Raw genomic sequence first — 230,686 nt, 5'->3', positions numbered from 1 at the left:
CTTCGATATTTGCCATGACTTCTGGTGGATAAGCACGTTCTGAGGTGAACGGGCTACCAGGGGCGAGACGCATCAGAAAGAAGGAAAAAGTAATTAAAATAAACAGCGTTGGTAAGGCTTCCAACAGCCGTTTAAAAATAAATTTGAGCATAATAACTCCAACCAAAATGGGCGAAAAGTGCGGTCAAAAAATACGATAATTTTTAACCGCACTTAAATACGAGCAACGAATTAATGTTTAATAATATAAAGGTTGCGTAAGTAAATGTGATCTTGTGGATCTTTGCCTGAATAGCCTTTTACGTAAGGTTTCACTAAGCGTGGATTCACATAGTTAAAAATTGGCACGATACCGAAATCTTTTGCAAGAATTTCTTCGGCTTTTGCGTAGGCTTTTGCACGACCTTCCGCATCCGTTGCGACATAAGATTCAGCAATGGCTTTATCATATTCAGGGTTCGCATATTTTGCGGTATTGTTACTCGAATTAGATAAGAAATAGTTGCCGAATGTTGTGGCTTGGTTGTAATCCGCATTCCAGCCTGCACGCGCTGCATCGTAACGGCCTGCACGACGGCTATCAATGTAAGTTTTCCACTCTTGGTTTTCTAATTTCACATCAATTAAACCTTTGGTGTTTGCTTTCCACATAGATGCCGCAGCAATGGCCACTTTTTTGTGGTTTTCATTGGTGTTGTAAAGAATGCTGAATTTCAACGGATTTGCTTTGCTGTAGCCAGCTTCTTCTAAGAGTTTAATGGCTTCTTCATTACGTTGTGCCATCGGTTCTTTTGAATAAGCAGGTTGTTGAATGAGCTGGCCTTCTTCGATGTAAGTTGGGGTAAACACATAGGTTGGTGTTTGACCTTGGCCTAAAACTTTATCGGTGATCACATTACGATCAAGGGATAAGTTCAAGGCTTTACGAACATTCACGTTATCAAAAGGTGCTTTCTTATTGTTTAACTCGTAAGAATAGGTTGCAAGAGTTCGTGTCGTGAATACTTCACCAGGTAACTCTTTTTGTAATTTAGCAAATTGTTCTGGTGGTAAGGCGTAGTTCGTCATATCTAAATCGCCTGCACGATAACGCGCCACATCAGTACTTGGGTTTTCAATCGCAAGGAATGTTGCACTGTTAATGACAGTCTCTTTATCGTTCCAATAGAGTGGGTTACGTTCAAATTCGATTTTTTCATTAATAATGTGGTTAGCGAGTTTATAGGCACCATTACCCACGTAGTTTTCTTTTTTCACCCATGCATCACCCAATTTTTCGACCACTTTTTGTGGTAATGGCAATAAGGATTGGTGAGTCGTTAAACTGACTGCATAAGGCACAGGATTGGTTGCATGAACCACAAAGGTGTAATCATCTTTTGCTTCAACACCTAATTCAGCCGGTTTTTTCTTACCGTCAATGATGTCTTGCGCATTTTCCACTTGTAAATAACTTAAGTAACTTGCATAAGGGGCTGCTGTTGCAGGATCCACTAAACGACGCCAAGCAAACACGAAATCGTGCGCAGTAACGGGATCACCATTTGACCATTTGGCATCTTTACGTAAATGGAATGTCCACGTTTTAAAGTCTGGTGTGTTTTCCCAGCTTTCAGCTACACCCGGTTGAAGTTTACCTTCAGAGTCTGAGGTGACGAGGCCTTCAAGTAATTGATAAGCAACGCTAGATTCAGGTACACCTTCAGTTTTTTGTGGGTCAAAACTTTGTGGTTCAGCCCCGTTATTGATCACGATATGTTGTTTTTCATCTAATTGCGTTCCTTCAGGCACTATAACTGCTTGAGCAGAATAGGAAAGAGCAAGCGCAATGGCAGAGAAAAGTAGTTTGTGTTGCATTTGAGCCTCCTTGTCATTAGGCGATATTTTTATAAAGGGTCTTTCTCTTATTAGCTCAAAATTTCATTTTTGTAAAGATTTGTAAGGTAATTATTTAAAGAAAAATAACGTTTTGTGATTTGTATCTAATAAATCGCGAAAAAATTGTTAAAAGTGATGGTATGAGAGGATAAATTTAGAATGCATTGGTTTTCCCTATCGTAAATATTTTCCTGGACGAATTACCTTTTTAAAGCTAATTATGCTATCGTAAGACAGTCGAATTCAAACAAATCCATTCAAGGAGAATATAATGACAACTCAGTTAGATTCACTTCGTAGTATGACCGTCGTCGTGGCTGATACGGGCGATATTGATGCAATTAAAAAATACCAACCACAAGATGCAACAACAAACCCATCTTTAATTTTAAGTGCTTCAGCATTACCACAATATGCACCATTAATTGATGAAGCGATTACTTACGCCAAAGCACAAAGTGCAGATAAAGCGCAACAATTAATTGATGCAGAAGATAAATTAGCGGTAAACATCGGTTTAGAAATTTTAAAAATTGTCCCAGGACGTATTTCAACGGAAGTGGATGCGCGTCTTTCTTACGATACCCAAGCAACCGTTGAAAAAGCACGTAAACTTATCGCACTTTATAATGCGGCAGGTATTTCAAATGATCGTATCTTGATCAAAATTGCGTCAACATGGCAAGGTATTCGTGCAGCAGAGATTCTTGAAAAAGAAGGCATTAACTGTAACTTAACTTTATTATTCTCTGAAGCCCAAGCACGTGCGTGTGCTGAAGCAGGGGTTTACTTAATTTCGCCATTCGTCGGTCGTATCTTAGACTGGTACAAAGCAAATACTGATAAAAAAGAATATGCTCCAGCAGAAGACCCAGGTGTCATTTCTGTAACCAAAATTTATAACTACTACAAAGAATACGGTTATAAAACAGTGGTAATGGGTGCAAGTTTCCGTAATGTAGGTGAAATTATTGAATTAGCAGGTTGTGATCGTTTAACTATTGCACCCGCTTTACTTAAAGAATTACAGGAAAATTCAACCGCACTTGTACGTAAACTAGACTACAAAGGTGAAGTAAAAGCGAAACCTCAACCATTAACAGAAGCAGAATTCTACTGGCAACATAACAGCGATGCGATGGCTGTTGAGAAATTAGCAGAGGGAATTCGCAAATTTGCAGTTGACCAAGAGAAATTAGAAGCAATGCTTTCAGCAAAACTTTAATTTTAAGAACATGAAAGTGCGGTTAGAAATAACCGCATTTTTTTATTCTTATCATAAAATGTTCTAACTCTTAATAATTAGTTCTTGACTAACAAGTCAAAGTCATTGAGAATCAAAGACAAGTTTTGCTAAAGCAAAATGGGAACCGCGACTTTTGATACAAAGTGCGGTCATTTTTTCTTTTTTCGGAGCAAATATATGTCAGGTATTTTTGAACAAACTCCTGCTAATCGTCGTCGTTATGGCGTAGCGATTTTTGTTGGTATTATTGCGGGTTTAATTTCTGCATTCGTAAAATGGGGTGCTGAGCATCCATTCCCACCGCGTAGCCCAATCGATTTCTTCGCAGCAGCATGTAAAGTAGACATCACAGGTTTAAGCCAAGCTCAAATTCTTCAAGTCTGTTCACGTGCATTCTTAAACCCACCACACGTATTCTTACGTGATTATTTAGGTATTGACCCAACTCAAGCAGCATTCACTTTTGCAGATCATGGTTTTGACTGGATTGGCGTGACTCACATTACTTTCTCATTAGTATTTGCTATTGCTTACTGTTTAGTGGCAGAACGTTTCCCTAAAATCAAATTCTGGCAAGGTATTGGTGCCGGTTTAATCGCAGATATTTGTGTGCACTACATCACTTTCCCTGCATTGGGTTTAACACCACCTGTTGCAGAATGGCCATTATATGAACATATTTCTGAATTAGTGGGACATATTTTCTGGTTCTGGACAATTGAGATTATTCGTCGTGATTTACGTAACCGTATTACTCACGAGCCAGATGCAGAAATTCCATTAAAAAATGCAACTGAATAATTAATCTATATTGCAAAGAATGTCACCGAAAGGTGGCATTTTTGTTTATATCGGGAACAAAAGTCATTTTTGGAAAACTAAAAAGCACTATGATTAAACATAGCGAACAGAAAAGTTATCTCTAGGTTTTAATAAATTTTTTGTAGTTATCTTTCAAGTTGGTTAGAATAAAGACAATTTTTTGTGATAGGAAAGTGGAATGAAAAAAACACCTTTACTTGCGGTCGGCTTAATTGCAACAGCTGTATTAACGGGTTGTGCAACCAAAGCAGATGGTGAACGCAATGATAAATTAGAAAGTTTTAACCGCACGATGTTTGATTTTAACTATAAAGTCATGGACCGTTATGTGTTAGAACCTGCAGCGAAAGGCTGGCGTGATTACGTGCCGACACCGGTCACAAAAGGTTTAGCTAATGTGGCAAATAACTTAGATGAGCCAGTGAGCTTTGTGAACCGTTTATTAGAAGGTGAACCGAAAAAAGCCTTTGTTCACTTCAACCGTTTCTGGATTAACTCAACCTTTGGTATCGGTGGCTTATTTGATTTTGCCAGTGCAAGCAAAGACTTGCAGGTTTATGATCAACGCAGTTTTGGTGAAACATTGGGCACCTACGGTGTAGATGCGGGCACTTATATTGTATTGCCAATTTATAATGCGACAACACCTCGTCAATTAACGGGGGCAGTGGTCGATGCGGCTTATACTTATCCGTTCTGGAATTGGGTGGGGGGGCCGTGGTCACTGGTGAAATATGGTGTGCAAGCCATAGATAAACGCTCGAAAACATTGGACCAAACAGAATTGCTCAATCAAGCCCAAGATCCTTATGTTACTTTCCGCGAAGCTTATTATCAGAATTTAGAATTTAAAGTAAATGATGGCAAAGTAAAAGAAAGTTCACAGAAAGAATTGTCTGATGATGTATTAAAAGAGATTGATTAAGAATACTCGTATAAGCGATAAAGTCACTTATATGTTAGGATAGCAAGCGTATTTATACGTCAATATTAAAGGAGAATATCATGACTAAAATCATTCATACAGAAAAAGCCCCAGCAGCAATCGGTCCTTATGTTCAAGCGGTGGATTTAGGTAATTTAGTTTTAACATCAGGTCAAATCCCGGTTAACCCTGCAACGGGTGAAGTGCCAAAAGATATTGTAGCTCAGGCGCGTCAATCGTTAGAAAACGTGAAAGCCATTATTGAACAGGCTGGTTTGAAAGTAGGTGATATTGTGAAAACCACTGTGTTTGTGAAAGATCTTAATGATTTTGCAGCAGTAAATGCAGAGTATGAGAAATTCTTTAAAGAAAATAATCATCCTAATTTCCCTGCTCGTTCTTGCGTAGAAGTTGCTCGCTTACCAAAAGATGTTGGCCTAGAAATCGAAGCGATTGCAGTAAGAAAATAATAGGAAAGAGCGGTTAAAATCTGCAGATTTTTTCTACAATAGACTTTACAAGAGCGAGATTAATCACTATAATCTCGCTCCTAAATTACGCTTGGCGTAAAATTTCTGGTTGGTGCTTGACCTATTCAAGCCCCGTCCAAGACCGTAGGGAATGGTTAGCAATAATCGTCTTAATAATCCTACGTAGATGGTGAACAGAATAAGAATATTTCTTGCTTCTGGGCACCGAAGTCGTCCTAGTCTGAAAGATAACTCTTTCGATGAGGTAAATTAATTCCGAGAAATCGGAGTGTATTCAGGAGCTAAAAGCCAATGGCATTAAATCTTCAAGACAAACAAGCAATTGTTGCCGAAGTAAATGAAGCAGCCAAAGGTGCACTTTCAGCAGTAATCGCGGATTCTCGCGGTGTAACTGTTGATAAAATGACTGAATTACGTAAAGCAGCTCGTGAAGCTGGTGTGACAATGCGCGTTGTTCGTAATACTTTATTACGTCGTGCGGTTGAAGGCACTGATTTCGAATGCTTACAAGATACGTTTGTAGGTCCAACACTTATCGCATTCTCTAACGAACACCCAGGTGCAGCAGCACGTTTGTTCAAAGATTTTGCTAAAGCAAACGATAAGTTTGAAATTAAAGGTGCAGCCTTTGAAGGTAAGATCCAAGATGTTGAATTCTTAGCAACATTACCAACTTACGAAGAAGCAATTGCACGTTTAATGGGCACAATGAAAGAAGCTGCGGCAGGCAAACTTGTTCGCACTTTTGCGGCATTACGCGACAAATTACAAGAAGCAGCTTAATCATTAAGCGTTTCTTACTTCATTTAACTTTATTAATTTTAGGAATTGATTGTTATGTCATTAACTAACGAACAAATCATTGAAGCGATCGCTTCTAAATCTGTAACTGAAATCGTTGAATTAATCGCAGCGATGGAAGAAAAATTCGGCGTTTCTGCAGCAGCAGTAGCAGCAGCTCCAACAGTTGGCGGCGCAGCAGCAGCGGCAGAAGAAAAAACTGAATTCGACGTAGTTCTTGCTGAAGCTGGTGCTAACAAAGTAGCAGTTATCAAAGCAGTACGTGGTGCAACTGGTTTAGGCTTAAAAGAAGCTAAAGACTTAGTTGAATCTGCTCCAGCTAACTTAAAAGAAGGCGTTTCTAAAGAAGAAGCTGAAGCACTTAAGAAAGAATTAGAAGAAGCTGGTGCAAAAGTAGAAATCAAATAATTTTTGATTCACTTATGTCCTGTTTCTCAGGCTTAATGGCTGGTGGTTTACCATCAGCCATTTTGTGCTATCAAAAACAGCACAAAAAACAGATAGACATTTTCCGTTTAATGGTATCTGTTTCCACTTAAATTAATCAGACGTTTTAATTTAAGTAGCCCACTACAGAAGTAAGGTTCAGAGTGCGGTATCCGAAACGGCGTCAATCTCCGATATAAATAAAAACGTCAATTAATTTGACCGCACTTTTTTATATCAACTCGGTCTCACTAAAATTTACAGAGGAAAACCAATAATGGGTTACTCCTATACTGAGAAAAAACGAATTCGTAAAGACTTCGGCAAACGTCCGCAAGTTTTAAATGTACCTTATTTATTAACTATCCAATTAGATTCTTTTGATAAATTCATTCAAAAAGATCCTGAAGGTCAACAAGGCTTAGAAGCTGCATTCCGTTCTGTTTTCCCAATCGTAAGCAATAACGGTTATACAGAATTACAATATGTTGATTACCGTTTAGAAGAACCAGAATTTGATGTCCGTGAATGTCAAATCCGTGGTTCAACTTATGCAGCAGGTTTACGTGTAAAATTACGTTTAGTTAGCTACGATAAAGAATCTTCATCACGCGCAGTCAAAGACATTAAAGAAAGCGAAGTATATATGGGGGAAATCCCATTAATGACTGACAACGGTACCTTTGTCATCAATGGTACTGAGCGTGTTATCGTTTCACAATTACACCGTAGCCCAGGCGTATTTTTTGATTCTGACAAAGGTAAAACACACTCTTCAGGTAAAGTGCTTTATAACGCACGTATTATTCCTTACCGTGGTTCTTGGTTAGATTTCGAATTTGATCCAAAAGATAACTTATATGCGCGTATTGACCGCCGTCGTAAATTACCGGCAACCATTATTTTACGTGCGTTAGGTTACACCGTTGAAGAAATCTTAAACTTATTCTTCGACAAAGTAACTTTCGAGATCGCTGGCAATAAATTACTCATGACATTAGTGCCAGAACGTCTACGTGGTGAAACGGCAACATTTGATATTGAAGCAAATGGCAAAGTCTATGTAGAGCGCGGTCGTCGTATCACTGCTCGTCACATCAAAGCATTAGAAAAAGATAATGTGACACAAGTTGAAGTGCCAACTGAATATATCGCAGGCAAAGTAGCGGCAAAAGATTACGTTGATCTTGAATCAGGTGAAATTATTTGCCCAGCAAATGGCGAGATTTCTTTAGAAGTGTTAGCGAAATTATCGCAAGCAGGCTATAAAATCATCGAAACATTATTCACCAATGACTTAGATTACGGTCCATATATCTCTGAAACATTACGTGTTGATCCAACTTACGATCGTGTAAGTGCATTATATGAAATCTATCGTATGATGCGTCCAGGTGAACCACCTACACCAGAATCTTCAGAAGCATTATTCAATAACTTATTCTTCTCTGCAGAACGTTATGATTTATCTGCAGTAGGTCGTATGAAGTTTAATCGCTCGTTAGGTATTCCTGAAGGCGAGGGTACGGGTATTTTAAGTAACGACGATATCATTCGTGTGATGAAAAAACTCATCGATATCCGTAATGGTCGTGGTGAAGTGGATGATATCGACCACTTGGGTAACCGTCGTATTCGTTCTGTGGGTGAGATGGCAGAAAACCAATTCCGTATTGGTTTAGTTCGCGTAGAAAGAGCCGTTAAAGAGCGTTTATCTTTAGGTGATTTAGATGCGATCACGCCACAAGACTTAATTAATCCAAAACCAATTTCTGCGGCAGTGAAAGAATTCTTTGGTTCTTCACAACTTTCGCAATTCATGGACCAAAACAACCCATTATCAGAAGTGACACACAAACGTCGTATTTCTGCATTAGGTCCAGGCGGTTTAACTCGTGAACGTGCCGGCTTTGAAGTGCGTGACGTACATAACACCCACTATGGTCGTTTATGTCCAATCGAAACACCTGAAGGTCCAAACATCGGTTTGATCAACTCACTTTCTGCATTTGCTCGTACTAACGATTATGGTTTCTTAGAAACGCCATATCGTAAAGTGGTTTATGGTCAAGTAACCGAAGAAATCGAATATTTATCTGCAATTGATGAAGCAAACTACATCATTGCACAGGCGAACTCAAATCTTGATGAGAACAATCGCTTTACAGATGCATTCGTTACTGCACGTGGTGAACGTGGTGAATCAGGTCTTTATAAACCAGAAGAAATTCACTATATGGACGTTTCAACCCAACAAGTTGTATCTGTGGCAGCAGCGTTAATTCCATTCTTAGAGCATGATGATGCGAACCGTGCCTTAATGGGTGCGAACATGCAACGTCAAGCGGTTCCTACTTTACGTGCTGATAAGCCGTTAGTGGGTACAGGTATGGAAAAACCAATCGCACTTGACTCAGGCGTGGCGGTTGTAGCGAAACGTGGTGGTACAGTTCAATATGTTGATGCTTCTCGTATCGTTATCAAAGTAAATGAAGACGAAACCGTAGCAGGCGAAGCGGGTATCGATATTTATAACTTAATTAAATACACCCGTTCTAACCAAAATACGTGTATCAACCAAATTCCTTGTGTGAATTTAGGCGATCCAATTAACCGTGGTGAAGTGTTAGCAGATGGTCCTTCAACAGACTTAGGTGAATTAGCATTAGGTCAAAATATCCGTGTGGCGTTCATGCCTTGGAACGGTTATAACTTCGAAGACTCAATGTTAGTTTCTGAGCGTGTTGTACAACAAGACCGCTTCACGACAATCCATATTCAAGAATTATCTTGTGTGGCGCGTGATACTAAATTAGGTTCTGAAGAAATCACTGCGGATATTCCAAACGTAGGTGAATCTGCATTAAGCAAATTGGATGAATCAGGTATCGTTTATGTGGGGGCTGAAGTTAAAGGTGGTGACATCTTAGTCGGTAAAGTAACCCCTAAAGGCGAAACGCAATTAACACCAGAAGAAAAATTGTTACGTGCAATCTTCGGTGAAAAAGCATCTGACGTGAAGGACTCTTCATTACGTGTACCAAACAGCGTAAGCGGTACTGTAATTGACGTTCAAGTCTTCACTCGTGATGGCGTAGAAAAAGACAAACGTGCATTAGAAATTGAAGAAATGCAGTTAAAACAAGCTAAGAAAGACCTTTCTGATGAATTAGAAATCTTAGAAGCTGGCTTGTTTGCTCGTGTGCGTAATGTACTTATCGCTGGCGGTATTGATGCGGCTCAATTAGATAAAATGGATCGCACCAAATGGTTAGAACAAACCATTTCAGATGAAGAAAAACAAAACCAATTAGAACAGCTTGCTGAGCAATATGAAGAATTACGTAAAGAGTTTGAACACAAACTTGAAGTAAAACGTAAGAAAATCATTAAAGGCGATGACCTCGCACCAGGCGTGTTAAAAGTGGTTAAAGTTTACCTAGCGGTGAAACGTCATATCCAACCAGGTGATAAAATGGCGGGTCGTCATGGTAACAAAGGTGTTATCTCAAAAATCAACCCTGTGGAAGATATGCCATACGATGAAAACGGTCAACCGGTTGAAATCGTATTGAACCCACTGGGTGTACCATCTCGTATGAACATCGGTCAGATCTTAGAAACCCACTTAGGCTTAGCAGCTAAAGGTATCGGTGATCAAATCAATGCGATGATCAAACAAAAACAAGATGTTGAGAAACTTCGTGGCTATATGCAAAAAGCATACGATTTAGGTCATGGCGCACAAAAAGTGGATTTAAGCACCTTTAGTGATGACGAAATCATGCGTTTAGCAGAAAACCTACGTAAAGGTTTACCGGTAGCAACACCAGTATTTGATGGTGCGGATGAGCAAGAAATCAAAGAAATGTTGAAACTTGGTGGCTTACCAACTTCAGGTCAGATCACGTTATACGATGGTCGTACTGGTGAGAAATTCGAGCGTCCAGTAACCGTAGGTTATATGTACATGCTCAAATTGAACCACTTAGTTGATGACAAAATGCATGCTCGTTCAACTGGTTCTTATAGTCTTGTTACTCAACAACCACTTGGTGGTAAAGCACAATTCGGTGGTCAACGTTTCGGTGAGATGGAGGTATGGGCACTTGAAGCATACGGTGCAGCTTACACCTTACAAGAAATGTTAACCGTGAAATCCGATGATGTGAATGGTCGTACGAAGATGTATAAAAACATCGTCGGTGGCAACCAACAAATGGATCCGGGTACACCGGAATCTTTCAACGTGATTATGAAAGAAATCCGTTCACTTGGTTTGAATATCGAGTTAGACGAAGAGTAATCGACAAACCGGTCTTCCCCTGTACAGCGGGGGAAGCAAAAGGAAGAAATCGCCGAAGTGCGGTTAAAAAACAAAATATTTTTGACCGCACTTTGAAACCCTTAACTCCGACAGGAGACTATTTGTGAAAGACTTAGTTAAGTTTTTAAAAGCACAATCAAAAACCAGTGAAGATTTTGATGTGATTAAAATTGGGTTAGCTTCTCCAGACATGATCCGTTCTTGGTCATTTGGTGAAGTTAAAAAACCTGAAACAATCAACTATCGTACGTTCAAACCTGAGCGTGACGGTCTTTTCTGTGCACGTATTTTCGGGCCAGTAAAAGATTACGAATGTTTATGCGGTAAATATAAACGCTTAAAACACCGTGGTGTGATTTGTGAAAAATGTGGTGTAGAAGTAACACAAACTAAAGTGCGTCGTGAACGTATGGGCCACATTGAATTGGCTTGTCCAGTTGCACACATTTGGTTTTTAAAATCACTTCCGTCCCGTATCGGTTTATTACTAGATATGCCATTACGTGATATTGAACGTGTGCTTTATTTTGAAATGTACATCGTAACCGAACCGGGAATGACCGATTTGGAGCGTGGACAGTTATTAACTGAAGAACAATTCCTTGATGCAGAAGACCGTTGGCAAGATGAATTCGAAGCGAAAATGGGTGCTGAAGCAATTCAAGATTTACTTAAAGGTATTGATCTTGAAGTGGAATGTGAAAAATTACGTGAAGAGTTACAAGAAACTAACTCTGAAACAAAACGTAAGAAAATCACTAAACGCTTAAAATTATTAGAAGCGTTCCAACAGTCTGGTAATAAACCAGAGTGGATGGTAATGACTGTATTACCAGTACTTCCACCAGATTTACGTCCGTTAGTACCATTAGATGGTGGCCGTTTTGCAACTTCTGACTTAAACGATCTATATCGTCGCGTGATCAACCGTAACAACCGTTTAAAACGTTTATTAGATTTAATCGCACCAGATATTATCGTGCGCAACGAAAAACGTATGTTACAAGAATCTGTTGATGCGTTATTAGATAATGGTCGCCGTGGTCGTGCGATTACGGGTTCTAACCGTCGTCCATTGAAATCACTTGCGGATATGATCAAAGGTAAACAAGGTCGTTTCCGTCAAAACTTATTAGGTAAACGTGTTGACTATTCAGGCCGTTCTGTAATCACTGTAGGTCCATACTTGCACTTACACCAATGTGGTTTACCGAAGAAAATGGCATTGGAATTATTCCGTCCGTTTATCTATGCAAAATTAGAAAGCCGTGGTTATGCAACGACGATTAAAGCGGCTAAGAAAATGGTTGAGCGTGAAGACGCGATCGTTTGGGATATTTTGGCAGAAGTTATTCGTGAGCACCCAATTCTATTGAACCGTGCACCGACACTTCACCGTTTAGGTATCCAAGCGTTTGAACCACTTCTAATCGAAGGTAAAGCAATCCAGTTACACCCACTTGTTTGTGCGGCGTTCAACGCGGACTTCGATGGTGACCAAATGGCGGTTCACGTACCATTAACACTTGAAGCGCAGTTAGAAGCGCGTGCGTTAATGATGTCGACCAACAACGTACTTTCACCAGCAAACGGTGATCCTATTATCGTTCCATCACAAGACGTGGTGTTGGGTCTTTACTATATGACCCGTGAAAAAGTGAACGGTAAAGGTGAAGGCATGTTATTGCAAGATCCGCGCGAAGCTGAAAAAGCATATCGCACAGGTGAAGCAGAATTACATTCTCGCGTTAAAGTACGTATTACTGAATATGTGAAAAATGAAGCTGGCGAATTCGAAGAGAAAACCACATTAACCGATACCACTATCGGTCGTGCAATCTTATGGATGATCGCGCCAAAAGGTATGCCTTATTCATTGTTTAACCAAACATTAGGTAAAAAAGCAATTTCTAAACTTATCAACGAAGCTTATCGTCGTTTAGGTTTGAAAGAAGCAGTAATGTTTGCTGACCATATTATGTATACCGGTTTTGCTTATGCTGCACGTTCAGGTTCTTCTGTGGGTATCGACGATATGGTTATCCCAGAGAAAAAATACGAAATTATTTCTGCAGCGGAAGCTGAAGTGGCAGAAATTCAAGAACAGTTCCAATCTGGTCTTGTAACAGCGGGTGAGCGTTATAACAAAGTCATCGATATTTGGGCTGCAGCAAATGAGCGTGTAGCGAAAGCAATGATGGAAAACTTATCTCAGGAAGAAGTTATCAACCGTGAAGGTAATCCTGAGAAACAAGCTTCTTTCAACAGTATCTTTATGATGGCTGATTCTGGTGCGCGTGGTTCTGCAGCTCAGATTCGTCAGTTAGCAGGTATGCGTGGTTTGATGGCGCGTCCAGATGGTTCGATCATCGAAACTCCAATTACAGCGAACTTCCGTGAAGGTTTGAACGTACTTCAGTACTTTATTTCAACCCACGGTGCGCGTAAAGGTTTGGCGGATACCGCATTAAAAACAGCAAACTCTGGTTACTTAACTCGTCGTTTAGTTGACGTAGCACAAGACTTAGTGATCGTTGAAGATGACTGTGGTACGCACGAAGGTTTAGTCATGACTCCATTAATCGAAGGTGGCGATGAGAAAGTTCCACTTCGCGAATTAGTGTTAGGTCGTGTTGTGGCTGAAGATGTGTATAAACCAGGTACAGAAGAAGTCTTAATTGCACGTAACACCTTATTAGATGAAAAACTTTGTGATGTGTTAGATGCAAACTCAGTGGACAGCGTAAAAGTACGTTCTGTTGTAACTTGTGATACTGACTTCGGTGTTTGTGCGAAATGTTACGGTCGTGACTTAGCGCGTGGTCACCTCATCAACCAAGGTGAAGCAGTGGGTGTTATCGCTGCTCAATCTATCGGTGAGCCAGGTACACAGTTAACCATGCGTACGTTCCACATCGGTGGTGCAGCTTCTGCGGCAGCGAAAGAATCTAGCGTACAAATCAAAAACAACGGTACTTTACACCTTGCTAACGCGAAATTCGTTGTTAATGACGAAGGTAAATTAGTTTTAACTTCTCGTAATACCGAATTAACCGTTACAGATGAATTTGGTCGTACGAAAGAACACTATAAAGTGCCTTACGGTACTGTGTTGAATAAAGCAGATGGTCAAGAAGTATCAGCGGGTGAAACAGTGGCAAACTGGGATCCTCATACAATGCCAGTTGTCTCTGAAGTATCTGGTTTTGTGAAATTCGTTGATATCGTGGATGGTTTAACTGTAACCCGTCAAACGGATGAATTAACCGGTCTTTCTTCTATCGTGGTACAAGACGTGGGTGAACGTGCAACAGCAGGTAAAGATTTACGTCCAACTATTAAATTAGTTGATGCAAAAGGTAACGATATCTTCTTACCTGAAACTGACGTTATTGCGCAATACTTCTTACCAGGTAAAGCAATCGTTAGTTTAGATGACGGTGCGGAAGTGAAAGTGGGTGAACCACTTGCACGTATTCCACAAGAATCTGTGGGTACTAAAGATATTACCGGTGGTCTTCCACGCGTTGCTGATTTATTCGAAGCTCGTAAACCGAAAGAGCCTGCAATCTTGGCTGAAATTTCAGGTATCGTGTCCTTCGGTAAAGAAACCAAAGGTAAACGTCGCTTGTTAATCACCCCAACTGAAGGTGAAATCTACGAAGAAATGATTCCAAAATGGCGTCAGCTCAACGTATTTGAAGGTGAGATGGTAGAACGTGGTGACGTGATTTCTGATGGTGCAGAAACTCCGCACGATATCTTACGTTTACGTGGTGTTCGTGCTGTAACTGAATATATCGTGAACGAAGTGCAAGAAGTTTACCGCTTACAAGGGGTAAAAATTAACGATAAGCACATCGAAGTTATCGTACGTCAAATGTTACGTAAAGCAGTCATTACGAAAGCTTATGACAGCGAATTCCTCGAAGGGGAACAAGTTGAAGTAGCTCGCGTGAAAATTGTGAACCGTAAACGTGAAGCGGAAGGTAAACCACCAGTTGAATTCGAACGTGAGTTACTTGGTATTACCAAAGCGTCATTGGCGACAGAATCCTTCATTTCTGCGGCATCGTTCCAAGAAACCACTCGCGTGCTTACTGAAGCAGCGGTGGCGGGTAAACGTGATGAATTACGAGGCTTGAAAGAGAACGTAATCGTAGGTCGTTTAATCCCTGCTGGTACTGGTTTTGCGTATCACCAAAGTCGTCACAAAAAACGTATTGTAGACGATGTTGTAATTAAATTGTCTGAAGACGATGAGGCAGCAATTGCTGATGAATTCGTTATGACAGCAGATGATGCAACAACTAACTTAGCCGAAATGCTTAATATGGCAGATGATGCAGAATAATCGCTAATTAATAAAAAGAAAAAAGCCTCGTAAGAGGCTTTTTTGTTGTATATATATCAGTATAAAGAGAAAAGAGCTTAAAATATTAAGCTCTTTTCAGCTAGCGACTGTGTGTGTGGAATCATTCTGGTGATATATAATACTAATCTACCTAGAAGAGCACTACCATATGCATATTTGCATGCGAAACATATGATAGCGAAACTTGATAAAGTTGAAGTCATACTAGCCTTGCTATTATAAACTTTTTAATAAAATTTCCTCAATATTCTTTTTGCCAATTCTTTTTTAAATAAGATATTATATGCACTAAAGTTTCTCCAGTTCACAAAGGCATAATGATTTTTTTTAGCAAGTCTTATTATAAGAGGAATATTTTTCTCTGCTACCTCTAGCTCTTTGAGCATTTTTCTTTTTTCAGAATCTTCTATAAATGGGCAGAATGCCATATCTAAAATTAAATGAGTGATTTCTGATGAATTTGCATTTTTTTCTTCATTTTTTATTTTTTGAAAAATTATATTTATAATCTCCTTAGTTAGATTTTTATCATTGTTTTCTAGGTAAAAAACAGCAGAAATTATGCTGAAATAGTCAGACTTATCTCCTTTACTTAATAATGTTTCTTTTATAAATTCAGGTGGAAGTCTGAATTCTTTATTAAATATTTTTGTCATTAGAATAATATTCATATATTCTATTGGAATAGGGTCATCTTTATTTATAAGGTCTTTTAGATTGTAAATTATTTGATATAGATTTAGCGTTATTGTGTTTATATTTTCTATACGTTTATAGTTTTCATATATATGCAATATATCACCGCATAATACATTTCCTATATTGGCATTGCTATATATTGAAAATAGATAGAAATTTATTTCAAATATCATGTTTATAGCTTTGCTATTAATTTTATGAGTATTGTTTGATATATATTTTCTAAGCCTTTTTGATAGAGCAGAAATAATGAATGAGTTTATATCATGATATCTTAGGTTGTTTCGTTTTAGAATTGTCTTTACTCTTTCGATAAATCTTATTTTATATCGATCATGATTTAAAATTGATGCTATAAAATCTACTGATAGCTCATTGATTATATTATACAAATCTTGAATGGCCATGCTTTTACTTGTTATAAATGGCCTTTCTGATTCTTTAGTTTTATTCTTATTTATGTGAAGATTATATAAGGATAATTCATATATAACAGAGTTTTTAACATCATTAAGAATTTTTTTATTTTTTGAGAATATATATAGGTCATCTACATATCTTCTTATTACATAGTCTTTGTTATATGTGATATTATTTCTTTTTAATGAAGATATGATATTTTTATCTATTCTTTGAAGTATTATTTCTGCAAAAATTCTGCTTATTTCTGGTCCAATAGGGATTCCGTGAGTTTCATTATAATTTCCTTCTCTGATAGCAATGTCAAATTTATCAGAGAAATGTTTTACTCCTAAATTATTTTTTATATACTCTTTATTCTTCGTAGCCCATGATATGCTATGGGTGTATATACAATGAAAACATTTTGCTATGTCTATTGTAATTAGGTTGCCAAATCTCGATTCTAGATTTACAAATTCTTTAGAGTTTATAAACTTATATATCCTATCATATTTTTTATAAGAGAAAAAAGATGGAGAGTAGAGAGAGTAAATATCAATATTGTAGGATGATTTATTTTCCCCCTTTAATTTATATATATTCTCTAGGTTTTTATTTTTAATATAAAAACTAGATGTTTGTTTGTATGGGTATCTTATAGATATGTCACTTTGGTTGCAATAGTATGTTATTAAATCTTGGTTCTCATAAATGAACTTTGATAGTTTAATTTGCGATGATGGGTGTAGTAATGATATTATTCTAAAATCTGAATCATCTTTTTTTATATAATATTTAAATGGTTTTGTTGGTTTTTGATCTATGATATCTTCAATGCTTACTGTTTTAGTTTGATTGTTCTTACTTATTTTTAATAACTTATATAGCCCTTCATTTGAAAATATGATTGGAGTTTCTGATGGTGTTGTTTCTGTTAATATGGCTCTATATTTATCATTTCTTTTTACGTATATTTTATTCATTTTTCCAACACTCTTTTATTTTATTTATTTCATTAATGCTAAATTTGAAAAAGGTTTTATTTTTATAAAATTTTAAAAATGACATAGATAATAATGTATTCTTAAGTTTTTTATCATTTACAATCATTCCTATTCTTTTATTTTTTCCTAGTATCAATGACTTGAAAAACTGGTCAATGTTTTTTAATGAATTAGGGGTTGTATCAGTTATTTCCGGATAATTAAATCTAATTCCTGAATTTATATGTCTTCCATCTCTAATTATATATAGTTTATAAGAGCAAGAAAGAAATTTAATTCTTTGAATTAGGAGATCTTTATCTTTACTCTTATTGTAATCCAGTAAGGACTTGACTATTCTTGTTTTAATTTTCTTTATTTTGTTATCTGATATGTCTATGATTAACTTACTTCCTCCATTTTCTATTGGTTTTTTCTTGAATAGATATCCAAGGTAATTAAACTCAAGACTTTCATTATTTTTTTTTGAGTGATGTAATGTTAAAGATTTAGATTTATTTAATTTTAAATTTGGTAATTCTTTTAAGAGTATATCTATGAGATTTATAGTTTCGAAATTTTTAGATGATATGATTATTATGTCATCAACAAATCTAGAATAGAAAAAAATATTATCATTAAGCATTATATTTCTATCAAACTCATTCATTAATATATCTGATAATGTGCTGCTTATTGCTAATCCTCTTGGTAATCCAGATGGTGAAAAACTAATTATATTAGATAGTAAATTTTTTGATACTGGAGATAGCTCTTTTATTTTAACTATATTTTCAATTATAAGGTTCTTATCAAAGCTTTCATAAAATGACTCTATGTCTATTTTGTGAATATAAAAATCCCCCCCTGCTTGTAGAATTAGTTTTAACCTTCTTATTATTAAATTTCTATCAAATAAGTAAGTTGTGGGACTGCATCTAATTAAGTTTTTTATTGTTTGTTTTTGCAAAATATCAAATGAAAATTTGTATCTATTTGACTTTACAGTGATGATATCTTTATTGTTTTTATTATTTATTTTTAATAAATTATCAATTTTTTCCCCTAAAATTGATATTGCATCTTCTATTATGTATGAGTTATATATTTTTCTTGCAAGAATTGTTTTTGGTGAGTCGGTTATGTAATTCTCAAATTTTACAAGATTCTCATAACTATAATCTTGATATTTCATCATGCCTGAACATCCATTTTTTACTTTATTTATTAGAGTAATACTAATTGCTTGCTTTTTCAAATGTTATTTGAATGACTTTATAATTAATCATAATGAGTTTGTAGGACATAGAATGAGATTTTTTATTTTTTGTTATAAATATTTATAATCCTTACACTAAACACCTTTTCAAGGTATCTAATTAATTCTTTCTAAGGAAAAAGCCACCTTATCGGTGGCTTTGAAATATTTTGCTTAAGCTAAGATTACCAACCTTTTACAACACCATCTTTAAAGTGTTTTTTCGCTTCTTGGTAAACTTCTTCAGTTTGGTATGCTTTCACGAAATCTTGGATCGCTTTGCTGTCTTTGTTATCAGTACGCGCAACGATGATGTTTACGTATGGAGAATCTTTATCTTCCACGAATACACCGTTATCTTGTGCATTTAAGCCAACTTGACCCGCATAAGTGTTATTTACAACCGCAAGATCAACATCATCTAATGCACGAGCTGCAACAGAGGTATCTACTTCAGAAATTTTTAAGTTTTTCGGATTTTCAACGATATCTGCGACAGTTGAAAGAAGATCGTTAGAATTTTTAAGTTTGATTAAACCTTGTTTTTCAAGAAGGATTAATGCACGACCACGGTTTGATGGGTCATTTGGCACAACAACTTTCGCGCCATCTTTTAATTCATTTACATTTTTGATGGTTTTAGAATAGCCAGCAAGAGGGTAAACAAAGGTGTTACCAACGATCACTAAGTTGTTCAAGTTCTTCGCTTTTACATCTTCATCTAAGTAAGGTTTGTGTTGCATTGCGTTAGCATCTAAATCACCTTTAGATACAGCAGTGTTTGGTAAAGCGTAGTCATTGAATAAAACAAATTCAACATTTAAGTTGTATTTGTCTTTTGCAACTTTGGCAGCGGTTTCGGCTACTTGGTGCTCAGGACCCGCCATTACACCAACTTTGATTGATGTTGGAGCGGGTGCAGTTGATGCAGCATCTGCTTTTTTCTCTTCTTTACAACCTGTTAATACTAATGCTGACGCAATAGCGGTGATAGCAAATAAGTTTTTTAATTTCATGTTTTTTCCTTGTTGTGAATAAAATAGTGTAGAAAATAATTAACGGTGATCCACTCGTTTTGCGAGTGTGTCGCCTAATTTTTGACTGAGCATCACGATAATCACGATAACAATCGTTGCTGCCCAAGTTACTGATGGCATATTACGATAGACGCCATAGTTAATGGCGAGGCTTCCTAAACCGCCACCGCCTTGTGTTCCTGCCATTGCGGTATAGCCAATTAATGTCACGAAAGTGAGTGTAATCGCATTGATAAGCGTTGGTAAAGATTCAGGCAAATAGAATTTACGAATAATTTGCCAATTGGTTGCGCCCATGGCTTTTGCGGTTTCAGTCAAACCGGTTGGAATCTCAAAAAGTGCATTACTCGTAAGACGTGCAAAAAATGGCGTTGCAGCTGCACTTAATGACACAATTGCAGCATTAGAACCAATACTACCGCCAGGGAGTAGCCAGCTCGTTAGCGGAATTAAAGCGAGTAATAAAATAATATAAGGAATTGAACGCCCGATATTAATAATGACGTTTAAAAATGCATTGAGCTTTTTGTTTTCTAAAATCGCCCCTTTATTGGTTAAAAAGGTTAAAAAACCCAGTGGTAAGCCTAATAAAGCCGCAATTAATGTCGATAATACTGACATATAAACCGTTTCAACGGTCGATACGGTTAATAAACTCGCAAAATTATCGGGGAATTGTTGGCTAAATGTTGCCCATAAATCATTGAACATAGCCTAGTACCTCTACTCGAACGTTATTTTCCATTAAATAAACTTTGGCTTGTGTAATCGCATCTTCATCACCTTCAACCTCCGCAATGGTAAAGCCAAATTTTACCCCACCGGCATAATCAATTTGTGAGGTTAAGATACTGAGCTCTACGCCAAATTTTTTCGATGCTTGAGAAAGTAATGGCGCATCGACGGAGCGACCAGTAAATTCAAATTTGATGATCGGATACGATTTGGCATGTTTTGGTGTATCAGATAGATTTTCTAAATATTCTTCCGGCAAGGTAATGTGGAAAGTCGAACTGATAAATTCTTGGGCCAATTCTGTTTTCGGATTAGAGAAAATTTCGCTCACCGTACCTTGTTCAATCAGACGGCCTTTATCAATCACGGCAACTTGATCGCAGATGCGTTTAACTACTTCCATTTCATGGGTAATAAGAAGAATGGTGATACCTAAAGTGCGGTTAATTTCTTTTAATAATTTTAGAATAGATTGAGTTGTAGCAGGATCCAATGCACTAGTTGCTTCATCACAAAGTAAGACTTTGGGATCGCTAGCAAGTGCACGCGCAATCGCTACACGTTGTTTTTGACCACCAGAGAGATTAGCAGGATACACATTATGTTTATCACTTAATCCAACAAGCGCTAAAAGTGCGGTCGTTTTTTCTTGAATTTCTGCTTTCGATTTATTTTCTAATTCAAGTGGCAATGCCACGTTTTCAAAAACGGTTCGAGAGGTCAACAAATTAAAATGTTGGAAAATCATACCGATTTGGCGGCGTGTTTTCACTAATTCAGCGTCAGAAAGTTGAGTCAGATCCACATCATCGATGATCACTGCACCGTGAGTCGGTCTTTCTAATAAGTTTACACAACGGATAAGTGTACTTTTACCAGCACCAGAGGCGCCAATGACACCGCAAATCTGTCCCTTAGGCACATGTAATGAAACATTATCAAGTGCGGTCAGTTTTTTATCTGGAAGTGTAAAAATCTTCGTAATGTTATTTAGCTTAATCATATAAGCCCTTGTTCTCAGTTAATATTTGAATTTCATTTGTATTCTAGACGTCTAGAATGCTGTGTCAATATCTTAGGGGATCTTTTTTAGACGGATCGGTTATGACTTATTATTGCTTATATTAAGGATAAAAGGGATAATTTTGTCTTAAGAAAAAGATAAATGAGAAAATATATGAAGAAAGCTGTTTTTTTAGATCGTGATGGCACTTTAAACATTGATCATGGTTATGTCCATAAAATTGATGATTTCCAATTTATTGAAGGCAGTATTGATGCATTAAAAGCGATAAAAGAAATGGGGTACCTTTTAGTTTTAGTAACTAATCAATCAGGCATTGCTCGTGGATATTTTTCAGAAGATCAGTTTTTACAACTAACAGAATGGATGGATTGGTCATTAGCTGATCGTGGTGTGGATTTAGATGGTATTTATTATTGCCCTCATCACCCAGAAGGGAAGGGCGAATATAAAGAAGATTGTGAATGCAGAAAACCGAAATCTGGCATGTTATTAGAGGCAATTAAAGCACTGAAAATCGATCCGGCACAATCTATTATGGTTGGCGATAAGATTGAAGATCTTAAAGCAGGCATTGGCGCAAAAGTGAAAACAAATATTTTAGTGCGAACAGGTAAACCTATTACAGAAGAGGGAGAGAATCTCGCTGATTATGTTTTGGATTCCATTGCAGATTTACCAAGAATAGCAAAACGATTAATTAAGTAACAAAAATGATCTATTTTTTGTTCGAATAGGCGAAAAGATCTTCAACTAAGAAAAAATTTACATTTTTTTACAAAAAGATCTTGCAAAGGCATCTGAAATGCCTATAATACGCCCCACACAACGACGCGCTGTTGTGACTCTTAAGAAAAACCGGTGCGTCGTTCTTTTTTGCTCTTTAACAATATATCAGACAATCTGTGTGGGCACTTGTTGATTGACTTGTTTTAAAAATATTTTTTAATTTTGAAGTCTTAATAGGTGCTAACTAGAAATTCATAATACTTTTTTAAGTAGTGACATTTTATGTCAGCAGTATTGAGCGATTGAACTTGAATTGAAGAGTTTGATCATGGCTCAGATTGAACGCTGGCGGCAGGCTTAACACATGCAAGTCGAACGGTAACATAAAGAAGCTTGCTTCTTTGATGACGAGTGGCGGACGGGTGAGTAATGCTTGGGAATCTAGCTTATGGAGGGGGATAACTACGGGAAACTGTAGCTAATACCGCGTAGAATCGAGAGATGAAAGTGTGGGACCTTCGGGCCACATGCCATAGGATGAGCCCAAGTGGGATTAGGTAGTTGGTGAGGTAAAGGCTCACCAAGCCGACGATCTCTAGCTGGTCTGAGAGGATGACCAGCCACACTGGGACTGAGACACGGCCCAGACTCCTACGGGAGGCAGCAGTGGGGAATATTGCGCAATGGGGGCAACCCTGACGCAGCCATGCCGCGTGAATGAAGAAGGCCTTCGGGTTGTAAAGTTCTTTCGGTAGCGAGGAAGGCATTTAGTTTAATAGACTAGGTGATTGACGTTAACTACAGAAGAAGCACCGGCTAACTCCGTGCCAGCAGCCGCGGTAATACGGAGGGTGCGAGCGTTAATCGGAATAACTGGGCGTAAAGGGCACGCAGGCGGTGACTTAAGTGAGGTGTGAAAGCCCCGGGCTTAACCTGGGAATTGCATTTCATACTGGGTCGCTAGAGTACTTTAGGGAGGGGTAGAATTCCACGTGTAGCGGTGAAATGCGTAGAGATGTGGAGGAATACCGAAGGCGAAGGCAGCCCCTTGGGAATGTACTGACGCTCATGTGCGAAAGCGTGGGGAGCAAACAGGATTAGATACCCTGGTAGTCCACGCTGTAAACGATGTCGATTTGGGGGTTGAGCTTTAAGTTTGGCGCCCGTAGCTAACGTGATAAATCGACCGCCTGGGGAGTACGGCCGCAAGGTTAAAACTCAAATGAATTGACGGGGGCCCGCACAAGCGGTGGAGCATGTGGTTTAATTCGATGCAACGCGAAGAACCTTACCTACTCTTGACATCCAGAGAACATTCCAGAGATGGATTGGTGCCTTCGGGAACTCTGAGACAGGTGCTGCATGGCTGTCGTCAGCTCGTGTTGTGAAATGTTGGGTTAAGTCCCGCAACGAGCGCAACCCTTATCCTTTGTTGCCAGCGATTCGGTCGGGAACTCAAAGGAGACTGCCGGTGATAAACCGGAGGAAGGTGGGGATGACGTCAAGTCATCATGGCCCTTACGAGTAGGGCTACACACGTGCTACAATGGCGTATACAGAGGGAAGCGAGAGTGCGAGCTGGAGCGAATCTCACAAAGTACGTCTAAGTCCGGATTGGAGTCTGCAACTCGACTCCATGAAGTCGGAATCGCTAGTAATCGCAAATCAGAATGTTGCGGTGAATACGTTCCCGGGCCTTGTACACACCGCCCGTCACACCATGGGAGTGGGTTGTACCAGAAGTAGATAGCTTAACCTTCGGGGGGGCGTTTACCACGGTATGATTCATGACTGGGGTGAAGTCGTAACAAGGTAACCGTAGGGGAACCTGCGGTTGGATCACCTCCTTACCAAAAACGAGAGACAATAAGTGTCCACACAGATTGATTGATATATTGTAGAAAATGAATGAAGAGAGAAAAGTGCGTTAAGCAAGTGTAAGATAGAGTATCTTTATTTGTTGTCCCCATCGTCTAGAGGCCTAGGACATCGCCCTTTCACGGCGGTAACCGGGGTTCGAATCCCCGTGGGGACGCCAAATAAAGATAACTTTATTATCTTCTGTTCTTTAACAACCAGGAAACAAGCTGAAAAACTGAAGAGACTTTCAAGTCCTTTATAAGGATAAGAAAAAGTCTGAGTAAGAAGAAAATCTTGATTGAACAAAAGCAATCAAGTGTTTAGTTGAAAACGCAACATCAAGAATTTTTGAGGTTGTATAGTTAAGTGACTAAGCGTACAAGGTGGATGCCTTGGCAATCAGAGGCGACGAAGGACGTGCTAATCTGCGAAAAGCTTGGATGAGTCGATAAGAGGCGTTTAATCCAAGATGTCCGAATGGGGAAACCCAGTAGATGAAGAATCTACTATCACTTATTGAATCCATAGGTAAGTGAGGCAAACCGGGAGAACTGAAACATCTAAGTACCCCGAGGAAAAGAAATCAACCGAGATTTCGTTAGTAGCGGCGAGCGAACGCGAAGGAGCCTGTTAGTGATAATGACAGAGACAGAGGAACAAGCTGGGAAGCTTGGCGATACAGGGTGATAGCCCCGTACTCGAAGTCCAGGTCATGGTACTAAGCTAACGACAAGTAGGGCGGGACACGTGATATCCTGTTTGAAGATGGGGGGACCATCCTCCAAGGCTAAATACTCCTGATTGACCGATAGTGAACCAGTACTGTGAAGGAAAGGCGAAAAGAACCCCGGTGAGGGGAGTGAAATAGAACCTGAAACCTTGTACGTACAAGCAGTGGGAGCCCTTTAAGGGTGACTGCGTACCTTTTGTATAATGGGTCAGCGACTTATATTTTGTAGCGAGGTTAACCGAATAGGGGAGCCGAAGGGAAACCGAGTCTTAACTGGGCGTCTAGTTGCAAGGTATAGACCCGAAACCCGGTGATCTAGCCATGGGCAGGTTGAAGGTTGGGTAACACTAACTGGAGGACCGAACCGACTAATGTTGAAAAATTAGCGGATGACTTGTGGCTGGGGGTGAAAGGCCAATCAAACCGGGAGATAGCTGGTTCTCCCCGAAATCTATTTAGGTAGAGCCTTGAGCGGACACCTTCGGGGGTAGAGCACTGTTTCGGCTAGGGGTCCATCCCGGATTACCAACCCGATGCAAACTACGAATACCGAAGAGTGATACTCAGGAGACACACGGCGGGTGCTAACGTCCGTCGTGGAGAGGGAAACAACCCAGACCGCCAGCTAAGGTCCCAAAGTCTATATTAAGTGGGAAACGAAGTGGGAAGGCTTAGACAGCTAGGATGTTGGCTTAGAAGCAGCCATCATTTAAAGAAAGCGTAATAGCTCACTAGTCGAGTCGGCCTGCGCGGAAGATGTAACGGGGCTCAAATATAGCACCGAAGCTGCGGCATCAGTAGCAATACTGTTGGGTAGGGGAGCGTTCTGTAAGCGGATGAAGATGGCTCGAGAGGGCTGTTGGACGTATCAGAAGTGCGAATGCTGACATAAGTAACGATAAAACGGGTGAAAAACCCGTTCGCCGGAAGACCAAGGGTTCCTGTCCAACGTTAATCGGGGCAGGGTGAGTCGGCCCCTAAGGCGAGGCTGAAAAGCGTAGTCGATGGGAAACGGGTTAATATTCCCGTACTTGGATAAACTGCGATGTGGGGACGGAGCAGGTTAGGTTATCGCACTGTTGGATATGTGCGTTTAAGTTGGTAGGTGTGAAGTTTAGGCAAATCCGGACTTCTTTAACACCGAGAGATGATGACGAGGCTCTACGGAGCTGAAGTAACCGATACCACACTTCCAGGAAAAGCCACTAAGCTTCAGGTTTATCTAAACCGTACTGAAAACCGACACAGGTGGTCAGGTAGAGAATACTCAGGCGCTTGAGAGAACTCGGGTGAAGGAACTAGGCAAAATAGCACCGTAACTTCGGGAGAAGGTGCGCCGGCGTAGATTGTAGTCCCTTGCGGATGAAGGTTGAACCGGTCGAAGATACCAGCTGGCTGCAACTGTTTATTAAAAACACAGCACTCTGCAAACACGAAAGTGGACGTATAGGGTGTGATGCCTGCCCGGTGCTGGAAGGTTAATTGATGGTGTAATCGAAAGAGAAGCTCCTGATCGAAGCCCCAGTAAACGGCGGCCGTAACTATAACGGTCCTAAGGTAGCGAAATTCCTTGTCGGGTAAGTTCCGACCTGCACGAATGGCATAATGATGGCCAGGCTGTCTCCACCCGAGACTCAGTGAAATTGAAATCGCCGTGAAGATGCGGTGTACCCGCGGCTAGACGGAAAGACCCCGTGAACCTTTACTATAGCTTGACACTGAACATTGAATTTTGATGTGTAGGATAGGTGGGAGACTTAGAAGTAGTCACGCCAGTGATTATGGAGTCGTCCTTGAAATACCACCCTTTAACGTTTGATGTTCTAACGAAGATTACGAAACGTGGTCTCGGACAGTGTCTGGTGGGTAGTTTGACTGGGGCGGTCTCCTCCCAAAGAGTAACGGAGGAGCACGAAGGTTTGCTAATGACGGTCGGACATCGTCAGGTTAGTGCAATGGTATAAGCAAGCTTAACTGCGAGACAGACAAGTCGAGCAGGTACGAAAGTAGGTCATAGTGATCCGGTGGTTCTGAATGGAAGGGCCATCGCTCAACGGATAAAAGGTACTCCGGGGATAACAGGCTGATACCGCCCAAGAGTTCATATCGACGGCGGTGTTTGGCACCTCGATGTCGGCTCATCACATCCTGGGGCTGAAGTAGGTCCCAAGGGTATGGCTGTTCGCCATTTAAAGTGGTACGCGAGCTGGGTTTAGAACGTCGTGAGACAGTTCGGTCCCTATCTGCCGTGGGCGTTGGAGAATTGAAAGGGGCTGCTCCTAGTACGAGAGGACCGGAGTGGACGCACCACTGGTGTTCCGGTTGTGTCGCCAGACGCATTGCCGGGTAGCTAAGTGCGGAAGAGATAAGTGCTGAAAGCATCTAAGCACGAAACTTGCCTTGAGATGAGTTCTCCCTGTCTTTAAGACAGTAAGGGTTGTTTAAGACTAAGACGTAGATAGGTCTGGTGTGTAAGCGGTGCGAGCCGTTGAGCTAACAGATACTAATTGCCCGAGAGGCTTAACTATACAACGCTCAAGGGTTTTTGAGGTTGTAAGACTAAAATAAAAAGACTCAGAGATGAAGAAGAAAGTTTTGAAGTGAATCAGCTTGTTTGGTTGTGAGCACTAGAGATAGTGAGAGCAGAGAGAAAAGTTATTAAAGGAATAATCCTGGCGGCGATAGAGCGGTGGTCCCACCTGACCCCATACCGAACTCAGAAGTGAAACGCCGATGCGCCGATGGTAGTGTGGGGCTTCCCCATGTGAGAGTAGGACACCGCCAGGTAGTGAATGTGAACCCCGAGCTGAAGAGCTTGGGGTTTTTGTTTTTAGATTTGATTTTAATAAAGTAAAAGTGCGGTCAAAATCAAAATAGTTTTATTAAAGATGTTTAAATCTTTTAATGAGAAAATAGAGGTGGAATGGTACAATCACCAAAATTTTTTATAGGATAAATAACACAAATGGCTCGTAAAAAGAAAACTCGTAAAATTAGCGATATTATGCCAATTCGTAAATCGGATAAGAAACCTGAAGCACCGAAGCTATCAGGTAAGAAATTAACACGTTATGAATTAGACGCTAAGGCAAGAGAAGATAAGAAAAAACGTAAACATAAAGGTTTAGCATCTGGTTCTCGTCATAGTAACGCAGAGCAAAATAAAAATAACCAAGTTGTTGAACAAAAAGATCCGCGTATTGGTAGCCGTAAAAAGGTCCCACTGATTGTTGAATTTGTGAATAAGCCTGAGAAAGGAATGACAATTCCAGCGGTAAAAGAACCGAAAAAACTTTTACCTGAAATTGAGTTAGAGCGATTAGAAAATAATGAAATTCTAAATGAATTGTTGGATGCCTTAGATGAAGGCAAAACGATTAGTAAAGCTGATCAACAATTTGTGGATGAATGTTTAGATCGTATTGCTCAGTTAATGGAAGAATTAGGTATTCAAGATGAAGAAGAGACAGAGGATGACCTCTATCGAACCTTCGAGAAAATTGATATCAACCAATTCAGATAATTGTCATGTGGCCGATTATTTTAAGTATTATTGCTTTGGGAATTATTGCTGGCGTGTCATTTTATGCTTTCAAATTACTTAGGAAGTTACGCCATCAAAACACTCTCATTAAACAGGCTAAAATAGAACGTACAAAACGCCTAAAAGAGAGTATGGTAATTATCGCTAAAGCGATGCAGAATAGAGATTGCAACCATTCAGAAGGGGTGATTCGTTTATCAATGCTTTTACTCCCTTTTGGACAATCTTTAAAGCCATATCAAGCTATGTATGCACTTTATAATATTGTAAAAGAAATGCCTACGCATGAAGCTCGGAAAGCATTGTTAAAAAAAGAAAGAATGAAACTCGATCTTGAGCGAGAAAGTGCAGAAGCAAAATTTGAAGAAGAAATTATGTTGGAGTTACGTCAGTTTTTAAATGACGTAGAGAAATTTGGGGAAGCTTAATGTCTGAAATTATTTGGGATCTTGCGTTAATTCAAAAATATAACCAATCAGGACCTCGTTATACATCTTATCCAACTGCATTAGAATTTAATGAAAGTTATACAAACGAAGATTTTATTGCAGCGGCTAATCGTTATCCGGAAAGACCACTTTCCCTTTACGTACACATTCCGTTTTGTCACAAACTTTGCTATTTCTGTGGCTGTAATAAGGTGATTACTCGTCATCAACATAAGGCGGATATTTATCTTGATTATCTTGAAAAAGAAATCAAAGCGCGTTCAGAATTATTCAAAAATCGTGTTGCGACTCAAGTACATTGGGGGGGCGGTACACCGACTTATTTGACAGAAGAGCAATCTGATCGTTTGATGAAGATGCTTAAAGATCATTTTACGATTGCGGCTGATGCAGAAGTTAGTATTGAGATGGACCCACGCGAAATAGAGCTCGATATGCTTGATCATTTACGCAATATTGGTTTTAACCGAATTAGCATGGGTGTACAAGATTTCAATAAAGCGGTTCAAAAAGCGGTAAACCGTGAACAAGATGAAGAGTTTGTGAATGCATTACTTGTTCGTGCTCGTGAGTTAGGTTTCCAATCGACCAACCTTGATTTAATTTATGGATTGCCACTTCAAAATGTGGAAAGTTTTATGTTTACATTACATAAAGTGATTGAATTAAATCCAGATCGTTTGAGTATCTTTAACTATGCCCATTTGCCAAGTCGATTTGCAGGACAAGCAAAAATTAAAGAAGAGCAATTACCGCCACCGGAAACTAAATTAGAGATCTTACAAAAAACGATCGAAACCTTAGGTAATGCAGGCTATAAGTTTATCGGTATGGATCATTTTGCTAAACCTGATGACGAATTAGCGGTTGCTCAAGAGAAAGGTGTATTACACCGAAATTTCCAAGGCTATACCACACAAGAAGAATGTGATTTGCTTGGTTTAGGTGTATCAGCCATTAGTTTATTAGGTGATACATATGCTCAAAACCAAAAAGAATTAAAACATTATTATCATGATATAGAACATTCAGGTATTGCACTGCATAAAGGTTTAGCCATGACAGAAGAAGATTGCTTACGCCGTGATGTGATTAAGCAATTGATTTGTAACTTTAAGCTTGATTTTGCACCAATTGAAAAACAATATAATATTGATTTCAAAAAGTATTTTGCTGAAGATTTACAGTTATTACAGCCATTACTTGAAGATGGATTAATTTCTGAAACAGAAACTGGCTTACAAGTTTCGCCTAAAGGTCGCTTATTAATCCGTAATATTTGTTTATGCTTTGATACCTATTCAAGAGCTGCGGCAAAACGACAACAATTCTCTCGAATTATTTAGTCATACAAAAACGGTCAAGACTTATATCTTGACCGTTTTTCTTTCAATCTATTTATTTCGCGATGCTTTCTAGTGCCCATAACTCACTAAGATTTTCTCTGCGGCGAATTAAATGAGCCTTGTCCCCATCTACTAACACTTCTGCTGTACGTGGACGAGAATTATAGTTTGAAGACATACTTGCACCATAGGCGCCGGCAGAGCGTTGAGCAATATAATCCCCTTCAGCAATGGCGAGCTCGCGCTGTTTACCTAAGAAATCAGAGGTTTCACATACCGGGCCAACAACATCATAAATCGTTTTTTCACGCTCTAAAGTGCGGTCAATTTCAATGATGTTCATATAAGCCTCATAGAGTGCAGGGCGAATCATATCGTTCATGCCAGTATCGGTAATTGCGAAGTTACGGCTTTCATTGCTTTTTAGGTATTGCACTTTAGCCACTAAAATCCCCGCATTCGCCGTAATCGCTCGACCTGGTTCTAGAATAATTTCGAGATCTTCATAATCTTTTAATTTATTCAGTAACGCAGCAGCATAATCACTTGGATGCGGCGGCGTTTCATCAGTATAAGTTACGCCTAAACCGCCACCGAGATCTAAATGTTTTAACGTAATACCATCTTCTTTTAACTGTTCTATTAAACGAATGAGGCGATCCGTTGCATCTAAGAAGGGTTGTAATTCTGTAAGCTGAGAGCCAATATGGCAATCCATACCCGTAATTTTCACATGAGGTAAGGTTGTTGCTAATTTATATACCTCACGCGCTTCATCTACGCTCACACCAAATTTATTTTCTTTTAATCCAGTGGAGATGTAGGGATGTGTATGGGCATCGACATCGGGGTTTACGCGTAAAGAAATAGGGGCTACTTTACCCATTTCACCCGCAATTTGGTTGATGTGATGTAATTCCGCAACAGATTCCACATTAAAACAACGAATACCTACTTCTAACGCTCGCATAATTTCGGCACGAGATTTTGCTACACCAGAAAAGACTACTTTTGAAGCCTCTCCACCAGCCGCTAAGACACGTTCTAATTCGCCTTGCGAAACGATATCAAAACCAGAACCTAATTTTGCCATGACATTCAAGATACCAATATTAGAATTGGCTTTAACGGCATAACAAATCAAGTGCGGATGCTCTCCTAAGGCTGAATCAAAGGCATGCCAATGGCGCTCAAGCGTAGCGCGCGAATAAATATAAAGCGGTGTGCCGAATTCTTCAGCGAGTTGTTTGACGGGCAAATCTTCAACATAAAGTTGCTCGTTTTTATATTGGAAAAAATCCATGACGAATCCTTTAAGTGCGGTCAGTTTTTATTGTGTTTTTTGTGTGTTTTGCGGCTGTTCTTTTTCAGGGAAATATAATGGCCCTTTTACGCCGCAACCTGTAGCCAAAGTACAGAATGCACCTAATAACAAAATAGAAAGTAATTTTTTCATTTTTCAATCTCTCTAATAAGTAAAATCTGCCTTTGCCAACGAGGCGAAAGGCTTTATAATTCACGGCATTCTATCAGATTTAATCGGAAAATTTTATGAATGTTGCAGAATTTCACCAAAATATTGAACAGGTTTGGCAAAAAATTGAAGAAGCGTTAGAGAATCAAGATTGCGATGTAGATTGCGAAACGCAAGGTTCGGTATTTACCATTACGTTTGATGATCGTTCACAAATCGTCATTAATAAGCAAGAACCACTTCTTGAGCTTTGGCTTGCGAGCCGCTTGGGTGGATTTCATTTTGCCTATAAAAGCAATGATTGGGTGGCAAATGATGGCAAACGCTTTTGGGATTGTTTAACCGAGGCGGTTGCCGCTCACGGAGAAACGGTAACATTCTAATGGCCGAACTCGCGGAACATGCCCCGCAAAAAACAGACTTAAAAACGACCGCACTTAATACGTTGCGGTCTGTTTTTGGTTACCAATCTTTTCGCAAAGGGCAGGAAGAAGTGATTCACGCTGCGTTAAGCGGTCAGGATGCCTTAGTGGTGATGGCCACAGGAAATGGCAAATCCTTGTGTTATCAAATTCCAGCACTTTGTTTTCCAGGTCTCACATTAGTGATTTCGCCTTTGATTTCTTTAATGAAAGATCAGGTAGATCAACTCCAAGCAAACGGTATTGAAGCCGATTTTCTAAACTCTAGTCAGACGCCAGAACAACAACAACAAGTTGAAAATAAGCTGATTTCAGGACAATTAAAATTATTATATATTTCGCCTGAAAAAGTGATGACAAACAGCTTTTTTCAGCTGATTTCTTATGCTCAAATTTCCTTTATCGCCATTGATGAAGCACATTGTATTTCACAATGGGGGCATGATTTCCGTCCTGAATATACCCAACTTGGCGGCTTAAAAGCGGCTTTTCCAAATGCGCCGATTATGGCATTAACGGCCACAGCTGATTATGCGACAAGACAGGATATTCTGACTCATCTTAAATTAGACCATCCTCACAAATACATTGGCAGTTTTGACCGTCCGAATATTCGTTATACGTTGGAAGAAAAGTTTAAGCCAATGGAGCAGCTTACGCGTTTTGTTTTAGCTCAAAAAGGTAAAAGTGGCATTGTGTATTGCAATAGTCGTTCGAAGGTGGAACGTATAGCAGAAATTTTGCGAAATAAGGGCGTGTCGGCTGCTGCGTATCATGCGGGAATGGAAACAGCACTACGCGAATGCGTCCAACAAGATTTCCAGCGAGATAACATTCAAGTTGTAGTTGCGACGATTGCATTTGGCATGGGCATTAATAAATCCAATGTGCGTTTTGTTGCCCATTTTGATTTGCCGAGAAGCATTGAATCATATTATCAAGAAACCGGTCGTGCGGGGCGAGATGATTTACCTGCAGAAGCAGTACTTTTCTACGAGCCGGCTGATTATGCTTGGTTACAGAAAATTTTGCTGGAGAAACCAGAGACGCCACAACGTCAAATTGAGCAACATAAATTGGAAGCTATCGGTGAATTTGCCGAAAGTCAAACTTGTCGCCGTTTGGTATTACTCAATTATTTTGGCGAACATCGTCAAACACCTTGTCAAAACTGCGATATTTGTCTTGACCCGCCCAAGAAATATGACGGTTTAATTGATGCACAAAAAGTGATGTCGACGATTTATCGTGTGGGGCAGTGTTTCGGTGTGCAATATGTGATTGCGGTATTGCGAGGGATGCATAATCAAAAAATTGTAGAACGCCAGCATGATAAGTTAAGTGTTTATGGCATTGGCAAAGATAAAAGCAAAGAACATTGGCAATCCGTGATTCGCCAGCTTATCCACCTTGGTTTTATTCAACAAGTGATCGGTGAGTTTAATAGTGCAACGCTTCAGCTCACAGAAAGCGCTCGCCCTGTTTTAAAAGGCGAAGTGCCGCTTGAATTAGCGATGCCACGCATTTCATCCATTAATAAAATTGTGCATACATCCCACAAAAATACAGTGGCAAATTATGATAAAGATTTGTTTGCTCGTTTGCGTTTCCTACGGAAGCAGCTAGCGGATAAGGAAAATATTCCACCGTATATTGTCTTTAATGATGCGACGTTACAGGAAATGGCACAATATATGCCAACAAGTAATATTGAAATGTTACAAATTAATGGCGTAGGGGCAATCAAATTAGAACGCTTTGGGCAGCCGTTTATGGCATTGATTCGAGAGCACAAAGCAATTTTAGAAAGGCCAAAAAAAGAATAAGTGCGGTCAAAAAACAGAAGATTTTTCGACCGCACTTTTTTCTAGCTGGCACTTACATCTTGTTCATCGCGTAATTGACGATCAAAGACTTGCGCGCAATCATCGGTACCCGAACCATACCAAGTGGTATCACGCAATGCCACTTCACCTTTACGGTATTTTTCCACTTCGCTTTTCTTCACCAAATAGCCCGTTACACGAATCAAATCGGTGTTTTTAAGGTAAGTGGTGATATAGCGGTAACCTTGTGAAAATGAACCATCAATAATATCGACGACGGCATCTAAATGATCCACATAGGTTTGGTCAAAGGCAAACAAATCACCGGTACCTGATGGGAAGTACTTATGGAATGGTGCTGATTGTTTTAAATGAGCTAATAATGTTGGTTCTTCACCTACACGAATGCGATGTGCTGGTGCATTACGTTTATCTTCTTCATGATTGCTAGCGCCTACTTGAGCATGTAATAAATAACGGTTGCCCGTGCGTTCAGCATACACGCCGTCATGGTTATCCGTGACTTCTTTTAATTTATCCATAATCAAGGTCGCAATTTCATCACCGCGTTGGCTTTTACCAAAGGTTTCGTTTAATCCTTCTTGTTGTAGCAAGTGATTCGCTGCATCTGCAAGCCCTACAATGGCGAACATTCCTGTGAAATTGGTCCGTTTGATAAAACCTTCTTTTTCGAGGAATGAGGTATTGAAGAAGTTGCTTTCTTCTACTACAAATTTATGGCGTTTATCCATGGTGGAAAGTGCACATTTTGCGACACGAGGTAAAAGCTCATTGACCATTTCATCCACGGTTTTACAGGCACGTGCAATGGTACCCAAACGTAGTCTGGTGAGAGTATAAGCGCCACCACATTCAGGAAGCGCGTTGTAGCAGCTTGCAATACCATATTGTTCGCCTAAATCAGAAATATAGTAAGCATCATTGGCAAACGACGGTTTAGAAACCAATAAGCAAGCTTTTGCCGCTAATTCTGCAAATTCACGACTTGTTTTGCTCTTATCGTAACGAATGGTCATATTGGGTGTTGGTGCTTCCAACTCAATCACCGCTTTTAAAATCAAGCGCCCTGCTTTGGTGTCATAAGGGCCAATATTGGCATGACAGAATGAATCCGGCACAGTTTTATCCACATGATTTAAGAAGCGTTTAATTTTGATGTAGTCTTGTTTTTCATCGGTAATAAACGGATCAAGTAGCATGTCTAAACGCCCAATGTAAACCGGGAATGTGGTAATGGAGGGCACATGGGAATATAAAATCAATAAGCCATCTAATACGTCATCAAGATTCTTAGGGGCTGGCAATTCAAGGAATTTACAGCCTTTTTCAATATACACATTGTAATCTGGCAAAATATAGCGGGGGCGATAAATCGCATAGCCTTCGTTTAAATCACAGATCATTTGATTTTGAAGGAATTGCCATTCTTCATCCGTGTAGCCTAATAATTCACGAGGATCAAATAATCGCTCGGCGATATTGCCTAAACACATGAGTTTTTGTTGATAGGTGAGTGTATTGGATTTTACGGTATCCAAAATATCTTGAAGAGATGCAAGCATAATAATGTCCTAATTTAAAAGGGTAGCCTATTTTAAGTCAGTGACTGGATGATGACAATTTTGACAATGTGATCTACATCACATTTATGATATTTATCAGTCAATTCGGTTATATCATATGACGTTAAAATGTTTTGGTTTTATGGGGTTTCCCATTATGATGTAAGCGTTAAATATAAATGGGAATAATATGAAAAAAGCACGGGTGATTCCTCACACCAGTTGGGCCGCAAAATCGCTATGGTCAGTCGAAGGTAAAACGATGTCGATGCTATTATTTGCATTGGCAATACTGGGCATTGGAGATGGCTTAATTGTGCTCGCTAATTTGGGTTCCTCACCTTGGACCGTACTTTCTCAAGGTGTGGCATTACAAGCCGGAGTTAGTATTGGTTGGGCATCACTCGGTATTAGTTGTTTGGTGATGTTGGCTTGGATTCCCCTTAAGTTAAGATTTGGACTGGGCACTATTTTGAATATTATCGTGATTGCTTTTTTTCTTGGTTTAACCGTGAAAATTGTACCTGAACCAACCGCACTTTTGAGTCGAATCTTATTCGGAGGAATTGGGCTTTTGCTTTATGGGCTTGGAACAGCATTATATTTAACCTGTCATCAAGGCGCTGGCCCGCGGGATGGATTAATGGTGGGGTTTTGTCAACGCTTTCATTTAAAAGTAGGGATTGTGAGAACAAGCCTTGAAGTGTCGGTTTGTGTGCTAGGTTATCTCCTCGGCGGCACAGTCGGCATAGGTACCGTTGTTTTTGCCGCCGCAATAGGTTGGATTGTACAGTTATGTCTAAACTCAATTGCCCGTTTGCCACATCTTCCGTACGAAGGGAATAATCTCAATTAAGGCATCATCAATCGAAATTAAGCCTAAATTAATTTCCTCTTTGCCTTTTGGCGGGCAGAAAGCAAGATGTTTATCTGCATCATTAATCGGCTTCCAACGACGAGGCTGAGATGAGCGACTATTTGGATAGAATCCGATTGTTGGCACATTGAATGCACTGCTTAAATGCAATGGTCCAGTAGAGCCCGCAATAAATAAATCCGCACAAGCTAGAGAGTGTGCAAAATCAACCAATCCTTTATTCTTATCGTAAACAACCACATTTTGATTATCGATTTTTGCCGCTAACTCATGGGCTTTTTCACTTTCACCAGGTCCTGCCGTTAAGATAATCTGACAGTCAAATTCGTTTAATAAACCTTGTATCAATTGAGCATATTGCGACAATGAAAGACTTGTTGCTGAGCCACCTGTTCCACTATGCACAAAGACCCATTTTTTATCTGCAGATAAACCGAATTGTTTTTGAAGAAAAACACGTTGATTTTTAACCGCACTTTCAGGAAATGAAAGGTAAGGTGGTTTGGGTTCCACAATCGGCATGTTGTGTTTCTTTAAGAACGCCCGAGCCAGATCTTGATTGTACTCGGCTTCCGATTTTTCTGAACGTGAACGGCGTTGTGTTAAACGATGGTTATAAAGGATTTGTACCCATTTTGTTGCGGGCGCAAGGCGATAAGGAATCCCACTTTTCCAGGCTAATTTACCGTTATGGGTATTGGAAAAGAAGCTAATCATGCCATCAAATTGCTGCTCTTTGATTTCTTTAACAAGACGATTGAAATCCGCTTTGTCGTTCTTGGCACTATCAATGATAACATCATCTAAATAAGGGCAAATTTGTGCAAGTGGTGCGGTATAAGCCGGCACAAGTGCGGTCAGTTTTAGCTCGGGATTTGAGGCTTTCAACATCGCAAAAGCCGGAAATGCTTGAACAAAGTCGCCCAGTTTATCGTTACGAATGACTAAAATTTTCATTATTCTGCCTTCTGATGTGTTCGTATTGCAGCATAAAACACAATCGTTAAGAAAAAGTAAAAAATAGTACCTGAATTATGTACCAAGAAACCTTGGCTTAAGCCATAAATCATCACAGATAAAATATGGGCAACACCTAACGTTGCAATCAGCTTGATCTCATCATTTGTGTTATTCAGCTTTTTCATAAAGGCACGTAGAGGAATAAATAAAACAGCAAGCAAGGCAAGCAGCCCGACAATTCCTCGTTTGGATAGGTCGTCTAAATATTGGTTATGGGCATGCGTAAATTGTCCAATGTTACCCGTGGCAATTTTTTCTTTTGTTTCTTGCTTACGTTTTTCTGTTGCACCTTGAATGCCCCAACCAAATAAAGGCTTTTCTTTTGCCATTTCAAGTGCACTCTTCCACATTTCAAATCGAGCCCCAAGAGAAGTATTTCCATCATGGTTATCTAAGTAAAGTTGGATATCTTTTTGGGCAACGTCGATTCGTTCCATAATGCGGTTATTGGGCATTTGACTAATGCCAATGCTTGCAATCACAATAATCCCAAAGAAAGTCAGGAAAAAACGTTTTGAAAGAGATTGGCGATAAATATAAAGGATAACAACAAGCAAGACAGGTAATGCCACCCATCCACCTCGAGCAGTAGAAAGCAAACTTCCTACGATGCCACATAAACCACCAATAACACTAAGAGTGGTTAACTTTACGTCTTTTTTATGATGGGCATAGAGGGCAATAATTAGGCTAAAAATACCTAATGACATAGAAATATCACCACCTTGAATATGCATAATTCGAGGGTTCTGATCCGGATTAAGATTTAAGATAAATTTATCATAAAGTGCTATACAGACGGCAATAACACCACTAAGTGGGATAGAATAACTCAAAACACAGGTTTTGATTGGGCGTTTTAATAATAGGAGAAAAACGGGAATTAAGAAAATAACACGACTTGCCGTGTCGAGGTCACGCATTTTTCCCCCATTAATACTGAGAGAAAGTACAAAGGTAAAAAAATAAAAAAGGTAGCTGTAAATTAACCATTTATCAACTTTCGATAAGTTTAAAAGCGGTTTCTTGATTAAAGCATAAACGCTATAACCTAAACCGACTAACATCAGTAGAGCAGGCGCGGCATTATATCCTCCTTTGACAATAAATATTGAAAGAAAGAAAAGTGTTACCGCAAAGTTTATTATGGTGGCTAACCAATTTTGTTTCGTTATTTGCATCGATAAGAACCAACATTCTGGTTATGTAAAACTAAAAAACCGCACTAACAAAGTGCGGTTTCATTTTAGTCTATTTTTATGGATTATAAAACATCAACGCAGTTTAAGTCTTCGAAAGATTGCTCTAAGCGTTTAGACATTGATTCTTCCATTTTACGTAACCAAACACGTGGGTCGTAGTATTTTTTGTTTGGTGCATCAGGACCTTCAGGGTTACCTAATTGACCTTGAAGATAAGCTTCATTTGCTTTATAGAAGTTTAAGATACCATTCCATGCAGCCCATTGAGTATCAGTATCGATATTCATTTTGATTGCACCATAGCTAATTGCTTCGCGGATTTCTTCGCGACTAGAACCAGAACCACCGTGGAAAACGAAGTTGATTGGTTTTGCTGGTAGATTGCGTTCTTTTGCAACGAACTCTTGTGATGCACCTAAAATAGATGGTTTTAATTTTACGTTACCTGGTTTGTAAACACCGTGTACGTTACCGAATGCTGCCGCAACGGTAAAGTTAGGGCTTACAGGGTTTAATTGATCGTAAACATAAAGCACATCAGATGGTTGGGTATATAAACGAGATTCATCTACATCAGAGTTATCCACGCCATCTTCTTCACCACCGGTAATACCGATTTCGATTTCAAGGGTCATACCTAATTTGTCCATGCGAGCAAGATATTCACGGCAGATTGCCATGTTTTCTTCCATTGGCTCTTCAGATAAGTCAAGCATGTGAGAAGAGAATAATGGACGGCCCGTTTCTGCAAAGTGTTTTTCACCCGCTTCAAGTAAGCCATCGATCCATGGAAGCAATTTTTTCGCTGCGTGGTCGGTATGAAGAATAACGGGCACACCGTATTCTTTGGCTAAAGTATGAACGTGTTTCGCACCCGCGATCGCACCTAAAACATCTGGACGTGCACCGCTTGCTGGTTTGATACCTTTACCTGCGTAGAAAGCTGCACCACCGTTTGAGAATTGGATAATTACTGGTGCTTTCACACGCGCAGCGGTTTCCAATACAGCATTTACGGAGTCAGAACCCACGCAGTTTACTGCTGGGATCGCGAAGTTGTTTGCTTTGGCATAAGCAAAGATTTTTTGTACATCTTCACCTGTTACTACGCCAGGTTTTACGATATCTAATAATTTAGCCATAGTTGTGTTTCCTTTTGTTTTGGAGGATTTATTCCTCCGTTTGAAGAATCAATATTTATCCCCTCTATGAGAGTAGAGGGGATAGAAGCCATTCAATTAACCGTTCGCACGTTTTTCAAGAATTTCTACTGCTGGTAATACTTTACCTTCAACGAATTCTAAAAATGCACCACCACCAGTTGAGATGTAAGAGATTTTATCTGCAATACCGAATAAATCGATAGCTGCTAAAGTATCACCACCCCCTGCGATAGAGAATGCATCGCTGTTTGCAATCGCGTGAGAAATGATTTCAGTACCTTTACGGAAGTTAGGGAACTCAAATACGCCAACTGGACCATTCCATAAAACGGTTTTTGCATTTTTGATGATTTCAGCTAATTGTTCTGCAGATTTATCACCGATATCGAAGATAGATTCATCATCTTTCACTTCGGTTACTGATTTTTCTGTTGCTGGTGCAGTTTCAGAGAATTCAGTACCAACACGTACATCAACTGGAACTGGAATATCAGTGCTTGCGGCTAATTCTTTTGCTACAGGGATTAAATCTGCTTCATATAAAGATTTACCCACATTGTGGCCAGCTGCCGCGATGAAAGTATTTGCAATACCACCACCCACAATAATTTGGTCAGCAATTTTTGAAAGAGAGTTTAATACTTCTAATTTAGTGGAAACTTTAGAACCACCTACGATCGCAACCATCGGACGAGCTGGTTCTTTTAATGCTTTACCTAATGCATCTAATTCTGCTGCAAGTAATGGACCTGCACAAGCAACTGGTGCAAACTCCGCTACGCCATAAGTTGATGCTTGTGCACGGTGAGCTGTACCGAATGCATCCATCACGAAGACATCGCAAAGTGCGGCATATTTTTTACCTAATTCAGGATCGTTTTTCTTCTCACCTTTGTTTACACGTACGTTTTCTAAAACAACGATTTCGCCTTCTTTAACATCCACACCGTTTAAGTAGTCTTGTACTAAACGCACATTGAAACCTGCGTCTTTTAAGTAATCAACAACCGGTTGTAAAGAGTCTTCAGGTTTGAATTCCCCTTCAGTTGGACGACCCAAGTGAGAGGTAACCATCACTTTTGCGCCTTTCTCTAAAGCTAGTTTTAACGTCGGGATAGTCGCACGAATACGCGCATCAGATGTTACTTTGCCATCTTTTACTGGTACGTTTAAGTCCGCGCGAATAAATACACGTTTACCTTTTAAATCTAAGTCGGTCATTTTGATTACTGACATAATCTTTCCTCTTGGGTTAGTTAAAATTAAACTTGAATATTATACCTAGTTCTGACTAGGTTGTAACGATGTAGATCAAATAAAAAAGCGAATTATGCTTATTTTTGGCAATCGATTACTTCCCACTGGCGATTGTAACAAATGAATAGTTCATTATGGCTCGCCCCTAAATAAGCGCCTTTTAATTGCGGATTATGTTGCTTCATCCATTGAAATAATTCTTTACGGCTTAATTGTTCGTTTGGCAAGGAAAGCGATTCAAATAATGCTTTCTCTTGTTTGAAATAAGCTTCCGCTGAATCAAAAGCGCAGCTGCCGTGTTTTTCCCATTCGCCTTGTAATAATTTTGCACCTGGCGAGATTGAAAGATAAGGCTCGAGGGTTTCAACTGGAAGCGGTGCTAAATCACCCTTACAAAAACGTGGATGATCCGTAACAGAACGTGCATTTGCATTTTGTGGCCATAAGCCATGCACCACCCAGCCAAATTGATTTTTTGTACTACATTGATATTGCGCTGAATCAGGTAAATTATTGCCATATTGCGCACGTTGTTTTTCACAGAATGCAGGCGACCAAGATAAGGCCAGCATATAGTAATCAACAGGGGCATTTTTATTTTGTCCAATGGCATCATCGCGCATGATGACATCATAATTTCCAAAATCGTTGGTATTTTTGACCGCACTTTGGCTTTGTTGTTGTGTAGTTGTTGGAGCGGGTTTGGTGTCTTTTTTGTGTTCAGTGAAATATTGCCAAATGCTCAATGCAGCAAGGGCAATAAGGGAAAGAGTAGAAACCTGTTTTTTCATAAAAATCCTGTTTAAATTTTGTCAATTTTAATTTTGTCGGCTATAATTCGCCGCTTTCTTATATAAAGGAATGGTATGGCGTTACTGATCACAAACAAATGCACAAACTGCGATATGTGTCTCCCCGAATGCCCGAATGAAGCAATTTCAATCGGCGAGGAGATCTATGTGATCGATCCTGTACTTTGTACGGAATGTGTTGGTCATTATGACACGCCAACCTGCCAAAAAGTTTGCCCGATTACAAACTGCATCAAGCCAGATCCTGAGCATCAAGAAAGCGAAGAGCAGCTTTGGGAACGTTTTGTGATGATTCACCATTCGGATAAGTTGTAGAATTTACCTGATCTTTTTCTTTTCGTCCAATGACTATGAATAAAACGAAGTTAATTAAAATCGCCATCATTCTGATTTATTTGTTCAGCCCCATTGATATTTTGCCTGAAGCGGTGCTTGGTCCGTTAGGTTTAGTAGACGATGCGGCAGCCATTGCCTTATTAATTCGAATTTTATTGAAAAAATAAAAACTTGAATAAAATCAACCGCACTTTGTTTTTCTCATTCTTGCAAAATTCCGTCAATTTCTCTAAACTACGCGTCGGAAAATTTCTTTCCTCATCATTTCACTTTAAACGCTACCCGTGAGTAGCAAAAGGGACCTCAATCATGACAAACGTCAATCAATATGGCTGGAAAGCCTTGATTGGATCTGCTGTCGGCTACGCGATGGATGGATTCGATCTTCTTATTCTAGGATTTATGCTTAGTGCCATTTCGGCCGATCTTAATTTAACCCCCGCACAATCTGGCTCATTAGTCACTTGGACGCTTGTTGGCGCTGTGGTGGGCGGTATCGTATTTGGCGCATTAAGTGATCGTTACGGGCGTGTCCGTGTGTTGACTTGGACCATCGTACTCTTCGCCGTATTCACCGGTTTATGTGCAATTGCACAAGGCTACTGGGATTTATTAATTTATCGTACCATTGCGGGCATCGGTTTAGGCGGTGAATTTGGTATCGGTATGGCATTAGCCATTGAAGCTTGGCCAGCCAAACACCGCGCAAAAGCGGCTTCTTATGTGGCATTAGGTTGGCAATTCGGTGTGTTAGCCGCTGCATTACTCACACCGGTACTGCTTCCACATATCGGCTGGCGTGGTATGTTTGTTGTTGGTATCTTCCCGACATTTGTTGCTTGGTATTTACGAGTTCGTTTACATGAACCTGAAATTTTCTCGCAAAAACAGACCGCACTTTCAACACAAAAAATCTCCAAACTGGAATCTTTCAAACTTTTAGTAAAAGATAAAGCGACCACAAAAGTGAGTCTTGGTGTAGTAGTTTTAACTTCTGTACAAAACTTTGGTTACTACGGCATTATGATTTGGATGCCAAACTTCTTATCTAAACAACTTGGCTTTAGTTTAACGAAATCGGGTTTATGGACGGCAGTCACCGTATGCGGCATGATGGCAGGGATTTGGATTTTTGGTCGTCTCGCCGATAGAATCGGACGTAAACCAAGCTTCTTATTATTCCAACTTGGCGCGGTAATCAGCATTATCACTTATTCTCAATTAACCGACCAAACCGCGATGTTGGTAGCGGGCGCATTCTTAGGGATGTTTGTCAACGGCATGATGGGCGGTTATGGCGCATTAATGGCCGAAGCCTATCCGACAGAAGCACGTGCAACAGCACAAAATGTGTTATTTAACTTAGGTCGTGCCGTAGGTGGTTTTGGGCCAGTTGTTGTAGGCGCAGTTGTTTCAGCATATTCATTTAGTATTGCGATTGCTTTCTTGGCAGTGATTTATGTGATTGACATGGTGGCGACGGTCTTCTTAGTGCCAGAGTTAAAAGGCAAAGAATTAAGCTAAGTGCGGTCAAAAATATTCAAGTTTTTGAAAACATCGGTGTTAAAGCCGATGTTTTTTATTTGTGAAAAATCAGCCAATTTCAACCGCACTTTATGCTAAACTATGGACACTTTTCCCTATGTTGAAGAATTATCGTGTACGCTAAACGTTCAGTTTCTACCCGTATTGCTAAATATTTATTTGTGGTCATCATCTTTATGGGCATTATTAGCTCATTGAGTTTGCTTGTGATGGCTAGTAATAAATCGGATGCGGAAGCGATTAATATTTCCGGTTCTTTGCGTATGCAAAGTTATCGGTTATTAACAGAAATGGAACGTTCACCTAATACAGTTGAACAGAATTTAGTGCGTTACCAAGATAGTCTCAACGCTAATGTCTTGCTTACTGTGCAGAATCAGCTTTTTGCCCCTTCAGGGATAAAAGCGTCTTATCAAAAAATTCTTCAACGTTGGATGATGATGTCTGATTTCGCCCGCGCGCATCAAATCGAAAAATATCATGCTGAACTAAAAAGTTATGTACAAGATGTCGACGATTTTGTGTTGGAATTACAACGCTTTGCAGAGAAGAAATGGATTATTGCAGTTTCGGTGCTGTGTATTTCGATGTTGCTTATTTTAGCCATGGTGTCTTATGTCATTTGGTATATGAAGCGTGAAGTGGTGAAGCCGCTAGAGCTGATGACCAAAGCCAGTATGCAAGTACAAATGGGGCAGTTTAATCATATTCCGCTAGATACCGCGAGCAATAATGAACTGGGGGTTTTAGCGAAAGTGTTTACGCAAATGTCCTCGGAGTTAGGGCGACTTTACTCACGTTTAGAAGATGCCGTTAATGAGAAAACCCAAAAGTTGCGTCAAACGAACCGCTCTTTAACCACATTGTATCAAAGTTCACAGTTACTTACGCCCACGAAGATTAATGATAAAATTCTCAGCCAAGTGCTCAATCATATTCGTGTTAGCGAACATTTACGCTACATCGAGTTAGAAATTTTCGGCTCAGAACATTGGGAAATTTCTTTTGGTCAAAAAGATCCTAAACAATCACTTCAAGTTGAAGAACTTTCTATTGAAAATGAAAACTTGGCGGTGCTCTCGTGGCAAGCCGGTTTGCCTTGTCCTGATCCACGCATGATGAAAAATTTAGGGCAAATGGTGGCAAAAGCGTTGTATTCACATAAAACGCAACGCCAACAAGAGCAACTTTTGCTGATGGAAGAGCGGTCAATTATTGCGAGAGAATTACATGACTCATTGGCGCAAGTGCTGTCTTTCTTACAAATTCAATTAACGCTATTAAAGCATAATTTGAAGAAAGAAGACGAGGAATCAAAAGAGAAAAGCATTGCGATCATTAGAGAATTTGAGCAAGCCTTATCAGATGGTTATTCTCAATTACGAGAATTATTAGCGACCTTCCGTTTAACGGTACAAGAAGCCAATCTACAGGTTGCTTTGGAGCAAGTTATCGAAAGCTTGCGTTCGCAAACGAAGATGCAAATGACTGTGGACTGCAGTTTGCCATCGCAAAGTTTAAATCCACAAGAATTAGTGCACGTTCTGCAAATTGTGCGTGATGCAACATTGAATGCGATCAAACACTCAAAAGGTACGTTGATTGAGGTGAAAGCACATATTAATGCAGAAGGGGAATACGAAATTCTTGTGCAAGATAATGGCGTGGGGATTCCAACGTTAGACGAGCCAGAAGGGCATTATGGTTTAAATATCATGACTGAACGCAGTCGCCAATTAAATGCTCAGCTTACAATTTCAAAAAGGGAGCAAGGTGGTACGATGGTTAAAATCACGCTTCCTCACACGTTTTTTTAAGGAAAGTTAATGCAAAGTTTACAACCGTTTCACACCTTCAATATTCCGGCAAATGCGCGTGAAATCATTGAAGCTACATCGATTGAACAAATCCAACAAGCTTGGCAAAAAGCGCAAGCTGAAAATCTCCCTGTCTTATTTTTAGGTCAAGGTAGCAATATGCTATTTTTAGAAGATTTTCAAGGAATAGTGATTGTTAATCGTTTATTGGGTATTCAGCATACAGAAGATAGCGATTACCATTATTTACATGTTAATGGTGGTGAAAATTGGCATGAGTTGGTGGAATGGTCGCTTTCACAAGGAATTAATGGGTTAGAAAACCTTGCACTCATTCCAGGCTGTGCCGGCTCTGCACCGATTCAAAATATTGGTGCGTACGGCGTAGAATTTAAAGATGTGTGTAATTATGTCGATGTGCTAAATCTCAACACAGGCGAAGAATTCCGCTTACAGGCGAACGAATGTGAATTCGGTTATCGTGAAAGTATTTTTAAACATCGCTATGCGCAAGGTTATGTGATTACGGCAGTGGGATTGAAATTAGCAAAAAATTGGCAACCAATTTTAAAATATGGCTCATTAGTGAATTTTGATCCTCAAACAGTAACAGCAAAGCAAGTGTTTGATGAAGTGTGTCATATTCGCCGCAGCAAATTGCCTGATCCGAAAGAATTTGGCAATGCGGGCAGTTTCTTCAAAAATCCTGTGGTGAGTGCAGCGCAATTTGCGAAAATCCAAAAACAAGTTGAAAATCTACCGCACTTTCCACAACCGGATGGTTCGGTGAAACTTGCTGCGGGTTGGTTAATCGATCAGTGCCATTTAAAAGGTTTTCAAATCGGTGGTGCAGCTGTTCATCAACAACAAGCGTTAGTACTGATTAATAAAGGTCATGCTACGGGACAGGATGTTGTGAAGCTTGCACATCATATCCGTCAAACTGTAGCAGATAAATTTGGTGTGTATTTACAGCCTGAAGTGCGCTTTATGGGCGCAAATGGCGAAGTGAATTCAGAGCAAGCCATCAGTTAATTTATAGAGGAAAGCAATCATGAACTTTAAAGACATTTTAGAGACTTTACCAAGCATTGATCATCTAACAGGTTTAGACGTATTAAACGGTGAAACAGTGATTCATCATATTCCCGCTGCGCCAGGTAAGTTAGGTTCGCTTCGTCTTTATCATGCGTTAGCAGAAAAATTTAATGGGAAATTAGACCGCACTTCTGCACAACAAGGCATTGAGTGGTTTGCTGAACACGTTGAAGATGCGAAGCAAAATCCTGGAAAACACCCGAATATTGATTTATTGTTTAAGGTAGCGGCGGAGGATGTAATTTATTCGCTTGTACCATTAAAATAATTCAAAAATTTTTAGTGATTAATCTGAACTTTCAATCGTTAAAAACTGTCAAATAAAACAAATTGAGGTATAATGACAATAGTTGTTATACAATAACAAATAAGTAATGAGTCGGGGCCTAGCTCCGCATGCTGTGAGGAGAAGAATGAATAAAGAAACTCAAATGATGTTAGTACCTCAAGGTAGCATCGAAGCTTATATTCGAGCAGCAAACGAATATCCGATGCTGACTGCAGAGGAAGAAAAAAGCTTAGCAGAACGTTTGTATTATGACGGTGATATTGAAGCAGCGAAAAAATTAGTTTTATCACACTTACGTTTTGTTATTCATGTTGCGCGTGGTTATTCAGGTTATGGATTACCGCAAGCAGATTTAATTCAAGAAGGTAACATCGGATTAATGAAAGCGGTAAAACGTTTTAATCCGGAAGTGGGTGTTCGCCTTGTATCTTTTGCGGTGCATTGGATCAAAGCTGAAATCCACGAATATGTCCTTCGCAACTGGCGTATTGTGAAAGTCGCAACCACAAAAGCACAACGTAAATTGTTCTTTAACCTACGTAAAACTAAACAACGTTTAGGTTGGTTCAATGAAAACGAAGTGGATATGGTGGCGAATGAGCTTGGCGTGTCAAAAGAAGATGTCATCGAAATGGAATCCCGTATGACTGGGGCTGATGTCGGCTTTGATTTGCCAACAGATGATGATGACGAAGCTTATGTACCTTCTTTATATTTAGAAGATAAAAGCTCAAACTTTGCGGCAGAGCTTGAAAGTGAAAACTTTGAAGAACAAGCCACAGAAAAATTAGGTACAGCATTAGCTAACCTTGATGAACGTAGCCAAGATATTATCAAAGCACGTTGGTTAGATGATGAGAAAGCAACCCTTCACGATCTTGCAGCAAAATATAATGTGTCTGCAGAACGTATTCGTCAGCTTGAAGCCAACGCATTGAAAAAACTTAAAAGTGCGGTTGATTTCTAAGCCGTTTTGATAAAAAGAAAACCTGTCGATTATCGACAGGTTTTTTTATTTATTTCTTTTTAGATTTTCCCCACATTTTATCTTCTTGGCCTCGCCACAAGCGCTGAATATTGTCGTGGTGGCGATAAATCAGCAAGCAGCAAACTAAGGCAACGGGGAAGGTAAATTCAGGTTTAAGCCACCAAACGTAAAATGGCACAAGAAGAGCCGTGATCACAGCACTTAATGAGGAATATCGACTAATTAAAAAGACTAATAACCACGTACCTATCGTTGATCCAGCTACACCCCAAGAGATGGGCGCAATGGCACCGAATGCGGTCGCCACACCTTTTCCTCCTTTAAACTGAAAGAAAATAGGGAAAATGTGTCCTAAACAGGCTCCTAATGCCACCATGCCTAATTCAAATTGCGTGAGCCCTAAATAATACCCCGCCCAAACCGGTAGCATCCCTTTTAAAATATCGCAAATTAATACTGCGAGGGCCGCCCAACGTCCGCCAATACGTAATACATTTGTTGCACCAGGATTATGAGATCCATTTTTTCGTGGGTCAGGCAAACCTGCAACCTTACAAATCAAAATTGCACTGGAAATCGAACCCAGTAAATAAGCAAAAATCATATAAAAAAGGGCAAATAGGCTCATTTTGTGCTCCACAATCTTGATTGTATTTGAAAAACTTGTTCGTTATTTTAACCAAACTTGATAGCATAAGCCCACTATATTTTTACAGGAATGAGAGATGGATCGAATTTTTATTGAAGAATTAGTGGTCTTCGCACAAATTGGCGTGTATGACTGGGAACAGCAAATTAAACAAAAGCTTATTTTTGATTTGGAAATGGCATGGGATTGTCAAAAAGCCGCGGAAATGGATGATGTGCAATACTGTCTCAATTATGCCGAAGTAAGCCAATTTATTTTAGATTATGTTCAAGCTAAGCCATTTTTATTGATTGAGCGAGTGGCTTATGAGGTAGCAGAGCAATTACAGCAACGTTTTGGAATTTCATGGTTACGCCTCAAATTAAGCAAACCCAAAGCGGTTGCTCAAGCAAATAATGTCGGAATTATTGTAGAACGAGGCGAGTTGAAATAATCGCTGAAAATTGACCGCACTTTGGAAATATCAAAACAAAGTACGGTTCATTTTTTTAGATGTTTTTAAGCGCCAAACGGAACGCACTCATCCCACTTTTTAATACCAGTACGCTTAATATCATGCTTGCTAGCGGATCAACCCATAACCATCCCAGAAAATAGGCACTGAGCCCCGAAAGTATCGCAATAATGGAACCGAATAAATCGGTCAGTACATGTAGATAAGCTGCTTTGATATTGAGATTATCATGATCGCTGTTCAACATGATCTTTGCCACGAGAAGGTTTATCAATAATCCGAGAGATGCCACGCCAAGCATCGGTAATGCCATCATTTCGATGGGATTTTGCCAGCGTTGAATCGCCTCAAATAAAATCATCAATGCCACGATAATCAATGAGCCGCTATTAAGTAAGGCAATGTATCGTTGTTTTTGAGCGGATAAAAACAATGCTAGCAAGGCTAAAAATAACGATAAACTATCATTTGCCATGTGTCCCGCATCAGCCATGAGTGCCAAACTGTTAAACCAGTAGCCACCAACAAATTCGACAACCATAAAGCCAGTAATGATGGCAAAACTGAGGGCTAAGATTTTTTTATCTTGTGGAATATGCTCATGAGATGAATAGTCATGATGTTCATGAGAATGATGGTTGGACATAATGCTCCTCATTGTGTCTTTAATTAACTTGAGATAAAGTATAAAGTCCGTAGTAACTACAAGGTCAAGGCTTGATTTTAACAAGATGAAGATTCATGAACTCAGCAAACAAAGCGGTATTCATTTAGAAACCATTCGCTATTATGAAAAAATGGGGTTAATGCCGGAGCCTAAACGTCTGGCAAATGGTTATCGAGATTATGATGAAGCCAGTTTGAAGCAATTAAAGTTTATTAAAACCTGCCGAGTGTTAGATTTTAGCTTAGCCGAAATTAAATATTTTAATGCGTTGAAAACACAGCAATCTGAACATTGCAAAGTGGATAGCATATTGGCGAAGCATTTGGTTTCAGTCGAAGAAAAAATTACCGAACTGACTGAAATTAAACATTTCCTACAAAGTTTAATTACCGAAGATGATCATCAAACCGCAGATTGTAAAGCCATGGCCCAATTAAAAGCCTATTAAGTGCGGTCAAAAAATATCAAAAATCCGCACGTGGATGTGCGGATTGGTCATTATTCAGGATCATCCGTAAAGGCATTGTTTCGGAATATCGGCACAAAGGTTGCGAGATATAGTACAAACACAATGGCAATTAAAATAGCGGGAATCATGATAAAAAACAGCTCGTCCACATACATTAAACAAGCTCGAGAAAGTGCCGCCGTGAAAAGGCAAAGCACGGCAAGGCGACAGAGTTTTGGGTAATCCAGTTTCGTAAAGCCACTATGCCATAATCCTGCAGTGAGCCAAATCATCATCATACTGCCGAGAATGCCGCCGAGTGTCACCATGTGTAATGGATCGGCAGTCGGTTCATCAATTAATTTATTGATGCCGATCCACAAATAACCAATCGCGGCAAACAGTTGAAGGAAATAATAAGTACGTATGTAATGTTTGCGTAGCAATTCGTGATGATGTAATTCGCGTAACTTGGCAAGTAAGATAAAGCCAACTGCAAAGGCAGTAAAAGCGGTGGTTTGCGCAGGCAACCATAATTCTGCAGCAGCATGAAGCAACAAGAATGTGATCGCGATATTTTTATACACGACATTTGGGATAAATACGGGATCTTTCAATGTACTTTCTTTCAGTGCCTCTGCGCCTAATAGAATGCTGACTCGAATCGATACAAACATCACTGCTGCCATATTTAAATGCACCTGTGCTCGCAATAATTTCAGACTATCAGTCATGGCGTAAGCCGTCTGACAAACTGTAAATGCGGCAAGCAACATCAGTAAAGTAAAATTGTCGGTATTGCGATCCAACCAAAACAGCCAAGCACAAAAGAGTAACAGTGCGAGCCAATAAGCCGCCACTAAAAACGAGGCAGTTTGCGGGGAGAATGGCAATAACACCAATCCAGAAAGCAAGAGCACGGCTAAAATCGTCGCAATAGGTTTTAAATTACCTTTGTAATTTGTCCACTCAAGCATGGAAGCCGTCAGAAAGCCACCGTATGCCGCGGGCAACATAAATTCTAGGAAAATTTTGCGGTGTAGAATGAGATCATCGGGACTGATGAAAAAGCTCAACGCTCCCACAATCGCAAGAATGGCAGCCCCAACAAAAAAGGGTCGCATCGGATGGGTAAAGAAATTATTCATAATAATGGATTCCTTGAAATTCGCGTGCGACTACGGTTTCTTCAAAGGCTGAATTGCGTTTAGATAATGGCGTTGGCAAAGTAATCACATTTTGTATATCCATCCCTTTTGGAGAAAGCTGCATGATTTCTCGGCTTAATCGAGCCGCTTCAAAACGATCATGCGTCACTAAAATACAGGCCATGCCTTGTTGCTCAATTTTTTCCACTAACATAGTGGCTAAAATATTACGTAAATCGCGATCCAAACCGACAAAAGGTTCGTCCAATAAGGCTAAATCACAGCCGCATAGTAATAGACGCAAAAATGCCACGCGTTTTGCCATTCCACCCGATAATTCGGTCGGGTATTTATTTAAATCACCCGAAGAAAGCCCAATCTTTTCTGCCAGCGCAATGATTTCATGTTCATTTGGTTCATCCATAAAAATGGCAATATTCTGCATAGCCGTGAGATTTTCCAATAGACGATTTTCTTGAAACAGAAAGCCCGTTTTACGAAATGTATTCTTGATTTCACCCGATTTTGGCGTTTCCAAACCTGAAATTAAACGCAGCACAGTCGTTTTGCCACAACCGCTTGGGCCGAATAAGGTTTTTACTTCGCCTGGTTGTAAATCCATACTGAAATCGCGCACGATGGGATCGCGGAGAATTTCAAAACGCACATTTTTTAAACTCAGCATTATCTTCTCCACGGCATAAACAGGATTTCCAATGGCTTGGTAATCAAATATTCAAAGAGTGAAACAAACACAATCACCAACAGCACATAAGCCATCACTGTTGACGTGTCTAACATGGCTCTGGCATCGGCAATCTGTGCTCCCACCCCCTCATTGGCACCCAAAAGCTCTGCCATAATCACCACTTTCACGCCCATCGCAACCGCGACGCCAATGCTGGAAATCACATAGCCTGTGAGATGGGGAACATACAAATAGCGGATTTTCTTCCACAATCCGAGTTTGTACGCATCAAACAATTCTTCATGTTGTTTGTTGACACTTGCCATACCCATGGCGGCACTGGCAAAGGTCAGCGGGGCGACTAATACGATAATGGTAAATAGCACACTTGGATTGCCAAAGCCAAACCAAAATAATGCCATCACGACCCAAATAATTGGCGGCATGGCTAACAAAATCGTAATGACGGGTTTGAGTAATGCCATAGCGGTTTTAAAGCTGCCCGCAATCAGCCCAGCGGCTAAGCCTGCGACTAATGCAATGGTAATGCCTACCACGGAACGCCATAACGAAATGCCGATTTCGTTTTGTTGGAAATGGTCAAGCAGCTCAAGGGCTTTTTGAAAAACATCCGCGGGAGCAGGCAGCATAAATTCACCAAATATCGCACTGCCCCAAGCCCACAAGGCAACTACCATCATTGCCACACTCAAGCCGGTAAAACCGCTCCAGAGATAGTCGATGATGTACAACAGGACAGGTTGTGGTTTACGAATTTTGTCAGTTTTAATCATGTGTTGTGATTCAGTTTCAAATTAAGCCAAGAAGAATTTATCATCCGGCAATTTACCACCTAATAGTTTTGGATTGAATTCCATCAAAGTTTCATAGAATTGCATGATTTCATTTTTCAGTTCACTGGCTTTGGTCACCGTTAAGCGCGCACCGTCTAAGCCCATTTCAATAGCGGCTTCTGGTGCTGGCAGATAATTAGCGCCAATTTCAGCCGCACTTTTGCGGTTCGCCATAATCCAGTTTAACGCATCACTTAAATCTTGGTGAAGTAGATCAAACTCCACCTTGTGTGCGTGGAAGTATTCTTCATTGGCAATAATGCCTGCCATTGGAATAAGCGGTTTTGTATTAAATGCTTGTCCCCATTCTTTCACTAAATCAAACCCACGCACAATCTCCGTACCGACAATTTTAGCTTTCTGCACAACGGCGCTCGCCATCGGTTCTGGCAGAATAGCTGCATGGAAATCTTTCAGTAAGAACAAACCAATCGCTTCCGTTGGTGTGGCGGCATAGGTGATATCCACTTTATTAATATCAATATTTAGTTTTTTCAGTAAAGCTTGCAATACGATGTCAGGCATATCGTTTTTAAATGGCACAAGGATTTTTTTACCCACCAATTCTTGCGGTGAAGTGATAGGCGTACTTTTACACATCAACTGTGTAATACCATTGGTGAGAATATTTACCATGCCAACTTGTTGCCCTTGATTACGTAAATTCACGCCCACATTACTTGGGCTCATCATCACTTTAAATTGCCCACTTGCTACACCCGCACGCAATTGATCTGGCGAACGCCAAATCTCTAATGCGACATCTGCTTGTTTGGCTAATTTACCTTGCGCTGCCGCCACTGCAATGGTCACACTTGGCATCGCTGGTGCACCATAAATGGTAAATTGTTCTTTCGTTGCCGCAAAGAGAGAAGGCAACATGCCCGCTGCTGTAAATGCCGCACTCATTCTTAAAAAATCACGTCTATTCATTGCCATGGTTATCTCCTTATTGAATCAAACTCAATGCTTGTATTTTGATAATAGTTTTCATTCATTATCTTACTAGCCGTGACTAAAGTAAAGAAAAGCAAAAGTGCGGTCAGATTTTTAGGTGTTTTTAAATTCTTCTACTTTGTTAAGTCGTAACTCCAATCCAACAACTTAAAGATTTCTTCGGTTTCTACGCCATGATCTAACACAATTGTTAGCCAATGGGTTTTGTTCATATGGTAAGCGGGTAAGAAATTAGGTGATTGCTGTAAGATGCTTACCATATCGGGTGGACATTTGAGATTGATGAAATCTGTTGTGCCTTCTTCTTGTAAACCCAATCTAATCTTCGTAATTTTGCCGATAAGTGCATACCATTTTCCTTTACCATTGCCATGACGCAAGATTGCATATTCTGGAAATTTCGACCAAAGATATTCTGGCTGCGTAGCATATTGTTTGGCAGCATAATCAAATATTTGTTGTACTTGATTCAAGTTTTGCTCCTTGAATAATGAGTTGGTTTGTCATCGTTCTTAGAATAAACAAAGACCGCCTGAAAATTGAATTTCAGGCGGCTTTTTAGACTTAAGTTACCAAATATTACCATTTAAAATGCAGTCATTTTTGGATATTTTTAATTACTCAGTTACATAGAAAACTTGTTTTTCAAATTCATGTTTTCCAATTTTTACAGTAAGTACATATTTACCGGTAGGGTCCCATCGACCGAATTCCCAGCAATTTGTTACATATTTCCCATTTTCTAACGGTTTGGCAGTATAAGTAATGCTGTGAGTTTTTTTATTAGGGGATGATGTTATTTGCCCATTAGGCGCTTCGTTGAACTCCATTTGACTTTTAGCCTGCGCTTTGAATGTTTCCGTCACATTGACTTTTTTTCTGAAATGTCCTGTTGCAATCCAACATACTTTCTCATTTTTATTAGAACGAGAAATTTCTTTTTTATGTAAATCGACTGAGGGCATTTGGGTTCTATCAAAGATAGAAAGATAAATATGAGGCTCGTCAGCTTGTTGTTTAGTGTCTTTTGATTGTTCGGTTACAGCGAGGGCCGCGATTGGAAATATTGTTGCTAAGAAGAAGGTTAGTTTTTTCATTTTTGATTCCTTTTTATGTAATAAGTTGGTTTTATTGAATAACCATCATTCCGATACACCCCATATCAGCTAACATCAAATTTGATGCACCAAATAAAAAAGGATGGCTATTTGATGAAGGTTGCTCAAATTTTACTAAAATTTGTACTTTCTTTTTCACCCAAACGGTGTCTTTCCAAACAAGTTCAGTTGGACTGATATTGACGTCATCTTGATTTTCAATAACAAATTTTGCACCCTGAATGGTAAAACCGACAGGCAACGAGCTGTTGATAATCCAACGTTCGACAGTACCGACTTTCGCTGAAACATCAACTCGACGCGGATCAAAACGTTGTTTGTTAATTAAGCCGTTAGTCACATCTAGTTCAAAGGTGCGTTCTTGGGCGATTTTACTTTCGAGCATAGCCGTGGCATCAGTATTGAATGACTCATTCATTTTTTTGTTGAATGCAGAGATTTCACCTAGTGGACGAAGTTCTAAAACGGTGTTATCGGCAAAATCATTATTAGAACTGAATACATTTTTGATTTTGTCGAAGAAACCACGTTTTACGCCAGAAATAAGTGATACGCCTTGGCCTTCGTTTAAATTAACTAACACTTCTGCGCGTTCACCCGGTGCTAGAATGAGAGAATTAATCGCTTTACCTTGTGGTAAAAAACCTAAATCTCTTGCAATGAGTAACATCTCTTGTTCGTTATCTAAACGGAGATCATAGGCTCTTGCCAATGAGGCATTGAGTAAGCGTAAACGTATCCAACCGCGCGGGGCCTCAAGATAAGGCGCTTCTTGCCCATTAACAAGAAGACGATTACCGACAAAGTGCGGTTGATTTTGCTTAAATAATTGTAATCCGTCACCGTTAAATTCCATGTCTTGTAAGATTAATGGAATATCGTCCACACCGTATTTATGAGGTAGCTGAGATTTTAAGCTTTGATCATCTTCAATCAACCACATCCCCACAATACCGCGATAGGTTTGATAAGCCGAGTTAGCTAGGGTTGCAGAGCGATACCAGCAAGTCGCGGCAGGCTGCTCTATTGGGATAATCGGTGCCCAAGATTCCCCTTTTTTGAGGACTTTTGCGGCGCCACCAAATAATTCGCCACTGGCTTGTAATCCCTGAATAGAGAGAGCAATACTTTGTGGCAAATTGTTGTGATAATTGAGTTTTGCAAAAGAACCCGATTTGATGCGAATAGTGGGCCCAAGATAATTGCCGTTAAAGCCCCACACACTGACGCTATGGGAACCATCTAATTTGTAGCCGGTTTCTTCCATATTAAGAATAATTGGGCGACCACGTTTCGCTTCCATCAACGGAGGAATAGTTAATTTTTCACGAGACGCCGCCAATACCGATTGAGGTGTGGCAGCAAGTGCGGTTGAAATTGCGGTAGTTTTTAATAATTGGCGACGAGAAAGACGCAACATATTATTTTCCTTGTGCAATTTCAGCATCGAGTTCGGCGATGCGTTTTTCCATTAAATCGTGGCAGTAAGAGGCAAGTTCGCGTACATTGTCTTTTGTGTAGGATGAAGTATCAATCGGCTCCATCATTTCACAAATCACTTTACCATTATCCCAACGATTTAAATCAATTTTGTTATGGGTTGTCGAGCACACCACAGGCACGATTGGTACGCCAGCCGCAATCGCTGCATGGAATGCGCCTGTTTTGAATGGCAATAAACCACGACCACGGCTACGTGTACCTTCAGGGAACATCCAAATTGATAGATTATCTTTATTGATACGGCGAGCAAGCTCAGTCATGGTACTATGTGCTTTAGAACGATTTTCACGATCTAAGAAAATATTGCCCGTCACCCAATATAAAATACCGAAGAATGGAATCCAAATTAGGCTTTTTTTACCCACACTTACCGTGCGTGGAAGTACCATGTAAGAGATAGTCACCATATCGAAATTATTTTGGTGGTTACCGATGTAAATACAGCGCGGCATATTCTCTTTATTTTGTGGAAAGCGGTGTTCTACATTTAAGCCCAATAAAGGGAATAAACGTCCAAACCAGCGAGCCATAATGCCCACATTGCTTGGGTTTCTGAAACGAATAAAGGAATAGATCGTACCAAGCACACAAATTAAAATACAACAAAGTGCAACGATGAGAATTCTGGCGATTTTTAACATAGAAAAATACCTAATTAAAATTTTTGGAAAGTATAGCAAATTACACAAAAATGTGTGCTAATCTAATGAAAAAAATGACGGAATAGTTATGAAACCCATTTATTTTATTGCAGATCTTCATTTAAGCGAAACGCATCCGGAATTAACCGCACTTTTTCGTGATTTTATGCAAAACCAAGCACAAGAATCGCAAGCGGTTTATATTTTGGGGGATCTTTTTGATTTTTGGATTGGTGACGATGAAACTTCACCTTTAATCTCACAAGTAAAACAGTTGATTAAAAACCTGACAGAAAAGGGCATAGCTTGTTATTTCATTCATGGTAATCGAGATTTTCTCGTCGGGAAAAAATTTGCACAAGATTGTGGTTTAACGTTATTGCCTGACTATCATTGTGTTGATCTTTATGGTGTGAAAACCTTAATTTGTCATGGTGATACCTTATGTATTGATGATGTGAAATATCAACAATTTCGCCGAAAGGTGCATCAAAAATGGCGACAAAGATTGTTTTTATGCTTGCCATTAAAAGTGCGGTTAAAAATTGCAGAGAAAATTCGCGTGAAGAGTAAACAAGATAAGCAATATAAGTCACTGGATATCATGGATGTGAATTTAGCGTTTACGTCGCAAACAGTGAAAGAATTTGGCGTAAATCGATTAATTCACGGTCATACGCATCGAGAAGCCATCCATCAGGAAAAAGGGTACACGCGAATTGTGTTAGGCGATTGGCGAAAGGATTATGCCTCAATTCTGGAAGTAACAGAAAACGGTTATCGGTTTATTTAAACAAAAAGCACAGGATTAAACCTGTGCTTTTTTTCATTAAAACGTGCTGATTTTCAACCGCACTTTATTCTACGGTTACCGATTTCGCTAAGTTACGAGGTTGGTCCACGTCGGTTCCTTTAATTAATGCCACATGGTATGACAATAATTGCATTGGAACAGTGTAGAAAATTGGCGCAATAATTTCATTCACTTTTGGCATGGTGATGATTTTCATGCCTTCGCTTGGCGTGAAGCCCGCTTCTTTATCAGCGAACACATAAAGTTGACCACCACGAGCGCGTACCTCTTCAATGTTTGATTTCACTTTTTCAAGCAATTCATTGTTTGGTGCAACCACGATAACCGGCATATCTGCATCGATTAAGGCTAATGGACCGTGTTTTAATTCACCCGCCGCATAAGCTTCAGCATGAATATAAGAAATTTCTTTTAATTTTAATGAAGCTTCCATTGCGATAGGGTAGAACTCACCACGACCTAAGAAAAGTGCATGGTTTTTCTCTGCAAAGTCTTCTGCTAATGCTTCGATATCTTTATCAAATGCAAGGGCTTTTTCAACTTCAGCCGGAAGTGATTGTAACGCTTTTACAATTTCCACTTCTTGTTCATTTGAGATGTTGCCTTTTACTTTACCAATTGCAGTGACTAACATTAATAATGCGGCCAACTGAGTGGTAAACGCTTTAGTTGATGCCACACCGACTTCAACGCCTGCACGAGTCATGAAGGCGAGATCCGATTCACGTACTAAAGATGAACTTGATACGTTACAGATCGTTAAGGCTGCCATGTAACCTTTTTCTTTTGCAAGACGAAGTGCTGCAAGGGTATCTGCCGTTTCACCTGATTGAGAGATAGTCACTAACAAGCTATTTGGGCGAGTCACAAATTTGCGATAGCGGAATTCAGATGCGATTTCAACATCACAGCTCACGCCAGCAAGTGCTTCAAACCAGTAACGAGCGGTCATTCCTGCATTATATGAGGTACCACAAGCCACGATTTGAATGTGTTCAACTTTTTCTAAAATTTCAGCTGCGCCATTACCAATAGCATCCACGATCACGTTATTATGAAGAATACGACCTTCCATGGTGTTGATTAATGCATTTGGTTGCTCATAAATTTCTTTTTGCATGAAATGGCGGAATTTGCCTTTTTCTGCTGCATCATTTTCAAGGTTAGACTCGTGCACTTCACGTTCTACTTTTTGACCATTCGCATCGTAAATATCCACGGTACGACGTGTGATTTCTGCGATATCGCCTTCCTCTAAATAGATGAAACGACGAGTCACGCTTAAGAGCGCAAGTTGGTCAGATGCAAGGAAGTTTTCACCAATTCCTAAACCAATTACTAATGGGCTGCCTGAACGCGCTGCCACTAAATGTTCTGGATGTTCGCGATCTAATACCACCATGCCGTACGCACCAGTAAGTTGTTTTACAGTTTTTTGTACCGCTTCAAGCAGAGTAGCGGCTGTACGCATTTCCCATTCAACAAGGTGAGCGATTACTTCTGTATCAGTTTGAGAATTGAACACATAACCACGAGATTTCAGTAATTCACGTAATTCTTCGTGATTTTCGATAATACCGTTATGTACTACAGCAAAGTTACCTGAAGTGTGCGGGTGAGCATTGGCTTCAGAAGGTTCACCATGAGTAGCCCAACGCGTGTGCGCAATCCCTGTACCACCGATTAATGGTTTTACTGCAACTGCTTCATCAAGGGCTTTTACTTTACCTAAGCAGCGCACGCGGTGTAATTCATGGTTTGGATCCACGACAGCAACACCTGCAGAGTCATAACCACGATACTCTAAGCGGTGTAAACCATTAATTAAAATTTCTGCTACATCGCGTTGTGCTACCGCACCAACAATACCACACATAGTTTTTCCTTATTTACTAAAATTAAAAGTCTTATTTTTCTGACCGCACTTTATGCTACATCTACACAAATTACTTCTACGCCTTGCGCCATTATGGCGTCTTTGTCAGCCTGAGATAATTTGTTATCGGTAATCAGCACATCAATTTGCTGCCAGGTTAATTCCACATTTGGCATTTTTCTGCCAATTTTTTGTGATTCCACCATCACAATCACTTCACGAGACACTTCAGCCATCACTTGGCTTAAGCGAACCAATTCATTAAATGTCGTTGTACCACGTTCTAAATCAATGCCATCGGCACCAATAAATAATTGGTCAAAATCATAAGAACGTAGGACTTGCTCGGCAATATTGCCTTGGAAGGATTCGGAACGTGTGTCCCAAGTGCCTCCCGTCATTAAGAGCGTCGGTTCATTTTCGAGTGAACGTAATGCGGTGGCCACCGAAAGCGAATTCGTCATCACAACCAAGCCTTGTTTACGATTAAGCTGTTTAATCAAGGCGGCGGTTGTGCTGCCACTATCCACAATAATGCGATTGTGATCACGAATACGTTCTGCAGCTGCTTTTGCTAAGACTAACTTTCGTTGCGAAAGTTCATCATCTTGTTCTTCTTCTATGATTTCTTGTGGCATTAAAATGGCACCACCGTATTTACGAAGAAGGAAACCATTACTTTCCAATGCAGTGAGATCTTTTCGAATCGTCACTTCAGAGGTGTCAAATAACTGTACGAGTTGCTCTACACTGACTTCACCTTGTTCTTGCAGAAGTTGCATGATGGCATGTCTGCGTTGTTGAGTATTTCGGTGTTGAATGTTTCGTTTCATTATTTATACTCCACAATAAGTTTCGGTTCGTAATTATATCGGCAAAATAATGATTGTAAAGCTAAAATTTAGGTAACAAAAAACCCTGACAAAGCAGGGTTTAATTAAAATCCGTTTTAAGACAAATTATTTGATTGCGTCTTTTAATGCTTTACCAGATACGAATGCAGGAACTTTAGATGCTGCGATTTTGATTTCTGCACCAGTTTGTGGGTTACGGCCAGTACGTGCTGCACGTTTGTTCACTTTGAATGTACCGAAACCGATTAATTGAACAGGTTCACCTTTTTTAAGGCTACCAGTGATAGCGGCTAAAGTAGCTTCTAATGCAGCTTTAGCTTGTTTTTTGTTTAATTCAGCTGCACTTGCAATTGCATCGATTAAATCTGTTTTGTTCATAAATTTGTACCTTTTGTTAAATTAAAATTTGACTCTGTTAAGTTAGAGGCCTGTAACCAACTACGGCTTGGCAAAGTCTAATCTAACTGAGCGGGAAATAAAAGCTCGATTTGTAAAAATTGTGACAAATCTCACGTTATTGCTCAATTTTTATACCAATGTTGGAGATTCCCTCCTGTTTGATCTCGTTTCGGAGGGATAAAATCAAGTCTACATCGCGTTTTTCGCAGTCTTTGAGTAGTCGATAGATTTGCCATTGAAGGTCAAGTTCTTCTTCAATTTCTTCACGGCTTTTCAGTTCAGTTTCAGAAAGATCTCGATCTTCTTGTGTTTCTAACAAAGAACAAACCGTGCCTAATGAAATTTGGCTGATTTGAATTGCTTTTTCAAGTGTCTCGCCCGCGATAATCGCATGCAACAATTCACCTAGCGCTTCACAAGCATCGAGAGCAGGTACCACACCAAAGAAGTCGTAATCATTCACATCAGGAATAATTTCTTCAAGTTTCTCTAATTGGTTCTCGAAATTAATCTTTGCCTCTTTAACCGTTAGAAACTCCCACACTAAGTTTAAAATGTTGTGATAGGTTTTGTCTGCAGGCTTTTGTTCCGTCATTTGGCAGAATAGGGCAAAGTTAGGTGCCATACGCTCGCATAAGCAAGCCATAAAGGTCAGATGTTGCCAGCTTTCGAGATTTTCGAGACGCTTGTGAATCGGATTTCGCATTTTTTTCTCGCTTATTTATGATAGGCTTTAGAGAACTCATGAATTGCATCCACGAAGATTTTTGGTGCACTTTCCGGCACATCTTGGTGAATACCATGACCTAAATTAAATACATGGCCGCTGCCTTGACCAAAATCAGCTAAAATTGACCGCACTTCTTGCTCAATACGCTCAGCTGGTGCATATAACACGCTTGGATCCATATTGCCTTGTAGCGCCACTTTATTACCTACACGCGCTTTTGCATCCGCCAAATTAACTGTCCAGTCTAATCCTAGCGCATCACAGCCTGTATTAGCCATGGCTTCTAACCATAAACCGCCGCCTTTAGTAAATAAAGTCACGGGCACTTTACGGCCATCGTGTTCACGAATTAAACCATCGACGATTTTGTGCATATATTGCAGAGAGAAGTCTAAATATTCACGATGACCTAACACACCGCCCCAAGTATCAAATACCATGACTGCTTGTGCACCAGCTTTGATTTGTGCATTTAAGTATAAAATCACGGAATCCGCTACCTTATCTAATAAAAGATGTAAAGTTTGTGGTTCGGCATACATCATTTTTTTGATTTTATTGAAGGTTTTGCTACTACCACCTTCAACCATATACGTTGCCAGTGTCCACGGGCTACCAGAGAAACCAATCAGTGGCACTTCGCCTTTTAGTTCGCGACGAATTGTGCGCACCGCATTCATCACATATTGAAGTTCGCCTTCAGGGTCAGGAATTGGTAAATTTTCGACCGTACTTTTGTTTTCAATTGGACGGGCAAATTTCGGGCCTTCACCTGCACCAAAACTTAATCCTAAGCCCATTGCATCAGGAATAGTAAGAATATCTGAAAATAAAATAGCTGCATCTAAAGCATAGCGACGAAGTGGTTGTAAGGTGACTTCACAAGCTAAATCCACATTACGGCAAAGAGACATAAAATCGCCTGCTTCTGCACGCGTTGCTTTATATTCAGGCAAATAGCGCCCCGCTTGGCGCATCATCCATACGGGGGTCATATCCACTGGTTCGCGTAATAAGGCTTTTAAATAACGATCATTTTTTAATTCAGACATGGGCTTTCCTTCATTTATTTTATTCCGCTTTGCAAAGCTCAAGCGTAGCATTAATTAATTTGAGTGCGATAGTACCTGTTGGCGGTAATTCTGGCAAGGGGGCTACGCTAGAAAACCATTGTGCATCATGCAGTTCCGTTTCTTGCAGTTGAATTTCCCCGCTGTCGTAATCAGCTAAAAAACCCACCATTTGTGAATTTGGGAATGCCCAAGGTTGGCTACCGAAATAGCGAATATTTTTAATGCGAATGCCGGTTTCTTCAAACACTTCGCGATGAACGGCATCCTCGAAGGTTTCACCTACTTCCACAAAACCTGCTAGCGTGGTGTAAATACCTGCTTTGCCAGGCGTGTAATGACGTTTATGGTTGGCTAATAAAATCTCAGTGCCACGGCGAACGGCGACAATAATCGAAGGGCAAATAACCGGATAAGTGCGATAGCCGCAACTTGTACATTGAACCGCAAGCTCATCGTGAGTTTGTTCCACTTTTTGACCGCACTTTCCGCAGAATTGGTGAGTTTTCAAAAAATGATTGATTTCCACGCCTCGGCTTAATAAATGAAAATCTTCAGTCGGTAATGACAACAAACTCCGTAAGGAAAGGTATTCTCGTTCATCTTGCTCATTTTCTGCCACAAGCCATAAAGGTTGTGATTTCCATTTCCCGAGCAACATTGCTTTTTGCGTTGTGAGGTCAAGTTCCTTTGCTGATCCAAAAGGCAGATCATTTTCCTGCCAATAAAGTGTTGATCCTTTGGTGAACAGCCAATATCCCTGATCTTCGGGCTGAATTGCTTTCATATTTTTCTCTTTTTTATTCTAAAAGTGCGGTCATTATAAAAGGGATTTCTAATAAAACGAATAAAAAAAGACCGCACCTTAAAAGTGCGGTCTTTTTTTTACTCATTTTAACCTACGACAAAAGGTAAATAACCGGCTCGGATAGCAAAAGGAATCGAAGTAATAATTACCCCAAGCACTAGGACGAGCACTAACAATGCTTTACCGCCCCATACTCGGTATGGCAAGTTTGGATGAATTGAGCGTGCTTTCCAAACTAATGCTACCGGTAAAACCACTGCGTAGAACGCGAACATTTGACCGGCATAACCCAGTGCGAGAATAAAACCTTCAGGATAGAAAAGGGAGAAAAGCACTGGGGGAATAAAGGTCATTAAACCTAATGAAATACGCCCTGCATGAATATCAAAAGATTGCTTGAGTAAGTCTTCAATACATTCTAATAAACCTAATGCCACGCCTAAGAATGAGGTTACTAATGCCAAAGTGGAGAAAATTTTGACTGCATTAGCAATAATTGGGCTTTGGGTGATTTCTAAGGTTGCTTTCACTAAGCCATTTAAGGTTGCGTCTTCACGTAAAATTTGTAAGAACTCATTTTGGCTGAGTAAACCGTGCGTAGAGAGCTGCCATAAAAAGTAAGCAAATAATGTGATGCCGGAACCCACTAAAATTGCAATGCGTAAGGATTTCACATTACCGTCTAAGTATTTATTTAAGCTAGGAATCGAACCGTGGAAGCCAAATGCCGTGAAAAATACAGGGCTTGCAGAAATAATTAAGGCATTATCAATCGGCATAGCCATTAAGTTATCAAATTTAATGTTTGGTAACATTAATGCGAGTACTAAGATAAAAGTGGCAATCATCACAAAAAATAGGACACGGTTAATTTTATCCACACTGTGGGTGCCGATAACAATAAAACTACCGAAGAAAATGGTGAATACAAGCACCGCGATTTTGTTCATGGTGTCTTTATCCCCCATGGCGGGGAGTAAATCCATTAATAAGGAACCTCCACCACTTACATAAGCGGCAATTAAGGCATATAAAAAGACAATTAAAACAGCAGTGGAAATAATTCGCCCTGCTTTACCAAAATATTGTGCAGCAAGCGTGCCGATCCCCGCATCACTGTCAGCAGTTTGATATAGTTCAACGAATAAAAGTGCAGTGAATGTGAGCACCGCCCATAAGCCAATTAATAAGAAAACCGTCGCCGTTAAGCCAATCCCTGCTGAGGTGAGCGGCATCGCCAACATCCCCGCACCAATCATGGTTCCTGCTACAAGCAAGGTACTTCCCACAGTCTTGTTCATTTTACTTTCCTTTGGTTGTAATGATAAATTTACGATGATTGTATTTTAATCTTTACATTGTGTAAAGTAGGAGAAACAAAATTCTTCTACAAAATGTACGGTAGAAATGACCGCACTTTCCCGATAAAATAGCCGGCAAATCAATTAAGACGAGAGACAATAGTAGGAGAGCGCTTATGATTTATAGTATGACAGCCTTTGCACGCCTTGAAATCAAGAAAGCTTGGGGCGATGCAGTTTGGGAAATTCGTTCGGTTAACCAACGTTATTTGGAAAACTTTTTCCGCTTGCCAGAGCAATTTAGAGGCTTGGAAAATGCTTTGCGTGAGAAACTTCGTCAAAATCTCACTCGCGGTAAAATTGAATGTTCATTGCGTATTGATAGCAAAAAACAAGCAGCGGCTGAACTCAATTTAAATAAAGAGTTGGCGAATCAAGTTATTCAATCTTTACAATGGATTAAGGCGCAAGCTGGTGAAGGGGAAATCAATTTAGCAGATGTATTGCGTTATCCTGGCGTGGTGGAAGCGGCTGAGCAGGATTTAGATACCATCAGTCAAGATTTGTTGACAGCTTTTGATGAGTTGTTGGTGGAATTTATTGCAATGCGTGGCCGTGAAGGCGAAAAATTGCAAGCCATTATTCAACAACGTCTTGATGGCATCACCGTGGAGGCTGAAAAAGTGCGGTCACAAATGCCAGCGGTTTTACAATGGCAACGTGAGCGTTTATTACAGCGTTTTGAAGAAGCGCAGATTCAACTTGATCCACAACGTGTCGAACAAGAAATGATTTTATTGGCGCAACGTGTGGATGTGGCGGAAGAATTAGATCGTTTGCAAATGCACGTGAAAGAAACCAATAATATCTTGAAAAAAGGCGGGGCAGTGGGCCGTAAATTGGACTTTATGATGCAAGAGTTGAATCGTGAATCTAACACGTTGGCATCAAAGTCCATTAATGCAGACATCACTGCTTCCGCCGTGGAATTAAAAGTATTAATCGAACAAATGCGTGAGCAAATTCAAAACCTTGAATAGGAAAAATCATGGCAACATTTATTTCATTAAACCACTATGATTTGGTAGAGGTGGCGGGTGTGGATGCGGAGAAATATCTGCAAGGTCAATTAACTTGTGATGTGGTGCATTTAGCAGCTGGTACTTCAACGCTTACAGCACATTGTGATCCGAAAGGCAAAATGAACTCGTTGTTCCGCTTAATTAAGCTTTCAGCAGAGCAGTTTTTGATTTTAATGCCGAAAGCTTTATTGGCTCCACTCGATCATTTAAAAAAATATGCGGTGTTTTCAAAAGTCACTTTCCAAGTGTTGGATTGGCAAATTGTCGGCTTGATTGGTGAAAAGTGCGGTCGAATTCATGCGCAGATTGAATTAGATATTGATGAAAATCGCGCAATTTTGATCAATCCTACATCGTTAGATGTCACCTTTAATGGCGATGATAAACAATGGCTTTGTGCGGATATTCAAGCAGGCCTACCAAGCTTGAGTGCGGAAACGCAAAATGAATTTATCCCACAGGCATTAAATCTACAAGCTATCGAACAAGCGATTTCTTTTACTAAAGGCTGTTATATCGGGCAAGAAACTGTCGCGCGTGCCAAATATCGTGGCGCCAATAAACGAGCGATGTATGTGCTTTCGGGGGAAACCACAGTTACCCCGAAAATCGGTAGCGAAATTGAAATGCAGTTAGATACGGCTTGGCGTAAAACGGGCTCGATCGTAAGTGCGGTCAATTTTGACGGTGTTTTATGGTTACAAGTGGTGATGAACAACGATTTAGAAGAAGGGACGCATTTCCGTTTACCTGAAGATGGAACAGTTCTGAAAATTGAATCTCTTCCTTATTCCATAAACAACTAAATATATTGTCTTTTAATCTATTTTAAACTTAAAAATCCTTGGCGAAGTCAATCTTTGCAAAGGATTTTTTTATTATGCCTTTTGTAATGAAAATTTGTTTTCTAGCACAATTTCTGTATTTTTGTCAGATTTTTTGAATAGTTAAAAAAATGTTACAAGGATAAAAGGGAAATGTTAAAAAATTATGAGATCTTTGTCACATTTTCAATAAATTTCACTTAATAGGGTATAGGTTTTTTCTTTAAAACCCATAGAATACGCGCAATTTTTAGTTATGTAAGAGGAGTAAGTATGACCCTATCTTTTATTCTTAGTGTTTTTCCGATCATCCTGTTGATCTATTTAATGGTAAAGCGTAATGCATTACCTTCTTATGTTGCATTACCTTGGATTGCAACTCTAGTAATGGGGGTTCATCTTCTTCATTTTAATACCGATATAGTGACAATTAGTGCAAATGTGACTGCAGCAATCGTGGCTGTTCAAACACCAATTACTGTTATTTTTGGTGCAATTCTCTTTAACAAATTTTCAGAAGTATCTGGCGCAACTGATACGATGCGTAAATGGTTAGGCAATATTAATCCAAACCCAGTTGCACAATTAATGATTATCGGTTGGGCATTTGCTTTTATGATTGAGGGGGCAAGCGGCTTTGGTACACCAGCAGCGATTGCAGCTCCAATTTTAATGGGGTTAGGTTTTAATCCATTAAAAGTCGCCATGTTAGCTTTAGTGATGAATTCGGTTCCGGTTTCTTTTGGAGCTGTAGGTACACCAACTTGGTTCGGTTTTGGTCCGTTAAAATTAGATTCAAAATCGATTCTTGAAATTGGTTCGATGACAGCGTTTATCCACTCCATTGCGGCATTAGTGATTCCATTGATGGCATTACGCATCATGGTGACCTGGAAAGAAATCCGTCAAAATATTGTTTTCATTTATATCAGCGTATTCTCTTGCGTGATTCCTTACTTCTTAATTGCACAATTTAACTATGAGTTCCCATCATTAGTTGGTGGCGCAATTGGTCTCTTTATTTCTGTATTTGTAGCGAATAAAGGTATTGGTTTAGCGAAAGTTGAAAACAAGTTAGATAATAATGCTGTTAGCGCAGGCCAAGTTGCTAAAGCATTACTACCAACCGGTTTATTAATTTTATTCTTAATCGTTACACGTATTCCAGAATTAGGCTTAAAAGGCTTAATGAATAACAAAGATGTGTGGTTCTCCACAGCGTTAGGTTCATTAGGCACATTTGAAGTCAGCAAAGGTTTAATTTTTAGTTTGAAAAATATCTTCGGTTCAGAAGTGAGTGAAAGCTATAAACTTCTTTATGTACCTGCGTTAATTCCATTTGTAATTACCGTATTAATTTCATTACCACTTTTCGGAGTGAACTTCAGCAGAACAAAAGGCATTTTTAGTACAAGCTTAAGCCAAGTAAAAAATCCATTTATTGCCTTAATGGGAGCCTTAGTGATGGTAAACTTGATGTTAGTGGGTGGCGAGCATTCTATGGTAAAAATCATAGGTCGTACCTTTGCAGAAGTTACCGGTAGTGACTGGACAATCTTCTCATCCTTCTTAGGTGCTGTAGGCGCATTTTTCTCAGGTTCAAATACCGTATCTAACTTAACATTCGGTAGCGTACAATTATCGACAGCAGAAACTACAGGTTTATCTGTGACTTTAATTCTGGCGTTACAATCAGTCGGTGGTGCGATGGGTAATATGGTATGTATTAATAATATCGTAGCAGTTTCTTCCGTGTTGAATATTCAAAACAAAGAAGGAACAATCATTAAGACTACGATTGTACCAATGGTCGTTTACGGTATCATTGCAGCCCTTTGCGCAAGTTTCTTAATTCCGCTATTCTATGCGCTCTAAAATAGAGGCAAAAAGCAACCGCACTTTGTGGGCGGTTGCTTAACTTTTATCGAATATTTTACTTTTTATTTTCTATTATTGTTGGAGTAATTATTTATGAACGTAAATTTCTACGTTACTTGTATTGCCGACGTAGTAAAGAGCGGTGTGGCAAAAAACACTGTATTACTACTGGAAAAACTCGGTTGTAATGTTATCTTCCTTGAAAAACAAGGCTGTTGTGGGCAACCAGCATTAAACAGCGGTTACACCAAACAAGCCATCCCTGGCATGAAAAACTTAGTCGAAACCTTTGAAGTGAACGATTATCCCATTGTTGCCCCTGCAGGTTCCTGTGTTTATGCTATCAAAAACTATCCTGACTATTTCACTAAAGCTGGTGAGTTAGGTTGGGCTGAGCGAGCGAAAAAGGTCGTCGCACGTTTCTGTGATTTAACGGATTTCATCGTCAATAAATTAGGTGTAACAGATGTTGGCGCCTATTTGCCTGGTAAAGCGGTTTATCATCCTTCTTGTAGTCTTACTCGTAAATTAGGCATTGTTGATGAACCAATCGCTCTCTTGAAAGGTGTAAAAGGGTTAGATCTTCTTCCTATTCATAATCAACAAACTTGCTGTGGCTTTGGTGGAACTTTCTCTGTGAAAATGGCAGAGATTTCTGGCGAAATGGTGAAAGAAAAAGTTGAGCATATTGAAGAGGTTGAACCGCAATATTTAATCGGTGCAGATGTAAGTTGTTTATTAAATATTGGTGGTCGTTTACAACGCGAAGGCAGCAAGATCAAAGTGATGCACATTGCGGAAGTATTAATGCAAGGGGAGAAATAAGATGTCATTGAAAACCAGTAATCTTCCTTTTAAAGCGCGTGTCGATCATGAAGTGCATAACACCATCATGCGTAAAGCGGTGGTGAAAGCTCAAGAAACTATTGGGGCTAACCGTCAAAAAATGGTGGACGAATTAGGTCATTGGGAAGAATGGCGTGATTTATCTAAACAGATTCGTAACCATGTTTTAGCTAATTTAGATGCTTATTTGTATCAATTAAGCGAAAAAGTGATGGAAAATGGCGGTAAAGTGTATTTTGCTGAAACGGCCGAAGAAGCGAGTGCTTATATTCGCAAAGTAGCATTAGAGAAAAATGCGAAGAAAATCGTAAAATCCAAATCCATGGTGACAGAAGAAATCGGTTTAAACGAAGTGCTTGAAAAAGAGGGCATGCAAGTGATCGAAACCGATTTGGGTGAATATCTATTACAAATTTCAGGTGATAAACCATCCCATATCGTTGTGCCTGCAATTCACAAAGATCGTCACCAAATCCGCAAAGATTTATCTGAAAAACTCGGCTATGAAGGTGAGGAAACGCCTGAAGATATGACGCGTTTCGTACGTGAAAAAATTCGTCAAGATTTTTTAGAGGCTGATATCGGTATCAGTGGTTGTAACTTTGCTGTAGCGGAAACCGGCTCAGTTTGTTTAGTGACAAACGAAGGTAACTTACGTTTAGCGACGACCTTACCAAAAACACATATTGCCGTGATGGGAATGGAGCGTTTAGCGCCAACTTTCCAAGAGGTGGATGTGTTAATTACGATGCTTGCTCGTAGTGCGGTAGGGGCGAAATTAACTGGTTATAACACTTGGTTAACCGGTCCTCGTCTTGCTGGTGAAACCGACGGTCCTGAAGAATTCCATTTGGTTATTGTGGATAATGGCCGTTCAGATATTTTAGCGTCTGAATTCCAAGAAGTTTTACGTTGTATCCGTTGCGGTGCTTGTTTGAATACTTGTCCGGCATATCGTCAAATCGGTGGTCATGGATATGGTTCTATTTACCCGGGGCCAATTGGTGCAGTGATTTCTCCATTATTGGGTGGCTACGATGAGTTTAAAGAATTGCCGTATGCTTGTTCTTTATGTAATGCGTGTAACTCTGTCTGCCCAGTGCGTATTCCATTAGCGCAGTTAATCTTAAAACACCGTGAGAAAATGGTAGAGTTAGGTAAAACTCCCGCGATGGAACGTTTATCTATTTTTGGTTTCACCACAGCCAATGCCAACCCAACACTATGGAAAACAGGTGTGAATATCGGTGCAAAATTAGCGGGTAAGCTGATCAAAAATGGGAAAGCACCAATTACATTTGGTGCATTGGGTGAATGGACAAAAGCACGAGATTTACCACAAGCAGATGGCGAAAGTTTCCGTCAATGGTTTAATAATAGAGAGAGAGGGTAATAAGCATGGATTTACAAAATCGCGAAAATTTTCTTAATAAATTAGCGGCGAAAATGGGTAAAGCCCGTGCTATCATACCTGAACCGATGGATGTACCAGTCAATACATACCCAACTGAGCGTTTAACTCATTTAAGTGCGGTTGATTTAGCGAATGAATTTACCAATTCTGCTAAAACCATGATGGTGGATGTAAATGTGTGTAGAGAGTCTGATGCAGTACAAACCTTACTTGCTCTCTGTGAAAAATATGGCGGCAGTGATGTTGTGCTTAATTCCGATGAAAGATTGACCGCACTTGGTATTCCAGCGGCGCTTGAAGCGAAATATACTTGCCATACATGGTCACCAGAAACGGCACAAGATAATATTAGTTTTTCTGAAAAAGCTAATCTTGGTGTGGTTTATGCAGAATATGGTTTGGCGGAAACTGGCGGAATCGTCTTATTCTCTAGTGCAGATCGTGGACGTTCAGTGAGTTTATTACCTGAAAAATCGATTGTTGTTGTACGTAAAAGCCAAGTACTTCCACGTGTTGCACAAGTGGCGAAAGTATTACACGATAAAGCACAACAAGGCGAGCGTATGCCATCTTGTATCAATATTATCTCAGGTCCAAGTTCAACGGCAGATATTGAATTGATTAAAGTGATTGGCGTACATGGCCCAGTAGCAAAAATCTATTTAGTCATTGACGACTTATAAGAATCATCCATGATGAAAAGAGAGAACTACAATGTTCTCTCTTTTTTTATTTTTTTAAAATCCGCTATAATTCTGAAAAACTCACGAATTGAATATTATGACTTATTATCTTGGCATTATGTCGGGCACCAGTCTTGATGGTGTCGATATTGCTCTTACTGACATCCATTCGAATCAAACCAAATTAATTGCGGCCGATTTCACGCCGATGCCAGCAAATTTACGTGAAAAAGTGACCGCACTTATTCAATCTGGCGAAACCACTTTACAGGCTCTAGGGGAGCTTGATCATCAATTTGGTTTTCTTTATGCCGATTGCGTAAATGCCTTTTTACGTAAACATGAGTTAAAACCTGAGCAGGTCGAAGCCATTGGCTGCCATGGTCAAACAGTGTGGCATTCCCCAAAAAGTCAATTCCCGTTTACCATGCAAATCGGTGATATGAATTTATTAGCCGCTAAAACAGGTATTACGGTTGTTGGTGATTTGCGCCGTAAAGATATGGCGTTTGGTGGACAAGGGGCGCCTTTAGTACCCGCTTTTCATCAAGCGGTATTTTTTGATCCTAACTGGGCAACGGTGGTGCTTAATATTGGCGGTATTAGCAATATATCGTTATTGATACCCGAACAGCCTGTCATTGGCTTTGATACGGGAACCGGTAATGCCTTGCTCGACCAATGGATCGAAAAACATCAAGGCAAAGCTTACGACAAAAATGGTGAATGGGCGGCTTCAGGTCAAGTGAATCCAGATTTGTTAGCGGTATTATTAGATGAAGATTTCTTTCAGCTTCCACCACCGAAAAGCACGGGGCGTGAATTATTTAATTTGGCTTGGCTAGAGAATAAAATTCAAAAAATAACAGGCAAAACGACCGCACTTTTACCACAAGATGTGCAAGCCACCTTGGCTGAATTTACCGTGCAAAGTATTGTATTAGCCCTTAATAATATTCAGACGACATTACCATGCAGATTACTTGTTTGTGGCGGAGGTGCTAAAAATCAGGTGATCATGAATGGTTTAAAACAGGCATTACTAAATTGGCGTATTCAACTGACGACGGAATTAGAACTTGATATCGATTATGTGGAAGCGGCAGCTTTTGCTTGGTTGGCCTATCGTCGTATGCATAATTTGCCCGCTAATTTACCGAGTGTGACGGGTGCCACAAGTGCGGTCAGTTTAGGGGCGATTTTTCCAAAGGAATAAACCATGGCAGAAAATTTATTACAAACCCTTTCAACTTTAATTACTGAACAACGGAATCCCAATTCCATGCATGTGGATAGCTTGTCTGCATTGGAAATTGTGCAGTTAATGAATAAGGAAGATAAACAAGTGCCTTTGGCAATTGAAAAATGCTTACCTCAAATTGCCCAAGCGGTCGAATGTATTGTTGCTGCATTTCAACAAGGTGGTCGATTAGTCTATATTGGCGCTGGAACTAGTGGTCGATTAGGCGTACTTGATGCTTCTGAATGCCCGCCAACATTTGGTGTGTCACCTGAAATGGTGAAAGGTATTATTGCAGGCGGCGAGCGCGCATTACGTCATCCAATTGAAGGTGCCGAAGACAGCAAAACGCACGCCGTGGTTGACTTACAAACCATTCAATTTTCCTCAAAAGATGTCTTGGTTGGTATTGCTGCGAGTGGCCGAACACCTTATGTGATCGGTGCATTGGAATATGCGAAAAGTTTAGGTTCAGTGACCGTTTCGATTGCAAGTAATCCGAATTCAGCGATGGCGAATATTGTGGATATTGCTATTGATACGGTAGTGGGGCCAGAAGTGCTGACTGGTTCGAGTCGCTTAAAATCAGGCACCGCCCAAAAATTAGTACTGAATATGCTTACTACGGCTTCCATGATTTTAATGGGCAAATGCTATCAAAACTTAATGGTGGATGTGCAGGCAAGTAATGAGAAGCTGAAAGCTCGTGCCATTCGTATCGTCATGCAAGCCACGGATTGCGATAAGACACTCGCAGAAGAGACATTAAAGCTTGCCGATCAAAATGCGAAATTAGCAATTATGATGATTTTGAGTGGACTAGATCGTGCTCAAGCGGAAGCTTTATTAGAAAAACATCACGGCAAGTTACAACTTGCGTTGAAATAAGCAAAAAATAAAACGCTAGGCATCAAACCTAGCGTTTTTTATCATTTAATAGTTTGCTTAATTAGCAATCTTGTTTACCGTAAGCATCTTGACGTAGAATTTGACGAACGCCTTCCTCAAATTGTGCTAAAACTTGATCTGCGTCTTTTGGATCTTTACCGCGAGCATCAAGGTAGAACTTGATTTTCGGCTCAGTACCAGATGGACGAGCGATTAAGCGGCTACCGTTTTCTAATACGAATACAAGGATGTCGCTTTGGCGATCAGTTTTAGTGTGGTCGATGAATTGTGCCACTTTAACATCACCTACTTCTTCTGGAGGCGTGTTGCGAAGTGCGGCCATTAATTTACCAATTTCAGATAAATCGCTTACACGAATAGAAATTTGACCACTTACATAAGCACCGAATTCTTGCGTGAAGTCATTGGCGTAATCCGCTAAGGTTTTGCCTTGTGCTTTTAAGTGACGCACTAAATCTAAGAACACGATAGCTGCAGAAATACCATCTTTATCGCGTACTTTATCAGGATCAACTAAGTAACCAAGCGCTTCTTCGAAACCGAATAATAAGCCTTGAACTTTACCGATGTATTTGAAACCGGTTAAGGTTTCTTCTGATTGGAAGCCGTATTTTTTTGCAATTTCAGCAAGTGCTGGGGAAGATACTAGAGAGCAAGCTAATGTGCCTTTTTCACCTTTTGCATGATATTGTTTTGCTAAATACCAACCTAAGAAACAACCTACCACGTTACCATGTAAAGGTTTCCAGTTACCTTGTGCATCTGGAACCGCAACCGCTAAACGGTCTGCATCTGGGTCATTGGCAATAATGAATTCTGCATTGTGTTCTTTTGCCACTTTAATGGCTAAGTCTAATGCGCCTTTTTCTTCTGGGTTAGGGAAGTTTACCGTTGGGAATGTGCCATCTGGCCATACTTGTTCAGCCACAATATGAGGTTGTGGAAGACCTGCTTTGGTTAAGGTTTTGCTTAATACTTCATAGCCTACACCGTGCATCGCGGTATAAACGTAGTTAATGTCTGCTTGAGGTTCTTTAGCAAGAGAAGCGGTTTTTTCAATATAAGCGTTAACCACTTCATCATCTAGCACAACATAATCTTGACTACGTGGTAAATCTTTTACATTGCCTGCTGCTACTTTGTCGATTAATGCCGCGATATCTTTATCTGCAGGAGAAACGATTTGGCCACCGCCGTTCGCTTTACCTAAATAAACTTTATAACCATTATCTTCTGGTGGGTTGTGACTTGCAGTCACCATGACACCTGCGGTGGTATCAAAATATTGGATTGCGTAAGCTAATACTGGCGTTGGTAATTTACGTGGAAGTAAATAAGCTTTCACGCCTGCACCCGCCATGATTTCAGCGGTATCACGTGCGAAAACATCAGAGTTTTTACGACCATCGTAACCAATCACGATGGAAGGTTGTTTGTCGTAATCTTTTAAATAATCTGCTAAACCGCCCGCAGCTTGTGCCACTAAAACACGGTTCATACCCATAGGGCCTGCTTGTAATGGTCCACGAAGCCCCGCAGTACCAAATTGTAAACGGCCACTAAAGCGAGCTTGTAATTCAGATTGTGCTTTTTCATCACCATTTTTCGCCGCCGTTAAAAGTGCGGTTAATTCTGCGTGAGTTTCTGCATCAGGATCTTGATTTAACCAGTTTTGTGCAATATCAAAAAGCGTTGTCATGATGTTTTCTCCTTGTAAAAAGTAATTTTGGATAGACTAACGGAAAATGGATCGGATTAAAACGACTATTTTTCTTTTTTCCTGAAAAGATAAGCTTTTTTTGATCGCAATCGTTTTCTAATAAAATAAAAACAGCGTAAAATATTCACGCTGTTAAATGATTTTAGATTATGAAATTTAAAATTTATTTGCTGAAGTCCACTAAAGCATCACGAGTAATATCTGTGATATTCTTATTGCTTGTTAGTGTCATTGCTACACGCATTTCTTTATGAAATATATCGAGCATATTCTCTACGCCACGTTGACCATCTGCTCCAAGAGCATAGACAAAAGAACGACCAATCATAGTAGCATCAGCACCTAATGCAATCATACGTACTACATCTAATCCATTACGAATACCACTATCTGCAAGAATTTTTATATTACCTTTGACGGCATCGGCGACATAAGGTAAAGCTTGAGCTGTTGATGGTGTACCGTCTAGTTGTCTACCTCCGTGGTTGGATACCACGATCCCATCAGCACCAAAGCGAACAGCATCTTTAGCATCTTCAGCATCTAAAATACCTTTGATAACCATCGAGCCATCCCAAAAATCACGTATCCATTCTAAATCTTTCCACGAAATAGAAGGGTCGAAGTTGTCAGTTAACCAACCAATGTAATCATCTAACCCTACCGGTTTACCCATATATTGAGAAACATTACCTAATGTAAATGGACGCCCCTTCATGAGCATATCGTAAGACCATAATGGATGAGTGAAACCTTGTAATGTTCGACGAAGCCATTTATATTCGCCACTCATGCCTGAATGCATATCACGATAACGTGCACCAGGGGTTGGCATATCTACAGTAAAGACCAATGTCTTACAACCTGCTGCTTTTGCTCGTTCGAGAGCATTTTTCATAAAGCCTCGATCTTTTAGAACATAAAGTTGGAACCACATGGAACGTTTGAGTGTTGGAGCTACTTCTTCAATTGGACAAATTGATACAGTTGAAAGCGTAAATGGAATACCTTTGTTATCAGCAGCTTTTGCAGCTTGAACTTCACCACGACTTGCGTACATGCCACATGCACCTACAGGAGCTAATACTAACGGCATAGAAAGCTTTTCACCGAATAATTCAATTTCAGTGTTTAATTGAGACATATCATTGAGCACACGTTGCCGTAATGCTATGTTAGATAGATCGCTTACATTACGTGTAAGTGTATGTTCAGAATAAGAGCCACCATCAGCATAATGAAACATAAATGGGGGAACCTTACGTTTAGCAACTTGACGATAGTCGTTTGCGGATGAAATAATCATATTTACCTCGTTATTAATGATAATCATTATCTTCTATTGTAGGTTAAATTCATTAATAAAGGTATTAGTTTTTGAAGATTTGTAATTAGGAAATAAAAATGCACGATTTTCCATCTGAATCGTGCATTTAACTGATTTTGCTCGTGAAGAGTAAAATTACTAAAGAAGGAGAGCTGAGCCCCATTTAATAATATCAAAGAAGAATTTGTTTTGATTGGTGGCAATGCCATCACCACTTTTCTTCAGTGTGCCATCGTCATTTTTCGTTTCATCTACCATGCCATTTACATACTGGCCTTTCACCACATTTAAGTCTTCTTTTGCCTGAGTACGTAAGATTTGGCAAGCTTTGGGTTCTAATGCATCGACATCACCAATTTCTGCGCGGAATTTTTTAAATTGGTAGGTCGCATAATTCATCGATTTTTCATCTTTTTGAATCATTTTTACATAGTCTTCACCGATGATTTTTTCTAACGGATAGAAAAAGACATATTGGGAATGAATATAGCTATCTTCTTTGGCAAAATGTTGTTGCTGAATGCGAGTTAAATTTGGATAGATACATTGTTCAGCTTGTTTACTTGCTACAGCCCATGTTTTCGCATTGGCATCAGACAGGAGATAGTCTGCTTGTGCGAATTCAGCAGGAATAGTTGATTGTGATGAACCAAATAAACTACAAGCATTTAATAACATGATGCTACTTAAAAAAATAATTTTTTTCACTTAAATTTCCTTACTAAAGTTGGAATGGCGGAATTTTAACAATAACGACATAATTGTAAAGTCTTCAATAATTGATTTTCTTTCCCGAACTAAAAAACTTCCGCTATAATGACCGCACTTTTTACACTTATAAAGGAAAGAACAATGCAAAATCCAAAAGATGATGTTTTATATGCACCAGTTGAGTGGGTTGATCATAGCGAAGGCTATACCGATATTCGTTTCCACAAATCGACTGATGGTATTGCAAAAATCACCATTAATCGTCCAGAAGTGCGCAATGCATTTCGTCCGCAAACAGTCAAAGAAATGATCCATGCATTTTCTAACGCGCGTTTCGATGAAAAAATTGGCGTGATTGTGTTAACCGGTGAAGGCGAAAAAGCATTCTGTTCTGGTGGCGACCAAAAAATTCGTGGTGACTACGGCGGTTACAAAGATGAAAGCGGTGTACATCACTTAAATGTATTGGATTTCCAACGTGATATTCGTACTTGTCCAAAACCAGTGGTGGCAATGGTCGCAGGTTATGCGATCGGTGGTGGTCACGTACTTCATATGTTATGTGATTTAACCATTGCGGCAGACAATGCGATTTTCGGTCAAACTGGCCCTAAAGTAGGTTCATTTGATGGTGGTTGGGGCGCAAGCTATATGGCCCGTTTAGTCGGTCAGAAAAAAGCCCGAGAAATTTGGTTCTTATGCCGCCAATATAATGCGCAAGAAGCATTAGATATGGGCTTAGTGAATACTGTCGTGCCTTATGCAGATTTAGAAAAAGAAACTGTGCGTTGGTGCCGTGAAATGTTACGTAATAGCCCAATTGCATTGCGTTGCTTAAAAGCTGCATTGAATGCAGACTGCGATGGTCAATCAGGTTTACAAGAGCTTGCGGGTAACGCAACCATGTTGTTCTATATGACTGAAGAAGGTCAAGAAGGCCGTAACGCGTTTAACGAAAAACGCGCACCAGACTTCAGTAAATTCAGACGTAATCCTTAATTTGAACATAAAAGTGCGGTTAAAAATCTGTGTGTTTTTAACCGCACTTTTACCATCAAGGAGAATAAGATGGAAACCAAATCATTTAATCTTTATCGTTATTCTATTCCCGTTGATAGTCAGTTAATCTTGCGTGGGCGTTTTTTAAAACGTCGAGAAGGCTTGATTGTACGTGTTGCCTGTAGCCGTGATGGATGGGGAGAAATCGCACCTTTACCAGGGTTTAGCGAAGAAACCTTTGATCAAGCGCAAGAGCAAGCACTTGAATGGCTAACGAATTGGTGTCATGCGAGCTGTGAAGCGCCAAGAGTGCCCCTTGACGGTTGCTATCCTTCTGTTGCTTTCGGTATTAGCACGGCGATGGATGAGATGAAGCGTTATTTAAATGAGGAAGGCAACTATCATACTGCACCGTTGTGCTATGGCGATCCTGATGAGTTATATGCGGAACTGAATCAAATGCCCGGTGACAAAGTGGCTAAAGTTAAAGTCGGTATGTATGAAGCGAATCGTGATGGTTTGATTACGGATATGTTTCTTGAAGCCATTCCTGATTTGCAATTACGTCTAGATGCGAATCGTCAATGGACCTTGGAAAAGGCATTAAAATTTGCGGAGAAAGTAAAACCGCAACATAGATCTCGTATTCAATTTTTGGAAGAACCTTGTAAAACCCGTGAAGAAAGCCGTCAGTTTGCAGATCAAACAGGCATAAATATTGCTTGGGATGAAAGTGTGCGTGAGCCAGATTTTCTTGTAGAAAAAGAACCGCACTTAAGCGCCATTGTGATTAAACCAACATTGATTGGCTCGTTGCAAGATTGTCAAAAGCTGATTGCTCAAGCGCATAGTTTAGGCATAAAAGCAGTGATCAGCTCGAGCCTTGAAAGTAGTCTTGGATTAACACAACTCGCTCGTATCGCTGCGCAATATACGCCTAACGTGATGCCAGGATTAGATACATTGAATTTGATGCAACATCAGGTATTACGAGCATGGCCAGGCTCAGATTTACCGTTAATTGATTTGAATTCAGAATTTATTACCAAAATTGCATAGAGATACGACCACCATTACATAAAAAATCGCTATAATTCGCACAAGTTAAAGGATGTGAAAATGTCAAAAAAATTCAATATTTTGCTGTTAAATGGCCCGAACTTGAATATGTTGGGCGCAAGGGAACCAAAACATTATGGTTCACTTTCATTATCTGCCATTGAAGAAAATGTGGGTAAACTTGCTGCGCAGCATGATGTGAATTTGGAGTGTTTCCAAGCAAATAGCGAAGAAAAGTTAATTAATAAAATTCATCAAAGTTTTCAGAAAGTGGATTTTATTTTAATTAACCCAGCAGCTTATACGCATACCAGTGTTGCATTGCGCGATGCGTTGCTAGCGGTGTCAATTCCTTTTGTTGAAATTCATTTGTCTAATGTACATAAACGTGAGCTATTCCGTCATCATTCTTACTTTAGTGATGTGGCTGAAGGCGTGATTTGTGGCTTAGGTGCAAAAGGCTATGAGTTTGCGCTTCAATTTGCATTGGATTTTTTAAATAAAAAAGCATAAATTTTCATAAAATTTACAGATTTTCGCAGAAATTTATCGCAAAGTTCGTGATTTTGCGGTAATCTTGCCGACACAAAAACAGGTTTTAAAATGACCGCACTTTGGGAATCCATTCTGAAAGTGCGGTCAACAATTCATTATTATTTTTAGGAAGAACGTATGGACATTCGTAAAATCAAAAAACTAATTGAATTAGTAGAAGAATCGGGTATCACTGAATTAGAAGTGCAAGAAGAAGAAGGTACAGTACGTATTAGTCGTGCAGCACCAGCCGTTGCACCTGCGGCAATTCAATATGCAGCAGCACCTGTTGCACCGGTTGCGGCTCCTGCTGCTGCACCAGCGGCTGCACCAGCGGAAGCGCCGGCAGCTGAAGTGTCAGGACACCAAGTGCGTTCACCAATGGTAGGTACATTCTATCGTAGCCCAAGCCCAGAAGCGAAAGCTTTTGTGGAAGTGGGACAAACAGTCAAAGTAGGCGATGCGCTTTGTATCGTTGAAGCAATGAAAATGATGAACCGTATCGAAGCTGATAAAGCTGGTGTGGTTAAAGCAATCTTAGTAAATGATGGCGAAGCGGTTGAATTTGATCAACCATTGATCGTTATCGAATAATCCCTATCAATCTGAAATGGCGAGCTTTCTCGCCATTTTTTCACCCAAGTGGAAATTGTTATGTTAGAAAAAGTTGTGATTGCTAACCGTGGTGAAATTGCACTGCGTATTTTGCGTGCCTGTAAAGAATTAGGCATTAAAACCGTGGCGGTTCACTCTACCGCTGACCGTGATTTAAAACACGTATTACTTGCAGATGAAACAGTTTGTATCGGACCAGCGCCATCTGTAAAAAGTTATTTAAATATTCCTGCGATTATTGCTGCAGCAGAAGTAACCGGTGCGGATGCGATTCACCCTGGTTATGGTTTCCTTTCTGAAAACGCGGATTTTGCAGAGCAAGTTGAGCGTTCTGGTTTTATCTTTATTGGCCCAACAGCGGACGTTATTCGTTTGATGGGGGATAAAGTTTCTGCGATTAAAGCAATGAAAAAAGCAGGCGTGCCTTGCGTACCTGGTTCAGATGGCCCAGTAGGTAGCGATATCGCGAAAAATAAAGAAATTGCAAAACGTATTGGCTATCCAATTATTATCAAGGCGTCTGGTGGTGGCGGTGGTCGTGGTATGCGCGTGGTACGTAGCGAAGATGCACTTGAAGAATCCATTGCGATGACAAAAGCAGAAGCAAAAGCAGCGTTTAACAATGATATGGTTTACATGGAAAAATATTTAGAAAATCCACGCCATATTGAAATTCAAGTTTTAGCTGATACACACGGTAATGCAATCTATCTTGCAGAGCGTGATTGTTCTATGCAACGTCGTCACCAAAAAGTGGTGGAAGAAGCACCAGCACCGGGTATTACCGAAGAAGTTCGTCGTGATATAGGTTCTCGTTGTGCGAAGGCTTGTGTTGAAATTGGCTATCGCGGTGCAGGTACATTTGAATTCTTATATGAAAATGGTGAGTTCTATTTCATCGAAATGAATACTCGTATTCAAGTAGAACATCCAGTAACAGAAATGATTACTGGTGTGGATTTGGTGAAAGAACAATTACGTATTGCGGCTGGTTTACCACTTTCTTATAAACAAGAAGATATTAAAGTGAAAGGTCATGCAATTGAATGTCGTATCAATGCAGAAGATCCAAAAACATTCTTACCATCTCCAGGTAAAGTGGCACACTTGCACTCACCAGGTGGTTTAGGCGTTCGTTGGGATTCTCATGTGTATGGCGGTTATACCGTTCCTCCGCATTATGATTCTATGATCGCAAAATTAATTACATACGGTGATACTCGTGATGTAGCAATCCGTCGTATGCAAAATGCATTATCAGAAACGATCATTGACGGTATCAAAACCAATATCCCTCTTCATGAAATTATTCTTGAAGATGAAAACTTCCAAAAAGGTGGCGCCAATATCCACTACTTAGAGAAGAAATTAGGGATGTATGATTAAAATAAAACGGCTAATTCAAGATGGATTAGCCGTTTTTTATTAAGTCTAGTTAATTTTATCCCAATGATTTATAAAATGTATTTGAAATGATATAAAATCCCTATATAATTTGTGACTATTTTTTTGCTTAAGGAAAAACAATGAAATTTAATCTTTCGAAATTCAGCTTAACTATTCTTACAACGGTAATGCTAGCTTCCTGTGGAAGTGGTGGCGGTGGTAATAATCAATTAGCGAGTCAATCCAAACCTGCTGAACAATCCAAACCAGCTGAACAATCCAAACCTGCTGAGCAATCCAAACCTGCTGAGCAATCCAAACCTGCTGAGCAATCCAAACCTGCTGAACAATCCAAACCTGCTGAGCAATCCAAACCCGCTGAGCAATCCAAACCCGCTGAGCAGTCCAAAACCAGTGAGCAGTTCAAACCAACTGAGGAATCCAAACCAGCTGAGCCATCAAAACCAATTGAACAGCCAACACCTGGAATGCCTGAACGTTTGCCAACTAATACTGGTTTAGCATTTTCTATAAAAACAGAAAATGAGGGAGATATTGTAGGAAATGTTAATACAATTAAAAATGAACAGGAGCTCATTGCTACTAATAATTTTACTAGTATCGATGTTGATGGCAAAAATATTCCTATTGATTTTAAACTTGAACCAAGTCAAGATTGGACAAAAGAAGGGGCGTTTATCGAGAAGCTGAATTTAGCACCACATATTTGTTGTGGAAAATACACAGATGTTCGCTTTGGTGCAATTGCAAGTCATTCATTTGGGCAAGATGATATTCTTTTTTATAATGGAAATCCTTCAAACAGTATGCCAGAATCAGGAGAAGTTACTTACAAAGGTGAAAGTATAATGGCGGATAAAGGGAATCATGTATTTGGTGGTTATAGAAAAGGCACCTCTGAATTTAAGGTTAATTTTGGTGACAAAAAATTATCAGGAAGTTTAAACGTTGATAGTCCTAAATATGATGTTGAATCTGGGGAAAGTAAATTTAATAACGTCAAAGTTGACATTAATGCCGATATTTCAGGCAATAAATTTTACGGTACTGCAAAATCCTCCTCTTTTGTTTCAGAAGCTGTATCAGAGGGCAAGTTTTATGGGGATGGAGCTAAAGAACTAGGTGGAATGGTAAAAGCTAAAGATAATTCTTGGGTTGGAGCCTACGGTGCAAAAGCACAATAAGAAATTCTATTTCATTATTATTTAAAGCAAGCTTCGTGCTTGCTTTATTTTCTTTATGGGAATAAAAAATGATTCCACAATCTAAACTTGTTTTATTCTTAAGCTCGTCTTTATTGCTGAGTTCTTTCTCTTTTGCAGCAGAGAAGTCTCCTAAACCTCGTGATGAACGATTTGATGATCAACTTGAATTTGCTAAACCTAGTTTATCCTCTGCAAATCCACAAGTATCAGATAAACGTAAAGATAAACATACGCTTTCTATTACGAAAGAAGAATTGTCGAAACATCCAGATTTGATTGTGCATGGATTGATCACTGCGGTGTCGCAAAATAACGGCGAAGCCGTTCAATTATTATTACCGTTGTATCAAAATTTGTCTAAACAAGATCCATTTTTACTTGAATGGGCGAATGCGATTAATGCTCGTGAAGAAAGGCGTTTTTCGGAGGCAGTAACTCGTTATCGTACGCTATTTTCTCAAGATCCGAACATTCTACCGTTACGTTATCAGTTAGCACAAGCTCTCTTTTTAAACAATGATAATGAGGCTGCTAAAGATCAATTCCAAAAACTGAGAGCTGAACAAGTTTCACCCGAGTCTATCGTCATGATCGATCAATATCTTTCAGCACTTAACAGCCGAGAGCAGTGGAAGTTTCGAGGTGGTTTGAGTTTCTTGAATGAAAGTAATATTAACAATGCGCCAAAAGCTGGCACTCGCATTGGAAATTGGAATGCCTGGGAACGTGAAAGTGCAACAGGTTTTTCTTATTTTGCAGAAGCAGAGAAAAAATGGTCATTATCCCATAATTATTTCGCTCAATTTTCTATTGAGGGAAGAGGAAAATATTACTGGGATAATAAAAAATATAATGAATTTAATGGTAGAGTCGGTGCTGGAGTAGGTTATCAAACAGCACATTTTGAGATTTCATTGATGCCATTTACAGAAAGACGATGGTATGCTGGTGGCGCATCAGGTAACGAGTCAATGAAACAGTATTCGAAAAATTCAGGTGCTCGTTTAGATTTAACTTATTGGTTGAGTGAAAAGTGGCAAATTTCAACCGCACTTGAGTATGGTGAACAGCGTTATAACACTCGTAAACATTTGAATGGGAATAACTATCTTTGGTCGAATACGTTATCTTATTTTCCTAAGAGTGGTCAATTTTGGTTTGTAGGCGCTGATTATAATCGTGAAAATACACGAGACGAAGACAATGCTTATCAACGTAAAAATCTGCGTTTAGGTTGGGGGCAAGAGTGGGGCTGGGGTATTTCAACTCGAGTTTCCCTTGCCTATGCGCATAGAACTTACAAAGGTGCTGATTTATTTAATATTCGTCAAAAAAATAATGAATATCAATCAGCAGTAACATTATGGCATCGTGATCTTTACTTTTGGGGAATCACGCCTAAAATTACATGGTCTTATCAACGAGTTTCAAGTAATCATCCATTTTATAGTTATGATAAAAATCGTATTTTTCTAGAAATGGGCACAACTTTCTAACCAAAAGGAGTTAATAATGAATTTATCACAACGATATAAACAAGCTACCAAGGAGGCGCGCTGGGCATTAGGGTTAGCCATTCTTTACGTGATTGGGTGGTGTGTTTGTGCTTATCTACCAAAAAACTCGTCTGGGCCGATAGGGTTTCCGTTGTGGTTTGAATTATCCTGCATTTATTTACCCATTTTGTTTGTAGTCATTGGGTATTGGATTGTCAAAATTGTCTTTTTAGATATTCCACTAGACGTTGAGTCAAAGGAGAATAAATAATGAATTTAGGTATTATTCTCCCCTTAGTTATCTACTTAGTTTTCATCTTTGGCGCGGCATTATTTGCTTATGTTAAACGCAGTAAAGGTGATTTCCTTACGGAGTATTATGTGGGAAATCGCTCCATGACGGGCTTTGTGCTTGCGATGACAACGGCTTCCACTTATGCCAGTGCCAGTTCTTTTGTTGGTGGACCAGGGGCTGCTTATAAATATGGGCTAGGCTGGGTATTGCTCGCCATGATCCAAGTACCGGCTGTTTGGTTAGCCTTAGGTGCATTAGGTAAAAAATTTGCATTACTTTCTCGTGAAACTAATGCGCTCACCATTAATGATTTATTTCTCTATCGTTATAAAAATAAATATCTCGTATGGATTTCCAGTCTAGCATTGTTGCTTGCCTTCTTTGCTGCCATGGTTGTGCAATTTATTGGTGGGGCGAGATTGCTCGAAACCACGATAGGGATTCCTTATACTCACGCGTTACTTATTTTTGCCTTAACAGTTGGTATTTATACATTTATTGGTGGCTTCCGAGCGGTCGTATTAACGGATACGATTCAAGGTACGGTAATGATTTTGGGGACAATCGTGCTATTAGTCGGGGTGGTTTACCATCTCGGTGGTGTAGAAAGTGCGGTCAATAAATTAACTGAAATTGATCCGAGTTTAGTGAGCCCTTACGGTCCGAATGAGATGCTTGATTTTCAATTTATGGCATCTTTTTGGATTCTAGTTTGTTTTGGTGTAGTTGGTTTGCCACATACAGCCGTGCGTTGCATGGCTTTCAAAGATAGTAAAGCCTTACATCGAGGGATGCTTATTGGTACGATTGTCCTTTCAGTCATTATGTTTGGTATGCATTTGGCGGGTGCTTTAGGACGTGCGGTTGTGCCTGATTTAACGGTATCAGATAAAGTCATTCCAACCTTAATGTTGGAAGTGCTTCCGCCAATTGTTGCAGGGATTTTCTTAGCAGCACCGATGTCTGCGATTATGTCCACAGTCGATGCACAACTGATTCAATCCTCTTCAATTTTTGTGAAAGACTTATATCTTGCAAGCAAACCAGAAGCGGCGAAGAATGAAAAACGAATTAGCCGTATTTCATCAGTCATCACGCTGATTTTATCGGCATTACTAATTCTCGCAGCACTCAATCCACCTGATATGATTATTTGGTTGAATTTATTTGCTTTTGGGGGATTAGAAGCAGCATTCCTTTGGGTGATTGTATTAGGCATTTATTGGGATAAAGCAAATGCTGCCGGTGCAATAAGTTCAATGGTAGTGGGATTAAGCAGTTATGTGCTGCTGACTCAATTTGGTATCAAACTATTTGGTTTTAATGCCATTGTCCCCGCGCTTGTATTTGGTTTGGTTGCGTTTATCTTAGGCAATCAATTAGGCGCTAAAAAACAGTAAAAATGGACTGCACTTTATGATTTACCAGATCCTCGCATTGTTTATTTGGAGTAGTGCCTTTGTTGCCGCTAAATACACCTTCACAATGATGGATACTATTTTGATGATTCAAGCCCGTTTATTCATGGCGGCGATTATTGTGATGCCGCTCTTTTTTCGTCGTTGGAAAGGCGTGTCTAAACCTATGCGAAAACAGCTTTGGTGGTTAGGTTTTTTTAATTATACCGCGACCTTTTTGCTGCAATTTATTGGCTTAAAATATACGAGCGCGGCGAGCGCAACGACCATGATTGGATTAGAGCCGTTATGTGTGATTTTTATAGGGCATTTTTTCTTTCAAGATCGTGCGAAATGGTATCATTGGGTGTGTGGGGCTTTTGCTTTTTTAGGCGTGGCTATTTTAATTTTAGGTGGTCAAGGCAATGAAGGCTCAAGTGAAATTAGTTTATTGGGTTGCTCCTTAGTAGTGGCGGCAAGTATTGTGTTTGCTTGTTGTTTACGTTGGACGAAAAAAGTGGTGGCAACGGTTTCAGCACAAGCTTATACATCCATTTCAATTGTGTTGGCAACTATCACCATGCTGCCATTTACTTTATTGATGACTGAAAACTGGGATATCCATTTTAACTGGCTTGGTTTCTTCGGTTTGATTTATCTTGGCGTAGCATGCAGTTGGTTTGCCTTTTGGTTATGGAATAAAGGCTTAAATTCAGTAGATGCAAAAATCTCGGGAATTTTGACCGCACTTGAGCCGATTTTTGGTGTCTTTTTAGCGGTATTATTACTTAACGAAGAGGTTTCACTTGTTTCAGCGCTTGGGATTATCATTATTGTGGTTTCAGCCTTAGGCGTAAGTTTATTACCGAAATGGTTACATAAAGAAATTAATTAAAAGGAAAAGAAGATGGCGTGGATTCAAATTCGCTTAAATAGTACAAATGAAAAAGCCGAGAAAATTAGCGACTTTTTAGAAGAAATTGGCTCAGTTTCGGTGACATTTATGGATAGCCAAGATACGCCGATTTTTGAACCACTTCCGGGCGAAACGCGTTTGTGGGGAAATACTGATGTGATTGCCTTGTTTGATGCAGAAACCGATATGAACGAAATTGTGAGTTTGCTTAAACAAGCACATCATTTAGATGAAAATACGGCTTACAAAATTGAGCAAATTGAGGATAAAGACTGGGAACGTGAATGGATGGATAACTTCCACCCAATGCAATTTGGTAAACGTTTATGGATTTGCCCAAGCTGGCGTGAAGTGCCGGATCAAAATGCGGTGAATGTGATGCTTGATCCTGGTTTAGCTTTTGGGACAGGTACCCATCCGACAACCGCACTTTGTTTAGAGTGGTTAGATGGTTTGGATTTAACAGGCAAAACCGTCATTGATTTTGGCTGTGGCTCAGGGATTCTTGCCATTGCTGCCCTTAAATTAGGCGCGAAAAATGCGATTGGTATTGATATCGATCCACAAGCGATTCTCGCCAGTCGTAATAATGCGGAACAGAATGGGGTGGCAGATCGTCTTCAGCTTTTCTTATCCGATGACAAACCTGCCGATTTAAAAGCGGATGTCGTTGTGGCGAATATTCTTGCGGGTCCATTAAAAGAACTTTACCCAATTATTTCTCAATTAGTGAAAGAGGGTGGGGATCTAGGACTATCCGGCATTTTAGAAACACAAGCACAATCGGTATGCGATGCTTATGCACAATCCTTTGATTTAGATCCTGTTGCAGTAAAAGAGGAATGGTGCCGTATTACAGGTAAATTAAAATCGGCTTAATTTCTTTTTGTCAATTAAAAAAAGTGCATTTTTTGAACAAAATTCACTTTGCAAAAAAAAGAAAAATGCGTAATATAACACCCCTTGTCGGTTGCTATTGTTGCCTGACTTGCTGGAGATAGGACTTGTAATTGGGGATAACATAAAATGCGAATTGGTTCTTATGAATTAAAAAATCGTATTTTATTGGCACCCATGGCAGGTATCACGGATCAACCCTTTCGACGTTTATGTGCCCATTATGGCGCGGGATTAACGTTTTCAGAGATGATGTCCACTAATCCACAAGTTTGGCATACAGAGAAATCGAAACTTCGTTTAGCACATAGTGAAGAGCTAGGATTAAATGCGGTGCAAATCGCAGGTTCTGATCCTTTAGAAATGGCCCAAGCTGCAGCAATTAATGTAGCCTATGGTGCTGAAATTATCGACATCAATATGGGCTGTCCCGCAAAGAAAGTAAATCGAAAATTAGCGGGCTCTGCACTGCTTCAATTTCCTGATTTAGTAGAAAAAATTTTAAAAGAAGTGGTGAATGCCGTTGATGTGCCTGTGACGTTAAAAATTCGCACAGGTTGGGATAAAGTAAACCGAAACTGTGTGCAAATCGGCAAAATTGCAGAACAATCTGGTATTCAAGCTTTAACCATTCATGGGCGGACGAAAGAATGCTTATTTGAAGGGGAAGCGGAATACGACAATATTCGAGCAGTCAAACAATCCATTTCAATTCCTGTTATTGCGAATGGTGATATTGATTCTGCCTCGAAAGCGAAAAAGGTACTTGAGTACACAGGTGCCGATGCAATAATGATCGGTCGTGCTTCATTAGGCAATCCGTGGCTTTTCCAAGCAGTGGAAGCGCTAGTAGAACATGATACGATAATTCAAACACCAAGTTTACGTGAAAAGTGCGGTCATATTTTGCGTCATATTCAAGAACTTCATCAGTTCTATGGCGAGCAAAAAGGCTATCGAATAGCCCGTAAGCACGTCGCTTGGTATTTACAGGGAATTCAACCCGATTCCGTTTTTAGACAGACTTTTAACGCAATTAATGAACCGAAAGAGCAGTTAATTGTGCTGGAAGATTTTTTAAATTCAATTTTGGATAAAGAAAAATGTTAGAACAACAACGTAGTCCGTCTGAAGCGTTAACCGTTTCAGTTTTAAACTCTCAATCACAAGTAACAAACAAACCATTACGTGATTCAGTAAAACAAGCTTTACGCAATTACTTATCGCAATTAGATGGTCAAGATGTGAATGATCTTTACGAATTAGTATTAGCGGAAGTTGAACACCCGATGTTAGATATGATTATGCAATACACCCGCGGTAACCAAACCCGTGCAGCGAATATGCTCGGTATTAACCGTGGTACATTGCGTAAGAAATTGAAAAAATACGGTATGGGCTAATTTAAGCTTAGCAAAAAGAAAGGCGAACATTATTGTTCGCCTTTTTATTTATCTATTGAATAGTGAAGCTAATTGGTACACTGACTGAAGAAGCAAATCCCGCGGGTTTGGGACCAACAGGTCTCGCACTTCTCACAGCCTCAAGCGCTGCATTATCTAAGCTTTCATCACCAGAGGACGTTGTTACACGTTCTCCTGACAAGGAACCATCTGCTCCCACGCTAAAACTCACACTCACCACGCCTTGTTTACGCATCATCTTCGCACGAGCGGGATAGCGTTTGTGGCGTTCAATTTCACGTCGAATCGCTGCACGATAAGCATTCAGTTCATCCGTATTAGTACCAGAACCACCTTGAACACCATTTGTACCAGGTTGGCCTGTAGTCGTTGCTTTAGAATTCGCCGTAGCTGTTGAATTGATATTCTTATCACCAATCGGTAAATTCTTTGGCATCTCTACCGGTTTCTCTGTTTTTACCTCATTTTTAGGTTTTTCTTTGGGCTTCTCTTTCGGTTTTGGTTTCGGTTTTTCAATTGGTTTTTCTGGCTTTTTCTCAGGCTCTTTTTTCTTCTCGGGTTCCGGTTGCTTTGTCGGATCCGCGACAGTTTCCTGTTTTTCCTGTTCAGGCTCTGCCTGTTGAGGTTCAGGTTCCGGCTCTGGAGTCGGTTCTTCCACTCGCATTCCTTGAATCATTTCCATTGAAATCGTTGTGGATATTTCACCTGGCGCATCGCTCGCAGCTTCATGTGGCGTATGCCAGTTCCAAAATAACGCACCAAGGATGCTACCATGAATCAATAAAGAAATAAGCAAACCTAATAATGATCGTTTGGTTTGTTGGCTGTTCATTGACTACGTCCTACTCCAACGCCTCCGCTTGCAACTCCACCTACTTCAGGCGTATTTTTTGATTCATTTCCTTGAGTTGTTTTGCTTGGAGCGCCTTTATCTTTCATGGAAACAATAACAACATTTTTGATTTCATTTTTCGATAACATATCGGTAATGGTTACGAAATCTTGGAAGGAAGCTTCAGCATCAATTTTTAACGTTACTTTTTGATCTTTATTCCAACCCATAATTTCTTTTTCAAGCGCTTCTTGTGAAATAGGCTTATCGTTAAAATAAAGTTGCTTGTCAGCTGTAACCGTTAATAATTTTGTTAATTCATCTGACTTGAATGCGACCGTTGAACTCGCTTTGGGCACATTTACCTTAATTTTTCCTTGGGAAATAAAGGATGCGGTGACCAACACTATCGCTAATAACACCAACATAATGTCGATGAAAGGAATAATGTTGATTTCATCAAATTTTTTCACGATTATTCCTTATCTTTCTGAGCGTTTAATACTTTCCATTTCAATCGGTTAACTTCTACTTTACGACCTAAGCCGTTATAGAACATCATAGACGGAATAGCGACTAAAATACCAAGTGCGGTTGCTTTTAATGCAAGAGAAAGGTGCATCATAATAGCACCTGCGTCGACTTCGCCATCACCATGGCCAATTTGGAAGAAAGTTAATAAAATTCCAATTACCGTACCTAATAGACCAACATAAGGTGCGTTAGCACCGACAGTGGAGATCACCGTCATATTGCGATTTAAATCAATTTCAAGTGCGTGAATATTGGAATATTTTGCTACGTCCACACGCTTTAAAAAGATAAAACGCTCAATCACGGCCGCAAGCATGATTACACTCATAACAAGTAGAAGTCCAATAATAATGTAATCACTGTATTGTTGTAAAAACTCAAAAAGTTGTAGCATTTGATAGTCCTTGAATGTTTAATAAAAACTCAAAATTAATTGAGAATGAATTTCAATTAGATTGGGAATTTTACCAAATGGAAAATAGAGCGTAAATATAAATTAGAAAAATGAACGATTTTTTGACCGCACTTTGAGATAAATCACAGAAGTGCGGTTGTTTGAGCAGTATTTTAAAGAGAGTGTAAGTAATCTAGGACAACTTGATGATGTTCACCTGTTTTGAATTTATCAAAAACGTGCAGAATTTTACCTTGTTCATCAATGAGGAAACTAATACGATGAATACCATCATAAGTGCGCCCCATAAATTTCTTCTCGCCCCATACACCAAATTGCTCGGCAACCTGGTGATCTTCATCAGAAAGTAAAGTGAAATTGAGTGACTTTTTCTCAACAAATTGAGCGAGTTTTTTAGGGGAATCTGTACTGATGCCTAAAATAACTACACCTAATTTTTCTAGTTCACTTTTGGCATCACGCAAACCACAGGCTTGGGTTGTACAGCCTGGTGTTAAGGCTTTTGGATAAAAATACACGAGGATTTTTTTACCTTTGAAATCGCTGAGTGAAATAGGTTGATTGTCTTGATTTAAGAGTGTGAATTGCGGCGCTAAATCACCCACTTGTAATTTTTTCATAAAAAATCCTTAAAAATGTGAAAAATGATTTGTAAATTCAGACTATTTTAGCGATTATAACTGAGTATTTTCAAATATTATTATTAAATGCAGAATAGATGTGAATGGAGTACTTATGACTACGCAAAAACCTTTATTTTCAGGCAGTATTGTTGCTTTAGTAACCCCGATGGATAACCACGGGAATATTGATTTTGAAACATTAAAAAAACTCATTGAATTTCATATCGATGCTGGTACTAATTCTATTGTATCGGTAGGCACAACAGGAGAATCTGCAACATTAAGCATTGAAGAAAATGTGAAAGTGATAGAAAAGACAGTTGAGTTAGCAAAAGGTCGTATCCCAATTATCGCAGGCACCGGCGCCAATGCAACAAGCGAAGCTATCGTGATGACAAAATTATTACGTGATAGTGGCGTGGCCGGTTGTTTATCTGTAGTGCCTTACTACAATAAACCGACTCAGGAAGGCATGTTCCAACATTTTAAAGCCATTGCCGAATGTACAGATTTACCACAACTTCTTTATAATGTGCCGGGTCGTACCGGTAGTGATATGAAACCGGAAACCGTGGCTCGTTTATCACAAATTGAGAATATTGTTGGGATTAAAGAAGCAACTGGCGATTTAACTCGTATCACGGCGATTAAAGAATTAGCCGGTAAAGATTTCATTGTGTTAAGTGGAGATGATGCCACAGGGTTAGAAGCGATGAAATTAGGCGCAGAGGGTGTTATTTCTGTGACAAATAACCTTGCAGCAAAAGATATGGCCGCGATGTGTCGCTATGCTTTAGCGGGCGATTTTGCGAAAGCGGAAGAAATTAATGCACGTTTAATGCCTTTACATAAAGATTTATTTATTGAATCAAATCCAATCCCGGTTAAATGGGCGGCATATCGTTTAGGTTTAATTAAGACTCCACATTTACGTTTACCTCTTACTGTGTTAAGCGAAAGCGCTCAAGTAAAAGTAGAAGAAGCATTAAAAGTTGCTGGCTTAATTTAATGAATTAAAGGGTTGTTTTTACAGCCCTTTAAACTTTCGACTTTTTTATTTGTCAAAGAGCGGTCATTATTTTTATTGGAAGGATTAAGGAATGAAAAAGATTGTACTCACTTTGGTCTCGGTAGCATTGTTATCAGCGTGTTCAAACAGCGTAGAAAAAATGCAGACGGCTAACGACACTTATCAGAACGCTGATCGTGAAATACCGAGCTTTTCCCCCTTAGCAAGTGGTGGTGTAACATTGCCGCAAGCCGATCCTACTTATGAGCTTCCTCAGCTTAATGTGAAAAAAGAACGCGTGGATATTCGTCCGCCTTCAACCCCATTAGCGATTATCAAAAATTCGTTGACACAATTTGATGGCGAACGCGCATTGATTGTTTATACGGATGCGCAAGCAGAGCTTTATAATCTCAAACAAATTGAGCGTTTATTGAAAGAAGAAGGCACGAATTCAACTTTAAATGGTGCGGTATTAATTAGCGATTGGGCGCCAACAGGTCGTGCAGATGATAAAGCCAATACAGAGATCCGTTATAAAGTTGAACAAGTTACTGCTCAGGATGCGAGTGCGTTAGCGGTTTCTGTGGAGCAAATGCGTCGTGATGGTGTGATTTACACCCCAGATCAAGCAGATAAACAACGTTATGCGTCTGATCGTTTAAATCGTTTTGTTGCTGCGCTCACTAACGCTTATAACAAGCAACAACAAGATTTAAATAATGCCTCAGCAGGACCTTTCCAATCAGGTTTAATTACTGATACGAACGGTAGAATGGCATTAGGTATGGATGCAAGTTTTGGCCAAGCATGGCAACGTTTAGGTTCAACTTTACCGAAATTAGGCTTTAACACAACATCTGAATCAGCCGGTCGTGGTTATCGCGAATTGAAATATAAACCATTGGATAAACAAGAGTGGTTACGTTTAGGTGTGAATCCGCCTAATCTAGAAAAAGGTGTTTACCGAATGCAAATTTCCGCAGTGGGTAAACAAAGTGCGGTTGTGATCACTGATGAAGACGGCAAGACACTACCAAATGAAGCGGCTCAATCCTTGTATTCAGCATTAAGTGTATTGCTTGCACAATAATATGAGTTGAGAAATAAAAAGTGCGGTTCAATTTGACCGCATTTTTTTATTGGAAAAGATTTATTCGGCTTTCACGCCTAAGTGACCAATTTTTACGCCTAGGTTACCAAGAGAAACAGGATCCAAATAATCACCTAAGAATTTGAATAACTCACCTAATTCCGTAAATGAGCGTTTGATTTTTATTTGATCTTCTACTTTACGCACAAATTCATAACGTACATTTTCGCCTTCAAAATAAGCCGTGAGCGTGAGATAAATGGTTTCAAAAAAATGGCTTTGAGCCCCCTCTTCACCCGGATCACTGATACGGACATTCCAAGTATTGTTAAATAAAACTTCTGTTTTGATTGACATATAGACTTCCTCTGTTTGTTATTTTTTATACTGAAATTGAAACGAAAAACCCGATGATAAAATTTCTGAAATTAAAAACTTTATCATCGGGCTTTTCAAAGCAATTGCTCGCATATTTTGCTTTGCGTTGGTAACTGCCTTTACCTTTACGTTTTTTCTCAACGCGTTGGCGGAATAATTTGTCGTGCAATAGTGCCATCACGGCATTATCTTTCACAACACCTTTGGTGTGTCGATAAATGGGCTGATTTTCAACCGCACTTTTTGTTTTTTTCGTCATATTTACCTCTAAAAAATTGCCGTGAAGTGGTTCACGGCAAGTCATTATAGCGAAAATGAACAGAATTACAAAATGGCGAGTACGCTTTCAGGTGGTCGTCCAATTTTAGCTTTTTCACCTTTTACCACAATCGGGCGTTCTAATAGGGCTGAATTTTCACTGATGGCTTTTAATAAATCATCCTTAGTTAATGCTGGATTATCTAACCCTAATGATTGATAAAGCTCATCTTTGGTACGCATCATTTTTCTGACATCATCTAATCCTAATTTATTCGCCAGTTGCTGTAATGCTTCAACAGAGTAGTGTTGTTGTAAATAAAGTTCGATAGTTGGTTGAATACCTTTTTCTTCTAATAAAGCTAAGGTTTCACGGCTTTTTGAACAGTGCGGATTATGGTAAATCTTAACAGACATAACGTTTCCTTCTATTTTATGTTGAATGAGTGGATATAGGATTGATTTAAATTTTAACTTATAATGACAAAAAATACTTGTTTAGGAAGACTTTATGTTTGAAATGCTAAAAAATTGGTATAGCCGCCGCTTAAGCGATCCGCAGGCGATGGGGCTACTTGCCATTTTGTTATTTGGCTTTATTGCGATTTATTTCTTTAGTGATTTAATCGCCCCGTTGCTGATTGCCATTGTATTAGCATATTTATTGGAAATGCCGATTAATTTCCTGACGAAAAAATTAAAATTTCCCCGAATGCTCGCCACGTTAATTATTTTTGGTGGCTTTCTAACCTTGGCGTTATTAATTTTCTTCGGACTAGTGCCAACATTATGGAATCAAACGATTTCCTTATTAAGCGATTTGCCGGCCATGTTCAATAAGTTACATGAATGGTTATTAGCCCTTCCTGAGCATTATCCTGAACTCATCGATTACACCATGATTGACACCTTTTTTAGTGCGGCGCGTGCGAAGATTTTGGGCTTCGGTGAATCAGCGGTGAAATTGTCGATTACCTCATTAATGAACCTTGTATCACTGGGTATTTATGCGTTTTTAGTGCCATTAATGATGTTCTTTATGCTGAAAGATAAAACTGAGCTTCTTGCTGGCGTGAGCCGATTTTTACCTAAAAATCGTCTTTTAGCCTCTAAAGTATGGAATGAAATGCAGCAACAAATTGCGAATTATATTCATGGTAAGCTGTTGGAAATTTTGATTGTCGGCGTGGTGACTTACATCATCTTTTTAAGCTTTGGTTTGAATTATCCGCTCTTACTTTCTGTTGCCGTTGGGTTGTCTGTATTAGTGCCTTATATCGGCGCGGTATTGGTGACGATTCCTGTTGCGTTAGTGGCCATGTTCCAGTTTGGCATTTCCCCAACGTTTTGGTATTTAATTGTGGCCTTTGCGGTGAGTCAACTTCTAGATGGAAACTTGTTGGTACCGTATTTATTCTCTGAAGTCGTTAATTTACACCCTTTAGTAATCATTATTTCAGTGCTGATTTTTGGCGGATTATGGGGATTCTGGGGCGTATTCTTCGCGATTCCATTGGCAACGCTCGTCAAAGCTGTGATAAATGCATTGCCGGATTAGACAGGATTAAAACGATAAAAAGAAAGCTGACGAAACTCAGCTTTTTTGTTCTTTTAATTTTTGGATATCCAGAATTTCGACACAGTCTGTTGTCCCCGCTTTAATACGCCATTTAATGTTAAATTCGTACAGACTAATGCCGTAAATGCGATCGGTTTCTTTACCTTGTTGATAAGCTGGGCGGGGATCTTGTGCGATCACTTCTGTAATAAATCTCGCTAAGTGCGGTCGGTTTTTGTGATATTTTTCTACCGCACTTTGGGCGATTTCTGTAAATTCTACGTTTAATTTTGCAGGTGGTTTTTCTTGCGCAAAACTTGATTTTGCCTCAGGTTCACTATCAGCATAGGCAATATAAGGCTTAATATCAAAAATAGGTGTACCATCGACAAGATCCACGGATCCTAAATGTAGAAAAACACGTCCATGAATACATTCTACTTGGCGTAATTCTACTTTGGATAAGCCTAGCGGATTTGGACGATGTGTAGCGCGAGAAGCAAATACGCCGACACGTTGATTGCCGCCTAAACGAGGGGGGCGAACGGTGGATTGCCATTTCCCATGGGGTACTTTGTCAAATTGGAAAATAAGCCAAAGATGGCTAAATTGCTCTAATCCTCGTACAGCTTCTGGCGAATTATACGGAGGGAGCAGTTCCACAATACCAATGCCATCCTGTACTAAATCTGGCTGTCGTGGCACCGAGAATTTTTCTTTGTAAGGCGTGTGAATCACCGCAATTGGGTGAAGCGTCAGTGTTAAATCATTCATAAAAAGGCAATTTCCGTGTAGAATACGCCCTTTATTGTAATCAAAAGTGCGGTCAAAAAAAATGACAAATCATAAATTGAAAATGTGGTGGGAAACCGCTCGCCCAAAAACTTTGCCTTTGGCATTAGCTTCTATTTTTACCGGCTCAGCATTGGCATATTGGGCAGATAAAGAAAGTTTTAATCTCACCGTGATGTTACTTTGCTTGCTCACTACCATTTTATTGCAAGTACTTTCCAACTTTGCTAACGATTACGGCGATCATCAAAAAGGGTCAGATACTGAAGAACGTATTGGGCCTTTACGTGGTATTCAGCAAGGTGCAATTTCTGCGAATGAGCTTAAATGGGGCTTAATTTTAATGGCGGTGGGAGCGTTTTTCTCAGGTGCATCCTTAATTGGTATCGCATATCAAAGTCTTACTGATTTATTGGCTTTTGCTGGTTTGGGTATTCTTGCCATTATTGCTGCCATTACTTATACCGTAGGCGCGAAGCCTTATGGTTATTTAGGTTTAGGCGATCTGTCAGTGTTGCTCTTTTTTGGACTATTAGGTGTAGGGGGAACTTACTATCTACAAACTCACAGCATTGATAGCTTAATTACTTTACCTGCATTAGGCTCAGGTTTATTAGCAACAGCCGTTTTAAATATCAATAATTTACGTGATATTGAGCAAGATGCGAAAGTAGGGAAAAATACTCTGGTTGTGCGTATTGGCCCGAAGAAAGGACGTATTTATCATTGTATTTTATTAAGCGTTGCCGCTTTATGTTATGTGTTATTTGCGGTATCAACAGCATTTAGCCCTTGGCATTTCTTATTTTTATTGGCATTTCCATTGTTATTAAAACACGCATTATTTGTTTATCGCAGCAAAGAGCCCGCAGTGTTGCGTCCGATGTTGGCTCAGATGTCTATGATTTCTTTATTTATCAATATCTTGTTTAGTTTAGGCTTGCTTATCGGCTAAATCGGCTTATACTAGAGAAAAAATTTTAACGACAAGGGGTACATTATGTATATCGATACTTCAGAACTTTGTGATATTTATGCTGATCAAGTAGATGTGGTTGAGCCAATTTTTTCTAGCTTTGGTGGCGTCAGCAATTTCTACGGCAAAGTGACGACAGTAAAATGTTTTGAAAATAATGGATTAATTGCCGAGATCCTTGAAGAAAATGGTGAAGGCAGGGTGCTTGTCGTAGATGGCGGTGGTGCAGTACGCCGTGCTTTAATTGATGCCGAGCTTGCGCAGCTTGCTGCAGATAATGACTGGGCGGGCATTATTGTTTATGGTGCAGTGCGTCAAATTCAACAACTTGAAAATATCGATATCGGTATTCATGCGTTAGCTCCAATTCCAGTTGGTGCAGATGAAAATAATCAGGGTGAAAGCGATCTTCCAGTCAATTTTGGTGGTGTGACGTTCTTCCCTGAAGACTATATTTATGCCGATTTAACAGGAATTATTCTTTCGCAAGAAGCATTAGATTTAGAAGACGTTGAAGAAGAATAATTTTGAAATTATAGGCCTTTTTAAAGTGCGGTTAGAAATAACCTCACTTTTTTTGTCAAAATTTTTTTGAACAAGATCACATTTTAAACATTTGTTAGTTGAAAGTTTTTAACATTCATTTAACATCGAAAATAGTTCATCTGTAATCAGTTTGGAGGGACTCATGAACGAAACAAACACAACAAAAAATTATAAAAGTGGGATTATCTTTCTGCTAGCGATAGCCTGTTTTTTTATTTTACTTAAAGCCTTACCTTTTGCACCTAAGGAAAATGCAGGTTTAGCATTATTAGCTTTGGTAGCAATCCTTTGGTTAACTGAAGCATTACATGTAACAGTTACCGCGCTATTGGTGCCATTGCTTGCGATTGCACTTGATTTGGTGACAACCAAACAAGCTTTAGTGGCGTTTGCTGATCCAACCATTTTCTTATTCTTTGGTGGTTTTGCTTTAGCGACAGCTTTGCACATACAAAAACTCGATAAAATGATTGCCAATAAAATCATGGCAATGGCACGTGGTAATTTGTTTGTCGCTGTGATGTATCTTTTTGCTATTACTGCTTTCCTTTCCATGTGGATGAGTAACACAGCAACAGCTGCCATGATGTTACCTTTAGCGATGGGGATCTTAAGCAAACTTGATAAAGAAAAAGAACATAATACTTATGTCTTCGTCTTATTAGGGATTGCGTATAGTGCAAGTATTGGTGGTATGGGAACATTAGTAGGTAGCCCACCAAATGCTATCGTTGCAAGTAACTTACATTTAACTTTCTCTGATTGGTTATGGTATGGTTTACCAATTATGCTCATTTTGATGCCGTTGATGATTGGTACACTTTTCATTGTCTTTAAACCAAGACTTCATTTACATTTTGAACAAAACTTTGAACGTATTGAAATGAATGGCCAACGTGTTTTAACGCTTGTGATTTTTGGTCTCATTGCGCTTTGTTGGGTATTTAGTAGTTATATTAATCCAATCATTTCAGGTGTATTTGGTCTTGCTAAAAATATCGGTAGTTTTGATAGCGTTGTCGCATTGCTTGCTGCTGTCATTATTTGTTCAACTGGTGTGGCAAATTGGAAACAAATCCAAGAAAGCACGGACTGGGGTGTATTAATGCTTTTCGGTGGTGGCTTAACTTTAAGCGCCGTGTTAAAAGATTCTGGTGCAAGTAAAGTATTAGCTGACGGTATTGTATTCTTAGTTCAAGGACAACATTACTATCTCATTGGTTTATTGGTCGCAACCTTCATTATTTTCTTAACTGAATTTACGTCCAATACTGCGAGTGCAGCATTATTAGTGCCAATCTTTATTTCTATCGCGCAATCTCTTGGTATGCCAGAAATTGGTCTTGCCTTAATCATCGGTTTAGGTGCTTCTGGTGCCTTTATGTTACCAGTGGCGACACCGCCAAATGCAATCGTATTTGGTACGGGACATGTTCGTCAGAGTGATATGGTGAAAGCTGGGTTTATCTTAAATATTGTGTGTATACTCGTTATCGCGACAATAGGATATTATTTCTGGTTGAATTAATCATATAAAGAAAAGGGCGTGTTGGATATTCAACACGCCCTTTTATTATTTCAGTAAAGATTATTCATCTTTATTTGATTTATCCTCTTCTTCTACTTCAATCTCAACTTCATCTGCTTTATCTGCCGCGCCGTTGATTGTTAAGCAAATCTCGCTAGAAATTAAATACTCTAAGATTGTAGCAAGTTCGTGTAATTTTTCTTTCTCATCATCGAAATAACCTTCTTCTTTTAAGTTAGCAATGAAGGCCGAGAAGACGGCTTTATCGAAGAATTCCGGTGCGTTAATACCGTGTAATACAGAAAGACGCTGTGCCACTAATTGGCTTTCTTTTTCTAATAAGCCACGAGCAATTCCAGGATCTTTACGTAAAATACTCACAGTGATGTAGTAACGTTGTAAGATTTCACGCATACCGGCAGACCAAAGTTGTAAAATACGCACTTTAGAGCGGTGGATAGATAAGAAATTATCATTGGCTTGGATAACGTCTTGACGCGCAAATTCATCAATAATGGCTTTAATTTTTGTATTTAATTCTTCTTCATTGAAATGAAGGAAGAGTTCACCTTTTAAGAATGGATAAATTTTACGTACCGCATCCAATAATAAATCTTTTTGGATTGCTTCATAATGTAAAACGATACTCGCAACAAGTGAAGGCAACACAAATAAGTGTTGAATATTATTTCGGTAATACGTCATGAGAACAGCAGAATTACGTTCTAAACGAATAATTTCCCCAAAGTTATCTTTTTCAACTAACACGCCAACACGATCTAAGCTTAATACGTGGTCAAGCATCGCTTTTGGTGTATCAGTTGGAAGCACCACATCAGTAGAATACGGGACATTCTTTAACATCTCTTGATAACTAGAGAGTTGTTCTAATAACTGTTCATGAGAAAGTGCACGCTGACGAGAAGATAGGAGTGCTGTCCCCACTAAATTCATCCCATTGACTGCTGCCGATTTGTTGATGTTTATCATCACTTGATTAGAAATAGAACCCACTGCTTGGTTAAACCACAGCGGTTTATCTTCATGATGTTGTTCTTTCCATTCAGGATAATGGTGGCTAAGGTAATTTGACAGTGTGATTGGCTCACCAAAATTCACAAAACCTTGGCCTAAATTGCGCAATTTTTTAATCACACGTAAAACTAAGCCTGCATTTTCTTTTTCTTTTGCGGCACCACGTAATTCCTTAGCATAAGTGTCCACTTCTAATACGTGCTCATAACCAATATACACTGGCACCACAGAAATTGGACGAGTTTGGTTATGTTGAAGCGCTTGTAGCGTCATCGACATCATACCGGTTTTCGGTGCAAGCAAACGACCTGTACGAGAACGACCACCTTCAATGAAGTATTCAACGGAATAACCTCGGTGGAATAATTCCCCTAAATATTCACGGAAAATTGCAGAGTAAAGGCGATTACCTTTAAAGGTGCGGCGAATAAAGAATGCTCCCCAGCTACGGAATAAAGGTCCCGCAGGCCAAAAGTTTAAGTTAATACCTGCTGCAATATGTGGCGGTACAAGACCCTGGTGATAGAGCACATAAGAAAGTAATAAATAGTCAATGTGACTACGGTGACAAGGCACATAAACAATTTCATGTCCTTCTAGTGCCAGTTTACGCACACGGTCCGCATTTTGTACATTAATACCTGAATAGAGTTTGTTCCATAACCAACGTAAGAAACGATCAGCTACCCGAAGGCTTGAATGGCTAACATCTGCAGCGATTTCATGAAGAATTTTTTCAGCTTCAGCATAGGCTTTTTCACGGCTGATATTTTTTGATTTTGCCTCATCTTCAATCGCATTTTGAATCGCTTGGGAATTTAAGAGTTTATTAAACATTGCTTCGCGGTTTGGTAGGCGAGGGCCTGTTGCCGAAATGCGTTGTTTAGCGAAGTGTATTTTAGCCACACGAGCAAGTTTTTGTGCGATTTTTTCATCTGAACCATGCTCATTTACCATGTAACGCAAAGAGAGCGCTTGAGAAAAACGTACAAAGGTATCACGCCCAAACCAAATTGCTGCAAAGGTTTTTTGAATGCCATTCAATAGACGCAGATTTGGTAAGCTTGCTTTATCTTCTTTACCAGGCGAACGCCCCCAAAGCACAGAAACCGGGATCAGTTGCACATCTAAATCAGCAATATCACGATGCAATTCTAAGTACTTATTGAACACCTTGACCGTTTCATCTTTTGCGCCTTTTGATTTAAAAAAACGACGACCTTCGTCTAAATAGACATAACGTGGTAATGCTACGCCATCAATCACATTCTTTTCAGCCGGATCAGGTAAACCTACGCTTAAACAGTTACGACGGAAAATCACGAAGTCAGTTTGAGAGGTATAAGGTAAAACATAAAGAATAGGTTGATTGATATTGAGTTGAAGCTCTTCGATGGGTTGAGCTGGAATAGGATTATTTTTTACTAAAACCGAAAGCGGTAATTCTAATAATTTACGATAAGTACTTACGATGCCAGACATAATTAATATTCTCTTTTTGTTAGACATTTCTAGGTATTGTCGGGCATTTTAACACATTCGACCAGTCAAATTCTAAAAATTTACATTTGAGATTTATGATGAACACTCAAAAATATGAAAAAAATTGACCGCACTTTTACCTCCAGAAAATAGTTGTTGCAATCGTTATCTTTCTGTATATACTAACAGTTATTCTGTATAAAGTAACAGGAGTGTATATGAGACCATTAACTGCCAGACAACAAGAAGTGCTGGAACTCTTAAAACGACATTTAGAAACCACGGGTATGCCGCCAACTCGTGCAGAAATTTCTCGTGAATTAGGCTTTAAATCCCCTAATGCGGCGGAAGAACACTTAAAAGCGCTTGCTCGTAAAGGCGCTATTGAAATTGTGGCGGGGGCTTCTCGCGGTATTCGCATTGTTGATGACAGTGCAAATGATGAGGAAGAAGAAGGCTTACCGCTCATTGGTCGCGTGGCTGCAGGGGAACCAATTTTGGCTGAGCAACATATTGAAGGTACTTATCGTGTTGATGCTAATATGTTCAAACCACAAGCTGACTTTTTATTAAAAGTATATGGCCAATCCATGAAAGATATTGGTATTTTAGACGGCGATCTTCTTGCTGTTCATAGCACAAAAGATGTGCGAAATGGACAGATTGTTGTCGCACGAATTGAAGATGAAGTGACAGTAAAACGCTTAGAGCGTAAAGGTTCTGTTATTTATCTGCATGCAGAAAATGAAGAGTTTCAACCGATTGTGGTGAATCTTGAAGAACAGCCTCATTTTGAAATTGAAGGGATTGCAGTAGGGATCATTCGTAATAACGCTTGGATGTAATGATGAAAGTGCGGTGAGAAAATAAAATGTTTTGTGACCGCACTTTGTCTATTCTGGCTATTTGCCATTCGGCTTATTGCTCTCTATAATGCCAAAAAATTTTCAAATCAAGGAAGGAAACATGCAGTTTTCCAAAATGCATGGCCTTGGCAATGACTTTGTTGTTGTTGATGCTGTGACGCAAAATGCCTATTTTACCCCTGAAACCATTAAACGCTTAGCTGATCGTCATCGTGGTATTGGTTTTGATCAGCTTTTAATCGTTGAGCCACCTTATGATCCAGATTTAGATTTCCATTATCGTATTTTCAATGCCGATGGTAGTGAAGTGTCGCAATGTGGAAATGGAGCAAGATGTTTTGCGCGTTTTGTGACTTTAAAAGGACTGACTAATAAAAAGGATATTGCAGTAAGCACGCAAAAAGGAAAGATGGTTTTAACGGTAAAAGAAGATGGTCAAATTCGCGTCAATATGGGCGAGCCGATTTGGGAACCTAATAAAATTCCTTTTACTGCCAATAAATTTGAAAAAAATTATATTCTGCGAACCGATGTTCAAACGGTGCTTTGTGGTGCGGTATCAATGGGCAATCCACATTGCGTTGTTCAAGTGGATAATATTGAAACGGCTAATGTAGCAGAATTAGGTCCATTATTAGAAAATCATGAACGTTTTCCGGAAAGGGTAAACGCTGGATTTATGCAAGTCGTCAATCGTAATCACATTAAGTTGCGTGTATATGAACGTGGTGCAGGTGAAACACAAGCTTGTGGCAGTGGCGCTTGTGCTGCAGCTGCAGTAGGGATTATGCAAGGTTTACTTGATAACAAAGTGCAAGTTGATCTACCAGGTGGTAGCTTACTTATTGAATGGGAAGGGGTAGGTTCACCGCTTTATATGACTGGCGATGCGACTCATATCTATGATGGCAACATTCACCTTTAATCTTTTCTAATCTGAATAAAAAATGCGTGGAGATTATCCACGCATTTTTTATTTATTGTTCAACTTCCACATCACGTTGATTTAATGGTTGCGTTGGGCGGTTGTTTTTCCCTTCCATTTCTTCTATCGCAGCAATCTGTGCTTTGCTTGCTTGAATTGGTGCTTTAAAAATGGTCCAAGCCACGTTTTCACTACAAGGTGGAGTGGTGAGCGATCCATTTAAGCGGAAGCGTGCCATCTCTTTTGGCATTAGCGCTTTAATATCAATCTGTTGAGCCAATTTTTCTTTTTGTCCAACGGTGAGTTTTTTTTCAACGACTGGTGCTAATGCTGGATTCGCTTCACCTTCATTTACCATTACGGCAACAACCGCTAATGCTTTATCTTCACTTTGATGAACAAAATGAATCTCTAAAGGATAATGTTGGCGTTTAAAAGTATGTTCACTTGGTGTGTGAAAGTGAAATTGTTTTAAATAAAATGGTTTGTTGTTGAGCGTAATAAATGGTGCATTTTCTTGTGCAACGCTAACTTGCACGGTATGTCCATTGTTTTCTACTTGATACTCCGCAGGGAAGTAATTCATCTTAAGTGGTTTATTTGCCACTTTCATGCCGTTATCTGCTTCCAGATTAACAGGCGACTGAACTTTCCCTAGCTTACAGGTTTGATATTCGGTGAGCAAATCACCCCAATGTTCAGGGCTTTCTTTTCCATTATAAGACCAATGCGCTTTATGCGTTTGGGCAAATGATGATGCGCTTAATGCGATAAGTAAGCTAGAAAGCAATAGACGAGTCTTCATAAGGCACCTCTCCTTTTTTGTGGTATATGCCTCATCGATTCTACTGATTCTGTATGATAGCTTTTTGATTTTGGTCAAGTTTTGTTTGAGTGTAAGCACTCATCGTACGAGTGGGGGTAATGCTAAAAAAGCCGTCTATTTTGACCGCACTTTTTTAGCTCTGCTAGAGTCTTTCTCTAAGATCTTCTGCAGTTTTGCTGGTTTTAATTCGTTCAAAAACGATATCTGCTTCAGGATATTCTTTATTAAGATAGCGTAGCCATTGTTTGATCCGGGCAACATGATAAAAACCGGAATCATGGAAATTTTCCATTTCCGCATATTTTTGCAAGATTTTTTGAATATCCACCCAAGGCATTTTTTCGCAATTTTGTTTGAGTACAAGGCTTAAGTTTGGGATATTTAATGCACCACGCCCGACCATTAGATCTTCGCAACCTGTCGCTTTCAAACATGCTTGACCATCTTCCCAACGCCAAATTTCACCATTAGCAATCACTGGGATCGTCAAGCGAGATCTCACTTCACCGATTTTTTCCCAATTGATGCGATCGGCACGATAGCCATCGGCTTTAGTTCGACCGTGAATAGTGATTTCAGTGGCGCCACCTTGTTGTACGGCATCAGCAATTTCAAACGCTTGAGAAGTACAATCCCAACCTAATCTTACTTTCACACTGACAGGTAAATGACTAGGTACGGTTTGTCGCAAGGCTAGAGTCGCTTGATAAATTAATTCAGGTTGTTTGAGAAGTGCTGCTCCTCCGTTGCTCCCATTAACGGTTTTGGATGGACAGCCACAATTTAAATCAATACCATGTGAGCCAAGCTCAATGGCGCGATTAGCATTTTCAGCAAGACAGTTTGGATGTTGACCTAAAAGTTGGACACGAACAGGTGTTTTAGAAGGGGTAAAGCCCTGATTTTTGAGTTCAGGGCAAAGACGATAAAAGACTTTTTCGGGTAAGAGTTGATCCACCACGCGAACAAACTCGGTGATGCAGAGATCATATTCATTCACTTCGGTTAAAAGCTGGCGAACGAAAGGATCAAGCACTCCTTGCATGGGGGCGAGGATAACACGCACTATTTCCAGCCTTTCTCTTTACAAATTAAATCGTAAGCGGCTTGGATTTGTTGAGCTTTTTCTTTAGCCATTTCCATCATTTCTGGCGGTAAGCCTTTCGCAACTAATTTATCTGGGTGATGTTCATTCATTAAACGACGATATGCACGTTTTACGGCATTGCGATCATCGCTTTCACTTACGCCCAATACTTTATAAGCATCACTTAATGTTGGGCCTGAAGATTGTTGGTATCCGCCCTGTTGTTGGTATTGGTAGCCACCTTGCTGTTGATAACCACCTTGTTGGTATTGGCGATAGAAGCCACCTTGGGTAAATTGGCGAGCCGCAATTTCCATTGCCAGCATTTGCTCAAACTGCATACGGGAAAGACCGAGTTCTTCGGCTACCACATAAAGCACTTCTTTTTCTGACTCATGTAATTGAGAATCAGCAAAGGCAGCCTGCACTTGCACGTGTAAAAACATTCTCAGCAAGTCAGCACGTTGTCCACATCCAATACGGAATTCGCGAATCACCTGGCGTAAAGGGAAATCGGCTTCTTTACCGCGACGAAAGGCCTCTTGAGCGAGTTTGCGATGGCTCTCATCTAATTGCATCTGATTCATCAACTGATTTGCCAATTGAATATCTTCTTCTGTCACACGACCTTTGGATTTACTTAAATGTCCAAGTACCGCAAAAGTAGTTTGCATAAAGAGCGCTTGTCGAGTCGTTTTTTTCTTAAAAAAGCTAGAGTTAACTGAACCAAGCTCATAAAGTTTTTTATCTGCGATAGAGCCTAAAATCAGTCCAGCGATGGCGCCGAAAAAGCCCCCCCATTTAAAACCGAGAAAAACGCCGATAATCTTTCCAAAAAAATACATTCTCTTCCCCTAAAGTGCGGTCAAAAGGTCTTTTGACAATAATGGGCAGACGCAAATGTCTGCCCTTACATTAATATGGCTTTATTCTTATTTTTCAAGTGATGAATTACACACCATAACTTTCACGATAAGCCCGCATCGCAGGTAAATATTGCTGATAATCGGGTTCTTTTTCAATGAATTGCATTAAATCATCCAAATCAATAATGGAAAGCACTTGGCACTGATAGTCGCGTTCTACTTCTTGGATGGCAGAAAGTTCCTCTTTGCCTTTTTCCTGACGATTTAATGCAATAAAGACAGCGGCTAATTTCGCGTGATTGGCTTCAAGAAGTGCCATGGATTCACGAATAGCCGTGCCAGCAGTGATGACATCATCAACTAATAACACATTGCCGGTTAATGGGCTGCCGATCAAATTACCGCCTTCACCGTGATCTTTGGCTTCTTTGCGGTTAAAGCAAACAGGCGTATCACGGTTAAATTGATTGAATAGTGCAATGGAAACGCTCGTCGCAATTGGAATGCCTTTGTAGGCAGGTCCAAAAATAACATCAAAATCGACCGCACTTGACTGAATTGCCTTCGCATAGAATTCACCTAAGCGAGCAAGATCTGCGCCAGTGCTGAATAATCCTGCATTAAAAAAGTAAGGACTTTTTCGACCTGATTTTAGTGCAAACTCACCAAATTTAAGCACGTTTCGGCTCAAGGCGAATTTAATAAATTCGATTTTGTAGCTTTCCATTTTTTGTTCCTATAAACCTAATGCTTCACGTTGTGCAGCGAAGATTTGTTCGCAGCCTTGTTTGGCTAAGCCTAATAAGGTAAGTAATTCTTCGTGGCTGAACGGTTCACCTTCTGCAGTGCCTTGCACTTCGATCATGCGGCCATCTTCCATCATCACAACGTTCATGTCTGTTTCAGCGGCTGAATCTTCCACATATTCCAAATCACACACGGCTTCACCTTCAACAATTCCAACCGAAATCGCCGCAACCAGACCTTTGATTGGATTGGTTTTTAATGTGCCGTTCGCGATTAAACCGTTGATAGCATCACATAGTGCCACTGCAGCACCAGTGATAGACGCAGTTCTCGTGCCACCATCCGCTTGAATCACGTCGCAGTCTAAGGTAATAGAGCGTTCGCCAAGGGCTTCTAAGTCAACCATAGCACGTAGTGAACGCGCGATTAAACGTTGAATTTCCATGGTGCGTCCACCTTGTTTGCCTTTTGCTGCTTCACGTTGCATACGGCTATGTGTAGAGCGAGGTAACATGCCATATTCTGCTGTCACCCAACCTTGATTTTGTCCTTTTAAGAAACGCGGTACGCTTTCATCAACACTCGCCGTACATAAAACTTTAGTATCACCAAATTCCACTAATACTGAGCCTTCAGCATGTTTCGTGTAATTACGGGTGATTTTAATTGGACGAGGCTGATGATTTTCACGATTATTTGGACGCATTCTGAATTCCTTTATTTTATTGATAAAAAAGCGTGCTTATTTTAGCACGCTTTTTAGTGTTTTATGGATTTGCTTGTTCAAACTCACGAATTTTGTTAAACACATCTTGTAAATCTGTACCATAGTTAATTTTTTGCAATTCAGGCACAGAGTTAGATTTTACTAACATTCTGAGTGGTTGGAATTGCATATTGCACAAGTAGATTTGTTGATGTGGCAACATATGCTGTACAAAATGGGTGAGTGCATGAATACCGCCGGTATCCAGCACAGTCACGGCATCGCATTGCAACACGATATGTTTGATCTCGTGATCCGTATGGACGGTTTTATCATGCAAATCCGCAAAGAGTTTATCCGCCGCAGCAAAGAATAGTGGACCGCTGATACGATAAGCTAATACATCATTTAAATCTTCTGGTGCAGGTTGTTCAATCGCTTTTGTCATTTCTGCAATGGTGCGGATAAATAAGAGACTCGCTAATAATACGCCGACAGAGATGGCAATTACCATATCAAATAACACAGTGAGAATTAAGCAAGTGAACAACACAGCAATTTCGTTTTTTGTGGAGCGACGCGCCAAACGAATAATTTCAGGTACATTTGCCATATGCCAAGCTACCATTAATAGCAATGCAGCCATAGAAGAGAGTGGCAAATAAGACAGGGCATTCGCAAAGAATAATAGCGAGAATAAAACCAAGAGTGCATGAATGACGCTGGCTATTGGCGATACTGCTCCAGATTTAACGTTGGCTGCAGAACGTGCAATTGCTGCAGTTGCCGTAATGCCGCCTAAGAATGGTGAAATAATATTACCTAAACCTTGGGCGAGTAATTCATTATTGGAATGATGTTTGGTATCCGTCATATTATCTAAGATGACCGCACAAAGTAGCGATTCAATCGCGCCTAATACAGCCATTGAAAAGGCGGCAGGCAAGATATCTTGTATGCGATCAAAATTCCAATTGATAACTTCACCTTGTGCATTAGGAATATTCCAAGGTAAGGCAAATTCAGGCAAGACATTAGGGATACCATGTCCTGTTGTACCGTCAGATAAGGTATATTGGAATGCTGTACCAATGGTTTCAACCGAGAAGCCAAATTGTCCTAAGGCTAATGCCATGAGTGTCCCAATAATGACCGCAGGTAAATGGCCCGGCACGGGTAAACGAAGTTTATGCCATTGGGTTAGTACAAATAAGGTGATCACGCCAACCGCAGTGTCTGCCCAGTTAATCGTCGGAAGTGCGGTCAAAATAGCTTGCACTTTTTCAATATAGTGAGGTGGCATCTGGGCAATGTCTAAACCTAAAAAATCTTTGATTTGCAAGGTGCCGATGGTGATCCCAATCCCGCAGGTAAAGCCAAGTGTAACGGGGAGAGGAATGTACTCAATTAGTCGTCCCAATCGAGACAACGCCATGATGACTAAAATAATTCCCGAAAGTAGCGTTGCCATAAGTAACCCGCTGAGCCCAAATTGTTGGGTGACGGGATATAAAATCACGACAAATGCGGCGGTTGGACCTGAAATATTAAAACGCGATCCACCGGTTAACGCAATTACGATCCCCGCTACGATAGCGGTATAAAGACCGTGTTGTGGTGGCACACCGCTAGCAATGGCTAAAGCCATCGAAAGTGGAATCGCAATGACGCCCACGGTGAGACCCGCGATAACATCTTTAATCAATTTTTGTTTTCCGTAACCTTCACGGAAAGATTCTTTCAATGCGCTAAATGGTTTTACGGCCAAAAACACATTTTTAGAAAAGAGTGATTTGATTTGCATAAAAATACGACGATAGAAAAGAGATAAGTTTATATTTTAGCTAAAAGGAAAAGGATTTTTTATGTTCTAGCTCAAAAAACTTGACTAATCTTGGATAAATCTTTATATTTCACGCACTTCAAAACGGTGAGATGTCCGAGTGGTTGAAGGAGCACGCCTGGAAAGCGTGTATGTGCGAAAGTGCATCGGGGGTTCGAATCCCCCTCTCACCGCCATTCAAATGTTTTCTTTTCTGAATTTAAAACTGTCTTTTAAACTAATCATTTTGAGATCTAGAATTTACGCTAATTTTTTTGTACAAAATATGTGTTGAATTGATTATTTTCGCTATAAAAGCAATTAGAAAAATAATGACAGACTAAAATGAGTAATGGCACGCCCTAAAGGATTCGAACCTTTGACCCACGCCTTAGAAGGGCGTTGCTCTATCCAGCTGAGCTAAGGGCGCATTTTAAGGGTTACATCTTTTGTATGGAATTTCGAGGGAAATATAAAAGAAGTGGTCGGCGAGATAGGATTTGAACCTACGACCCACTGGTCCCAAACCAGTTGCGCTACCAAGCTGCGCTACTCGCCGACGATTGAGCACAATTATAGTGAGCTTTTCTTTTCAGTCAATTAATTTTTTAGATTCCTCTTTCAATTGCTCAAAATTATTCCAGTTTTTCAACCGCACTTTTGTTGTCTTTGTAATATAAGACATTGTCAGTTAAAATAGCAAACGTTTACTTAATGCCATCTTGAGGAAAAAACGCATGACTGCTCAAATTATTTCAGGTACTGAACTATCAAAAAAAATTAAATCAGATGTTGCCAGTAAAATCGTATATTATCGTGCTCAAGGCAAACGAGCACCCGGGCTCGCAGTAATTTTGGTGGGGGCAGATCCAGCTTCTCAAGTTTATGTGGGCAGTAAACGTAAAAGTTGTGAAGAGATTGGGATGATATCAAGATCCTATGATTTGCCTGAAACAACCACGGAGGCTGAATTACTTCAACTGATTGATATTTTAAATGCTGATGAAACCATTGATGGTATTTTGGTTCAGCTTCCATTACCAGAGCAGATTAATAGTTCATTAGTTATTGAGCGAATTAGTCCTGAAAAAGACGTGGATGGTTTTCATCCTTATAATGTTGGGCGTTTATGTCAGCGTATTCCAACCTTACGCGCTTGCACCCCTTATGGCGTAATGAAATTATTGGAAACCACAGGTATTGATTTACATGGTAAACATGCAGTGATCGTTGGTGCATCTAATATTGTAGGGCGCCCGATGTCACTCGAATTATTGTTGGCTGGTGCAACGGTTACGGTGACTCACCGTTTCACCAAAGATTTAGAACATCATATTCGTCAGGCGGATGTTTTAGTGGTAGCTGTGGGTAAACCTCGTTTTATTCCGGGCGATTGGATTAAAGAAGGGGCAACAGTCATTGATGTGGGGATTAACCGTATCAATGGCAAATTAGTGGGCGATGTGGAATATGATGTAGCGATACAAAAAGCAGCTTATATTACACCAGTACCGGGTGGAGTAGGGCCAATGACGGTTGCCATGCTGATGTTTAATACACTTTATGCCTATGAGCATAACAATCAATTAGTTTAAGAAATGAAAAAAGTGCGGTTAAATTTGATTTGACCGCACTTTTTGCATTAATGTAATTTCAATCTTGGTTTTAAATAGTGGTTAAGTTTATCCACTAAAATAATTAAGCCAATCTTAATACATCCATGCAAAGCATGTTGATGCATACGATATAAAGACACATACGCAAACTGCGCAAATTTACCTTGAACAGTTAGTGGGTTTTTCCCAAATTTATTTGAAATGCTACCCAATGCGGTAAAGCTTGAAAGAGATACCAAGGTTCCTTTATCGTTGTATTTGAATGCTTTTAATGGTTTTTGCTCAAAAAGTGCAAAGATATTTTTCGCACAAGCTTTTGCCATTTGATGTGCAGCTTGCGCTCTTGGCGGAACTAATTTACCGTTTGGTTGCATTAATGCTGCACAGTCACCAATCGCGAAAATACTGTCATCCACCGTAGTTTGAAGGGTATCTTTTACCACTAATTGATTGATGCGATTAAGCTCTAATCCATCGAATTGCTGTGTCACCGTTGAGGTGCGAACACCCGCCGCCCAAACAATCAGATCAGCTTTGATTTCTTCGCCATCTTTGGTGATAAGCGTGTTTGGCTGGGCTTCTGTGATCATCGTATTTAATTTCACGTTAGCCCCCATTTCTTGCAATTCATCTAATACCGCTGCAGATAAATTTTCGGGTAGAGCAGGCAGTAATCGAGGACCCGCTTCAACTAAAGTGACTTGTAAGCAGGAATTATCAATTTTACCGTAACCGTAAGAAGACAAGTCTTCAGTCGCATGATAAAGCTCAGCAGTTAATTCCACGCCAGTAGCACCTCCGCCAACAATCGCAATATTGACTTTGTTTTCATCCACTAACTTCTGTTTAAATTCTTCTTCTCCGATATCATCTAACGCGCGGTTTTCAGAGAATTTAAGGAATAATTCCAACATTCTTTGTTGGAAGCGAAGTGCTTGATCAGAACTGTCTAAGAAAATGCAGTTATCAGCGACACCTTTTGTATTGAAATCGTTCGATTTACTGCCAATCGCAATTACTAAGTAATCATAAGGAATACGACGCGCAACCACGAGCATATCACCTTCTTGCCCATAGACAGGGGCAAGTTCAACATATTTTTGCTCACGATTGATGCGCGTGATCGAACCTTGTTCAAAGCTAAAATGGTGGTTTTTCCCGTGTGCACGATAGCTCAGAGAATCTGTGCCATCATCCATTACACCTGTGGCAATTTCATGTAATAATGGTTTCCATAAATGGGTTGCATTGCGATCCACAAGCGTCACTTTAGCTTGTTTTTTGCGACCTAATTTGTCGCCTAAAAATGTCGCTAACTCTATGCCGCCGGCGCCCCCGCCAACGATCACGACGTTTTTCATAAAGTACTCCTAAAAGCAAAATTGTTAAAAATGTTAAACTAATGTAATGATAGCATAACAAATAAACAAGACGAAAAAATTTAATGGAAATGACCGCACTTTATTGATGGCAGCGATCGTAAAGCGGTTGTAATTGTTGAATGGTTTGTGTGATAAATGAAACGGGATCGATTTGATGAAGTTCAGCTTTTTCAATGCTTTTTCCAATGCACCAAAAATCTTCATCTGAACGTAAGAGCAGATCCTTTTCAGAAATACTTTTCACTTGGCGAAAATCATCATATTCGCTTTCATCTTCTCGCCAAATATCAAAATCAGCAAATTGTTTGAAATCAAATTGATCAAGCCACTGATTATATTGCTGAACATTAATTTGCGAGCGATCTGCACGATAGCAATGCCAATCTAAACACACTCTTAGTCGGCGACGATTTAATAGCACAGAAAAGATTGCTGCAGAATTTTGGTTGAACTCATATTTAAAATAAGCGAAGAAATGCGCGCGTACTTGCCAGCCATTGGTCCAGCTTTCAATATGTGGTTTCGCAAAAGGTGTGCCAAGCTGCTTTGAGACTTCTTGAATAATCGCTTTCCAGTTATCCCAATGTAATTTGTAATCTGCTTTAATTGCCGGAATATCTTCTGGGCAGAATTTCTTCATCTGGGCGAATTGATAGAAAGGAATATTGAACAATTCGCAAGATTCAGCTGTAAGCGAGAGCATAGTGTTTCCTTAAAAATCACTGTAATTTTTGACCGCGCTTTGCGTGAAGAGCTGTTTGTCTTCCCAACGCAATAGGGTCATTCGATTATTCCACACACATCCTGTATCCAAGGCATAGATACCTGGCGGAGTGGGCTCATCCACTAAACTTGCCCAATGCCCAAAGACAATTGGAATTTGTTTATAAAGTGGATTATCTAAATTAAACCAAGGCGTGAGCTCCGCTGGTGCATCTTTTAAAGGGGATTTACAGGCAAAATCAAAGCGATGGTCCAAATAACAAAAACGCATTCGGGTAAAAGCGTTAATAATATAACGATAGCGATCTAAGCCCTGCAAATCTGGCGACCAGCGATCAGGCTGTTCAGAATACATATTTTCAATGAGATAATGAAAATCGCCGTGCTGTAAAATCTGTTCAACTTCAGCCGCACAAGATTTCGCAGTTTCCAAATCCCAATCAGGCGAAATGCCTGCATGCGCCATCAGGAAGTTTAATTCATCATTATGGACAAGTAACGGCTGATGACGTAACCAATGAATCAGTTCATCAAAATCGGGTGCATTAAAAATGGCATCGACAAGATCACGAGGTTTTACTTTTTTAATCCCCAGTGCGGTCGCAATTAAATGTAATTCATGATTGCCGAGTACGGTTTGTGCTGCATTGCCAAGTGATTTTACAAAACGAAGACATTCAAGTGATTTATCTCCACGCGCCACAAGATCTCCCACAAGATAGAGTTTATCTTGCGTAGGATTGAAATCTACCCGTTCTAATAAAAGCTGTAATTCATCATAACAGCCTTGTAAATCACCGACGAAATAGGTTGCCATTTTTCTATAATGCTCCGGTTATGGTTATCAGGTTTTGGCAGTCTTTATGCTAAAGATTTGTCATAAATTCTAGCACAGATTTTTTGTGAGGATACTATTCATTTCACGATCTTAAAATAGTAAGATAGCCTGCAATTTAAGGCAAATATGATATTTTTCTATGTATTCTGTTAAACATAAAAATGTAGTGATTAGTATTTCAACGGCAGATAAACGTCGAAATCACATTATCGATCAATTCGGTCAGAAAAAAATTCCATTTGAATTTTTTGATGCATTCACACCTTCTGATCGACTTGATGTTCATTTACAGCGTTATCTTCCAAATGTTGAAGCTACATCAAAGCTCACGGCAGGAGAGAAGGGATGTTTGATGAGCCACTTTATGCTATGGAAAAAGTGTGTTGACGATAATTTAGCTTATATTTCTATTTTTGAGGATGATATTCTGCTTGGTGAGAATGCAGAAAAATTTCTTGCGAATGATGAATGGCTAAAAGTGCGGTTCAATTTTCAAGAGATTTTTGTTTTGCGTTTAGAAACATTTTTAATGCCTGTTCAGCTGGAAAAACAGCAACAAATTTTACCTTTCCAAGAACGAAACATAGATATTTTAAAATCAAAACACTTTGGTACAGCAGGTTATATTATTTCGAATGGGGCAGCGAAGTACCTCATAAATCTATTTGAAAAACTCGCCATAGAGGAAGTCAAAGCAATTGATGAGATCATGTTTAATGAACAGATTAATGTTGGTGCCTATCAAGTATATCAACTTAATCCTGCTATTTGTGTTCAAGAATTGCAATTAAATCAGGAGAATAGCTTATTGGTAAGTGATTTGCAGCAAGAGCGTAAAAAAAATACGGCAGTGCACACCAAGAAAACATTGAAACAGCGTTTAACTCGGATAAAAGAAAATATTATACGAGCGCTAAATAAAGAAAAATGGAAAGAACAACAACACCTGAAAGAAATGCAAGGTAAAGAAATTGTTCGTTTTATGTAGATAAGCTGATGAAATACGTTGTATAGGCTTAATCTCTTAAGCCTATTCGTAAAAACAATTGACACGTAAAGTCAAAGTGATGAGACGCTAAATATCAATGAAGTGGGTTGTTATTTTAGAAAATTAAAAGATGTGATAGACAAATTTATACTTAATTTCTCTAATGAGCCTTCTTACTTTTGTTCTAAAGTCAACAACATCAAAATCAGCCTTAAAACCAGGATAATTATTGCTAACTTCCTTAAATAGTGAATACCCTAAATTAGCTTTTAAGTGAGAACTTCGACTAGACCAAAACTTATCAGGTCCTGGATAATGGTAAATAACTGCAGGAAATTGAATTTCTCGTTCTTTTCGATATTTTATATAGCCAGATTCAGATGGCGTGAAGTTAAATCTTGTATTTATAAATTTAACATCGTCTTTGAAAATACCATTTAAGATATCCTGATCTTGATACTTTATAACATCCTTATATTTATTTAGCCAGGTCAGACTCACCTCTAGAACATTCAGTTCTTGCCATCTTCGCATATTGATAAGAAGCACACCAGCATTAAAATAATGATGATTTTCTAAGCCAATTTTAGTCTTGTAATCTGCTTGCTCAATTTCAATAAAGAAATCCTTACATGCGGCAAGTGAATACTGTTCGATATCAGTATTCCATAAATCATCTAATGAGCCATTTGTTAGCGTATCAACATCAATATAAAGTAACTTATCTACATCAGGGATATATTGAGTTATATTTAATCTGGCATAGGTTGCTAAAGAAATATAATTTATCGTAATAGGAAAGTTAGCAAACTCATCTTTATCCACGCCTATGAATTTGATACTTTTTCCATGATTGCAAACGATATTTTCTATAATTTCTTTATTGTTATTATCAATACCAAAATCCAAAATATAGAAACAAATTTCAGATTTCGAATTATTTTTTAATATACTTAATATGCTAACGGCTAAATATGGTGCATAGTTATTATCAGATGAAAACGCGACATTCATATTAGTCTTCCTTAACTGTATCGATTATTACCTTTCTAAGGTTTGTTTTGAAGTCAGCTATATTATGAATATTTTTGACATAAGCCATTCCAGCTTTAGCCTTTTCCTCTCTTATAGAATCATTTTTCATGAGTTTTTGAATTGCTTCTACATAAAGCTCAACTTTGTCAAAACCATCTCCTAATACATCACCAATATGGATGCCAAATTTAGAGGTTAAATCCTCAGGATTTCTGTTACTAACAAGAACGGTTCCATAAGAAAGTGCTTCTAAAAAAGAAATTGGGAGTGCTTCATGAATTGATGTGTTCACTAAGATTTTTGCATCTCGAATAAAATTATTTTTTTCTATACCATCAACATGCCCAACAAAATGTAAATTATTAATATTTAAATATTTATTTATAATTTTAGTGTTTTTATCAGACTCCCGAAAGGTTTGACCTAACACATAAAATTGATATTCAGGTAACTTTGATGCAATTTCACAGAAAAGCCAACCTCTTTTTACTGATTCAATACGGCCAAGAAAAATGATATTATTTTTCTTATTATGTTTATCAAAATCAAATTTATTATCTATTTCTATCGGATTAGGTAAATATTGGATACTAACATCATTATCTAGAGAATAAAGATCTTTTGCCTTTCTATTTAAAAAATACCCTTGTGAAATAAATTTCACTCGATTTTGTTTATACATAGAATGAACAAGATCATAAATATCTTGATTATAATAAGATGTTTCAGGAAAAAGTTTAACTGTATTAATTTCATCCCACTCGTAAGCTGGTCTTGGATCTTGAATCCACAGAATAAGTTTCTTATTTATATCTAACTCATGTTTTAGAACCCAATCGTAAGTTAATTCAATCGAGAGGTAAATATCGTAATTTTGCTTTTTAAGCCACAGTTTAGAAAATAGTTTTCTTTTAGGGAGCTTATAAACGTAAACATCATCAACTTTTATTTTTTCTGCAAAATAACGATTTTTATTGCTACGGCCCAATAATACATCAATCTGAATCAGATCATTGGGAATATACTTAGCAATAAGCCGGCGAGCCAGAAACCCATATCCACCATAAGCAGTTCCAGCACCGCCAAAAAACTCATCTATAATCAAACCAACTTTTATTTTTTTCATTATGAATCCTTAAGTTAATTAATATGTACTGGGAAATTTATAGCTCAGTTGATTCAAAAAGATTATTTTCATCATTTTCGGGTGGATTATCCGCCAACCAGTTTGCTAAGCGCGCATAATCTGCGATAGCCAAATTTTCTGCGCGTGCATTTAAATCAATACCAAGTGCGGTCAGATCTTCGGCTGAAAATAATGTTGAAAGCGCATTACGCAGTGTTTTACGACGTTGATTAAACGCTTGGGAGCAAACACGATTCAACCAATATAAATCTTTCACTGGGTGTGGCAATTCTTTATGCGGAATTAAACGAACAACAGCTGAATCTACTTTCGGTGCAGGTTTGAAGGCTGAAGGTGGCACTTCAAGTACAGGCATCACTTGGCAGAAATATTGCGCCATAATGGTTAAACGCCCGTAAGCTTTGCTATTTGGGCCTGCGCATAAGCGTTTTACCACTTCTTTTTGTAGCATGAAGTGCATGTCTTGAATCACATCGTGATACTTAAACAAGTGGAACATTAATGGCGTGGAGATGTTGTAAGGTAAGTTACCAAAAACACGTAATTTCTGGCCTTTTTCTGCTAAATTTTCTTTTGTATAAAGCTCACCAAAATCAAATTGCATCGCATCTGTTTCAATAACGGTCAGTCTTTGATGTAAAAATGGATGATGACGTAAACGTTCGGCAAGATCTCGGTCAAGCTCGACCACCGTAAGATGATCGACAAGCTCTCCAACAGGCTCCGTTAATGCACCAAGCCCTGGGCCAATTTCTACTAAGAATTGATTGGGTTGTGGGTGAATTGCCGACACGATCCCTTGAATGACGGAGGTATCATGTAAAAAGTTTTGTCCGAAGCGTTTACGGGCGGTATGACCTAAGTGTTTTTTTGAATTCATAAAAATAATCTAATAAATGATAAAGTTTGTGGCAGGTATCTTTTTAAATATCTAGCCATTCTGGTTTTATTTCTTTCGGGGAGATCTCATTAACATTATTGTGGTAATGAAGAATATGGCATGCATTCTTAGAATTAGGATGCCAATGCGTAAAATTTTCTTTGTCTTGTGAGTAAAAACAAATCATAGGTTTATTTAACCCCGAAGCAATATGAATCGTTGATGTATCAACCGAAATAAGCAGAGCACAATTTCTAATCAACTCAATTGTATGATAGATCGTTGTGTGAGGATTTGGATAAACAAATACATCATTAAATTGATTAGCGATTCTACTTAAATGCTCATAAGTATCAGGTGTTGCAAGTAAGATTAGCTGATGTTTATTCGAGTCTCTAATATATGTTAAATAATCTACAATGTGAGAGTCATCAAACTTTCTATTTTTGCCATTTCCATAGAAGTTAATTGTAATAAAGTTATTTAACTTGTTGTCCGTAATAAACTTAAGAATTTCTTCTTTAATTAAGTCATCTTGTGGAATGTCATAGCGATCATCACTTAGACTGATATTTGACTGAGCTAAAGCTTCTTTGTAAATTTCTGAAAAATGGCCGTCTTTAGTAATATTTATATTAAAAATATTATAATCTGCTTTTCTATAGCCGATATAACTACGGGCATTGAGTATTCTCAATAGCAACAAGTCTCGGTTTCTAAGTACAAGGGTTGGATCAATGACAACATCGTATCTTTCTTTTCTAATAAACAGTGCCGTCTTGATGTAGTCGAGAATGTTTCTTTTCTTTACAAGATAAATCTCATCAATGTTATGGTTTCTTTGAAACAGATAAGCGTTTTGTTTCGTGCAGATGACACCAATCTTTATCAAGGGGTTAAATTTCTTTATTTCCCGAAAAACAAAAGAACTCACGATATAGTCGCCAATTTTCCCATCTTGTCGCAAAAATAAGAAACTCTTAGGATGTTCTAAACTTTGGGGATTGTTGGATCTTGAGGATTTATCAAGTATCCATTTCCCCACTTTTAACCTTAGGGCTTTTAGCTTATTCATATCGATGCTCAATTTTGTCTATTTCTGAGTCACTGTTTAATCCTCTAAATATACATGGAGGTTCAATACCATAGGTATCAACGCGTGTTTTTTGGATTAATCCCGTTAGATAATCTGCAGGCAGTCTTATTGGATAAGCGTAATTAAGTAATTTTTTAGCACCTGATAGTGTAATTAAATAAGCGGTTGCATAGATAATGCATCTTCTTGAATTTTTTGAAGGTGCCTTGTAATGTGCAAGTCTATATCCTTCCACAATCCGTTTCTTAAAGAAATGGGATTTAACTTTTCCGTGATCAAAAAAGATCAACTCATGATTTTTATTAATTTTATTGAGCGTATCTTCAACAATTTCCTTAAAGTGCTGTGAAACGATCGCATCGTCTTCAAGAATAATGGCACTTTTAATATTGTTTTCTACCATGTACTCATAAACTTTAATATGACTTATTGCACAGCCAATTTCACCGAGCGTTAAGGGCTTAGGTGATAAATAGTGTTTCGGATAGAAATCATAATCGACAGATTCTAATACGGAAGCGGGCAGTTTTTTCCCATCTGTCGCATCAAAAAAACTAAAGTCTAACCCCAAACCAGAAAGGCGCTTAGCAATATTTTCTCTTCTTGTTGAATGTTTTAAACTAATTACAATTATTTTAGGTATAGCCATAAATAACCCTTGGGTTGAAGTTATTGTTTTACATACAGATTAACGAACATTATAGTAAAGTTTGCTTTAGCTTTTTAGTAGATAGGGTGCCACCTTGAGAAAGGTAATACCGCATAAGGCTACATCTTGGCCTCGTATGCTAAATTAAATTCTTTATCTAATCGACTTTAGTGGAACATTATAATCGAATTATTAAAAAAATAATGTGCATTTAAACAAAATACCATTTTAATCTTTCGTCTAACATTAAAAACGGCTATAATTCGCCCGTTTTTCATTTATAGCCGCAAAAAAGTGCGGTCAAAAATATCATAATTTTAGAGGATAAAATGGCAAAAGAAGATTGCATTGAAATGCAAGGCACAATTTTGGAAACCTTACCAAATACCATGTTCCGCGTTGAGTTAGAAAATGGTCACGTAGTGACTGCACATATTTCTGGCAAAATGCGTAAAAACTATATTCGTATCTTAACGGGTGATAAAGTAACTGTAGAAATGACACCTTATGACTTGAGCAAAGGTCGTATCATTTTCCGTAGCCGTTAATTTAGAAATAAAAGAAAAGCCGATATGTTGATATCGGCTTTTTTTGTTTGAAAAGCGTACAAATTATTTGAATTATTTGAAGTCTGGAAAAAAATCTGTATAATCAGCGCCCTTAGCCACGTTCATTTTTTCGTTCCTTGCCTTTGCAGATTGGTGGCTAATCTACGTCAAAGGCTGATTAACCCGTAAGGAGCAGTAATGCGTCACTACGAAATCGTGTTTATGGTTCATCCGGACCAAAGCGAGCAAGTACCAGGTATGATCGAACGTTACACAGGTTCTGTTAAAGAAGCTGGTGGTCAAGTTCATCGCCTAGAAGATTGGGGTCGTCGTCAATTAGCGTACCCAATTAATAAATTACACAAAGCACACTATGTGCTTATGAATGTAGAAGCGCCTCAACAAGTCATCGACGAGCTAGAAACGACTTTCCGTTATAACGATGCTGTATTACGCAGTCTTGTTATCCATACTAAGCACGCCGTAACCGAAGCGTCCCCAATGAAAGCGGCTAAAGAAGAACGTAAACCTTTAGCTGAAGTTGAAAACAACGATTTTGAGGATGCTGAAGAGTAATTCAAAACTTGATAATCGCTTCTCGTTAATCGGCACAGTGTGTCAATTACCCAAGCGAAGCAAAAGCCCTAACGGGATTGCGCATTGCCAATTTTGGCTGGAACATCGTTCCGAACAAGTTGAAAGTGGCTTATCACGCCAAGCGTGGTTAAAGATGCCAGTTCAAGTCAGTGGCAATCAGTTAATAGAAAAAACTCAAAGCATTACGGTCGGCAGTAAACTTCTTGTGGTGGGGTTTATTACTTCACATAAAACCTCAAATGGTTTAACGCAGTTAGTATTGCATGCCGAGCAAATCGAATTTATAGATTAGGAGACAGCCAAATGGCACGTTATTTCCGTCGTCGTAAGTTCTGCCGTTTCACAGCGGAAAATGTTGTTGAAATCGATTACAAAGATATCGCTACATTAAAGAACTACATTTCTGAAAGCGGCAAAATTGTACCAAGCCGCATTACCGGTACTCGTGCGAAGTACCAACGCCAATTAGCACGCGCAATCAAACGCGCTCGTTATTTAGCGTTATTACCTTACTCTGATTCTCATCACAATTAAGAAGGAGTTAGGAAATGCAAGTAATTCTTTTAGATAAAATCGTTCACCTAGGTAACGTAGGTGATCAAGTTAATGTTAAATCTGGTTTCGCTCGTAACTTCTTAATCCCACAAGGTAAAGCAGTTATGGCAACTAAAGCTAACATTGAACACTTTGAAACACGTCGTGCAGAGTTAGAAGCAGCGGCAGCAGCAAGTCTTGCAGCAGCTCAAGCTCGCGCAGCACAAGTGACTGCATTAGGTTCTGTAACTATCGCATCTAAAGCTGGTGATGAAGGTCGTTTATTCGGCGCAATCACTACTCGTGATGTAGCAGAAGCAGTAACTGCAGCTGGTGTTGAAATTGCGAAAAGCGAAGTTCGTTTACCAAACGGTCCAATCCGTACTCTTGGTGACCACGATGTTCGTTTCCAACTTCACGGCGAAGTATTTGCAACATTAGATGTTATCGTTGTTGCAGAATAATTATCAAAGTTTTTGATAAAAGAAAACCCGACGTAATGTCGGGTTTTTTGTTTTTCTGGATTAAGAAAATATTTGGGTTATTCTTCGAGAATAAAAAAGTGCGGTCATTTTTGACCGCACTTTTATTTCTTCACTTTAGTGTTTTTAAATTACAAACCTAATACAGCAAATAATACCCAGATTGTGTAAATCATGGCTAAGCCGTAAAAGATAAATCCGCCTGCTGGCACGTGGATTTTAAGATCGTGCATCGCATGATGGATACGGTGTAAACCACACCACATTGGGAAAATGGTTAAAACTAAGATAACTAATTTTCCGATCCAAGAATAAGCGAATGTAATTAGGTTATGTGGATCAATTAATCCGAATGGTAATAATAAACCAAGGATTAAGATCACAACAGGGAAGAAAATCGCGCTGACAGTTCCGCCAGCACCAAACATCAACCATACTGGTGGTTCACCAGAGCGTTTTGGATTTTGATCGACCATTTTTTCTCTCCCTACATATAAACTAAAATTAATGCGATAACACTAATCACAGCTGTCACTGCCCAAAGTGCATTTCTTAACACGTGATGTGGTAAACGTTCATTTTTAACAATGATGTTCATCACTTTTGGTGTCATCACGAAATAAGTTGCAGTGTGATATAAGGTCGCAATTAATGTGATGATATTTAAGAACACCACAATTGGATTTCTTAAGAAGCCAATGAAATCAACAATACCTAAGCCTGGTACAGGATTGCTTGCAAGGCAAAGTACACCATAAAGCAATACGATACAGAACCATACAGCAAAGATAGAAGTTGCTTCACGTACCATATAAGCTTTGTAGAAATCCAATTTTTGCCACCAAGTAGCCGTCATTGGGCGAACATATTTTTTGCGTTTACTTACTGTTACTGACATATTCTTCCCCTTAGCCTTTTGGTTTTAGCATTGAGATAACATAATCTTTGGCACTTTCCACTTTGCCTTGGTTGATTGCAGAAGCAGGATCCACGTGTTTTGGACACACTTCAGAACAATAACCTACGAAAGTACAGCTCCAAACACCGTTTTTACCATTTAATAATGGCATACGTTGTGCTTTACCATGGTCACGGTTATCAAGGTTGTAACGGTGTGCCATTGTAATTGCTGCAGGACCTAAGAATTCAGGGTTTAAACCAAATTGTGGACACGCCGCATAGCATAAACCACAGTTGATACACATTGAGAATTGACGATATTTTTCAAGTTGTGCCGGGGTTTGTTTAGTACGGCTTACTTGCAATTCTTTTGATGGATGTGGTTTACCATCTAATGCTGGTGCTTCGTTACCAATAATATAAGGTTTAATAGCCTCTAAACTTTCGATAAAGTGGCTTAAATCAACCACTAAGTCGCGTTCAATAGGGAAGTTTGCTAATGGTTCAATACGCATATGGCCGCTGTAATCACGTAAGAATGTTTTACAAGCCAATTTAGGTTTGTTATTCACCATCATCCCACAAGAACCGCAGATCGCCATACGGCAAGACCAGCGATAAGAAAGAGACGGTTCAAGTTTATCTTTAATGTAACCTAACGCATCTAAAAGAGAAGTTTGGTTATCATAAGGTACTTGATAAGAGCTTAAATGTGGCTCTTGATCATTTTCTGGGTTGTAGCGTAATACTTCTACAGTCATTACTGGTGAATTAGCCATTTGCTTGCTCCTTAGCTTTCGCAGCCGCTTCTGCCGCTTCTGCTTCAGCACCATAAACACGTTTTGCTGGTTGAGATTTAGTGATTTTCACCGGGCTGTATTCAATACGCGGTGCATCATCGCCATTGTAGTAAGCAAGGGTGTGTTTTAAATAATTCACATCATCACGTTCAGTATAGTCTAAGCGTTGGTGTGCACCACGAGACTCTTTACGTTCAATTGCAGAGTTGGCAATAGATTGTGCCACATCAAGGATGTAACCTAATTCTACAGTGTAAAGCACATCGGTATTGAATACGCTTGAACGGTCTGCAACACGAATACGTTTATAACGTTCTTTAAGCTCAGCAATTTTATCTACTGCTTTTTGCATGCTTTCTTGGTCACGGTAGATACCACAACCTTCTTCCATTACGGTACCCATTTCGTCACGAATTTCAGACCAAGATTCATTACCTTCTTGGTCATAAAGCGCTTTAAGGCGAGCGACAACATCTTGCGCTTGTGCATCAACTGCAGCACGATTTGTAGATTGAGCTTCTGCTGCACGTTGTGCGGCATATTCACCTGCAACACGGCCTAAAACCACTAATTCTGCAAGCGAGTTAGAACCTAAACGGTTTGCACCATGTAAACCAGAAGATGCACATTCACCCACAGCAAATAAACCTTTAATGCGAGTTTCGCTGTTGTAATCCACTTCAATACCACCCATGGTGTAGTGAACAACCGGGCGAACTGGGATTGGTTCATTAACTGGGTTTACACCTTCATAAGCACTGGCTAATTCACAAATGAATGGAAGACGCTCATGTAAATATTTTTCACCTAAGTGACGTAAGTCAAGGTGAACCACATCGACACCTTTTGCTGTTTTTAAGGTGTTGCCTTTTTTCCATTCTTGCCAGAATGCTTGTGAAACTTTATCACGTGGACCAAGTTCCATATATTTGTTTTCAGGTTTGCCGATTGGGGTTTCAGGGCCTAGACCATAATCTTGTAAATAACGGTAGCCGTTTTTATTCACTAAGATACCGCCTTCACCACGACAACCTTCAGTCATTAAGATACCGGTATTTGGTAAACCAGTTGGGTGGTATTGGACGAATTCCATATCACGAAGTGGAACACCATGACGATATGCCATTGATAAACCATCACCGGTTACGATACCGCCGTTGGTGTTAAATTTAAATGCACGACAGCCACCGCCAGTTGCAATCACAACAGCATTTGCGTTGATTTGAACAAGTGTACCTTCCATCATATTCATCGCAACCATACCACGAGCATGACCATCATCAACTAAGATGTCTAAAACGAAGTGCTCGTCAAAGCGTTGAATTTGTGGATATTGAATGGATGTTTGGAAAAGAGTATGTAATAAGTGGAAACCGGTTTTATCTGCTGCGAACCAAGTACGTTCGATTTTCATCCCACCGAAACGACGCACGTTTACATCGCCATCTGCTTTACGGCTCCAAGGGCAGCCCCAACGTTCAAGCTGAGTCATTTCCACTGGAGAATGTTCAACGAAGTATTCCACCACATCTTGTTCACATAACCAGTCACCACCGGCAACGGTATCGTGGAAGTGTTTATCGTAGGAATCTTCCTCTTTAATTACTGCGGCCGCACCACCTTCTGCTGCAACCGTATGGCTACGCATAGGATAAACCTTAGAAACTAATGCGATCTTTAAGTTAGGGTTTGCTTCTGCTGCTGCAATTGCGGCACGTAAACCGCCACCACCAGCGCCAACAATAGCAATATCGACATTAACCGTTTGCACGATATCCTCCAATCAATAGAAAGTAAAAAAATAAAACGCCCTAAATAAATAGGGGATATGTTGTCATTCTGCCACTTTTGTTCACAAATTAGTAACCTTTTTTCCCGAATAAACGGATAAAATATCAAAAGTGTGATCTAACTCAAAAAAGTTACTTTTTTATATATTTTTAGATGATAACCGTTTTCGTTTAAGAATGATTTAGTCGGATTATTGAGTTAAAAATTACTCTTGTTTACAATAGCCTAATTCATTTTAAAGGTGAAAACGGAGAAAAAAATGACCGCACTTAGCGATAAAAAAATAGAATGGCAACCTTCCGCATCAATTAAAAACTTATTGGCGCGTGCCAAAATCATTGCGGATATCCGCCAGTTTTTTACTGAACGTGGATTATTAGAAGTGGAAACCCCTGTTTTAAGTGAATTTGGCGTAACGGATCTGCACCTTTCCACCTTTAATACAGAATTTGTAGCCCCTTTTGATGAACTGTCGAAAACGCTCTGGCTTTCCACAAGTCCGGAATATCACATGAAGCGTTTACTGGCGGCAGGCAGTGGACCGATCTTTCAAATTGGTAAAGTATTCCGTAATGAAGAAGCGGGCAATCGCCATAATCCGGAATTTACTATGCTCGAATGGTATCGACCGCACTTTGATATGTACCGTCTGATGAATGAAGTGGATGATTTATTACAACAGATCCTCGATTGCAAACCTGCAGAAACCTTAAGTTATCAATTTGTCTTCCAAGAGTATGTAGGATTAGATCCATTATCAGCCACTCGTCAAGAATTGGTGGAAGTGGCACGTAAACATAACTTTATGGCAGATGAAGATGAAGATCGTGATACTTTATTACAATTTCTATTCAGTGAAGTGGTAGAACCTAAAATTGGTCAAGAGACGCCGGTTGCCGTTTATCATTTCCCTTCTTCCCAAGCGGCACTTGCGCAACTTAGTCCTGAAGATAGCCGAGTAGCAGAACGCTTTGAGTTCTATTATAAAGGATTAGAGCTAGCCAACGGTTTTCATGAGCTTACAGATGCTCGTGAACAACAACATCGTTTTGAGCAAGATAATCGCCTACGTGCAAGAGCTGGTTTGCCACAACGTGAAATTGATCATCGTTTTCTTGCTGCATTACAAGCGGGTATTCCGAATACGTCAGGCGTTGCTTTAGGTGTTGATCGTTTAATTATGATTGCATTAGGCGCTAAAAGCATTAAAGAGGTGATTTCATTTTCGGTGGAATGCGCTTAGTTTGCTCAAAAAATATCCTTTTTTGTTCAAAAAATGTGATCTCGATCGGATTTTAGAACATTGGTCTGGATCCTCCATTGACACTATAGGTTTATTTTGTAATATTTGCGACGTCTATTTCGGAGATTGAACTTTTTATGAAAAATTGCTTCAATCAAAAATCATCGGTAACAACCAAAAGGAATAACAATTATGAAAAAGACACTAGCAGCATTAATCGTTTCTGCAGTTGCCGCTTCAGCAGCAAACGCAGCAGTAGTTTATGATAACGAAGGTACTAAAGTTGATTTTAATGGTTCTCTTCGTTTAGTTTTAGAAAAAGCTAATAACGAAGGCTATAACAATAGCCACACTCACTCTGGCTTAAGAAATGCCGGTTCTCGTGTTGCGGTAAAAGTAACACATGATTTAGGTGATGATTTCTATGCACTAGGTCGTTTTGAGCTTCGTTTCGACGGTAAAAAATCTTCTCAAGATGGTTTTGGTGATGTTTACGTGAAACGTGCTTATGCAGGTTTAGGTAATAAACAATATGGTGAATTGACTTTTGGTCGTCAATTATTGATTGCTGATGACTTAAGTACAGCGGAAGATTATGAATACGGCATCCTAAATAAAGGTGATTATATTCCAACTGCTGCTAATTCAGCTATCCGCTACGACTACCGTGGTGTAAAAGATCTTCAATTAGGCGCAAGTTATCAATTTGCAGATAGTCGTAACTTAGGAAAAGCTGGCGATAATGAAGTTAAAGTTGGCGCAATTTCTAATGGTTACCAAGTTGGTGCTATCTATAACGGTAAATGGGATGATGTAAATGGTATTATCGCTAAGTTCGGTTATGGACGTACTACTTATAAAACAGATCTTTCATCAACTGCAGCGACCAAAAAACATCAAGATGGTTTGCTAGCTAGTTTAGGTTATGTATTTAATGATTTCATTGTTTCTGTAGATGGTGGTTATGCTAGAGAAAGACATAATCAAGGTGTTAATGATGTAAAACGTTACTTTGTATCTCCAGGCTTTATAGTTCCAGTAATTGCAGATAAAAGTAAAGTTTATGGTAACTATAAATACGAACAAGAGAAACAAGGTTCTGAGAAATCTAAAACCCATGGTTTCTTGTTAGGTGTTGATTATAAGCTTCATAAACAAGTTGTTCTTTTCCTTGAAGGTAAATACGTAGTAACTAAAGATTACAATAATGGTACTTATGTAGCAGATAGCAAACAAAAAGACAAAGCTATTGGTGTAGGTATGCGTGTATACTTCTAATCTTTGATTAGAAAGAAATCTTAAAAGGCGAATCGAAAGGTTCGCCTTTTTATTTATCTTTTTAAATCTCCCCAAACCCTCTTTACAAAAGAGGGGCTTTTTTATGAGTTACTTTTAATATTTTAGGGAGTATTTGAGAGAGCTAAGAACGGAAAGCATTTATTTGCCAATAAAATACCCCCCCCTCTTTCGCAAAGAGGGGGCTAGGGGGAGATTAACTACTTCAACTTATCCAAAATCAGTTCTCCCATCATTTCAATATGTGCTTTTTCTGCATTTAATGCAGGGATGTAGTGATAAGACACACCACCATGATTTAAGAATGTTTCTTTATTTTCAACCTCTATTTCTTCTAAGGTTTCTAAGCAATCCACCGAAAAGCCCGGGCAGATCACAGCTATTTTCTGAATGCCTTGAGAAGCCGCTTCCTCTAAAAAGTGATCGGTATAAGGTTGTAACCATTCTTCACGCCCAAAGCGAGATTGGAATGTCATATTCCATTGGTTTTCTGTTAAGCCAAGTTTATCCACAATCGCAATCGTGGTTTGTTTACAGTGCTGACGATAATAATCACCCATATTCTCATAACGCAGCGGAATGCCGTGATAAGAGAAAAGCAAAAACTCATCTGGTTTTAACCGCACTTTGATTGAATCCACTAAGGCATTGATGTAGTTTTCATTAAGATGATAGGAATGAATAAACTCAAAAGGCACAATATTACGTTCTTGCGCAATGGCACGATTGAACGCATCGATTAATGCGCCTGTTGTTGTGCTGGAATATTGCGGATAAAGTGGCAACACAATCATGCGTTCTACGTCATTTTTAAGTAAATTTTTGACCGCACTTTGCATCGAAGGATTGCCGTAAGTCATAGCTATTTCGACCTGAGCATTGATGCCTTTTTCATTTAAATAAGCTTGTAAACCGGCTTGTTGTTGCTTTGTAATCGCAAGTAGGGGAGAGCCTTGTTCTGTCCAAATAGATTGATAATTTTGTGCAATGCGTTTAGAGCGCATCGGTAAAATAATGGCTTTTAAAAGGGGATACCATTTCCAACGAGGTAAATCCACCACGCGAGGATCCATTAAAAATGCCGCTAAATAACGGGAGATCGCAGAGGGTTGCGGGGCATCAGGCGTACCAAGGTTTGCTAAAATGATGCCAATTTTTTGAGTTATAGTCATAAATGTTTGATAGAAAGCGTTAATCGAGAAACGCAGCAGAGTTTATCTTGTTCATCACGAATGTCAATTTGCCAGACGTGGATATTTTTACTTAAACTGATAGGCATTGCCTTAGCGATCACAACGCCTTGTTTTACTGGGCGAAGGTGATTGGCGTTGATATCTAATCCTAAGGCAGATTGACCTTCTTCTATACAGAGAAATCCCGCTAATGAACCAATAGTTTCAGCCAAAGCAACAGACACACCACCATGTAATAAGCCAAAAGGTTGAGTAGTGCGATGATCAACGGGCATTTTTGCTTCAATCCAGTTTTCTCCATAAGCCGAAATCTCAATCCCCAAATGCCCAACGGCACAATGTTTTCCCATTTCATTGAGCTGCTTAAGTGTGAATGCTTTTTTCCAGATTGCCATATCGGTTTTTCCTTTGGTAAGCTGATTAGTTTTTAAGATGATTTATGCTTGTTTTTTGCTGGAGGTAAGCTGGCATTATAACGAAAATCTACTTTGTATGTTGATATTTATGCTGAAAATGAGGATCTTTCTTTTCATATAGACAATCCCAATTAAATCAATTTATAGCTTTCTTCTTTAGTTTTAGGCAAAATAGGAGAAAATTCTAGTAAGTAAAAAAGGATCATTACAATGACTAAACATTATGATTATATTGCTATCGGTGGTGGTTCCGGCGGGATAGCCTCAATTAACCGTGCGGCAAGCTACGGCAAAAAATGTGCGATTATTGAAGCAAAACATCTCGGTGGTACTTGTGTAAATGTGGGTTGTGTACCGAAAAAAGTGATGTTTTATGGTGCTCAAATTGCAGAAGCGATTAATAGTTATGCGCCGGCTTATGGTTTTGATGTAGAAGTGAAAAAGTTTGATTACGCGAAATTAGTCGAAAGTCGTCAAGCTTACATCGGTCGTATTCATACCTCTTACAATAATGTATTAGCGAAAAATAATGTGGATGTGCTTAATGGTTTTGCACGTTTTAAAGATACGAAAACGATTGAAGTGAGCTATGCAGATGGTTCAACAGAATTAGTGACTGCAGATCATATCTTAATTGCTACGGGTGGTCGTCCAAGTATTCCAGCGGTAAAAGGCGCAGAATACGGGATTGATTCAAATGGTGTGTTTGCTTTAAATGAGTTACCAAAACGTGTCGCAGTAGTAGGCGCAGGGTATATTGCTGTTGAATTAGCGGGTGTTTTAAATAGCTTAGGCAGCGAAACACATTTGTTTGTACGCCAACATGCCCCATTGCGTAATCAAGATCCATTGATTGTCGAGACTTTAGTTGAAGTGTTAGCACAAGATGGTATCCAACTGCACACCAAAGCGTTGCCTGAAGAAGTAGTGAAAAATACGGATGGTTCACTTACCTTGAAATTACAAGATGGCCGTAAAACCACAGTGGATACGTTAATTTGGGCAATCGGTCGTGAACCAGCAACGGATGTGATTAATCTTGAAGTAACCGGTGTGAAAACCAATTCACGCGGACAAATTATTGTCGATAAATATCAAAATACAAACGTACCTGGCATTTATGCTGTGGGTGATATTATCGAAGGTGGTATTGAATTAACACCAGTTGCCGTGGCGGCAGGTCGTCGTTTATCCGAGCGTTTATTCAATAACAAACCGAATGAGCATTTAGATTACAATCTTGTGCCAACTGTCGTGTTTAGCCATCCGCCAATTGGTACAGTCGGTTTAACTGAACCACAAGCGATTGAGCAATATGGTGAAGAAAATGTGAAAGTGTATAAGTCCTCTTTCACGGCAATGTATACCGCTGTCACTGAACATCGCCAGCCTTGCCGGATGAAATTAGTGTGCGTTGGCAAAGAAGAGAAAATCGTGGGCTTACACGGCATTGGTTTTGGTGTGGATGAAATGATTCAAGGTTTTGCTGTGGCAATCAAAATGGGTGCAACCAAAGCAGACTTTGATAATACAGTGGCGATTCACCCAACAGGTTCAGAAGAATTTGTCACAATGCGTTAATTGTAGATAAAAAAGTGCGGTCAAAATCTCTGATGTTTTTGACCGCACTTTTTATTTTGATTTGTTATCAGGCTGCTGCACGATTGCCTAATGTACCGTCATCTTCCATTTCTTTTGCCACGCCTACTACCTCAGCAATTTTATCCCCTTCTTTGAAGAAGACGAAACCACCATGTTCCATTTTGACCCAAGGCTCATCTTTGGTGAGAGGGAACGTCGTAATGATGGTGACTTTGTCGCCATCTTTTGCATAATCATTAAAATCAATGACACCATCATCATCAATGCGGTGAGCTTTACCAAAAGGAGCTTTACGTGTTAAGTAATGCAAATTGGTTGAGCAGTGGGCAATCATCCATTCTCCGTTTGAAAGAATGAAGTTAAAGGTCCCTTTTTGTGAGAGCTCTTTGGTAATGTCTTGAATGGCTTCAAAAATTTCTATTTCAGACGGTTTACGACGGAAACGATTTTTCAAATATTCCGCCATATAACAAAATGCCGCTTCTGAATCCGTTGAACCAATGGGTTGGCAGAAACTCTCAGACATATCCGGTAATTCTTTTAAATTACCGTTGTGAGCAAACACCCAATTTTGTCCCCAAATTTCACGAATAAAGGGATGGGTATTTTCAATGGTGACACCGCCTTGTGTTGCCTTGCGAATGTGGGCAATCACATTGAGCGATTTAATGTTGTATTGTTTTACACAATCTGCAATCGGGGATTGAGATGCAGCGTGGTTATCGCGAAAAATACGCACACCACGACCTTCAAAAAAAGCGATACCGAAGCCATCTGAATGGCAGTCGGTAAGACCAGCACGACGACGGAAACCTTCAAAAGAAAAGACAATATCCGTCGGCGTATTGCAGTTCATTCCGAGTAATTGGCACATAAATTCCTACAGCTTATTTTTATATTTTTTATAACCTTATAATGTGTGCAGATTTAACACCATAATGCGTTGAAATTCAAGATGGATAACAAAGGATTTTTAGAAGAAAATGTTACATAAAATAACCTGAGAATCTTTCTGATTTGAAGGCTAGGGATGAGTACTTTATCAATTCAATAAAAAAGGCGTGTTTATTACGCCTTTTGTTATATTTTTTAAAATTATGCTTTAATTTCTGAGCGGCTTTTTAACAAAAAGAGTGCGACTGTTGAGATTAACATCACAAAGCCCACGCCCACATATAAACTCTGTTTGTCCCAGCCCATATCTAATAATTGGCCGGCAATCGTTGGAGCAAGAATTGCACCAATACGACCGATACCAATCGACCAGCCTACACCGGTGCTACGAATATCGGCATCATAAGCAAGTGGGTTTAAGGTATAAAGACCGCTGATACAGCCATTCATAAGTGCTCCAACTAAAATACCGAATACCATTGCAATCCATAAAACAGATGAGGATAAGATAAAGGTGATGATCGCTGCGGAAGATAAGACGGTGAATAAAATTAACACGCCACGAGCTGTCCAACGGCTAGCCAGTAAGCCATAGATTAAGGCGCCGCAGGTGCCACCTAATGAAATCATCATCCCTACACTCACACTTTGCTCTGTCGTCATGCCCGCTTCTTTTAATAAGGCTGGTGTCCATGAGCTAATAAAATAGAAGCTGAACATGATCGCAAAGAAAGCCGTCCAAATTAACAGGGTAGAATGTAAGTATTTCTCGCTGAATAATTGGCTAATAGGCAATTTAGTTTTAACTTTTTCCGCTTTTTCTGGAAGTTTCCAATCACCGGCTAAACTAATTTTTTTTGCAATTAAATTTAACCGCACTTCTGCATTTTTAGGTTGTTTGGAGGTGAGGAAATCAATGGATTCCGGTAACCAAATAAATAAAACCACTAAAAGTAAACCGGTCAAGATAGCACCCGCTAAAAACACGGAACGCCAGCCATATTCACCTTGCAGCATCACAGCGAACATCCCACCTAATACCGCACCGATACCAAAACCAGCAGCATAGACACTGATTGCAAAGCTACGCCATTTGCGAGAAGAGTATTCGCTGGTGATCACGTTTGTACCCACTAAAATACCGCCAACACCAAGACCGGTGATAACGCGCCAGAAACCGAGCCACTGATATTGTGAAATAAACGCAGAGCCTAACATACCGATAGCAGAGAGTGATACTGCCATTAATAACAATGGGCGACGACCAATTTTATCTGCAAGTGGTGCAAGGAAAAGTGAGCCTGCGGTCATACCAAATAAGCCGGCACTTAATAAATAACCTAACTCAATCCCAGTGAGACCAAATTCGCCACGAATGGCTGTTGCCGTGAAGGCAAGGGCTAATACATCGAAGCCGTCAAGTAAATTCATAATGGCAGCCATCACCACAATCATCCATTGATAAGCCCCCATTGGGCTTTGTTCTATTTTGGCTCTAAGAGAAAGTGTTTCGGTCATTTTATTTCCTTAAGTTAAGCAAACTGACGAGAGTCTGCGAGTGATTGAAGTTTACGTAAGATCATGCTCAGTACCACACCATAAGCAGGTACAAACAAGACAATACCGACAAATAATTTAAATAAGTAATCGACGAATCCAAGGCTAAACCAATGTTCGGCCATAAATGGATCGCTACTTTTATAAAATGCTACGCCAAAGAACATAAAGGTATCGGCAAGAGAACCAAATGTCATGGAACTGCTTGGTGCTATCCACCAAGTTTTTAATTGACGTAAGCGGTTGAATACTAACACATCTAATAATTGTCCGAAAACATAAGCACAGAAACTGGCGAACGCAATACGAAAAACAAACATATTGAATTCACTTAATGCACTTAAACCTTGATATTGTCCATCAGAAAAAACAACAGAAACAATGTAACTCACGATAAGTGCGGGGAGCATCACAATAAAAATGATCCAACGGGCTTCTTTTGCCCCAAATACACGTACTGTTAAATCAGTGGCTAAGAAAATGAATGGGAAGGTGAGCGTGCCCCATGTGCTGTGGAAGGAAAAATCATCAGCAAAACCAAGTGCGGTCAATTTTAAATTGATTTCAAATGGGATTTGAACGAAATAGTTACTGGCTGTGATGATGAAGATGTGAAATAAGCTTAATAAAATTAAAGCAAAACGTTTTTGTTGATCATTGAAGATCGGAGTATTAATTTTCATTTTAAGACCTTTTTAGTTGGTTAATCGGGGGTAGGGAACCCGACATGAGAAATAAATCCGCCAAATTGGCGAACCGTGAATAATACTCGAATTTATTGGGATTGCAAGAAAGTGCGGTCAAAATTTAGGTATTTTGTTCATTTAATTTGAATAATAATGATAAGAATTGTTGTTTACACTCAAATTATATTGTACTAGAATTCTCGGGTATTATTTATTTCACATATGCCAGGAGAGCATTCAATGTATAAAGGCAATCATTTAAAAACAACATCATTCTTCGCATTAAGCACATTAACCATCGCGCTTTTTTCAAGCTATTCTTATGGCGAAGAGAAACTAGATGAAATTAAAGTTACAGCAGAAAATCAGGTAAAACAATCACTTGGTTCTTCTCTTGTGACAGCAAAAGATTTAGAAAAACGCCCAGCGACAAATGATGTTTCTGAAGTATTACGTACCATGCCAGGTGTGAATTTGACGGGTAACTCATCTACAGGACAACGCGGAAATAAACGTCAAATTGATATTCGTGGTATGGGACCAGAAAATACATTGATTTTAGTGGATGGTAAACCAGTCACCTCTCGTAATGCAGAACGTTATGGTGTGCGTGGTGAACGTAACTCTCGTGGCGACAGTAACTGGGTGCCAGTTGAAGCGATTGAAAAAATTGAAGTATTGCGTGGTCCTTCAGCGGCACGCTATGGCTCAGGTGCAATGGGTGGGGTGGTTAATATTATCACTAAACCTGTTACCAATGATTTGCACGGTAGCTTAAGCTATTACACCAATCAACCAGAAGACAGCGATGAAGGTGCAACGAACCGTGTCGGTTTTAATCTAAGTGGTGCGTTAATTAAAGATGTATTGCAATTCCGTTTATATGGTAACTGGAACAAAACACAAGCGGATGAAGTCGGTATTAATGGCGATCCTGCGATTGCTGGTCGTGAAGGCGTACGTAATAAAGATATTAATGGCCGTTTAGTGTGGAATATCAATGAGAAAAATAAATTAACCTTGGATTCTGGTTTCAGCCGTCAAGGTAATATTTATAACGGTGATACACAAAATAGCTCAGCAGGGCTTTATAATAATAAAAACTATCCTGAAACCAAAACCTTGGCAGGAAGCAAAGCTGAAACCGCTCGTTTATATCGTCAGAACTATGCTTTAACCTATGAAGGTAAATTCGATCATTTCGACAATAAAACCTATATTACTTTTGATAAAACTAAAAACAGCCGTTTACCAGAATATTTAGCAGGTGGCCCAGAAGGCAGTTATTCGAGTACATCAGCCTTTAGCGATTCTATTCTTAAAAATACGCGCTTTAGTTCTGAATTCTATATCCCATTTACCTTGGGTGTAGAGCATATGCTGACAGTTGGTTTTGAAGGCGTACACAGCAGTTTAGATGATGCTTCTTCTATGACACAGTTACTCGGCGGAAGACGTGTTGGCAATAAAGTAGTTTATGATTTGAAAGAACGTTTACCAAGTGGTATTTCAAATGTACGAGGTGGTCATAGCAGTCAAACTGAATGGGCAGTATTTGTTGAAGATAATATTTCAGCAACCCAATCTACCATCCTAACGCCATCTTTACGTTATGATTACAACACCTATTCAGGTTCTAATGTAAGTGGTGGATTAAACTTCTTACAAAGTCTCAACGATGATTGGAAAATTAAAGGTGGGATTGCAAGAGCTTATAAAGCACCGAATCTTTATCAAACTAACCCGAATTACTTGTTGTTTACTTTAGGTCAAGGCTGTCCAACGAATGTACCGAATAATAAAACCTGTTATTTCCAAGGTAATAGCGACATTAAACCAGAAACCAGTTGGAATAAAGAAATCGGAATTGAATATGATAAAGACGGACTTCTAGCTTCTGTAGCTTACTTCCGTAATGACTATCGTAACAAAATCGTGTCTGATGGTGAATTTATTGGTTTAACTAACCTAGGTAACTATTTGTATAAATGGGGTAATGCAAACCGCGCAGTGATTGAAGGTTTTGAAGGTAATCTGACATTACCATTAATCCAAGATAAATTAAACTGGGTGAATAACTTCACTTATATGCATAAAACCAAAAATAAAGATACAGGTAACCCGCTTTCTATCGTGCCAAAATATACCTTGAATTCAAGCTTAAGTTATCAAATTACAGATAGCTTGGATGCAATGTTAACTTATACGCAATACGGTAAACAAAAATCCCGTAAAAATCCGGAAAATCGTATGGAAAATGGTAACAATAAATACGTTAATCAGCTTGCTGGCTCAGAAGATATTGGTAGCTATGCAGTTTGGGGATTAAGCGCAGGTTACAATTGGAAAGACACAATCAGTATTCGTGTCGGTGTAAGTAACTTATTTGATAAACGCATTTATCGTTCATCAAGCAGTACAAATTACAATGCTCATACTTATAACGAACCTGGTCGTGCTTATTACGTAACAGTAAAATATACTTTCTAAGTAAGATATAGATGATTCAAGCCCTGTTTATACAGGGCTTTTTTATGAGTAACTAATTTAGACAACAGAAACGCAAAGAAATCTTGACTTAATACTCAAAAATAAATAATAATTATTATCGTTTTAAATCTATGGAAGGTATATATAATGAAGAGAGCAAATTTTGCCTTATTGCCACTTGCCGTATTTGTTGCAGGTCATGTCCAGGCTGAAGAAAAATTAGATGTGATTAATGTTGTTTCCGAGAACAGCGGGGCAAAAAGTAAGACTAATGTGATTACAACAAAAACAATGGAGCGTAGCACTGAGACTGAATTAAAAGGTTTATTAAAAGATGAACCAGCAATTAATTTTGGTGGCGGTCGTGGTACATCACAATGGTTTACAATTCGTGGTATGGGACAAGATCAAGTTGATGTGAAAATTGATGGTGCTTATACCGATGCACAATTATTCCATCACCAAGGTCGTTTTATGTTTGATCCGTCCTTATTAAAACGTGTTGACGTGCAAAAAGGGACAGGTTCAGCAAGTGCTGGAATTGGAGCTACAAGCGGTGCAATTGTTGCAGAAACAGTTAGCGCAAAAGATTTGCTCAAAGAAGGACAAGATATCGGTTTCAAAGTTAATGCAGGTGTAAGTTCAAATAGTGGTTGGTCTAAAGGTGCGACTGTTTATTCTAAGGCTGGTCCGCTAGATGCGTTAATTTCTGGAAATTGGGTTAACGAAAATGACTACAAGGGTGGTCATAATTTTAGCAATTTAGAGGGTAGTAAAAAAGTTCAGAACAGTGCATTGCATCAACGTGGTTTACTCGCCAAAGTTGGTGTTGATATTACAGAAGAACAGCGTCTTGAATTAAGTCATCGTCAAGAGCGCCATTATGGTGTTCGCGCACTTCGAGAAGAATTTGACTTTTCGCAAGATTGGTTAACCGCTAGCGCCAGAAATGGTAATCCACCAACCCTTACAAAGGAACAGCGAGCAAATGGCTATACTTTAAGCCAAGAAGGGAATACTTGGTATGTTTTAGATCGTAATGGTAACAAAATTATAAATAGTAGTAATAACGCCCCTCGTTATCGTATTACACAAAATGATACGACAAACTTAGAATGGAATGGTAAGAATATGGGCTTTGTGACGAATGCTAAAGCCAATGTGTATCATTCTGTGATTAATCGTAAAGAGCCAAGTGAGAATTCAAAAACACGTTTAATTGCTAATGGGGCAAATTTAAATTTAGAAAGCGCAGTGGGACAGTCTCATCTTATTAAATACGGTGTTAATTATCGTGATCAAGAGGGTAAACCTAATTCGTTAACCGTACAAAACGGTGTTCAAATGAAAAACCAAAAGAAACGTGATGTCGGTGTTTATGCAGAAGGTATTTGGGGCTTAGGTGCTTTTACCTTAACAACTGGATTACGTTATGATCACTTTGATTTCCGAGCAATGAATGGCAAAAAATCGCATAAGGGAAGCGTAAATCCGAGCGTCGGTTTAATTTATGAAGTGAATAATGATCTAAGCTTTAATGCGAGCTTAAACTATGCAACACGTAGTCCTCGTTTCCATGAAGTGATGTTATCTTCAGGTGAAACGAGAGGTCAAACAGCCGTTTATTCAATTGCATCGAATATCAAACCGGAGAAATCACGCAATGCAGAAGTGGGTTTCAATTACAAACTTGCTGATAATTTCTCTTTAAACGGTAGTTATTTCTGGCAAACTGTAAAAGATACACATGCATTTACACAAATACGCCCGGGTTTTTATGAAATTCAAAATGCAGGTAAACTAAGAAATCATGGGTATGAAGTCGGTGCAGCTTATAAATATGAAGGTTTAACATTACGTGCAGGCGTGGCTTATAGTAAACCTGAGTTAGATGGTAGAACAGTAGATAGCACCGTGACTGCTATTCCAATTGGACGTACTTGGACTACAGGTATGTCTTATCGTTTTACTCAACCTGATATTGAAATTGGCTGGAAAGGTCGTTTTGTACAACATACCAGTTACGATGCTACAACGAATAACCGTGGCGGTGGTGCAACAACCACTAAACGTCCAGGCTATGGGGTAAGTGATTTCTATATTACATGGAAACCAGCTGAAAATATTAATGTGAACCTTGCGCTAGATAATGCCTTTAACAAATATTATCGAAGCCACAGCCAACGTGCAGGTGTGTCAACATTACCTGAACCAGGTCGAGACATTCGTTTAAATGTTAATTATACCTTTTAAATAAATCTCTAATTGCTTAACAGGGAATTAAAAGTGCGGTCGATTTTGACCGCACTTTTTTATTGATTGAATTTGAAAAATGGTGAATTTCAGATAATAAAAAACCCTGCATAGGCAGGGTTCTTCACACAGATTCAAATTATTTTGTACCTGGGATTTTGAAACGGCTGTTAAAACGTTCAACACGACCACCAGTATCAACAACACGTTGTTTACCAGTGTAGAATGGGTGGCAGCTACCGCACACATCAAGGTTGATGTCTTTGCCTAAAGTTGAACGCGTTTTGATCACGTTACCGCAAGAACAAGTTGCAGTAATCTCTTTATATTCTGGATGAATACCTTGTTTCATAGAAAACCTCAAATTGAAGCCACGCCGCTATAAATGCTTTCCACTTACACCGCGTGAGTTAATAATCGCCGACAATCCGGCACCAAATAGACTGCGAATTATACTGAAAAAATCAAATTGATCAAGTGGTGTGCTTTAGTGATAGAATCATCGCAAAATTTTTGCTTATTTTTGACCGCACTTTAGGAAAGTTATGTTAGCCCAATCCTCTGTTGATGCCCCTTTTGCCCATTCAGTTCTACAATGGTATGAAAAGTTTGGGCGCAAAAATTTACCTTGGCAACAAAATAAAACCCTTTATGGAGTTTGGCTTTCCGAAGTGATGTTACAACAAACTCAAGTTACTACGGTTATCCCTTATTTTGAGCGCTTTATCAAAACTTTTCCTAATGTGACCGCACTTGCCAATGCTTCGCAAGATGAAGTGTTACATTTGTGGACGGGGCTAGGTTATTACGCACGTGCGAGAAATTTACATAAAGCCGCTCAAACCATCAGAGATAAATATCAAGGCGAATTTCCTACCCAATTTGAGCAAGTTTGGGCATTAACAGGCGTGGGACGATCGACGGCTGGCGCAATACTATCTTCTGTGCAAAATCAACCTTATCCGATTTTAGACGGCAATGTGAAACGCGTCCTTTCTCGTTATTTTGCTGTTGACGGTTGGTCTGGTGAGAAGAAAGTCGAAAATCAATTATGGCAATTGAGTGAACAGGTTACACCAACCACGAAAGTGGCGGAATTTAATCAAGCGATGATGGATATTGGTTCGGCTATTTGTACTCGAACGAAACCTAAATGTGATCTTTGTCCTCTAAGTAATGATTGTTTAGCCAATAAACTCGAAAAGTGGATGGCATTTCCAGGAAAGAAACCCAAAAAATCGTTGCCGGAAAAACAAAGCTATTTTTTGATTTTATCTCATCAAGGAAAAGTTTGGCTGGAACAGCGCGAAAGCAAAGGCTTATGGGGCGGACTGTATTGTTTTCCTCAGTTTGATGATAAACAAACATTATTGAATTATCTGAAAGAGCAAGGGATTACCGAGTATCAAGAATGGGTAACTTTCCGTCATACGTTTAGCCATTTTCACTTAGACATTCATCCCATTTATGTTGAAGTTGATCGAAAATCTGAAGAGAGCGATCGTTCAGATTGGAAAAAATTGTCAGAAAAAGGAAAAGAATCTCAATCTGGTCTATTAAGTGCGGTCAAATATTGGTATGATCCAACGTCACCTGAACAGATCGGGTTAGCTCAGCCTGTGAAAAATTTATTAACGCAATTTGTAAGGAATTATTATGGCTAGAACCGTTTTTTGCGAATATTTGAAAAAAGATGCAGAAGGGTTGGATTTTCAACTGTATCCCGGTGAATTAGGTAAACGTATTTTTAATTCAATTAGTAAACAAGCATGGGGTGAATGGATCAAAAAGCAAACCATGTTAGTGAACGAGAAAAAACTCAATATGATGAATGCCGAACATCGTAAATTATTAGAAGAAGAAATGGTGAATTTCTTATTTGAGGGCAAAGATGTGCATATTGAAGGTTACGTTCCCCCATCTAAATAACAAAAGATTATGAAAAAGTATTTATTATTGGCGCTACTTCCGCTTTTATATGCTTGTAGTGACTCGCCAACCCATCGACGTGGCATTAATTATGACGAAGTGTTTTCGAAAGACACGCAAGGTTTAGATATTTTAACAGGTCAATTCTCCCATAATATCGATCGTATTTGGGGGGTAAATGAGCTTTTAGTGGCAAGCCGTAAAGATTACGTGAAATACACGGACTCTTTCTATACGCGTAGCCACGTAAGTTTTGATGAAGGTACAATTATTGTTGAAACCCAACAAGATCTTAATCGCTTACACAATGCGATTGTCCATACTTTATTGATGGGCTCCGATGCAAAAGGGATCGACTTATTTGCGTCTGGCGATGTACCGATCAGTACGCGTCCTTTCTTATTAGGACAGGTCGTTGATAATAATGGTCAGCAAATTGCTAACCAAGTGATTGCAAGTAACTTTGCGACTTATTTAATCCAAAATAAATTACAAACTCGCCGCTTACAAAATGGTAACACCGTGCAATTTGTGGTGATCTCCATGATTGCAAACCACGTTGAAGTGCGTGCACAAAAATATATTCCATTAGTCCGTAAAGCTGCAGAACGCTATGGCATTGATGAAAGCTTGATTTTAGGTATTATGCAAACAGAATCTAGTTTCAACCCGTATGCGATCAGTTATGCGAATGCAATCGGCTTAATGCAAGTGGTACCAAGCACAGCAGGTCGCGATGTGTTTGCGATGAAAGGTAAAGGTGGACAACCATCTGCACGTTACCTTTATGATCCTGCAAATAACATTGATGCGGGTGTCTCTTACTTATGGATTCTGCAAAATCAATATTTAGATGGTATTACAAACCCTACCTCTAAACGTTTTGCAATGATTTCTGCCTACAACAGTGGTGCAGGTGCCGTATTACGCGTGTTCGATGAGGATAAAGATGAGGCGATCTATAAGATCAATCAGATGTATCCTGAACAAGTATATCGTATTTTAACGACCGCACATCCATCATCACAAGCAAGAAACTACTTGTTGAAAGTGGATGCAGCACAGAAGAAATTCCGTGTAAGACGATAATTTCAGTGATGAAATATAATGCCCGAAAGAATTTTCGGGCATTATTTTTTGAGAAAGTGCGGTTATTTTTGATTGAGTTTTATAAAATACGTTCTTTTTATAGTCGTTTTGGTTATTAACCACTCAAACACACCAACTTTTTTACTTTTTTTGAATTTAATTGTTGACCGATACCCGAAAAAATAGTTTAATACGCTCCGTTGTCAGGCAGTAGCCAATAACGATAACGCCTCGATAGCTCAGTCGGTAGAGCAGGGGATTGAAAATCCCCGTGTCGGTGGTTCGATTCCGCCTCGAGGCACCATTTCCTCCTTAGTTCAGTCGGTAGAACGGTGGACTGTTAATCCATATGTCGCAGGTTCGAGTCCCGCAGGAGGAGCCAAATTCTAAGAAGCCGCTAAAGCAATTTAGTGGCTTTTTGCTTTTTAGAATTCAGCATTATTCTGTTTTTTTCCTCTCTTTAAAATTTGCTCAAATTTCTCACCGCACTTTTTTGATCTAGATAAATATTTATGTAAAAAAGTTACATAAAATTGTTAGTAAGATCACACTTTATTATTTTGCACTTTGCGATCACCCCCTAACGTTATCATAATGCCACCATTAATTTAATGAATGAATAGTCATTAAATAAACGATTTTATAATTTTAACTTTAGAGGGTGATTTATGAGCACTACAACTAATAAAAAATGGAATAAATTTGATACAGCTTGGGTATTAAACTTATTTGGAACTGCGGTGGGCGCAGGGGTATTATTTTTACCAATCAATGCAGGGATGGGCGGCTTTTGGCCTTTGATTGTGATGGCGGTTTTAGTTGGACCGATGACATATTTTGCGCATCGTGGCTTGGCTTATTTCGTGTTGTCTTCTTCTAAACCCGGCAGTGATATTACCGAAGTAGTAGAAGAACATTTCGGCCCGACCGCTGGGAAATTAATTACCTTATTATATTTCTTTGCGATCTTCCCAATTTTGTTGATTTATGGAAACGGGATCACCAATACGGTTGATTCTTTTATCGTCAACCAATTAGGCATGACTTCACCAAACCGTGTGATTCTTTCTTTTGTATTAATTGCGATATTAATTTCAGTCATGTTGTTCAGTGAAAAAGTGATGTTGAAAATCACTGAATTACTAGTGTATCCATTGGTGTTGATTCTCTTTGCGTTATCAATTTATCTCATTCCGCAATGGAATGCTTCAATGCTTTATGAGCTCCCGACTGCTGGCGGCTTTATCACGACATTATGGTTAACCATCCCAGTATTGGTTTTCTCTTTTAACCATTCTCCGGCAATTTCCTCTTTCACGCTTTCTCAACAACGTGAATATAAAGATTTTAATACAACGGAATATCACATCGGTCGTACAGAAAAAGGCACTTCAACCGTATTACTTTTCTTCGTGATGTTCTTTGTGTTTAGCTGTGTATTAACCTTAACACCAGCAGAGTTATTAGAAGCAAAAGCGCAAAATATTAGTATTTTGTCTTATCTTGCGAACAAATTTGATAACCCATACATTTCTTATTTCGCACCATTAGTGGCTTTCTTCGCGATTACAAGCTCATTCTTTGGTCATTATTTAGGGGCGCGTGAAGGTTTAGAAGGTTTATACCTCAAAATGAAAGGTGAAAGTGTGAATCGTAAAAAATTAAATTACGGTACTGCAGTTTTCTTCTTACTGACTTTATGGGGCGTAGCGATTATTAACCCAAGTATTTTAGGTTTGATTGAATCCCTTGGCGGCCCAATCATTGCGATGATCCTTTTCATTATGCCTATGTATGCGATCCGCAATGTTCCAGCAATGAAACGCTATCAAGGTCGCTTTAGCAATGTATTTGTTACAGTTATGGGATTAATTGCTATCTCCGCGGTCGTATATGGATTATTATAAGCGGCTTTTTAGTTTAGCTTAGGATTTAAAATAATATGATTAGTGTATTTGATATGTTTAAAGTGGGGGTTGGGCCATCCAGCTCCCATACTGTCGGTCCGATGAAAGCAGGCAAACAGTTTATTGACGATTTAATCGAGCAAGGTAAATTTAATGATGCAGCAACTTTGCACGTTGATGTGTATGGCTCTCTCTCAATGACGGGGCTTGGTCATAATACAGATATTGCGATCATTATGGGATTGGCCGGTTATCTACCGCATGATGTGGATATTGATTTAATCCCAACCTTTATCGAACAGGTTAAACAAACCAAAAAACTGTCGATTGTACAGGGCAAAAAAACGGTTAATTTCGATTGGGATGCCAATATGGTATTCCATAATTCCTTTTTATCATTACATGAAAACGGTATGACCATTACTGCATTAGATGCTGAACGTAATGTGCTTTACCGTCAAACCTATTACTCTATTGGTGGTGGTTTTATCGTGGATGAGGCACATTTTGGTCAAGAGGAAAAAAATCCGGCGACTGTGCCTTATCCTTATCAACATGCTGAAGATATTTTGAAACATTGTCAGGAGAGTGGCTTAATGCTCTCAACAGTGATGATGAAAAATGAATTAGCATTGCGTGATAAAAAAGAGGTTGAAGCACATTTACAGAATGTTTGGAAAACCATGAAAGATTGTATTGAACATGGTATTAAAACAGAAGGTGTGTTACCAGGGCCTTTAAAAGTGGCTCGTCGTGCGCCATCACTTTATCGTCTCTTGGAGGCGAATAGCGGCCGTTTAGCCCATGACCCAATGTATGTGATCGACTGGGTGAATATGTTTGCCCTTGCAGTGAATGAAGAGAATGCGGCAGGTGGTCGCGTCGTAACCGCGCCAACTAATGGTGCGTGTGGTATCGTGCCGGCGGTACTTTCTTATTATGAAAAATTTGTTGCACCTTTAACGCCAGAAGTCATAGAACGTTACTTATTGGCTGCCGGTATGATTGGTTCCCTTTATAAGATGAATGCATCTATTTCGGGGGCTGAAGTCGGCTGCCAAGGTGAAGTGGGTGTGGCATGTTCAATGGCTGCCGCAGGTTTAACTGAGATCTTAGGTGGTACACCAGTACAGGTGTGTATCGCAGCTGAAATTGCGATGGAACATAATCTTGGCTTAACTTGCGATCCGGTTGGTGGTCAAGTACAAGTACCTTGTATTGAACGTAATGCCATTGCTTCAGTAAAAGCGATTAACGCTAGCCGTATGGCATTACGCCGAACCACTAATCCTCGCGTAACCTTGGATAAAGTGATCGAAACCATGTATGAAACAGGTAAAGACATGAATGCCAAATATCGAGAAACATCGAAAGGTGGCTTAGCGGTGAAAGTAGTGTGTTCTTAATAGCTAATTGATAATAAAAGAGCGGTCATTTTTGACCGCTCTTTTTTATTTCCCTTTCACGTCAATAATAATTACTTCAGACTGTGAACCTAAGCGCATTGGGATGCCCCAAAAGCCGTAACCAGAAGTGACAAAAACATGTGGATTGCCAATTTTTTCATGACCATAATCCAAACGATACATCATTTTCGTGATTAAACTCGCCGGGAATACTTGCCCTTTATGTGCATGCCCTGAAACTTGAATATCAAGCGGGAGTGACGCATGTTTTTCGATATCTGTTGGTCGGTGATCCAAGAGAATAATCGGCAAATCAGTATTCACTTGTTTTAATAACGTCTCGGTATTTGGTCTATCGTGAGCAAGATTGTCATTTCGTCCAATCAGTACCAATTCATTATTTAATGTTAATGTATCATCTCTTAATACCGTAATACCAGCTTTGCGAATTTCTCGATCAATTCGATCTTGATCACCGAATAAGTCATGATTGCCTAGTGTGGCATAAACGCCCATTGGGGCTTTGAGTTTAGTTAAATGGGGTTGCATTTTTTCGGCTAAATAAGCATTGACGTTATCATCCATGATATCACCTGGCAGTAAAATGATATCGACCTTTTCCTGCTGCATAATATCAGCCAGTTTATCCAATTCTTTCCCACCAAATAATTTGCCTAAATGGAGATCGCTTGCCATGCCAATTCGCAATGGTTTAATCGGTTTATCTAGCGTAATTTCATAATGAATAACACGTGTGACATAGGCGTTATACACACTTAAGGCGGTGATACCAATAAATAAAACGGGATAAGCGATACGCAAAGTGCGGTCGATTTGGGTGATGGATTTTGATTTTCGGAAAAGAAAATGAACACATCCTACGGCAATACTCGCAAAGGCTGAAAAAAGGAGTAGTGCGAGCATTAAAGCAATAAGCCGAAATACCGTAAAAAGCTTTAAAAAATGGCAAATAACCAAGGCGTTAGGAAGCAAAAAGCTGGTAAAAGTGATCGATCGTCTAGCCTTTTTTGATAACGGTTTGTTAAGCCACCAAATCAGCGTTTTATTAAAAATATAAATCAGCAGTTGTAACAAAATAATAGCTGCCGTAAATATGAAGTAATAACGAGTTTCCATCTGCAATTCCTAAATAAAAGTGCGGTTGTTTTTGACCCAGTTTTGAAGTGTGGAATAATAAATTTCTCTGTTCCCAAAGGCAAATTTTTTCGCTAAAATGCGGCTCGTTTTAGTTAATTCAAGAAGGAAAATCCAATGTTCGGAAAAGGCGGTTTAGGCGGCTTGATGAAACAAGCCCAACAAATGCAAGAAAAAATGCAAAAAATGCAGGAAGAAATTGCCCAATTAGAAGTAACTGGCGAAAGCGGTGCGGGTTTAGTAAAAATCACGATTAATGGTGCGCACAACTGCCGTCGTATTGAGATCGATCCTTCTTTAATGGAAGACGATAAAGAAATGTTGGAAGATTTAATCGCTGCCGCATTCAACGATGCAGTCCGTCGTGCAGAAGAATTGCAAAAAGAAAAAATGGCTTCTGTAACCGCAGGCATGCCATTACCGCCAGGAATGAAACTTCCATTTTAATTCATCGGGTGTGTGAGTTTATCGATTCACACACCATCCATTTTCTCCCATCATAAATACTATGCAAAGCAGTCCACTTTTAGAACATCTTATTGAAAATCTTCGTTGCTTGCCGGGTGTTGGCCCGAAATCAGCGCAGCGTATGGCTTATCATCTTTTACAGCGCAACCGTAGCGGTGGGATGAACTTAGCACGCGCGTTAACGGAAGCAATGTCTAAAATTGGGCATTGTTCACAGTGCCGTGATTTTACTGAAGAGGAAACGTGCAATATTTGTAACAATCCTCGTCGCCAAAATTCAGGTTTGCTTTGCGTGGTGGAAATGCCGGCGGATATTCAAGCCATTGAGCAAACCGGCCAATTTTCTGGGCGTTATTTTGTCTTAATGGGGCATTTATCGCCTTTAGATGGTATTGGTCCGAAAGAAATTGGTTTAGATTTATTGCAAAAACGTCTGGTTGAAGAATCTTTCCACGAAGTGATTTTAGCGACCAATCCAACGGTGGAAGGCGATGCGACAGCCAATTATATTGCTGAAATTTGCCATCAACATAATATTAAGGTAAGTCGTATTGCTCACGGGATCCCTGTTGGTGGGGAGTTAGAAACCGTGGACGGCACCACCTTAACTCACTCTTTCTTAGGTCGTCGTCAGATCGACTAATCTTATGCGCCTGTTTATTGCCGAGAAACCCAGTCTTGGGCGAGCGATTGCCGATGTATTACCAAAACCTCATCAACGAGGTGATGGTTTTATTAAATGTGGCAATGATGATGTTGTGACTTGGTGTGTGGGGCATTTGCTCGAACAGGCTGAACCCGATGCCTACGATCCGAAATTCAAACAATGGCGTTTAGAACATTTACCCATCATTCCTGAAAAGTGGATTCTGTTACCGCGAAAGGAAGTAAAAAAACAACTTTCCGTGGTGGAAAAACTCATTCATCAAGCTGATGTTTTAGTTAACGCAGGTGACCCTGATAGAGAAGGGCAGTTATTGGTGGATGAAGTGTTTAGTTATGCCAATTTATCCGCCGAAAAACGTGATGGCATTTTGCGTTGTTTGATTAGCGATCTTAACCCCAGTGCGGTCGAAAAAGCGGTACAAAAACTCCAACCGAATCGTAACTTTATTCCATTGGCTACCTCCGCACTGGCGCGTGCTCGTGCAGATTGGCTGTATGGTATTAATATGACTCGTGCTTACACTATTCGCGGTCGCCAAGCCGGTTATGATGGTGTGCTTTCCGTTGGGCGAGTGCAAACACCTGTGTTAGGCTTGATTGTGCGTAGAGATTTGGAAATTGAAAATTTCCAACCAAAAGATTTCTATGAAGTGTTGGCGTGGGTTAAAGAAGAAAAAACATCTGAAAATCCGACCGCACTTTTTTCTGCACTTTGGCAACCAAGTAAAGCTTGCGAAGACTACCAAGATGAAGATGGGCGCGTGCTATCTTTAGGCTTAGCCGAAAATGTAGTGAAGCGTATTACCGATCAACCTGCCGAAGTGACCGAATATGTGGATAAGCGAGAAAAAGAAACCGCCCCTTTGCCTTATTCCTTGTCAGCATTGCAGATTGATGCGGCAAAACGGTTTGGCATGTCAGCGCAAAGCGTGTTGGATACCTGTCAACGTTTATATGAAACCCATCGTTTGATTACTTATCCACGTTCTGATTGTCGTTATTTGCCAGAAGAGCATTTTGCTGAACGACATAAAGTGATGAATGCGATTTCACAGCATTGTCAGACTTATCAAACCTTGCCATCGGTGGTGGATAGTGAGCAACGTAATCGTTGTTGGAATGATAAAAAAGTGGAAGCACACCATGCAATTATTCCAACGGCTAACACTCGTTCGATCAATTTAAGTATTGATGAACAGCATATTTACGAACTGATTGCGCGTCAGTATTTATTGCAATTCTGTCCAGATGCGGAATATCGTAAAAGCAAAATTACCTTAAGTATTGCGAGCGGTACTTTTGTGGCTCAAGCGCGCAACTTGCAAACCGCTGGTTGGAAAGAGTTGCTTGGCAAAGAAGACGAAGATGAAAATCAAGAGCCGTTATTGCCGATCGTGAAGAAAGGGCAGATCCTGTACTGTGGACGAGGCGAAGTGGTAAGTAAAAAAACGCAACCGCCGAAACCTTTTACCGATGCGACATTGCTTTCGGCCATGACAGGGATTGCGCGCTTTGTGCAAGATAAAGAATTGAAAAAAATTCTGCGCGAAACGGATGGTCTCGGGACGGAAGCTACCCGAGCGGGCATTATTGAATTGCTGTTTAAACGCGGTTTTTTGACCAAAAAAGGGCGTAATATTCACAGCACAGAAACGGGGCGGATCCTCATTTCAGCGCTACCGGATATTGCTACGCAACCTGATATGACGGCACATTGGGAAGCGCAGTTAACGGATATCAGCCAAAAACAGGCGAGTTATCAGCAATTTATGTTTACGCTTAATCAAATGTTGCCGGATTTGGTGCGTTTTGTGGATTTTACTGCATTACGTCGTTTAAGTCAGATTTCAAAAGGTTTAAATACGACACCTGCTAAACGAAAAAGAGCGGTCAAAAAATCGGAAAATTTAAACGCTGAAAATTGATTAAACTTAATACAATTAAGTAAAAAAAATGGGAAAGCGCTTGCGAAAAGCATGAATTTTATATAACATTTGCACCCAGTTTTCTTGCGAAATCGCAATTTAGAGAAGAAAGAATAATGTACAATATTTTATTATTTATTTATGTATTAGTTTGTATCGCCTTAATCGGCTTTATCCTTGTTCAACAAGGTAAAGGTGCGAACGCAGGTGCGTCATTTGGCGGCGGTGCATCAGGTACTATGTTTGGTTCTGCAGGTGCAGGTAACTTTTTAACTCGTACCAGCGCAATCTTAGCAACTGGCTTTTTTGTGATTGCTTTAGTGTTGGGTAATATCAACTCTCATCGTGGCAACGTACAAAAAGGTTCATTTGACGATTTATCTCAAACTGCTGAACAAGTTCAACAACAGCAACAACAAGCTGCTCCAGCAGTTGAAAACAAAAATAATGATATTCCGCAATAAGGAATAAAAACAGAATAAACGCTCTGGTGGTGGAATTGGTAGACACGCTATCTTGAGGGGGTAGTGGCCGCAGGCCGTGCGAGTTCAAGTCTCGCCCAGAGCACCAACTATAAACCGACTTAATCAAGTCGGTTTTTTTTCGCCTAAAATTTGCTTGAATAACTAGTTATTATTCCCTGTTTTGGTTACAATCGGTCAATTTCTTTTTCTTTAGAGATCCATTAGGAGAGCACAATGAACTTCCCTCAAATCGCCCAACAAGTGATTGATAAACTTGGCGGCAAAGAAAACATCGCAACAGCAGCACATTGCGCAACGCGTTTACGTATTGTGTTAAACGATGAAAGCAAAGTAGACAAAGAAGGTATTGATAATATTGAAGGCGTGAAAGGGCAGTTTGCTGTCGCCGGTCAATATCAAATTATCTTCGGTTCAGGTACGGTGAATAAAGTCCATGCTGAACTTACCAAATTACTTGGTATTGGCGATGTGAGCAAAGCCGAAGTGGCAGAAGCAGCATCAGGCAACCAAAACTTATTACAACGTTTGGTGAAAGGTTTGGCAGATATTTTCGTGCCAATCATTCCAGCAATCGTCGCAGGCGGTTTGTTAATGGGTATTCACTCCATGCTTACAGCGAAAGGTTTCTTCGTTGATGAATTAAGCGTGATTGATATGCACCCAGGTCTTGCGGATTTAGTGGATTTTATTAATACCATTGCGAATGCACCGTTTGTGTTCTTACCGGTATTACTTGGTTTCTCTGCGACCCGTAAATTCGGCGGTAACCCATTCTTAGGGGCAGCGCTTGGGATGTTATTAGTTCACCCTGCATTAGCAGATGGTTGGAACTACGCATTAACCCTTGCGCAAGGCAAAATCCAATACTGGAATGTATTCGGTCTTGAAATTGAAAAAGTCGGCTATCAAGGCACTGTCATCCCAACATTAGTTTCTGCTTGGGTATTAGCAACCTTAGAAAAAACCTTCCGTAAGTTTGTCCCTTCTTATTTAGATAACCTTATTACTCCATTATTCTCGCTCTTTATTGCGGGCTTCTTAGCATTCACCGTAATCGGTCCGATCGGTCGTGAAGCGGGTTCATTAATTGCTTCAGGCTTAACTTGGTTATATGACACTTTAGGTTTTGTTGGTGGCGCGATCTTCGGGGCATTCTATGCACCAATCGTTATTACGGGTATGCACCAAACCTTTATTGCGGTTGAAACACAATTATTAGCTGAAATGGCAAATACAGGTGGTACCTTTATTTTCCCAATCGCCGCCATGTCAAACATCGCACAAGGTGCGGCCTGTTTAGGTGTGGCAGTGGCATTAAAAGATCCAAAAGTACGTGGCTTAGCGGTACCATCTGGTATCTCTGCATTATTAGGGATTACTGAACCGGCAATGTTCGGAGTGAACTTACGTTATCGTCAAGCTTTCTTTGCGGCGATGATTGGTTCAGGTCTTGCAAGTGCCTTTATCGCATTTTTCAATGTAAAAGCCATTGCATTAGGGGCAGCAGGTTTCTTAGGTATTCCATCTATCAAACCGGATAGCCTTGCGATGTACAGCATTGGTATGGTGATTTCATTTGTGGTGGCATTCACGCTTTCAGTCGTTTTCGTGAAACGTGCAAAAGCAAAAGCCTAATCAAAATAAAAAAGAAAAAGCACGAGTTAAAGCTCGTGCTTTTTTGTTTGGAAAAATGCATCTAAAAATGACCGCACTTTCAGTGAGAATTAGCCTTCTCGACAGTTTAACCAAGTGCTTTTCAGGCCTTGATTATTCTTGTAATACACGGAATCATTTTCACGAGCGATTAAATCAACATAACTGCCATCTATCGGCTCATAAGAGCGATAAATTACTTCAAAGCGATTTCCTTGTGCATTTAAGGTACGATTTTCCACATGATCAAATGGCACCGCTTTTCCACCGTCTAATTGGAAATAAATACCAAAGTTATCTTTCATGCGGCTTTCTCTTGAAAGCGGGAAGTAAGTGGTTAAATACGAACTTGAACCCGTTTCTGAATTACGGCAAGAATAGTAATAACGTTTGTAGTCTTTCGGATTGTTTAATTCCGTTTGGCTAATATTATTTTTAAGGAATCGCGTTTTAACGGTTTTCTTTGGTTGTTGTGTTGTGGTACAAGCAAACAAACCTACGAATGCCACCGTGAGTAATGCTATTTTAAATTTATTCATCGATAAAGTTCCGAGAGTAGAGTGAATGAGAAAGAAACTATAATAGCGGAAATTGAGTAATCGAGAAAGGATAAAGTGCGGTGAGTTTTTAAGGCATTTTGATTGAAATTAGGCGCACAGATCTTGGTGTGCGCCATTAAAAGAAACTAAAATATGGTATTAACTACTTGCCCCTACCAGGCTCCCACCCGATCGCCATAGGTAACCAGATTGGTGCAGTAATAATGATTAGTGCTGTTTCTGCTCCCTCTTTGGTTGATTCTCTAATTTCACGTTTAATTTCATGCCATTTCGCTGATCGAATCTCTTCGTCTGTTTTTAGACGATAATTACTAAGAGATGTAGGTATTGGCATAGGAAGTGAGGATTTTTTCAAAATTTCATCACGATTATTTAATTTCACTATACGCCCATCAATGATTGACTCATTATCTTTCCCTTTCATACGAAGAGTAATTTGAGTTTTAGGCTTATTATCTTTGCATTCAGAAGGTTCTTTGTGGAAGAAATCATTTGCCACACAATAACTAGAACCAGGCTCATAGAGTACCTCCCAGCGTTGCTCTAACCCCTTCAGGCTCTGACGAAGCGTATTAAGGTATTTAATCGGTACGATCATTATATAATCTACTTTAACTTTGTTATTAGTACGGTCAGCATCAACACCAAGCGCTAAATAAAATTCACCATCCCTTCTATTGGATTTTAAAAGCTTTGTCATGTATTCAGGCTGGAATAAAGGTTGTAAATAAAGCGCATCAATGCCTGAAAACTCATAATCTTCGTTATCACTCAGTAAATAAGTTTTATTATCCGGTGTTTTAATAATACTTCGAATAAATATTTTTTCATCTCCCAAGTGAGTCATATATAGGTGAAAGGGCTTTGTATTGTCGTGAGCAGGTGGCGTATTGTTACTAGAACAAGCTGCTAATACTAAGCAAAGCAAAGAGATAAATTTTTTCATAATATTCCTTATAAGTGGTTGGATTTTGGAATGAGTTTACTGAATAGGAAATTATTTTGCTATTTATTTTTTATAGGGATTGTTAAATGTCGAGAAAGTATGAAATGAAAGAAAAAATAGCACCAACAGATTGGTTGGTGCTATTGAAAATAAAGTTATTTTAATTAACCGATTCTGCGACTGAAACCATAGCTATAGAGAGGAAGCCAGATTGGTGCAGTAATAATCATTAGCGTATCTTTAACCCCGTCTTTGACAGCCTCTTTTGTATTCTCCCATTTTTCCGAACGTTTTTCTTTATCTGTTTTTAAACGGTAATTATATACATACGATCTTATTGCAATAGGAAGAGATGGATTTTTCATAATATCATCTCGGTTACTCAGTTTTACGATTTTCCCATTGAGTCTATCTTTTTTGGCATCTATTTCAAATACGAGTTTTGTTGGGCGTTCTTTTCCTTTGCAATCAGCAGGTGCGGGATAGAAGAAATCGTCCGTACGACAATGTGTACCGCCGCTGTAATAGTTAGTCCAACGTGGTTTTAGCCCCTGAAGACTTTGGCGTAACGTTTTCACATGCTTAACTGGCATACCTAAAAGATATGTTAACTGGACATTATTATGGCTGCGATCAGCATAAATACTGATGCTAAGCTCGTAATTTTTGTCTTCCTTTTTTAACATCGGTATGATGTATTCAGGTTGTAACAAAGGTCGAAGATATTCTATTTCAGCCCCTGAAAACTCGTAATCTTCGGTATCACCAAGTAAATAAATTTTGTTATCTGGGGTTTTGATAATATCTCGAATATACACGATATCATTACTAATATGTTGCAGTTCTGAAGATTCTGGAATGTATGTTATTTCTTCAGAAGAAGATGGCGTCTTGTTACTAGAACAAGCCACTAATGCTAAGCAAAGCAAAGAGATAAATTTTTTCATAGGATTCCTTACAAGCGGTAGGATTTTGGGATTAGTTTACTTAATCTAAAATTGTTTTGCTAGTTTTAGGGCATGGATATTAGAAAAGGTATTGATTTAAGGAAGTTTAAAAGTAAATTTTAGCTATATTCTTTCTTTGGATGCTTTTTTACACAATAAAATAAACCTAAGAGCGCCGTCGTCGGTAATGCTATTTTAAATTTATTCATCGATAAAATTCCGAGAGTAGAGTGAATGAGAAAGGGGGGTATGATAACGGAAATTGGGGATTGTGCAAGGGATGATATGCTATAGAAGGTTTTGAAATTAGGCGCACATAGAAGGTGCGCCACATAGGATTTAAAATTTATTTTTAATTTTGCTTAATGATTCTTGCATTGCATTTTCAAGTTTCTTAATATTTTCAACATGCCATTTTATTGCAATATTCCAATTATCATAATCATCACGAATAAAAGATGTTGAGACTGAAATTCTTGAAGCTTTTCTATCATCTAAACGTTCCCAGTTTAGTTCCCTACCAAATTTGCTTTCAATAAGCTCTCTTTCTTCATTGAGTAAATCAAATATTTTTTTATTTTCTTCTACCGATTTTCTATCTATATATAACTCAGCTCTGATTTTATCTTTTAATAAAACAAGAGAGTATATAACTCCAGGTATAATTCCTGATGCTGCGGCAATCCAGTTATCACTAGATCCTGTTCTATTACTATATAGCTCTAAGGAGTTGGATTTACCGTATTCTAATAATCTAGACCAGTATTGAGAGTAAACACTATCGCTAATATTCTTAGCTATAGCAATATCTTTTTCTTCCGTTTCCTTAATAGTTGCCCTTATCGTAAATTCCTCAATTTCAGGTACTGGTATAATTTTATCTATATCAATAATAACATCATTACCAAATAAATACGGAACAACTTTAATACACTGTATATCTATTCTATTACCTCTTAGCCATAATACGGTACTTGTTACTTCAGGTCTGAATTCTCGAGCCACTAATATTATTCTTTGAGAATATCCAATATTTATATTTGCATCTTCATTGTTAAGATGCTCAGATAATTTTTGTTCCGCATTATATTTTTCACCTGGATATTTTTTATCTAAATATTCTTGATAAATTGAAATTATTTCATTTTTAGTTAATGTAGAGCAATAGGAAACATATTTTAATGCTTGCCATGTTACATCTTTGCCACTATCGTCCAGCTTATTTTCGATAATAACTAGATTTCCGTTCTTATCTATAGCTAATAGGTCTAAACGCTCTTTTGTTTTGTCAAATCGATTAAACTCTTTCTGTATGATTAGTAAATCTTCATCTTCTCCAAGCTCTTTTGACAATATGGTGGGATCACTATCAATCCATTCTTGTAAATCATATCTCTCGGTTAAACCATGTTCAGAAAATTTTGTTTCATTAATTTTTACTAATTTTTTTACTTCTTCGTTTAACACATACATATTGATGTTCCTTATTTATGGTTAATATTATTTATATTTTTATAAAATTTACTTCATCGCCACACCTAACCATTTCATCATCTCTCTCTCATCCCAACCTTTACGTTTGGCATAATCTTGAGCTTGGTCTTCATCTATGCGACCTAAAGTGAAATAGTTACTTGCCGGGTGGGTGAAGTACCAACCGCAGACAGAAGCTGCAGGCCACATGGCGTAGCTTTCGGTGAGTTTCATACCGATGCGTTGTTCTACTTCTAATAAATCCCAGATCAAGGCTTTTTCAGTATGTTCAGGGCAGCTTGGATAACCCGGTGCAGGACGGATGCCAACATAGTTTTCATTGATTAACCCTTGGTTGTCGAATTCCTCTTGCGTGTAGCCCCAAATGCGGGTGCGTAGCTCAAAGTGCAGGTATTCAGCCATGGCTTCCGCTAAGCGGTCGCCCACAGCTTGTAGTAAGATGGCATTGTAGTCATCGCCTGCGGCTTTGTAGCCTTCCACTAAATCCATTTCTTCGGTACCGGCACACACGGCGAACATGCCCATCCAGTCTTTTTTGCCACTTTCTCGATCGGCGATAAAGTCGCTCAAGGCAAAGTTAAATTGGCTTTTGCTGTTTTTGCCACGTTCCGTTTGTTGGCGTAAGCCGTAAGCCGTGCCGATGGGTTGAGTGCGGTCTTCATCGGAGAATAGCACCACATCATCGCCCACACGTTCTGCAGGGAAAATGCCCAATACGCCGCTTGGGTTAAGTTTGTGGTTTTGTTCAAACGCATCTAACATTGCTTGCGCATCATTCCACACGCGGCGGGCTTCTTCGCCACTTTCCGGATGATCAAAGGCATCCGGATAGCCGCCCATCAAGCCCCATACACGGAAGAATGGCGACCAGTCGATAAATTTGCGCAGCTCGGCAATTGGCACGTTTTTAAATTCCACAATGCCCGTTTGTTTTGGTGTTGGTGGCACATAATCCGCCCATTCGCCGTTAAAACCATCAAAACGGTTTGCACGTGCTTCTTTAATGCTGAGTTGCTTACGCAGTGGTTTGCGGTTAGAGAATGATTGCTGGATTTTCTCGTAATCTTTCTTGAATTGTTCCCACAATGCTGTACGCCCTTCCGGGTTCATCAATGTGGCACAGACTGTTACCGCACGGGAGGCGTTCGAGGTATAGAACACACCGTGTTGTTTATATTTTGGATACAGTTTAATGGCGGTATGTTCTTTGGAGGTCGTTGCACCGCCGATTAAAACAGGCAAGTTCAAGCCCAAACGGGTCATTTCGCCGAGGAAGTATTCCATTTCGTCTAGGGATGGCGTAATTAAACCGCTCAAGCCGATAAGATCAGCTTTTTCATCAATGGCGGTTTGAATGATTTTGTCCGCCGGCACCATGACGCCTAAGTCAATGACTTCAAAGTTATTACATTGCAACACCACGCTCACGATGTTTTTGCCGATGTCATGCACGTCACCTTTCACGGTGGCGATCACCACTTTACCGTTGCTAGAGCCTTTTTGTTTGGTGGCGTTGATAAACGGCTCTAAATATGCCACGGATTGTTTCATTACACGCGCCGATTTCACCACTTGCGGCAGGAACATTTTACCGTCGCCGAATAAATCACCCACTACGTCCATGCCTGCCATGAGAGGGCCTTCAATTACCTCTAACGGCGTTGGTAATTTTTGACGTGCCTCTTCGGTGTCTTCGATGATGTGCGTAGTAATGCCTTTCACAAGGGCGTGTTTTAAGCGTTCTTCCACCGGCCAAGTGCGCCATTCTGCGACAGAATCAACCGCACTTTCATCGTTGCCTTGATTACGATATTTTTCTGCAATATCGAGCAGTTTTTCGGTGGCATCAGGGCTGCGATTTAATACCGCATCTTCCACGATTTCACGTAATTCAGGATCGAGATCGTCATAAATCGCGAGCTGTCCTGCATTCACGATCCCCATATCCATGCCTTGTTTGATAGCATGATAGAGGAACACTGCGTGAATGGCTTCACGCATCACGTTGTTACCACGGAATGAGAAAGACACATTCGACACCCCGCCTGAGATTTTCGCATGCGGTAGTGCGCGTTTAATGCGACCGGTAGCATTGATGAAATCCACACCGTAGTTGTTGTGTTCTTCAATCCCTGTACCGATAGCAAAAATATTCGGGTCGAAAATAATGTCTTCAGGTGGGAAGCCTACTTGGTTCACCAAAATGTCATAAGCACGGCTACAAATTTCCACTTTACGATCTTCGGTATCGGCTTGACCTACTTCGTCAAACGCCATGACCACCACAGCTGCACCGTATTTACGCACCAGTTTAGCGTGGTCGATAAAGATTTCTTCGCCTTCTTTCAATGAGATCGAGTTCACAATCGGTTTACCTTGCACCGACTGCAAACCAGCCTCAATCACTTCCCATTTAGACGAGTCGATCATCACCGGCACTTTGGCAGCATCAGGCTCGGTCGCCATAATATTGAGGAAACGGGTCATGCATTTTTTGCCGTCGAGCAAGGCCTCGTCCATATTGACATCGATCACTTGTGCACCGTTTTCCACTTGGTCGATGGCAATTTCAATCGCTTCGGCAAATTTGTCTTCTTTAATTAAACGTTTGAATTTCGCCGAACCGGTCACGTTATTACGTTCGCCCACGTTAACGAATAGGCTTTCATCATCAATATTAAGAGGTTCTAACCCTGATAAACGCATCGCGGTTTTAATTTCAGGTAATTTACGCGGTGCAATACCCTGCATGGCATCTGCAAAGGCTTTGATATGTTCTGGCGTCGTACCACAACAACCGCCAACAATGTTCACAAAGCCACTTTCAGCCCATTCTTTCAGATGTGCTGCCATCTCTTCTGCACCCAAATCATAGCCACCAAAGGCATTTGGCAAGCCTGCATTTGGGTGGACGGAAACATAGGTTTCGCTGATTTTAGACAGTTGTTCAACATATTGGCGGAGTTCTTTTGGACCAAGGGCACAGTTCAAACCAAACGTCAGTGGTTTAGCGTGACGAAGCGAGTTGTAGAACGCTTCAGTGGTTTGCCCAGAAAGGGTACGGCCGGAAGCATCGGTAATGGTGCCGGAAATCATAATCGGTAATTCCACACCTAATTCCTCAAACACGGTTTCAATGGCGAAAATGGCGGCTTTTGCGTTTAACGTGTCGAAAATGGTTTCGATCATGATTAAATCTGCACTACCTTCAATTAAGCCTTTAGTCGCTTCCGCATAGGCATCCACCAGTTCCATAAATGTCACATTACGGAAACCTGGGTCGTTTACATCGGGAGAAATAGAGGCCGTACGGTTGGTTGGCCCTAACACGCCCGCAACAAAGCGAGGTTTTTCTGGTGTACTGTATTTATCTGCGGCTAAACGCGCTAGTTTTGCCCCTGCGAAATTCAGTTCGTAGGCAATAGACTGTAAATCATAATCCGCTTGTGCAATAGTGGTAGAACTGAAGGTATTGGTTTCAATAATATCGGCGCCCGCTTGTAAATATTTCTCATGAATCGCAGAAATTAACAGCGGTTGGGTTAAGGTAAGCAAGTCATTATTGCCACGTAAATCAACCGCACTTTCTTTAAAACGCTCGCCTCTAAAATCAGCCTCAGTGAGTTTATATTTTTGGATCATCGTCCCCATCGCACCATCTAAAATAAGGATGCGTTCAGCGAGGGATTTTTTCAGTAATTCGGTTTGATTATGTGACATAGACAGCTCTTTTTAAAATCAATCAATATTGGTCGGAATAATAGGGATAAGCATGGATACTGTCAAATAAAAGGGGAGAAAGTGCGGTAAAAAAATGGAATGTTTTCAAAAAGAAAGGCGGACAAATTGTCCGCCGAATGGTTAGCTATATTTGCTGTCCGAGTAAAAAAACAGATTAACGTAAAAATGCCGGAATATTTTTTTCGTATTCACTGATTGCATCTTCATGTTGTAACGTCAAACCGATGTTATCCAAGCCGTTTAATAAACAATGACGGCGGAATTCATCCAGTTCAAAGTGATAGACTTTGTCACCTACAGTGACGGTCATCGCTTCTAAATCCACATGGATTTGTTTGCCTTCATTTGCCCACACCCATTGGAAGATTTCTTCCACTTCTTCTTCGCTTAAACGAATCGGTAACATGTGGTTGTTTAAACTGTTGTTATAGAAAATATCCGCAAAACTTGGTGCGATCATCACTTTGAAACCGTAATCGGCTAATGCCCAAGGCGCATGTTCACGAGAAGAACCACAACCAAGGTTTTTACGCGCTAATAAAATGGTCGCGCCTTGATATTGTGGATAATTCAATACGAAATCTGGATTTGGCTTGGTGCCTTCTACATCCAAATAACGCCATTCATGGAATAAGTGTTTGCCGAAACCTACGCGGGTAATGGCTTGTAAAAATTGTTTTGGAATAATCGCATCCGTGTCCACGTTTGCCGCATCCAATGGCACTACTAGGCCTGAAAGTTGTTTAAATCCTGCCATTTTCTGCTCCTTAGTTTAATGTGACGTCACGAATATCAACGAATTTACCGAACATTCCCGCTGCCGCTGCCATCGCAGGACTTACTAAATGGGTACGCCCATTACGACCTTGGCGACCTTCAAAGTTACGGTTTGATGTAGAAGCACAGCGTTCCCATTCACCTAAACGGTCATCGTTCATGCCTAAACACATAGAACAGCCAGGATTACGCCATTCAGCGCCTGCTTCGATAAAGATTTTATCCAAGCCTTCTTTTTCTGCTTGTTCTTTCACTAAACCAGAACCAGGCACCACTAAAATACGTTTTACGTTATCGGCTTTTTTGCGGCCTTTCATGACAGCCGCTGCGGCACGTAAATCTTCGATACGAGCATTAGTACAAGAACCGATAAACACTTGATCTACAGGGATATCTTTTAAATCAGCGTTAGCGTCTAAGCCAATATAATTTAAGGCTTTTTCAGCTGAGGCACGAGTCACCGGATCGGTCATTTCTGCTGGATTTGGCACTGGCTGATCGATACCGATTACTTGGCCTGGGTTGGTTCCCCAAGTTACCTGTGGTGCAATATCTTTGGCTTCTAACGTGATGACTGTATCAAATTTCGCATCATCATCGGATTTTAAGGTTTTCCAATAAGCAACGGCATCATCCCAATCTTTACCTTTCGGTGCATGTGGACGACCTTTTAAGTATTCGAAAGTGGTTTCATCCGGTGCGATTAAGCCGGCTTTCGCGCCCATTTCAATCGCCATATTACAAACGGTCATACGGCCTTCCATGGAAAGGTCACGAATGGCTTCACCACAGAATTCCACTACATGGCCTGTACCGCCCGCCATAGTGGTTTTGCCGATAATGGCAAGAATAATATCTTTTGCGGTAATGCCTGGTGCTACTTTGCCACGCACTTCAATTTTCATATTTTTTGCGCGAGCTTGTTTTAAGGTTTGCGTGGCTAATACGTGTTCGACTTCGGATGTGCCGATACCAAATGCCAAAGCGCCGAACGCACCATGAGTGGCAGTATGGGAGTCACCACACACGATAGTCATACCTGGTAAGGTTAAGCCTTGTTCAGGCCCCATGACATGCACAATACCTTGTTCTTTTGTGGTCATGTCGAATAATTGAATACCGGTCGCTTTTGTGTTTTTTTCAAGTTCCAATACTTGAATTTTCGCTTGGCCTTCAAGTTTGTTCACATCACGTACTTGAGTAGAAATACTGTGATCCATGGTACCGAAAGTTTTGCTGACTTGACGTACTTGGCGGCCTGCCACACGTAAACCATCAAAGGCTTGTGGACTGGTCACTTCATGGATTAAATGACGGTTGATATACAAAATCGGCGTTTCGCCTTCAGCTTCGTATACCACATGGGCATCGAATAATTTTTCGTAAAGAGTTTTTGCCATAATTTTTCTCAATTCGTTAGAGGCTTTTGTTAGAGTAGTAAGTGCGGTCAAAATTGAGGGTGTTTTTAAGCCGCACTTTAATTGTTTTTATTAGATTGCGTTAGCGATTAATGTACCCATTTCTGCCGTTGAAACAGGGGCAGAGTCATCGGCTAAATCTCCCGTACGGTGACCATTTGCTAAGACTTTTTGTACGGCATTTTCAATGGCATCCGCTGCTTCGTTTAAGTTGAAGCTATAACGCAACATCATCGCCGCAGAAAGAATTTGTGCGATTGGGTTGGCAATGCCTTTGCCTGCGATATCTGGTGCAGAACCGCCAGCCGGTTCATATAAGCCGAAACCGTCTTCATTTAAGCTAGCAGATGGCAGCATTCCCATAGACCCTGTGATCATCGCCGCTTCATCAGAGATAATATCGCCGAAAATGTTAGAGCAGAGGAGCACATCGAAAGACTCAGGCGCTTTGATTAATTGCATGGTCGCGTTGTCGATATAAATATGATCTAAAGTGACTTCAGGGTAGTCTTTCGCCACTTCAGTTACGGTTTCACGCCATAAGATTGAGGCTTGTAGTACGTTGGCTTTATCCACAGAAGTGACGTGTTTACGACGTTTCATTGCTGCATCAAAAGCCGCACGCGCAATGCGTTCGATTTCATATTTGTAATAAACTTCCGTATCGAATGCTTTAGTTTGTGCACCTTCGCCTTCACGGCCTTTAGGCTGACCGAAATAAATCCCTCCCGTTAATTCACGTACAACCACCATATCAAATCCTTTTGCCGCAATATCTGCACGTAATGGACAGAATTTTTCGAGTCCTTTATAAAGGGTAGCAGGACGAAGATTACAGAATAATTTGAAATGTTTACGCAATGGTAATAATGCACCGCGTTCAGGTTGTTGATCCGGTGGTAAATTTGTCCATTTTGGGCCACCTACAGAGCCAAACAAAATCGCATCAGCATCATCACAGCCTTTTAAGGTTTCAGCTGGTAATGGGCAACCACAATGATCAATTGCGGCACCACCTACATAAAATTCATTGAAGTTAAGTTTGAAACCGAATTTTTCTTGGACTTTGTTTAATACTTTAATGGCTTCAGCCATCACTTCTGGACCAATACCGTCTCCCGGTAGAACAGCGATGTTGTATGATTGCATATTGTTTTTCCTATTTCAGTCACACCAAAGTGCGGTTAATTTTTTTCACATTTTCTCCCCTTTAAGTAAAGGGGAGATTAGATAGATTAATGATGTTTGTGGCTTTTAATATCGGCGACTTTATGTGCACGGTAAATGGCATTAATTGCATGAACTAAAGCAAGTGCGGAAGATTCAACGATGTCAGTTGCTAAACCAACACCGTGGAATTTACGCCCTTCGTGTTCAACCACGATATCCACCTGACCTAACGCTTCAGCACCTTCGCCTTTTGCAGTTAAGTTATAGTGGGACATTTTGATATCTAAGCCAGTTAAATTCAAGATCGCATTGTAAACTGCATCAACCGGACCATTACCACCGATAGAAGAGGTGCTTAATTTTTTACCATCCAATTCCACTTGAACAAACGCAGTCGCTGGATATTCTTTAGTAGAGTGAGCAGAAAGTTTATCTAACACTAAACGATCTTCATCCCCTTGTTGCATATCAATAAAAGCTAAAGCTTCTAAGTCATAATCAAACACTTGGCCTTTTTTGTCTGCCAATTTTAAGAACGCTTCATACAATTTGTCTAAATCGTAATCTTGTTCGGTGTAGCCCATATCTGCCATATGGCCTTTTACTGCTGCGCGACCAGAACGTGCGGTTAAGTTCAATTTCTCTTTCTTCAAGCCGATAGTTTCTGGTGACATGATTTCGTAGGTATTTTGGTTTTTTAACATACCATCTTGGTGAATACCGGATGAATGTGCGAAAGCATTTGAACCTACAATCGCTTTATTCGGTTGGATTGGCATATTACAAAGTTGGCTCACCATTTGGCTGACACGATGAATTTCTTGTGTGTTGATACGTGTATCCACGCCCATAAATTCTTGACGAACTTTCATTGCCATCACCACTTCTTCAAGAGAGGTATTGCCTGCGCGTTCACCAATGCCGTTGATAGTACATTCAATTTGACGTGCACCATTTTGTACAGCGGTTAAGGAGTTAGCCGTTGCCATACCTAAGTCATTATGGCAATGTACGGAAATCACTGCCTTGTCGATATTTGGCACGCGGTTACGTACTTCAGCAATAATATTACCGAATTGATTAGGTAAGCAGAAACCAACAGTGTCAGGAATATTTACAGTTGTTGCACCTGCATTAATTGCCGCTTCAACAATACGACAAATATTGTCGATACCTGTACGGCCTGCATCTTCGCAAGAAAATTCTACATCGTCAGTATAATTACGTGCATGTTTTACTGCGGCTACCGCCATTTCAACTACATCGTCAAAGGTACGTTTTAATTTGGCTTCAACGTGTAATGCTGAAACTGCAATAAATGTGTGGATACGAAACGCTTCTGCCACTTTTAAGGCTTCAGCTGCAGCATCAATATCTTTAATTACCGCACGGGAAAGTGCAGCAACACGACTATTTTTGATATGGCGTGCAATGGTTTGAACGGATTCAAAATCACCTTGAGAAGAAACCGGGAAACCGACTTCCATCACATCTACGCCGAGACGTTCAAGTGCTAAAGCAATCTGTAATTTCTCTTTAACGGTTAAGCTTGCTTTTAACGCTTGTTCGCCATCACGCAAGGTGGTATCAAAAATAATAACGCGATCTGTCATAGTATTTTCCTTCTTTTATCACTCAAAGTGCGGTCATTTTTACCGTGATTTTAAAACGAAAAAACCCGCAATCTTAAAAGTGCGGGTTGATAATAGATTTTTTACATAAAGGTGTTTTTTATCCACAACTTAGCCGCACAAAGAATGTGAGAGCAGGAGGTTGAGAGATAAAGAAACAGCTTGATACATAAAAAGATAATCCTGTAAAAAATTCTGTAAAACGCTGTCCATATTACGGATAAAAATGTTGCTGTCAAATCATTTATTAGTGATTTATATCTAAAATAAATATCTCAACATAATCTTAAAAGTTTATTTCTCTAAATATGAATCATTGCTCGGAATTAATCTCTAAAAATGGCTTTTAATAAGCCATTTTTGTCCTGTTTTATTCCTTGTTTCTGGTATGCCGATTTTTTTTAAAATTTTTTCTCTTTTTGCGATCTGAATCGCAGAATTAAGACAAACTTTTCATTTTTTGAGACAAATCTCGCCATAATTTTCTTTTTAAAGGAGTGAATTATGAGCGATTTTACGTCGATTTTGTTGCGATTAGCTCAAGTGCCCAAATTGGGCAGTGTGCGGATTCAACAAATTTTGGCCCATGTGAATATAGAAGACTTGTTAAATTATGATGAAGTGGCATTTCAACAAATGGGTTGGGATGCTTTGCAGATTCGTCGTTGGTTTCAGCCGGAAATGAAATTTATTGAGCCCGCTTTGAGTTGGGCAGAAAAAGAAGGCCATCATTTAATCCACTGTTTTTCAAATGAGTATCCTTTTTTACTCAAACAAATTAGTGGTTTTCCGCCCTTGTTATTTGTGAAAGGCAATTTGACCGCACTTTCTGCTCAGCAAATCGCCATGGTTGGAAGCCGTTATTGTTCCGCTTATGGGGAATATTGGGCAAAATATTTTGCGACAGAGCTTTCTCTCGCAGGATTGACGGTGACGAGTGGGTTGGCTTTAGGTATTGATGGATTTAGCCATCAGGCGGTGGTGGATATTCAAGGGCAGACCATTGCCGTATTGGGCAGCGGATTAGATCACATTTACCCCGCTAAACATCGTCGATTAGCCGAGCAAATTATCGAAAATAACGGGGCATTAGTTTCTGAATTTATCCCTACGCAAGCGCCGATTGCTGAAAATTTTCCTCGTCGTAATCGCATTATCAGCGGGCTTTCATTAGGATCGTTAGTGATTGAAGCCACAGAGAAAAGTGGTTCACTCATTACAGCACGCTATGCCTTAGAACAAAACCGCGACATTTTTGCGTTGCCGGGGAATATTCAAAGTGAATACAGTCAAGGCTGCCATAAACTGATTAAGCAAGGGGCGATGTTGGTGGAAAATGTTAAAGATATTTTAGATAGCCTCAATCACAGCGTTGCTTTTCATCCGCCATTACATACGCCAATCAATCAACCACTTACTGCCAAAATACTTACGGTGGAGCCGAGTCATCCTGAACTTTATCAACATATCAGTTATACACCGATAAGTCTTGATGATTTATCGGTTGCATTGAATTTGCCGGTGGATTTGCTTTTAGTACAGTTATTAGATTTAGAGTTACAAGACTTAATCGTCAATGAGAATGGACTCTATAAGCGGATAGCGTAAACGGGGTAGAGTAAGGAGGCTATCCTGTGCTAAGATACGGTTCAGTTTTAGAAAGGAGAACCTATGTTAGCCATTATTTCCCCGGCAAAAACCTTAGATTTTGAAAGTGCGGTCAGAAATCTTCCTGTTTCTCAACCGCACTTGACGGATTATAGTGAGCAACTGATTGAAATCTGTCGTCAATTATCTCCCCAAGATCTTTCTTCCTTAATGTCGATCAGCGACAAGCTTGCGGGCTTAAATGCCGCTCGTTTTGCTGAATGGACAAAATTTCACAACGAAAAAAATTCACGTGCAGCCATTTGGGCATTCAAAGGTGATGTTTACACCGGTTTGGATGCGGATAGCTTATCTGATGAAGATGTGCAATTCGCACAACGCCATTTACGTATGCTTTCCGGTTTATATGGTTTACTTAAGCCCCTTGATTTAATGCAACCTTACCGTTTGGAAATGGGCACGAAGTTAGCGAATCCCAAAGGGAAAGATCTTTATGCTTTTTGGGGAAATATCATCACGCAATCCGTGCAACAAGCGCTTGATGAGCAAGGCGATCGTATTTTGATCAATTTAGCTTCTGATGAATACTATAAATCAGTGAAAGAAAGCCAATTAGATGCACAAATTGTTAAGCCTATTTTCTTAGATAATAAGAATGGTAAATACAAAGTGGTCAGCTTTTATGCGAAAAAAGCCCGTGGTTTAATGTGTCGTTTTATCATTCAAAATCGTTTGGAACGTGTTGAACAACTGAAAGAGTTTGATCTAGGTGGTTATTGGTTTGATGCGACATCCTCAGCTGAAAAAGAATTTGTATTTAAGCGAGATATCAATGAATAAAATCCTGGTTATATTGACCGCACTTTTACTCTCAGGTTGTGCGGCAAAAGTGAGTCAGCTTCAAACTCCTGAAAAAATTGAGTACAACGGCAAAACTTATAAACTTACAGCAAGCCAAGATTTGGATACGATTGCGCGTTATGTTTATCTTGCAGAGCCTGATACATTAGAAAATTGGCAATCTCAAATTGAAGTATTGCTTGATCGTGATTTATCTCGTTCTATTGAGCAACGAGTGGCATTGCGTGAAAAAGTATATCGTAATTTACGTGTCCAAGATTTCAAAATTCGAGCAAATTCGAATAAAAGGAAAAAACCTGCAACAGAGTTAAACGGTTATGTTATTTATGCACCAACAGAACAGAATCCATCTTGGCAGGTAGATATTGCAAAAGGGAAAAATATTCCTTCTTGTGGTTTTGTACAATATCAATATTCCCAAAAAGTAGAACAAGGTAAAAAATTTCAACGCTTAAGTAAGGTAAAAATAGTAAAAAATTTACAAAAATATTTAGTGGCAAAAGAAAGCAAAACATTACAAAAAGCGGACCTTTCTTGGAAGTGTGAAAGTTATTTCCATCATTAAAACTTATACTAGATCAAATTCCACGTAAATTTTAAAAATTTTTCTAGAGAGGAAATAATGGATGGTGTAATCTTGATGCCAATTATTCTTAGAGTTCAAAGTAGGTAAATATGATTAAAAAAATTGCTGTATTAACCAGTGGTGGTGATGCACCAGGTATGAATGCTGCCATTCGTGGTGTTGTTCGCGCAGCCCTTGCAGAAGGGCTTGAAGTATTCGGCATTTATGATGGTTATCAAGGTTTATATAACAATAAAATCAAACAGTTAAACCGTTATAGTGTCTCAGATGTGATTAATCGTGGTGGTACATTTTTAGGCTCCGCCCGTTTCCCTGAATTTAAAGATCCAGCAGTACGTGAAAAATGTGCAGAAATTTTACGTTCACATGGTATTGATGCTTTAGTTGTTATCGGGGGGGATGGTTCTTACATGGGGGCAAAATTGCTTACTGAAGAACACGGTTTCCCTTGTGTGGGTATTCCAGGCACAATTGATAACGATGTGGCTGGTACAGATTACACAATTGGTTATGAAACTGCACTACAAACAGCAGTGGATGCGATTGACCGTTTACGTGATACCTCAAGTTCTCACCAACGTATTTCTATTGTGGAAATCATGGGGCGTCACTGTAGTGACTTAACCATTTCGGCAGGTATTGCCGGTGGTTGTGAATATATCGTGGCATCTGAAGTGGAATTTAATCGTGAAGAGTTAATTCGTCAAATTGAACGCAGTATTATTCGCGGAAAACGTCATGCTATTATTGCGATTACTGAATTAATCACAGATGTACATTCTCTTGCGCGTGAGATTGAAGCGCGTGTAGGCCATGAAACCCGTGCTACCGTATTAGGTCATATTCAACGTGGTGGTTCACCTTGTGCCTTCGACCGTATTTTAGCTTCACGTATGGGCGTATATGCGGTAGATATATTGCTACAAGGTAAAGGTGGCTACTGTGTGGGTATTCAAAATGAAAAATTAGTTCACCACGATATTATTGATGCAATCAACAATATGCGTCGTGAATTTAAAGCAGATTGGTTAGAAATGGCTAAACGCTTAGAATAATTTTGTAAAGGCTACTTAAAACAAAAGAGATCGAGCTAAAACAGTGGTTGTTTTAGCTCGATTTTTATATGCCTAGATTAGGCTTTTAGTTTATTTTTCTTACGTTGCAAGAAGTACACGAAAATAAGTAATAATGCACAGGCAAGAGATACAATAAATAAGCTACCAAAGAATCCGTTCCAGTGGAGCGATTGAATAATCCATGCTAATGGCGCACCTGCAGCAGCCGCACCAATATAGGCGAAGAGACTAACGAAACCGGTAGAAGAACCTGAAGCATGTTTGTGAGAGTTTTCAGCCGCAGCCATTGCGATAAGAAATTGCGGACCAAAGATAAAGAATCCCATTAGGAAGAATAATCCACACATCACAAAATAGTTATCACTTGGGATGAACCATAATGCTAAGGAGGTTGAAATAATACCTAACACATAAATGATGTTCATTTGGGTACGGTTTCCGTTGAAGAACTTATCAGAGCCCCAGCCCGCAAAAAGTGCCCCTAAGAATCCACCAATTTCAAAGAAAGAAACTGCTGAGTTTGCTTTAAGCAAGTCATAACCGTGGGTTTCTGTTAAATATAAGTTACCCCAGTCGTTGATACCGGTACGGATAATATAAATAAAACACCAAGAGAATGCTAATGCCCAGATAATGCTGTTTTTGAACACATAAATTTTAAGAATTTCCCAGTTAGATAAACCTAAACCTTCACTTTCATGTTCTTTTTCAGCAATATCATTACGCCATTCACCAACCGTTGGAAGTCCCATAGATGTTGGGCGATCGCGTAATAAGAAGCAAAGAGCGAAACCAATGGCACAGGCTATAATCCCTGGCACGATCATACCGTAACGCCATCCCCAATAAAGGGCGACAGCACCAGATAAAATTGGAATGAGTGCACCACCTAAGTTATGTGAGGTATTCCAAATCGCCCACCATAATCCTCGCTCGTTACGTGAGTACCAAGTATTTAGGATTTTTGAACATGGAGGCCATCCCCAACCTTGGAAAAAGGCGTTGATCATCCAAAGGGTGATAAACATAAAGACGGATGAACTCATACCGAATAGAATGTTGACAACGCCTGTCATCATTAAACCGAACCCCATAAAGTAACGAGGGTTAGAACGGTCACCAAGTACACCCGATAAGAATTTTGACACACCGTAGGTAAGATAAAACGCAGTACCCATGATACCGATATCGGCTTTTTGTAGCCCTAAGTCCGTCAGCATGGCAGGCATAACGAAGTTAAAGCTTTTACGAGTAAAATAGAAAACGGCATATCCGATATAGCTAGTGATCATCAAATGTAATCGCCAGTAACGATAAGTTTTGTCGATCTCCTCTTTGCTTTTCGTAACCGGTAGATCCGGTGGTACACTGAAGATACCCATAATATTTCTCCTCTAATGATAATAAATCATTTCAGTATATTACAAAGTTAGTTTTCAAAAAGGGACGCAGATCAAAGATTTCAGAATTTATGTGAAAAATGGCGTGAATAGTTGATTTGATGATATGAGAACAAAGTGCGGTCAACCTTTTTAAGGTTTTGACCGCACTTTGTTTTAGGATGGTTTGGATGTGTTTTATGCTTTACGCTGCAAAATTAAAAAACGACAATCATAGGGATTATCCGCATCTGCTTGGTGATATTCCTCAAACTCGATGTGCCATTCAGCCCAATTAATTTCAGGGAAGAAAGTATCGCCGTCAATGTCTGCTTGAATTTGAGTAAGATACAATTTATCGGCTTTAGGTAAATATTGTTTAAATAACTCACCGCCGCCAATCAACATGATTTCATCAAATTCTTTGACAAAATCGACCGCACTTTCAAAACTATTTTTCCAGATGACTCCTTCATGTTCGTAAGGGGTACGTGAAAGGACGATATTGGTGCGTTTAGGCAATGGGCGACCAATACTTTCAAAGGTTTTACGACCCATAATTACCGGTTTGCCCGTGGTGTTTTTACGAAACCAGGCTAAATCAGCAGGTAAGTGCCAAGGCATTTGATTATCTTTTCCGATGACGTTATTTTTTGTTGTCGCAACGATCAAACTTAATGTCATATTTTCTATCCTATTTTTCTTTTTTTGCACTATATCATAGCTATTCACAAAATCTGTATATGAGGTTGGATTTTTCGTGATTTTTATTAATTTTAGTGCTAATTTAACCGCACTTTTCTATTTTTTCACTGAGGATAAACTATGTCGGCAAATCGTAAAACAATCGTCGTAAAATTTGGTACTAGCACATTAACACATGGTTCCCCAAAATTGAATGCACCTCATATGGTCGATATTGTTCGCCAGATTGCCCAACTTCATCAAGCGGGTTTTCGTGTCGTGATTGTGACATCAGGTGCGATTGCCGCTGGACGACATTATTTAAATCATCCTCAACTTCCCCCAACCATTGCTTCCAAGCAGCTTCTAGCCGCAGTAGGGCAGAGTCAGCTTATTCAAGCCTGGGAAAAATTATTTGCGATTTATGATATTCATATTGGACAAATTTTATTAACTCGTGCTGATATTGAAGACCGTGAACGTTTTTTAAATGCGCGCGATACATTACATGCCCTGTTAGACAATCAGATTATTCCTGTGATTAACGAGAATGATGCGGTGGCAACGGCTGAGATTAAAGTAGGGGATAACGATAACTTATCGGCTCTAGTTGCGATTTTAGTGCAAGCGGAACAACTTTATTTATTAACGGATCAACAAGGTTTGTTCGAAAGCGATCCTCGTAAAAATCCAGATGCGAAATTGATTCCTGTGGTTGAACAAATTACCGACCATATTCGTTCTATTGCAGGCGGTAGCGGTACAAACCTTGGTACTGGCGGGATGAGTACAAAAATAATTGCGGCAGATGTGGCAACGCGTTCGGGCATTGAAACCATTATTGCACCAGGTAGCCGACCTGATGTTATTGTGGATTTGGCGTATGATAAACCAATTGGCACCAAATTTATTGCGCATCATTCAGATCGTTTAGAAAGCCGTAAACAGTGGTTATTTGCCGCACCATCAGCGGGTATACTGACGATTGATGAGGGCGCTGAAAATGCGATGTTAGTACAGAATAAATCGTTGCTACCTGCAGGGATTACGGCTGTGGAAGGGCGTTTCTCACGCGGTGAAGTCGTCAAAATTAAAAATACCTCAGGTAAAGTGATTGCACTCGGTATGCCTCGTTATAACAGCGATGCGTTGGAATTAATCAAAGGGAAAAAATCTCAAGATATTGAGCAAATTCTTGGTTATGAATATGGTGCTGTTGCGTTACATCGTGATGATATGATTGTGCTATAGTCTGCAATAGAAATCGGATCTCTCATATTTTCTGAACCTTCCTTTTATTTTGTCGGTCTATAAAACCATAAAAAGGGCAATAGCCCGACATTAAGTAGTAAAAGGAGACAACATGAGATTAATAGCGACCGTTTTAGCTGTTGGGCTATTAAGTGCTTGTACGCAGGGCTATTATGTAAAACATCGTAGCCCAATTTCAGTGAGCAAACACGTAAAGCGTTTAAATACGACGGTTTGTCATGATAAAGATGACTGGTATTTAGATGGTTATCGTGTAGGAAAAGATTTCCAAGCGCAAAGCCAATCTCAATTGAATAAACGAATTAATTATTGTGGCCGACGTGTACCTGAAGAGCTGAGAACCGCATGGTTTAACGGTTTTGATGCAGGCTCAAATGGCGTTCAGATTGATATAGAGGGTTATGATGAGGATGCTCTCTTAACCTATGATTATGACGATGATGATCGTTATAGCGAAGACGAAGAAGAATAAAAAAGTGCGGTTAATTTTAACCGCACTTTTTCTTTTTAAAGGATATCGAGTAATTCGACTTCAAACACTAAGGTTGAGAACGGAGGGATAGATGCACCCGCACCACGTTCACCGTAAGCTAATTCGTGTGGAATAGTGAGTTTCCATTTAGAACCAACAGGCATCATTTGTAATGCCTCAACCCAACCACGAATTACACCATTTACCGGGAATTCAGCAGGTGTACCACGTGCAACAGAGCTATCGAATACAGTACCATCTGGTAATGTACCTGTGTAGTGAACACGTACTTTGTCCGTTGCAGATGGTTTGTTACCATTACCTTCAGTTAAAATTTCGTATTGTAAACCGCTATCAGTCACGTTTACGCCTGCTTTTTTCGCGTTTTCTTCTAAGAATTTTTTACCTTCTTCTTCAATCGCTTTAAATTGCGCTTGTTGTGCTTCAGCTGCTTGTTGTTGAAGCGCTTGAACAGAATGCATTAAATCATTAATTTCTAATGCGGGTTGATTGCGGTTTAACGCGTCGAAAATGCCTTTTGCTACCGCTTCAACAGAAATATCCATTTGGCTATCTGCTAATTGTTGACCGATTTGTAAACCGATACCGTAGCTGCCTTTTTCAGAAATACTTTCTAATTTTACTTGTTCAAAAATTTGAGCTGTCATTGTTTTCTCCTTTGTTGTAAAACTATTTTTTCAATGCCAAGATTTCACCCATGTGAACAGGTTCATCAACACTTAAATGATCGGCAATTTGCACTTGACCGGCTTGGAATAAATTAATTACGGTAGAACCAAGTTGGAACCAACCCATTTCTTGACCTTTGCTTAATTTAACCGCACTTTCACCTTCATAAGTCCACACTTTCACTTCGTTATAACGTGGCGGATTAATCACACCAGCCCAAACGGTACCGATACTCGCAGTGATTGTTGCACCCACTAAGATTTGTACCATGGTGCCAAATTCAGTATCAAAGACACAAATCACACGTTCATTACGTGCGAAGAGGTTCGGTACATGTTTCGCTAAAAATGGATTGACGGAGAATAAATCACCCGGCACATAAATCATTTTGCGAAGTGTACCATCACACGGCATATGCACTCGGTGATAATCACGTGGTGATAAATAAGTGGTGATGAATTCCCCATTTTTAAAGGTCTCAGTTAAATCTTTATCTTCTGCCAATAAATCATGTAAGCTGAAGAAGTGACCTTTTGCTTGTAATAGGCGGTCATCTTCAATGTGTCCACATTCACTTACACGGCCATCCGCAGGGCAGCAAAGTGCCGTTGGATTTTGGTTAATTGGTCGTGCATTTTCTTTTAATGGACGGATAAAGAATTCATTAAAACTAGCGTAATCACTGAATTTTTCTTTTTCAGCAATGCTCATATCAATGTTGTATTTTTTTGCAAACGCTTTAATCACAAAATGTGTCATTGCGCCCCATTTTTGTTTAGCTAACCAACCTGCTGCTTGTGTCATATAGATTTGAGGCATCACATATTGAAATGCAACTTTTAGGCGTTGCCAATAAGAAATTGGGTTCATTGATTTCTCCAATAAGATTTAAAAGTCGGGCGATTATAACAACTTATTTCACTTGTGCAATGTTAGTCGATGTTTTTGCGTAAGATACAAGCAAGAAGCCGACATTTGTCGGCCTCTTTTTGCGTTTATAAAATCATTTTGACTAATTTGTCTGCTTGAATCCGAGCAAATTTTTTCAACAGTTTTTGCACTGGTTCAGGATATTGCGTCAATTCTTCTAATTCAGAATAATCTTGCAATACTTTGGTATATTGGCGGATGTGCGACAATTCTTGTTCCACTTGAGGCAGAAGTTCTTGTTTTGGATCGTGGATTAATAATCCATTTTCCGCATCTAAACGCCATGCGCGAGGATTCAGGTTGTTCCCCGTTAAAAGAATATACTGGTTGTCCACCCAAACACCTTTGAGGTGATAAGTGTTATCGCCGTCTTTCCATAAACGCACCGTTAAATGGCCATTTTTAATGTAAGCATCAAATTTCTCGCAGAAACGACGAAGATTGCTTTCATATAAATAAGGCAATGCACCTGCCATTTTAAATGGCTGCTCTGGTGGAATATAGAAATCGTTCGCGACTTTATCACCCACGATAATTTCGACACGCTTTCCTTGCTCTAATAAGCGGGCAAGTTTACTTCTTAGCGTGCGAGGGAAGTTGAAATAAGGGGTGCAAATCACCAATTTTTCCTGCACTTGTAAGAATAAATCTTCGATAACTTGATTTAATTCATTGCCTGATGCACCTAAACCAAAAAGTGGTGAAATGGTTAAAATATCGGAAAAACCAACTGCACTTTCCAATTGATATTCAGCATGGGCAGATAAGTTTTTACGATAAGCTTTTATTGCACTACGAATTTCTTTTGTACGAGGGCGATTAGCCACATCTAATGGGTGTACTGCGCTGAAATCCAATAAATAATCATTGATGAAATTAACCATAGAGTCTGCCAGTGCAGCATTATGGATTTTTTGATAGCGGTCGTAACGGTATTTATCTTGTTGTTGTAAATACACGTTATTGATGCTTGCGCCGCTATAAAGCACGGTATCGTCAAAAATAAAGCCTTTAATATGTAATACACCAAAGACTTCACGGGTATTAATAGGCACGCCGAAGAACATATTCGGTTCATCGGGAAGTTGATAGGTTTGGCGTTGTTCACAATACCAATCAGCGTTAGTAGCAGATTTTTCTGCACCAAGTAAATTGCGTTGTCCGCGATGCCAATCCACTAAAATTTTCACATCCAATTCTGGATGATCTTGTTTTACGCGATAAATTTCATTGAGAATTTCTTGTCCCGCTTCATCTTTTTGCCAATAAAGTGCGGTCACGTAAATACGTTTTTTAGCTTGGCGAATTAATTCTATAATTTGTGCTTTGAATTCAAGCGGACTAAACAGAAACTCAACCTGTTCTGCCTGTAAAGGAAGAAAAGGCAAATTTTTTAAATTTTGTTCTGCTCGTTTAGCTTTATTGATTAACATAATCGATCTCTACACTAAAAGTTAATGCTCTAGTTTACAATATTTCCTTTGTGGATTGATAGAAAAAAGGTTTTTTTTCGTTATAATGCTCACAAATTTTCGCATTTTTTGGCGAATTATTATCCAATTTTTCCTTCGAGAAGCAAATTATGAGCAATTCACGCAAACCATCATTCCAAACAAATTCCACCAAATCTTTTCAAGAGCGTAGCCCCAAACGTGCATTTAATGATAAAGAACGTCGCTTTGATGATCGTCGTAATAATGAAAAACGTGAGGGAAATCAACCGCACTTTGATAAAAAACGGGATGAGCGTAAACCTTCTCGTGGCTTCCAACAGCAAGAGGTGAGAGAACCAAAAATTGCTGAACTTTCATTAAATAAAGCCAATGGTGAAAGTGGCTCGGTAAAAGTAATGGTGAAAAGTACTGGCGTGAGTTATAAACCGAAAGAAAAGAAAACGGGCGCATTATCACCACGAGCACCAGAGAAAATTAAAAAGAACCGTGCTGAAGAAATGAAAGTGTATGGTGAAAATGCGTGCTTAGAATTGTTTGCTGAGCGTCCGGAGAGCATCGTTCGTGTATGGGCAACGGTGCAAATGGCGCATCGAATTGGCGAGATTTTCAGTTATTTAGCCACGAATAAAAAAGTGTATCACGTGGTGGATAGCGATGAACTAAGCTTAGTAAGTGGTACCGAGCATCATGGTGGCATTTGTATGTTAGTGAAAAAACAACGAATTTTTTCTTTGCAAGGTTATTTAGATGTCCCACGTCAAGAAGACTGCTTAGTGGTGCTTGATCAAGTCAATAATGCGCAGAACCTAGGTGGCGTTGTGCGTACTTGCGCCTTCTACGGCATTAAAAATGTGGTAACAAATCAAGTTGAACAGCTTTATGCACCAGCTGCGATGCGTGTGGCTGAAGGCGGAATGGAGCATATTCGTATTTTAGAAACAGAAAGTACAGAAATTGCGTTAGAGGCTTTACGTAAGGCTGGCTATCAGATTATTCATGTATCAACCAATAAACAAGGTGTGGCGTTGGAACAACTCAAATTTGCGGAGAAAGTCGCGTTGGTATTGAGCGAAGGTAGTACAGATGATATTCGTGATAAACAAGATGTAAATGTGCGCCTTTCTTTAAGTAATCCATTAAAAGCAGGATTAAATATTGCAGTAAATGCAGGGATTTTATTATCACATTGGTATGTGAAATAACCTTAAGTGCGGTCATTTTTAGGTTTGTTTTGGGGCTGACATCTGTCAGCCCTTTTTCTTTTTCAAAATTATGTAAGATTCAAATTTTAATATTTCTTTTAAAAGCCTTTGGGGGGAATCAGACAAAAGATCTATACTATTTCGACTAGTTATTTAACAGGGAGTTTTTATGCCTGAACGTTCAGCCAATATTAGTACACATGATCCTTTCGGAAGTTTATTAGGTTATGCACCGGGTGGGATTGCGATTTATTCATCAGATTATCATACCGCAGATGAGAAAGAGTATCCGGATGATGCCGCCTTTCGCAGTTATTTAGGACGAGAATACATGGGCTATAAATGGCAGTGCGTGGAATTTGCGCGCCGTTATTTATATCTCAATCATGGCATGGTGTTTACTGATGTAGGAATGGCTTACGAGATCTTTTCTCTACGATTTTTACGTCAAGTGGTAAATGATGCCTTATTACCCTTACAAGCCTTTGCAAATGGTTGTAAACGTAAACCCGAAGCTGGCGCATTATTAATTTGGCAGGAGGGCGGTGAATTTAAACATACGGGGCATGTGGCAATCATTACCGAGGTATTAGAAGATAAAATTCGCATTGCCGAGCAAAACGTGATTCACTCTCGCTTACCAAGTGGACAGCAATGGACTCGTGAATTACCGATGACGGTTTCCGAAAGTGGTTATTTTCTGCATGATACCTTTGATGATACAGAAATTTTAGGTTGGATGATCCAAACAGAAGATACCGAATACAGTCTGCCGCGGCCAACACCAGAAAAAGAGAAACTTGAGATTCATGCTGAACATATAGAAAACAATGGTCAGTTTGAGCATAAATGGCTGAATGAGAAAAATGAATTTGAAGCGGCATATGTGAAAGCCATGGGTGGGCACAAAGTCAGCCATTCGGATCAATATCGCTATTTTACGATGTCTGAAACAGCACAACATGAGTTAATTCGTGCAACCAATGAATTGCATTTAATGTATTTGCATGCCACAGATAAAGTTTTAAAAGACGATAAGTTATTACAATATTTCAATATTCCTAAATTGCTTTGGCCTCGTTTACGATTGTCTTGGCAAAATCGCCGTTACCAAACCATCACGGGACGTTTAGATTTCTGCATGGATAGTCGTGGATTGAAAGTATATGAATACAATGCTGACTCAGCCTCTTGTCACGCTGAAGCTGGTGAGTTTATGAATCGATGGGCAATTCAGGGCGGATTGAAGATTGGTGATAATCCAGCTGATGGCTTACGTAATGCATTAGCGGATTGTTGGAAACACAGTGAAGCTACGCCGCTTGTTCATATTATGCAAGATCACGATGATGAGGAAGATTATCACGCATTATTTATGCGCAATGCACTAGTTCAAGCAGGATTTCAAGCTAAAATTATTCATGGGACCGAGGGATTGCATTGGGATAGCCGTGGTCGTTTGATTGATGATGAAGATAACCAGGTCAAAACCGTATGGAAAACGTGGGCCTGGGAAACCATGTTGGAGCAACTTCGTGAAGATGCAACAGGTATGGAAGTGGCTCCACCAATTCGTACGGGATATCCAGAAGACAAAGTGCGGTTGATTGATGTGTTACTTCGTCCAGAAGTTCTAGTTTATGAGCCACTGTGGACGGCTATTCCGAGTAATAAAGCGATCTTACCAGTGTTGTGGTCACTATTCCCAAACCATCGTTATCTACTAGAAGCAGGATTTGAATTGACGCCTGAGCTGATTAAAAATGGTTACGCACAAAAGCCAATTGCAGGTCGCCGTGGTGATAATGTGAAATTGATTGGTGAGTGTAAGTCGGTGCTTGATAGCAAAGATGGGCGTTTTGGTAAGCAGGAGAGTATCTACCAACAACTTTGGTGTTTACCAAAAGTGGAAGACCAATATGTTCAGGTCTGTACTTTTACTGTGGGCGGTCATTATGGTGGTAGCTGTTTACGCTCAGACCCGAGTTTGGTCATCATGGGAAATAGCGATATGCAACCGTTAAGGGTATTATCTGATAAAGACTTCCTTAAAAAATAAAAATAAAATCGGCACTCAAAATGAGTGCCGATTTATTATTTTGCTATAAGATTATTTAGCATCTTTGTTATCAGCAGGTTTTTCATTTGCTTTTAACATATCCGCAGGAATAAAGCTTTGTTGTACTTTTTCCATGTGTGGAAGGTTATGCGCAATACCTTTGTGACAATCGATACAGGTTTTGTTTTGTTCCTGTGCAAGAGCATGCATTTGTTGTGCCACAGTTTTTTGTTGAGTAAAGTCCATGTCATTGAAGTTATGGCAGTTACGGCACTCTTGTGAGTTATTCGCTTTCATACGCGCCCATTCGCGTTCAGCCATTTCTAAACGATGTTTTTCGAATTTTTCTTTAGTATCGACTTTACCTGTAAAGTGAGCATAAACTTCAGTCGATGCCTGCATTTTACGAACCATTTTTGGAATGAATTCATGTGGAACGTGACAGTCTGAACAAATTGCTTTCACACCTGAACGGTTACTAAAGTGGATTGACGCTTGGTACTCAGGTACAACGTCATTAGTATGACAGTCTGAACAGAATTGCTCTGTATTAGTTGTCGCCATTCCAGCATTAAACAGGTTAGTGCCAACGATAGTACCAATGATAGTTAATAAAATAACCCCACCAATTGCCATTTTGCTCGGAGAGCGTAACCAACGGCAAACTTTCTGAATGCTTGATTTAATCATGGTTTAGCTCCTTATTTACCTTGCATTTGACGAATGGTTTCGAATTTATTTTGAATAATTGGATTTACGTTAGTTTGCTGAACGTGGCATTGTAAACAGAAATAACGACGAGGTGAGGTACCTTCTGTTTTTTGGCCATCTCGTGTTAAAAAATGACTTTCAGGTACGCGAGGTGCCCCCGTTGTTGGAGCAACATCCGGAGAGTGGCAGCCTAAACATTGGTTTGCATTTTTTGTTACTTGTAAGCCACGTACACTATGCGGGACAAGTGGGGGCTGATTTGGGAAAGTTACTGGAATATTGCCTACATCTTTATAAGGGTTAGTAAATGCAGGTGCAATACTTTCTGTTGCTTTGTCGATGCTATTTGCAACTTGTGGCGCATCAGCAAATGCCAATCCGCTACATAAAGCTAGCATGAAAATAAATGATTTTTTCATGAAATCCACTCCATTAAATAATTAAATATTTTTAATTTTTATTTGTTTCTCAAAGCGAGATCCAAATGCAAATACATTTTCTGCGCAGACGTCAATACAACGTCCACAAGTAATACAATCTTTTGCCAATATAATTTGGCTATCTTCAGGTCCACCATGTAAAGGAAGTCTTAATACTTGCGGCTCTGGGCAAACATTATAACAGTCCATACAGCGGTCACAGCGATCGCGATCGACTACATTAATTTTTATCAGGCTTTTAGCACCAATGACACCATATATCGCACCAATTGGACAAAGGTGACCACACCAGCCATGCTCAGCAACAAGTAAGTCAAATAAAAAGATGACTGTAACCAACCAAAGGGTTGCGCCTGTTCCAAAGACAAAGATACGTCCAAGTGCCGCGACAGGATTTATCCACTCCCATAAGAGCGTACCCGTTATTGCACTACCAACTAAAATGACGGCTAAAATCACATAGCGAAGTTGACGTGAAATTTTTAATGATTGTCGAATACCTAATTTTCTACGTAACCAAGCTGCAGCATCAGTCACAATATTCATTGGGCAAACCCAACTACAAAAGGCTTTGCTCGCAACAATGGCGTAGAATATGACAATCACTAAGGCACCAATAATCGTTGTGATTTCTGGTAGGTAACCTGTCACTAAACTTTCAGCGGTAATCAATGGATCTGTCAATGGTACAGTATCCAAAAGCATGCTTGAGCTGTAATTGCCTTTTAGAATCCAAACTTGCCAAATCGGGCCGCTTAAGAACATTAAAATAATACTTAATTGACTGATTCGACGTAGAATTAAAAAGCGATAAGCATGCCACCAACCAAGTTTTTGACGTGCTTCTAAGCCAGCATCTTTTGGCTTATTCGGGGTATATTTTTCAGCCATTATTTAACCCCCTTAATGTTTAAATCCAAATTCGGGAACTGTTCAGCTTCCGGTACCGTAGTTGGACTTGGTACATAATCCATTGTCGCGCGACTCGGTGTTGCCACTTTTTGATTCGGTACGACCTGCATTGGTTGATAAACAGGTTCATGCTGTCCTTCTGGCATACGAACGTCTAATGATGGACGTAAACCATCTGGATGTTGCTCCTCAATTAAGGATTTTCCAGCGTTTTGTTTTTCTTTCCAACCTAAGCGATAGTGACGACCGAGTAGACCTTTAGCAAGATCCATTGGCAATACTTTAATTGCCGCTTCTTCTAATACACAAGCTTGTTCACATTTTCCACATCCAGTGCAAGCATCGGAATGGACGGTTGGAATAAGCTTCGCATGAATACCTGTACGATCATTATGAACGCGCTCAAGTGTAATCGCTTTATCCACTAATGGACAAACACGATAACAAACGTCACAACGTAAACCTTGCCAGTTAAGACAAGTTTCATGGTCTAGCAATACGGCTAATCCCATTCTTGCATCATTGATGTCTTTGAGCTCTTCACTTAATGCGCCACTTGGGCAAGCATTCATACAAGGAATATCAGGACACATTTCGCAAGGTTTGTCCCGAGCGATAAAGTAAGGTGTGCCAGCTTCCATTGGGGAAATGAGCGAAGCTAAATACAACATATCGTATGGACATGCTTGGACACACTGTCCGCAGCGGGTACAAGCTGCCAAGAAATCCTTCTCCGGTAAAGCACCAGGTGGGCGTAAGGCAACCCCTTCTTTGGCTTTAGCTTGTTGTTGCTGTAAGCCAAGAATCACTCCAACTCCACATACTCCAGCTGCCGTTCTTGTCACGTTTTTTAGAAACTGACGACGGTTAGGATCAAGTTTCATCTGCGTTTCCTTTTATAAGCGGTCTGATTTTGTAAAAACGTTGCAAAATTTGACCGCTCTTGTTTTTTAAATTCCTCCCTTTGTTTAAAGAGAGGAGAGACTAGAAACGAAAGGGAAAACCTACGCTTTCACCACTTTAACCGCACATTTTTTGAAGTCGGTTTCGCCAGAGATTGGGTCGGTTGCATCCAATGTTAATTTGTTAGCAAGCTGACCTGCATCAAAGAAGGTGGTGTAAATTAAGCCTGGAGGACATTTGTTACGACCACGAGTATCTAAGTAAGTAATCATTTCACCACGACGAGTGATTAATTTCACTTTATCCCCATGGCGTAAGCCATATTTTTTCGCATCTGCTGGGTGCATCCACACTAAGTTGTTCGGGAATGCACGGTGTAATTCAGGTACACGACGTGTCATGGTACCAGTATGCCAGTGTTCAAGCACACGTCCAGTACATAACCATAATGGATATTCTTCATCTGGCGATTCTGCTGGCGCTTCATAAGGTACACCTAGAATAATCGCTTTTTTATCTGGATAGCCATAGAATGCGATATCTTCACCTGGTTTGACATACGGGTCAAAGCCTTCACGGTAACGCCATAAGGTTTCTTTACCATCCACAACCGGCCAACGTAAACCACGTACTTGGTGATAAGTATCGAATGGTGCTAAGTCATGACCATGTCCACGACCGAAGTCAGCGTATTCTTCGAATAAACCTTTTTGTAAGTAGTAACCGAAGTAATCAGCTTCATCGTTGATATAGCCAGGAATGTCGGTTGGTACTTTAAATTTGTTTACTTCACCATTTTCGTAAAGCACTTCGTATAAGGTTTTGCCACGATATTCAGGCATTTGAGCTAATAACTCTTCACCCCATACTTCATCAGTTTTGAAGTATTTAGCGAATTCAACAATTTGCCATAAGTCAGAACGAGACTCACCTGGGCCTTTCACTTGTTGACGCCATAATTGAGTACGACGTTCAGCGTTACCGTAACCACCTTCTTTTTCTACCCACATACAAGTTGGAAGAATTAAGTCAGCTGCAACCGCAGAAACGGATGGGTAAGGGTCTGAAACAACGATAAAGTTCTCTGGGTTACGCCAACCAGGGAAAATTTCGTCATTGATATTCGGGCCACCTTGCATGTTGTTGGTGGACATTTGCCATAAGAAATTTAGTTTACCGTCTTTTAAGGCACGGCTTTGTTGTACTGCTGGATAGCCTGGTACGGTTGGAATAGTGCCTTTTGGTAATTTCCATTTTTTCTCTGTAATTTCAACGTGTTTCGGATTGGTTACTACCATGTCCGCAGGTAAACGGTGAACGAAAGTACCTACTTCACGCGCTGTACCACAAGCTGAAGGTTGACCAGTTAATGAGAACGGACCACAACCTGGTTTAGAAATTTTACCGGTTAATAAGTGTACGTTATAGATCATGTGGTTAACCCATACACCACGAGTGTGTTGGTTAAAGCCCATTGTCCAGTAAGATACTAAGTTTTGTTCTGGATCTGCGTACATCTTCGCAAGAGTTTCAAGCTGATCTTTTGGTACACCAGAAATACGGTGTGCTTCATCTAATGTATAAGGTGCAACGATTTTCTTGAATTCTTCAAAGTCAGAATCGTGCATTTTACCTGCAGTTTTACGATTTTTCGCTGCAACTTCAAGTGGGTGCTCAGGACGTAAACCATAACCGATATCAGTTTCACCACGTTTGAATTTAGTGTGTTTATTAACGAAATCCCAGTTTACTTTATCGTTTTGGATAATGTAGTTTGCGATGTAGTTAAGGATTGCAAGGTCTGAATGTGGATTAAAGACGATAGGTACATCAGCTAATTCAAACGAACGATGTTCGAATGTTGACATAACCACAACTTTCACATTATCAGAAGAAAGACGACGATCAGAAATACGAGACCATAAAATAGGGTGCATTTCTGCCATGTTTGAACCCCAAAGCACAAATGCATCAGTTTTTTCGATGTCGTTATAGCAGCCCATAGGTTCATCCATACCGAATGTACGCATAAACGCAACTGCTGCAGATGCCATACAGTGACGAGCATTCGGGTCGATAGTATTAGAACGGAAACCAGCTTTCCAAAGTTTTACTTTTGCATAGCCTTCATAGATGGTGGTTTGACCGGAAGAGAACATCCCTACAGCATTTGGTTCTTTTTTCTTCAGGATATCTTTGATTTTTTCCGCCATGATAGTGAAAGCTTGATCCCAAGAAACCGGTGTAAAGTCACCTTCTTTATGGAATTTACCATCTTTCATACGTAATAACGGAGTTTGTACACGGTCTGCACCGTACATGATTTTAGAAAGGAAGTAACCTTTGATACAGTTTAAACCGCGGTTTACCTCTGCATCCGGGTCACCTTGAGTTGCGACAACTCGACCATCTTTGGTTCCTACCAATACGCTACATCCTGTACCACAGAAACGGCATGGGGCTTTATCCCATTTGATGCCCATATCTTCGGTCGCATTTACCTGTTTAACAGGGATGGTCATACCGGCAGCCGCTGCTGCTGCAAGTGCAGCATTGGCTTTCATAAAATCTCTACGATTAAGTTCCATAGTTTTCCCCACTCATTGTTGAATTTTTAGAATATACAAATAATATGTATTCCTAAGTTATTTATTTTTCATCTAAGTAATTAGAAATTAAAGAAACGACAATAACCCCAGGAATATCTTTAATTTCATCCATAAGATCTGCTAACGCTAATTGACGATTACTTTCAAGAGTGACCACCAATTTGCCTTCATCAGACTTCTCGCCATGAATTTCAGCCGTTGGAATCGCTAAAATGGCTTCTTTGACTTGGTTAAGTTTTTCTGGTCTGGCTTGCACAACAATACTGCATACATACCAGTTTTCATTTTCGCTAAATTGATTCATCTGTATTTGTTTCAAAATTAATAATTTTTATTGCTTTTGTCGGGCAAACACTTAAACAAGCGCCACACCCATTACAGCTTGCTAAATCTAACATTGGTTTTGCTACACCACCAAGTTGTAATCGAAAACGGATGGCGTTCATCGGACAACTGTCTTGGCAACTTCGACATTCCACCCGATTTTCTGTTAGACATTGCGTTGTAATCTCAACTTTATGTGTCCAAGGTTCTTCTTCTAATGAACGAAAAATCGGTTGTTCGCATACTAAAACACATTTTTGGCAGAACGTGCATTCGCCCTTGTCAAATTGTATTTCAGGAAAGCCACCATCACCTTTTACAATAATTTGGGTTTCACATACCAGTATGCAATCACCACAGCGGGTACATTTATCCGTAAAGTCTGCTTCGTTAATTGACCAAGGTGGACGTATAGCATTAATACCTTGAATTTTAGCGCTTTCAGAATGTAACGATTGCAAAAACTGCCCACGTAATAACTGTCTGCGAGAAGGGTTCTCAATCGCCATATTTTTCTTTAAAATTCGGTATTTTCAGGGGGTGCATTATCTAGTTCTAATGATAAAATAGTAACTACCTAAAAGGAGTAATTTTTAAAAAATATACACTTTTATTGAGTTAGATCAAGGATATTTTTAAAATATGTTATTAATGTAAATAAATTGTTAAGAAATAAGTGAAAATGATTATTAAAAAGGGCGGAAAGCCCGCCCTTAAAAATATTTAAAACATTATGCGTTTTTGGTTGGGTAATCCCACCAAATATCGAATAATTCGCTGATTTCGATTTGTTGCAATTTATTCTCTTCTAACCATTTTTGCACTAATTGGCGATGGCTTTCATCGCATTTACCGATTTTTTCTAAGCAAACTAAGCCTTCCCAATGTAAATAGCCGCTACCTTCATAAGCTAAGCCGTTTGGTTGAATCACTTCAGCAATAAAACGATCAACGGTTTCATCGATAGTTTCGATGCTGGTTCCTTCAGCAAATTGCCAATTCACTAAAAAGCCTAATTCTTGGAATTCAGCTAAGTGAAGTTTTTTACGTTGACGTTGATTACGAGTTTTCATTTTCAATGTTCTCCTATGTTAAGGTAATGGGTATCGTCATCATCTCGATGATTATTTTTTCTTAAAGTATAAATCCCATACGCCGTGACCTAAGCGATGACCGCGCGCCTCAAATTTTGTAAGAGGGCGGAAATCAGGACGTGGAATATAATCTTTTTCAGCAGTATTGACTAAATTTTCATTGGCTGAAAGGACTTCAAGCATTTGTTCCGCATAGTTTTCCCAATCCGTTGCCATATGAATAAAACCATTTGGTTGTAATTTTTGCACGACTTGCTCCACAAAGTGCGGTTGAACAATACGGCGTTTATGATGTTTCGCTTTATGCCAAGGGTCAGGGAAGAAAAGTTGTAAGCCGCCTAATTCACCGTCTTTTACACAATCACGTAAAATTTCAGTGGCATCATGGCAAATCACGCGAAGGTTTTTCACGCCTTTTTCTACCGCATAAGCAATACAGGCACCCACACCAGGCGTGTGCACTTCAATACCGAGATAATTTTTATCAGGATTCGCTTCAGCCATATCCACTAACGATTTGCCCATACCGAAGCCAATTTCTAATATAACGGGATTCGTATTGCCATAAATCACGGCAAAATCAAAAGGGGCGTTTTGATAATCTAATCCAAGATCAGCCCAGTGATCGTTCATCATATTTTTTTGAAAATCACTTAAGCGACCTGTCCGCAACACAAAGCTACGAACTTTACGTTTATAACGACCATCTTCTGTAAATTCAGCCGTTTCAACGGTTTTACGTTTTTGATCAGCAAAGGTTTTTTGCTCTTCTGTCATGGTTTTTATTCGCTCAATTAAAATTGGCGGCGATTATACACTAAAAGGCAAGGTTGTGGGATTTTTCCACCTAATTCCCGTATAATAGCGAAAATTTTTAATTGTTTTTTGTTATGAATATTGTCCGAGTTGCATTAGCCGTACCGCTTCCCCGATTTTTTGATTATCTCTATTCGCCAGACTTGATGCCAATCGTTGGTGGACGCGTGTTGGTGCCTTTTGGTTCGCAAAAACGAGTCGGGATCGTGGTGGATTTGCCCGCTTCTTCGGATGTCGCAAAAGAAAAGTTAAAACCGATTATTGATGTACTTGATGCTGAATCACTTTTTAATTCCACAACTTGGGATTGGTTAGCTTGGTCGGCTAATTATTATCGTGCAGCATTAGGCGATGTGTTGTTTCAAGCGTTGCCAGTCAAACTCCGCAATGGAGAAAGTGCGGTTAAAAATGACCGCACTTTTTGGCGTATTACGGACCTTGGAAAACAAGCGTTAGAATCGGGTGAATTAAAACGCGCCAAAAAACAAATTGAAGCCTTAAATTTATTGCTAACGCAAGATTTAGAAAAAGGTAACAATGAAATCAGTTCCGCAATTTGGTCAGCGCTTAAAGGCAAAGATTATGTAGAAGAGATTATTGTGCCAACAGAACAAAAAAGTTGGCAACAGACTTTAGGGAATAATCCTTTAGTTAATCTTGATAACCGATTGACCTTAAACAAGCAACAAGCCCTTGCATTTAGCCAGTTGATTTTCCAAGAAGGCTTTAATGTGTGGTTGTTAGAGGGCGTGACTGGTTCAGGTAAGACTGAAATCTATTTGCAATACATTGAAGAGGTTTTAAAGAAAGGTAAACAGGTTTTAGTGCTTGTTCCTGAAATTGGGCTTACCCCTCAAACTGTGAGACGTTTCCAAGCACGTTTTAATGTGGAAATTGATGTATTGCATTCTAACTTGAACGATACGCAACGCTTAAATGTTTGGGAGCGTGCAAGAACGGGGCAAAGTGCAATCGTGATCGGCACGAGATCAGCGCTCTTCACCCAGTTTTCAGATCTCGGCTTAATCATTTTAGATGAAGAGCATGACGGCTCGTTTAAACAGCAAGATGGTTGGCGTTATCATGCAAGAGATTTAGGTATTGTTTTAGCGCAAAAGCTCAATATCCCTATCTTATTAGGTTCTGCGACCCCTAGTTTGGAAAGTGTGAATAACGTACAAAATGGTAAATATCATCATTTGGTCTTATCAAAAAGAGCAGGAAATGCGACCGCACTTCGTCAATTTGTGATTGATTTAAAACATCAACGAATTCAAAACGGCTTATCGGAACCGCTATTGCAACGTATGCAAGAACACTTAGAAAAAGGCAACCAAGTATTGTTATTCCTTAATCGACGTGGATTCGCCCCCGTGTTGTTATGCCATGAATGTGGTTGGATTGATGAGTGCCATCATTGCGAAAAACCTTATACCTACCATCAACATCAGCGTGTTTTACGCTGCCATCATTGTGGTGCGCAAAAAACAGTGCCGATGCAATGTGGTCATTGTGGTTCAACGCATTTAGTCACAACGGGTTTAGGCACAGAACAGTTAGAAGAAACCTTAAAAGCACGTTTCCCACAATACAATATTGCACGTATCGATCGTGATAGCACGGCACGAAAAGGCAAGCTTGAAGGTTATTTAGAGGATATTCAGCAAGGTAAAAGCCAGATTTTAATTGGTACCCAAATGTTAGCTAAAGGACACCATTTTCCGAATGTCACTTTGGTTGCTTTAGTGAATGTAGATAATGCCTTGTTTTCTCTTGATTTCAGAGCCGAAGAACGTTTGGCGCAGCTTTATGTGCAGGTTGCAGGACGTTCAGGCAGAGCAGAAAAACAGGGGGAAGTGGTTTTGCAGACGCATTATCCGGATCACCCGTTATTAACCACATTACTTGAAAAAGGTTATCAAGCCTTTGCAGAAGAAACCTTGAAGCTACGTCATAATATGGGCTTGCCTCCATTTAGTTTCCAAGCGTTGTTTAAAGCACAATGTCGTCATTCTGAAGAGGCGGAAAATGCATTGTCGCAATTGGCCTCTTTCTTCTATGAACAAAAAATTGAAGGTTTGCAAGTGTTGGGTCCAATTCCTGCTCCGTTCAGCAAAAAAGCAGGGCAGTATCGTTGGCAGTTATTATTACAACATGCCTCTCGGAAACAATTACAGACAGCATTGAGTCGATATTCACCAGAGCTGATAAAGTCTTCTCAAGTGCGGTTGATTTTAGACGTAGATCCATTGGATTTGAGTTAGCAAAAATTCCCTAGAAAAATGCACGACTTTTCAGTAGAATTAAGAGTTTTGTATACTCAAAGTTTAAGTTTAATTTATCGAATATTTTAGGATTTTATCGTGGCTCATCGAGATTTTGCCGGTCGAAGCGGCTCAAAGAATAAAAAGAAAGCAAAGAAAAGTTTTAATCGTAATACCTTAATTGGTCTTGCATTGGTCGTGGTATTGGGATTTGGTTTAGGGCTTTACTTCTTAAAAAACAAAACACCTGAACCTGTAGTTGCGACGACGGTCCAACCAGAAAAAACACAACCGAAAAGTGTGTTGCCAAATCGTCCTGAAGAAGTGTGGCACTACATTAAAGAATTAGAAACCCGCACAGTGCCAGTGGACAATAATCCCTCTTCTGTTGAAAAAAATATGCGTTTGACGGAAGAACAACGTCAAGTGCTGATTCAGATGGAAAAAGAGCAAAAAGCAGCAGAAGAAGAGAAAAAATTAGAAGCTCAACGTAAAGAGCAAGAAGCAGCGAATGCAGAAAAAGCCGTAGCTCAAGCACAACAAGCTCAACCAACACAGACAGCTCAAGCTCAGCCAGCTCAACAAACAGCAAAACCAGAAGCGAAAAATCCTGAGCCAGTTAAAAAACCTGAACCGCCGAAAAAAGCGGAAGTGATAAAAGCTGAACCGGTAAAAACAGAACCCGCTAAAACGGAGCAACCGAAAAAAGTAGAACCTAAACCCGCTGAACAGCAAGTACAGGCTGGCGGTAAAAAATTTGGTTTACAATGTGGTGCATTTAAAAATCGTGCACAGGCAGAAAGCTTACAAGGTCGTCTTGCGATGGCAGGCGTAAATGCACAAATTGCAACAAGTGAAGAATGGAACCGCGTACGCGTAGGACCATTTGCGAGTCGAGATGCTGCAACAGCCACACAAGATAAAGCAAAATCAGTGGTAAGCTGTGTGGTGATTGGAATGTAATTCAGAATTTAAAAGTGCGGTTAAAAATAACCGCACTTTTTTTATATTTTTTGCTTGCCAAAAAATGAAAAATCAATAAAATGAACGTTCATTCATTTTTTAATGTTTGTCTTAAATGACCTTTTTCATATATAACCCGAAGAATTTAATTTTTTATTATGCGACAAGTAAAAGCCTCTAAAACGAAGCTTGATATCAGCGAGCAGATCTTTGATGCTACAGATCGTCTTATGGCAAAAGAAGGATTACATCATCTTTCTATGCATAAGTTAGCCAAGGAGGCTGGCATCGCAGCTGGCACGATTTACCTTTATTTTAAGAGTAAAGACGAGTTACTAGTTCAATTTGCTCGTCGAGTGTTCAATAAGTTTGTTACAGCGATTGAAGAAGGCTTTGATGAAAGCCAATCTTTTTTCGAGCAATACAGAAGAATGTGGTGGAATATTTGGCATTTTCTTCAAGAAAATCCAACGATTTTGTCAAATATGAACCAATATCGATCTTTACCAGGGTTTCTTGAAACCTGCAAAGAAATGGAACATTCGTGTTGGGAGCAATTTTGTCTCAAGGGGCAAGCAGCAAATGAGTTAGCTGATTTAGATCCTCATCTGTTATTTTTGCTGAGTCTTAAAACGTCAATGGTTTTAGCCTCAGATATCAAATATCTCGGTACGGTAGTAACCGATGCGATGTTAGAATCTGTCATTGAACGCTCTTGGCGTGCAATTCAGAAGTAGTTATTTTATTGTCTTAATGGAGTTTTCCAAATGAGTATAACTCAAACTAATAGACCAAAGCGTTCGCACGTTTTCTTTTTGAAATTAGCGTTAGGCGTATTTGTGTTAATTTTTGCTGCAATGATTTTTCTAAATTATATGAAGGCAAAAGGCATTGCTGATTTCTTAGCAAATAAACCTGAAACAGCTTCTCCAGTAACTGCAATGACCGTGACGGCTTCAGAATGGACACCAATCATTGAAACAACAGGTCTTGTTCGTCCAAATCAAGGGGCGATGTTAAGTGCACAAAGCGCTGGAACCGTGTCTAAAGTGCTCGTGCAAAATGGTCAAAGTGTGAAAAAGGGTGATTTGTTAGTTGAGTTAGATAGTTCCGTTGAGCATGCAAGTTTACAAGCTGCACAAGCTCAAGTGGTTTCATTACGTCAAACTTATCAACGTTATGCAAACCTTGCGGGCAGCGGTGCCGTTTCTCGTCAAGAATTAGATAACGCAAAATCAGCTTATGAAGCACAAGCGGCAAATATTGAGTCATTAAAAGCAACCATTGAGCGTCGCCAAATCGTCGCGCCATTTGATGGTAAAGCAGGTATCGTGAAAGTGAATGTTGGTCAATACGTTTCAAACGGTACTGAAATTGTGCGTGTTGAAGATCGTTCTTCAATGAAAGTGGATTTTGCGATTGCGCAAAACCTATTAGATAAATTGCATATTGGTCAAAAAGTAACGGCTACGGCAGATGCGCGTAAAGGTGAAACCTTTGCAGCAAAAGTTACTGCCATTGAGCCGGCAATTAATTCTTCAACCGGTTTAGTGGATGTTCAAGCAACATTTGAACCAGAAGATGGGGCAAAATTATTGTCCGGTATGTTTACTCGCTTACATGTGGCTTTGCCAACAGAACATAATCAAATTGTGGTGCCACAAGTGGCGGTGAGTTACAACATGTATGGCGAATCGCTTTATATTTTGACCGCACTTTCTGATGAAGATATTGAGAAATTAGGCGGCGCAGAGAAAGCGGCGAATATGTACCGTGCAAAATCAATCACCGTGTTTACAAAAGATCGTCAGGGCATTTATGCCCAATTAAAAGGCGATGAAGTCAAAGTTGGCGATAAAATTGTGACTGGTGGTCAGCAAAACTTAAGTAATGGTGCATTAGTTTCTGTTGCAGATAAAGCGGGCGTGGGTACAGAACAACCTGCAAATAAAACGAATCTTTAATTAGGAAAAGCGAATGAGATTTACCGATATATTTATTCGTCGCCCTGTTTTGGCGGTTTCGATTAGCTTGTTAATCATTATTCTAGGTTTACAAGCGATCTCGAAATTGGCTGTGCGCGAATATCCGAAAATGACCACAACGGTAATTACGGTGACCACCGCATATCCAGGTGCAGATGCAAACTTAATTCAGGCATTTGTGACCTCGAAAATTGAAGAAGCGGTAGCACAAGCAGACAATGTGGACTATATGTCTTCAAGCTCAAGCCCAAGCACTTCAACAGTCACCGTAAAAATGAAATTAAATACGGATCCGAATGCAGCCTTGGCTGATGTTTTAGCCAAAGTTAACTCGGTTCGTTCTGAATTGCCAAGTGGTATTGAAGATCCTACAGTTTCTTCCTCTACAGGTGGTTCGGGAATTATGTACATTAGTTTCCGTTCTAACAAACTTGATGCAAGCCAAGTAACTGACTATATTCAACGCGTAGTCAAACCTCAGTTCTTTACCGTAGAAGGGGTAGCGAGCGTACAGATTTTTGGTGCATCAGAGTACGCACTTCGTGTTTGGTTAGATCCAGAAAAAATGGCAGCTCAAAACCTTTCTGCCACACAAGTGATGTCCGCATTATCAGCGAATAACGTTCAAACAGCAGCAGGTAATGATAATGGCTATTTTGTAACCTATAAAAACAAAGTAGAAACCACGACAAAATCGGTTGAAGAATTAGGTAACTTAATTGTGATGTCTAACGGTGATAAGTTAGTACGTTTACGCGATATCGCTGATATTGAGTTAAATAAATCAAGCGATAGCTCACGTGCGGTAGCCAATGGCGCAGATTCTGTTGTATTAGCCATTAACCCAACTTCATCAGCGAACCCACTCACTGTTGCAGATAAAGTGCGTCCACTTTATGAGAGCATCAAAAATAATCTGCCGGATGCTATTCAATCTGACATTTTATATGATCGCACCATCGCGATTAATAATTCGATTGATGAGGTAGTAAAAACCATTATTGAAGCAACGGTAATCGTATTAGTCGTGATTACCATGTTTATCGGTTCATTCCGTGCAATTTTGATCCCAATTATTACTATTCCGATTTCATTAATCGGGGTAATTATGTTGCTTCAAACCTTAGATTTCTCCATTAACTTGATGACGTTGTTGGCATTGATTTTAGCCATCGGTTTAGTGGTGGATGATGCGATTGTAGTATTGGAAAACGTGGACCGTCACATTAAGTTAGGTGAAACGCCATTCCGTGCGGCGATTATTGGCACGCGTGAAATCGCTGTTCCGGTTATTTCCATGACTATTGCCTTGATTGCAGTATATTCTCCAATGGCGTTAATGGGGGGGATTACGGGGACATTGTTTAAAGAGTTTGCCTTAACCCTTGCAGGGGCGGTATTTATTTCAGGTATCGTGGCATTAACACTTTCACCAATGATGACAAGTAAGTTACTGAAATCGAATGCGGAGCCAAGTAAATTAGAGCAACGAGTAGAGCATACATTAAGCAAAGTAAATGCAGCTTATGCGTATGTTCTTGATTTGGTGATGGTTAATCGTAAATGTATGTTGATGTTTTCGGCGATTATCTTCGCGACCTTACCTGTATTGTTTAAATCGCTTTCGAGTGAATTAACACCACCAGAAGATAAAGGGGCATTTTTGGCGATTGGTTCAGCACCGTCTAACGTGAACGTGGATTATGTGCAAAATGCGATGACACCTTATCAGGAGATTTTAACGAATACGCCAGAAGTGCAGTTTGCCATGACGATTTCAGGCGCTCCAAATTCTAACCAATCGTTAAACGTGATTACGCTAAAAGACTGGAAAGAACGTTCAAAAAGCCAAGCAGAAATCTTAAATGAATTAAATGCGAAAGCGAAATCAATTCCTGAAGTATCTGTACAAGGCTTCTCGTTCCCAGAAATTGATACAGGGGAGCAAGGCCCTCCGATTGGTTTTGTGATCAGCACGTCACAAGACTATAGTGATTTAGCAAATGTGGCAGGTAAATTCTTAGAGGATATGAAAAAATCCAGTAAGTTTGTGTATACCGACCTTGATTTGAAATTTGATACCGCTCAAATGCGCATTAAGATTGATCGTGAAAAAGCAGGGACTTACGGCATTACGATGCAACAAATCAGCCGTACTTTAGGTAGCTTCTTATCTGCCGCAACCATTGAGCGTGTAGATATTGACGGCCGTGCTTATAAAATTATTTCCCAAGTAAAACGTGACAATCGTTTATCACCGGAAAGTTTTAATAAATATTATGTGACAGCAGCAGATGGTACCTCTGTACCGTTAAGCAGCTTAGTGACTGCCACATTAGAGCCACAACCAAGCTCATTACCTCGTTTTAGCCAGTTAAACTCAGCGGTAATCAGTGCAGTACCAATGCCAGGTACTTCAATTGGTGATGCAGTCCAATGGTTACAAGACAATGCGAAAAATACCTTGCCACAGGGTTACAACTATGACTTTAAAGGCGAGGCACGTCAGTTAGTACAAGAGGGTAGCTCACTTGCAGTAACATTCTTACTTGCGGTAGTGATTATTTTCTTAGTCTTGGCGATTCAATTTGAATCAATTCGTGATCCAATCGTAATTATGATTTCTGTACCGTTAGCAGTGAGTGGTGCGTTATTAGCCTTAAATGCCTTCGGATTTGTAGGGATTGCAGGAACGACACTCAATATCTACTCACAAGTGGGTTTGATTACCTTAGTTGGCCTTATCACGAAACATGGTATTTTGATGTGTGAAGTGGCAAAAGAAGAGCAGTTAAACCATGGTAAAACACGTATTGAAGCGATTACAGCCGCAGCTCAAGTCCGTTTACGTCCAATTCTGATGACAACCGCTGCGATGATTGCAGGTCTTGTACCGTTGCTTTATGCAACAGGTGCGGGTGCGGTATCCCGTTTCAGTATTGGTATCGTTATCGTAGCCGGTTTGGCAATTGGTACATTGTTTACCTTGTTCGTATTGCCAGTGATTTATTCGTACATTGCGAGCGAACACAAACCATTGCCTGAGTTCGATGAAAATGTGAAACCAATTGAAGGCCACATTAACGAACAACATTAATTAACAATGGTATAAAAATAAACCGCACGTTGATTCTTCAAGTGCGGTTTTCTTTTAGAGATTAAAAAAGCGAACATGATGTTCGCTTTTTATTTATGAAAGTGCGATCAATTTTTTGACTGTTTTATTTAGCCATTTTTATTTTTAGCGGCTTTATAAAGTTCCATCGCTTCGGGTAATAAGCGTTTCAAGTTTTCTTCACGAGAAGCATCGCTTGGGTGAGTTGAAGCTAATACGTCAAGAACGCCTTGAGAACCACCTGAGGCTTTAGCCATTTTTTGCCATAATCCCGGCGCGACTTGTGGATTGTAACCTGAACGAGCCATTAACATAAGCCCCACTTCATCCGCTTCAGTTTCTGCACTACGAGAGTAAGGTTTATCTAACGCAAAGTCTTTAGTCAGTGTGACTAAATCTGTCATATCAGCCCCTACTACGGCAGATAATGCTGTTCCACCAACTGCACCTGCAATAGCGCTTATCGTACCGAAGTTAGCTTTAGCTTTACCGTGCTCTTTTAAGGCGTGTGCCATTTCATGCCCCATAACGACGGCGATTTCATTATCGTTTAGTTGTAAAGTATCGACTAAACCTGTATAGAAAGCCATTTTCCCGCCCGGCATAGCCCAAGCATTAAGTTCTTTGGACTTAATGACATTAATTTGCCAGTTAAATTGTTGTCCAGTTTCATTCGCTTGGTCTGCATAAGGCACCATTTTATTAAACACTGCATGAACACGTTTTGCAGTTTTTGATGAAGTATCAATTACACCATGTGCACGCATATTACCCATTTCTTGGGTATAGCTACTTGCTGCTTCTTGATTGATTGAGGCAGAATCCGCACAAGACGTGATAACCGCCCCTGCTAATACAGCAAAAGCAAAACTTTTGAGTTGTTTTTTCATAAATTATCCTTTTGTTGAGATGGCTGATTATATGAATTTATTGCGTTTTGTCGATACAAAAAGATTGTCTTTTAAATTTGTACTACTATAATAGTGCAAATTTTTATTTTAGGACTTAACGATGACAATGAAAAAATCTCCTTCTTTATTAGGCGGCGCCATGATTATTGCGGGTACCGCAATTGGTGCAGGTATGCTCGCGAACCCAACCTCGACGGCGGGTGTATGGTTTATCGGCTCTATTCTGGCTTTGGTTTACACCTGGTTTTGTATGACCACATCAGGTTTGATGATCTTAGAAGCCAACCTACATTATCCTACCGGCTCAAGCTTTGACACCATCGTGAAAGATTTGTTAGGAAAAGGTTGGAATATTATCAATGGTCTTTCCGTTGCTTTCGTACTGTATATTTTAACCTATGCCTATATCACCTCTGGCGGCGGTATTACACAAAACTTGCTCAATCAAGCCTTTGGTTCCGCTGAAAGTGCGGTCGATATTGGACGTACTTCGGGCTCTTTAATTTTCTGTTTTATTCTTGCTGCTTTCGTATGGCTTTCTACTAAAGCAGTGGATCGTTTCACAACCATTTTGATCGTTGGAATGGTGGTGGCTTTCTTCCTTTCTACAGCCGGTTTATTGAGCTCTGTAAAAACAGAGGTGTTATTTAATACCATTGCGGAAGGTGAACAAAGCTATTTGCCTTATTTATTGACAGCACTTCCAGTTTGCTTAGTGTCTTTTGGTTTCCATGGAAATGTACCAAGCCTCGTCAAATATTACGATCGTGATGGTCGTCGCGTGATGAAATCGATCTTTATTGGTACAGGTTTAGCCTTAGTGATTTACATTTTATGGCAGCTTGCGGTGCAAGGTAATTTACCGCGTACAGAGTTTGCTCCGGTGATTGCAAAAGGTGGCGATGTATCAGCATTATTAGAAGCGTTACACAAATACATTGAAGTAGAATACATTGCCGTTGTATTGAATTTCTTTGCTTATATGGCTATTGCGACTTCATTCTTAGGGGTGACATTAGGGTTATTTGACTATATTGCCGATTTATTCAAGTTCGATGACAGCGTATTAGGTAGAACGAAAACTACATTGGTGACGTTCTTACCGCCGCTATTATTAAGTTTACAATTCCCTTATGGCTTTGTGATTGCCATTGGTTATGCCGGATTAGCCGCAACCATTTGGGCAGCCATCGTGCCAGCACTGCTTGCTAGAGCAAGTCGTCAAAAATTCCCAAATGCGACTTATAAAGTCTATGGTGGTAATTTTATGATTGGCTTTGTGATTTTATTCGGTGTGTTAAATATTGTGGCACAAGTAGGCGCAAACTTAGGATGGTTTGCAAGTTTCGCAGGATAAGTTTTCACGTTAATATAGCAGGGGCGTATCAAATACGCCCTTTTTGATTTTGCATAGGAAACAAAATGAATAACAAAACGAGTGTTTACGATAAAGAGAACTTCTTTGAGCTTTATCAAAAACTTCGATCTAATCCCATCAGTCTTAATGAAATAGTGGAAAAACCAACTATGCTTTCCCTATTACCTGATTTACAAGGGAAAAAATTACTCGATCTAGGTTGTGGAACGGGCGGACATTTGCAACTCTATTTAGAACGCGATGCGGCGAGTGTAGTGGGAACAGATCTTTCAGTTAAAATGCTCGAGCAAGCTGAAAAAGAGCTAAAAAAGTGCGGTCAGTTTTCAGGTCGTTTTTTGTTATATCAGCTACCGATGGAAAAATTGTCAGAATTGACAGAACGTGATTTTGATGTCATTACCAGCTCTTTTGCTTTTCATTATATTGAGAATTTTCCTGCTTTATTGGTTATGATTGCCAACAAGCTTAAGCCTAATGGCGTACTAGTTTTTTCCCAAGAGCATCCGATTACAACTTGCCATAAAGAAGGGGAGCGCTGGGAAAAAAATGAGAAAAAACAGCAAGTCGCTTATCGTTTAAATCATTACCGTGATGAAGGATTGAGAGAGCGAAATTGGTTTCAACAACCTTTTAAAACCTATCACCGCACAATGGCAACGATTATTAATGATTTAATTGCTGCAGGTTTTCAAATTGAACAAATGGTCGAGCCTATGTTAGCCGAGCAACCACAATGGCATGATGAATTTAAAGATTTGCGGCATCGTCCCCCTTTATTGTTTATTAAAGCAAGAAAAGTAATAAATTTGACAAAATAAACTGGTTTTTGACCGCACTTTATGGTATAAATCGCACCGCTGTTTTTGGGTTTCAAAAGCAGCGTTTTTAATTATTAACAACACACACATATCATTAAGGCTTAATCGGGGTGCCAAACGGTCGATTAGCTGATATGTGGAGGCTCAACCCCAACAAAAGGAAAATATTATGGCACAAGTTTCAATGCGCGACATGATCAACGCGGGCGTACACTTCGGACACCAAACTCGTTACTGGAATCCACAAATGAAACCTTTCATTTTTGGTGCTCGTAACGGTGTTCATATCATCAACTTAGAAAAAACTTTACCTTTATTCAACGAAGCTTTAGCGGAATTAACCCGTATTGCTAGCAACAACGGTAAAGTATTATTCGTTGGTACTAAACGCGCGGCTCAAGAAGCAGTACAAGCTGCAGCATTAGACTGTCAACAATATTATGTAAACCACCGTTGGTTAGGTGGTATGTTGACTAACTGGAAAACCGTTCGTCAATCAATTAAACGTTTAAAAGATTTAGAAACTCAATCTCAAGACGGTACTTTTGACAAATTAACCAAAAAAGAAGCGTTAATGCGTACCCGTGAGATGGAAAAACTTGAATTAAGCCTTGGCGGTATCAAAGATATGGGCGGCTTACCAGATGCGTTATTCGTTATCGGTGCAGACCATGAACATATTGCTGTTAAAGAAGCAAACAACCTAGGTATTCCTGTATTTGCTATCGTTGATACTAACTCAACTCCAGCTGGCGTAGATTTCGTTATCCCTGGTAACGATGATGCGACTCGTGCTATCCAACTTTACGTTTCTGCAGCTGCAGCAGCGGTTAAAGAAGGTCGTGGTAACGAAGCTCAAGTTGCTGAAGAATTAGCAGCTGACGCAGAATAATTTAAGTTTTGCAATAAGGCGAAGCCCTTAATAATCAAACGATTAATTGGCATAGGGGCTAAAATTTAGCCCCTATATTTTTATCTAAAAGTACGGTCAAAATGAATCGTACTTTCGACAGAGGATTTTTAAAATGGCTGAAATCACAGCATCATTAGTAAAAGAACTTCGTGAACGTACCGGTGCCGGTATGATGGAATGTAAAAAAGCATTAGTTGAAGCAAACGGTGATATCGAGTTAGCAATCGACAACATGCGTAAATCTGGTCAAGCTAAAGCTGCTAAAAAAGCAGGCCGTGTTGCAGCTGAAGGTGTTATCCTTGCTCGTGTACAAAATGGTTTCGGTGTATTAGTTGAAATGAACTGTGAAACTGACTTCGTAGCAAAAGATGCTGGCTTCTTAGGTTTAGCAAACGAAGTAGCTGATTTCGCAGCAGCACACAAAGGCACCACTATCGAAGCATTACAAGCACAATTTGAAGAAAAACGTGCTGCATTAGTGGCTAAAATCGGTGAGAACATGAACATCCGTCGTGTTGCTTACTTAGAAGGTCAAGTTATTGCTCAATACTTACACGGTGCAAAAATCGGTGTATTAGTGGCAGGTGAAGGTTCAGAAGATGAACTTAAAAAAGTGGCAATGCACGTAGCGGCATCTAAACCAGAATTCGTGAACCCAGAAGATGTATCTGCAGATGTTGTTGAACACGAGCGTCAAATTCAAATTGATATCGCAGTTAACTCAGGTAAACCAAAAGAAATCGCAGAGAAAATGGTTGAAGGCCGTATGAAGAAATTCACTGGTGAAGTTTCATTAACAGGTCAACCATTCGTAATGGATCCTTCAGTATCTGTAGGTGACTTCTTAAAATCAGTAAACACTTCAGTGTCTAACTTCATCCGTTTAGAAGTGGGTGAAGGTATTGAGAAAAAAGAAGAAGATTTCGCAGCTGAAGTTGCAAAAATCACTGGCGGTAACGCTTAATTTTCTCTATTGAGATATAAAAAAAGCCGATATTGAATATCGGCTTTTTTGTTGTCTGAAATTTGAGATTTTCTATTTCTTTGGACGAATATCGATGGCAGGGTCTGCATCTTTACGATATTTTTCTTCAATCAGTTTTTTCAGTCCATAGTCATCTTTGTCAGCTTGTTCAGAGAATAAATCTTCTTCTAATGTCAGCTTCGGATTTTTAATTCCAATCCAATTAGCAATACCTTCTAAGAAATTCAGACCAGATTTAAAGGCTTTGTATTCTTTACGTGCCGTATCATCAGATGAAATCTTAAAGAGCGGAATATTATGATGTAATTGGCTGTGACAGTTTTGGTTAAACAAGGTTACACCGTGTTTATCATCTTCTTGATGACATAAACCATGATCTGAAAAATAAATCATCGAGAAAGTGCGGTGTGTTTTTTGCTCGTTTTCTTTGAGCGTTTCATACACTTTCTTAATAAAATCATCGGTTTTCTTAATGGATGTAATATAGCAATTTAAGTATTCGTTCTTTTTCTCAATGTCATTGTCATTGAAAATTTTCGGGTAATCTTCAACGCGATCGCAAGCAAGCGGATGTGAACCATAAATGTGTAATACAATAAAGCGTTTACCTTGCGTTGGATCTTCTAAAACTTGAGCAAATTTAGGGATTAAATCAAAATCGCTGTAGTTTGTCGAATTAAAGCTTCCACCTTTTTTCAAGAAAATGGTTTCATCAGATTTTGAGGCAAGTGAGGCGACCGGCGTGTCGTATTCACCTAAGAAACCTTGATTAGAAAGCCAGTAGGTTTTCAGACCTGCAGACTTAATGAGATCCACTAAGCTTAAATCATAGTTTGGCTCCCACTTTTCTTTGTCTGGTAAAGTTAGCATCAAGCGTAATGAGGCGACAGTGTTGGTTCCAGCGGATGTCATGCCATCAATCAGTGTACCATTTGCAGATGACATAAATGGTGTGTCATTGACGGGGTATCCATACGCATGCAAGTAATCTTTTCGCGCACTTTCACCCAAAATAATTACATAATCTTGGTATTGAGAATTTTCTAATGTGGATTGTCCCCAGCTGCTTTCCTGTGACATTTTTTTCAATTTTTGCCATTCATTAACAATTTCTACACTCGAATCTATCGTTTCTTTTAATGGCGCAGCAATCGGTAAGTTGTAGCCAATCAACAGGGTAGCGAGGGCAATGAATGTTTTATTGCGATAAAATTTCACCCCAAATTTGACCGCACTTTTGTAATGTAAAAAGACTAAAACTGGAATAGCTAATGCCGCTAAATAGCTGCTCATAGGGATTTGCATGAGAAACTCTTTGGTCTCTAACATATCTGTCGCGAGAACCGATGCAATATATTGGTAGCTTGGCGCACCAAAATTTAAGCCTGTCGGCGTATAAATTGCGTGTAAGCAAACTAAGGGTAATAAAATAAAATAGAAAGATTTTCGGCTGCTACTTAATAGAATAATGAAAATAGCCGCGAGTAAAATCAGACTAATAGATGGCTCTGGAAACATTCCTGAGCCGCGTAAAATTAAATAACCGGCAACAATGGCGCAAGCCAAAGAAAAAAGTGCGGTTAAAATTTGTGAGGTTTTTGAAATCTTCATAAAGTTTACCTATAAAATCAAAACGACGATATTTTATCGCACTTTTCTGACCAATTTCCATTTTTAACTTTTTCGCTCTTTTGCTAGAATAAGCCAAATTTTGTAACCGACAAAGGAAAAGACAAATGAGTCAACCAATTTACAAACGTATTTTATTGAAATTAAGTGGTGAAGCATTACAAGGAGATGAGGGCTTCGGTATCGATCCTTCAATCCTTGATCGTATGGCGTTAGAGATTAAAGAATTAATTGAAATGGGCGTGGAAGTTGGTGTTGTACTCGGCGGTGGTAACTTATTCCGTGGCGCAAAATTAGCTAAAGCCGGCATGAATCGCGTGGTGGGCGACCACATGGGAATGCTTGCAACGGTGATGAATGGCTTGGCAATGCGTGATGCGCTTCACCGTGCAGATGTGAATGCAAAATTAATGTCTGCGTTCCAATTAAATGGTATTTGCGATACCTATAACTGGTCTGAAGCGATTAAAATGTTGCGTGAAAAACGTGTAGTCATTTTCTCAGCCGGTACCGGTAGCCCATTCTTTACTACAGATTCTGCCGCATGCTTACGTGGTATCGAAATTGAAGCGGATATCGTGTTAAAAGCGACCAAAGTTGATGGTGTGTATGATTGCGACCCTGCAAAAAATCCTAATGCGAAGCTATACCATAAATTATCTTATGCAGAAGTGATTGATAAAGAATTAAAAGTAATGGATTTAGCTGCATTCACACTAGCTCGTGACCACGGTATGCCAATTCGTGTGTTTAATATGTGTAAACCCGGTGCGTTACGCAAAGTGGTACTCGGTACAGAAGAAGGTACAACGATTAGTTAATTTTTTAAAGAATAAAATGGCGAGAGACAATCTCGCCTTTTTTATGAATAAATTTATTCAAAACTCCCTAAAAATCCAGTAAAATCACTGTGTTTTATCTTTATTTATTAAAAAGGACAGATGAATGATTAATGAAATCAAACAAGATGCTGAAGCTCGCATGGAAAAAAGCCTCGAAGCGTTGCGTGGGCATATTGCAAAAATCCGTACAGGACGTGCACAACCAAGCTTATTAGACGCAATCCAAGTGGAATACTATGGTGCAGCGACACCACTTCGTCAATTAGCTAACGTGGTTGCAGAAGATGCACGTACTTTAGCGGTAACAGTATTTGACCGTTCTTTAATCAGTGCAGTAGAAAAAGCAATTTTAACGTCTGATTTAGGTTTAAACCCATCTTCAGCAGGTACAACAATTCGCGTGCCTCTTCCTCCATTAACTGAAGAACGCCGTCGTGATTTAATCAAAATCGTAAAAAGCGAAGGTGAGCAAGGTAAAGTTGCGATTCGTAACGTACGTCGTGATGCAAATGATAAAATCAAAGCATTATTAAAAGACAAAGAAATCAGCGAAAATGATCAACACAAAGCAGAAGAAATCATTCAAAAAGTGACTGATAGCTATATCAAAAAAGTGGATGAGATCTTAGCAGATAAAGAAAAAGAATTAATGGATTTCTAATTGTCGAACCATGTTTTGGGGCAGACCAAGTGTCTGCCCTTGTTCTATTCTGATAAAAAATAAAAGCACAAAGTGCGGTCGAAATTTTATGCAAAAACAAAATCTTGTTATTTTAGGTTCAACTGGTTCTATTGGCCATAGTACCCTTTCTGTTATTGAACATAATCCCGACAAATACCATACCTTTGCGTTAGTAGGAGGCAAAAATGTTGAGACAATGTTTGAACAATGCGTGAAATTTCAACCGAACTTTGCTGCATTAGATGATGAAAATGCAGCAAAGGTATTGCGAGAAAAATTATCCTCACACCACATTAAAACGGAAGTCTTAGATGGACAAAAAGCCATTTGCGAGTTGGCAGCACATCCAGATGCTGATCAAGTTATGGCAGCCATTGTTGGGGCAGCAGGATTACTACCGACTCTTTCGGCAGTAAAAGCGAGTAAGAAAGTCTTGCTTGCGAATAAAGAATCCTTGGTGACGTGTGGCCAAATTTTTATTGATGCAGTGAAGCAGTCAAAAGCAAAATTATTGCCTGTTGATAGTGAGCATAACGCGATTTTTCAATCCTTACCGCCTGAGGCACAAGAAAAGATTGGATTTTGTCCTTTGAAAGAATTAGGGGTCAGTAAAATTGTCTTAACGGGTTCTGGTGGGCCTTTCCGTTATACGCCGTTAAGCGAGTTTGAGCATATTACGCCAGAACAGGCCGTTGCTCATCCAAACTGGTCAATGGGCAAAAAAATTTCCGTGGATTCTGCCACAATGATGAATAAAGGTTTAGAGTACATTGAGGCACGTTGGCTCTTCAATGCATCGGCCGATGAAATGGAAGTGATTATTCATCCTCAATCTATTATTCATTCGATGGTGCGTTACGTAGATGGATCGGTCATTGCTCAAATGGGTAACCCGGATATGCGCACGCCCATTGCGGAAACCATGGCTTATCCAAATCGTACCGTCAGTGGAGTGGAACCATTAGACTTCTTTAAAATCAAAGAATTGACATTTATCGAACCTGATTTTAATCGTTATCCAAATTTAAAATTAGCGATTGATGCTTTTGCAGAAGGGCAGTATGCGACAACCGCAATGAATGCAGCAAACGAAATTGCAGTACAAGCCTTTTTAGATGGATATATTAAATTTACGGATATTGCGAAAATTAACCAAGCATCGGTTGAACAAATGCCATCTTCTATTATTTCAAGCATTGATGATGTATTAGCTGTAGATAATCAATCCCGTGAATTAGCCGATTCGCTGATTAAAAAGTTGATGTAGAATACGTAAAAGTGCGGTCATAAAATTCGAATATTTTAGAATGAAAGAACTTGATAACAATAATATTCCCGAACATGTTGCCATTATTATGGATGGCAATGGTCGTTGGGCGAAACAACAAAATAAGTTGCGTATTTTTGGTCATACAAATGGTGTGGCGGCCGTGCGCCGTGCAGTGAGTTATGCACGACAAACTGGCGTTAAGTTTTTGACGTTATATGCGTTTAGCAGTGAAAACTGGAATCGTCCGGAACAAGAAGTGAGTGCATTGATGACGCTCTTTATGCAAGCACTTGATCTAGAAGTTAAAAAATTACACAAAAATAATATTCGTTTAAAGATCATCGGTGATATTTCTCGTTTTAGTGAGAAATTGCAAGAGAAGATCGCAAAAGCAGAAAATTTAACGGAAAATAATACTGCACTGACTTTAAATATTGCGGCGAATTACGGTGGGTGTTGGGATATTGTTCAAGCGACTCAACAACTCGCTGAAAAAGTAAAAAATAATGAGATTTCGGTGAGTGATATTAATGAATCACTTTTCCAGCAACATTTAGTGACACAAGATGAACCGCCAGTCGATTTACTAATTCGCACAAGCGGTGAGCAACGCATTAGTAATTTCTTGCTTTGGCAAATTGCATATGCGGAATTGTGTTTTTTAGATGTGCTTTGGCCAGATTTTAGTGAAAAAGATTTTAATCAGGCAATTGCCTGCTATCAACAACGTCATCGCCGTTTTGGCGGGACAGAATAAGCGGAGAACCTATGCTTAAAGAACGTGTATTATCAGCCATTGTATTGATTGCTTTGGTATTATGTGCCTTGTTCTTATTTACCCCATTTTATTTTGCCCTAGCCTTAGGCTTTGTGGCGACGCTTGGTATTTGGGAGTGGGCACAATTTGCTCGTTTTAAAAATCCTTTAGCACGCCTTTGCATCGCAGCATTTTTAGGTGCATTTATCTTCCTTTGGCTTTACAACGAAGGTAATTATTTAGATGCAGGTCGAGTGTTTGAAAACTACTTGCCGCTTTTATTGCTAAATTCAGTCGGTTGGTGGGCACTTGCATTAGTGTTAGTGGTGACTTATCCAAGCTCGGCGAAGTTTTGGGGTAAAAATATTCCTTTACAACTCCTGTTTGCGTTTTCTACGTTGATTCCTTTTGTTGCCGCCGTCTTACGTTTACGTTTAGATAATTATACGGCTGATCCACATCATGGTTTGTTCTTATTGCTCTACGTATTTGTATTAGTATGGGCTGCTGACTCAGGTGCTTATTTTGCGGGACGTGCTTTTGGTAAGCACAAACTTGCACCAAAAGTATCACCGGGGAAAACATGGCAAGGCGTATTTGGTGGCATGATCACCGCAGCTGTATTGGCATTTGTCTTTATCCATTTTTCAGGTGAAACCTTATTAGGTAGCCGTGCAATGAGTGGTTTTGTTGTGCTTTCAGTGGCAACTGTGGCTATCTCTGTATTAGGTGACTTAGCCGAAAGTATGTTTAAACGTGAATCAGGCATCAAAGACAGTAGTCAATTAATTCCAGGCCATGGCGGTATTTTAGATCGTATTGATAGCTTAACGGCGGCAGTACCATTCTTCACATACTTCTATTTCTTTGTGTTATAAGGGTAGAACATGTCATTTTTGTGGTCGCTTGGCTCATTTATTGTTGCAATCGCCGTGCTGGTTGCCGTACACGAATACGGCCACTTTTGGGCGGCAAGAAAGTGCGGTATTAAAATTCATCGTTTTTCGATTGGCTTTGGTAAAGTGATTTGGCGGCGCACAGATAAATTAGGCACCGAATTTGCTATTTCAGCCATTCCACTTGGCGGTTATGTCAAAATGCTTGATGGACGAAATGAAGAAGTTCCCGTAGAGTTAAAATCGCAGGCATTTGAAAGCAAATCGGTAGCTCAACGTGCTTTTGTGATTGCTGCAGGTCCCCTTGCTAATTTTATTTTTGCGATTTTGGCATATTGGGTGATTTATTCTGTTGGGATTCCGAGTGTTAAACCGGTCATTGAAAATGTCACGCCAAATTCTCCCGCTGCGATGGCTCAAATTGAACCGAATAGCCAGATTTTGGCAATTGATGGAAAGAATGTACCCGATTGGGAAACCATTAATTTATTGCTCACTGATAAGTTAGGTTCTGATTCTGTTGAACTCACATTAACACCTTTTGGTGAAGACCAACCGTATCAACGGATCATTAATCTGCAAAATTGGACATTTAAACCAGATAAAGAAACAGCATTTGAAACATTAGGGATCAATCCCGTTTCAAGTAAAGTGGAGATGACACTATCAAAAGTGGTGGAGAGCTCTCCAGCAGAAAAAGCAGGCTTATTGATTGGCGATAAAATTTTAGCAGAAAATTCGACCGCACTTGACTGGAAAGCTTTTGTTGCATTGGTACAACAAGGTCAGCCTTTTACAATCAAGGTGGAACGTAATCAAGAAATTTTTGACAAAACCTTGCAACCTGAAAAGAATCGAGACGGTAAATGGTTTGTAGGGTTAAGTCCGACGTTCTTAAAAGTTGGCGAACAGTATCGAACTGAATTAAAATATGGTATTCTTGATGCCCTAAGAAAAGGTGTGGAAAAGACAGGCCAAATTTCGTGGTTTATTGTGAAGGCAATCGGGAAATTGTTTAGTGGAGAGCTTTCATTTTCCAGTTTGGCTGGGCCAATTTCAATTGCCCAAGGTGCAGGTGCATCTTCTAACGCTGGCGTGATTTATTTCTTAAGTTTTCTCGCGTTAATCAGTGTTAATTTAGGCATAATGAATTTATTTCCGTTGCCAGTTTTAGATGGTGGACATCTCGTATTTTTGGCGGCGGAAGCTATCAAAGGAAAACCTGTTTCAGAACGGGTACAAAATTTAAGTTATCGTATAGGGCTCACTATTTTGTTAATTCAAACAATTTTTGTGCTTTTTAATGATTTCTTACGTTTATAACTATTGTTTTTTATAGGATAAAGTCGATGAAAAAACTTCTAATCGCAAGTTTGTTATTCGGTACTACAACGAGTGTATTTGCGGCACCATTTGTAGCAAAAGACATTCGTGTTGACGGCGCTCAAGGAGACTTAGAACAGCAAATTCTCGCAAGCCTTCCTGTTCGTAGCGGTCAGCGTGTAACGGATAAAGATGTAGCCAATATTGTACGTTCATTATTCGTAAGTGGACAGTTTGATGATGTTAAAGCTTTCCAAGATGGCGACGCATTAGTTGTGAGCGTTATTGCGAAACCAATCATTTCTGAAGTGAATATTAAAGGTAATTCCGTTATTCCAACAGAAGCATTAAAACAAAATCTTGATGCAAATGGTTTCAAAAGTGGTGATGTGTTAAATCGTGCGAAATTAGAAGAGTTTGCGAAAACCTTAAGAGAACATTATAAGAGTGTAGGCCGTTATAATGCGAAAGTTGATCCGATCGTGACAACTTTACCAAATAACCGTGCAGAAATTACGCTTCAAATTGATGAAGATGATACCGCAAAACTTCGTTCAGTGACTTTTAATGGAAATGAAGCGATTTCTAGCAGCAAATTACAAGAACAAATGGAGCTTCAACCGGATGCTTGGTGGAAACTTTGGGGTAATAAGTTTGATGGAACGCAGTTTGACAAAGATATTCAAGCTATCCAAGATTACTATCATAATAATGGTTATGCAAAAGCAAGAGTGACAAAAACAGATGTTCAGTTAAATGAAGAACATACTAAAGCAGATGTTACTATTGATGTAAATGAAGGTGAAAAATACAATTTAAGTTCTGCTCGTATTGTCGGTAACTTAGGTGGTATGGCTGATGAATTGCAACCATTATTAGGTGAACTTCACTTAAACGATACGTTCAGCCGTGCGGATGTGCAAAATGTTGAAAGCTTAATTAAAGATAAATTAGGTGAACGTGGTTACGGTAGTGCAACGGTTAATGCTGTACCAACTTTTGATGATGCGAATAAAACATTAGCATTAACCTTTGTGGTTGATGCTGGACGTCGTTTATCTGTACGTCAAGTTCGCTTTGAAGGTAATACTGTTTCTGCAGATAGTACATTGCGTCAAGAAATGCGTCAGCAAGAAGGAACTTGGTATAACTCACAATTAGTTGAGTTAGGTAAAGTGCGTTTAGATAGAACAGGTTTCTTTGAGAGCGTAGAAAATCGTGTTGAACCAATTCAAGGTTCTAATGATGAAGTCGATGTCGTATATAAAGTAAGAGAACGTAATACCGGTAGCATTAACTTTGGTATTGGTTACGGTACAGAAAGTGGTATCAGCTATCAAGCAAGTGTGAAACAAGATAACTTCTTAGGAACAGGTGCGGCGGTAAGTCTAGGTGGTACACGTAATGACTATGGTACTAGCATAAACTTAGGCTATACAGAACCATACTTTACAAAAGATGGCGTAAGTTTAGGTGGAAACGTATTCTATGAAACTTACGATAATTCAAAAAGTGATACAGCTTCAAATTATAAACGTACTACTTATGGTGGCAATATTACATTAGGCTTTCCTGTAAATGAAAATAACTCATATTATATAGGTGTAGGCTATACTTATAACAAAATCAGTAATTTTGCGTATGAATATAATCGTACTTTGTATATGAAATCAATGGATTTGCTTGGTAATTCTGTTAAAACTAATGATTTTGATTTCTCATTTGGTTGGAATTACAACAGCCTAAACCGTGGCTATTTCCCAACTAAAGGTGTGAAAGCAAGTTTAGGTGGCCGTGTCACCATTCCAGGATCTGATAATAAATATTATAAATTAAGTGCTGATCTTCAAGGTTTCTACCCATTAGATCGAGATCATCGTTGGGTATTATCTGGTAAAGCTACTGCCGCTTATGCGAATGGTTTAAGCGGTAAAAGAGTACCGTTTTATCAGCTCTATACTGCGGGTGGTATTGGTTCATTGCGTGGTTTTGCATATGGGGCAGTAGGGCCTAATGCAATATATTGGCAAAAAGATCGTAACGGTAAAGAAGGTTGGATACCAAACACTGATGTGATTGGCGGTAATGCAATGGCTACCGCAAGCGTAGAATTAATTGTTCCAACTCCTTTTGTATCAGATAAAAGTCAGAATAATGTAAGAACTTCACTGTTTGTTGATGCTGCAAGTGTTTGGAACACAAAATGGAAATCGGATAAAGAAGGGTTACCGTCTAGTGTTTTAGTTAACTTACCTGATTATAGTAAAGCTAGCCGCATTCGAGCTTCAGCGGGTATTGGTTTCCAATGGCAATCTCCGATAGGACCGTTAGTTTTCTCTTATGCTAAACCAATCAAAAAATATGAAAATGATGATGTAGAACAATTTCAATTTAGTATCGGTGGGTCTTTCTAATAAGTTGAACTTTTACATCTAATCTAAGTCAAAATCTTCGTTCTGTGTCAGTATGTTAGCTGACACAGAAAAATTTACTAAACTAATTTAAGGAAATTTAAATATGAAAAATGTAGTAAAAATGACCGCACTTTCTTTAGGTCTTGCTCTTGCATCAGGTTTAGCAGCTGCGGACGAAAATATCGCATTTATTAATGCGGGTTATTTATTCCAGAATCATCCGGATCGCCAAGCTGTAGCAAACAAATTAGATGCAGAATTTAAGCCAATGGCAGATAAACTTGCTGCAAGTAAGAAAGAAATTGATGCTAAAATTGTGGCATCTCGTAAAAAAGTGGAAGAGAAAATAGCAGCTTTGCAAAAGGATGCGCCACGTTTACGTCAAGCTGAAATCCAAAAACGCCAAGAAGAAATCACTAAATTTGGTTCAGATGAAGAAGCGGCATTGAATAAATTAATGGAAGAGCAAGATAAAAAAGTAGCAGAGTTCCAAGAATTAAACGAAAAACGTCAAACTGAAGAGCGTGGTAAATTATTAGAAAGCATTCAAGTTGCAACTAATAACTTAGCAAAAGCAAAAGGTTATACTTATGTTTTAGATGCTAACTCTGTAGTATTTGCAGTAGATGGTAAAGATATTACTGAAGAAGTATTAAAATCTATTCCAGCAACTGAAAAAGCAGCGCCAGCAAAAACTGAAGAGAAAAAATAATAGGTTTTCATAATGCAAAAATCCTATTCTTTACAGGAATTAGCAACAAAAGTCGGCGGTACCCTTCGCGGTAACGCCGACGTTGTCGTTAATAATATTGCCGCACTATCAAAAGCAGAACCTAACCAACTGACCTTCATTTCTAATGCAAAATTTCGCCCTTTATTAGCTGAATCTAAAGCTGGTATTCTTGTCGTGTCAGAAGCGGATGTGGAATTTTGCTCACCTGAAAGTAATTTACTTATCGTTAAAGATCCTTATGTTGCTTATGCACTATTAGCTCAATATATGGACACTACCCCGAAAGCGGCTCAAAATATCCACCCAAGTGCGGTTATTTCTGAAAAAGCTTCAATTGGCGAAAATGTATCAATTGGTGCGAATGCCGTCATTGAAGAAGGTGTTGTATTAGGCGATAACGTGGTTATTGGTGCAGGTTGTTTTGTAGGTAAATTCACAAAAATTGGCGCGGGTACTCAGCTTTGGGCAAACGTAAGCATTTATCATGAAGTAGAAATTGGACAAAATTGCTTAATTCAATCAGGCGCTGTCATTGGTAGTGATGGCTTTGGCTATGCAAATGATCGAGGTCGCTGGATAAAAATTCCACAAGTAGGTCAAGTGATCATTGGTAATAATGTCGAAATTGGTGCTTGTACCTGTATTGACCGTGGAGCCTTAGACGCGACAGTCATTGAAGATAACGTCATTATTGATAACCTTTGTCAAATTGCGCATAACGTTCATATCGGCACGGGTACAGCAGTAGCTGGCGGTGTCATTATGGCGGGTAGTCTAAAAGTGGGGCGTTATTGTTTAATTGGTGGAGCAAGTGTGATCAATGGCCACATGGAAATCTGCGATAAAGTAACTGTGACTGGCATGGGTATGGTGATGCGCCCAATTACTGAGCCTGGCGTATACTCATCGGGTATCCCATTACAAACCAATAAAGAGTGGCGAAAAACAGCTGCACTTACCTTGGGAATTGATGGTATGAATAAACGATTGAAAGCCCTAGAGAAAAAACTTGGCTAAGATTTTAAAACGTACCCTAGGGTGCGTTTTATTTTTATACAGAAATATCGTATAATTCCAGCGTTTTATTGTTATTTATTTTAAAGGTATTAGACGTGTCAGAGAATCAAGCAAGTAAAGTAATTGAAGCAAAAGAAATTATGACCTTATTGCCACATCGTTATCCATTTTTATTAGTGGATCGCGTGTTAGACTACAAAGAAGGCGAATGGTTAAAAGCAATTAAAAATATCAGTGTAAACGAACCTTGTTTTACCGGTCATTTCCCTGGAGAGCCAATTTTACCGGGCGTGTTAATTCTTGAAGCTTTGGCACAATCAATGGGGATCCTTGCATTTAAAACTCATGAATTAAAAGGTGGCGAATTATTCTATTTCGCAGGTATTGATGAAGCGCGTTTCAAACGCCCAGTATTACCTGGAGATCAAATGGAATTGAACGTTCAAGTGATTAAAGAACGTCGTGGTATTACAGCATTCACGGGTATTGCAACTGTAAACGGTGAAGTAGCTTGTGAAGCCAAATTAATGTGTGCTCGTCGATAATTAAAGAAAATTAAGGGGTAAGTATGATCCACCCAAGTGCAAAAATTCACCCGACCGCGCTTGTTGCTGATGGCGCAGTTATTGGCGAAGACGTTGTTATCGGTCCTTTCTGTATTATTGAAGGGAGCGTTGAGATTAAAGCGCGTACCGTTTTAAATTCTCACATTGTCGTGAAAGGCGACACCGTGATTGGTGAAGATAACCAGATTTATCAATTCGCCAGTATTGGTGAAGTCAACCAAGATTTAAAATATAAGGGCGAAGCAACAAAAACCATTATTGGTAATGGTAACCTTATTCGTGAACATGTGACGATTCATCGCGGCACTATCCAAGGTGGTGGTGTAACACGTATTGGTAACAACAACTTATTGATGATCAATGTCCACATTGCCCACGATTGCCAAATCAAAAATAACTGTATTTTGGCAAACAATGCAACCCTTGCAGGTCACGTTGAATTAGATGATTTTGTTATTGTAGGTGGTATGTCTGCGATTCACCAATTTGTGATCGTCGGTGCGCACGTAATGCTAGGTGGTGGTTCTATGGTTAGCCAAGATGTGCCGCCTTATGTGATGGCTCAAGGTAACCATGCGCAGCCTTTCGGTGTAAACCTTGAAGGATTAAAACGTCGTGGTTTTGATAAACCAACCATGCATGCTATCCGTAATGTTTATAAAATGATTTACCGTAGCGGTAAAACCCTTGAAGAAGTATTGCCGGAAATTGAACAAATTGCACAAACTGAATCTGCAATTAGTTTCTTTGTGGAGTTCTTCAAACGTTCTACCCGTGGCATTATTCGTTAATTAACGTTTCTTTTCTCATTAAGAGAAAATGATGAATAACAGAGAGACCGCACTATGATTTGTTCAAAGTGCGGTCGTTTTTTAGGATAAATTTAATGATTAAAGAAAATCCAACTATTGCGATTGTTGCCGGTGAAGTGTCTGGTGATATTCTTGGTGCAGGTCTCATTCAAGCGCTTAAATGCCACTATCCGCAAGCTAAGTTTGTAGGGGTTGGCGGAGAGAGAATGATTGCTCAAGGTTTTGAAAGCTTTTTTGATATGGAAGAGCTCTCTGTCATGGGCCTAGTAGAAGTACTTAAACATTTACCTCGATTGCTTAAAATTCGTCGTAGTGTTATCGAACAACTTTCTGCTATTAAACCGGATATATTTATCGGTATTGATGCACCGGATTTTAATCTTACCGTTGAACTTAAATTAAAAGAAAAAGGGATTAAAACCATTCATTACGTGAGCCCATCTGTATGGGCTTGGCGTCAAAATCGTATCTACAAAATTGCCAAAGCGACCCATCAAGTATTGGCTTTTCTTCCTTTTGAAAAAGCCTTTTATGATCGTTTTAATGTGCCTTGCCGTTTTATTGGCCATACCATGGCAGATGCGATTCCATTAAAACCAAATCGTACAGAAGCTTGCCAGACCTTAGATATTGATGAAAAAGGACGTTATCTTGCTATTTTAGTAGGGAGTAGAGGTAGTGAAGTGAGCTTCCTTACTGAACCATTTCTAAAAACTGCTTTGTTATTAAAAGAAAAATATCCAGACTTGCAGTTTTTAGTCCCTTTGGTGAATGAAAAACGTTGCCAACAATTTGAGGAAATAAAGGCTCAGATTGCCCCTGATCTCGATATGCATTTAATTGATGGTAAAGCACGCCAAGTGATGATTGCTGCCGAAGCAACTTTACTAGCTTCAGGTACCGCTGCACTTGAAGCGATGTTGTGTAAATCGCCAATGGTGGTAGGGTATCGAATGAAACCTTTCACGCATTTTTTGGCAAAACGATTGGTCAAAACAAAATATATTTCATTGCCCAATTTGTTAGCGGATGAAATGCTTGTGCCAGAAATGATTCAAGAAGATTGCGAACCGCAAAAATTAGCAGAACAACTTTCTCAGTATTTGGGTGATGACGAAAGTGCGGTCAAATCTCGCAGTGTTTTAATTCAACGTTTTACTGAATTGCATAAATTGATTCAATGTGATGCGGATAGCCAAGCCGCACAAGCTGTGGTTGATTTATTGGAGCAAAGACATGATTGATTTTGTTTATCCTGAAGGTTATCAATTAGTTGCTGGGGTGGATGAAGTTGGACGGGGCCCTTTAGTGGGGGCAGTTGTCACGGCTGCGGTGATCTTAGATCCGAATAAGCCGATTGCTGGTTTGGCGGATTCTAAAAAACTCAGTGAGAAAAAACGTCTTGCACTCGCAGCAGAAATTAAAGAGAAAGCCTTAGCTTGGGCAATGGGCCGGGCAGAGCCTGCTGAGATTGATGAATTGAATATTCTTCATGCCTCGATGTTAGCCATGGAGCGAGCCGTAAAAGCCTTAAAAATTCAACCGCACTTTGTATTGGTGGATGGCAATCGTATTCCGCCTAACCTTGGTTTCCCAGCTCAAGCGGTAGTGAAAGGGGATTCACTTGTGGCGGAAATCAGCGCGGCCTCTATTTTGGCAAAAGTCGCACGGGATCAGGAAATGGAAGAATTAGATAAAAATCATCCTGAATATGCCTTTGCTCAACATAAAGGTTATCCCACCAAATTACATTTAGAAAAACTAGCTGAGCTTGGTCCTTTACCGGAGTATCGTCGAAGTTTTTCACCTGTGAAGAAAGCGCTAGGCATAGAAGACTAGCGAGCTTGAAAGATTTTAAGATTGAAGGATAGCGTATGAATACCATTTTTGAGCATGCACTTTGGGTGAGTCCATTGTTTTGGACATTAATACTGCTTGGTGCGGCCATTATTTTATTTGTACATAATAAAATTCGTATGGATGTGGTGGCATTATTGGTGATGCTCTCCTTTTATCTAAGCGGTATTCTCAGTATTCAAGAGATTTTGGTTGGCTTTAGTGATCCTAATATTATCCTCATTGCTTTACTCTTCATTGTAGGGGAAAGTTTAGTCCGTACAGGAATTGCTTATCGCGTGAGCGATGGCATCTTGAAAGTAGCAGGAAATAGTGAAGCCAAGGTACTTATTTTACTGATGCTTTCAGTGGCAGGATTAGGTGCATTTATGAGCTCAACAGGTGTGGTTGCGGTGTTTATTCCTGTTGTGATAATGATTTGCCGCCAAATGAATATTTCATCCAAACGATTAATGATGCCATTAAGTGTAGCAGGATTAATCAGTGGGATGATGACATTAATCGCGACAGCCCCTAATCTTGTGGTAAATGCGGAATTAGTGAAAGATACGAATCTTCGTCTAGAGTTTTTTGATTTCACCCCAATCGGATTGCTGATCTTAGTGTTGGGTATGGGCTATATGCTTATCGCTCGTCGATGGCTTTCTGATAATAGTGATGAAAGTAATCAAGATACGGCGCAGAGCTCCATGAATGAGTTAATTAATGAATATGGTTTGAAAGATCGTACCAAGCGTTTGGTGGTGAAAAGCACATCCCCTTTCGTGGGGAAAACCTTAGACCAACTTCATTTACGTTCTAGCTATCAGCTAAATGTATTAGCGATTGGCGACTTATTCAAGCGATGCGTGATCGTCGAAAAGATTTCCTTGTATTGAATTATCCGAAAGAAATGGAGCGCGCCGTACCAGCTCAACGTCAAGCACCACTAGCCTTACTATCCATTTTAACTATGGTGGTATTAATGGTGTCAGGTATCGTGCCGAATGTTGTGGCGGCTTTAATTGGCTGTTTAATGCTAGCTTATTTCCGCTGTGTGGATGCTAAAAGTGCTTATGACTCCATTCAATGGCCAAGCCTTATTCTGATTATCGGAATGATGCCATTTTCAACCGCACTTCAAAAAACAGGTGGGGTGGAGTTTGCGGTGAAATGGCTCACACAAATCATTGATGGATGGGGAATGTATCCTGTATTGATTGTGCTCTTTGTTTTTTTGTGCATTAGTTGGGTTGTTTATATCTAATACTGCTACTACAATTTTGATGGCACCCATTGCGATTTCTCTTGCTACACAGCTTAATGTGTTTCCCGTACCATTCGCAATGGTCGTCGCGATTGCAGCTTCAGCTGCATTTATGACGCCGGTCTCCTCTCCAGTGAATACCATGGTAGTGGGACCAGGTGACTATAAATTTGCTGATTTTATTAAAATTGGTGTACCTTTTACCTTAATTGTTATGTTAGTAACGGTTTTTATTGTGCCAATACTGTTTCCATTTTAAATGAAAAAGAGCGGTCAAAATTGACCGCTCTTTTTATACCTCAGCGAGATTATTTATTTAATTTTGCTTTGTAAGTTGGGTTCATTAAGTTTTCTACAGAAAGAATGTCATCCAATTGTTCTGCTGTTAATAAACCTTTTTCTAATACGACTTCACGTACACCTTTACCGGTTTGAGCACAGATTTTACCTACTAAGTCGCCATTATGGTGACCGATAAATGGATTCAAGTAAGTCACGATACCGATTGAGTTGAATACGTAGTTTTCACAAATTTCTTTGTTTACAGTGATACCGTCTACACATTTATCGCGTAAGTTCACGCAAGCATTGGTTAAGATGTCGATAGATTCAAACATTGCTTGACCAATCACTGGTTCCATTACGTTTAATTGTAATTGACCTGCTTCAGATGCGAAAGTAACGGTAGTATCGTTACCAATTACTTTAAAGCATACTTGGTTCACCACTTCTGGAATAACTGGGTTTACTTTTGCAGGCATGATAGAAGAACCTGCTTGTAATTCAGGTAAGTTAATTTCTTTAATACCTGCACGTGGACCAGAAGAGAGTAAACGTAAGTCGTTACATACTTTAGATAGTTTTACTGCGGTACGTTTTAATGCACCATGAACCATGACATAAGCACCACAGTCAGATGTTGCTTCGATTAAGTTTTCAGCTGGTACGCAAGGTAATCCAGTTACCTCAGCAAGGTGTTTTACTACTAATTCTGTATAACCTTTTGGTGTATTTAAACCAGTACCGATTGCGGTTGCACCAAGGTTGACTTCAAGAAGTAACTCAGCGGTACGTTTTAAGTTACGTACTTCCTCTTCAAGTAATACGGCAAAGGCTTTAAACTCTTGACCAACGGTCATAGGTACAGCATCTTGTAATTGGGTACGACCCATTTTTAAAATTTTAGCAAATTCTTTTGCTTTATTATCGAAACCATCATGTAAGTATTGGATTTTGTCGATAAGTTTTAAAATGCTGTTATATACCGCAATACGGAAACCGGTAGGATATGCATCGTTGGTAGATTGGCTAGCGTTCACGTGGTCCATTGGGTTAATAACATCATATTCACCTTTTTTATGACCAATTTTTTCAAGCGCGAGGTTAGCAACTACTTCGTTGGTATTCATATTCACAGAAGTACCGGCACCACCTTGATACACGTCAGATGGGAATTGATCTAAGCATTTCCCCGTGGTAAGAATTTCATCACAAGCCGCCACAATCGCTTTTGCAATATCACTTGGAATAGCACCTAATTCACCATTCGCTAGGGCAGTCGCTTTTTTAACCATTACCATGCCGCGAACAAATTCCGGTACATCAGAAATGGTTACATTAGAAATATTGAAGTTTTCAACCGCTCTTAAGGTATGGATACCCCAGTATGCATCTGCTGGTACATCGCGTTCACCTAATAAATCCACTTCTTTTCTGTATTGAGTCATTTTAATCACCTTTCCTGGTTGTTAATTAATTTGAGTTAATTATAGGAATTTACATAGAAAATAAATTTGACGTGGATCACATTTCAAATAAGACGTATAAGAGATATTTTCATTTCTCGCATAAATTTTTTTAGGGTGAAATTTTTTTATTTATCCCCTTGAAACCGAAAAAGTTATCCCCACATTTAAAACACTTTATTTTAATAAGAAGGAAATTAATCATGAATATTCGTCCTTTACACGATCGTGTAATCATTAAACGTGAAGAAGTAGAAACTCTTTCAGCTGGCGGTATCGTATTAACCGGTTCAGCGGCGACTAAATCAACCCGTGCGAAAGTATTGGCAGTGGGTAAAGGTCGTATTTTGGAAAATGGTACCGTTCAACCTTTAGATGTAAAAGTTGGCGATACAGTCATTTTCAATGATGGTTATGGCGTGAAAAGTGAAAAAATCGATGGTGAAGAAGTGTTAATCATTTCTGAAAACGACATTTTGGCGATTGTGGAATAATTTAAATTAAGGAAAAAAGAAAATGGCAGCAAAAGACGTAAAATTTGGTAACGATGCACGCGTAAAAATGCTAAAAGGCGTGAATGTATTAGCAGATGCAGTAAAAGTGACCCTTGGCCCTAAAGGTCGTAATGTCATTTTAGATAAATCATTTGGTGCACCAACCATCACTAAAGATGGTGTATCTGTTGCACGTGAAATTGAATTAGAAGATAAATTTGAAAATATGGGTGCACAAATGGTGAAAGAGGTTGCCTCTAAAGCTAATGATGCAGCCGGTGACGGTACAACGACCGCGACAGTTCTTGCTCAAGCTATCGTAAATGAAGGCTTAAAAGCTGTGGCGGCAGGCATGAACCCAATGGATTTAAAACGTGGTATCGATAAAGCGGTAAGTGCGGTTGTTTCTGAGCTTAAAAATTTATCTAAACCTTGTGAAACCTCTAAAGAAATTGAGCAAGTTGGTACAATTTCTGCTAACTCAGACAGCATTGTGGGTCAATTAATTGCTCAAGCAATGGAAAAAGTAGGTAAAGAAGGCGTGATTACCGTAGAAGATGGTACAGGTCTTGACGATGAATTAGCGGTTGTGGAAGGGATGCAATTCGATCGTGGTTACTTATCACCTTATTTCATCAACAAACCAGAAACGGCAACTGTTGAATTAGATAACCCATACATTCTTTTAGTAGATAAAAAAGTATCAAATATCCGTGAATTACTTCCAGTATTAGAAGGTGTGGCAAAAGCGGGTAAACCATTATTAATTATCGCTGAAGATATCGAAGGTGAAGCGCTTGCAACTTTAGTCGTGAACACCATGCGCGGTATCGTAAAAGTGGCAGCAGTGAAAGCGCCAGGCTTTGGTGATCGTCGTAAAGCGATGTTACAAGATATTGCGATCTTAACAGCAGGTACTGTGATTTCTGAAGAAATCGGTATGGAACTTGAAAAAGCGACATTAGAAGATTTAGGTCAAGCAAAACGTGTTGTAATCAACAAAGACAACACCACGATTATCGATGGTGTGGGTGATGAAGCACAAATAAAAGGTCGCGTAGCTCAAATTCGTCAGCAAATCGAAGAATCAACGTCTGATTATGACAAAGAAAAACTTCAAGAACGCGTAGCTAAACTTGCTGGCGGTGTGGCTGTAATCAAAGTTGGTGCAGCAACTGAAGTTGAAATGAAAGAGAAAAAAGATCGTGTGGATGATGCATTACACGCAACTCGTGCCGCGGTTGAAGAAGGTATCGTTGCGGGTGGTGGTGTTGCATTAGTTCGTGCTGCAACCAAAGTAGCGGCAACCTTAAAAGGTGATAACGAAGAACAAGATGTAGGTATTAAACTTGCATTACGTGCAATGGAAGCGCCACTTCGTCAAATCGTCACTAACGCAGGTGAAGAAGCATCGGTTGTGGCAAGTGCGGTTAAAAATGGCGAAGGAAACTTCGGTTATAACGCGGGTACTGAACAGTACGGCGATATGATCGAAATGGGTATTCTAGATCCAACTAAAGTCACTCGTTCTGCGTTACAATTCGCGGCTTCTGTAGCGGGCTTAATGATCACTACAGAATGTATGGTTACTGATCTTCCAAAAGATGATAAAGCCGATTTAGGCGCTGCCGGCATGGGCGGTATGGGAGGCATGGGCGGAATGATGTAATTCCCCTTTGCAAAAGAAAGTGCGATCGTTTTTCTTTATAGAAATGCGATCGCATTTTTATTTGTGTGGTGCTACACTTTAATGGTTTTCGATGATTTTATAGGTATAACAATGACAATTTCCCAAACTGAACTTAATCAACAACTCAAATCTGCCGGTATTGGCATTAATGCAACAGAATTACATGGCTTTTTGAGCGGCTTAATTTGTGGTGGGCTAAAAGACCAAAGTTGGTTACCGCTTCTATATCAATTTAGTAACGATAACCACGCTTATCCAACCGCATTAATTCAGCCAATTACCGAAATTTATGAGCAGATTGGTAAAACTTTATCAAATGTAGAAGGGTTTGATTTTGAATTGGGCTTAACCGAAGATGAGAGCGTGTTTGCACGAGCAGACAGTCTATCAGACTGGGCAAACCAATTTTTACTGGGTTTAGGTCTTGTTCAGACAGAATTGGATAAGGAAAAAGGCGAAATTGGCGAAGCGGTAGATGATTTACAAGATATTTGTCAGCTTGGTTATGATGAAGAAGATGACGAAGAAGAGCTTGCCGAAGCCTTAGAAGAAATTATTGAATATGTTCGCACCATTGCGATGTTGTTTTACACCCATTTCAACGATGATGCACAAGAAATAAAACCGATATTACATTAAAAGGAGCGAAACATGGATCTCGCATATATGGCGGCATTACCGCAAGAGGAATTTACAGAACGTCGTCAAAAAGTATTCGCACAAATGCAGCCAAATTCTGCTTTATTGCTATTTTCCGAAATTGAAAAACGTCGTAATAACGACTGCGATTTTCCTTTCCGTCAAGACAGTTACTTTTGGTATTTAACGGGTTTTAATGAGCCAAATGCCGCATTGTTATTGATTAAAACGGAAGATGCGGAAAAGACAGTTGTATTTCTTCGTCCGCGAGATCCTTTGCTTGAGACATGGAATGGTCGCCGATTGGGCGTTGAGCGCGCACCGCAAAAACTCAATGTTAATGAAGCGTATTCTATTGATGATTTCAAAACTGAATTTCCAAAATTAACGGAAAAATTGACCGCACTTTATCATGTGGCTGATCGTCATCCTTGGGGCGATAAATTATTAGCTGAAAGTGCGGTGAAATTTTACGCTGTTTTTGATTGGCAGCCGATGTTAAGTGAAATGCGCTTAATTAAATCTCCAAACGAAATTCGCTTAATGCAACAAGCGGGACAAATTACAGCGTTCGGACATATTAAAGCGATGCAAGTGACTCGTCCAAATCGTTTTGAATATGAAATTGAAAGCGAAATTCTGTATGAATTTAATCGTCATGGTGCTAGATTCCCGTCTTACAATTCCATTATTGCCGGGGGCGATAATGCCTGTATCTTGCACTACACTGAAAATGATCAACCTTTGAAAGATGGCGATCTTGTGTTAATTGATGCAGGTTGTGAATTTGCTATGTATGCAGGCGATATCACACGTACATTCCCTGTAAATGGTAAATTTACTCAGCCACAACGTGAGATTTATGAATTAGTTTTAAAAGCACAAAAACGTGCGATTGAGCTATTAGTGCCAGGTAATTCAATTAAATTGGCGAATGATGAAGTGATCCGTATTAAAACTCAAGGCTTGGTGGATTTAGGCATCCTGAAAGGGGATGTAGATAAGCTGATTGAAGAAAAAGCTTATCGTCAATTTTATATGCATGGTTTAGGCCATTGGCTTGGCTTAGATGTGCACGATGTTGGTCGCTACGACGATGATCGTAGCCGTAAGCTTGAAGTGGGGATGATCATCACCGTTGAGCCAGGTATTTATATTTCAGAAGAGGCGGATGTGCCTGCTCAATATAAAGGCATTGGCGTGCGTATCGAGGATAACTTGCTCATGACAGAATATGGCAATAAAAATCTGACCGCAGCGGCACCAAAAGAAATCGATGACATTGAAAATTTAATGAAAAATTGAGAAGAATTCTCAAAATTGTGATCTAGTGCAAGTTTTTTGTGCAGTTAAGCTGCTAATATACTGTTAGATAAAGAAGACCAATCAAATCAGTAAGGAGTCGATTATGTACAAACACGTTTTAGTTGCGGTAGATCTTTCTGACGAAAGTGAATTTCTACTCAAAAAAGCCGTGGGAATTGCAAAACGTAATGATGCGCAACTTTCCATTATTCATGTAGATGTAAACTTCTCGGATCTCTATACTGGTTTAATTGATGTCAATATGTCATCAATGCAAGATAGAATTTCGAGCGAGACACAAAAAGCGCTAATTAATTTAGCAGAACATGCTGGTTATCCAGTGAAAGAAAAATTGAGCGGTAGCGGTGATTTAGGTCAAGTTTTGACGGACGCTATTGAGCAGTATGATGTAGATCTACTAGTGACGGGTCATCACCAAGATTTCTGGAGTAAATTAATGTCTTCAACACGTCAAGTGATGAATACCATTAAAATTGATATGTTGGTTGTGCCACTTCGCGACGAATAGTGATCAAAAATTATTTTAGCCCCATTAAAATAACGTAAATTTTAACCGCACTTCTCAATTAATGCAGTAGAGTGCGGTTTTCTTTTTAAGATCAGTGAAAAAGCCTTTTTCTCTAGGTCAAAATATGCAAGAATAGTGAGCTTATTTTATAAATCGTGATCGAGATAGAGACACAAGGTTTTATCAATGAAAACAACAGCAGAAATTAGACAGTCATTCCTTGATTTTTTCCATAGCAAGGGGCATCAGGTCGTCGCAAGTAGTTCACTTGTGCCTGAAAACGATCCGACATTGCTTTTTACCAATGCCGGGATGAACCAATTTAAAGACGTGTTCCTTGGTATGGACAAACGTCCTTACTCACGTGCGACAACTGCACAACGTTGTGTGCGCGCAGGTGGTAAGCATAATGACTTAGAAAACGTCGGTTATACGGCGCGTCACCATACTTTCTTTGAAATGCTTGGAAACTTCAGTTTCGGCGACTATTTCAAACATGATGCGATTAATTTTGCGTGGGAGTATTTAACTTCTCCACAATGGCTCGGGTTACCAAAAGAAAAATTATGGGTAACCGTGTATGAAACCGATAATGAAGCTTATGATATTTGGCATAAAGAAGTCGGTGTGCCAGCAGAGCGCATTATTCGTATCGGCGATAACAAAGGTGCGCCTTATGCATCAGATAACTTCTGGGCAATGGGTGACACTGGTCCTTGTGGTCCATGTACTGAGATTTTCTACGATCACGGTGATCACATTTGGGGTGGGCCTCCGGGTTCTCCAGAAGAAGATGGTGACCGCTATATCGAAATTTGGAACGTGGTATTCATGCAATTTAACCGCCTCGCAGATGGCACAATGGAAAAATTACCACGTCCATCGGTTGATACGGGGATGGGATTAGAGCGTATTTCTGCTGTATTACAGCACGTAAACTCTAACTATGAGATCGATATTTTCCAAAAACTAATTGCGAAAACGGCAGAAGTCGTAGGAACAACAGATTTAACTAATAAATCATTACGCGTAATTGCAGACCACATTCGTTCTTGTGCATATTTAATTGCAGATGGCGTAATTCCATCAAACGAAGGTCGTGGTTATGTATTACGTCGTATTATCCGTCGTGCAGTACGTCATGGTCACTTGTTAGGGGCAAAAGAAGCGTTCTTCTATAAACTTGTGCCGACTTTAATCGAAGTCATGGCTGAAGCAGGAAAAGAAGTTAAAGAAAAACAAGCGAATGTCGAAAAATTACTTCGTTTAGAAGAAGAACAGTTTGCTCGTACATTAGAACGCGGATTAAGCTTATTAGACGATGCGCTAGCTCAAGTGAAAGATGGTGTGTTGTCAGGTGAAGTTGCCTTTAAACTTTATGATACTTATGGCTTTCCACTTGATTTAACCGCTGACGTATGTCGTGAGCGTGATATTGCAATTGATGAAGCAGGTTTTGAACGTGAAATGGAAGCGCAACGCTTACGTGCACAATCTGCAAGCCAATTCGGCATGGATTACAACAATGTTATTCGTGTAGAAGGTGAAACGAAATTTGAAGGTTATACTGAGTCAGAATCTTTAGCCAAAGTGACCGCACTTTTCCATGATGGTAAATCAGTAGAGAGTATTACTGCAGGTCAAAGTGCCGTGGTGATTTTAGAAAACACCCCATTCTATGCCGAATCAGGTGGTCAAATTGGTGACAGCGGTTATTTAACCTCTCAAGGCATTCAGTTTAATGTAAAAGATACTCAAAAATATGGTCAAGTATTTGGTCATATTGGAGAGTTAGAACAGGGTACTTTAAAAGTCGGACAAACAGTCAATGCGGTTGTGGATGCAGCAAGACGTCATCAAACGTCACTTAACCATTCTGCAACACACTTATTACACGCCGCATTGCGTCAAGTTTTAGGTCACCATGTAGTGCAAAAAGGATCATTGGTATCTGATACAGCATTACGTTTTGACTTTGCTCATCCGGAAGCGATTACCAAAGCACAGCTTAACGAAATTGAAACGTTGGTAAACCAAAAAGTACGTGAGAATTTTGTGGTTCAAACGGACGTGATGGATATCGAAGCGGCAAAAGCAAAAGGTGCAATGGCGTTATTCGGTGAAAAATATGCTGATGTGGTACGAGTTTTAACAATGGGAGATTTCTCCGTTGAACTTTGTGGTGGCATTCATGCTAAACGTACCGGTGATATCGGTTTATTTAAAATTGTGGCGGAAACTGCAGTTGCAGCAGGTGTTCGTCGTATTGAAGCGGTAACGGGTGAAAATGCAATGAATTGGTTACATAATCAACAACGCATTCTTACTCAAAGTGCAGATTTATTTAAATCTGACGTTAATACCCTTGTTGAGAAAATTCAGCAACTTCAAGATAAAGCGAAGAAAGCAGAAAAAGAATTACAAGGATTAAAAGAAAAAGCCGCAATGCAAGCGGGGTCCGATTTAGTGAAAAGTGCGGTTAAAATTAATGATGTTTCTGTAATCGTACATCAACTAGACGGAATTGAAACTAAATCGTTACGTGTGATGGTTGATGATTTAAAAAATCAACTTGGTTCAGGCGTAATTGTATTTGCATCTATTTTAGATGATAAAGTCAACCTCGTCGTTGGCGTAACAAGCGATTTAACTACTAAAGTGAAGGCTGGTGAGCTAGTGAATTTAATGGCTCAGCAAGTTGGTGGGAAAGGTGGTGGTCGCCCTGATATGGCAATGGCAGGAGGCTCCCAACCAGAAAATGTGAATCTAGCATTAACTGTCGCACAAAACTGGTTAAGCAATAATCTGTAGTACAAGCAGGTCGGTGGGATGCCGATCTTTACTTGATTGATAGGGATATCTAATAAATGCAAACTAAGGAGATAAAAGATGTTAATCTTAACTCGAAAAGTTGGCGAAAGTGTTCTTGTTGGGGACGATATTTCTATCACGGTTTTGAGTGTACGTGGAAACCAAGTCAAACTCGGTGTGCAAGCGCCTAAAGAAGTATCTGTTCACCGAGAGGAAATTTACCAACGAATTCTGCAGTCAAAAGATGAACATGTAGACGGCACATCTTAGGTTTACGAGTTTTATGAATGTTTTAACATTCTGTTTATACTTTAATTAACGTTTTTTCAAAAATTAAACCCATTGGTTTGTAAAATTTAAAATAACGGAAATTTCAGTGATAAAGGGTAGAGAAGGAACTTTTCCAACTTAAATCTATCAAAGTTTAATAAATAATGACCGCACTTTTTCAGAGAAGTGTGGTCATTCCATATTTAAATAAAAAGGAAAATCAATGAAAGTCATTATTCCCGTAGCAGGTTTAGGTACTCGAATGTTACCCGCAACAAAAGCGATTCCAAAAGAAATGTTAACGCTTGTGGATAAACCACTGATTCAATATGTTGTGAATGAGTGTGTCGCAGCAGGAATTAAAGAAATCGTGTTAGTCACACATTCTTCTAAAAATGCAATTGAAAACCACTTTGATACGTCTTTTGAGTTGGAAACCATGCTTGAGAAACGTGTTAAGCGTCAACTTTTGGAAGAGGTTCGTTCTATTTGCCCTAAAGATGTAACTATTATGCATGTTCGTCAAGGCAATGCTAAAGGTTTAGGTCATGCGGTGTTATGTGGTCGTCCTGTCGTTGGAAACGAACCATTTGCAGTGGTTTTACCTGATGTGCTTTTAGCGGATTTTACGGCAAATCAAAAGAAAGAAAATCTTTCTGCGATGATTAAACGTTTCAAAGAAACCAAAGCGAGCCAAATTATGGTAGCGCCTGTTTCCGCTGATGAAGTGAGTAGCTATGGTATTGCTGATTGTGGTGGCGTAGAGTTAAAAGGTGGTGATAGCGTCAAAATTAACAGCATTGTTGAAAAACCCTCTGTTGAAGAGGCACCATCAAATCTTGCGGTTGTAGGTCGTTATGTATTCTCTGCTGAAATCTGGGATTTATTAGAAAGAACACCTGTTGGTGTGGGGGATGAAATCCAATTAACGGATGCGATCGATATGCTTATAGAGAAAGAGATCGTTGAAGCATTCCATATGACTGGAAGAAGCTTTGACTGTGGTGATAAGATTGGCTATATGGAAGCTTTTGTAGAATATGGTCTTCGTCATGATAAATTAGGCAAAGAGTTTAAAGCTTTCCTAAAAGATCTTGCAAAAACCTTATAATTGATTGAAACCACCGAAAGGTGGTTTTTATTTATCTTATCTAGATTGCTATACTTTTAGCCGTCTAGATTGTTATTTTGCTTATTTTTCATTAAAATACAGACAAATTATCAGGTTATTTAAGGTGCATTATGGCAAATTGGGATGGCAAATATATTAGCCCTTATGCAGAACATGGCAAAAAGAGCGAACAAGTCAAAAAAATTACAGTTTCTATTCCGATTAAAGTATTGGAAATTCTGACAAATGAGCGTACTCGTCGTCAGTTAAAAAGTTTGCGCCATGCAACAAATAGTGAATTGCTTTGTGAGGCATTCTTGCATGCTTTTACTGGTCAGCCATTACCGACTGATGCAGATTTAATGAAAGAACGCCATGATGAGATTCCTGAAAATGCCAAAGAGATTATGCGTGATTTAGGCATCGATCCTGAAAGCTGGGAATATTAATTTTATCCTTTTAACCCTTCCAAAATACTGCATTCAGGGCAGTCATTGCCCTGACAAGCGTTATACCATCGCTCCAATTCCTCTACCATTTTTTGCAAGTGATGAATTTGCTCATTCAATGTTTTAATATGCTGCGTCGTGAGTGCTTTAACTTCTCGGCTACTGCGATTGGGATTATCCTGTAATTGCAAAAGCTGGTGAATTTGTTGGAGTGAAAACCCTACATCTCGAGAGTGACGAATAAAACGTAGTCGTTCTAAATCCTTTTCTTCATAATGGCGATAACCAGAAAGGCTTCGCTGTGCTGGCTTTAATAAGCCGGACTTCTCATAATCCCGAATTTGTTTGCTTGATAAACCGACTAATTTTGCTACTTCACTAATGTTCATAAAAAATCCTTGACCTTAACCTTATGTTAAGGTTTATAGTAAGCCTAATTTCAATCTATATCAATAATTAAGGAGTAAATATGAAATCAATTACATTACATGTAACAGGAATGACTTGTGGTGGTTGTGTGAAAAGCGTCACTCGAGTATTGGAAGAACTTAATGGCGTAGAAAAAGCTGTTGTAACACTTGATGATGGTAAAGCAGTGGTTACCTTTGATGAAAGTGCGGTCAGTATTCCACAATTAATTGAAACAATTGAAGACGCAGGTTTCGATGCAACAGAATAAAAAAATAGCCATTCAAATCGAGGGGATGACCTGTCAGTCCTGTGCTAACCGGATTGAAAAGGTGTTGAATCGAAAAGATTTTGTCTCTGAAGCTGGTGTGAATTTCGCTGCGGAGGAAGCGCATGTCGTATTTGATTCATCTCAGGCTTCAGAACAAGATATTTTAACCATTATTCAAAAGGCTGGATTTAATGGCATTCTAAAGCAAAATGTATTGCCTAGCGCATCTAATGAAACGAAGATTAGCCCACGTTTATGGTTGCTTTTTTTCATTAACATTCCTTTTTTAATCGGAATGATCGGGATGATGTTTAATCATCATTCTTGGATGATGCCGCCAATGTGGCAATTTGTTCTTGCAAGCATTGTGCAACTTGGGTTAGCCATTCCTTTTTATAAAGGTGCGATAGGGAGTATTCGAGGTGGTTTAGCCAATATGGATGTACTGGTGAGTACTGGTACGTTGGCGATTTATCTTTATTCGGTCTTTATGCTGTTTTATCATCAGTCAATGGGGCATGATGGCGCATCTCATGTTTATTTTGAAGCCTCGGTGATGGTTATCGGTTTTGTCAGTCTTGGGAAATTTCTTGAGGAAAGAACGAAGAAACAAAGCTTAAACAGTTTAGGGCTATTATTACAACTCACCCCAAAACAAGTCAGTGTTCAACGTGAAAATCGTTGGGAAACGATGCCTCTTAACCAAGTAAAAATAGGCGATATTTTACGGGCTAATCAAGGTGAACGTATTGCAGCTGATGGCGTAGTTGAACAGGGGAGTGGTTGGTGCGATGAGAGTCATTTAACCGGTGAATCTCAACCATTAGAAAAAATGTCTCAAAGTCCTGTGCTTGCGGGGGCAATGGTGACACAAGGTAGCCTTATCTATCGAGCCAATCAACTTGGTCAGCAAACCCTATTGGGCGATATGATGAAAGCGCTCTCTGAGGCACAAGGTACAAAGGCACCGATTGCTCGTTTTGCTGATAAAGTCGCTGCAGTATTTGTACCTGCCGTGTTATTACTTTCTGCGATAACATTTGGATTAACCTGGTGGATAAAAGGGGATTGGGTAACCGCCTTAATTCATTCTGTTGCCGTGTTAGTCATTGCCTGTCCTTGTGCGTTAGGACTTGCCACACCTGCTGCCATAATGGTCGGTATGGGAAAAGCAGTCAATGCAGGGATTTGGTTTAAGGATGCGGCATCTATGGAAGAGGCAGCCCATGTGGATACGGTGGTATTAGACAAAACTGGAACGCTAACTCAGGGAGAGCTCAAAATAGCCGCTGTTTGGCAACCACAAAGTGCGGTCTATTCTGAGGATGATTTATATCGCATTGCGGCTTCCGTTGAACAAAACGCCAATCACCCTTTAGCTAAAGCGATTGTCTTGGCGACGCAGGAAAAATCACTTGAAATTCCGACCGCACTTTCAGTTCATTCAGAAGTGGGGCAGGGCATCTCAGCTCATATTGATGGAATAGGTTTGGTTAAAGTCGGTAAGCCGGCTTATTGTGAATTAACCTTACCAGATAATATGCCTCAAATTTGGCAAATTGCGAGTATTGTTGCGGTATCCGTGGATAACAGTCCAATCGGTGCCTTTGCATTAGCTGATAGTCTAAAAGGGGATAGTTTGCAAGCGATTCAACGCTTACATCAACATAATATTGATGTGGTGATAATGAGTGGCGATCAGCAATCTGTCGTTGATTATGTTGCTCAGCAAGTTGGTGTGAAAACCGCACGGGGTAATTGTAGTCCACGTGACAAAGCGGCCTATGTTGAAACATTACGTCAGCAAGGAAAAGTGGTTGCAATGGTTGGTGATGGTGTAAATGATGCGCCCGCATTAGCGATGGCTAACGTAAGCTTTGCGATGAAATCGGGTTCTGATGTTGCAGAGCAAACTGCATCGGCGACACTCATGCAGCATTCGGTTA

Annotated in this window: 213 protein-coding genes, 7 tRNA genes, 3 rRNA genes and 1 pseudogene (2 of these 224 only partly in view); 126 read left to right on the top strand and 98 right to left on the bottom strand. The window is 39.6% G+C overall.

Translation table 11 applies throughout. The features are described 5' to 3' along the window. Positions 1 to 151: the start of an oligopeptide ABC transporter permease OppB gene (oppB, locus tag RDV53_RS02845; protein ID WP_005694699.1), read on the bottom strand. It extends 770 nt beyond the left edge of the window; the window shows 151 of its 921 coding nt (coding positions 1–151); it begins with the start codon at positions 149 to 151; its stop codon lies beyond the left edge, outside the window. Positions 152 to 231: 80 nt separating this feature from the next. Beyond that, complete coding sequence (locus RDV53_RS02840) at positions 232 to 1,857, bottom strand: ABC transporter substrate-binding protein (RefSeq protein ID WP_005694698.1); 1,626 nt, start codon at positions 1,855 to 1,857, stop codon at positions 232 to 234. A gap of 292 nt (positions 1,858 to 2,149) precedes the next feature. On the opposite strand from RDV53_RS02840, the gene tal reads away from it, so the two are divergent. From tal to rpoC, 8 genes are all read left to right on the top strand, one after another. Then, positions 2,150 to 3,103, top strand: a complete 954-nt coding sequence (tal, locus tag RDV53_RS02835; protein ID WP_005694697.1) for a transaldolase — start codon at positions 2,150 to 2,152, stop codon at positions 3,101 to 3,103. A 198-nt stretch (positions 3,104 to 3,301) separates the two neighbouring features. Continuing rightward, positions 3,302 to 3,925, top strand: a complete 624-nt coding sequence (locus tag RDV53_RS02830) for a YagU family protein (RefSeq protein ID WP_032822381.1) — start codon at positions 3,302 to 3,304, stop codon at positions 3,923 to 3,925. A gap of 199 nt (positions 3,926 to 4,124) precedes the next feature. After that, the gene (locus RDV53_RS02825) at positions 4,125 to 4,871 is read left to right on the top strand and encodes an MlaA family lipoprotein (RefSeq protein ID WP_005694695.1); all 747 of its coding nucleotides are present in this window, start codon (positions 4,125 to 4,127) and stop codon (positions 4,869 to 4,871) included. Positions 4,872 to 4,951: 80 nt separating this feature from the next. Continuing rightward, a complete protein-coding gene (locus tag RDV53_RS02820) occupies positions 4,952 to 5,341 on the top strand; it encodes a RidA family protein (protein ID WP_005694694.1) in 390 nt (129 codons plus the stop codon). A gap of 312 nt (positions 5,342 to 5,653) precedes the next feature. Further along, entirely contained in the window at positions 5,654 to 6,145 is a 492-nt protein-coding gene (gene rplJ / locus RDV53_RS02815; protein ID WP_005694693.1) for a 50S ribosomal protein L10, read from the top strand. Positions 6,146 to 6,199: 54 nt separating this feature from the next. Then, positions 6,200 to 6,571, top strand: coding sequence for a 50S ribosomal protein L7/L12 (gene rplL / locus RDV53_RS02810; RefSeq protein WP_005694691.1), 372 nt, complete (start codon positions 6,200 to 6,202; stop codon positions 6,569 to 6,571). Positions 6,572 to 6,866: 295 nt separating this feature from the next. Continuing rightward, complete coding sequence (gene rpoB, locus RDV53_RS02805) at positions 6,867 to 10,895, top strand: DNA-directed RNA polymerase subunit beta (protein ID WP_005694689.1); 4,029 nt, start codon at positions 6,867 to 6,869, stop codon at positions 10,893 to 10,895. A gap of 124 nt (positions 10,896 to 11,019) precedes the next feature. Continuing rightward, positions 11,020 to 15,270 carry a DNA-directed RNA polymerase subunit beta' gene (rpoC, locus tag RDV53_RS02800; protein WP_005694688.1) on the top strand — a complete coding sequence of 1,417 codons (4,251 nt, stop codon included), beginning with the start codon at positions 11,020 to 11,022 and terminating at the stop codon, positions 15,268 to 15,270. A gap of 248 nt (positions 15,271 to 15,518) precedes the next feature. On the opposite strand, the gene drt3b is transcribed toward rpoC, so the two are convergent. From drt3b to metN, 5 genes are all read right to left on the bottom strand, one after another. Next, a complete protein-coding gene (gene drt3b / locus RDV53_RS02795; protein WP_005694687.1) occupies positions 15,519 to 17,375 on the bottom strand; it encodes an antiviral reverse transcriptase Drt3b in 1,857 nt (618 codons plus the stop codon). Beyond that, a complete protein-coding gene (gene drt3a, locus RDV53_RS02790) occupies positions 17,368 to 18,573 on the bottom strand; it encodes an antiviral reverse transcriptase Drt3a (RefSeq protein WP_115353574.1) in 1,206 nt (401 codons plus the stop codon). Before drt3a ends, drt3b begins: the two co-directional genes overlap by 8 nt. Positions 18,574 to 18,818: 245 nt before the next feature. Further along, positions 18,819 to 19,649, bottom strand: a complete 831-nt coding sequence (locus RDV53_RS02785) for a MetQ/NlpA family lipoprotein (protein ID WP_005694684.1) — start codon at positions 19,647 to 19,649, stop codon at positions 18,819 to 18,821. Positions 19,650 to 19,688: 39 nt separating this feature from the next. After that, positions 19,689 to 20,381: a methionine ABC transporter permease gene (locus RDV53_RS02780; RefSeq protein WP_005694683.1), complete on the bottom strand. Its 693-nt coding sequence runs from the start codon at positions 20,379 to 20,381 to the stop codon at positions 19,689 to 19,691. Continuing rightward, positions 20,371 to 21,408 carry a methionine ABC transporter ATP-binding protein MetN gene (gene metN, locus RDV53_RS02775; RefSeq protein ID WP_005694681.1) on the bottom strand — a complete coding sequence of 346 codons (1,038 nt, stop codon included), beginning with the start codon at positions 21,406 to 21,408 and terminating at the stop codon, positions 20,371 to 20,373. The genes RDV53_RS02780 and metN overlap by 11 nt, the downstream gene beginning before the upstream one ends. A 174-nt stretch (positions 21,409 to 21,582) precedes the next feature. Between metN and gmhB the strand changes: the two genes are divergently transcribed. The 8 genes from gmhB to hemN all read left to right on the top strand — a co-directional run bounded on the left by gmhB (position 21,583) and on the right by hemN (position 30,087). Continuing rightward, complete coding sequence (gmhB, locus tag RDV53_RS02770; protein ID WP_032822384.1) at positions 21,583 to 22,137, top strand: D-glycero-beta-D-manno-heptose 1,7-bisphosphate 7-phosphatase; 555 nt, start codon at positions 21,583 to 21,585, stop codon at positions 22,135 to 22,137. 331 nt (positions 22,138 to 22,468) lie between these two features. Continuing rightward, positions 22,469 to 24,008: ribosomal RNA gene (locus tag RDV53_RS02765) — 16S ribosomal RNA — on the top strand. Between the two features lie 112 nt (positions 24,009 to 24,120). Then, a tRNA-Glu gene (locus RDV53_RS02760) sits at positions 24,121 to 24,196 on the top strand. Positions 24,197 to 24,378: 182 nt separating this feature from the next. After that, positions 24,379 to 27,276 (top strand): 23S ribosomal RNA (locus RDV53_RS02755). A 143-nt stretch (positions 27,277 to 27,419) separates the two neighbouring features. Then, positions 27,420 to 27,535 (top strand): 5S ribosomal RNA (gene rrf / locus RDV53_RS02750). Together the 16S, 23S and 5S rRNA genes with 1 tRNA gene alongside form the textbook arrangement of a ribosomal RNA operon. Before the next feature lie 178 nt (positions 27,536 to 27,713). After that, complete coding sequence (gene yihI, locus RDV53_RS02745; RefSeq protein ID WP_005696987.1) at positions 27,714 to 28,271, top strand: Der GTPase-activating protein YihI; 558 nt, start codon at positions 27,714 to 27,716, stop codon at positions 28,269 to 28,271. A gap of 5 nt (positions 28,272 to 28,276) precedes the next feature. Beyond that, positions 28,277 to 28,720 (top strand): DUF2489 domain-containing protein, encoded by a 444-nt coding sequence (locus RDV53_RS02740; protein WP_005696984.1) that lies wholly within the window; start codon positions 28,277 to 28,279, stop codon positions 28,718 to 28,720. Continuing rightward, positions 28,720 to 30,087: an oxygen-independent coproporphyrinogen III oxidase gene (hemN, locus tag RDV53_RS02735; protein ID WP_005696982.1), complete on the top strand. Its 1,368-nt coding sequence runs from the start codon at positions 28,720 to 28,722 to the stop codon at positions 30,085 to 30,087. Before RDV53_RS02740 ends, hemN begins: the two co-directional genes overlap by 1 nt. 52 nt (positions 30,088 to 30,139) lie before the next feature. Here the strand turns inward: hemN and lysA are convergent, their stop codons facing one another. Further along, positions 30,140 to 31,390 carry a diaminopimelate decarboxylase gene (lysA, locus tag RDV53_RS02730; protein WP_005696981.1) on the bottom strand — a complete coding sequence of 417 codons (1,251 nt, stop codon included), beginning with the start codon at positions 31,388 to 31,390 and terminating at the stop codon, positions 30,140 to 30,142. 27 nt (positions 31,391 to 31,417) lie between these two features. Further along, positions 31,418 to 31,543: an LPS translocon maturation chaperone LptM gene (lptM, locus tag RDV53_RS02725; protein ID WP_005696979.1), complete on the bottom strand. Its 126-nt coding sequence runs from the start codon at positions 31,541 to 31,543 to the stop codon at positions 31,418 to 31,420. A 95-nt stretch (positions 31,544 to 31,638) separates the two neighbouring features. Here lptM and cyaY point away from each other — a divergent pair, with 95 nt between their 5' ends. Both cyaY and recQ read left to right on the top strand, forming a co-directional pair. Continuing rightward, entirely contained in the window at positions 31,639 to 31,944 is a 306-nt protein-coding gene (gene cyaY, locus RDV53_RS02720) for an iron donor protein CyaY (RefSeq protein ID WP_005696978.1), read from the top strand. Further along, positions 31,944 to 33,809, top strand: a complete 1,866-nt coding sequence (gene recQ, locus RDV53_RS02715; protein ID WP_005696977.1) for a DNA helicase RecQ — start codon at positions 31,944 to 31,946, stop codon at positions 33,807 to 33,809. The genes cyaY and recQ overlap by 1 nt, the downstream gene beginning before the upstream one ends. A 41-nt stretch (positions 33,810 to 33,850) precedes the next feature. On the opposite strand, the gene RDV53_RS02710 is transcribed toward recQ, so the two are convergent. Next, positions 33,851 to 35,392 (bottom strand): YjjI family glycine radical enzyme, encoded by a 1,542-nt coding sequence (locus tag RDV53_RS02710; RefSeq protein ID WP_005696976.1) that lies wholly within the window; start codon positions 35,390 to 35,392, stop codon positions 33,851 to 33,853. Between the two features lie 190 nt (positions 35,393 to 35,582). Here RDV53_RS02710 and yczE point away from each other — a divergent pair, with 190 nt between their 5' ends. Then, a complete protein-coding gene (gene yczE, locus RDV53_RS02705) occupies positions 35,583 to 36,248 on the top strand; it encodes a membrane protein YczE (protein WP_005696975.1) in 666 nt (221 codons plus the stop codon). Here the strand turns inward: yczE and RDV53_RS02700 are convergent. The 5 genes from RDV53_RS02700 to RDV53_RS02680 form a co-directional block, all read right to left on the bottom strand. Beyond that, positions 36,198 to 37,229, bottom strand: a complete 1,032-nt coding sequence (locus tag RDV53_RS02700; RefSeq protein WP_032822587.1) for a glycosyltransferase family 9 protein — start codon at positions 37,227 to 37,229, stop codon at positions 36,198 to 36,200. The genes yczE and RDV53_RS02700 overlap by 51 nt on opposite strands. Then, positions 37,226 to 38,212, bottom strand: coding sequence for an O-antigen ligase family protein (locus RDV53_RS02695; protein WP_232620856.1), 987 nt, complete (start codon positions 38,210 to 38,212; stop codon positions 37,226 to 37,228). The genes RDV53_RS02700 and RDV53_RS02695 overlap by 4 nt, the downstream gene beginning before the upstream one ends. 341 nt (positions 38,213 to 38,553) lie before the next feature. Further along, complete coding sequence (gene fbaA / locus RDV53_RS02690; RefSeq protein WP_005696972.1) at positions 38,554 to 39,633, bottom strand: class II fructose-bisphosphate aldolase; 1,080 nt, start codon at positions 39,631 to 39,633, stop codon at positions 38,554 to 38,556. 96 nt (positions 39,634 to 39,729) lie between these two features. Further along, on the bottom strand, positions 39,730 to 40,890 hold the full coding sequence (pgk, locus tag RDV53_RS02685; protein ID WP_005696971.1) for a phosphoglycerate kinase: 1,161 nt from the start codon (positions 40,888 to 40,890) through the stop codon (positions 39,730 to 39,732). Between the two features lie 98 nt (positions 40,891 to 40,988). Then, entirely contained in the window at positions 40,989 to 41,702 is a 714-nt protein-coding gene (locus RDV53_RS02680) for a ribonuclease T2 family protein (RefSeq protein ID WP_005696970.1), read from the bottom strand. Positions 41,703 to 41,777: 75 nt separating this feature from the next. Between RDV53_RS02680 and RDV53_RS02675 the strand changes: the two genes are divergently transcribed. The 7 genes from RDV53_RS02675 to rpoH all read left to right on the top strand — a co-directional run bounded on the left by RDV53_RS02675 (position 41,778) and on the right by rpoH (position 47,775). Continuing rightward, complete coding sequence (locus RDV53_RS02675; RefSeq protein WP_014064693.1) at positions 41,778 to 42,038, top strand: YfhL family 4Fe-4S dicluster ferredoxin; 261 nt, start codon at positions 41,778 to 41,780, stop codon at positions 42,036 to 42,038. 35 nt (positions 42,039 to 42,073) lie between these two features. Next, on the top strand, positions 42,074 to 42,226 hold the full coding sequence (locus tag RDV53_RS02670) for a DUF1232 domain-containing protein (protein ID WP_005696968.1): 153 nt from the start codon (positions 42,074 to 42,076) through the stop codon (positions 42,224 to 42,226). 142 nt (positions 42,227 to 42,368) lie between these two features. Continuing rightward, on the top strand, positions 42,369 to 43,583 hold the full coding sequence (locus tag RDV53_RS02665; RefSeq protein ID WP_005696967.1) for an MFS transporter: 1,215 nt from the start codon (positions 42,369 to 42,371) through the stop codon (positions 43,581 to 43,583). Positions 43,584 to 43,717: 134 nt separating this feature from the next. Beyond that, positions 43,718 to 45,421: a nitrate/nitrite two-component system sensor histidine kinase NarQ gene (gene narQ / locus RDV53_RS02660; protein WP_005696966.1), complete on the top strand. Its 1,704-nt coding sequence runs from the start codon at positions 43,718 to 43,720 to the stop codon at positions 45,419 to 45,421. A 9-nt stretch (positions 45,422 to 45,430) separates the two neighbouring features. Then, positions 45,431 to 46,456, top strand: coding sequence for a UDP-N-acetylmuramate dehydrogenase (gene murB, locus RDV53_RS02655; protein WP_005696965.1), 1,026 nt, complete (start codon positions 45,431 to 45,433; stop codon positions 46,454 to 46,456). 19 nt (positions 46,457 to 46,475) lie between these two features. Next, positions 46,476 to 46,787, top strand: coding sequence for a DUF2322 family protein (locus tag RDV53_RS02650; RefSeq protein WP_005696964.1), 312 nt, complete (start codon positions 46,476 to 46,478; stop codon positions 46,785 to 46,787). A gap of 145 nt (positions 46,788 to 46,932) precedes the next feature. After that, the gene (gene rpoH, locus RDV53_RS02645) at positions 46,933 to 47,775 is read left to right on the top strand and encodes an RNA polymerase sigma factor RpoH (RefSeq protein WP_032822589.1); all 843 of its coding nucleotides are present in this window, start codon (positions 46,933 to 46,935) and stop codon (positions 47,773 to 47,775) included. Positions 47,776 to 47,824: 49 nt separating this feature from the next. Here the strand turns inward: rpoH and plsY are convergent, their stop codons facing one another. After that, entirely contained in the window at positions 47,825 to 48,424 is a 600-nt protein-coding gene (plsY, locus tag RDV53_RS02640; protein WP_005696961.1) for a glycerol-3-phosphate 1-O-acyltransferase PlsY, read from the bottom strand. 97 nt (positions 48,425 to 48,521) lie between these two features. Here plsY and folB point away from each other — a divergent pair, with 97 nt between their 5' ends. Next, on the top strand, positions 48,522 to 48,878 hold the full coding sequence (folB, locus tag RDV53_RS02635; RefSeq protein ID WP_005696959.1) for a dihydroneopterin aldolase: 357 nt from the start codon (positions 48,522 to 48,524) through the stop codon (positions 48,876 to 48,878). Between the two features lie 55 nt (positions 48,879 to 48,933). On the opposite strand, the gene RDV53_RS02630 is transcribed toward folB, so the two are convergent. Then, a complete protein-coding gene (locus RDV53_RS02630; RefSeq protein ID WP_032822591.1) occupies positions 48,934 to 49,545 on the bottom strand; it encodes a cation diffusion facilitator family transporter in 612 nt (203 codons plus the stop codon). Positions 49,546 to 49,630: 85 nt separating this feature from the next. On the opposite strand from RDV53_RS02630, the gene RDV53_RS02625 reads away from it, so the two are divergent. After that, positions 49,631 to 50,014 (top strand): MerR family transcriptional regulator, encoded by a 384-nt coding sequence (locus RDV53_RS02625; protein ID WP_005696957.1) that lies wholly within the window; start codon positions 49,631 to 49,633, stop codon positions 50,012 to 50,014. 50 nt (positions 50,015 to 50,064) lie between these two features. On the opposite strand, the gene RDV53_RS02620 is transcribed toward RDV53_RS02625, so the two are convergent. The 8 genes from RDV53_RS02620 to RDV53_RS02585 form a co-directional block, all read right to left on the bottom strand. Further along, entirely contained in the window at positions 50,065 to 51,162 is a 1,098-nt protein-coding gene (locus RDV53_RS02620; RefSeq protein ID WP_005696956.1) for an NnrS family protein, read from the bottom strand. Continuing rightward, complete coding sequence (locus tag RDV53_RS02615; protein WP_005696955.1) at positions 51,155 to 51,847, bottom strand: ATP-binding cassette domain-containing protein; 693 nt, start codon at positions 51,845 to 51,847, stop codon at positions 51,155 to 51,157. The genes RDV53_RS02620 and RDV53_RS02615 overlap by 8 nt, the downstream gene beginning before the upstream one ends. Continuing rightward, positions 51,847 to 52,644, bottom strand: coding sequence for an ABC transporter permease (locus tag RDV53_RS02610; protein WP_005696954.1), 798 nt, complete (start codon positions 52,642 to 52,644; stop codon positions 51,847 to 51,849). The genes RDV53_RS02615 and RDV53_RS02610 overlap by 1 nt, the downstream gene beginning before the upstream one ends. 21 nt (positions 52,645 to 52,665) lie before the next feature. After that, positions 52,666 to 53,643, bottom strand: a complete 978-nt coding sequence (locus RDV53_RS02605) for an ABC transporter substrate-binding protein (RefSeq protein ID WP_005696952.1) — start codon at positions 53,641 to 53,643, stop codon at positions 52,666 to 52,668. Between the two features lie 131 nt (positions 53,644 to 53,774). Next, positions 53,775 to 54,134, bottom strand: coding sequence for an MmcQ/YjbR family DNA-binding protein (locus RDV53_RS02600; protein ID WP_005696951.1), 360 nt, complete (start codon positions 54,132 to 54,134; stop codon positions 53,775 to 53,777). Between the two features lie 144 nt (positions 54,135 to 54,278). Further along, positions 54,279 to 54,758 (bottom strand): PM0630 family protein, encoded by a 480-nt coding sequence (locus RDV53_RS02595; protein WP_005696950.1) that lies wholly within the window; start codon positions 54,756 to 54,758, stop codon positions 54,279 to 54,281. 31 nt (positions 54,759 to 54,789) lie between these two features. Further along, the gene (locus RDV53_RS02590; protein WP_032822593.1) at positions 54,790 to 56,199 is read right to left on the bottom strand and encodes a multicopper oxidase domain-containing protein; all 1,410 of its coding nucleotides are present in this window, start codon (positions 56,197 to 56,199) and stop codon (positions 54,790 to 54,792) included. Between the two features lies 1 nt (position 56,200). Then, complete coding sequence (locus RDV53_RS02585) at positions 56,201 to 56,923, bottom strand: 1-acylglycerol-3-phosphate O-acyltransferase (RefSeq protein ID WP_005696948.1); 723 nt, start codon at positions 56,921 to 56,923, stop codon at positions 56,201 to 56,203. 88 nt (positions 56,924 to 57,011) lie between these two features. On the opposite strand from RDV53_RS02585, the gene lpxH reads away from it, so the two are divergent. Further along, entirely contained in the window at positions 57,012 to 57,716 is a 705-nt protein-coding gene (gene lpxH, locus RDV53_RS02580) for a UDP-2,3-diacylglucosamine diphosphatase (protein WP_005696947.1), read from the top strand. Positions 57,717 to 57,780: 64 nt separating this feature from the next. On the opposite strand, the gene glmS is transcribed toward lpxH, so the two are convergent. From glmS to RDV53_RS02545, 7 genes are all read right to left on the bottom strand, one after another. Then, positions 57,781 to 59,613 (bottom strand): glutamine--fructose-6-phosphate transaminase (isomerizing), encoded by a 1,833-nt coding sequence (glmS, locus tag RDV53_RS02575; RefSeq protein ID WP_005696946.1) that lies wholly within the window; start codon positions 59,611 to 59,613, stop codon positions 57,781 to 57,783. Positions 59,614 to 59,663: 50 nt separating this feature from the next. Then, the gene (locus RDV53_RS02570; RefSeq protein ID WP_005696945.1) at positions 59,664 to 60,446 is read right to left on the bottom strand and encodes a DeoR/GlpR family DNA-binding transcription regulator; all 783 of its coding nucleotides are present in this window, start codon (positions 60,444 to 60,446) and stop codon (positions 59,664 to 59,666) included. 126 nt (positions 60,447 to 60,572) lie between these two features. Beyond that, entirely contained in the window at positions 60,573 to 60,845 is a 273-nt protein-coding gene (locus tag RDV53_RS02565; RefSeq protein ID WP_005696943.1) for an HU family DNA-binding protein, read from the bottom strand. Between the two features lie 136 nt (positions 60,846 to 60,981). Next, the gene (locus RDV53_RS02560; protein ID WP_005696942.1) at positions 60,982 to 61,572 is read right to left on the bottom strand and encodes a YjaG family protein; all 591 of its coding nucleotides are present in this window, start codon (positions 61,570 to 61,572) and stop codon (positions 60,982 to 60,984) included. 11 nt (positions 61,573 to 61,583) lie between these two features. Continuing rightward, positions 61,584 to 62,648, bottom strand: a complete 1,065-nt coding sequence (gene hemE, locus RDV53_RS02555) for a uroporphyrinogen decarboxylase (RefSeq protein ID WP_032822594.1) — start codon at positions 62,646 to 62,648, stop codon at positions 61,584 to 61,586. A gap of 19 nt (positions 62,649 to 62,667) precedes the next feature. Then, positions 62,668 to 63,453 (bottom strand): NAD(+) diphosphatase, encoded by a 786-nt coding sequence (gene nudC, locus RDV53_RS02550; protein ID WP_005696940.1) that lies wholly within the window; start codon positions 63,451 to 63,453, stop codon positions 62,668 to 62,670. Positions 63,454 to 63,560: 107 nt separating this feature from the next. After that, positions 63,561 to 64,775 (bottom strand): aromatic amino acid transporter, encoded by a 1,215-nt coding sequence (locus RDV53_RS02545; protein ID WP_005696938.1) that lies wholly within the window; start codon positions 64,773 to 64,775, stop codon positions 63,561 to 63,563. 176 nt (positions 64,776 to 64,951) lie between these two features. Here RDV53_RS02545 and RDV53_RS02540 point away from each other — a divergent pair, with 176 nt between their 5' ends. The 8 genes from RDV53_RS02540 to murQ all read left to right on the top strand — a co-directional run bounded on the left by RDV53_RS02540 (position 64,952) and on the right by murQ (position 73,630). Beyond that, on the top strand, positions 64,952 to 65,815 hold the full coding sequence (locus tag RDV53_RS02540; protein WP_005696936.1) for a YicC/YloC family endoribonuclease: 864 nt from the start codon (positions 64,952 to 64,954) through the stop codon (positions 65,813 to 65,815). 8 nt (positions 65,816 to 65,823) lie between these two features. Beyond that, positions 65,824 to 66,663, top strand: coding sequence for a CAF17-like 4Fe-4S cluster assembly/insertion protein YgfZ (gene ygfZ / locus RDV53_RS02535; RefSeq protein ID WP_005696935.1), 840 nt, complete (start codon positions 65,824 to 65,826; stop codon positions 66,661 to 66,663). Between the two features lie 291 nt (positions 66,664 to 66,954). Next, a complete protein-coding gene (locus tag RDV53_RS02530) occupies positions 66,955 to 68,556 on the top strand; it encodes a lactate permease LctP family transporter (RefSeq protein ID WP_005696934.1) in 1,602 nt (533 codons plus the stop codon). Positions 68,557 to 68,652: 96 nt separating this feature from the next. Continuing rightward, complete coding sequence (locus tag RDV53_RS02525; RefSeq protein WP_005696932.1) at positions 68,653 to 69,384, top strand: (Fe-S)-binding protein; 732 nt, start codon at positions 68,653 to 68,655, stop codon at positions 69,382 to 69,384. Position 69,385: 1 nt separating this feature from the next. Further along, the gene (locus RDV53_RS02520; protein WP_005634829.1) at positions 69,386 to 70,798 is read left to right on the top strand and encodes a LutB/LldF family L-lactate oxidation iron-sulfur protein; all 1,413 of its coding nucleotides are present in this window, start codon (positions 69,386 to 69,388) and stop codon (positions 70,796 to 70,798) included. 5 nt (positions 70,799 to 70,803) lie between these two features. Continuing rightward, complete coding sequence (locus RDV53_RS02515; protein ID WP_005696930.1) at positions 70,804 to 71,502, top strand: LutC/YkgG family protein; 699 nt, start codon at positions 70,804 to 70,806, stop codon at positions 71,500 to 71,502. Between the two features lie 97 nt (positions 71,503 to 71,599). Next, on the top strand, positions 71,600 to 72,718 hold the full coding sequence (locus RDV53_RS02510; protein ID WP_005696929.1) for an anhydro-N-acetylmuramic acid kinase: 1,119 nt from the start codon (positions 71,600 to 71,602) through the stop codon (positions 72,716 to 72,718). 3 nt (positions 72,719 to 72,721) lie between these two features. Further along, on the top strand, positions 72,722 to 73,630 hold the full coding sequence (gene murQ / locus RDV53_RS02505; RefSeq protein WP_005696928.1) for an N-acetylmuramic acid 6-phosphate etherase: 909 nt from the start codon (positions 72,722 to 72,724) through the stop codon (positions 73,628 to 73,630). Positions 73,631 to 73,691: 61 nt separating this feature from the next. Here the strand turns inward: murQ and RDV53_RS02500 are convergent, their stop codons facing one another. The 3 genes from RDV53_RS02500 to RDV53_RS02490 all read right to left on the bottom strand — a co-directional run bounded on the left by RDV53_RS02500 (position 73,692) and on the right by RDV53_RS02490 (position 77,406). Then, entirely contained in the window at positions 73,692 to 75,350 is a 1,659-nt protein-coding gene (locus RDV53_RS02500; RefSeq protein ID WP_005696926.1) for a phosphoglucomutase, read from the bottom strand. A 184-nt stretch (positions 75,351 to 75,534) separates the two neighbouring features. Continuing rightward, positions 75,535 to 76,677 carry an FMN-dependent L-lactate dehydrogenase LldD gene (gene lldD, locus RDV53_RS02495; protein WP_032822596.1) on the bottom strand — a complete coding sequence of 381 codons (1,143 nt, stop codon included), beginning with the start codon at positions 76,675 to 76,677 and terminating at the stop codon, positions 75,535 to 75,537. Positions 76,678 to 76,836: 159 nt separating this feature from the next. Next, a complete protein-coding gene (locus RDV53_RS02490) occupies positions 76,837 to 77,406 on the bottom strand; it encodes a DUF5358 domain-containing protein (protein ID WP_005696924.1) in 570 nt (189 codons plus the stop codon). Positions 77,407 to 77,550: 144 nt separating this feature from the next. Between RDV53_RS02490 and menB the strand changes: the two genes are divergently transcribed. The 13 genes from menB to fis all read left to right on the top strand — a co-directional run bounded on the left by menB (position 77,551) and on the right by fis (position 89,632). Continuing rightward, positions 77,551 to 78,408: a 1,4-dihydroxy-2-naphthoyl-CoA synthase gene (menB, locus tag RDV53_RS02485; protein WP_005698319.1), complete on the top strand. Its 858-nt coding sequence runs from the start codon at positions 77,551 to 77,553 to the stop codon at positions 78,406 to 78,408. 69 nt (positions 78,409 to 78,477) lie between these two features. After that, a complete protein-coding gene (menC, locus tag RDV53_RS02480) occupies positions 78,478 to 79,467 on the top strand; it encodes an o-succinylbenzoate synthase (protein ID WP_005696921.1) in 990 nt (329 codons plus the stop codon). A gap of 60 nt (positions 79,468 to 79,527) precedes the next feature. Then, positions 79,528 to 79,980, top strand: coding sequence for a type II 3-dehydroquinate dehydratase (gene aroQ / locus RDV53_RS02475; protein WP_005696920.1), 453 nt, complete (start codon positions 79,528 to 79,530; stop codon positions 79,978 to 79,980). 159 nt (positions 79,981 to 80,139) lie between these two features. Beyond that, a complete protein-coding gene (gene accB, locus RDV53_RS02470; protein ID WP_005696918.1) occupies positions 80,140 to 80,595 on the top strand; it encodes an acetyl-CoA carboxylase biotin carboxyl carrier protein in 456 nt (151 codons plus the stop codon). Between the two features lie 60 nt (positions 80,596 to 80,655). Next, positions 80,656 to 82,002, top strand: a complete 1,347-nt coding sequence (gene accC / locus RDV53_RS02465) for an acetyl-CoA carboxylase biotin carboxylase subunit (protein ID WP_005696917.1) — start codon at positions 80,656 to 80,658, stop codon at positions 82,000 to 82,002. A gap of 140 nt (positions 82,003 to 82,142) precedes the next feature. Further along, positions 82,143 to 83,207, top strand: a complete 1,065-nt coding sequence (locus RDV53_RS02460) for a Slam-dependent surface lipoprotein (RefSeq protein WP_005696916.1) — start codon at positions 82,143 to 82,145, stop codon at positions 83,205 to 83,207. Positions 83,208 to 83,275: 68 nt separating this feature from the next. After that, positions 83,276 to 84,724, top strand: coding sequence for a surface lipoprotein assembly modifier (locus RDV53_RS02455; RefSeq protein ID WP_005696915.1), 1,449 nt, complete (start codon positions 83,276 to 83,278; stop codon positions 84,722 to 84,724). 16 nt (positions 84,725 to 84,740) lie between these two features. Next, positions 84,741 to 84,995: a YhdT family protein gene (locus tag RDV53_RS02450; RefSeq protein ID WP_005696913.1), complete on the top strand. Its 255-nt coding sequence runs from the start codon at positions 84,741 to 84,743 to the stop codon at positions 84,993 to 84,995. Then, entirely contained in the window at positions 84,995 to 86,419 is a 1,425-nt protein-coding gene (panF, locus tag RDV53_RS02445) for a sodium/pantothenate symporter (protein ID WP_005696912.1), read from the top strand. The genes RDV53_RS02450 and panF overlap by 1 nt, the downstream gene beginning before the upstream one ends. A 16-nt stretch (positions 86,420 to 86,435) precedes the next feature. Further along, on the top strand, positions 86,436 to 87,311 hold the full coding sequence (locus RDV53_RS02440) for a DMT family transporter (protein WP_005696911.1): 876 nt from the start codon (positions 86,436 to 86,438) through the stop codon (positions 87,309 to 87,311). Between the two features lie 12 nt (positions 87,312 to 87,323). After that, entirely contained in the window at positions 87,324 to 88,211 is an 888-nt protein-coding gene (gene prmA, locus RDV53_RS02435) for a 50S ribosomal protein L11 methyltransferase (RefSeq protein ID WP_005696910.1), read from the top strand. Between the two features lie 147 nt (positions 88,212 to 88,358). Beyond that, positions 88,359 to 89,339: a tRNA dihydrouridine synthase DusB gene (gene dusB, locus RDV53_RS02430; protein WP_005696909.1), complete on the top strand. Its 981-nt coding sequence runs from the start codon at positions 88,359 to 88,361 to the stop codon at positions 89,337 to 89,339. Further along, positions 89,333 to 89,632, top strand: a complete 300-nt coding sequence (fis, locus tag RDV53_RS02425; protein ID WP_005696908.1) for a DNA-binding transcriptional regulator Fis — start codon at positions 89,333 to 89,335, stop codon at positions 89,630 to 89,632. The genes dusB and fis overlap by 7 nt, the downstream gene beginning before the upstream one ends. A gap of 52 nt (positions 89,633 to 89,684) precedes the next feature. Here fis and RDV53_RS02420 read toward each other — a convergent pair whose 3' ends face one another. The 4 genes from RDV53_RS02420 to bcp form a co-directional block, all read right to left on the bottom strand. Beyond that, entirely contained in the window at positions 89,685 to 90,485 is an 801-nt protein-coding gene (locus RDV53_RS02420) for an energy transducer TonB (RefSeq protein ID WP_005696907.1), read from the bottom strand. Further along, on the bottom strand, positions 90,482 to 90,958 hold the full coding sequence (exbD, locus tag RDV53_RS02415; protein WP_005696906.1) for a TonB system transport protein ExbD: 477 nt from the start codon (positions 90,956 to 90,958) through the stop codon (positions 90,482 to 90,484). Before exbD ends, RDV53_RS02420 begins: the two co-directional genes overlap by 4 nt. A gap of 2 nt (positions 90,959 to 90,960) precedes the next feature. Further along, positions 90,961 to 91,413, bottom strand: coding sequence for a TonB-system energizer ExbB (gene exbB, locus RDV53_RS02410; RefSeq protein WP_005696904.1), 453 nt, complete (start codon positions 91,411 to 91,413; stop codon positions 90,961 to 90,963). 173 nt (positions 91,414 to 91,586) lie between these two features. Next, positions 91,587 to 92,054 carry a thioredoxin-dependent thiol peroxidase gene (gene bcp / locus RDV53_RS02405; protein ID WP_005696903.1) on the bottom strand — a complete coding sequence of 156 codons (468 nt, stop codon included), beginning with the start codon at positions 92,052 to 92,054 and terminating at the stop codon, positions 91,587 to 91,589. Positions 92,055 to 92,169: 115 nt separating this feature from the next. On the opposite strand from bcp, the gene dapA reads away from it, so the two are divergent. Continuing rightward, positions 92,170 to 93,066, top strand: a complete 897-nt coding sequence (dapA, locus tag RDV53_RS02400) for a 4-hydroxy-tetrahydrodipicolinate synthase (protein ID WP_005696902.1) — start codon at positions 92,170 to 92,172, stop codon at positions 93,064 to 93,066. Between the two features lie 91 nt (positions 93,067 to 93,157). Continuing rightward, positions 93,158 to 94,159, top strand: a complete 1,002-nt coding sequence (gene bamC, locus RDV53_RS02395) for an NlpB/DapX family lipoprotein (protein WP_005696900.1) — start codon at positions 93,158 to 93,160, stop codon at positions 94,157 to 94,159. Between the two features lie 60 nt (positions 94,160 to 94,219). On the opposite strand, the gene RDV53_RS02390 is transcribed toward bamC, so the two are convergent. The 3 genes from RDV53_RS02390 to arsC form a co-directional block, all read right to left on the bottom strand. After that, positions 94,220 to 94,516, bottom strand: a complete 297-nt coding sequence (locus tag RDV53_RS02390) for a DUF5377 family protein (RefSeq protein ID WP_005696899.1) — start codon at positions 94,514 to 94,516, stop codon at positions 94,220 to 94,222. 25 nt (positions 94,517 to 94,541) lie between these two features. Next, positions 94,542 to 94,796: an alternative ribosome-rescue factor A gene (locus tag RDV53_RS02385; protein ID WP_005696898.1), complete on the bottom strand. Its 255-nt coding sequence runs from the start codon at positions 94,794 to 94,796 to the stop codon at positions 94,542 to 94,544. A gap of 65 nt (positions 94,797 to 94,861) precedes the next feature. Further along, positions 94,862 to 95,212 carry an arsenate reductase (glutaredoxin) gene (gene arsC / locus RDV53_RS02380; RefSeq protein WP_005696896.1) on the bottom strand — a complete coding sequence of 117 codons (351 nt, stop codon included), beginning with the start codon at positions 95,210 to 95,212 and terminating at the stop codon, positions 94,862 to 94,864. A 94-nt stretch (positions 95,213 to 95,306) separates the two neighbouring features. Here arsC and RDV53_RS02375 point away from each other — a divergent pair, with 94 nt between their 5' ends. Next, positions 95,307 to 96,353 (top strand): AI-2E family transporter, encoded by a 1,047-nt coding sequence (locus RDV53_RS02375; protein ID WP_005696894.1) that lies wholly within the window; start codon positions 95,307 to 95,309, stop codon positions 96,351 to 96,353. Positions 96,354 to 96,389: 36 nt separating this feature from the next. Here RDV53_RS02375 and tsaA read toward each other — a convergent pair whose 3' ends face one another. Beyond that, complete coding sequence (gene tsaA, locus RDV53_RS02370) at positions 96,390 to 97,127, bottom strand: tRNA (N6-threonylcarbamoyladenosine(37)-N6)-methyltransferase TrmO (protein WP_005696892.1); 738 nt, start codon at positions 97,125 to 97,127, stop codon at positions 96,390 to 96,392. 61 nt (positions 97,128 to 97,188) lie between these two features. Here tsaA and RDV53_RS02365 point away from each other — a divergent pair, with 61 nt between their 5' ends. From RDV53_RS02365 to RDV53_RS02355, 3 genes are all read left to right on the top strand, one after another. Beyond that, positions 97,189 to 98,100, top strand: coding sequence for a 1,4-dihydroxy-2-naphthoate polyprenyltransferase (locus RDV53_RS02365; protein WP_005696891.1), 912 nt, complete (start codon positions 97,189 to 97,191; stop codon positions 98,098 to 98,100). A gap of 45 nt (positions 98,101 to 98,145) precedes the next feature. Further along, the gene (gene rraA / locus RDV53_RS02360) at positions 98,146 to 98,646 is read left to right on the top strand and encodes a ribonuclease E activity regulator RraA (RefSeq protein ID WP_005696890.1); all 501 of its coding nucleotides are present in this window, start codon (positions 98,146 to 98,148) and stop codon (positions 98,644 to 98,646) included. Positions 98,647 to 98,809: 163 nt separating this feature from the next. Then, entirely contained in the window at positions 98,810 to 100,195 is a 1,386-nt protein-coding gene (locus RDV53_RS02355; RefSeq protein ID WP_005696889.1) for a DASS family sodium-coupled anion symporter, read from the top strand. A 60-nt stretch (positions 100,196 to 100,255) separates the two neighbouring features. Here the strand turns inward: RDV53_RS02355 and plsB are convergent, their stop codons facing one another. Then, positions 100,256 to 102,712: a glycerol-3-phosphate 1-O-acyltransferase PlsB gene (plsB, locus tag RDV53_RS02350; protein ID WP_032822601.1), complete on the bottom strand. Its 2,457-nt coding sequence runs from the start codon at positions 102,710 to 102,712 to the stop codon at positions 100,256 to 100,258. A 218-nt stretch (positions 102,713 to 102,930) separates the two neighbouring features. On the opposite strand from plsB, the gene lexA reads away from it, so the two are divergent. Together lexA and dapF are read left to right on the top strand one after the other, a co-directional pair. Then, entirely contained in the window at positions 102,931 to 103,557 is a 627-nt protein-coding gene (lexA, locus tag RDV53_RS02345) for a transcriptional repressor LexA (protein WP_005696887.1), read from the top strand. A gap of 121 nt (positions 103,558 to 103,678) precedes the next feature. Then, positions 103,679 to 104,503 carry a diaminopimelate epimerase gene (dapF, locus tag RDV53_RS02340; RefSeq protein ID WP_032822603.1) on the top strand — a complete coding sequence of 275 codons (825 nt, stop codon included), beginning with the start codon at positions 103,679 to 103,681 and terminating at the stop codon, positions 104,501 to 104,503. Positions 104,504 to 104,555: 52 nt separating this feature from the next. On the opposite strand, the gene RDV53_RS02335 is transcribed toward dapF, so the two are convergent. From RDV53_RS02335 to dauA, 6 genes are all read right to left on the bottom strand, one after another. After that, positions 104,556 to 105,308, bottom strand: a complete 753-nt coding sequence (locus RDV53_RS02335; protein WP_032822605.1) for a carbonic anhydrase — start codon at positions 105,306 to 105,308, stop codon at positions 104,556 to 104,558. Positions 105,309 to 105,471: 163 nt separating this feature from the next. Further along, positions 105,472 to 106,395: a tRNA dihydrouridine(16) synthase DusC gene (gene dusC / locus RDV53_RS02330; RefSeq protein WP_005696883.1), complete on the bottom strand. Its 924-nt coding sequence runs from the start codon at positions 106,393 to 106,395 to the stop codon at positions 105,472 to 105,474. Further along, positions 106,395 to 107,261: a co-chaperone DjlA gene (gene djlA, locus RDV53_RS02325; protein WP_005696882.1), complete on the bottom strand. Its 867-nt coding sequence runs from the start codon at positions 107,259 to 107,261 to the stop codon at positions 106,395 to 106,397. The genes dusC and djlA overlap by 1 nt, the downstream gene beginning before the upstream one ends. 106 nt (positions 107,262 to 107,367) lie before the next feature. Next, positions 107,368 to 108,009, bottom strand: coding sequence for an orotate phosphoribosyltransferase (gene pyrE / locus RDV53_RS02320; RefSeq protein WP_005696881.1), 642 nt, complete (start codon positions 108,007 to 108,009; stop codon positions 107,368 to 107,370). A gap of 9 nt (positions 108,010 to 108,018) precedes the next feature. Next, entirely contained in the window at positions 108,019 to 108,735 is a 717-nt protein-coding gene (rph, locus tag RDV53_RS02315) for a ribonuclease PH (RefSeq protein WP_005696880.1), read from the bottom strand. A 61-nt stretch (positions 108,736 to 108,796) separates the two neighbouring features. Continuing rightward, a complete protein-coding gene (gene dauA, locus RDV53_RS02310) occupies positions 108,797 to 110,539 on the bottom strand; it encodes a C4-dicarboxylic acid transporter DauA (RefSeq protein ID WP_005696879.1) in 1,743 nt (580 codons plus the stop codon). Positions 110,540 to 110,664: 125 nt separating this feature from the next. On the opposite strand from dauA, the gene RDV53_RS02305 reads away from it, so the two are divergent. After that, positions 110,665 to 110,754: transfer RNA gene (locus RDV53_RS02305), tRNA-Ser, on the top strand. Between the two features lie 156 nt (positions 110,755 to 110,910). Here RDV53_RS02305 and RDV53_RS02300 read toward each other — a convergent pair. Both RDV53_RS02300 and RDV53_RS02295 read right to left on the bottom strand, forming a co-directional pair. Beyond that, positions 110,911 to 110,987 (bottom strand) — tRNA-Arg (locus tag RDV53_RS02300). 52 nt (positions 110,988 to 111,039) lie between these two features. Continuing rightward, positions 111,040 to 111,116, bottom strand: a tRNA-Pro gene (locus RDV53_RS02295). A 178-nt stretch (positions 111,117 to 111,294) separates the two neighbouring features. On the opposite strand from RDV53_RS02295, the gene folD reads away from it, so the two are divergent. Next, positions 111,295 to 112,152, top strand: a complete 858-nt coding sequence (gene folD / locus RDV53_RS02290; RefSeq protein WP_005696878.1) for a bifunctional methylenetetrahydrofolate dehydrogenase/methenyltetrahydrofolate cyclohydrolase FolD — start codon at positions 111,295 to 111,297, stop codon at positions 112,150 to 112,152. 47 nt (positions 112,153 to 112,199) lie between these two features. Here folD and RDV53_RS02285 read toward each other — a convergent pair whose 3' ends face one another. From RDV53_RS02285 to apaH, 3 genes are all read right to left on the bottom strand, one after another. Continuing rightward, entirely contained in the window at positions 112,200 to 113,534 is a 1,335-nt protein-coding gene (locus RDV53_RS02285; protein ID WP_005696877.1) for an NAD(P)/FAD-dependent oxidoreductase, read from the bottom strand. A 100-nt stretch (positions 113,535 to 113,634) separates the two neighbouring features. After that, positions 113,635 to 114,258 (bottom strand): glucose-6-phosphate 1-dehydrogenase family protein, encoded by a 624-nt coding sequence (locus RDV53_RS02280; RefSeq protein WP_005696876.1) that lies wholly within the window; start codon positions 114,256 to 114,258, stop codon positions 113,635 to 113,637. Between the two features lie 9 nt (positions 114,259 to 114,267). Next, the gene (gene apaH / locus RDV53_RS02275; RefSeq protein ID WP_005696874.1) at positions 114,268 to 115,095 is read right to left on the bottom strand and encodes a bis(5'-nucleosyl)-tetraphosphatase (symmetrical) ApaH; all 828 of its coding nucleotides are present in this window, start codon (positions 115,093 to 115,095) and stop codon (positions 114,268 to 114,270) included. Positions 115,096 to 115,255: 160 nt separating this feature from the next. On the opposite strand from apaH, the gene RDV53_RS02270 reads away from it, so the two are divergent. After that, positions 115,256 to 116,104, top strand: a complete 849-nt coding sequence (locus RDV53_RS02270; protein ID WP_005696873.1) for a glycosyltransferase family 25 protein — start codon at positions 115,256 to 115,258, stop codon at positions 116,102 to 116,104. A gap of 123 nt (positions 116,105 to 116,227) precedes the next feature. Here RDV53_RS02270 and RDV53_RS02265 read toward each other — a convergent pair whose 3' ends face one another. The 5 genes from RDV53_RS02265 to RDV53_RS02245 are packed head-to-tail and all read right to left on the bottom strand — an operon-like array spanning position 116,228 to position 120,911. Beyond that, on the bottom strand, positions 116,228 to 117,118 hold the full coding sequence (locus tag RDV53_RS02265) for a glycosyltransferase family 8 protein (protein ID WP_005696872.1): 891 nt from the start codon (positions 117,116 to 117,118) through the stop codon (positions 116,228 to 116,230). Between the two features lies 1 nt (position 117,119). Further along, on the bottom strand, positions 117,120 to 118,265 hold the full coding sequence (locus RDV53_RS02260; RefSeq protein WP_005696871.1) for a glycosyltransferase family 4 protein: 1,146 nt from the start codon (positions 118,263 to 118,265) through the stop codon (positions 117,120 to 117,122). Positions 118,266 to 118,302: 37 nt separating this feature from the next. Continuing rightward, on the bottom strand, positions 118,303 to 119,166 hold the full coding sequence (rsmA, locus tag RDV53_RS02255) for a 16S rRNA (adenine(1518)-N(6)/adenine(1519)-N(6))-dimethyltransferase RsmA (protein WP_005696870.1): 864 nt from the start codon (positions 119,164 to 119,166) through the stop codon (positions 118,303 to 118,305). A gap of 43 nt (positions 119,167 to 119,209) precedes the next feature. Further along, positions 119,210 to 120,241 (bottom strand): glycosyltransferase family 9 protein, encoded by a 1,032-nt coding sequence (locus RDV53_RS02250; protein ID WP_005696869.1) that lies wholly within the window; start codon positions 120,239 to 120,241, stop codon positions 119,210 to 119,212. Then, on the bottom strand, positions 120,234 to 120,911 hold the full coding sequence (locus tag RDV53_RS02245; protein WP_005696868.1) for a glycosyltransferase family 25 protein: 678 nt from the start codon (positions 120,909 to 120,911) through the stop codon (positions 120,234 to 120,236). Before RDV53_RS02245 ends, RDV53_RS02250 begins: the two co-directional genes overlap by 8 nt. Positions 120,912 to 121,240: 329 nt before the next feature. Between RDV53_RS02245 and infA the strand changes: the two genes are divergently transcribed. From infA to rplI, 5 genes are all read left to right on the top strand, one after another. Then, positions 121,241 to 121,459 carry a translation initiation factor IF-1 gene (infA, locus tag RDV53_RS02240; protein ID WP_005627617.1) on the top strand — a complete coding sequence of 73 codons (219 nt, stop codon included), beginning with the start codon at positions 121,241 to 121,243 and terminating at the stop codon, positions 121,457 to 121,459. Between the two features lie 198 nt (positions 121,460 to 121,657). After that, positions 121,658 to 122,035 carry a 30S ribosomal protein S6 gene (gene rpsF / locus RDV53_RS02235; RefSeq protein ID WP_005627620.1) on the top strand — a complete coding sequence of 126 codons (378 nt, stop codon included), beginning with the start codon at positions 121,658 to 121,660 and terminating at the stop codon, positions 122,033 to 122,035. Further along, entirely contained in the window at positions 122,022 to 122,348 is a 327-nt protein-coding gene (priB, locus tag RDV53_RS02230) for a primosomal replication protein N (protein ID WP_005627623.1), read from the top strand. Before rpsF ends, priB begins: the two co-directional genes overlap by 14 nt. A gap of 11 nt (positions 122,349 to 122,359) precedes the next feature. Next, entirely contained in the window at positions 122,360 to 122,590 is a 231-nt protein-coding gene (gene rpsR, locus RDV53_RS02225; RefSeq protein ID WP_005696867.1) for a 30S ribosomal protein S18, read from the top strand. Between the two features lie 14 nt (positions 122,591 to 122,604). Then, complete coding sequence (rplI, locus tag RDV53_RS02220) at positions 122,605 to 123,054, top strand: 50S ribosomal protein L9 (RefSeq protein ID WP_005696866.1); 450 nt, start codon at positions 122,605 to 122,607, stop codon at positions 123,052 to 123,054. A gap of 149 nt (positions 123,055 to 123,203) precedes the next feature. Here the strand turns inward: rplI and frdD are convergent, their stop codons facing one another. Genes frdD through frdA form a run of 4 tightly spaced genes read right to left on the bottom strand, consistent with a single transcriptional unit; the run spans position 123,204 to position 126,543 of the window. Further along, on the bottom strand, positions 123,204 to 123,548 hold the full coding sequence (gene frdD, locus RDV53_RS02215) for a fumarate reductase subunit FrdD (protein ID WP_005696863.1): 345 nt from the start codon (positions 123,546 to 123,548) through the stop codon (positions 123,204 to 123,206). A gap of 11 nt (positions 123,549 to 123,559) precedes the next feature. Beyond that, positions 123,560 to 123,970, bottom strand: a complete 411-nt coding sequence (frdC, locus tag RDV53_RS02210; RefSeq protein ID WP_005696862.1) for a fumarate reductase subunit FrdC — start codon at positions 123,968 to 123,970, stop codon at positions 123,560 to 123,562. Between the two features lie 10 nt (positions 123,971 to 123,980). Beyond that, the gene (locus tag RDV53_RS02205; protein WP_005696861.1) at positions 123,981 to 124,751 is read right to left on the bottom strand and encodes a succinate dehydrogenase/fumarate reductase iron-sulfur subunit; all 771 of its coding nucleotides are present in this window, start codon (positions 124,749 to 124,751) and stop codon (positions 123,981 to 123,983) included. Further along, positions 124,744 to 126,543, bottom strand: coding sequence for a fumarate reductase (quinol) flavoprotein subunit (frdA, locus tag RDV53_RS02200; protein ID WP_032822607.1), 1,800 nt, complete (start codon positions 126,541 to 126,543; stop codon positions 124,744 to 124,746). The genes RDV53_RS02205 and frdA overlap by 8 nt, the downstream gene beginning before the upstream one ends. 279 nt (positions 126,544 to 126,822) lie before the next feature. On the opposite strand from frdA, the gene epmA reads away from it, so the two are divergent. Beyond that, positions 126,823 to 127,806: an elongation factor P--(R)-beta-lysine ligase gene (gene epmA / locus RDV53_RS02195; protein ID WP_032822609.1), complete on the top strand. Its 984-nt coding sequence runs from the start codon at positions 126,823 to 126,825 to the stop codon at positions 127,804 to 127,806. Positions 127,807 to 127,998: 192 nt separating this feature from the next. After that, complete coding sequence (locus RDV53_RS02190; RefSeq protein WP_005696858.1) at positions 127,999 to 129,084, top strand: porin; 1,086 nt, start codon at positions 127,999 to 128,001, stop codon at positions 129,082 to 129,084. Between the two features lie 218 nt (positions 129,085 to 129,302). Here RDV53_RS02190 and hemH read toward each other — a convergent pair whose 3' ends face one another. Together hemH and RDV53_RS02180 are read right to left on the bottom strand one after the other, a co-directional pair. After that, complete coding sequence (hemH, locus tag RDV53_RS02185) at positions 129,303 to 130,274, bottom strand: ferrochelatase (RefSeq protein WP_005696857.1); 972 nt, start codon at positions 130,272 to 130,274, stop codon at positions 129,303 to 129,305. After that, on the bottom strand, positions 130,271 to 130,690 hold the full coding sequence (locus tag RDV53_RS02180; protein WP_005696856.1) for a hotdog fold thioesterase: 420 nt from the start codon (positions 130,688 to 130,690) through the stop codon (positions 130,271 to 130,273). Before RDV53_RS02180 ends, hemH begins: the two co-directional genes overlap by 4 nt. A 231-nt stretch (positions 130,691 to 130,921) precedes the next feature. On the opposite strand from RDV53_RS02180, the gene gorA reads away from it, so the two are divergent. Then, positions 130,922 to 132,292: a glutathione-disulfide reductase gene (gene gorA / locus RDV53_RS02175; RefSeq protein ID WP_005696855.1), complete on the top strand. Its 1,371-nt coding sequence runs from the start codon at positions 130,922 to 130,924 to the stop codon at positions 132,290 to 132,292. A 67-nt stretch (positions 132,293 to 132,359) separates the two neighbouring features. Here gorA and RDV53_RS02170 read toward each other — a convergent pair whose 3' ends face one another. The 3 genes from RDV53_RS02170 to RDV53_RS02160 all read right to left on the bottom strand — a co-directional run bounded on the left by RDV53_RS02170 (position 132,360) and on the right by RDV53_RS02160 (position 135,447). Continuing rightward, a complete protein-coding gene (locus RDV53_RS02170) occupies positions 132,360 to 133,187 on the bottom strand; it encodes a class II glutamine amidotransferase (protein WP_005696854.1) in 828 nt (275 codons plus the stop codon). A gap of 221 nt (positions 133,188 to 133,408) precedes the next feature. Beyond that, positions 133,409 to 134,725, bottom strand: coding sequence for an MFS transporter (locus tag RDV53_RS02165; protein ID WP_005696852.1), 1,317 nt, complete (start codon positions 134,723 to 134,725; stop codon positions 133,409 to 133,411). A gap of 14 nt (positions 134,726 to 134,739) precedes the next feature. Beyond that, positions 134,740 to 135,447 (bottom strand): 7-cyano-7-deazaguanine/7-aminomethyl-7-deazaguanine transporter, encoded by a 708-nt coding sequence (locus RDV53_RS02160; RefSeq protein ID WP_005696851.1) that lies wholly within the window; start codon positions 135,445 to 135,447, stop codon positions 134,740 to 134,742. Positions 135,448 to 135,690: 243 nt separating this feature from the next. Here RDV53_RS02160 and RDV53_RS02155 point away from each other — a divergent pair, with 243 nt between their 5' ends. Next, a complete protein-coding gene (locus RDV53_RS02155; protein WP_032822611.1) occupies positions 135,691 to 137,940 on the top strand; it encodes a FepA family TonB-dependent siderophore receptor in 2,250 nt (749 codons plus the stop codon). Positions 137,941 to 138,087: 147 nt separating this feature from the next. Continuing rightward, complete coding sequence (locus RDV53_RS02150; RefSeq protein WP_005696848.1) at positions 138,088 to 140,193, top strand: TonB-dependent receptor domain-containing protein; 2,106 nt, start codon at positions 138,088 to 138,090, stop codon at positions 140,191 to 140,193. 139 nt (positions 140,194 to 140,332) lie between these two features. Here the strand turns inward: RDV53_RS02150 and rpmE are convergent, their stop codons facing one another. Continuing rightward, a complete protein-coding gene (rpmE, locus tag RDV53_RS02145) occupies positions 140,333 to 140,545 on the bottom strand; it encodes a 50S ribosomal protein L31 (protein ID WP_005696847.1) in 213 nt (70 codons plus the stop codon). A gap of 193 nt (positions 140,546 to 140,738) precedes the next feature. On the opposite strand from rpmE, the gene mutY reads away from it, so the two are divergent. The 7 genes from mutY to RDV53_RS02110 all read left to right on the top strand — a co-directional run bounded on the left by mutY (position 140,739) and on the right by RDV53_RS02110 (position 146,524). After that, entirely contained in the window at positions 140,739 to 141,857 is a 1,119-nt protein-coding gene (gene mutY, locus RDV53_RS02140; RefSeq protein ID WP_005696846.1) for an A/G-specific adenine glycosylase, read from the top strand. Continuing rightward, entirely contained in the window at positions 141,850 to 142,122 is a 273-nt protein-coding gene (locus tag RDV53_RS02135) for an oxidative damage protection protein (protein ID WP_005696845.1), read from the top strand. Before mutY ends, RDV53_RS02135 begins: the two co-directional genes overlap by 8 nt. A gap of 9 nt (positions 142,123 to 142,131) precedes the next feature. After that, positions 142,132 to 143,211 (top strand): membrane-bound lytic murein transglycosylase MltC, encoded by a 1,080-nt coding sequence (gene mltC / locus RDV53_RS02130; RefSeq protein WP_005696844.1) that lies wholly within the window; start codon positions 142,132 to 142,134, stop codon positions 143,209 to 143,211. 228 nt (positions 143,212 to 143,439) lie between these two features. Further along, positions 143,440 to 143,515: transfer RNA gene (locus RDV53_RS02125), tRNA-Phe, on the top strand. 2 nt (positions 143,516 to 143,517) lie between these two features. Further along, a tRNA-Asn gene (locus RDV53_RS02120) sits at positions 143,518 to 143,593 on the top strand. Positions 143,594 to 143,879: 286 nt separating this feature from the next. Beyond that, a complete protein-coding gene (locus RDV53_RS02115; protein WP_005696842.1) occupies positions 143,880 to 145,118 on the top strand; it encodes an HAAAP family serine/threonine permease in 1,239 nt (412 codons plus the stop codon). Between the two features lie 35 nt (positions 145,119 to 145,153). Then, positions 145,154 to 146,524, top strand: coding sequence for an L-serine ammonia-lyase (locus RDV53_RS02110; protein ID WP_005696841.1), 1,371 nt, complete (start codon positions 145,154 to 145,156; stop codon positions 146,522 to 146,524). Positions 146,525 to 146,569: 45 nt separating this feature from the next. Here the strand turns inward: RDV53_RS02110 and RDV53_RS02105 are convergent, their stop codons facing one another. Next, positions 146,570 to 147,661 (bottom strand): metallophosphoesterase, encoded by a 1,092-nt coding sequence (locus tag RDV53_RS02105; RefSeq protein ID WP_005696840.1) that lies wholly within the window; start codon positions 147,659 to 147,661, stop codon positions 146,570 to 146,572. A gap of 135 nt (positions 147,662 to 147,796) precedes the next feature. On the opposite strand from RDV53_RS02105, the gene RDV53_RS02100 reads away from it, so the two are divergent. The 6 genes from RDV53_RS02100 to RDV53_RS02075 all read left to right on the top strand — a co-directional run bounded on the left by RDV53_RS02100 (position 147,797) and on the right by RDV53_RS02075 (position 152,858). Next, positions 147,797 to 148,126: a YbaB/EbfC family nucleoid-associated protein gene (locus RDV53_RS02100; RefSeq protein WP_005696839.1), complete on the top strand. Its 330-nt coding sequence runs from the start codon at positions 147,797 to 147,799 to the stop codon at positions 148,124 to 148,126. 61 nt (positions 148,127 to 148,187) lie between these two features. Next, positions 148,188 to 148,790, top strand: a complete 603-nt coding sequence (recR, locus tag RDV53_RS02095; protein ID WP_005696838.1) for a recombination mediator RecR — start codon at positions 148,188 to 148,190, stop codon at positions 148,788 to 148,790. 4 nt (positions 148,791 to 148,794) lie between these two features. Beyond that, positions 148,795 to 150,738, top strand: a complete 1,944-nt coding sequence (locus RDV53_RS02090; protein ID WP_005696836.1) for a DNA topoisomerase III — start codon at positions 148,795 to 148,797, stop codon at positions 150,736 to 150,738. A gap of 116 nt (positions 150,739 to 150,854) precedes the next feature. After that, positions 150,855 to 151,202, top strand: coding sequence for a preprotein translocase subunit SecG (gene secG / locus RDV53_RS02085; RefSeq protein WP_005696834.1), 348 nt, complete (start codon positions 150,855 to 150,857; stop codon positions 151,200 to 151,202). A gap of 20 nt (positions 151,203 to 151,222) precedes the next feature. After that, positions 151,223 to 151,308: transfer RNA gene (locus RDV53_RS02080), tRNA-Leu, on the top strand. 128 nt (positions 151,309 to 151,436) lie between these two features. Continuing rightward, positions 151,437 to 152,858, top strand: a complete 1,422-nt coding sequence (locus RDV53_RS02075) for a sucrose-specific PTS transporter subunit IIBC (protein WP_005696833.1) — start codon at positions 151,437 to 151,439, stop codon at positions 152,856 to 152,858. A gap of 89 nt (positions 152,859 to 152,947) precedes the next feature. Here the strand turns inward: RDV53_RS02075 and RDV53_RS02070 are convergent, their stop codons facing one another. The 9 genes from RDV53_RS02070 to leuA all read right to left on the bottom strand — a co-directional run bounded on the left by RDV53_RS02070 (position 152,948) and on the right by leuA (position 165,542). Next, complete coding sequence (locus RDV53_RS02070; RefSeq protein ID WP_005696832.1) at positions 152,948 to 153,415, bottom strand: hypothetical protein; 468 nt, start codon at positions 153,413 to 153,415, stop codon at positions 152,948 to 152,950. Between the two features lie 163 nt (positions 153,416 to 153,578). Next, positions 153,579 to 154,382, bottom strand: a complete 804-nt coding sequence (locus RDV53_RS02065) for a hypothetical protein (RefSeq protein ID WP_005696831.1) — start codon at positions 154,380 to 154,382, stop codon at positions 153,579 to 153,581. Positions 154,383 to 154,546: 164 nt separating this feature from the next. Further along, positions 154,547 to 155,329 carry a hypothetical protein gene (locus RDV53_RS02060; RefSeq protein WP_005696830.1) on the bottom strand — a complete coding sequence of 261 codons (783 nt, stop codon included), beginning with the start codon at positions 155,327 to 155,329 and terminating at the stop codon, positions 154,547 to 154,549. Positions 155,330 to 155,668: 339 nt separating this feature from the next. Continuing rightward, positions 155,669 to 156,802, bottom strand: coding sequence for a DUF4268 domain-containing protein (locus tag RDV53_RS02055; RefSeq protein ID WP_005696829.1), 1,134 nt, complete (start codon positions 156,800 to 156,802; stop codon positions 155,669 to 155,671). A gap of 48 nt (positions 156,803 to 156,850) precedes the next feature. Further along, positions 156,851 to 160,543, bottom strand: coding sequence for a methionine synthase (gene metH, locus RDV53_RS02050; RefSeq protein ID WP_005696828.1), 3,693 nt, complete (start codon positions 160,541 to 160,543; stop codon positions 156,851 to 156,853). Positions 160,544 to 160,718: 175 nt separating this feature from the next. Continuing rightward, positions 160,719 to 161,321: a 3-isopropylmalate dehydratase small subunit gene (leuD, locus tag RDV53_RS02045; protein ID WP_005696826.1), complete on the bottom strand. Its 603-nt coding sequence runs from the start codon at positions 161,319 to 161,321 to the stop codon at positions 160,719 to 160,721. Between the two features lie 10 nt (positions 161,322 to 161,331). Next, entirely contained in the window at positions 161,332 to 162,741 is a 1,410-nt protein-coding gene (gene leuC, locus RDV53_RS02040; protein ID WP_005696825.1) for a 3-isopropylmalate dehydratase large subunit, read from the bottom strand. A 90-nt stretch (positions 162,742 to 162,831) separates the two neighbouring features. Then, positions 162,832 to 163,908, bottom strand: a complete 1,077-nt coding sequence (leuB, locus tag RDV53_RS02035) for a 3-isopropylmalate dehydrogenase (protein ID WP_005696824.1) — start codon at positions 163,906 to 163,908, stop codon at positions 162,832 to 162,834. A gap of 86 nt (positions 163,909 to 163,994) precedes the next feature. Further along, the gene (leuA, locus tag RDV53_RS02030; RefSeq protein WP_005696823.1) at positions 163,995 to 165,542 is read right to left on the bottom strand and encodes a 2-isopropylmalate synthase; all 1,548 of its coding nucleotides are present in this window, start codon (positions 165,540 to 165,542) and stop codon (positions 163,995 to 163,997) included. Positions 165,543 to 166,064: 522 nt separating this feature from the next. On the opposite strand from leuA, the gene dprA reads away from it, so the two are divergent. The 4 genes from dprA (at position 166,065) to pfkA (ending at position 169,670) form a co-directional block, all read left to right on the top strand. Next, on the top strand, positions 166,065 to 167,168 hold the full coding sequence (gene dprA, locus RDV53_RS02025) for a DNA-processing protein DprA (protein WP_005696822.1): 1,104 nt from the start codon (positions 166,065 to 166,067) through the stop codon (positions 167,166 to 167,168). Positions 167,169 to 167,231: 63 nt separating this feature from the next. Beyond that, on the top strand, positions 167,232 to 168,008 hold the full coding sequence (gene yaaA / locus RDV53_RS02020; RefSeq protein ID WP_005696821.1) for a peroxide stress protein YaaA: 777 nt from the start codon (positions 167,232 to 167,234) through the stop codon (positions 168,006 to 168,008). Then, positions 168,001 to 168,594 (top strand): HI_0983 family protein, encoded by a 594-nt coding sequence (locus RDV53_RS02015; protein ID WP_005696820.1) that lies wholly within the window; start codon positions 168,001 to 168,003, stop codon positions 168,592 to 168,594. Before yaaA ends, RDV53_RS02015 begins: the two co-directional genes overlap by 8 nt. A 110-nt stretch (positions 168,595 to 168,704) precedes the next feature. Next, positions 168,705 to 169,670 (top strand): 6-phosphofructokinase, encoded by a 966-nt coding sequence (gene pfkA / locus RDV53_RS02010; protein ID WP_005696819.1) that lies wholly within the window; start codon positions 168,705 to 168,707, stop codon positions 169,668 to 169,670. A gap of 77 nt (positions 169,671 to 169,747) precedes the next feature. On the opposite strand, the gene uhpC is transcribed toward pfkA, so the two are convergent. Both uhpC and folA read right to left on the bottom strand, forming a co-directional pair. Continuing rightward, the gene (gene uhpC, locus RDV53_RS02005; protein ID WP_005696818.1) at positions 169,748 to 171,073 is read right to left on the bottom strand and encodes an MFS transporter family glucose-6-phosphate receptor UhpC; all 1,326 of its coding nucleotides are present in this window, start codon (positions 171,071 to 171,073) and stop codon (positions 169,748 to 169,750) included. A gap of 195 nt (positions 171,074 to 171,268) precedes the next feature. After that, positions 171,269 to 171,754, bottom strand: coding sequence for a type 3 dihydrofolate reductase (gene folA / locus RDV53_RS02000; RefSeq protein WP_032822614.1), 486 nt, complete (start codon positions 171,752 to 171,754; stop codon positions 171,269 to 171,271). 141 nt (positions 171,755 to 171,895) lie between these two features. Between folA and proB the strand changes: the two genes are divergently transcribed. Together proB and RDV53_RS01990 are read left to right on the top strand one after the other, a co-directional pair. Next, positions 171,896 to 173,005, top strand: coding sequence for a glutamate 5-kinase (gene proB, locus RDV53_RS01995; RefSeq protein ID WP_005696815.1), 1,110 nt, complete (start codon positions 171,896 to 171,898; stop codon positions 173,003 to 173,005). 112 nt (positions 173,006 to 173,117) lie between these two features. Beyond that, on the top strand, positions 173,118 to 173,498 hold the full coding sequence (locus RDV53_RS01990; RefSeq protein WP_005696814.1) for a hypothetical protein: 381 nt from the start codon (positions 173,118 to 173,120) through the stop codon (positions 173,496 to 173,498). Between the two features lie 35 nt (positions 173,499 to 173,533). Here RDV53_RS01990 and RDV53_RS01985 read toward each other — a convergent pair whose 3' ends face one another. From RDV53_RS01985 to pssA, 3 genes are all read right to left on the bottom strand, one after another. Next, the gene (locus RDV53_RS01985; RefSeq protein WP_005696813.1) at positions 173,534 to 174,166 is read right to left on the bottom strand and encodes an FKBP-type peptidyl-prolyl cis-trans isomerase; all 633 of its coding nucleotides are present in this window, start codon (positions 174,164 to 174,166) and stop codon (positions 173,534 to 173,536) included. 22 nt (positions 174,167 to 174,188) lie between these two features. Beyond that, the gene (gene asd, locus RDV53_RS01980) at positions 174,189 to 175,058 is read right to left on the bottom strand and encodes an archaetidylserine decarboxylase (protein ID WP_005696812.1); all 870 of its coding nucleotides are present in this window, start codon (positions 175,056 to 175,058) and stop codon (positions 174,189 to 174,191) included. A gap of 125 nt (positions 175,059 to 175,183) precedes the next feature. Continuing rightward, positions 175,184 to 176,551 carry a CDP-diacylglycerol--serine O-phosphatidyltransferase gene (gene pssA / locus RDV53_RS01975; RefSeq protein WP_005696811.1) on the bottom strand — a complete coding sequence of 456 codons (1,368 nt, stop codon included), beginning with the start codon at positions 176,549 to 176,551 and terminating at the stop codon, positions 175,184 to 175,186. A 149-nt stretch (positions 176,552 to 176,700) separates the two neighbouring features. On the opposite strand from pssA, the gene RDV53_RS01970 reads away from it, so the two are divergent. Continuing rightward, the gene (locus tag RDV53_RS01970) at positions 176,701 to 177,774 is read left to right on the top strand and encodes a TrmH family RNA methyltransferase (RefSeq protein WP_005696810.1); all 1,074 of its coding nucleotides are present in this window, start codon (positions 176,701 to 176,703) and stop codon (positions 177,772 to 177,774) included. A gap of 169 nt (positions 177,775 to 177,943) precedes the next feature. Beyond that, entirely contained in the window at positions 177,944 to 179,833 is a 1,890-nt protein-coding gene (gene gss / locus RDV53_RS01965) for a bifunctional glutathionylspermidine amidase/synthase (RefSeq protein WP_005696809.1), read from the top strand. 51 nt (positions 179,834 to 179,884) lie between these two features. Here the strand turns inward: gss and RDV53_RS01960 are convergent, their stop codons facing one another. The 9 genes from RDV53_RS01960 to trmB form a co-directional block, all read right to left on the bottom strand. After that, a complete protein-coding gene (locus tag RDV53_RS01960; protein ID WP_005696808.1) occupies positions 179,885 to 180,523 on the bottom strand; it encodes a NapC/NirT family cytochrome c in 639 nt (212 codons plus the stop codon). An 11-nt stretch (positions 180,524 to 180,534) separates the two neighbouring features. Continuing rightward, positions 180,535 to 180,963 (bottom strand): nitrate reductase cytochrome c-type subunit, encoded by a 429-nt coding sequence (locus RDV53_RS01955; protein ID WP_005696807.1) that lies wholly within the window; start codon positions 180,961 to 180,963, stop codon positions 180,535 to 180,537. 21 nt (positions 180,964 to 180,984) lie between these two features. Next, positions 180,985 to 181,875 carry a quinol dehydrogenase ferredoxin subunit NapH gene (gene napH, locus RDV53_RS01950; RefSeq protein ID WP_005696805.1) on the bottom strand — a complete coding sequence of 297 codons (891 nt, stop codon included), beginning with the start codon at positions 181,873 to 181,875 and terminating at the stop codon, positions 180,985 to 180,987. Continuing rightward, positions 181,875 to 182,780, bottom strand: a complete 906-nt coding sequence (gene napG, locus RDV53_RS01945) for a ferredoxin-type protein NapG (RefSeq protein WP_005696803.1) — start codon at positions 182,778 to 182,780, stop codon at positions 181,875 to 181,877. Before napG ends, napH begins: the two co-directional genes overlap by 1 nt. Before the next feature lie 120 nt (positions 182,781 to 182,900). Continuing rightward, positions 182,901 to 185,387: a nitrate reductase catalytic subunit NapA gene (gene napA / locus RDV53_RS01940; protein ID WP_005696802.1), complete on the bottom strand. Its 2,487-nt coding sequence runs from the start codon at positions 185,385 to 185,387 to the stop codon at positions 182,901 to 182,903. 61 nt (positions 185,388 to 185,448) lie between these two features. Continuing rightward, positions 185,449 to 185,712: a chaperone NapD gene (locus RDV53_RS01935; RefSeq protein ID WP_005696801.1), complete on the bottom strand. Its 264-nt coding sequence runs from the start codon at positions 185,710 to 185,712 to the stop codon at positions 185,449 to 185,451. Continuing rightward, positions 185,699 to 186,241, bottom strand: a complete 543-nt coding sequence (gene napF / locus RDV53_RS01930) for a ferredoxin-type protein NapF (RefSeq protein ID WP_005696800.1) — start codon at positions 186,239 to 186,241, stop codon at positions 185,699 to 185,701. Before napF ends, RDV53_RS01935 begins: the two co-directional genes overlap by 14 nt. Positions 186,242 to 186,463: 222 nt before the next feature. Continuing rightward, positions 186,464 to 186,805: a YggL family protein gene (locus RDV53_RS01925; RefSeq protein WP_005696799.1), complete on the bottom strand. Its 342-nt coding sequence runs from the start codon at positions 186,803 to 186,805 to the stop codon at positions 186,464 to 186,466. Between the two features lie 51 nt (positions 186,806 to 186,856). After that, positions 186,857 to 187,603: a tRNA (guanosine(46)-N7)-methyltransferase TrmB gene (trmB, locus tag RDV53_RS01920; RefSeq protein ID WP_005696798.1), complete on the bottom strand. Its 747-nt coding sequence runs from the start codon at positions 187,601 to 187,603 to the stop codon at positions 186,857 to 186,859. Positions 187,604 to 187,716: 113 nt separating this feature from the next. Here trmB and priA point away from each other — a divergent pair, with 113 nt between their 5' ends. The 5 genes from priA to acrB all read left to right on the top strand — a co-directional run bounded on the left by priA (position 187,717) and on the right by acrB (position 195,951). Next, positions 187,717 to 189,906 (top strand): primosomal protein N', encoded by a 2,190-nt coding sequence (gene priA, locus RDV53_RS01915; protein WP_005696797.1) that lies wholly within the window; start codon positions 187,717 to 187,719, stop codon positions 189,904 to 189,906. Between the two features lie 99 nt (positions 189,907 to 190,005). Beyond that, entirely contained in the window at positions 190,006 to 190,869 is an 864-nt protein-coding gene (gene ftsN / locus RDV53_RS01910) for a cell division protein FtsN (RefSeq protein WP_005696795.1), read from the top strand. 158 nt (positions 190,870 to 191,027) lie between these two features. Next, entirely contained in the window at positions 191,028 to 191,606 is a 579-nt protein-coding gene (locus RDV53_RS01905; RefSeq protein ID WP_005696794.1) for a TetR/AcrR family transcriptional regulator, read from the top strand. 30 nt (positions 191,607 to 191,636) lie between these two features. Continuing rightward, complete coding sequence (acrA, locus tag RDV53_RS01900) at positions 191,637 to 192,833, top strand: multidrug efflux RND transporter periplasmic adaptor subunit AcrA (RefSeq protein ID WP_005696793.1); 1,197 nt, start codon at positions 191,637 to 191,639, stop codon at positions 192,831 to 192,833. A 13-nt stretch (positions 192,834 to 192,846) separates the two neighbouring features. Further along, positions 192,847 to 195,951: a multidrug efflux RND transporter permease subunit AcrB gene (acrB, locus tag RDV53_RS01895; RefSeq protein ID WP_005696792.1), complete on the top strand. Its 3,105-nt coding sequence runs from the start codon at positions 192,847 to 192,849 to the stop codon at positions 195,949 to 195,951. A gap of 128 nt (positions 195,952 to 196,079) precedes the next feature. Here acrB and RDV53_RS01890 read toward each other — a convergent pair whose 3' ends face one another. Continuing rightward, complete coding sequence (locus tag RDV53_RS01890) at positions 196,080 to 196,859, bottom strand: M48 family metallopeptidase (RefSeq protein WP_005696791.1); 780 nt, start codon at positions 196,857 to 196,859, stop codon at positions 196,080 to 196,082. Positions 196,860 to 196,980: 121 nt separating this feature from the next. Here RDV53_RS01890 and mtr point away from each other — a divergent pair, with 121 nt between their 5' ends. From mtr to tsf, 4 genes are all read left to right on the top strand, one after another. Then, entirely contained in the window at positions 196,981 to 198,237 is a 1,257-nt protein-coding gene (gene mtr, locus RDV53_RS01885; RefSeq protein ID WP_005696790.1) for a tryptophan permease, read from the top strand. A gap of 65 nt (positions 198,238 to 198,302) precedes the next feature. Continuing rightward, positions 198,303 to 199,076 (top strand): class I SAM-dependent methyltransferase, encoded by a 774-nt coding sequence (locus RDV53_RS01880; RefSeq protein WP_005696789.1) that lies wholly within the window; start codon positions 198,303 to 198,305, stop codon positions 199,074 to 199,076. Between the two features lie 169 nt (positions 199,077 to 199,245). Then, positions 199,246 to 199,968: a 30S ribosomal protein S2 gene (gene rpsB, locus RDV53_RS01875; protein WP_005698638.1), complete on the top strand. Its 723-nt coding sequence runs from the start codon at positions 199,246 to 199,248 to the stop codon at positions 199,966 to 199,968. Positions 199,969 to 200,101: 133 nt separating this feature from the next. Then, positions 200,102 to 200,953, top strand: a complete 852-nt coding sequence (gene tsf, locus RDV53_RS01870; protein WP_005696788.1) for a translation elongation factor Ts — start codon at positions 200,102 to 200,104, stop codon at positions 200,951 to 200,953. Between the two features lie 72 nt (positions 200,954 to 201,025). On the opposite strand, the gene RDV53_RS01865 is transcribed toward tsf, so the two are convergent. Continuing rightward, complete coding sequence (locus RDV53_RS01865; RefSeq protein ID WP_005696787.1) at positions 201,026 to 202,585, bottom strand: phosphoethanolamine transferase; 1,560 nt, start codon at positions 202,583 to 202,585, stop codon at positions 201,026 to 201,028. A 125-nt stretch (positions 202,586 to 202,710) separates the two neighbouring features. On the opposite strand from RDV53_RS01865, the gene pyrH reads away from it, so the two are divergent. The 14 genes and pseudogenes from pyrH to RDV53_RS01795 all read left to right on the top strand — a co-directional run bounded on the left by pyrH (position 202,711) and on the right by RDV53_RS01795 (position 217,277). Beyond that, the gene (gene pyrH / locus RDV53_RS01860; RefSeq protein WP_005696785.1) at positions 202,711 to 203,424 is read left to right on the top strand and encodes a UMP kinase; all 714 of its coding nucleotides are present in this window, start codon (positions 202,711 to 202,713) and stop codon (positions 203,422 to 203,424) included. 124 nt (positions 203,425 to 203,548) lie between these two features. Then, positions 203,549 to 204,106: a ribosome recycling factor gene (frr, locus tag RDV53_RS01855; RefSeq protein WP_005696784.1), complete on the top strand. Its 558-nt coding sequence runs from the start codon at positions 203,549 to 203,551 to the stop codon at positions 204,104 to 204,106. Positions 204,107 to 204,194: 88 nt separating this feature from the next. After that, positions 204,195 to 205,394, top strand: a complete 1,200-nt coding sequence (gene ispC / locus RDV53_RS01850; RefSeq protein ID WP_005696783.1) for a 1-deoxy-D-xylulose-5-phosphate reductoisomerase — start codon at positions 204,195 to 204,197, stop codon at positions 205,392 to 205,394. Between the two features lie 40 nt (positions 205,395 to 205,434). After that, a complete protein-coding gene (uppS, locus tag RDV53_RS01845) occupies positions 205,435 to 206,154 on the top strand; it encodes a polyprenyl diphosphate synthase (RefSeq protein WP_005696782.1) in 720 nt (239 codons plus the stop codon). 11 nt (positions 206,155 to 206,165) lie between these two features. Next, positions 206,166 to 207,032, top strand: coding sequence for a phosphatidate cytidylyltransferase (locus RDV53_RS01840; protein ID WP_005696781.1), 867 nt, complete (start codon positions 206,166 to 206,168; stop codon positions 207,030 to 207,032). Between the two features lie 9 nt (positions 207,033 to 207,041). Further along, positions 207,042 to 208,373 (top strand): sigma E protease regulator RseP, encoded by a 1,332-nt coding sequence (gene rseP, locus RDV53_RS01835; protein WP_005696780.1) that lies wholly within the window; start codon positions 207,042 to 207,044, stop codon positions 208,371 to 208,373. A gap of 26 nt (positions 208,374 to 208,399) precedes the next feature. Continuing rightward, the gene (gene bamA / locus RDV53_RS01830; protein ID WP_005696779.1) at positions 208,400 to 210,787 is read left to right on the top strand and encodes an outer membrane protein assembly factor BamA; all 2,388 of its coding nucleotides are present in this window, start codon (positions 208,400 to 208,402) and stop codon (positions 210,785 to 210,787) included. Positions 210,788 to 210,890: 103 nt separating this feature from the next. Next, positions 210,891 to 211,499 (top strand): OmpH/Skp family outer membrane protein, encoded by a 609-nt coding sequence (locus tag RDV53_RS01825; RefSeq protein WP_005696778.1) that lies wholly within the window; start codon positions 210,891 to 210,893, stop codon positions 211,497 to 211,499. 12 nt (positions 211,500 to 211,511) lie between these two features. After that, entirely contained in the window at positions 211,512 to 212,537 is a 1,026-nt protein-coding gene (lpxD, locus tag RDV53_RS01820; RefSeq protein WP_005696776.1) for a UDP-3-O-(3-hydroxymyristoyl)glucosamine N-acyltransferase, read from the top strand. A 95-nt stretch (positions 212,538 to 212,632) separates the two neighbouring features. Next, positions 212,633 to 213,082 carry a 3-hydroxyacyl-ACP dehydratase FabZ gene (gene fabZ / locus RDV53_RS01815; RefSeq protein ID WP_005696774.1) on the top strand — a complete coding sequence of 150 codons (450 nt, stop codon included), beginning with the start codon at positions 212,633 to 212,635 and terminating at the stop codon, positions 213,080 to 213,082. Between the two features lie 23 nt (positions 213,083 to 213,105). Next, complete coding sequence (gene lpxA / locus RDV53_RS01810) at positions 213,106 to 213,894, top strand: acyl-ACP--UDP-N-acetylglucosamine O-acyltransferase (protein WP_005696773.1); 789 nt, start codon at positions 213,106 to 213,108, stop codon at positions 213,892 to 213,894. Between the two features lie 95 nt (positions 213,895 to 213,989). Next, entirely contained in the window at positions 213,990 to 215,159 is a 1,170-nt protein-coding gene (gene lpxB, locus RDV53_RS01805) for a lipid-A-disaccharide synthase (protein ID WP_005696772.1), read from the top strand. After that, the gene (gene rnhB / locus RDV53_RS01800; RefSeq protein ID WP_005696771.1) at positions 215,152 to 215,754 is read left to right on the top strand and encodes a ribonuclease HII; all 603 of its coding nucleotides are present in this window, start codon (positions 215,152 to 215,154) and stop codon (positions 215,752 to 215,754) included. Before lpxB ends, rnhB begins: the two co-directional genes overlap by 8 nt. A 35-nt stretch (positions 215,755 to 215,789) precedes the next feature. Continuing rightward, a pseudogene (locus tag RDV53_RS01795) lies at positions 215,790 to 217,277 on the top strand (SLC13 family permease). A 49-nt stretch (positions 217,278 to 217,326) separates the two neighbouring features. Here RDV53_RS01795 and aspA read toward each other — a convergent pair. Continuing rightward, positions 217,327 to 218,745, bottom strand: coding sequence for an aspartate ammonia-lyase (gene aspA, locus RDV53_RS01790; RefSeq protein ID WP_005696766.1), 1,419 nt, complete (start codon positions 218,743 to 218,745; stop codon positions 217,327 to 217,329). Positions 218,746 to 218,966: 221 nt separating this feature from the next. Here aspA and RDV53_RS01785 point away from each other — a divergent pair, with 221 nt between their 5' ends. The 9 genes from RDV53_RS01785 to metJ all read left to right on the top strand — a co-directional run bounded on the left by RDV53_RS01785 (position 218,967) and on the right by metJ (position 228,061). Next, entirely contained in the window at positions 218,967 to 219,257 is a 291-nt protein-coding gene (locus tag RDV53_RS01785; RefSeq protein WP_005696765.1) for a co-chaperone GroES, read from the top strand. A 22-nt stretch (positions 219,258 to 219,279) separates the two neighbouring features. After that, positions 219,280 to 220,926 (top strand): chaperonin GroEL, encoded by a 1,647-nt coding sequence (groL, locus tag RDV53_RS01780; RefSeq protein WP_005696764.1) that lies wholly within the window; start codon positions 219,280 to 219,282, stop codon positions 220,924 to 220,926. Between the two features lie 111 nt (positions 220,927 to 221,037). Further along, positions 221,038 to 221,586 (top strand): YecA/YgfB family protein, encoded by a 549-nt coding sequence (locus RDV53_RS01775; protein WP_005696763.1) that lies wholly within the window; start codon positions 221,038 to 221,040, stop codon positions 221,584 to 221,586. A 12-nt stretch (positions 221,587 to 221,598) separates the two neighbouring features. Further along, positions 221,599 to 222,891: a Xaa-Pro aminopeptidase gene (gene pepP, locus RDV53_RS01770; RefSeq protein WP_005696762.1), complete on the top strand. Its 1,293-nt coding sequence runs from the start codon at positions 221,599 to 221,601 to the stop codon at positions 222,889 to 222,891. A gap of 103 nt (positions 222,892 to 222,994) precedes the next feature. Continuing rightward, positions 222,995 to 223,420, top strand: coding sequence for a universal stress protein UspA (uspA, locus tag RDV53_RS01765; protein WP_005696761.1), 426 nt, complete (start codon positions 222,995 to 222,997; stop codon positions 223,418 to 223,420). Between the two features lie 186 nt (positions 223,421 to 223,606). Next, positions 223,607 to 226,231 carry an alanine--tRNA ligase gene (gene alaS, locus RDV53_RS01760; protein ID WP_005696760.1) on the top strand — a complete coding sequence of 875 codons (2,625 nt, stop codon included), beginning with the start codon at positions 223,607 to 223,609 and terminating at the stop codon, positions 226,229 to 226,231. A gap of 78 nt (positions 226,232 to 226,309) precedes the next feature. Continuing rightward, on the top strand, positions 226,310 to 226,501 hold the full coding sequence (csrA, locus tag RDV53_RS01755; RefSeq protein WP_005696759.1) for a carbon storage regulator CsrA: 192 nt from the start codon (positions 226,310 to 226,312) through the stop codon (positions 226,499 to 226,501). Between the two features lie 223 nt (positions 226,502 to 226,724). Next, entirely contained in the window at positions 226,725 to 227,612 is an 888-nt protein-coding gene (gene galU, locus RDV53_RS01750; RefSeq protein WP_005696758.1) for a UTP--glucose-1-phosphate uridylyltransferase GalU, read from the top strand. Positions 227,613 to 227,743: 131 nt separating this feature from the next. Then, positions 227,744 to 228,061 carry a met regulon transcriptional regulator MetJ gene (gene metJ / locus RDV53_RS01745; RefSeq protein WP_005696757.1) on the top strand — a complete coding sequence of 106 codons (318 nt, stop codon included), beginning with the start codon at positions 227,744 to 227,746 and terminating at the stop codon, positions 228,059 to 228,061. Between the two features lie 2 nt (positions 228,062 to 228,063). On the opposite strand, the gene cueR is transcribed toward metJ, so the two are convergent. Beyond that, positions 228,064 to 228,450 (bottom strand): Cu(I)-responsive transcriptional regulator, encoded by a 387-nt coding sequence (cueR, locus tag RDV53_RS01740; protein WP_005696755.1) that lies wholly within the window; start codon positions 228,448 to 228,450, stop codon positions 228,064 to 228,066. A gap of 80 nt (positions 228,451 to 228,530) precedes the next feature. Here cueR and RDV53_RS01735 point away from each other — a divergent pair, with 80 nt between their 5' ends. Continuing rightward, positions 228,531 to 228,740, top strand: a complete 210-nt coding sequence (locus RDV53_RS01735) for a heavy-metal-associated domain-containing protein (protein WP_005696754.1) — start codon at positions 228,531 to 228,533, stop codon at positions 228,738 to 228,740. Next, positions 228,727 to 230,686, top strand: the 5' portion of a protein-coding gene (locus RDV53_RS01730) for a heavy metal translocating P-type ATPase (protein ID WP_005696753.1). It continues 209 nt past the right edge of the window; 1,960 of the gene's 2,169 nt are visible here — the first part of the coding sequence; its start codon is at positions 228,727 to 228,729; its stop codon lies off the right edge, out of view. Before RDV53_RS01735 ends, RDV53_RS01730 begins: the two co-directional genes overlap by 14 nt.

The sequence above is a fragment of the Haemophilus parainfluenzae ATCC 33392 genome (genome assembly GCF_031191205.1).
Lineage (GTDB): Bacteria > Pseudomonadota > Gammaproteobacteria > Enterobacterales > Pasteurellaceae > Haemophilus_D > Haemophilus_D parainfluenzae.
Note: the sequence above shows the minus strand (reverse complement) of the source record. Positions and strands in the feature narration are given on the sequence as shown.

What these genes read in the sequence shown, in the direction of transcription:
- rnhB (WP_005696771.1), top strand. Translation starts at nt 215,152, where the DNA reads ATGATTGATTTTGTTTATCCTGAAGGTTATCAATTAGTTGCTGGGGTG.
- rsmA (WP_005696870.1), bottom strand. Translation starts at nt 119,166, where the DNA reads ATGAATTCAAAAAAACACTTAGGTCATACCGCCCGTAAACGCTTCGGA.
- RDV53_RS01785 (WP_005696765.1), top strand. Translation starts at nt 218,967, where the DNA reads ATGAATATTCGTCCTTTACACGATCGTGTAATCATTAAACGTGAAGAA.
- dapF (WP_032822603.1), top strand. Translation starts at nt 103,679, where the DNA reads ATGCAGTTTTCCAAAATGCATGGCCTTGGCAATGACTTTGTTGTTGTT.
- lexA (WP_005696887.1), top strand. Translation starts at nt 102,931, where the DNA reads ATGAGACCATTAACTGCCAGACAACAAGAAGTGCTGGAACTCTTAAAA.
- mltC (WP_005696844.1), top strand. Translation starts at nt 142,132, where the DNA reads ATGAAAAAGTATTTATTATTGGCGCTACTTCCGCTTTTATATGCTTGT.
- RDV53_RS02265 (WP_005696872.1), bottom strand. Translation starts at nt 117,118, where the DNA reads ATGAATGTCGCGTTTTCATCTGATAATAACTATGCACCATATTTAGCC.
- RDV53_RS02245 (WP_005696868.1), bottom strand. Translation starts at nt 120,911, where the DNA reads ATGGCTATACCTAAAATAATTGTAATTAGTTTAAAACATTCAACAAGA.
- tsaA (WP_005696892.1), bottom strand. Translation starts at nt 97,127, where the DNA reads ATGAATGATTTAACACTGACGCTTCACCCAATTGCGGTGATTCACACG.
- accB (WP_005696918.1), top strand. Translation starts at nt 80,140, where the DNA reads ATGGACATTCGTAAAATCAAAAAACTAATTGAATTAGTAGAAGAATCG.
- RDV53_RS02510 (WP_005696929.1), top strand. Translation starts at nt 71,600, where the DNA reads ATGACTTATTATCTTGGCATTATGTCGGGCACCAGTCTTGATGGTGTC.
- RDV53_RS02420 (WP_005696907.1), bottom strand. Translation starts at nt 90,485, where the DNA reads ATGAACAGCCAACAAACCAAACGATCATTATTAGGTTTGCTTATTTCT.
- RDV53_RS02250 (WP_005696869.1), bottom strand. Translation starts at nt 120,241, where the DNA reads ATGAATAAGCTAAAAGCCCTAAGGTTAAAAGTGGGGAAATGGATACTT.
- drt3b (WP_005694687.1), bottom strand. Translation starts at nt 17,375, where the DNA reads ATGAATAAAATATACGTAAAAAGAAATGATAAATATAGAGCCATATTA.
- aroQ (WP_005696920.1), top strand. Translation starts at nt 79,528, where the DNA reads ATGTCAAAAAAATTCAATATTTTGCTGTTAAATGGCCCGAACTTGAAT.
- lpxA (WP_005696773.1), top strand. Translation starts at nt 213,106, where the DNA reads ATGATCCACCCAAGTGCAAAAATTCACCCGACCGCGCTTGTTGCTGAT.
- napF (WP_005696800.1), bottom strand. Translation starts at nt 186,241, where the DNA reads ATGGCGATTGAGAACCCTTCTCGCAGACAGTTATTACGTGGGCAGTTT.
- leuC (WP_005696825.1), bottom strand. Translation starts at nt 162,741, where the DNA reads ATGGCAAAAACTCTTTACGAAAAATTATTCGATGCCCATGTGGTATAC.
- RDV53_RS02155 (WP_032822611.1), top strand. Translation starts at nt 135,691, where the DNA reads ATGTATAAAGGCAATCATTTAAAAACAACATCATTCTTCGCATTAAGC.
- fis (WP_005696908.1), top strand. Translation starts at nt 89,333, where the DNA reads ATGTTAGAACAACAACGTAGTCCGTCTGAAGCGTTAACCGTTTCAGTT.
- RDV53_RS02070 (WP_005696832.1), bottom strand. Translation starts at nt 153,415, where the DNA reads ATGAATAAATTTAAAATAGCATTACTCACGGTGGCATTCGTAGGTTTG.
- RDV53_RS02840 (WP_005694698.1), bottom strand. Translation starts at nt 1,857, where the DNA reads ATGCAACACAAACTACTTTTCTCTGCCATTGCGCTTGCTCTTTCCTAT.
- RDV53_RS02610 (WP_005696954.1), bottom strand. Translation starts at nt 52,644, where the DNA reads ATGATTAAAACTGACAAAATTCGTAAACCACAACCTGTCCTGTTGTAC.
- napG (WP_005696803.1), bottom strand. Translation starts at nt 182,780, where the DNA reads ATGAAACTTGATCCTAACCGTCGTCAGTTTCTAAAAAACGTGACAAGA.
- uppS (WP_005696782.1), top strand. Translation starts at nt 205,435, where the DNA reads ATGAAAGAACTTGATAACAATAATATTCCCGAACATGTTGCCATTATT.
- rpoH (WP_032822589.1), top strand. Translation starts at nt 46,933, where the DNA reads ATGAATAAAGAAACTCAAATGATGTTAGTACCTCAAGGTAGCATCGAA.
- pyrE (WP_005696881.1), bottom strand. Translation starts at nt 108,009, where the DNA reads ATGGAAAGCTACAAAATCGAATTTATTAAATTCGCCTTGAGCCGAAAC.
- napA (WP_005696802.1), bottom strand. Translation starts at nt 185,387, where the DNA reads ATGGAACTTAATCGTAGAGATTTTATGAAAGCCAATGCTGCACTTGCA.
- metN (WP_005694681.1), bottom strand. Translation starts at nt 21,408, where the DNA reads ATGATTAAGCTAAATAACATTACGAAGATTTTTACACTTCCAGATAAA.
- metJ (WP_005696757.1), top strand. Translation starts at nt 227,744, where the DNA reads ATGGCAAATTGGGATGGCAAATATATTAGCCCTTATGCAGAACATGGC.
- cyaY (WP_005696978.1), top strand. Translation starts at nt 31,639, where the DNA reads ATGAATGTTGCAGAATTTCACCAAAATATTGAACAGGTTTGGCAAAAA.
- plsY (WP_005696961.1), bottom strand. Translation starts at nt 48,424, where the DNA reads ATGAGCCTATTTGCCCTTTTTTATATGATTTTTGCTTATTTACTGGGT.
- pssA (WP_005696811.1), bottom strand. Translation starts at nt 176,551, where the DNA reads ATGTTAATCAATAAAGCTAAACGAGCAGAACAAAATTTAAAAAATTTG.
- dusB (WP_005696909.1), top strand. Translation starts at nt 88,359, where the DNA reads ATGCGAATTGGTTCTTATGAATTAAAAAATCGTATTTTATTGGCACCC.
- RDV53_RS02355 (WP_005696889.1), top strand. Translation starts at nt 98,810, where the DNA reads ATGAACGAAACAAACACAACAAAAAATTATAAAAGTGGGATTATCTTT.
- tsf (WP_005696788.1), top strand. Translation starts at nt 200,102, where the DNA reads ATGGCTGAAATCACAGCATCATTAGTAAAAGAACTTCGTGAACGTACC.
- asd (WP_005696812.1), bottom strand. Translation starts at nt 175,058, where the DNA reads ATGAACCCAATTTCTTATTGGCAACGCCTAAAAGTTGCATTTCAATAT.
- lldD (WP_032822596.1), bottom strand. Translation starts at nt 76,677, where the DNA reads ATGATTATTTCATCCGCAAACGACTATCGTCAAGTTGCTAAACGTAAG.
- bamC (WP_005696900.1), top strand. Translation starts at nt 93,158, where the DNA reads ATGAAAAAGATTGTACTCACTTTGGTCTCGGTAGCATTGTTATCAGCG.
- acrB (WP_005696792.1), top strand. Translation starts at nt 192,847, where the DNA reads ATGAGATTTACCGATATATTTATTCGTCGCCCTGTTTTGGCGGTTTCG.
- rpsF (WP_005627620.1), top strand. Translation starts at nt 121,658, where the DNA reads ATGCGTCACTACGAAATCGTGTTTATGGTTCATCCGGACCAAAGCGAG.
- RDV53_RS02530 (WP_005696934.1), top strand. Translation starts at nt 66,955, where the DNA reads ATGACCCTATCTTTTATTCTTAGTGTTTTTCCGATCATCCTGTTGATC.
- RDV53_RS02540 (WP_005696936.1), top strand. Translation starts at nt 64,952, where the DNA reads ATGATTTATAGTATGACAGCCTTTGCACGCCTTGAAATCAAGAAAGCT.
- lptM (WP_005696979.1), bottom strand. Translation starts at nt 31,543, where the DNA reads ATGAAAAAATTACTTTCTATTTTGTTATTAGGTGCATTCTGTACTTTG.
- RDV53_RS02075 (WP_005696833.1), top strand. Translation starts at nt 151,437, where the DNA reads ATGAACTTCCCTCAAATCGCCCAACAAGTGATTGATAAACTTGGCGGC.
- priA (WP_005696797.1), top strand. Translation starts at nt 187,717, where the DNA reads ATGAATATTGTCCGAGTTGCATTAGCCGTACCGCTTCCCCGATTTTTT.
- murB (WP_005696965.1), top strand. Translation starts at nt 45,431, where the DNA reads ATGCAAAGTTTACAACCGTTTCACACCTTCAATATTCCGGCAAATGCG.
- yczE (WP_005696975.1), top strand. Translation starts at nt 35,583, where the DNA reads ATGAAAAAAGCACGGGTGATTCCTCACACCAGTTGGGCCGCAAAATCG.
- rraA (WP_005696890.1), top strand. Translation starts at nt 98,146, where the DNA reads ATGTATATCGATACTTCAGAACTTTGTGATATTTATGCTGATCAAGTA.
- RDV53_RS01935 (WP_005696801.1), bottom strand. Translation starts at nt 185,712, where the DNA reads ATGAATCAATTTAGCGAAAATGAAAACTGGTATGTATGCAGTATTGTT.
- RDV53_RS02595 (WP_005696950.1), bottom strand. Translation starts at nt 54,758, where the DNA reads ATGAAAAAACTAACCTTCTTCTTAGCAACAATATTTCCAATCGCGGCC.
- trmB (WP_005696798.1), bottom strand. Translation starts at nt 187,603, where the DNA reads ATGACAGAAGAGCAAAAAACCTTTGCTGATCAAAAACGTAAAACCGTT.
- exbB (WP_005696904.1), bottom strand. Translation starts at nt 91,413, where the DNA reads ATGCTACAACTTTTTGAGTTTTTACAACAATACAGTGATTACATTATT.
- RDV53_RS02150 (WP_005696848.1), top strand. Translation starts at nt 138,088, where the DNA reads ATGAAGAGAGCAAATTTTGCCTTATTGCCACTTGCCGTATTTGTTGCA.
- murQ (WP_005696928.1), top strand. Translation starts at nt 72,722, where the DNA reads ATGGCAGAAAATTTATTACAAACCCTTTCAACTTTAATTACTGAACAA.
- RDV53_RS02625 (WP_005696957.1), top strand. Translation starts at nt 49,631, where the DNA reads ATGAAGATTCATGAACTCAGCAAACAAAGCGGTATTCATTTAGAAACC.
- djlA (WP_005696882.1), bottom strand. Translation starts at nt 107,261, where the DNA reads ATGTATTTTTTTGGAAAGATTATCGGCGTTTTTCTCGGTTTTAAATGG.
- RDV53_RS02110 (WP_005696841.1), top strand. Translation starts at nt 145,154, where the DNA reads ATGATTAGTGTATTTGATATGTTTAAAGTGGGGGTTGGGCCATCCAGC.
- rseP (WP_005696780.1), top strand. Translation starts at nt 207,042, where the DNA reads ATGTCATTTTTGTGGTCGCTTGGCTCATTTATTGTTGCAATCGCCGTG.
- RDV53_RS02365 (WP_005696891.1), top strand. Translation starts at nt 97,189, where the DNA reads ATGACAAATCATAAATTGAAAATGTGGTGGGAAACCGCTCGCCCAAAA.
- RDV53_RS02830 (WP_032822381.1), top strand. Translation starts at nt 3,302, where the DNA reads ATGTCAGGTATTTTTGAACAAACTCCTGCTAATCGTCGTCGTTATGGC.
- mtr (WP_005696790.1), top strand. Translation starts at nt 196,981, where the DNA reads ATGACAATGAAAAAATCTCCTTCTTTATTAGGCGGCGCCATGATTATT.
- tal (WP_005694697.1), top strand. Translation starts at nt 2,150, where the DNA reads ATGACAACTCAGTTAGATTCACTTCGTAGTATGACCGTCGTCGTGGCT.
- fbaA (WP_005696972.1), bottom strand. Translation starts at nt 39,633, where the DNA reads ATGGCTAAATTATTAGATATCGTAAAACCTGGCGTAGTAACAGGTGAA.
- RDV53_RS02060 (WP_005696830.1), bottom strand. Translation starts at nt 155,329, where the DNA reads ATGAAAAAATTTATCTCTTTGCTTTGCTTAGCATTAGTGGCTTGTTCT.
- uhpC (WP_005696818.1), bottom strand. Translation starts at nt 171,073, where the DNA reads ATGGGTATCTTCAGTGTACCACCGGATCTACCGGTTACGAAAAGCAAA.
- rph (WP_005696880.1), bottom strand. Translation starts at nt 108,735, where the DNA reads ATGCGTCCAAATAATCGTGAAAATCATCAGCCTCGTCCAATTAAAATC.
- RDV53_RS02615 (WP_005696955.1), bottom strand. Translation starts at nt 51,847, where the DNA reads ATGCTGAGTTTAAAAAATGTGCGTTTTGAAATTCTCCGCGATCCCATC.
- gss (WP_005696809.1), top strand. Translation starts at nt 177,944, where the DNA reads ATGCCTGAACGTTCAGCCAATATTAGTACACATGATCCTTTCGGAAGT.
- RDV53_RS02260 (WP_005696871.1), bottom strand. Translation starts at nt 118,265, where the DNA reads ATGAAAAAAATAAAAGTTGGTTTGATTATAGATGAGTTTTTTGGCGGT.
- RDV53_RS02455 (WP_005696915.1), top strand. Translation starts at nt 83,276, where the DNA reads ATGATTCCACAATCTAAACTTGTTTTATTCTTAAGCTCGTCTTTATTG.
- RDV53_RS02785 (WP_005694684.1), bottom strand. Translation starts at nt 19,649, where the DNA reads ATGAAATTAAAAAACTTATTTGCTATCACCGCTATTGCGTCAGCATTA.
- RDV53_RS02065 (WP_005696831.1), bottom strand. Translation starts at nt 154,382, where the DNA reads ATGAAAAAATTTATCTCTTTGCTTTGCTTAGTATTAGCAGCTTGTTCT.
- RDV53_RS02520 (WP_005634829.1), top strand. Translation starts at nt 69,386, where the DNA reads ATGTCATTGAAAACCAGTAATCTTCCTTTTAAAGCGCGTGTCGATCAT.
- prmA (WP_005696910.1), top strand. Translation starts at nt 87,324, where the DNA reads ATGGCGTGGATTCAAATTCGCTTAAATAGTACAAATGAAAAAGCCGAG.
- RDV53_RS02440 (WP_005696911.1), top strand. Translation starts at nt 86,436, where the DNA reads ATGATTTACCAGATCCTCGCATTGTTTATTTGGAGTAGTGCCTTTGTT.
- RDV53_RS02820 (WP_005694694.1), top strand. Translation starts at nt 4,952, where the DNA reads ATGACTAAAATCATTCATACAGAAAAAGCCCCAGCAGCAATCGGTCCT.
- RDV53_RS02680 (WP_005696970.1), bottom strand. Translation starts at nt 41,702, where the DNA reads ATGAAAAAACAGGTTTCTACTCTTTCCCTTATTGCCCTTGCTGCATTG.
- RDV53_RS02560 (WP_005696942.1), bottom strand. Translation starts at nt 61,572, where the DNA reads ATGCGAAATCCGATTCACAAGCGTCTCGAAAATCTCGAAAGCTGGCAA.
- RDV53_RS02605 (WP_005696952.1), bottom strand. Translation starts at nt 53,643, where the DNA reads ATGGCAATGAATAGACGTGATTTTTTAAGAATGAGTGCGGCATTTACA.
- frdD (WP_005696863.1), bottom strand. Translation starts at nt 123,548, where the DNA reads ATGGTCGATCAAAATCCAAAACGCTCTGGTGAACCACCAGTATGGTTG.
- leuA (WP_005696823.1), bottom strand. Translation starts at nt 165,542, where the DNA reads ATGACAGATCGCGTTATTATTTTTGATACCACCTTGCGTGATGGCGAA.
- arsC (WP_005696896.1), bottom strand. Translation starts at nt 95,212, where the DNA reads ATGTCTGTTAAGATTTACCATAATCCGCACTGTTCAAAAAGCCGTGAA.
- RDV53_RS01960 (WP_005696808.1), bottom strand. Translation starts at nt 180,523, where the DNA reads ATGATTAAATCAAGCATTCAGAAAGTTTGCCGTTGGTTACGCTCTCCG.
- gmhB (WP_032822384.1), top strand. Translation starts at nt 21,583, where the DNA reads ATGAAGAAAGCTGTTTTTTTAGATCGTGATGGCACTTTAAACATTGAT.
- metH (WP_005696828.1), bottom strand. Translation starts at nt 160,543, where the DNA reads ATGTCACATAATCAAACCGAATTACTGAAAAAATCCCTCGCTGAACGC.
- pfkA (WP_005696819.1), top strand. Translation starts at nt 168,705, where the DNA reads ATGATTAAAAAAATTGCTGTATTAACCAGTGGTGGTGATGCACCAGGT.
- RDV53_RS01880 (WP_005696789.1), top strand. Translation starts at nt 198,303, where the DNA reads ATGAATAACAAAACGAGTGTTTACGATAAAGAGAACTTCTTTGAGCTT.
- dprA (WP_005696822.1), top strand. Translation starts at nt 166,065, where the DNA reads ATGAGCGATTTTACGTCGATTTTGTTGCGATTAGCTCAAGTGCCCAAA.
- galU (WP_005696758.1), top strand. Translation starts at nt 226,725, where the DNA reads ATGAAAGTCATTATTCCCGTAGCAGGTTTAGGTACTCGAATGTTACCC.
- RDV53_RS02375 (WP_005696894.1), top strand. Translation starts at nt 95,307, where the DNA reads ATGTTTGAAATGCTAAAAAATTGGTATAGCCGCCGCTTAAGCGATCCG.
- RDV53_RS02390 (WP_005696899.1), bottom strand. Translation starts at nt 94,516, where the DNA reads ATGTCAATCAAAACAGAAGTTTTATTTAACAATACTTGGAATGTCCGT.
- RDV53_RS02205 (WP_005696861.1), bottom strand. Translation starts at nt 124,751, where the DNA reads ATGGCTAATTCACCAGTAATGACTGTAGAAGTATTACGCTACAACCCA.
- leuB (WP_005696824.1), bottom strand. Translation starts at nt 163,908, where the DNA reads ATGCAATCATACAACATCGCTGTTCTACCGGGAGACGGTATTGGTCCA.
- leuD (WP_005696826.1), bottom strand. Translation starts at nt 161,321, where the DNA reads ATGGCAGGATTTAAACAACTTTCAGGCCTAGTAGTGCCATTGGATGCG.
- recQ (WP_005696977.1), top strand. Translation starts at nt 31,944, where the DNA reads ATGGCCGAACTCGCGGAACATGCCCCGCAAAAAACAGACTTAAAAACG.
- apaH (WP_005696874.1), bottom strand. Translation starts at nt 115,095, where the DNA reads ATGGCAACCTATTTCGTCGGTGATTTACAAGGCTGTTATGATGAATTA.
- RDV53_RS02180 (WP_005696856.1), bottom strand. Translation starts at nt 130,690, where the DNA reads ATGGCAATCTGGAAAAAAGCATTCACACTTAAGCAGCTCAATGAAATG.
- rpmE (WP_005696847.1), bottom strand. Translation starts at nt 140,545, where the DNA reads ATGAAACAAGGTATTCATCCAGAATATAAAGAGATTACTGCAACTTGT.
- accC (WP_005696917.1), top strand. Translation starts at nt 80,656, where the DNA reads ATGTTAGAAAAAGTTGTGATTGCTAACCGTGGTGAAATTGCACTGCGT.
- RDV53_RS02190 (WP_005696858.1), top strand. Translation starts at nt 127,999, where the DNA reads ATGAAAAAGACACTAGCAGCATTAATCGTTTCTGCAGTTGCCGCTTCA.
- yaaA (WP_005696821.1), top strand. Translation starts at nt 167,232, where the DNA reads ATGTTAGCCATTATTTCCCCGGCAAAAACCTTAGATTTTGAAAGTGCG.
- RDV53_RS02055 (WP_005696829.1), bottom strand. Translation starts at nt 156,802, where the DNA reads ATGTATGTGTTAAACGAAGAAGTAAAAAAATTAGTAAAAATTAATGAA.
- pyrH (WP_005696785.1), top strand. Translation starts at nt 202,711, where the DNA reads ATGAGTCAACCAATTTACAAACGTATTTTATTGAAATTAAGTGGTGAA.
- RDV53_RS02570 (WP_005696945.1), bottom strand. Translation starts at nt 60,446, where the DNA reads ATGAAACGAAACATTCAACACCGAAATACTCAACAACGCAGACATGCC.
- RDV53_RS02170 (WP_005696854.1), bottom strand. Translation starts at nt 133,187, where the DNA reads ATGTGCCAATTACTCGGAATGAACTGCAATACGCCGACGGATATTGTC.
- epmA (WP_032822609.1), top strand. Translation starts at nt 126,823, where the DNA reads ATGACCGCACTTAGCGATAAAAAAATAGAATGGCAACCTTCCGCATCA.
- drt3a (WP_115353574.1), bottom strand. Translation starts at nt 18,573, where the DNA reads ATGATGAAATATCAAGATTATAGTTATGAGAATCTTGTAAAATTTGAG.
- RDV53_RS01840 (WP_005696781.1), top strand. Translation starts at nt 206,166, where the DNA reads ATGCTTAAAGAACGTGTATTATCAGCCATTGTATTGATTGCTTTGGTA.
- RDV53_RS02460 (WP_005696916.1), top strand. Translation starts at nt 82,143, where the DNA reads ATGAAATTTAATCTTTCGAAATTCAGCTTAACTATTCTTACAACGGTA.
- folB (WP_005696959.1), top strand. Translation starts at nt 48,522, where the DNA reads ATGGATCGAATTTTTATTGAAGAATTAGTGGTCTTCGCACAAATTGGC.
- RDV53_RS02665 (WP_005696967.1), top strand. Translation starts at nt 42,369, where the DNA reads ATGACAAACGTCAATCAATATGGCTGGAAAGCCTTGATTGGATCTGCT.
- lpxD (WP_005696776.1), top strand. Translation starts at nt 211,512, where the DNA reads ATGCAAAAATCCTATTCTTTACAGGAATTAGCAACAAAAGTCGGCGGT.
- RDV53_RS02270 (WP_005696873.1), top strand. Translation starts at nt 115,256, where the DNA reads ATGTATTCTGTTAAACATAAAAATGTAGTGATTAGTATTTCAACGGCA.
- frdC (WP_005696862.1), bottom strand. Translation starts at nt 123,970, where the DNA reads ATGTCAGTAACAGTAAGTAAACGCAAAAAATATGTTCGCCCAATGACG.
- acrA (WP_005696793.1), top strand. Translation starts at nt 191,637, where the DNA reads ATGAGTATAACTCAAACTAATAGACCAAAGCGTTCGCACGTTTTCTTT.
- RDV53_RS02015 (WP_005696820.1), top strand. Translation starts at nt 168,001, where the DNA reads ATGAATAAAATCCTGGTTATATTGACCGCACTTTTACTCTCAGGTTGT.
- RDV53_RS02100 (WP_005696839.1), top strand. Translation starts at nt 147,797, where the DNA reads ATGTTCGGAAAAGGCGGTTTAGGCGGCTTGATGAAACAAGCCCAACAA.
- lpxB (WP_005696772.1), top strand. Translation starts at nt 213,990, where the DNA reads ATGATTAAAGAAAATCCAACTATTGCGATTGTTGCCGGTGAAGTGTCT.
- RDV53_RS01925 (WP_005696799.1), bottom strand. Translation starts at nt 186,805, where the DNA reads ATGAAAACTCGTAATCAACGTCAACGTAAAAAACTTCACTTAGCTGAA.
- ispC (WP_005696783.1), top strand. Translation starts at nt 204,195, where the DNA reads ATGCAAAAACAAAATCTTGTTATTTTAGGTTCAACTGGTTCTATTGGC.
- rpsR (WP_005696867.1), top strand. Translation starts at nt 122,360, where the DNA reads ATGGCACGTTATTTCCGTCGTCGTAAGTTCTGCCGTTTCACAGCGGAA.
- ygfZ (WP_005696935.1), top strand. Translation starts at nt 65,824, where the DNA reads ATGGCAACATTTATTTCATTAAACCACTATGATTTGGTAGAGGTGGCG.
- RDV53_RS02160 (WP_005696851.1), bottom strand. Translation starts at nt 135,447, where the DNA reads ATGAAAATTAATACTCCGATCTTCAATGATCAACAAAAACGTTTTGCT.
- RDV53_RS02450 (WP_005696913.1), top strand. Translation starts at nt 84,741, where the DNA reads ATGAATTTATCACAACGATATAAACAAGCTACCAAGGAGGCGCGCTGG.
- RDV53_RS01825 (WP_005696778.1), top strand. Translation starts at nt 210,891, where the DNA reads ATGAAAAATGTAGTAAAAATGACCGCACTTTCTTTAGGTCTTGCTCTT.
- frr (WP_005696784.1), top strand. Translation starts at nt 203,549, where the DNA reads ATGATTAATGAAATCAAACAAGATGCTGAAGCTCGCATGGAAAAAAGC.
- RDV53_RS01970 (WP_005696810.1), top strand. Translation starts at nt 176,701, where the DNA reads ATGAGCAATTCACGCAAACCATCATTCCAAACAAATTCCACCAAATCT.
- RDV53_RS02515 (WP_005696930.1), top strand. Translation starts at nt 70,804, where the DNA reads ATGGATTTACAAAATCGCGAAAATTTTCTTAATAAATTAGCGGCGAAA.
- RDV53_RS02675 (WP_014064693.1), top strand. Translation starts at nt 41,778, where the DNA reads ATGGCGTTACTGATCACAAACAAATGCACAAACTGCGATATGTGTCTC.
- dauA (WP_005696879.1), bottom strand. Translation starts at nt 110,539, where the DNA reads ATGCAAATCAAATCACTCTTTTCTAAAAATGTGTTTTTGGCCGTAAAA.
- RDV53_RS02335 (WP_032822605.1), bottom strand. Translation starts at nt 105,308, where the DNA reads ATGAAGACTCGTCTATTGCTTTCTAGCTTACTTATCGCATTAAGCGCA.
- folA (WP_032822614.1), bottom strand. Translation starts at nt 171,754, where the DNA reads ATGACATTAAGTTTGATCGTTGCGACAACAAAAAATAACGTCATCGGA.
- RDV53_RS02565 (WP_005696943.1), bottom strand. Translation starts at nt 60,845, where the DNA reads ATGAACAAAACAGATTTAATCGATGCAATTGCAAGTGCAGCTGAATTA.
- hemN (WP_005696982.1), top strand. Translation starts at nt 28,720, where the DNA reads ATGTCTGAAATTATTTGGGATCTTGCGTTAATTCAAAAATATAACCAA.
- RDV53_RS01990 (WP_005696814.1), top strand. Translation starts at nt 173,118, where the DNA reads ATGAGATTAATAGCGACCGTTTTAGCTGTTGGGCTATTAAGTGCTTGT.
- rplL (WP_005694691.1), top strand. Translation starts at nt 6,200, where the DNA reads ATGTCATTAACTAACGAACAAATCATTGAAGCGATCGCTTCTAAATCT.
- folD (WP_005696878.1), top strand. Translation starts at nt 111,295, where the DNA reads ATGACTGCTCAAATTATTTCAGGTACTGAACTATCAAAAAAAATTAAA.
- cueR (WP_005696755.1), bottom strand. Translation starts at nt 228,450, where the DNA reads ATGAACATTAGTGAAGTAGCAAAATTAGTCGGTTTATCAAGCAAACAA.
- glmS (WP_005696946.1), bottom strand. Translation starts at nt 59,613, where the DNA reads ATGTGTGGTATTGTTGGTGCGGTAGCACAACGCGATGTAGCAGAAATT.
- gorA (WP_005696855.1), top strand. Translation starts at nt 130,922, where the DNA reads ATGACTAAACATTATGATTATATTGCTATCGGTGGTGGTTCCGGCGGG.
- secG (WP_005696834.1), top strand. Translation starts at nt 150,855, where the DNA reads ATGTACAATATTTTATTATTTATTTATGTATTAGTTTGTATCGCCTTA.
- lpxH (WP_005696947.1), top strand. Translation starts at nt 57,012, where the DNA reads ATGAAACCCATTTATTTTATTGCAGATCTTCATTTAAGCGAAACGCAT.
- RDV53_RS02165 (WP_005696852.1), bottom strand. Translation starts at nt 134,725, where the DNA reads ATGACCGAAACACTTTCTCTTAGAGCCAAAATAGAACAAAGCCCAATG.
- RDV53_RS02500 (WP_005696926.1), bottom strand. Translation starts at nt 75,350, where the DNA reads ATGACAACGCTTTTTGATATTGCACAAAACTGGTTAAATCAAGATCCT.
- RDV53_RS02780 (WP_005694683.1), bottom strand. Translation starts at nt 20,381, where the DNA reads ATGTTCAATGATTTATGGGCAACATTTAGCCAACAATTCCCCGATAAT.
- RDV53_RS02650 (WP_005696964.1), top strand. Translation starts at nt 46,476, where the DNA reads ATGAACTTTAAAGACATTTTAGAGACTTTACCAAGCATTGATCATCTA.
- RDV53_RS02135 (WP_005696845.1), top strand. Translation starts at nt 141,850, where the DNA reads ATGGCTAGAACCGTTTTTTGCGAATATTTGAAAAAAGATGCAGAAGGG.
- rplJ (WP_005694693.1), top strand. Translation starts at nt 5,654, where the DNA reads ATGGCATTAAATCTTCAAGACAAACAAGCAATTGTTGCCGAAGTAAAT.
- RDV53_RS02525 (WP_005696932.1), top strand. Translation starts at nt 68,653, where the DNA reads ATGAACGTAAATTTCTACGTTACTTGTATTGCCGACGTAGTAAAGAGC.
- groL (WP_005696764.1), top strand. Translation starts at nt 219,280, where the DNA reads ATGGCAGCAAAAGACGTAAAATTTGGTAACGATGCACGCGTAAAAATG.
- RDV53_RS02695 (WP_232620856.1), bottom strand. Translation starts at nt 38,212, where the DNA reads ATGCGTGACCTCGACACGGCAAGTCGTGTTATTTTCTTAATTCCCGTT.
- RDV53_RS01955 (WP_005696807.1), bottom strand. Translation starts at nt 180,963, where the DNA reads ATGAAAAAATCATTTATTTTCATGCTAGCTTTATGTAGCGGATTGGCA.
- RDV53_RS01775 (WP_005696763.1), top strand. Translation starts at nt 221,038, where the DNA reads ATGACAATTTCCCAAACTGAACTTAATCAACAACTCAAATCTGCCGGT.
- RDV53_RS02590 (WP_032822593.1), bottom strand. Translation starts at nt 56,199, where the DNA reads ATGTTGCGTCTTTCTCGTCGCCAATTATTAAAAACTACCGCAATTTCA.
- napH (WP_005696805.1), bottom strand. Translation starts at nt 181,875, where the DNA reads ATGGCTGAAAAATATACCCCGAATAAGCCAAAAGATGCTGGCTTAGAA.
- rplI (WP_005696866.1), top strand. Translation starts at nt 122,605, where the DNA reads ATGCAAGTAATTCTTTTAGATAAAATCGTTCACCTAGGTAACGTAGGT.
- recR (WP_005696838.1), top strand. Translation starts at nt 148,188, where the DNA reads ATGCAAAGCAGTCCACTTTTAGAACATCTTATTGAAAATCTTCGTTGC.
- RDV53_RS02545 (WP_005696938.1), bottom strand. Translation starts at nt 64,775, where the DNA reads ATGAACAAGACTGTGGGAAGTACCTTGCTTGTAGCAGGAACCATGATT.
- pgk (WP_005696971.1), bottom strand. Translation starts at nt 40,890, where the DNA reads ATGTCAGTAATCAAAATGACCGACTTAGATTTAAAAGGTAAACGTGTA.
- RDV53_RS02740 (WP_005696984.1), top strand. Translation starts at nt 28,277, where the DNA reads ATGTGGCCGATTATTTTAAGTATTATTGCTTTGGGAATTATTGCTGGC.
- RDV53_RS02280 (WP_005696876.1), bottom strand. Translation starts at nt 114,258, where the DNA reads ATGCTCTCGCTTACAGCTGAATCTTGCGAATTGTTCAATATTCCTTTC.
- RDV53_RS02285 (WP_005696877.1), bottom strand. Translation starts at nt 113,534, where the DNA reads ATGAAAAACGTCGTGATCGTTGGCGGGGGCGCCGGCGGCATAGAGTTA.
- RDV53_RS02630 (WP_032822591.1), bottom strand. Translation starts at nt 49,545, where the DNA reads ATGTCCAACCATCATTCTCATGAACATCATGACTATTCATCTCATGAG.
- RDV53_RS02620 (WP_005696956.1), bottom strand. Translation starts at nt 51,162, where the DNA reads ATGAATAATTTCTTTACCCATCCGATGCGACCCTTTTTTGTTGGGGCT.
- bcp (WP_005696903.1), bottom strand. Translation starts at nt 92,054, where the DNA reads ATGAAAAAATTACAAGTGGGTGATTTAGCGCCGCAATTCACACTCTTA.
- panF (WP_005696912.1), top strand. Translation starts at nt 84,995, where the DNA reads ATGAATTTAGGTATTATTCTCCCCTTAGTTATCTACTTAGTTTTCATC.
- menB (WP_005698319.1), top strand. Translation starts at nt 77,551, where the DNA reads ATGCAAAATCCAAAAGATGATGTTTTATATGCACCAGTTGAGTGGGTT.
- uspA (WP_005696761.1), top strand. Translation starts at nt 222,995, where the DNA reads ATGTACAAACACGTTTTAGTTGCGGTAGATCTTTCTGACGAAAGTGAA.
- RDV53_RS02670 (WP_005696968.1), top strand. Translation starts at nt 42,074, where the DNA reads ATGAATAAAACGAAGTTAATTAAAATCGCCATCATTCTGATTTATTTG.
- aspA (WP_005696766.1), bottom strand. Translation starts at nt 218,745, where the DNA reads ATGACTCAATACAGAAAAGAAGTGGATTTATTAGGTGAACGCGATGTA.
- priB (WP_005627623.1), top strand. Translation starts at nt 122,022, where the DNA reads ATGCTGAAGAGTAATTCAAAACTTGATAATCGCTTCTCGTTAATCGGC.
- RDV53_RS01735 (WP_005696754.1), top strand. Translation starts at nt 228,531, where the DNA reads ATGAAATCAATTACATTACATGTAACAGGAATGACTTGTGGTGGTTGT.
- RDV53_RS02115 (WP_005696842.1), top strand. Translation starts at nt 143,880, where the DNA reads ATGAGCACTACAACTAATAAAAAATGGAATAAATTTGATACAGCTTGG.
- RDV53_RS02385 (WP_005696898.1), bottom strand. Translation starts at nt 94,796, where the DNA reads ATGACGAAAAAAACAAAAAGTGCGGTTGAAAATCAGCCCATTTATCGA.
- rpoB (WP_005694689.1), top strand. Translation starts at nt 6,867, where the DNA reads ATGGGTTACTCCTATACTGAGAAAAAACGAATTCGTAAAGACTTCGGC.
- rpsB (WP_005698638.1), top strand. Translation starts at nt 199,246, where the DNA reads ATGGCACAAGTTTCAATGCGCGACATGATCAACGCGGGCGTACACTTC.
- proB (WP_005696815.1), top strand. Translation starts at nt 171,896, where the DNA reads ATGTCGGCAAATCGTAAAACAATCGTCGTAAAATTTGGTACTAGCACA.
- RDV53_RS01865 (WP_005696787.1), bottom strand. Translation starts at nt 202,585, where the DNA reads ATGAAGATTTCAAAAACCTCACAAATTTTAACCGCACTTTTTTCTTTG.
- RDV53_RS02105 (WP_005696840.1), bottom strand. Translation starts at nt 147,661, where the DNA reads ATGGAAACTCGTTATTACTTCATATTTACGGCAGCTATTATTTTGTTA.
- RDV53_RS01890 (WP_005696791.1), bottom strand. Translation starts at nt 196,859, where the DNA reads ATGAAAAAACAACTCAAAAGTTTTGCTTTTGCTGTATTAGCAGGGGCG.
- alaS (WP_005696760.1), top strand. Translation starts at nt 223,607, where the DNA reads ATGAAAACAACAGCAGAAATTAGACAGTCATTCCTTGATTTTTTCCAT.
- menC (WP_005696921.1), top strand. Translation starts at nt 78,478, where the DNA reads ATGGAAACCAAATCATTTAATCTTTATCGTTATTCTATTCCCGTTGAT.
- yihI (WP_005696987.1), top strand. Translation starts at nt 27,714, where the DNA reads ATGGCTCGTAAAAAGAAAACTCGTAAAATTAGCGATATTATGCCAATT.
- nudC (WP_005696940.1), bottom strand. Translation starts at nt 63,453, where the DNA reads ATGAAAGCAATTCAGCCCGAAGATCAGGGATATTGGCTGTTCACCAAA.
- csrA (WP_005696759.1), top strand. Translation starts at nt 226,310, where the DNA reads ATGTTAATCTTAACTCGAAAAGTTGGCGAAAGTGTTCTTGTTGGGGAC.
- infA (WP_005627617.1), top strand. Translation starts at nt 121,241, where the DNA reads ATGGCAAAAGAAGATTGCATTGAAATGCAAGGCACAATTTTGGAAACC.
- lysA (WP_005696981.1), bottom strand. Translation starts at nt 31,390, where the DNA reads ATGGATTTTTTCCAATATAAAAACGAGCAACTTTATGTTGAAGATTTG.
- dapA (WP_005696902.1), top strand. Translation starts at nt 92,170, where the DNA reads ATGACTACGCAAAAACCTTTATTTTCAGGCAGTATTGTTGCTTTAGTA.
- RDV53_RS01985 (WP_005696813.1), bottom strand. Translation starts at nt 174,166, where the DNA reads ATGACAGCTCAAATTTTTGAACAAGTAAAATTAGAAAGTATTTCTGAA.
- RDV53_RS02710 (WP_005696976.1), bottom strand. Translation starts at nt 35,392, where the DNA reads ATGCTTGCATCTCTTCAAGATATTTTGGATACCGTAAAATCCAATACA.
- bamA (WP_005696779.1), top strand. Translation starts at nt 208,400, where the DNA reads ATGAAAAAACTTCTAATCGCAAGTTTGTTATTCGGTACTACAACGAGT.
- hemE (WP_032822594.1), bottom strand. Translation starts at nt 62,648, where the DNA reads ATGTCTGAATTAAAAAATGATCGTTATTTAAAAGCCTTATTACGCGAA.
- RDV53_RS02585 (WP_005696948.1), bottom strand. Translation starts at nt 56,923, where the DNA reads ATGTTAAAAATCGCCAGAATTCTCATCGTTGCACTTTGTTGTATTTTA.
- pepP (WP_005696762.1), top strand. Translation starts at nt 221,599, where the DNA reads ATGGATCTCGCATATATGGCGGCATTACCGCAAGAGGAATTTACAGAA.
- RDV53_RS02090 (WP_005696836.1), top strand. Translation starts at nt 148,795, where the DNA reads ATGCGCCTGTTTATTGCCGAGAAACCCAGTCTTGGGCGAGCGATTGCC.
- mutY (WP_005696846.1), top strand. Translation starts at nt 140,739, where the DNA reads ATGTTAGCCCAATCCTCTGTTGATGCCCCTTTTGCCCATTCAGTTCTA.
- RDV53_RS01905 (WP_005696794.1), top strand. Translation starts at nt 191,028, where the DNA reads ATGCGACAAGTAAAAGCCTCTAAAACGAAGCTTGATATCAGCGAGCAG.
- plsB (WP_032822601.1), bottom strand. Translation starts at nt 102,712, where the DNA reads ATGTCTGGCATCGTAAGTACTTATCGTAAATTATTAGAATTACCGCTT.
- hemH (WP_005696857.1), bottom strand. Translation starts at nt 130,274, where the DNA reads ATGACTATAACTCAAAAAATTGGCATCATTTTAGCAAACCTTGGTACG.
- RDV53_RS02825 (WP_005694695.1), top strand. Translation starts at nt 4,125, where the DNA reads ATGAAAAAAACACCTTTACTTGCGGTCGGCTTAATTGCAACAGCTGTA.